This is a genomic window from Limisphaera sp. VF-2, from assembly GCF_049537125.1.
GTDB lineage: Bacteria > Verrucomicrobiota > Verrucomicrobiia > Limisphaerales > Limisphaeraceae > Limisphaera.
The window spans coordinates 1614391-1845076 of the sequence record NZ_JBMVQY010000001.1 but is presented as its reverse complement, the minus strand read 5'-3'; the positions used below and the strand labels follow the sequence as shown (position 1 = coordinate 1845076).

The window sequence follows — 230686 nt, the reverse complement described above, 5'->3', positions numbered from 1 at the left end:
CGGCCCGGGCACGGCGCCACTCGGCAGCCGTAATGGGACGACCGAGTTCGGGAAAGCGCCGGTGTCCCTCGGGCCCGGTCACCTGCCCGGCCGGGCGGTACTGGTCCATCAGATTGAGGTACGTGTGCGGCGACAATTCCCGGGCCAACCAGGCCGTGACCTCCGCGGTGCCTGCCAGGTTGTGGGGCATCACCAGGTGCCGCACCAACAAGCCGCGGCGGGCCAGGCCATGCTCGTCAAGGATCAGGTCGCCGACCTGGCGATGCATTTCGCGCAGGGCGGCGCGGGCCATCTCCGGGTAATCTTCGGCATGAGCAAGGCGCCGGGCCACGGCCGGCGACCAGAACTTGAAATCGGGCATGTAAATATCCACCACCCCGTCGAGCCAACGCAGGGTTTCCACGGCATCGTACGCGCTGGTGTTGTACACGATGGGCAGTTGCAGACCGGCTTCGGCGGCGAGGGCCAGCGCTTCCAGGAGCTGCGGGACCACGTGAGAAGGCGTCACCCAGTTGATGTTGTGGCAGCCCGCCTTCTGCAGGGCCAGCATGACGTCGGCCAGTTGCTCCGCGGTCATGGGCTGCCCACGGACGGTGTGGCTGATGTCATGGTTTTGGCAGAACACGCAGCGGAGGTTGCATCCGGACAGAAAGATGGTGCCCGAACCACCCCAACCCCGGAGGCAATCTTCCTCTCCGAAGTGAGGGAACGCAGAGGCCACCACGGCGAGCCGGCCAACGCCGCAGACGCCGGTCTTGTTTTCGAGGCGATTCACCCCGCACTGGCGGGGGCAGACCCGACAGGCGGCAAGGGCCTCTCGGGCAAGGGCGGCTCGCTGCCGCAAGGTACCGTCCTGCAGAAGGCCCAGATAGGCGGGCCAGGTCCGCGGCGGGGCAGGCGGCGCGGCCGAGGCGTCGTGGTTTGCGCGCTGATGCGAATCCGCGCTCGGGCGCCCCGGCAGCGGAGAGTCCGCCTCCCTGCACACGGTCACGGCACCGGCGGCGGGGCCGGACGGGTGGAGTTCTCGTTCCGGGCTTCGGGCATCCATAGGGCCACGTCAATATACTGGCCGCCGCGCGTTTGGCGGCAATGGACGGCCAACACATTGCGTCCGGTTCGGAGGGCGCTGAGGGCCTCCGGCCGAATGGGGAGAGGAACGTAATCGACGGTGTAGCCCGAGGTTTGCGCAGCCAGCACGCCGTTGAGCCAGATCTCGGCGTCCTCGTCGTGGTGAAGCAGCAATTGCAGCCGGCTGAAATCCATCGCTGGCAATTCAAACGTTCGCCGCAACCAGATCCGGTCCGTTTTCCAAACGGTTTGGACGATGGCTCCCGGAGTGCCGTGGGTGCCGAAACCGGCCTCGCCCTCGGCCCAGTCGGCGTCGTCGTAGTCGGGCTGGGTCCAGTCGCCGGAGGGCGGTTGGAGGCGGTAGCGCCAAAGGACGGGCTGGACGAACGCAGGCGGAGAGAAGAACTGCCCGGGCCAGGGGGTTTGGGGATCGGTGTTGGCGAGGCGGAGCCAGTCGGGATCCAGTTTGCTGACGGCACGGTCGTAGGTGAGCAGGCCGTTGCATTCCGTTTCCACATCGGTGGTCTGGGTATAGACGGCAGCGCTGAGTCCGGTGACGCGGTGGAGGTGCCAGACCTGTTGCAAGAGCCGTCGATATCGTTGAGCCAGGGCGTCGGCGTCGGGCAACATCACATAGCCCCAGAACTGGGTGGACCAGGTATGGCCCGGAATGCCAAGCCCCAGTCCGCCGAATTCTCCCAGCACGGACGCACGGTTGGGCTCCGGCGGAGGCGAGACCGGGCTGGGGTAACTGTGGACGTCCACGACGTCGCCCACGTGGCGGTCGGTCCAGCCGCTGGCGTTGCAAACCAATCGGTCGGGGTCAAGTTCCTTGATCCAGGCGGTGAGTCGTTCGGTGTCGTACTGGCCCCATCCCTCGTTGAAGAGGACCCACAGAATGATGGACGGATGATTGCGGCGCGCCTCGATGAGTCGTTGCAACTCCACTTCGAACTGCAGTCGCATTTCGGGCGTGTGATTCTCACCGCTGGGCATGTCCTGCCAAACCAACAGTCCCAGCCGATCGCACCAATAATACCACCGCTCCGGTTCCACCTTGACGTGTTTGCGAGCCAGATTGAATCCGGCCCGTTTGAGGAATTCCAGATCGTGGCGCAGCGCCTCGTCGCTGGGCGGCGTGTAAATGCCGTCCGGCCAGTATCCCTGATCCAGTGTGCCCAGTTGGAACAGGATCCGACCGTTGAGGGCGATGCGGGCGCGTCCGTCTTCCCCGGTGCGCAGGGTCACCGTGCGGAGGCCGAAATAGCTCTGGACGCGGTCCACCACCGCGGTGCCCCGCCGCAGCGTCACGCGCAGGTCGTAGAGAAACGGGTCCTCGGGTGACCAGTGCCGGGGCGAGGGAATGCGCATCCAGAGTTCCTCCGCCACCGGGCCCGTCACGCGAGCCACTTCCTGACCCTCGGCCAGCGCCACTGTTTCCACCAACAGCTCGTCGCGCCACACGGAGGGTTCGATCCGCACGCGCAGTCCGTTCAATTCCGGCCGCACCACCAGCCGGTTGATGCATGGATCCGGCACGGGTTCGAGCCAGACCGTCTGCCAGATGCCGGAAGCGGGCGTGTAAAAGATCCCCTCGTTTTTGTGGGCCTGTTTGCCCCGGGGCTGGCCACCCTCGGTGGGATCGGTGACGGCGACCAGAAGCTCCTGCTCCCCCTCGGAGCGGAGTGCGCCGGTGATGTCGAAGCTGAACGGATCGTAGCCCCCGCGGTGTTCCCCCACGAAGCGGCCATTGACCCAAACCTGGCAGGCCCAATCCACCGCTCCGAAGTGCAACCGCACCCGGCGCCCGGACCACGCAGCCGGCACTGCGAAGGTGCGCCGGTACCAGAGCCGCTCGTCCGGACGCAGCCTTCGGCCCACCCCACTCAGAGCGGACTCGATCGGGAACGGGACCAGGATCCGACCTTCCCAGGCCGAGGGCGCCTGAGTGCGGACCATCGGGGTTACGGTGAACTCCCACAGGCCGTTCAGGTTCAGCCAGTCGGTCCGGACCAGTTGCGGGCGGGGGTATTCGGGCCAGACCTTGTCCGGCCGCACCGTGGCGGCCCAGCGGGTCATCAATGTTCCCGGCACGGGTCGCCAATCCTGTGCCGGAGCAGGGGCCAGCGAGGTGGCCCCACACAAACCCAGACCGAGCCAGGGCCCGAGGCGGCGGACCCACGACACCTTTCGAATCGACGGGCCCGCGGACGCCGCAGAGGCCCGGGCGGCTCGACGTGCCCGATCCGCCCGGATCTCAGCCGCGGAGGAATTTGGCCACCGCCTCGGTACGGGAACGGACGTGGAGTTTCTCATAGATCCGTCGGATGTAGTTGCGAACGGTGTGGATGCTCACGCCGAGTTTGTCGGCGATTTCCTTGTAGGCGCGGCCCTCGGCCAGGCCCTCCAGCACTTCGCGTTCCCGGGGCGAAAGCTCCGCGGCCGGGTCGGGGCGGGGCGGCGGGTGTTGGAAGGAGGTGACGATTTTGCGGGCGATGGGGGCGGACATGGGGGAGCCCCCGGCGTGCACTTCGCGGATGGCATCCAACAACCGCGGCGGCGCCAGTCGTTTCAACAGGTAGCCCGTGGCCCCCGCGGCCAGCGCTCGAAAAATCCGTTCCGTATCCTCGAACACCGTCAACATCACGATCTGCGTTTCCGGCAACTGCGGCTTCAGCCGTTGCACGCATTCGATCCCGTCCATGGCACCGAGGTTGATGTCCATCAACACCACGTCGGGCCGATCCTGCGGCAACCACCGCAGCGCCTCTTCCGCGCTGGCGCACGCGCGCACGCAGCGGAACCCCGGCGCGTGGTCCACATAGGCGGCGATCTGTTCGCGCAGCTCGGCTTCGTCGTCCACAATGGCCACTCGAATCGGTTCGGTTCGACCCTTCATGCCTTCTCCTTCGGCAACGGAAAGCAAAACTCCACAACCGTGCCCTGTCCCGGGTGACTCCGTACGCGACAGGTGCCGCCAATTTCGGCCAGTCGCTGGTGCATGTTCGCCAGGCCATCCTGGCCGGGTCCCACAGGGCGCCGTTCATCGAAGCCCTGCCCGTCGTCCTGGATGCGGATCGAAAAAAGCCCGTCGCGCGCCTGCATTTCCACCAGCACCCTTCGGGCCCCGGCATGTTTGAGGACGTTGTGCAGCGCCTCCTCACAAGCCAGGAAAACCTGATGCCGCACCTCCGCGGTCAGGGGAACGGCCGGCACCTGTCGGGGCAGGCGCAGCTGGCACTCCGTCTGGGTGCCCTGGAAGTATTCCGCCGCATACTGGGCCAGGTACGAAATCAGGTGCTCCAAGCTGTCGTTGCTGGGATTGACCGCCCACACGATTTCATCGAGGGTCTGGAGCATCGCGCGGGCGGTGCTGGCGATGGCTTCCAGTTTCTGCGCCGCGCCGTGCCGGCCATCCATCTCCAGAAGCGCGCGCTCGCTGAGAAAAGAAATGCGCGTCAGTTTCGAGCCCAGTTCATCGTGCATGTTGCGCGCGATGCGCATCCGCTCCCGGTACATCGCCTCTTGCTGGGCCAGGTGCTCCAGTTGCCGACGCAACCGTTGATGGGACACCCAACGGACCACGCCGGCCACGATCCCGGCCAGCATCACGGCCCACAAGGTGATTCCCCAGGCGCTGCGCCAGAAGGGCGTCGGCACCACCAGCGCCAGTTCGGTCAAGGGGCTCTCCCAACTGCCGTCGGCACTGAAGGCCTTGACTTGGAAGCGATAAAAGCCCCCGGGCAACCGACCATAACGCGCACGCCGATCGGGTCCACTGTCCACCCAGTCCGGATCGAAATTCTCCAGCCGATGCCGAAACCGAACCCGATCGCCTTCTGCAGGCACGGGCGCTGTGAACTGGATCTCCAGGGAGGCCAGACCGGCCCCCAGCCGCACCGGCTCGGCGGCGGCGCCGCGCTGACCGCCCCGCCCCATCTTCGATCCGGGCAGCGGATGTCCGTTGACCAACAATGACTCGATCCAAACCGGCGGGGCAGGTGGGGCCTCGCCGCTGGCGTCCCCGCGCACACTCACCAGGCCAGATTCCGTGGCGAACCACAAACGGCCATCGCCGGTTCGAGCGACCCGGGGCCAGCCCCAGCGCAGCGGAGTTTCCGCACTCCCCGAACCGGCATACCAGAGCCGCGGGCGCACCGGCTCACCTCCCTTCAGGAGTTGACGCACCCGCGCCGCCGGCCAGTTCCACACGGCCGTGCCCGATGTCCACCATACCGCCCCCCGGTCATCCGTCGTCAGCCCGCGTACAGGTGCCGCGCCGGCCTCCTCCCATCGCCACACCCACCACCGGGCGCCGACGCCACAGGCCAAACCGCGGTCCCCGCCCACCCACAACCGACCCTGAGCATCGGGATGCAGTGCGCGCACGGCTCCCACCGAGCGCAGTTCTGCAGAACCGACCTCGCGCCAGCGGTCCGAGTCGCGTTTCCACACCCGGCCCTGGGCCGTGCCGGCCCACACCACATTCGAGGTGGCGACCAGCACGGTCACCGTTTCCCCCGCCAGCGCCTCCCACTCCCCGACATCCGCAGTTTGCCCCGGTCGCCACCGCTGCAGTCCTCCCGACCGCGGCGCCACCCACAGCCAACCTTCCCCATCCACCGCCAGCGCACCCACGTCCTCCGTCCGCAACCCCTCCGCGCTGCCGTGGCGCACGGCCCGGTTCCCCCGCACTTCGTACAAGCCGGCTCCCGCCGTGGCCACCCAGAGCCGATCCGCACCGTCGAAAGCCAGTGCACTGATGACACCTTTGACGCTGGCCCGCCACGCGCCGCCCGGCGCCTGAAACAGATCGCCGCTGCGCACCCACAACCCCTGCCCTTCCACCCCCACCCACAACCGTCCCGCAGGATCCGTGGCCACAAGGGTCGCAGGGCCCGGCGGCAGACCCGCCTCCACGCCTTGCAACGAGGCCTGCGTCGGCCGCAAACAAACCAGCCCGCTGTTGCCCGTGCCCAACCAGAGGTTCCCCGCCTGATCCTCGCACAACGCACGCACGTCGTTGGGAAGGCTGCCGGAGCGGAGCGTCAGCGGCAAAAAGCGCTCCCCGGAAAAATAGAACAGGCCCTGACCGCTGGTCCCGATCCACAGCCGACCGTCCCGGCCCTCCCACAACGTCCAAATCCGCACGGCGGCCACATCCCCGCTGCGGAAATAATTCACCCGCTTTCCCTCGGTGAGATTGACGAGGTACGTGTCCCCGAAGGCCCACAGATTCCCCCGCCGGTCCTCGTAAACGCCGAGGAATTCCGGACTGCGTCCCACACTTTCCGCCTCGAACCGAAAGGGCTGAATCTGACCTTCACTCCACCGACAGATGCCCCCGGCGGTGGTGATCCACAACTCGCCGTTCCGAGCGGCGGAGACCTGAATGATGGTTTCGTGCGGCAGGCCGTCGGACCGCGTGAACCATCGGCTCCGCCCCTCTCGCCACTGCACCAGGCCCGCGCTGGTGCCCACCCATAACGTTCCGTCCGGAGCCGCCGTCACCGTGTGGATCGTCACGCCGGGACCATCCGGCGGCAGGGACACCCGGCGCCACTGCTGCGCTTCCTGGCACCACAACCCTTCGCCCTGCGTGCCCACCCAAAGCCGCCCCAGCCCATCTTCGCACAACACCGTGACCGGCACCGCACGCGGCGCGGAACCCTCTGCGCCCGCAAGGTCCACCGGCACAAAACGCACTCCATCGAACCGAACCAGGCCCTTGGGAGTGCCCACCCACAAGTAGCCGTCGCGCGTCTGGAGCACCGCAGTCACCGTGCGATCGGGCAGGCCATCTTCGGGCCGCCAGGTCCGCACGGTCATCTCCACCGGACCCCGCGGCACCTCCGCACGCAAGGGCACGGTCAGCCCCGTCATCAGGATCAGCCCCGCCCCGGCCATGCCCAGCCACGGCTTCATATCGCTACTCGGTCGGTCTCCGTGCTCGGGGCGTTCTGCCCCTGGCACGCCCTGTCCAGCCTAAGATCGTGGGCGGGACGTCGGCAACTCCACACACACGCCGGTGCGGTCGGACCCGGTCGGCACGGGATGGAACCTGCAAATCCCGGCCGAATTTGACATCATTCCCGCCCTCCCCTATTGGTTCATGCATTGACCGGAAGCCAATTCATCGCTGCATGAATCATTCAACGCGCGTTTACAACAGCATCTTCGAACTGCTGCCGGACGTGGACAACCCCACGCCCTTGGTCCGCATCAACCGACTCAATCCGTCGCCGCAGTTCGAGCTGTTCGCCAAGCTGGAGTGGTACAACCCGTTTGGCTCGGTCAAGGATCGCGCCGCTTGGGCCATGCTGCGCGATCTGGAGGCCCGCGGCGAAGTGAATGCCCAGCGCGGCATCGTGGAACCGACCAGCGGCAACACCGGGTTGAGCCTGGCCGCGATGGCAGGGGCGCGAGGATACCGCATGCGCGCGGTGGTCCCCAATCGGGTCCCCATGGAGAAGAAGCTCCTGCTGAAAATCGTCGGGGCCGAGCTGGACGTGGTCAGCGACGAACTCTGTCCGGCCCCGGGCCTCGGCGACGGCTCGATCAACCTGGCCAAGACTCATGCCCGGGCCCAGTCGGATCGCTACGCCATGCCGAACCAATACGAAAACCCCGCCAATGTCGAAGCCCACTTCCGGACCACCGGACCGGAGATCTGGCGCCAAACCGAGGGACGGATCACGCATCTGTTCGTCTCGCTGGGCACCTGCGGCACCGTCACCGGCACCGGCCGGTTCCTCCGCAGCCAGAACCCCCGCATCCGCATCATCGCCGTCCAACCCAGCCCCGGCCATGACGTGCCCGGACTCCGCAACGTGGAACAACTGGCCGTTTCGAAACTGTTCGATCCCACGTTGATCGACGAAATCTTGGAAATCGAGTACGAGCTGGCCTACACACGCGCCCTGGAGCTCTGCCGCCAAGAGGGACTGTTGGCCGGCCCGAGTTCCGGGCTGATCCTCGAAGGTGCACGGCGCATCATCGAACGCGAACCCGTGGGGCTGGGGGTCATGATCTTTCCCGACAACGTCTTCAAGTACACCACCAACCTGCGCAAACACGTGCGGGAACTGCAGGAGGGGTTGGAGCCTCCGCAGTCGCCCGCCTGAACCCCATGACAGAAACCCCACAACCCCTGCAACCAAGCCTATGAGCTCAACCAGCAACTACGCACACCCCGAAGTCCTGGTCAGCACCGATTGGGTCAAGGAACACCTCGGCCAGCCCAACATCAAAATCGTCGAGGTGGACGTGGATACCCAGGCCTACGACGCCGGCCACATCCCCGGCGCGATCGGGTTCAACTGGCAAACTCAGCTCCAGGATCCCGTTCGGCGCGACATCATCAGCGCCGAGGCCTTCGAACGTCTCATGAGCCAGTCCGGCATCCGCAACGAGGACACCGTGATCCTCTACGGCGACCACAACAACTGGTTCGCCGCCTACGGCTTTTGGCTCTTCAAAATCTACGGCCACGAAGACGTCCGACTCATGAACGGCGGCCGCGTCAAGTGGCTCAACGAACCCGACAAGCCCCTGACGACCGAGAAACCCAACATTACGCCCACCCAGTACAAGGTCCGATCCGTTCACACCGAACTGCGCGCCCTGCTCCCGCAGGTCTTCGAAGCTTCCCAAACCGGCAAGTACAACCTTGTGGACGTGCGCAGTCCGGACGAATTCACCGGAAAGGTCATCGCCCCGCCCGGCATGACCGAAACAGCTCAGCGCGGCGGCCACATTCCGGGGGCCAAGAACATCCCCTGGAGTCAGGCCGTCAACCCCGACGGGACCTTCAAATCCGTCGAAGAACTGCGTGCACTGTACCTGGAGCAAAAAGGCGTGGACCCCAACAAGCCCACCATCGCGTATTGCCGCATCGGCGAGCGTTCCAGCCACACCTGGTTCGTGTTGAAATACCTGCTCGGTCTCAACAACGTCCGCAACTACGACGGCAGCTGGACCGAGTACGGGAACTTGGTCGGGGCCCCGATCGAGAAGCCCTAACCTCTCGGCACTGCCGCCGGCACGGCCGCACGGGTGGAGACCCACGGGGAGGCCCTTCGCGCCAGCAAGCCCCCTGACAAAGCACAAAAAGGGGGCTGCTGCGCTCCGTCCCCGGCGCTCGCGCGAGGGCCAAGCCCGGAGCGGCCACCTCCGGCGAGGTTCCGAGTTCGCCCGCAGCCCGGCATGCGGCCCGGCCCCCTTTCGCATCCCCGCCGGCAGCCAGCGGCCATGTCCGGTTCACAAGCCGCCTTCGGAACGGGCCGGTCGACCCTTCCCAGCAGAAGCGCCGAGCCCGGCGGCCTTGGCTCACAACAAATCCCCAGGACCAAACACCCCTGGCGTGTCCAGGGCCGGATTCCTTTGCGTCCTGCGGGGCTTCGCTCGGCTGCCAAGCCCGGCCTCGGAAAAAGGTCGTGGACCGGGCCTTGGAAGGCCTTCGCCAAGGGTTGGGTCCGACGTTGTCCGGAAGGGCTCCGGTTGCCCCTCGACCCCCACAACCCCGGCCGAGCCGCGCGAGCTGCTCTGCCGCCAGAACCCAACCGCCCCTTTCCGGCCCTGACGACCGCCAAGGGCGTACTTGATGCACCAACCGATCCTCGGGCAGATTGCCCCTCGCGATGGCACGACAATCCCGTCAGGCGGATGCAAGCCGCATCAAGTCGATTTTGACCGCACTGCAGCGCACCTATCCCCGGGCGCACTGCGAACTGCGCTATTCCAACCCTCTCGAGCTCCTCATCGCCACCATCCTGTCGGCCCAGTGTACCGACGCCCGGGTCAACGAAGTGACGCGCACGCTCTTTCAACGCTATCGCACCGCCGCCGATTACGCAGAGGCTCCGCTGTCCGAACTGGAAGAAGCCATTCGACCCACCGGCTTTTACCGCAACAAGGCTCGGAACATTCAGGCCTGCTGCCGCGCGCTGGTCGAAAAACACGGCGGCCAGGTCCCGCGCACCATGGAAGAATTGACCGCCTTGGACGGCGTGGGACGCAAGACCGCCAATGTCGTGCTGGGCAACGCCTTCGGAATCAACGAGGGCATCGTCGTCGATACCCACGTCCGCCGCGTCGCCCAACGGCTCGGGCTCACTCGGCAAACCAACCCCGACAAGATCGAGCAGGAGCTGATGCAACAGGTCCCCCGCGATTTATGGACGCAGTTCAGTCACTGGCTGATCTGGCACGGCCGACGCCGCTGCTACGCGCGCAAGCCGGACTGTCCCCACTGCGAACTGCGACAATGGTGCCCTTCGGCGGGCAAGGTCTGACCTTGTCGATTCTGCCCCAGGTCGACTTCATGCAGCCTTTCCACGGATGACTCCTTCCGAATCCCAACCTCGCCCTGCGCTCCCGGGTGTCTCTCAGGAGCCCCGGGGCGCCCGGGATCCAGGGCCGGAGCCGTTCGAGATTTGGAATGTCTGGGAATCCGGCGCGGGGAACGCCGCTGCGAACATGGCCTGGGACGAAGCGTTGCTGCTCCACGCGGGGGAAACGAGCCGTCCCGTCCTGCGCTTCTACGGCTGGACGGAGCCGGCCGCCTCTTTCGGCTATTTTCAACGATTCGCCGACGTGGCCCGGCAGACCCCCTTGCGACCGATCGTGCGCCGACCCACCGGCGGCGGGTTGGTCCCGCACGACGCCGATTGGACCTACGCGGTGGTCCTTCCGGCCGGGCACCCGTGGTATGCCCTCCGTGCCGAGGCGAGCTATTTGCGATTGCACCGGTGGCTCCAGGCAGCCTTCGCCCGCCTGGGCATCGAGACCCGACTGGCCGCTGAACCGCGGCAGGTCCAGCCCGGCTGCTGCTTCGAAGGATACGAACGCAACGATCTGCTCTGGCAGGGACGCAAACTGGCCGGTGCGGCCCAGCGCCGCACCCGCGCCGGCCTGCTCATCCAGGGCTCCGTGCAGCCTCCCCCCGCATTCGGCATCACGCGCACGCAATGGCATCAAGCGATGCTCGAAGCCGCGCGCGAAGTCTGGTCGGTCAAATGGGAATCCTGGACCCCGCCCCTTTCGATGGAAGGCACCATGCGAAGCCTGCTGGAGACAAAGTATGGTCGGCCCGAGTATCATCAGCGCCGGTGAACCAACGCGCTCCGGCAGCACGGCTGGACCGTGTGACGATTCGATTGTCGGCCCCGGGGCCGCGCTCCTTGCGAGACCGCTGTGACGGTTTTGGAGGCCATTCAAAAAAGCACGGAGTTCCTCAGCCGGAAAGGCGTCGACTCACCCCGGCTGCAGGCGGAGCTGTTGCTGGCCCATGTGCTCCAACGGCCGCGATTGCAACTGTACCTGGAATTTGAACGCCCCCTGAGCCCGGCCGAGGTCGATGCCCTGCGCGAGTTGGTTCGTCGCCGCGGACAACGGGAACCGTTGCAGTACATCCTGGGGCGCGCAGCCTTTTGCGGCCGGGAGCTGGAAGTGAATCGTCATGTGCTCATCCCGCGCCCCGAGACCGAACAGTTGGCCGAGCGGGGTTGGACCTGGTTGCGCCAGCGGCCGGCTCCGCGCCGCGTGCTGGATGTCGGCACGGGCAGCGGTTGCTTGGCCATCGCGCTGGTGGAGCACTGTCCGGACACCCGGTGCGTGGCCGTGGATGCCTCACCGGAAGCACTGGCGGTGGCGCGCAGGAACGTGGCTGCCGCGGGGCTCTCGGACCGCATCGAACTGGTGCAGAGCCACGGGCTGTCCGCCGTGCCTGCCGAGCCGCGGTTCGATTTGGTCATCAGCAATCCGCCCTACATTCCCACCGGTGCGCTGACGACCTTGCAACCCGAGGTCCGCGACTACGAGCCCCGTCTGGCCCTCGACGGGGGCCCGGACGGCCTGGAGGCGTTTCGCTGGCTGGCCAGCGAAGCGCGTTCCCGAATCCTGCCGGACGGCCTGCTCCTGGTGGAATGCGGGGATGGACAAGCCGAAGCGGTGTCGGCATTGTTCCAAGAGTACGGCTGGAAGGTCACGGGCAAGCATTCGGATTACGCGGGAAAACCTCGATTCGTGGAGGCCCGGCCCGGACCCCCGGGTTGAATGCCGCGGTCGAGGTTCCCTAGACACAAGACGCGGTCATGGACAGTTTGCTGATCAAAGGTGGTGTCCCGTTGCACGGCGAGGTCACCATCAGCGGATCGAAAAACGCCACGCTGCCCATCATGGCCGCGGCGTTGTTGACGTCCGAACCGTGCATCATTCGACGCGTCCCGCAACTGACCGATGTGCGCTTCATGGCGCAGATTCTCACCTGGTTGGGGGCCAAGGTGACATTCCAGGGCGACGAGCTGCGCATCGAAGCCCGCAAAATCAAGGGCATCGGGGACTACGATCTGGTGCGCAAAATGCGCGGTTCCATCTGCATCATGGGCCCACTGCTGGCCCGGTTGAAAAGTGCCACGGTCTCCCTGCCGGGTGGGTGCGTCATCGGAGCGCGGCCCATTAATTTGCACCTGAAGGGATTCGAGGCCCTGGGCGCCAAAATCCAGATCTCCGGTGGCTATGTGCATGCCCGCGCCCGCAAGCTGGTGGGCACGGAGATTTTTCTCGGCGGTCGGGCGGGTTCGACCGTCTTGGGCACGGCCAACGTGATGATGGCGGCCACGCTGGCCGAGGGCATCACCGTCATCCAAAGTGCGGCGTGCGAGCCCGAAATTGTCGATTTGGCCAACTTCCTGAATGCCATGGGGGCCCGCATCACGGGCGCCGGCAGCCCCACCATCACCATCCAGGGAGTCAAAGAGCTGCACGGCGCCGAGCACGAGGTCATTCCCGACCGCATCGAGACGGCCACCTATGCCATCGCCGCCGCGGCCACCAACGGCGAGATCACCATCCACGGCTCCAACCCGGGCCATCTGACCGCGGTGCTGGACAAACTCCAGGAAGCCGGCGTGAAGATCGAACGGCGGGGACCCGATCTGATCGTCCGCCGCGGCGGTCGGCTCAAACCGGTGGATGTCACCACGCTGCCCTATGCGGGCTTTCCCACCGACGCGCAGGCCCAAATGATGGCCCTGCTCACCCTGGCCCCGGGGATCAGCATCATCACCGAGCGCATCTTCGAATCGCGTTTCATGCACGTCAGTGAGCTGGCCCGACTCGGAGCGGACATCGAGCTGGAAGGTCCCAGCGCCATCGTCAAGGGAGGCCGACCCCTCAGCGGTGCCCCCGTCATGGCCAGCGACCTCCGTGCCTCCGCGGCCCTGGTCATCGCCGGGCTGGCCGCCAAAGGGACCACGCGCGTGTTGCGTGTGTACCACATCGACCGCGGCTACGAGAACATCGACGGCAAACTGCGCGCCCTGGGGGCGCGCATCGAACGCGTGCCGGAGTCATGAATCGGCTCTGGGGCATCCTTCTCATGATAGGGCTCGTCTGGGTCGGGTATCGATTGACAGTGGTTTGGGAGGAACGCCAACAGCGGCGGGCCGCCACGGCCGCCAAGCCCGCACACGTGGATCCGCGCTCCCTCAGCGGCCTGCCGCCGCAGTGGGAGGACTCCCTGGCCGCCGCCCAAAAAGCCGGCATCAACAGCTTCCGACAATGGCTGGACATCTACGGCCCGTATGTTCAGGACCCCCGCAAGGCCTGGATTGAATTGGACTACTGCGTCCTGGTGGCGCGGTCCGATCCCAAAGAGGCCCGGCGCGTGTTCGAACGGGTGCGCCAGCGGGTGGGAACCAACTCACCGGTCTACCCTTACCTGAAAGCCCTGGAGCCCACCTACGGCCAGTAACGGCCGCCTTCCTCCCGAAGCGCCGTCCCACGGCATCCCACCTTCCTGCACCGGGGCTGCAAATCCCACGGGCAAACTGCGACTGGCACAATTGCAAACACCGGCCCATTTGATTCCGCGAGACTCACTGCTCGGAAGCTGCCCGCCGAGTCCATGCGCGATCCCGTCCGCATACTCGGCCGAGGGCGGTCCAACCGTCTCCCCACGGCACATCGTGGAAGACCTCCCCAGGGGCCCCAATCTCAGAGCCGGTTCCACGCGGGCCGCCGCCGGGCAACTCTCTCGGGCGTCCATGCTGGTTTGCTCCGGGTGAAACCTGCCCGCGTGTCCCCGGACGGCCGGCAGGCCAGGCGCAAGGTTTACGCGGGGGCAGCTCCGCGATACACTACAGAGGCGCAGTTCAACGGACTGCCCCCATAGCTCAAATGGATAGAGCAGCGGTTTCCTAAACCGCGGATCCCTGTTCGATTCAGGGTGGGGGTACCAGATTTCGCCGACCCCGGGTTGCTCGCGCTTTGAAGGGACGAAAGAGACCCGTAGCCCGGCGCACTTCGAACGAGGGCCCCGCTATTCCTCCGGCAGGGGCCGGCCCTTGGTCTCCGGCGCCCAGATGAGCGCCACCATCCCGATCAAATAGACGGAGCACATGATAACCGCGGCCATCCGGAAGGGTTCGGCCACCGCCTGTTGGCTGAGCAGCACGCTCAATTGGCCCAACAACATCGGCGCCGGCGCGGCCAAATACCGCACCGTGTTGTAACAAAAGCCCACGCCCGTGCCCCGCAGACGCGTGGGAAAGATCTCCGGGAAATAAATCGAATAACCGGCAAACACCGCCAGTTGGGCAAACCCCATCATGGGCAGCATCCAGTACGCGTCCGTGGCCGTGCGCAGGTTCAAAAACACGTAGGCCGTGGTGACCAGACAGAGCAGAAATGCGAGCAAGAACGCCAGACGCCGGCTCAACCAGGCCGCCACCACGGTGAAGGCCGTCATCCCCACAAAGGCCCCCAGATCCTGGAAGAACGTGCCCCAGCCCCGCACGGTGTCCACCGCATGCTGCGGCGCCCCCTTCAGGGCCGTGGAGATCAGCTCCGGCGAGAAAAAACCAATCCCCCACAAACCCACCATGCCGGAGACCCCCAACAACAGCCCGATGATCGCATGTCGTCGCCACCGCGGATGTCCGAACAGGTCCTTGAGCGATCCGACCTGCCGCTGGGCCTGGCCGCTGCGGGCCAGTTCCTTGGCGCGTTTCCAGGCTTCCGGTTCGCGGAGCACAAGGAGGATCGGCGCGGCCAGAAGCGAAGGCAGAATCCCCACGAAAAAGAGGATGCGCCATCCGCTCCAGTTCCCCCAGAAGTTCTCGGCTCCCGGTTGAATCCAAAGACTGATGAGCGACCCCATCATGTTGCCCACCGCCGAAAGGGCCTGCAACGCACCCAGAGCCACCGCACGGACCCGGCCCGGCACGCTTTCCGCCACCAGCGTGGTGGCTGCACCGAACATGCCTCCCACGCCCAGGCCCACCAAAAAGCGGTAGATCGTAAAGTCCACCCAGCTCTGCGCCAGCCCACACAGCCCCGTGAACCCCGAGTAGACCAGCAGGGTGGTGACCATGGTTTTGACGCGACCCCACTTGTCGCTGAGCATGCCGAAAAAGATGCCGCCCGTGGCCCAGCCCAGAATCATCGAAGTGGTGGCGTAACCGATGTATTGTTTGATGACTTCGGACGCGGTTTCCGGTCCCAGCAACTCCCGCAGAGCCGATTCCCGGGCCAGCACAAACAGGCGCTGATCCATGCAATCGAACAACCAGCCTGCCGAGGCGATGATGACCACCAGCCAGTGGTAAAGAGTGATCCGCTCTTGCTGGGAGGAAGACGCCGTTTGGGCAAGCTGGCTCGCGCCTTGCATGGCGCGCATCGTCGGCAACGATCCCGGCGAATGTCAAGCAAGAGCGGCCCGTTCGAGCATTCAGTGCCCCCTTGCCGGCGCATGCGGGAAGCACCGGTTCGCGCCGCAGACATCAGCCCTGCGACGGGTTCGCTGGGCTCGTCTCCCCACGCGCACTCCGGTCCCCGGGGACTGGCGCCGAAACGAACCGGGCCGGGCCGACTGCGAGAGGAGGCCGGAACACTGAAACTGCGTGAGGACCGGTGGCTCGGCAGAGGGGCTGCTGGGTGTGCAAGAACAACACGCTGCCCGCCCGGCCGACGAATCGGGCGCAGCAGGCAGGGCTTGGGCGCGGATCCGCCCGGACCCTTGGCCCTGAACCATCCCAAACGTACGTGGACCGTGGAATTGCCGAAAACCGGATGCGGAATTGCGGCATCAGATCGCCCGGCGGGCAGTGCTGACGGCCCAGACTACCCGTCCGACCAAGGTCAGATCGGCTTCCCTTCGCGCCCTGCGAGAGCACCCGCATGCGATCTTGAAGGGTTCTTTCCGTGGCGGGCAGGGCCGGGCGTTCTGGCATTGCGACGAGAGCCTTCCGAACCCCCGCCGAGATGCCGTCGGAGGATCAAAGTAACTGCAGGAGCAACCCTTGGAGGATCAAGGTGCCCAGGATCAGGAACCACGAGAAAGCCGAGGCGACCCACAACCGCCGGGGTTGGACGGGGGAAAGCGCAAACCGGAACCGTATGCCTCCGACCGCGAGCACATCGCCGTTGCGCAGCCGCACCTCGGAGGCGGGCTGGTCGTTGACGAGGAGGCCCGCCCGGCCGACCGCGGTCACACAAATTCCATGGGCGCGGTCCCAGTGAAACCGCAGGTGTTCATCCCACACGCCCGGGGCGTCCACTTGGATGTCACAAGCGGGGCTTCGCCCCAACGTGGCCGGCAAGCGCCGGATCCGGAGGTGCCGGCCCGCGACCGGACCGACCAGTCCCTGCAGCTCGACCATTACCAGAATCGACGCGGCACGTGGATTCGATCGCCCGGCATCACCTTGGGATCCAGCTCGGGACGCTCGATGGCCTTGCGGCAGTCCACCACCACTGTCGACCCGTCCGCGCGCACCAACAGGACGCGCGTCTTGCGCGCAAAGTCAGTGAAATCGCCGGCTGACTGGATCGCCTGCGTGACGGTGAGTTCCCCCAGCCAGGGAAACCGGCCGGGGCTCCGCACCTCCCCGCCCACGTAATAAAACCGCTCCAGCGATTTCACGGTGGCGGTGAGGCGCGTGTAGTAGCGCGAATAGCGCTCCTGAATCTCCTTCTGCAACTCCCCGGCGGTTTTGCCCGCGGCCAGCACCGAGCCAATCATCGGCAACGTGATCGTGCCGTCTTCTTTGATTCGCTCCTCATGAGGCGGAGGTGGCGGTTCCACCCCGGAGAATGTGACGGTCACGGTGTCCCCCACCCGGAACCGCTCCACGGCCGCGGCGGGAGAGGAACCGCTGGTTCCATTGGTGGGGCCGGTGGAGAGGGGCCCCGTCCAAGTCGGGGAATCAGGGAACGCGGCCGTCTCCGGGCCGGCCGTGCCGCAACCGACCAGTGAAAGAACCAAACCCAAGCCGCATGCCAATGCGGTCCATCTTCCCAAACGCGTGTGTGCGCTGTTCATGCCTGAAGAAGATCAGGTGCCGCTCGGCGGCGCCGGTCAGTATTTGGACTTGATCTCCACGCGGGCCGTGTCCGCCGAGGCCGTCTTGCCGGCCTTCTCCTTGTCCTTGTCGGAGCCGATCTTTTCCGAATCCTCGCTGCGATAGTAGTAATCGTGGTAGTACCCGCTGTAGTAGTAGTAGCTCTCGTCCTGCGAAAGGTTGATGTTGTTGAGAACGATGCCAATGAGGTTGCCCCCCACCTTCTCAATCAGCTGCTTGGCCCGAATGTTCATGGGCTGCGGATAACGCCGATACTGGATGACATGCAGCGTCAGGTCCACTTCGCTGGCCAGGATGGACGCGTCGCTCACCCCCATGATGGGCGGGGAATCAAAGAAGACGAAGTCGTAGCGCTGTTTCAGCTCGTTGATGAGATCGCGCATGGCCGCGGAGCTCAAGATCCCGAGCGAGCTGCTGGGCAGTTTGCCGCTGGGCATGAAGTCGAGGGTCGGCAACTGCGTGGTCTGAATGACCTCTTCCAGTTTGTTCTGGCGCAGGAGGTAATTGGTCAGGCCGATGGCATTGCTGACCTTCAGGCGCTTGTGAATGGCGGGCCGACGCAGGTCGGAGTCCACGATCAGCACACGCTGGTTGCTCTGGGCAAACACGGTGGCCAGGTTCAGCACGGTCGTGGTCTTGCCCTCGCCGGCGCCGGCACTGACCACCACCAGAGTGTTCAGCCGCTCATCCTTGCGCGAGAACAACAGATTCGTGCGCAACACCCGGTAGGCCTCCGCGTGGGGACTTTCGGCCCCCTCTTCCAGCAGGAGCCCGACATTCTGCGGGATCACGCCCAGCACCGGTGCACCCAGGGCGCGCTCCACGTCGTCGATGGTCTTCACACTGGTGTCCAAATACTCGATGAAGAAGGCCAGGCCCACGCCCACCACCAGGCCGATGATCACGCCGAGCATGATGTTGAGTGTTTTGTTGGGCTGGACGGGCCGCAGGCCGGGTTCGGCCCGTTCGACGATCGTGACCATGGCGGTCTTGGGCAGGTCCACATCGATTTTTTCCGCCTTCAGCTTGTTCTCCAGAAGCCGCTGGAATGCGATGAGGTTTTCCAGTTCGCGCTTTTTCTCGAAGTAGGGGCGGCTTTTCTCGACCTTCTCGATGTCCTTGCGCCGGGCGTCCTCGAACTCGGCGACGATGGAATCGAGCCGCTCTTTCAGGGACGCCACGCGCACCTCGAGGCCCCGAATCAGGCCGTCGACCCGGTTGTTGATCTTCCGCTTGAGATCTTCGATCTGGCGTTTGACGGTCACGACCGTGGGATGTTCGTCCGCATAATCGCGCCGCAATTGGATGAGGGTCTGCTCCGCCAGGTTGAGACTTTGGGCCAACTCCGTCAGTTGCGGATCGTCCCGCATGGCCGCGGAAAGCACCTGGGGCAGTTCCTCGCGGGGCACCGACTTCAGCTGCTCCAGCAGTTTCGCCTCCGCCTCGTACTGGGACTTGGCTTCGATGCGGAGGGCCTCCAGCCGGCGCACCGTCTCGGCCTCCAGCAGCAGGCTGGGGCCCGTGCCCGCCGCATCCACGTCCGAAATCTCCAGTTCCCGCCGCAGGCGATCGAGTTCCTTCTGCGTTTCGTCGATTCGTCTCTGATGTTCTTCCAGCCGCTCGACCAACACGGCGATGCCGCCCATGCTGAGCTGTTTTCGCTGCTCGATCCGGTGTTGCTGATAGCTGAGGGCAATGGCGTTGGCGATGTCCGCGGCCTCCTGAGCGTCCTCGCTGACGACGCGGATTTCGATGATGCTGGTATTGCGCCGGGGCCGCAGATCCATGCGACTACGCAGGAGCATGAGGGCTTCCTGCATCTTGAGGGGCTCGCCCCCGGCATATTTGGCCCCCCATTTGACCATGAGGTTCAGGTCATGAATGACGTTGGTAAGAATCAGTTCGGAATTGATGACTTCGAACTCTGTCTCGATGAAGTACGGGTCGTACCCCGGCGAGTAAAGGGGATCGGTAAGCCCTCGAATATCGGTGATGTCGCGTTCGACCTTGATCCGCGCGGTGCTGGCATACCGCTGCGGCAACATGTAGGTGACCAGCGTGGCGGTCAGCACCACAAGGAAAAAGACCGCCAAGATCACCGTCTTGCGGATTCGGATGATCCGCCAGTAGTCGAGGAAGTGCAGCTTGGTCTCGGGAGGAGGAGTGGCAACTTTCGTGGCGTCCATACAAAAAAGCAGGGGGCTAGCGTGCGCTTCGACCCAGCCCCCTGCAACTCACACTCGGTTCAGTAGGTGGCAGTGACTCCGATGTACACCCGGTTGCGGTCATAGGACCGACCCGGAATGTCCGAGTTCAGCCGGTCGAAATTGTAGCCGGCTTCGCAGGAGAGGAAACGGCTGATCTGATAGGTCAGGTTGATGCCTGCCGAGAAGAATTGATCGCTCTGGTCCCCGTAGAGGCCGCCGTCGAACGTGGAATCCTGGTAGCGAATGTTCCCGATGGCGACCAGTTTCGGAGTGAGCTGATGGCTGATCAGTCCATACACCGTGCTGCTCTCCTGGGAGCCGGTAATGCGGCCGCCGAAGGGAGCAACCACGTCGGTGGGGTAGAAGGAGTGAACAAAACCGATTTGGACGTTGCCGCCCCGGGCGTACCCGTAGCTGGCGCTGACATCCACGTACGGGATCCAGCTGTCCTGGTTGACCCGATCGTTATCGTAATCAATGTGGGTGGCACCCATCTTCAGCGAGGCGCTGGCATTCCGCAGGAATGCGTGATTTACGCCCGCGTAGATGTAGTGCGAAATATTGTCGCGATCCTCGGAGTATACCGGGCCCGTTTGGAGGATGGGGTTCAACCAGGCAATCTGTTGGTCCCCCAGGTAATGCGTGATCCCCAGGTTGTAACCGATGAGGGCCGTGGTCTCGGGCAGCGCCTGCCAACGCAGGTTGGCCACGATGAGGTGTTCATCCCGATCCAACAGGCCGGACAGGCTGGCCCGCTGGAATACTCCGCCCACCGTGGTCACACGGTCGTGATCATAATCCCAGTAAACGTTGTTGTAACCGAGCTGCAACCCGAGCTGCCGGGTCAATTGCGCGTTGGCGAGGAACCGCGCACGGTTGCGAAGATTGTCCCCCTCGGTCCGATAGGGCACCCCGTTGTCCAACAATTCCGGCTCCTGGGCCACAACGAACGAGTTGTCCAGGTCAATGCTGTAGCGCTCGGTAAAGGCGTGATTGAAGCGCAGGTCCACTTGATGACTGTGATCCCAGGCATCGCTGCTGCGATCCTCGAAGTACTTGCCGGAGTACAGGTACCGAAGTCCGAGGTACGTTTGTTCCAAAGGCAGGTTGAACTGAACCGACGGGCTGATGTTGAACCCGAAGCTGTCCCGCTCGTTCTGGTTGCTGTAACCGTAGGCGTAGTTGTCGTCGTAAAAACCACGCAACGTCGCCGAGACGCTCCACGTCTTGGTTGCGTCCACCCCCGCGAGCCCCGGAGAGTACGCGGATGCACCGGAAATCCCCACCGCTACCAAGCCCACAGATGCGACGATTCTTTTCATAGGCACTGCTCTCTGGTTGTTGGATGCACGCCCCGGCGTCACGTTGCCACGGCACCGAAGCCGCCTCACTGTGTACTGTCTCCTGCTGGGTCTGTCAACAAATCCGCCTCACTTTTAACGGGTTCGGTGGACCCGCGCAAGGGGAAAAGTGGCCCCCGACAAAAAACGCAGCCCCGGGCCGTGGGACCCCCGAGGGAAGGGCCGCAACGCTGCCAGGCCAACACCTCTGGTCCGAGGCTTGGCCCCGGGTTTACCCATGTCGCAATCGCGCAGCACTCCGAGCGGAAAAGCCGCGGGTCCCGACCATTCTGCAGCCGCCACGACGGCAAAAGATGCAAATGCCGGGTACGCGTGCCCGCCTCCCCAATTCTACACCTTCGGTCTTTCGGTTGTTCTCCGCCCGCAAAACCGAACAAAGACCGACGGCCGGCCGGGCGCAAAACGTGGCGCTACCATGCGCCCTCGCCCGATCGCAACGCCCAAGCGGAGTGCCGATAGCCGTGAAGGTGACGCAGTCGGCTTCCAGCGCAACCGGGTCGCGGTTCCCGCGTTCGAGCCAGAAGGTCGATCCCCTGCGCAGCCGGCCCTGCGCCGAACATCCCGCCCCTCTTTTTCCAGGCAGTGGATCGTGCTCTCCATGGGAACGCATTGGGCCGTCCCGGACCTCCGTGAGCTCGTGAGAGTTGTTTCGCTCTCATGGCGGTGGAAAGCCCGCAACGCGAGGCCCGGTTCCGATCCTCGTCAAGCCAGCGAGCGCTTCGGCACCTCGCGGTCCGAGTGTGCGCAGGCCACCGAAGAACCTTGCCGGGCCGCAGGTTCGTCCATGCAGCGGCGGGGCGTCGAGCGGGCTGTGCAGCGGGACACTGGCTTGCGCTTCCACTTGGGGCCCAAACTGCAAAAACCGGTCCTCCCTGTGGTCCGGAACCCGGCAGACCGTGAACCCAAGGTCTGACTCGCGCAGGGCCGGTCCTCCCGAGGCGGGCCATTCAATGCCACGAGCTCAACGCGCCGGTATGGTGATTCGCTGGCCGACTCGCATGCGACGGGGCTCCAACCCCGGATTGGCTTCGAGCAACGCCTGGAGGCTGACGCCGTAACGGCGGGCGATGCCGGTGGGGGTCTCGCCCGGCTGTACCACGTGGACGCGCGAACTGGAGAAGGCGGTACTGCCCGGAGCGGGCGTGGCTTCGGATGCGGTCGGACCCGGGCGAACCTGCGTTTCCGGTGCAATCGCTACAGCCCGAGGAGCACCTGGCAGAGGGCCGACGGAATCCGCGCGCGGGGCCTCCGCGCGCGGGGCCTGGGCAGCCGCGACCGCGTTGGACAGGGCTCGCGTCAGGTCCGAGGCATAGGCCTGCCACCGGCTCAGTTCAGTTTTGAGCCGCCGGTTTTCCTCGGCCAGCTGCTCGAATTCTCGCTGCAGTCCCGGCGTGATCGGCAGCGGGAGGACCGCGCGCGCCAGCTCCTGTTTACAGGCCAGGATCCGCTGCCGGACGATGTCGGCATTCTCGGCCCTGGGGCGGAGCTGCAAGTACCGTTCGTAATGGTAAATGGCCGCGGCCGGGTCGGGCACTTTGACATCGTAAAGCCAGCCAAGCTCGAAATGGGCCGAGGCCGAACGCGGGTTAACCTCCAGCGCCCGTTGAAAGGCCTCCACGGCGCCCGCGTAATCCATGCTGTTGACGCGGGCCTTGCCCGCCCGGTAATGGGGCTCTTTTTGCTCCTCCAGCAGCCCGGGCGATCCCGGCGTGCAACCGGTCGCCATCAGCCAGAGGCCCGCCATCAGCAGCGTCAGCCATGCCTTGAAGCCGCACTCCATTCGATCGGAAACTAACGACCGCCTGCCGGAGGCGCAACGCCCGCGTGGTTAGGTGCCGGGTGCAGTCTCTTGGAGGAATCCTCCGCCCCCCACCGGGAACTGCGGCGATTGCGAACCTGAGCTGACGGAAACGAGTGGAGGAAACCACCGCCAGGCCTGGCGGCGGTGGCCCTCGGCCCAGGGGCGTTGCCGTCTCTTTCAAGCATCCTGCACCCTGCGGGGCACAGCAGGGCAGACGGTTTGCTTCGAGGTGTGGAGAAAACCGGGCCGTTCTCCAGGGATCGTCCAAACAGAAGCGCTTTGGCCAATCGGAAGGCCCGGGGTTGAATTGGGCCTCGACCCGTGGAGGAGGCACAGGCGCACCCACGAGGTGCCGCGTTGCGACCCGTGGCGCCCGACAAGCAGGTGGGTCAGGGCAGCCAAATCCGATGCGGGCGAAAGAGGGCTCGCGCTGCTGACCCGATGACCAATCCTGGCCATTGACGCGTGGTAAAGGGTCGGAAAACTTTTGCCTGTGCTTGAAACAGCTCTCAACAGGGGGTGGAAGCCAGGTTTGCTCCCCGGCTACGAATCGGGGCTGTTTTCTCGGGCACGAATGTTTCCCGTCTTCCTGTTGGCCCTGTTCATCTGCGGATTCGAGGAGCCGGCGCACGCCCAGAGGCAAATGGAATCGCTGGGCCGTGGCCTGGTGGCACTGCGAAGAAGCTCCACCGAGGTTTACGTCTCCTGGCGGCACTTGGGCAACGACCCGCAAGATCTGGCTTTCAACTTGTACCGCGTCACCGGCACCACGACCAATCGTCTCAATGCCGCGCCGCTCGCCCAGACCACCGATTACGTGGATCGCCCGCCGGGATTCGCCCTGGCCCATACCTACTTTGTTCGCACCGTGCGGGGCGGGGTGGAAGTGGATGATGTCTGGGCGCATCCGCAGGGGCGCTCGGCATTCACCGTGCCGCCGAACGCGCCGGTGCCCACGGACGCTCAGGGACGCGTGGCGCCGTACCTGAGCATCCCGCTGCAGGTGCCGCCGGGTGGGACCACGCCCGACGGGGTGAGTTACACGTACTCCCCGAACGACGTGAGCCCGGGAGACCTGACAGGCGACGGTGAATACGAACTGGTGGTGAAGTGGGACCCGTCCAACAGCAAGGACAACTCGCAATCGGGCTACACCGGCAACGTGTATTTGGACGCCTACCGTCTGGACGGAACGCTGCTGTGGCGCATCGACCTGGGGCGGAACATCCGGGCGGGGGCGCATTACACGCAATTCATGGTTTACGACCTGGACGGCGACGGCCGGGCCGAAGTGGCGTGCAAAACGGCACCGGGCACGCGGGACGGTCAGGGCAACTGGGTGTTGATGCCCGGAGACAATCCCAACGCCGATTATCGAAACAGTTCCGGCTACATTCTGAGCGGGCCGGAGTATTTGACCATTTTTGACGGGCGAACCGGGGCGGCCCTGTGGACCACCAACTATCTGCCCCCGCGCGGCTCGGTCAGTTCCTGGGGCGACAGTTACGGCAACCGTGTCGACCGGTTTCTGGCGTGCGTGGCGTATCTGGACGGGGTGCGTCCCAGCCTGGTCATGTGCCGCGGCTACTACACCCGCACGGTGCTGGTGGCCTGGGACTGGCGGAACGGCCGGCTGACGCATCGCTGGACCTTCGACAGCAATGCCAGCGGCTGGAGCGCGTACGCCGGCCAGGGGAATCACAATTTGTCGGTGGCCGACGTGGACGGGGACGGGCGCGACGAGATCGTGTATGGAGCCTGTGTGATCGATGACAACGGCCGCGGCCTTTACTCCACCCGGTGGGGCCATGGCGATGCGATGCACGTTTCCGACATGGACCCCGATCGGCCCGGCTTGGAAGTCTGGCAGGTTCACGAAAGCCCCTCCGCCGTGGGCGGCGGCTCCTTTCGAGACGCCGGAACCGGAGAGTTGATCTGGGGCCTGGAAAGCACGGGCGACACGGGGCGGGGCCTGGCCGCACCCATCGACGGACGTTACCCCGGCTACCAGTTTTGGTCGTCGGTCTCGCCCGGCGTACTCAACCGTTCCGGCCAGCCGATTTCCTCGAGTCGGCCTTCCATCAATTTTGCCGTCTGGTGGGACGCGGATGTGTTGCGCGAGCTGCACGACAGCGCCGGCAGCGGCGGTCGGGATGCCAAATTGGACAAGTGGACGGGCAATGGCGTGCAGCGCCTCCTGAGCTTCTACACGGTCGACGGAGGGGCGTACAACATCAACGGCACCAAGGCCAATCCCTGCCTCAGCGGGGACATCCTCGGGGACTGGCGCGAGGAGATCCTTCTGCGCAGTGCCGACAACTCGCGACTGATGTTGTTCGTCCCGGTCAGCCCCGCCACCAATCGGTTCCGCACGTTTCTGCACGACCCCACGTATCGGCTGGCACTGGCCTGGCAAAACGTGGCCTATAATCAGCCGCCACATCCCGGTTTCTACGTGGGGCCCGGCATGGACGAACCGCCGGTCCTTCCCGTGTCCGATGCAACCGTGGCCTGGATCGGTGGCGGGGACAATCGCTGGGACGCCACAGCGGCGCGCTGGGTGGTCCACAACCTCTGGACCCAAACCGTGGTCACCAACTTTCAAAACGGCCAGTCCGTGCTTTTCGATCAGCGGGGCGCCGGCGCATCCCGGGTTACCCTGTCCGGGGTATGGCAACCTGTCCAGGTGACCGTTCATGCCCCCACCGATTACGAGTTGGCGGGCGGCGGGTTGGCGGGTTCGATGTCCCTGACCAAGGCCGGGACGGGCACGCTCACGTTGGCCAACACGAACGCATTCACCGGTCCCACGGAGGTGGCCGAGGGCGGGCTGGTGGTCAACGGGGCCCTGGTGGCCAGCCCGGTGCGGGTCCGGCCCGGGGTGTGGTTGAACAGCCGCCTGGCGGGGGCGGGGGTCCTGGGCGCAGGTGCCGTGCTGGGACGCAACTGCATTCTCGATCCGGGGCCGTCCCGCGGCGCGGCCGGAGTCCTGACCATTTCGAATCACCTGGTCCTGCAGAATGCGCGGCTGTGGTTCGATCTGTCCTCGGACCCGTCCGGAACCCTCAGCCCCGGGGATCGCGTGCGAGTGTTCGGTTCGCTCACTCTTGCCGGAACCAATCGCATCGAGCTGAACCTCCTGGCCGGGCAACTGGCTCCGGGGGTTTACCCGCTGTTGGAGTACACCGGTCCGATCACCGGGGGCCTGCCGCAATTGGAGCTGGTTCAACCGCCGGTGCCGGGTCTGGTGCTCACACAGGGGGCCGGTTTCATCGGGCTGTGGATGCCCCACCCGCTTCCGCCGGGAGGCCGCCTTCTGGTCTGGAGGGGTTCCGGGTCGCAGTGGGACCTGGGGCTGACGCCGAACTGGTTGGACGCCGGACAGCCGACCGGCTTCCGCAACGGCGATCAGGTGCGGTTTGACGACACGGGCGCGGCAGCCGCCCAGGTTGTGTTGACGGGGACGCTGGAACCGGCGCAGGTGGTCGTGGACGCCGCGACGGATTACGCGTTCACAGGGCCCGGGAGGCTTGCAGGCGCGACCCGCCTGGTCAAAGCCGGAGCCGGCACCTTGACCCTGGCCACGACCAACACCTTCCGTGGCGGCGTTGTTTTGAGCAACGGAGTCCTGGCGCTCTCCGGACCGGAGCCGGGGGGTCTGACCGCCAACGAGTTCGCGCCGGGAACCGGCCCGATCCTGTTCCACGGCGGCACGCTCCAACTGTACGGTTACGGTCTCCGCGACAATACCAGTACCTACGGACGATTGACCAACCAGTTGGTGGTGCCGCCCGGACAGCGCGGGATCGTTCGCGCCGGACCGCGTCAGACGCTGGCCAGCCCCGTGACCGGCAGCGGCACACTGGAGCTCCACGTCGATTATGTTCGGGGCGAGGTCACCGGCGACTGGACAACCTTTTCCGGTCGACTGCTGGTCCGGGCCTCCACCGGCACACCGGCCTCCTCGACCTACGACGATTTCCGGGTGGGCACCGCGGCCGGTTTCCCACGGGCCCGGGTTCATCTGGGCACCGGTGTGGCCATGTACAGTCGCGCGCCCGCCAACAGCGTGATCCCCATCGGCGAACTCGCCGCCGAGGAAGGGGCCCTGATGCTGGCCGGCGGCGGATCCGGTTTGGGCGCGCAAAACGCGGTGACCTGGCAGGTCGGCGGCCTCGACACCTCTGCAACGAACGCCGCCCTCCTCAGTGGCGCCATCGCACTTGTCAAAGAGGGCACCGGCACATGGGCGTTGAGCGGTTCCAACAGCTACACGGGCTCGACCTTCGTGCGGCGCGGGACCCTGGTCGTGTCCGGTGACCAACGGGCCGCCACGGGCATGGTGCAGGTGCTGCCCGGAGCTGTCCTGGCGGGCACGGGAGTGATCGGTGGCGTGACCACGGTGGAAGGATCCCTGCGTCCAGGTGGTCCGGAGCCGGGTACACTCACCTTCGCGCGCGACCTGGTGCTGACGTCGGGGGCAGAGACTTCGATGAAGCTCGCCGGGGCCCCGCCCTTGCACGACCGCCTGGTCGTGGAAGGCACCTGTCGGTTGGGAGGCCGGCTCCGCGTCGTGGCCCTGAGCCCCGATCCCTTCCAGGCCGGACAGCGGTTCCGCCTCATTCAGGCCGCAACCTTGTGGGGCAGCTTCGCCGAATACGAGCTTCCCGAAATCGAGCCGGGCCTGAGATGGCGCACCGACCGGCTCGGCGTGGATGGAACCCTCTGGGTGGTGCGGACCGACCCGCCCCGGCTCAGGCATGTGGCACGGGCAGGGGAGCAGCTCGTGCTTCGCGCAGACCAGGGCACACCGGGCTGGCCGGTGCGGCTCCTGCGCAGCGCGGACCTGACACGACCCCTGCCAGAATGGGAGGTCGTGGCGGAAGCGGCGTTCGACGAGTCGGGCGCCATCGAGATGGCAGTCCCCGTTGACGGTGTCCAACCGGCCGCATTCTTCTGCCTCCAGGTGCCGTGAACGAAAACTGCCAGGTCGGGGAACGGGCGACCCGCCCGCCGGTGCAGGGCCACCGGACGACCGCTGCAAACGCCGTGGCGGCGTGTGCAGTCGGCGTCGGGATTTGCACTGGCCTTCGGTCCCCGTGCGCGAGCAAGCTGTCGAGGGGCGCGCCGGAGAAGATCGGGCACGCCCACCGAGGCCAACCACCATGAAGAACCTCGCTCCAGTCTGGAATCGGATCCCCGGCCTCCTCGTGGGGGCACACCTCCTGGCCGCGGCCATCGAAAACGGTGCGCACGCATCCGAGGGAACGCCCCCGTTCTGGGCCCACGCACAGCGCCCGCCCATGGGCTGGAACAGCTGGGATTGCTTCGGCACCACCGTGACCGAGGCCCAGACGCGTGCGCAGGCGGACGTCATGGCCGCCCTGTTGCGCCCCCATGGCTGGGAATACATCGTCGTGGACATCCAATGGTACGAGCCGCAGGCACGGGGCTACGGTTACCGCGAAGGCGCCGAACTCACCATGGATGAATGGGGCCGGCTCTGGCCCGCGACCAATCGGTTTCCCTCCTCCGCCCACGGAGCCGGTTTCAAGCCCCTGGCCGACTACATTCACCACAAGGGCCTCAAGTTTGGTGTCCACCTCATGCGCGGCATCCCGCGTCAGGCAGTGCATCGAAACACCCCTGTCAAGGGTACATCGTACCGCGCCCGCGACATCGCCAACACCAACAGCGTGTGCCCGTGGAACCCGGACATGTACGGCGTGCAAGCCACCCATCCCGGCGCACAGGCCTGGTACGATTCCGTGTTCGAGCTGCTGGCCGCGTGGGGCGTGGATTATGTCAAGGTGGACGACATCAGCCGGCCCTATCACGATCACGAAGGCGAAATTGAATTGATTCGCCGGGCCATCGATCGCTGTGGTCGGCCCATGGTCCTGAGTCTGTCGCCGGGCGAAACCCCGCTGAGCGCCGGCGACCACGTCGTCCGCCATGCCAACCTTTGGCGAATCAGCGATGATTTCTGGGACAACTGGCCGGCCCTGTGGGAGCAGTTCGAGCGTTTGCATCAGTGGACTCCCTTTCGCGGGCCGGGGCACTGGCCGGATGCGGACATGCTCCCGCTGGGGGTTTTGGAGTTTGGCCGGCGCACCACCCGGTTCACCCGGGACGAACAGGTCACGTTGATGACGCTCTGGTGCATGGCCCGTTCGCCCCTCATGTTCGGGGGTGATCTCACCCGGTTGGATGCCTGGACGCTTTCGTTGCTGACCAATCGCGAGGTGTTGGCGGTCCATCAAAGCAGTCGCGGCAACCGGCAATGGTTTCGGCAGGAACATCGCATTGCATGGATCGCGGAAGACCCGGCCACGGGAGACCGGTTCCTGGCCCTGTTCCATGCCCCGCCGCCAGCGTCCCTGGATCCCGACCGCGCCGTCTGGCAAAGCCCCTTGGTGAACGGCCAAACGCCGGGGCAGGGCGTGGAAGTGGATGTGGCGCTCCACGGGGCACGAGAATTGTTCCTGGTGGTCACCGATGGCGGCGATGACAATTTCGGCGACCACGCCAACTGGGTCGAGCCGCGCCTTGTGATGGAGGGGGGTGAACTGGCCCTGGTCGATTTGCGGTGGCGCTCGGCACAGACCGGCTGGGGCCAGATCGGCATCGGCCGCGACGCCGGGGGCGGCCCCATGCGGGTGGCGGGCCGCGTCATCACCAACGGCATCGGCACGCACGCATTCTCGGTGCTGGCCTATGACCTGCCGACCGGCGTCCGCCGCTTCCGCGCCTTTGCCGCGCTGGACGACGAGGCAGTGCGCCTGCCGCGCGGGGCCACCGTCCGATTCCTGCTCTTCACCAACGATCCTCTCCCCACCTCGCCGCCCTGCACGGTCTCCGTGGACCTCACAGAACTGGGCTTTTCCGGGCCGGTGCGCGTGCGGGATTTGTGGGCCCAACAGGACCTGGGCCGGTTCGAAGGTCGCTTCGGCGTGGAACTGCGACCGCACGCGGCGGGTTTGTACCGGTTGACGCCGGTGCGTCGTGCGTCCTCCACAGGTCAGCCCGGCGCCACCCGCTTGTGGCGATCTGCGGCGCCGGGCTCGGCTCCCCGCTCCCTGCCCCCGTCCATGATCGGGGAAAAGCTCGACCGCGGCCTGATCGCCTTTCTCCAGACCAACGGGCAGACATTTGTGAGCTGGCGGCTCCTGCTCCGGGACCCGCCCGCCGTGCGTTTCTGGGTGGATCGCAGCCCGGACGGCCAAACGAACTGGCAGCCGTGCACACCCGAGCCGCTGGCCGACCGCTGCAACTTTGTGGATCCGCACAGCGCTGGCCGGCGGTGGTTTTATCGCGTGCGCGCGCTGGGGCCGAACGGGCGCGTCGAAACCTCGGCGCCGGTCCGGGCCGAACCGGTCGAGGGCCCCACCGCCTTCCGCCGCATCCGTCTCCAGGGCAACTACCGATTCGACAAGGTCGGCCTCGGGGATTTGGACGGTGACGCAGCCCTCGACTTCGTGATCAAACAACCCCACCAGGTCAGCGACCCCGGGGTGTGGCGGCCCAGCGAGGACACCTTCAAGCTCGAAGCCTATCGCAGTGACGGCACGTTCCTGTGGCGACGCGATCTCGGCTGGAACATCGAGCAGGGCGTCTGGTGGTCGCCCCTGCTGGTCTACGACCTGGACGGGGACGGGTGCGCCGAGGTCGCGGTCAAAACGGCTCCCACGGACGTGGATTATCGCGACGCGACCGGCCGGGTCACGCGCGGCCCCGAATGGTGCTCCATTCTCGACGGCCGCACCGGGCGGGAGCTGGCCCGGGTGGACTGGCCCGAACGCGGCAATGTGGCGGACTGGGGGGATCCCAACAACAACCGTGCCTCGCGCCACCTCATGGGCGTGGCCTACCTGGACGGGCGCCGGCCCGCCCTGCTGCTCCTTCGCGGCACCTACACCAAGATGGTGGTCCACGCGTATCATTTCCAGGAAGGCCGACTGGTGCCCGTCTGGCAGTGGTGTGGCGATGACGAACGACCCCCTGTCCGCGGCCAGGGCATGCACGGGGTGCATACCGTGGACCTGGACGGCGACGGCCGCGATGAAATTGTGCTCGGCGCGGCCGTGCTGCGTCCCGGCGGCCGCCTCTTCTGGAACCTGGGCATGGGCCACCCGGACGCGGTGTACGTGTCCGATGTGTTGCCCCATCGGCACGGTTTGGAAATCATGTACGGCTTCGAAACCCGCCAGCCGCGTCACGGAATCTGTCTGGTCGAGGCCCGCACCGGCCGCCTGATCTGGGGTTGCGATCATCCCACCGATCATGTCCACAGTCAGGGGATGTTCGGCGATTTTGATCCGGACCATCCCGGGCCGGAGTTCTATGCCGGGGAAAAATTCAAGCCGGACCGCTGGGTTTACGGTGCCCGGGACGGCCGGCTGTTGTCGCAGGAAGACCTGGGCAGTTTGTCGCCCTGCGCCCTTTGGTGGGCCGACGGCTGGATCCGCTGGGTTGCGGTGCGCGGGCGGATCGGTCCGTACCGCGGTCCCGGCATGGACGTTTATGAAGGCCGGGTCGTTGCCGTGGGGGATGTTTTGGGCGACTGGCGCGAAGAACTCATTACGTGCGTGCCGGGCGAGCTGCGCATTTACACCACCACGCGGCCCTCGGGCAGCCGGCGGTTGTGCTGGCTCCATGATCGCGCCTACCGCACGGGCCTGGCCCATGCCGCAATGGGTTACCTCTTTCCGCCCCAGCCAACCGGTTCGCTGATCCTCACGGTGCCCTGAGCCGTGCGGTGGTTTCTTCAGCCGCGAGGCTTTTCATTGCGGGCAAACCACGATCGCAGCAACTGCTGACGCTCCGTGGGACTCGCCGCCGGACGTGTGTCCCGCCGGTCCTCGCCGTGTTCCACGCTCCAGCCATGCCATTCGCGGAACGCGTGATAACTCCAGTCCCAGCCCCACGCCTCGAAGATGTCGATCAGGTCGCGGAGATAACGGGCAGCGCTCCCGTCCGGGGCCCAGCGAATGGCGCTGAATTCGCCCACGTAGATGTGCATTCCGTAACGAAGCTGGAACGCACGCACGGGTTCCAGCACCGCCTCGAGTCGACGCTTGTCCCAAAACTCGCCGCGGATCGGCCCGGGATACCGGAGCGGCTCCCCCGAATCGTAAACGCCCTGATGCGTAAAGGCATGAGGCTCGTACATGTGCACGCTGTACACCACGTTCGAGACCGCCAGCGGCACAAAATCCACAAACCCCGCTGGTCCGCCCCAGCCGGCCGGTTCCACAATCAGCGTTCGCGTGGGATCGACGCCCCGGATTGCCCGCGCCACCCGCTCCGCCAGCGCCGGCCAGTCGTCGCAACCCTCCTCCACGAAATTCTCCACCGGCTCATTGACCAGGTCGTAGCCCCAGAGGATCCGATGACCGCGGAACCGTCGCGCGATGCGTTCCCACACCTCGACAAGTTTGGCCTGCGCCCGCGGATTCGTGAACAACTCGTCGTTGGCGGCCACGTAACCGCCCGCGATGGCACGCCCGCCGGGCGGCGAATGCAGATCCACCACCACATACAATCCATACCGCTCACACCAGGGCAGCGCCGCCTCGAGCTTCTGCAGTTCCCCCTCCAGCCAGGCATCGTAGGTGTCCAGCGAAGGCCGTTCCCCGGGTGCCGCCTGCCGGACCAACTGCCACCGCACCAGATTCGCATTCCATTCCCGGCCCAACACTCGGAGCCCTTCCGGATCGATGTGCGGACTCACCATGGCACCGCGCAGACGCGGCAACGGATGTCCCTTGTACGGTTCCGACGGCCTCGAAGCCGGCGCGGGCCGGGGTGGGGCGGCAATGGTCAGGCGCACGTCATCGAACCATACTTGCCCGGCCACTTCTTCCAACCCGAGCACCAGCCGCACCGCGGTCGCATCCGACGGAATTCGCGCCGTGAAGGCCACCCGCTGCCAGTCGAAACTGCCGGACTCGATTTCCGCCTGCGGCCACAACCGGCGCTGGGGAGTTTCCACCGCCAACATGAACTTGATGCCATTCCAGGGTCGGGGCTTGGGTGTGATCCCCTCCGCTCGGACCCGGGCCGTGCCACGGATCAGGCAGCCGCGCGCCGACTCCACCGGCAGGCTCCGCCGCACCACCGTCGAACCGCCCGCCGCGCCGGCTGCGCGTTGCAATGTCAGCGCCCGACCTCCCTGGTAACCGGGTCCCCAAGCCAGGGGTCCCTCCCAGCCCGCGGCAGGTTCGGCCTCCTCGAAACCCGTCTCGTACCACGCCGCAGAAGCGGGCGCCGCGGCCAGGCGCACTTCGCTTCCGCCACAAACGAGAAGCACGAGCACCTGGCAAAGTCCGGAGACGGCCCGGTACCGGGCGCCGTCAGGGGTCGAAATGAATCGGGCTGGCCGGCGGAACGCTTTCATTTCCTCGATTTCACGTTGGTTCGTCATGGGGGCAATCGTCGCCCCGGGCGGTGCGGCAGCAAAACCGACTCCCTTCTAACGCAACGCCCGCCGTGGGCAATGCGATTCTGCCGGCGCGCCCCTCGAATGGAGATCGGAACGCCCGGCACGGTCCGAGCGAATGCGGTTGCCCCTCGCGTGTTTCGAGTCCAAAGTTAAGCGGTTGCGGGCGGGTGACGATGCATTGCAAATCTTACAAGCGATTGGCCATGACCGGGGGCTGCGCCAAAAGCAGGCCCGCGCCTTCGGGGCCCTGGCCAACGGGCTTGGCCCGAGAGGATCAGACGGAAACCGATGCGGCGAGGGCGCGGCGTGCCCCGGCGAGGGCACGGTTCTCAGGCACCTCGTCCGCCTCCATGGCAGTGCGGCGCCTGCCCCCGACTCGTTGGCGAGCGCGTTTCACACCGGCCCATCGATCCCTGTGGCCCCGACGCCTCCACGGGGACGGACCCTGGATCTCGGTGCGATGTCTCTCGAAGAACTCAGACGCACGGTCATCGTAAGCACCCTGCGAACCACCCGGCTGTTCGGAGGGCTGCCCTCCGAGGACCTGTCGGAAGTGGCCGCGATCACCACGGTCAAACCCCTGGCCAAGGGTGAGTATTTGTTCCGCCAGGGACAGCCCGCCCGCGGGTTTTACATCGTCCAGAAAGGGGCGGTGAGCGTGCATCGCGTGACCCCCACGGGCAAAGAACAGGTAATCTGCGTTTTTCGCGCCGGCGAAAGTTTCGCCGAGGCCGCCCTGGTTTCGCCGGGAGGCTATCCGGCCGATGCTCGCGCGGTCGAAGCCTCCCAGGTCCTGCTGGTGGAAAAGGAGGGATTCCTGGCACTGTTGCGGCGACATCCCGAGCTGGGCCTGCGCATGCTGGCCTCCATGAGCCTGCATTTGCGCACCCTGGTGGGGCAATTGGAGGATCTGGCACTCAAGGACGTCGAGACCCGGCTTGCCAACTGGCTGTTGAAACGCTGCCCGGCCGCCTCCGATCAACCGGTGACCATCCAGTTGGATGTCACCAAGCGGGTGTTGGCGTCGGAGCTCGGCACCGTGAGCGAAACCCTCTCCCGCACCTTTGCCCGGTTCCGGCGGGACCGACTCGCCCTCGTGAAGGGGCGGACCATCACCATCCCCAACCCGGCGCGGCTGCGCCAACTGCTCCTGCAACGACTGGGCGAACCTGCCCCCGCCGGAGATTTGGAAACGGAGCCGCGCGGCCGGCGCATGCACGCAGTGGCCCTCGATACCCCCTGTGCGCAGCCCTGACGGCTAGACGACCGCGGGCCACCAGCGTCGCAGCCGCAGCGCGTTGCCGATCACCAGGAAATCCGACAGCCCCATCGCCAGCGCGCACAGAACCGGGCTCAAAAACCCCAGCGCCGCCAGCGGCACACCCAGCGCGTTGTAAAAAAACGCCCAGAACAGGTTCTGATGAATCGTCCGTAAACTCGCCCGGGCCAGAGCGAGTGCCTCCGGCACCGCCCGCAAATCCGCCCGAAGCAACACCAGGTCCGCGGCCTCGCGGGCCACATCCGTGGCACGGGCCACGGCAATCCCCAGGTCGGCTTGCTCCAGGGCCGGCGCGTCGTTGATCCCATCCCCCACGAAGGCCACCCGTTCCCCTTGCGCCTGCAGCCGCTGGATCTCCCGTGCCTTGGCCTCGGGCCGAACCTCGGCCAGCACTTGCGTCGCGTCCAGGCCCAGATCCCGGGCCAGCACCTGCGCCACCGCTGCGCTGTCCCCGGTCACCATCCCGACGCGCAGCCCCATTCGATGCAATGCCCGGACGACTTCAACCGCGCCGGGCTTCACCGCGTCCCGAACCGCGAACAGAGCCACCAGGCGGTCGTTCCGGGCAAAACCCAGCACCGTGGCCGCCTGCTCCTGCCACTGGCGAACCAACTCGGCTCCGGCATCGACGGCCACACCCTCCTCTGCCAACCACCGCAACGCACCCAGGCGCAACTCGACCGGATCGCCTTCCGGTCCTGCGCCCGCCGGGGCCAGCCGCGCCCTTACACCCGCACCGCGCACTTCGCGCCATTGTTGCAGACCGGGCGCCCCGGCCTCTGCACCCTCGCGGCGGAGTCTCTCTCGACTGTACGCGGCCACCGCCCGGCTCATCGGATGAGCCGAGGGTTCCGCCAACGCAAGCACCAAGGGCCACAGCCCGGGCTCGACCTCTGCCAGCACTTCCGCCGCGACCACTTCCGGCCGGCCCTGCGTCAGCGTGCCCGTCTTGTCGAACAAAACGGTAGTCAATCGCCCCGCCTTCTCCAGCGCCACACCGTCCCGGATCAAAATGCCGCGGCGCGCAGCCACGTTGGCCGCGGCCATGATGGCCGCCGGCGTCGCCAGTCCCATCGCGCACGGGCAGGCCACGATCAAAACCGCCGCCGCAATTACGAAAGCCGCTGCAGCCCCCTCCGGAGGCGCCGCCGGCCACAACCAGGGCGCCAGGGCGTCGTGGACCCGGCGCGCCGACTCCGGCCAGACTCCCCACCACAGCCCTGCCGCCGCCGCCAGAGCGATGACCGCCGGCACGAACACCGCGCTCACCCGATCACCGAGTCGCTGAATCTCGGCCCGACTCTGCTGCGCCCGTTGCACGGCGCCAATGATGTGTGCCAGCACCGTGGCCGCGCCCGTGGCCGTCACCCGCATCACCAGCCGCCCGTTCAACACGGTCGTGCCCGCGAACAAGCGCGCCCCGGGCCCTTTCTCCACAGGTACGGACTCGCCCGTCAGCATCGATTCGTCCACGGCCGATTCCCCCTCCAGCACCTCACCGTCCACCGGCACACGATCGCCCGGTCCCACCATTACCCGGTCTCCCACGCGCAGGGCGCTGACCGGAACCACCTCCTCGGCTTTTGCAGGACCCCCTGTCACGCCGGGCCCGGCGCCGCTGAGGCGCCGCGCCCGGGGCGGCCGCAGATCCATCAACGCCCGGAGCGCATCCGAGGCCCGGGCGGTCATGCGAGCTTCCAACCAATGACCGAGACTGATCAGGGTGATGATCGCCGCGGCTTCCATGAAATACACGTGATGGCCGCGGCCCGTTGCCAACACCCACGCGCTGTACAGGTATGCGGTCGACGAGCCCAGCGCCACCAGCGTGTCCATGTTGGCCCCGCCGACGCGCAACTGTTGCCAGGCCCCCCGATAAAAGGGCGCCCCGCAAAAGACCTGGACCACGCTGGCCAGACCGAACCCCATCCAGTGAAACCACCGCTGCATGCCCCACCCGAACACCCACTCGCCCAGCATCAGCGGGACCGTGCCAGCGATGCCCACCCACAGATTCCACTGCCACCGGCGTACCCGTTGACCGACCCCTTCCAACACTTCTTCACTCAGGGGCTCGGCCCGATACCCTGCGCGTCGCAATGACTCCACCAACACGCCGGGCTGGGGCGATGCGCCGGACCGCCACCGCACCGTGGCGCGTCCGTTGCCCAGCTCCACGAGCACCTGATCCACCGCCGGGACCGCCTGCAGCGCCTCGGTCACTTTGCGCACACACCCCTGACAGTTCATGCCCTGCACCGCCAGCACGGTCACGGCCGCCTCCGGGCTCTCCGGGTTCGCCTCAGTGAGATGCTCGCTCGCCGTCGAATCCATACGCCTTCAGTCTAGCACTCTGGGGAAAAAGTGCCAGTTTTTTAGGCGGCCGGCGCGGGAACGCGGCGGGCGATATGCGGGGGGTTGGCTTCCGCCGACTCCCGTCGGCGGCTACAGGGAAACTGGTAGCCGCCGCCGTCAGGCGGCGGACCAGGAGACCTGAAGACAGCCCGCTGCCTGGCCGGCTGTCGAACAAAGCCCGGTTTCGAAGGAGTGAGCGTCGGTTTTCGGGGAAAACCCGCGTGTTTTTTCCAAGCATAATGACATGTCGAACAGCCTCGCACGATGGCAACCTCCGCGGCCACGGATCGGTCCGCGAATTGACCCGCCAACCTCCATCGCAGCTTTCCTGAGATCCGCCGACTCCCGTCGGCAGCTACGTCGTCGGCACCCCATAAGGCCCGAGTCCCGTGAACCCCGGGATTTCGACCCAACGTCGTGTCCACGAGATGGACGAGCGTCGGCTTTGCGGCGAAATCCGTCGGCCCCGTGTCTTCGAGGAGAGACTCCGTCGAAAGCGAATCTCGAAGGAGTGCGGGGCCAGCGGGAAAAATAAAATTTGGTGCCCGCGACAGGATTTGAACCTGTACGGTGTTACCCACTAGAACCTGAATCTAGCGCGTCTGCCAATTCCGCCACGCGGGCACTCCGAATGGCACGGCAATATATACCTCACTCCACGTCATGTGGCAAGAGGGGGGCTGAACCGGCAACCTTTGGCTGGCTCGAGTGACTCGCACCCCTGGACACACGCCGCCCAACACCCGGGGAGTTTCAATCCCCCTGCGGGCCTTGCCAGCCATCACCGGCCGGGGCATTGCCTTCCGGGGCCGTCCCCGTGTAGCTTCAAGCCTGTTTATGACGAAACCGACAGCCGGGGACGTGGGCGGCCCGGAGACGCCGCCGAGTGATTTCATCCGCGACATCGTCCGCCAGCATCTCGCGGAGGGACGGTACGAGCGGATTCACACCCGCTTTCCGCCCGAGCCGAACGGTTACCTCCACATCGGCCACGCCAAAAGCATCTGCCTCAACTTCGGCATCGCCCGCGAGTTCGGTGGCATCTGCAACCTCCGGATGGACGATACCAACCCCACCAAGGAGGACATCGAATACGTCGAGGCCATCTGCGAGGACGTGCGCTGGTTGATCGCCGGTTGGGCTGACCACTGTCTCGGCCTCAAACCCCGGGGCCGAAAACCGGACACCGTGAGTCGCAACGGTGCCACGGATTATTATCTGCCCGCGGTTGTGGGACCCGCCACCTCCGATGCGTTGGAACCCTTCTTCGCCTCCGACTACTTCGAGCAGCTCTACGAATTTGCGCTGCAGCTCATCCGCAAGGGCAAAGCCTACGTTTGTGACCTGTCGCCCGAGGAGACCGACCGTTACCGGGGCGCCCCCGACCGGCCCGGTCGCGAAAGCCCCTGGCGCAACCGCAGCATCGAGGAAAACCTCGACCTCTTCCAACGCATGCGCGCCGGCGAATTCCCGGACGGTGCCCGCACCCTCCGCGCCAAGATCGACATGGCCTCGCCCAACGTCTGGCTGCGGGATCCGGTCCTGTACCGCATCCGCCATGCCGAACACCACCACACCGGTCGCGCCTGGTGCATCTACCCGACCTACGACTTCGCCCACTGTCTCAGCGATTACATCGAAGGCATCACCCACAGCATCTGCACCCTCGAGTTCGAGGTGCACCGCCCCCTGTACGACTGGATCCTCGAAAACCTCGACCTGCCGCGGCCGCTGCCCCGACAATACGAGTTTGCCCGTCTGAACCTCTCCTACACCGTCATGAGCAAGCGCAAGCTGCTGCAGTTGGTGCGCGAGGGAGCCGTCCGCGGCTGGGACGACCCCCGGCTGCCCACCCTGCGCGGCCTGCGCCGGCGCGGCGTCACACCCGAAGCCATCCGCAACTTCGCCTACCGCATCGGGATCACCAAGTACGATGGCTTGACGGAAATGGCCGTCCTGGAGCATGCGATCCGCGAGGACCTGAACCGGCGTGCGCTGCGACGCCTCGCCGTGCTCCGGCCCCTGCGTCTCATCATCACCAACTACCCCGAAGAGCGGGTCGAGGAGGTCGAGGCCGTCAACAACCCCGAAGATCCCTCCGCCGGGACCCGCCGTGTGCCGTTCAGTCGCGAGTGTTACATCGAACAGGAGGATTTCCTGGAAAACCCGCCCCCGCAGTTCTTCCGGCTCCGGCCGGGCGGTGAGGTCCGGCTGAAATACGCGTACATCATCCGGTGCGACGAGGTGATCAAGGATGCCTCCGGCCGGCCCGTGGAGCTGCGGTGCACGGCCGATCTGGAAAGCAAGGCCGGCGGGCGCAACGCCCAGCGCAAGGTCAAAAGCGCCATCCACTGGGTCAGCGCCCGTCACGCGGTGCCGGCCGAATGCCGGTTGTACGACCGACTCTTCACGGTGCCGGAGCCGGATCTGCTGCCCGACTGGCGTTCCGCCCTGAACCCGAACTCGCTCGAGGTGGTCACCGCCTGGTGCGAACCGGCGCTGGCCGCGGCCCGGCCCGAAGAACGGTATCAGTTCGAGCGCCTCGGCTACTTCGCACTCGACCCGGACAGTGCGCCCGGCCGGCTCGTCTTCAACCGCACCATCTCCCTCAAAGACGCCTGGGCCAGGGAGCGCCAAAAAGCCGGCCTCTAACGCCCCTCCGCCCCTTCCCGGGGCCGAATCCCAAAGCGCGCCAGCTCCAGCTCCACCCGTTCCAACGGCAACCCGACCACGTTGGTGAAGGAGCCGCTGATCTCTTCCACGATCCATTCCCCGTGATCCTGAACGGCATAGGCCCCCGCCTTGTCCAGGGGGTCGATGGCCCTCAAGTAACGCGTGATCTGGGCTTCCGTCAGCGCACGAAACCGCACCTCCGTGCGCACCGCGAACAACGCCTCCCGATGTGTCCGCAGATGCAGCACACTCACTCCCGTCACCACCTGATGCGTGCGCCCCGACAACGCCCGCAACATCCGGCGCGCATCCTCCCACGTGGCGGGCTTGGCCAGAATCTGCCGTTCCAAAAACACCAACGTGTCCGCCGCCAGCACCACCCCATCCGGATGCTGCTTGGCCACCGCCCGCGCCTTCCGGTGAGCGTTCAACTGACACAACTCCACCGGCGACAACTGATCCCACTCGAGTTCCGGCACCCGCGGCGGGATCACCTCGAATTCAAACCCCGCCTGGCGCAGCAACTCGGCCCGCCGCGGAGATGCCGAGGCCAGAATCAGCAGCGAAACAGGTTCGGTCTCCATGTCTGCCTCTGCCCTTCTGTTCGTTCGCCGCCCGCCCTATTCCACGAGATCGCTCCGGTGATTCACCCGGCTCTGGAGTTGATGCAGGATCGGTTGGGCCCGGGCCAGCGCGGTCTGGCCCGTTTGACCGCGAAACGACTCCAGACTGATCCGCACGACCGCGATGGGGTCGCCATTGCGATCCCGTAGCGGTGCGACCACCGTGGCGACCTCTTTGCCCGGCACGTAATACGGGCGGCCCTCCGACAACACCCGTTCCTCCGTGGGCCCGCCCGGCTGGCCCACGGCCCCCCGGTCCCGCGCCGCCACCAGTTCCAGCCGTGCAGATTCCCCCCGCGGCACGTACACCCGCAGATCGCGGACCCGCGGATACCGCTGCAGCAGCTCCTCCACCAGCTTTTGCGCCGGCGGCTCCAGCGGCGTGTACACCACGCGGGCCTCGGCGAAGTAGCTCACCGCATCGGACTTGGTCCAAAACCCCAGACGGCCGCGAGTGAACGAGGTGTCGGTCAGGGGCGGGATCAGTTCCCGACCGTTGAGGCGGCAGACAATCTGGTGGCCCCGGCATTCCACGCCCAGCTCGTGCCAGACGCCCGCCGGCACCTCCACTTGGGGCCCGATGGGCTGGCTCCGCAGCCCGTCGACGACCTTGTAAAACCGGAAGGTGTTGCCCAGGCCACTGGCACGGACCACGTAGAAGTTCCGCTCGTCCTGCCACCGAAACACCAACCCGGCCATCTGCTCGCGCCGGCCGCGCACCAGTTTGAAGCGCGTGGTGAACACGAAATCGCCGAACACCACCGGCTCGTACACCAGCATCGGAAAACGCTCGTCCGTATCGTCCTCGGACAGCTGCGCCAGCACCGGCCGCCGACTCACCACCGGGGCCTTGTCCGACAAGGGCGGCAGTTGGGAAGGGACTTCGTCCCAGACAATCTGCCAATTCCCGGGTGCACCCTGACCCGCCAGGACACTGCGAAATCCCTCGGGCGTCCGGCCGACCCAACCGGGGCCGAAGTCAAAGGCCAGTTCCGCCCCCGCAGCCTGCCAGGCCAACCAGCATCCAACCACCAGACATCCCAGCCGTTGCATCCGTGGCCAAGGTGGCAGAAGCCGCCCGTCCTCACAAGAAAGCGGTTCCGGCATGTTCCCTGCACCGCTTTTTCCCCCCGCGGCGAGTGGAAGCCCGCGCGCCCACCGTGTGCGGGCCACACCCCGGCTGCGGGGGCAATCCTCGGCGCCACACTCAAGGCGATGCCCCTCCGGTGGGCCAGGGACTTTCGAACCGATATCGTCCGCCCCCCACTTCGAACCGTGCCCGATTCCCCACCACCGGCAGGCTGCGCACCCCAGGCGCGCGGGTCGCCGGTTGCCCGGATTCCGCGACCGTTTCCGCAGAGCTCGCCGGCACCCACACCTCCGCCACAGTGTTGGGCGGAACCTCCACCTGCAACCGGAACCGGTTCTGCCGGCGTTCCCATTGCACCCGCACCGGACCCCGGATCGAAGCATGCTCCGCCCGCGCCCACGTGAGACCGCCCACCAGTTGCGGGGCCACAATCCAGCGCGCACCGCCGGGCACCTCCGGATCGGCCCGAATGCCCGCCACATGCTCCATGAACCACTGTTGGATGTGCCCCAGCATGCAATGATTCATCGAAGCGCCCGTTTCGGCGTCCCACGCCTCCGGCAGCGTCGTCCAACCGTTCTGCACGATGAAGCCGTAGCTGCCGCGATTCGTCCGCACCGTCATGGCATGGATGACCTCGTGCCTCCCAAACCGGGCCAACGCCTCGAGCAGATACGGGTGCCCGACATCCCCGGCCGTCTGCTGGTAACCGCGCTGACGAATGTCCGCCAACAGTCGCTCCAATACGGCCGCTTCGCAACCCTCCGGTACCAATCCCAACACCAGTGCCATGGCATGCGCACACTGGGGACTGCCCAGGTGCCGGTATTCCGACCGGCCATCGAACCATTCGCGGTTGAACGCTGCGCGGATGCGTTCGGCCAGGGCGGCATACCGCTCCCGGTCCCCGGCCCGGCCCAATACTCCGGCAGCGTCGGCCACCACGCGGGCGCACCGGTAGAACGTCGCCATGGCCGTGAGCTCCGGCGGTGTGAACTGCGACGGTCCGCGGGTTTCCTCGCCGTAATCGTACCAGTCGCCCAGGCCGGCCCGCGGCACCAGGTTCGTGGAGGTCTGTTCCATGAAATCCACGAACCGCCGCATGGTCTCGAACTGCTCCGCCAAGATGGAGCGATCGTCATACCACCGGTACAACAACCACGGCACCAACACGGCCGCCGCTCCCCACTCCGGCGTGTAATCAAAGGCCCCACCGAAGCGCGGATACCAGGGGGCCACCGTGGGCACCGAACCGTCCGGCTGCTGCGCATCCGCGCAATCGCGGGCAATCTTGCGATAAAAGGACGCCACGTCGTAGCGACCGGCGATGGCCGGACCCATGAGATAGGGCACTTCCAACCAGCCGAGCTTTTCGCGATGCGGGCAGTCGGTCAACACGTGCGACAGATTGGCCTGCACGGCCCGTTCGATGATGCGATCGATCGCGTTCCACAGGGGTTCGGAACACTCGAACCGGCCCACACGCCGCGCGTCGTTGCGCACGTGCACCGATACGAGTTCCTCGACCACGGGCAGTCCCCGAGGGTTGGGGTGCCCCCGCGGCACCGCGCCGATGACCTCCAGGTATTGAAACCCCGAGTAACTGAACCGTGGCTGCCAGGTCTCCACCCAGTCCCCGCGCAGCGTGTACTGCCAGTAGTTGGGACGGCCCACCCCGGCCGGGTTCACTCGACCCCGCCCGTCGTTGCGTCGCGGCGACATGCCGTGGCGCTGCTCTGCCGGGGTCAGCCGCACCAGCTGCCCCGCAGCCCCTCGAATGCGCAGCCGCGGCACAGCCGAGGCGTTTTGCCCGAAATCATACACGAACACCCCCGGCTCCGGCTCGTCGATGCGCACCGGCCGAAACACTTCCTGCTCCTTCAACGGGGGCGCGAAGGCCGCGCGCAGGCGGCCACCCGGCCCGTTCGTCGGCAGCGCCGGACTCCAGCCCCGGTCGTCGAACCCGGCACGCGTCCAGCCCGCCGGCTCCAGCCGCGCATCGTGATCTTCGCCCCCCAGAATGGTGCAGTGGGTGATCGGGCCCGGCGCCGTGCGCCAGCGGGGATCGGACACCACAACCTCCTCCCTCCCGTCCCGGTACCACACGTGCAACTGCAACCCCAGCCGCAACGGCTCGCGCCGGTGCACCCCGTGCACGCGGCGGTCCGCCGCGGTGTTGAAGAATCCCTTCCCCAACATCACGCCCAACGCGTGCCGGCCCGGCCGCAGCCGGTCCGTGACGTCGTGCGTTACGTAATGCACCGTCTTCGCGTAGTCCGTCCAGGGAGGATCCAGGAAGTGATCGCCCACCTTGCGGCCGTCCAGGTACACCTCGTGATGGCCCAGGCCGCACACATGCAACAGCGCCCGTCGCACCGGTTGGCTCACCACGAACTCGCGCCGGAACAGAGGCATGGGCTCCTGTCCGATCAGATGCCGGCCCCACGGATCGATTCCCAACGGGCCCAGCTCCCGCGCCGGCACCCAGTGCGCATCGGAAAATCCGGGATCGTTCCAGCCGGCCGGAGTTTCGCGAGCGCATCGCCACGAGCTGTTCACGGGCACAAACCACGTCGTCCCGCGATCCAGCACGATGGTCAGCCGACCGATCCAACCCGCCGGGCCGCCGTGGTTCTCCACCGCCACGGCCAGCGTGTTGGTCCCCGGACGCAACCGGTCCGCCAGATCGACGAAATGCACCGTGTCGGCCCCGCGAATCCGCCCGGCGAGTTTGCCGTTGGCATAGACGGCGGCCTGATCATCCGCCGCCAACAGAAATGCTGCCTGCACCACCACCGCATCCTCCGGCAGGATGAACACCTTGCGGAACGCCACCGTGCCGGCGGGTTCTTCGCCTCCCGGAGTGCCCTCCGGATGCCAAATCCAGACGCAACCTTCCAGGGGGGCCGGACCGGCCGGCCGGGCCGTGATCCATTGCGCCTTCCAATCCTCCGGCCGCAACAGGCCCATGATCCACCGGGCCGGCCGACTCCAGCCGGAAACGCGATCGTTCTCGTCCCACACGCGGACCCGCCAGTAACACTCCGCGTGGGTAACCAACGGCCGGCCCTGGTAGGCAATCTGGTTCTGCGCGCTCGAAACAACCTTGCCGGAGTCCCACCAATCGGCCTCCCCCCTGCGCAAGCGGGCCGGCGAAGAGGCCACTTGAATTTGGTAGGCGGTCTGACGCGCCCCGCGTCGGGACGCGACCAACTCCCAGCTCAAGCGCGGCGCCGGCGCGTCCACCGCCAGGGGATCCACCTGATCTTCACAACGCAACCGGGTCGGTTCCAGCGCGACCGCCTTCGGCGCCGATAATCCCCCGCCGAACGCGAGTGCGAGCAGGCCAACAACAAGCCACCCCCTCCGATTCGGAATCGCGCGGCTGTGCATGTGCGACAGTCTACGTTCACTGTAGATTCCCGTCCAGTCGGCCCGCGGGCAGGCTTGCGGGCAACCTTGCACGGCTCCAAACGAATGCGCCTGCGCGAGCTCGACCGCGTACGCCTCTCGGCCGTCGAGAACGGCAGACCCGAGGGATCGAAGCAGATCCCGGCCGCCCGGCCACGGCGTTCTCGATCGACCGCCCGGCTGACGGAACGGCGCGCAGGCCCCCGCGGCCCACCCGCCGAGAGCGCCGAGTTGCCAGGGTGGGGCTCGAGCGTCGCCAGTGACACCGCTGGCACAGCCGAGACTTGTTCCGCTTCCAGCGGTGCCGCCAAGCTGGATTCGTTGAGAACGGATACGGTCATTCGCGGAGCCCGCTACGGCGTTGCCCTGCTGGCCGGGCTGGCTCGGGCCCTGGCCGTCCCCACCGTTTCCTGGGCAGGCCTGGCCTGGGTGGCGCCGGCGCTCCTGGTCGCAGCCGGGCACGGAGCCGCACCCGGCCAACGTTGGCGGCTGGGCTATGTCGCCGGCCTGGTCCAGTATTTGGTGTCGTTGCACTGGCTGTTGGAGATCCCGGTGCGTGGTTATCCCGTGCTCGGCTGGCTGGCGCTGAGTGCCTACCTGGCACTCTATCCGGCGGCGTGGCTCTGGTGGGTCGGCGGCTTCGCGAGTGAACCGGGCCCGTGGACCTCGCGGACCCTGCGCGCGCTCACGGCCGCGGCGGCCTGGGTGACCCTCGAGATGGTGCAAGCGCGGCTGCTGGGAGGTTTCCCTTGGAACCTCTTGGGCGCCTCTCAACACGCGATGATCCCGCTCATCCAACTGGCTGCGCTCACCGGTGTGTACGGGCTGTCCTTTCTGATCGTGTGGGTTTCGCTGGGGTTGTACCACGCAACGCGCGCCATTTGGACGGAGCCGACTCGCCGGCACGCATGGTTGCCGGAGCTGGCGTTGCCCGGACTGGCGCTGGCCCTGGTCTTCGCCTGGGGTTGGCTCCGGGTCCGCCATTACGCGGAGGATCCTCATCCACTGCGCGTCACCGTGGTCCAACCCAGCATCCCCCAAACGCTGATCTGGGATCCGGGCGAAAACAGCAACCGATTCGCCGGGCTGCTGCAGCTTACTGCAGAGGCCCTGCGCGAACCCGCCGACCTGCTCCTGTGGCCGGAAGCGGCCATTCCCATGCCCATCCGGTATGACCGGGCCACCTACGAGGCCGTCACCGAGCTGGCCCGCAACCACCGCCTCTGGATGATCGTGGGCAGCGACGATGCCGAACCGGTCCGGGACGATCCGACCGGCCGGGCGACCGACTACTTCAATGCCACGTTCCTCGTCAGCCCCGAAGGCAACCTGCGGGCCACGTACCGCAAAATGCGGCTCGTCATGTTCGGGGAATTCATTCCCTTGTCGCGCTGGCTGCCGTTCCTGCGTTGGTTCACCCCGATTACCGGCCAGTACACGCCCGGACGCGACCCGGTGGTATTCGAGCTCGAACAGAGTGTTTCTGGCCCCGCCCGCTTCGCAGCTCAACCGGGCGCCAACCTGCGCACCGCCACGCTGATCTGCTTCGAAGATGTTTTTCCGCATTTGACACGACGGTTTGCCCGTCAGGGTCTGGACTTCCTGGTGAACCTGACCAACGACGGCTGGTTCGGCCAAAGCGCAGCCCAATGGCAACACGCGGCCAATGCTGTCTTTCGCGCCGTCGAAACCGGCCGGCCCTTGATTCGCTGTACGAACAACGGGGTGAGCTGTTGGATCGACCCCTTGGGCCGTGTGCGCGCCGTGCTCCGGGACCGTAGCGGCAGCGTCCATGGGGCCGGCTGGGCGCAATGGTTGGTGTTCCTGCCCGATCCGGCCGCGCGCCAGACGCCCACGTTTTACACACGGTACGGGGACGTCTGGGGCTGGCTGTGCGCGGCTTGGACGGTGGCGGCGGTCGGAGTGTCCATGATTGGCACACGGAGAGCCGGGCCGCAGAACCGGCGCTCGCCCAGGCTGCCCGCCTCCGCAACCGCGTGAAGGGTCGGACCGAAATCGGGCCTGCCCCGCCGCGACAAGGGACCGCGACGCGGGCGCAAGACAACAGCGCCAGCGAACTTCGGGGTCCCTCCGATGGGCGACGCTGCCGGCCAGAACCCGATGCTGTCGCGGCCTCCTTCGGCGGCGATTGCGGGAACTGGGGAACGTCCGCGGCACACGACGCGCGCCGCCGCGCGTGGTGTCAGGGCTGGCGCGGCCGGGCTCCGGATCGCCGGGTCAGCCCGCCGGAGGTGCGCGTCGCAGCACTGACTCCACCATGCGTTTTTCCTCGGGAAGCATCGGATGGTCGGCCGCCCGCGTGGCGTAGGCGCGCGCCTCTTCCCAGCGCCCCTGCGCAGCCAGCATCGTGGCCATGTACACCGCCACCTCCGGCCGTTGCCGCACCGATTCCGGCAGGCTTTCCAGCAACTCCAGCGCCCGCTTCGTATCGCCCTGTTGATGCAGCGAAAAGGCGTAGGTGGACACAAAGACAGGGTTGTTCGTATCGGCCAGATACACCTCGCGGGCCAGGCGGCGGGCGCGGTCCAGATCGCGTCCCAGCAGCAGGCCCAGGGCCGCCACGTTGTTCTTGATCTCCGGTACGTTCGGCTTCGCTTCCAACATGGCGGCGTACACCTGGTAGAGCCCGGCAGTGTCACCGGCGGCGTACCGGTTTTGCACCAACGACTGCCAGGCCCATTCGTGCCAGGGCGCCCGTTTCACCAGGACCCACAACACCTCGTCGGCCTCGGATTTCCAGCCCCACGTGGTGAGCACCTGGGCCACCGCCGCCAGGGACTCGCCGCGTCCGCCCGGCGCATTGAGCACCCTGCGCCAGTAGGCTTCCGCCAGGTCGCGCCGGCCGCGCTCCCGCGCCGCGCGCGTGAGCAGCGCCAGACGCATGGCATCCTGTTCCTCCCAATGCTGGGGCGCCAGCCAGGCTTCCAGGCCCGACCAGTCCTGGAGAGCCACCAGGACATCGGCCACAGCCAGGGTCACCGGGGGGTTCGTGCGCAACGCCAGGGGCAGAGTCTCCAACCAATCCCGCGCCTCCTGCGCCCGCTGGCGGTCGGTCAGCCAACTGGCCAACTGGGTGACGCGCGCTGCATTGGTGCCGGCCTCTTGCTGCAACTGCCGCAGCCAGGCATTCGTCTCCGGTCGCCCGGCCGCCACCAGGACCGTCAGGTGCTGCACCTTGTCGCCAAAGCCGGCACCCGGCAGTTGCAAAAGTCGTGCGGAAAACCGCTCGGCCGCGAGGGGATCGCCCTGCGTCAGGCTGACCGTGACGAGGGACCGCAGGGCCAGCAGGGCCAGATGCGGGTCTTCTGGGGAGTCGGCCAGTTCCAACAATTCCTGACGCGCGCGTTCGGCCACCGCCGAGTTCGTGCTCTGCACCTGAAGTGTGGCCAAATTGAGTCGGTGCAGCCGATTGGTCGGTTCCAGGGCGACCGCCTGCGTGAGATGCGCCACGGCGGCGTCGATGCGCCGTGTTTGCAGGGCCAGTTGCGAGGCCAGCACGTGGAAGCGCGCCAGGTTCGTCTCGCCGAGCCGGACCATCTCTTCCAGCGTTTGCGTGGCGATGGGGTAGGGGGGATTCTCCAGCAGCAGGGCGGCGCTGACCAAACGCAACCGATGCTCCGCCGTGGGTTCCAGTTCCACCACCCGCCGCCACCAGCCCAGCGCCAGGGGCGAGCGCAGTTCCGTCAGCAACGCGGCCAGTCGGCGCGCCGTCTCCGCGTTACGGGGGTTGGCCGCCAGGGCCTGACGCAGACTCAGCATCCCGTTGCGCAGGTCGCCCCCCTCGAGGTAGCGATCCGCCAGCTGCAGATACCGTCGCTCCTTGTACTGGCGATAGGCGGGGCGGCCCCACCAAACGCCGGCGCCGATCAACGCCAGCCCCACCGCCACCGCGCCCAGCCAGAGCCACAAGCGCCGTCGCGATTCGTCCATGGGTTCCACGTCCTCGCTCACAGTCCTTTCAAATTGTCAAAGGGGAGCCCGGAGTTGCACGCGGAAATCTCCAACCCCCCACCGGACGGTTCCCGATCCGGGCCGCAGCAACCGCGACGCCGCCCGTCCCCGGCGCCGGGCTCGGGACCCTTCCCGTCACGCGCTCGACCGGTCCCCCGCAGGTGCGGGCCCTCTCCCTGCTCTGGTCAGAGCCGCCAGACGTTCCTCCAACGAGGGATGCGACTCGTGCACCCAACGGTACCACGGGTGCGACGGCAGATTCATCAGGTTTTCCCGATGCAACCGTTCCAGCGCGCGGCACAAGGGTTCCGCCGTCCCCAACACCCGGGCCGCGAATGCATCGGCCGCAAATTCCCACCTTCGCGAGCAGGCATGGATCAAGGGCGCCAGCCACGCGCTCACCGGGCCGGCCCACAAGCCCAGCCCCACCAACAGGATCGCCGGTTCCGGCCCGGGAAACCCGAACGCCCGAAACAGGGACGGCACCTGCGCCGCGTACGCCGCCACGGCAAACGCGGCGAGCAAGCCCAGCGCGCTGCCGACCATCATCTTTTGCCAGTGCCGCAGTCGGTCGTGCCCCATCTCATGGGCCACCACCGCCTCCAGTTCCTCGGAGGCCAACTGGGCCAGCAACGTGTCGTAGAGAATCACCCGACGAAATCGGCCCCAGCCGGTAAAGAACGCGTTGGAGTGTCGCGTCCGCCGACTTCCATCCATCACCTGGATGTCCGCAAGTCGAAACCCGATGCGCCGGGCCAATGTCAAAAGCCGCTCGCGCAACGGGCCTTCCGGCAACGGGCTGAACCGATGAAACCAGGGCAGGATGATCACCGGCGCCAGCCAGGAGACCGCCCATTGCACAGCCACGACAAACGCCCAACCCCACATCCACCAACCCGCAGGGTCCCATCGCATCAGGCCCAACAAACCCACCAACACGGGCAGGCCCAGTACCGTGCCCAACAGCAACCCCTTCGCACGGTCCGCCCACCACGTCCGGGGGCGGGTCGTGTTGAAACCGAAGCGCTCTTCCAGATGAAACCGCTCGTACCACCGCAGGGGCCAGCTCGCCACGGACGCGCCGGTGAACACGGCCCAGACAAAACCCGCGTCGGCCCACACGCCGGTCCCGACCACCTGCTGCCACGCTTCCCACCCCCGCGCCAGCCACCCCGTCAACCACAACCCGGCCAGCAGCGCGGTCTCCCACAACAATTCGATTTCCCGAAACCGACTGCGCGCTTCGGCATAAGCCAGCGCCCGCGCCCGGCCGGATCCCTCGGAGCCTCCGGCCTCGGCGCAGCCCGCGACCTGCCGCAAATGCCGCCGATTGAGCGCCTCCAGCGCCCACTCTGCGCCCAAGCGCCCCGCCAGCACCGCCCCGGCCACCCACACCCACAGGTTCGTGCTCTCCATGCCCACAGATCTTCCGCGCCGGGGCGGGCCTCCGGCCAACCGGCTCCGGCTCCTGCCGCGGCCCCGGCGGCGGACTCAAAACTCGAAGCGCACCTCGGAGAGACGATCGGCCAGCTCCTGCATGATTTCCACCTCCGCCTCCGGCGTGGGCGCCTGAAACGTCACACTGAACCGCAGGTACGGGCCGGCGTCGTCCCACGGCACCGTCGAGATGAGCTTGTCCATGATGAGCCATTGCGCGGCCTCCTCCGCGTTGGCAAAGCGAATGTGCTTGGCCGAGCGCGTGATGGCCGCGCGCGGGGCCGGCACGTACAGGAAAAACGAGCCGGCCGGCTTGCGCGCATCGAACCCGGCCTCCCGCAGCACGCGCACGAGCAGATCCATGCGGCGCGAATACTTGGCCGCGATCCGCTCCGTCAGTTCCGGGTGATCGAAGCAGTACGCGGCGGCATGTTGGATGGCCAGAAACTGGCCCGAGTCCGTGTTGTCCTTCACGTCTCCGTAGGCGCGCACCAGCAGTTCGTTGCCGGCGACGAAACCGCACCGCCACCCGGTCATGTTGAACGCCTTGCTCACCGAGTGCAGTTCCACGCCGACTTCCTTGGCCCCCGGGGTCGCCAGGAAACTGAGCGGGCGGCCCTCGTACACCAGCGCCGCGTAGGCCGCATCGGAAATCACGACCAGTCGGTGCCGCAGGGCAAACTCCACCACGTGTGCGTAGAACTCCGGCGTGGCGCTGGCCCCGGTCGGGTTGTTCGGATAGTTCAGCACCAGAACCTTGGCCCGGGCCAGGATCTCCGGCGGCACCGAGTCCAGGTCGGGCAAAAACCCGTTCTCCGGCCGCAACAGCAGGTTGTACACCTCGCCGCCGTAGTAGCGCGCGTGCGTCCCGAAGACCGGATAGCCCGGCGCCGTCATCAGCACCACGTCGCCGGGGTCGATCAGCGCCGCCGGAAGAATCGACAAGGCCGCTTTGCTGCCGATGGAGTGAATCACCTCCTTTTGCGGATCGATGCCCGGCACCCCGAAAACCCGCTCCAGGTACCGCGCCGCCGCCTCTTTCAACACGTCATCGCCGTTGTCGGCGTACCCGCGGTTCTCCGGCTTGGCGGCCTCCTCACACAACTTGGCCACCACCTCGGGAAAGGCCATCTCGTCCGGCTCGCCCACGCCCAGGTCGATGAGCCGTCGGCCCGGCTGGGCGGCCATCGCCGCCCGTTTGGCCCGCTTGATCCGTTCGAATTTGTAAATGGCGGTGGACTGGCCGTAGTTCCGACCGCCAATCCGTTGCGCAAAGCGTTCCTGAATGAATGAAGCTGCCATAGGTTCGTTTCCCGGCCCCGCGCTCCCGGAGCCGAAAAACCGGCGCACACTAGCCAAAGCGGTCCCGAACGGCAAGAGTCTGACCCGCTGCTGCACGGCGGCGCGTGCGTCCGGTCCTTCTCCATACCTCGGGCGTGTCCGGCTTGACAAACCGCGGGGCGAGGCGCAGTTAAGAGGTATAATGAACTCCATTCCAGCTTCTTCTCGTCCCCGCGTGGGACTGTCTTGCACACCCCTGCCCTGCCGTGCTCGACCGGGATCGGGCCCTGCTTGTTGCTCCTGGTTGTTCCACCTCGTCTGGCTTGCGGTCGCAGCCGCGCATGCGGACGAACCGTTGCGATTGGTTCCCGGCGGCGTCCTCGGCGGACAGTTCCGGGTGCACGTCACCGGCCAGGGAGCACGGGTGGTGGTTGAAGTCTCAACCAATCTGACCGACTGGTCCGCCGTGCTGACGAACGAACTGGTCGAAGGCGCCACCGCCTTCTCCGATCCGGCAGTCATTCAGGGCGGGCAGCGGTTCTATCGGGGACGCATGGTGTTGCTGCACGAAATCACCCCCTCCGAAGTCACCATGTTCGCAGGCGACAGCATCCTGTTCCGGGTCAACGAGGCATCGCGCGGGACCGCCTGGATCTTCAAGGTGAATGGGGTCACGAACGGCAACGCGGCCCTCGGCACTTTGGAACCCCATCCGGCGGATCCCGCCACGGCGGCCTATCGGGCCCCGTCCGGCATCAGCCGCCCGGTCCATTTCCGCGTGTGCGCGGAAGACCCGAGCGATCCGGCCCGGACCTTCTGCGGCACGGTCACGGTTTATCCGCTGCCGGCCACCCTGGTCGTAACGCCCGCGGCCGTGACCTTGCGCCTGGGCGGCACTCAGCAGTTTGCGGTCGGAGCTCAAGTCGAAGGCGCCGGTTTTGTGCCTTGGAACCAGGGCGTTTGGAAGATCAACGGCCACGTGGGCGCCGACCCGAGCCTGCAGCTTGGGATGATCGATCTGGACGGTCGGTTCACGGCCCCCCCGAAAATGCCACCGAATCTGCCCCGGACGATCGAGGTGGGCTTCTCGCCCACGCTCGAGGGCCCGGTCTTGGCGGCCGCCTCTGTCACGCTGGCCGAGCTCCGGGTCTCGCCACCCCACTTGGTGTCGCTTCAAGCAGGACCCGTCGGGACCGTGACGGCCGAATTGCGGTTGTCCGACAACACCACCTCGATCCTCGGGCCGGGGCAGGTCGCCTTCCAAAGCAGCTTCGACGCGGCCGCGACCGTGGACGGCTCCGGCAACATCACCGTCGGGGACGCCATGGGAGTGGCGTCCATCTCCGCCACCCACCTGGCCACGGGGGCCACGGACAGCATGCTGGTCGAATCGCGTCCCGACGTGCATCTGAGGCTGTTGAGCGTGCGGCAACGGAGTCCCCACGTCATTAACGTCAACCCCACCGCCAGCGGGGTGGTGTTCCAGGCGCCCGACACGCCGATTCATGAAATCGAAGTGACCCAGCCGGGGGTCCTGTTGAACCTGGCGCCGGACATCTTCTTCTTTCGCGGCGCAACCAACTTCAACACCAGCTCGTTTGCCGGCGCGGGCCATCGTGCCGTCTCGTTCCTCGGAGACGGCAACCTCGTACGGGATTTCGAGCTGGACGGCCGGGTGGTCCACACCGCGGGCCTGGTGGCACGCGTCGAGCGCCATACGGGCTTCGTCGAGTTTGGGGACACGCCCGGCGCCGGGGTGGTGACGATGATCTACGATGACGGCGTGGTCACCCGCACCACCACCACAACCCTGCGGTACACCCGGTTGAATCTCGCAGCCGAGTTGCGCGGAGCGGTCACGGGCCAGACCAACGAGGCGTTTCTGAGCGAGTGGCTGGCGCTCCGGATCCGGGTGACCAATCCGCGGACCCAAAACAGCCGTTTCATGGGCGATACGATCCTGCGGGTGCGCCAGCAGGGCGAACCGTTCCTGGTCGCACACATCCCGGAAACTGTCGGCTTCATTCGGTTGCCCGCGCCGAAGCACTTCGTGGAGACCACGGAATACGTGCATCTCCTGCCCAGCGGACCGAGTGACCGCAACCCGGGTCAGTTCTCGCCGGGACTCGGCGAAGTTCAGCTCTGGGTCATGGCCCGGCGCACCGGGGAACACCGGTTCGTGGTGGACATGCCCTCGGATCCCGGGGTCCCCCCGGTGGAACTGGCGATTCACCTGAAACCGCCGCCGCTGGACATCCGGCCGGCCGCCGGACTGAGCGCCGGATCCGCAATCGTCCAAAACAGTTATTTCGACCTGCAACTGCCGGCCGGGCCGCCTTCTTTCCTGTCCACCCCGATGCATCCGGAGGTCACGTTCGGCGCCGGCTCGTACCACGAGCGAGAAACGCTGGCCTGGTTCGTCAAGCGTCCCAATGGGCAGACCAACGTCCTGATCGCCGAGGTCTGGAACGGCCAGCTCGGTTCGTTTCCCACCACGCTGCGCGAGACCGGCCCCCACGAGATTTGGCTCGGTTATCGCAACCACCCCGGCATGCGCACGGCGGGCGTGGCGGTGAACGTCGTGGCCCCGGCAGCCGGTCAGTTTGACGAACTGCCGCCGCTGGCACGAAAGGAAGTGATGGACGACGGGATCCTCGTGCCGCCCTCGCAGCAATATGCCGGCGTGCAATTCGAGTCCCCGGTGGTGGGTGGGTTTACCGACGGGGTCCCCCTGACCGTGGTGGCCCGGCTGTATGCGGCCGACGGCGTGGCCAAGCGGTTGGGCAAGCGGATCGTCCGCCGCTTCCGCCGCTCGAATCAGCCGGACCAAGCATCGTTTACCACCAACTACGTCCTGGGCGGAGCCTTCGTGGCCAGCAGCGCGGGCAGCCGGTTTTTCCGCCTGGATCAGTCGGCCGCGATCGGGGGTCTGTTTCCCGCGGATCCGGACGGCTTTGTCCATTTCAACCTCACAGTGCCACCAGATCGCGACCCCACCCAGATCCGACGCCCCGTGCGCCTGACGCTCCGACCCGGGTTCGTCAGTGTGGATCCTGCGCAGCTCCCCCAGGCTCCCGAGGGGCTGCCGACGGAGTTCCTCGATTACCTGGATGGCGTGCTGGTCGCCGCCACCCGCGTCCCGTTGGGCGTGGCAGAATATGTCAATCCGGCGGACACCGCCTATCTGTTCCAAACGTTGGCCTTTCCCGGCCGCGGCGTCAGCGCCCTGCCCTCAGCCATCCCGGTCGCCTCACGCCGCGTGCGTGACGCCGTCACCGCAGGCAGGCTCCCGCCCGGATCCGACCGGGCCACGTTCGCGCTGCACGGGCCGGCAGAATTCGCCGCCGCTCTGGCGGGAGCCGAACCGCACGTGGCCGTGCTGGTGTTCGACTCCACGTGGGCTACCTACGAGCCCGACCCCGGGATCCGGGTCATCAGCCAACGCACCGAAGGCGCCCGGTTGATCGTGGAGGTAAGTACGGACCTCGACTACTACGAGGCCGATGAATCCGGCGCACGCTATGGAAACCGCACGGTTCGCCTGGCATTCCCCGACGGCTCCGTGTGGGTGAGCGAAATCCTGCTCTTCGGCGGCCGGATTGAACTGCACCCATCCATGTCAGACCGCAACATCCCCCTCAACGCAGCCTACGGCTATTGGGAAATCGGCCCGAACGGCCGGCCGATCCCCTTCCGCGAGGAAGAGGGCTCGGTACTCTTCGAGCTCCAGGGCCGCCCGGTCTTCCGGGGCATCCTCCGAACGGTGGAGCTCCACTTGCTTCCCTCCCTCCATGCCACCTGGGACGCGAACCGAAATGGAGAGGAAGACCCGGGCGAGGACCTTGACGGGGACGGCTTCCTGACCGAGCAGGACATCGCGCTGCCGGTGAGCTTTCGCTCAGCAAGACCGGAAAACCCGCTGGTCGGTTTCCGCCGCGAGGTCGATCCCCGGACCGGCGCGTTCCGCGTCCGGCAACTGGTCCGCGAAATCGCTCCGTCCTTTGGAGGACAATTTCGTGTCTTCGGCGACCCGACCGATCACCGGCGGCTCGACCCGGAAACCCGCCGACTCAGCGAGAAGTTCGATCCGGATCTGATCCCGGATTTCGTAAGCCCTGTCGCAGACGCAGAAGGTCTTCTGGCCCGACACGGCGGGAACCTTCTCGATGTCCGTTTCTTTTCCGTGTACAACTTCATGACCGAGATGCGCGAGGATCTGGCGGACCCGGGCTTCGCCCTGGACCGGCTGGTGCTGGCGCCCAACCCGCGCGACGCCACCTACGGAGCCTACCGCAGTGTGGATGATTCTCTGATCTTCGGCTCTCCGGCTGCCGAAACCCGGGCTTCCCGCACCCTGGCTGCGTTCGTGGATCACGACGCCACGCCCTTTGATTTCCATCCGGACGAGCCGGTTCTCTACGGTTTCTTCCCCTTTCAGTTCTACGGCGGCGTGCTCGACCAGGCCTGGCAGCGCCGGGTGATCAACGTCCGCAGCAGCGGCCTGCCGGGGGCCGTGCCCATGTTCACCGACGACCGTTTTCGACCCTACAGCTCGCGCTACGTCGGTCCCACCCCCACCGGAGCCCAGCGGGTCACCTTTGGCGTGGATCTGGACGGCGTGTTGTATGATCCGACTTCGATCAACTTCCCCAAGCCCCGCTTTCACGACTTTTTCGGCGACCGGAAGCCGGTCGCAGAATTCCTCGCCTCCCAGCGCGTGGATGCGGATCCCAACAGCGCCGAGCTGCTCGGACTTCCCGTGGTCGCGGCCGCGTTGGGAGACCTCACCCTCACAGACGCGAATCTTCTTCGCCGCATTGGCGGCACCTCGGGCGGGTTTGCGGATCGGACCCGCCATGCCCCCGGGCGGCTGGGGGCCGAGGCCAAGACCCCGGGCGCGGACCTCCCCGGACTTCATGCGGGATTCCTCACCTTCGGCCGCCCCGACCAATTGATCGACCCCCGGAATTCGCTCCTCGAGGACGACATCCGCGACGTGCTCATCAAGCGCGATGACACCGGCCGGTTGATCCGCGAAGACCGCTTCCTGGGTACCCCGGCACCACGTTTCGTGCACGGCTTCGCCAACAACGAGGACCGCAAGCGTTCCATCCGCACGGCCGTGCAGGCTCGCCTGCACTTCGCCGTCCTCACCGATCCACCGAACGTCACCCCCGAGGACCCCGCCACCTGGAAGCTCCGGCCCAACATCCTCGTCCGGGAACAACTGGCGGCGGACAACCGCCCGGACCTCGTCGTGACCAGCCAGAGCGAAGGCCACGAACCGATCCTCAAATTGGTGGCCGACACGGCGGTGGATTTCGTAGTGGACATGACGGCCGGAGCCGTGCTCGCGACAGTGACCGGCGGCGGTTTCGAGGGTTTTTTCCTGGGTGCCTGTGAACATCCCGAGCTCGGACGGCAGGCCCTCGGCGCGATCCGCAATCTGGTTTTCGGAATTGTGGATGCAGAGTTCATGGAGCCGTATTTCGAAAAGAGCAACCGGGATGCCATCCATTTCATTCACCGGAATTTCACCTCCCTCACGGTCACCAACCTGCCCATTCCCGGCGTCAATTGGGGCGCGTCCACCCGTTTGCTCGGGGACCCGCTGCTTTACCCGAACATCTTACGCGTACTGACCAACGCCCCTGATAATCCGTCCACCAACGGAGTCGGGATCATCAGCCGGGCTCTGCTTCACATTTCCTCGCACCTACGTATCCCGGATTTCCTGAACCGTCCCACCTCCTTCTGCGATCTGCTGAATCATCCGCTCGAAAAGCTGAAGGACGAGATCAAAGCGACCTTTTCGGCGGAGACGTTCGGAGGTCTGGGCAGCGCCGAAGCCGTGGGCGTGAAGATCTTGTCCATCGCCATTCCCCTGGAGGCACAGCTCAGCCCGGGGGTGTTCAGTCAGACCTACTCCATCATCCGCAAGATCGATGTGCAACCCAGGGAACCCACGGAGGTCACGCTGGAATCGCTGCCTTGGCAACGTGTCTTTGCCACCTACCCGTACGCCGATGTCGTGCCGGACGAAACGTTTCTGCGCACCCTGTTGGGCCGGCGATTCGACCCGGATCCGGCCGTGGCCGCAGCGGCCACCGAGATCTGGCGCGCGGTCCAGCGCAAGTCCGTGCGCCGCTCGGTCGAGAACATCCGATACCAGAGTTACAAACTGCGCGCCTGGCAGATGCCCGGGATCAGCGCCACCCTCGCACCGTTCCAAAACACCGGCACCGGCCGGCGCGTGGGAGATTTCGTCCTGATCCCCAACCAGACGATCCTTCCCGTAACGGTCGCCGCCGGTGCCATGGTCTCCCGCGCCAACGAAAATGCCACCGCACGCGCCCTGGTCACCACGCCCGGCTACGAGGTGATCCTCCGCCAGGGCACCCTGATGAAGCCCCTCAACAACCCATGACCCTTCGGCACGGCCACGGCAATGCGTTGGTCCTTCAAGCCCCCCCGCGACACGCGGCGTTTTCGAAAAACCCCGTGTACGCATCGCCCCGGCCGGGCTGAGCCCGCGCCGTTCCCGGAGGCGGAAGCAGCGCGGCCTTGCCGGAAGCGGAGCCAGAGCCCATGTTGAGCACGAACAAAACAACGCAACGAATCCTGGAGCAGTCACCATGGGCGACACAGTCATTCCCGAGGCGGTCCGCAAGGAGTTGAACCGACAATTCAATCATGAGTTGATGGCGGCGCATCACTACGAGGCCATGGCCTGGTGGTGCGCCCACCAAACCCTGCCGGGGTTTGCCCGTTTCTTCCGCAAACAAGCCACCGAGGAGCGCGAACACGCGGCGCGCATCGGGCGGCACCTGATCGATCGCGGGATCTGCCCCGCAGTCGAAGCCATCCCTGCGCCCCGCTGTGACTTCGCCTCGTTGCTGGAGGTGGCCCGCCACGCCCGGACCATGGAGCAAAACAACAGTCGCGGCATCCACGCCGCCTACGAAGCGGCGGTGACGGCGAAGGATTATCCGGCGCAGGTGATGTTGCACTGGTTCATCCACGAACAGGTGGAAGAGGAAGCCTGGACCGCGGAGATGGTGGCCCGGGTGGAAGCGGCCACTTGTGCCGGCGCGTTGCTCGATTTGGACCGGCACATCGAGCGGCTGTTGGAGGCCAAAGAAACCGGCGGAAGTTGATGGCCGGGGTGCCCCACCGAGGCGCACGTGCGTCGGGCCTGAATCACCGGTGCACCCCCGGCAGAGCCGGCCCGCGCCTCCATCCGAGTCCCCGTCTCAGAGTTGTGGCGAGAACCATTGCCCAAGCCCCGACCAGCAGGCCTCCTCGGGAAAGCCCGCTCAACCCGGCCCGGGTGAAGGGCAACCGGCTTCCTGGGGTGCAGCCGTGGAGGGCTCGCTGGGAAACCGGGCATCGAGAAACCGGCGCAGTTCCGCAGCCAGCCGCGGGCCGAAGCCGGGCACCTGCGCGATCTCCTCGGCCGTGGCCCGGCGAAGTCGTTGGACGGATCCGAAATGTTTGAGCAGGGCTGCCTTGCGCACCTCTCCGATCCCGGGAAACTCGTCCAACACGCTTTCGGAGATTTTCCGGAGCCGCAACTGGGCGTTGTAGGCGTTGGCGACGCGGTGGGACTCGTCGCGGATGCGCTGCAGCAGCTTCAGCGCGGGGTGGTCTAGGTCGAGGCGCAAGGGTTCCGACTGCCCGGGCCGATAAATCTCTTCGAACTCCTTGGCCAGGCCGATGATGGGGATGTGGCCGAGGCCGAGTTGATCCAGTTCCGCCTTGGCTGCGTTGAGCTGGCCCTTCCCGCCATCGATGAGGATCAAGTCGGGCAGACCGGCCGGCGCCGGGCGTCGCGCAGGGCGACCTTCGCGCACCGCCTGTTCGGTCTCCCGGACCAACTGCTGCAACTCGGCCGGCACGGGTTCGACCCCCTCGTGGCGCTCGGCCCGGGGATCCACGGTTCCTTCCCGCGCAGCGGCCTCAGCGGAAGGGGCCTCGACGGTCGTTGCGCCGGCCTCGGGCTGCAGCTCGCGCAGGAGGCGTCGATAGCGCCGCCGCACCGCCTCGGCCATGCAGGCAAAGTCGTCCTGGCCTTCGACCGTCTTGATTTGCAGGCGGCGATAGTGGGCGCGGTCGGGGCGTCCGTTCCGGAAGCGGACGACACTGGCGACCTTGAGGGAGCTGCTGATGTTGGAGATGTCGAAGCCGTCGATGCGTTCCGGGGGCGCCGGCAGTCCGAGCACTTCGGCCAGCGCGGCCAGGTCGCGTTCCGGCTGGATGGCTACAGGCAGGGTGTAGGGGAGGCGCTCGAAGCGCTCTTGTTTGCGGGTGGTCTCGCGCAGGGCAAAAAGCAGGTCGCGCAGCCGGGCGGCGCGTTCGTATTCCTGGCGCGCCGCCGCCTCGCGCATGGCGGCTTCCAGTTGGGCCTCTGTATCGCGGCACTGGCCCTCGAGGAATTCACAGGCTGCCAAAACCTGCTGCAGATACTGCTCGCGCGTAACGTTGCCAATGCAGGGGGCCGTGCAATGCTTGAGATGAGCGTAAAGGCAGTGACGGTAATCGGCCTCGGTGGGAGTGAGGGCCCGGCAACCGCGCAAATGAAACTGCCGGCGGGCCAAATCCATGACACGACGGAGGGCCGAGGAACTGGGGAACGGACCAAAATAACGCGAGCCGTCCTCGTTGCGAATCCGAGTGAAGGTGAACCGCGGAATCGGATCGTTCAGGTTCACCTTCACCATCAGAAACCGCTTGTCGTCACGGAAGCTGACGTTGTACCGGGGGCGGAATTCTTTGATCAGTTTGCCCTCCAGCAGCAGGGCCTCGGCCTCGCTGCGGACCACATGGACATCGAAGTCATGGATGCTGTCGACCAGGGCACTGAACTTGGGATCCCACGCCATCTGGCGCGAGGGATGAAAGTACTGGCTGATCCGTTTGCGCAGGTCGCGGGCCTTCCCCACGTAAATCACCGTGCCCAGTCGGTCTTTCATCAAATAGATCCCCGGCCGGTGCGGCACCGACCGGAGTTTCTCGCGCAAATGTTCAGGAACCGGCATGGTGAAGCTCAACGACAGTCGCGACGAGGGTGGGCGCCCGCTCGCGTTCGGGCCGTTCGAACGCCACCGCCCGGGCCGGCCGCCCCTCCATGGCCGGGTTCACATTCGGCCTCCGAATCCACCGCAGTGACATGACCCGCGCTTCGAAAACGTATGGGGCGTCCCGGGCCCCGTCCCGCTCGATCCCCTCGATCGCCCTGCATTCTAGCACCAGGCGGCTCTCCCCGGCAAATCCACGCCGGCTGCGCGGGGCCGGCCCCGGCGCTCTTGGACGCGAGGTGGCTGCCCGCGCCGCCTGGGGGCTGACCCTGCGGCGACGGACGACATTTGTTGCCGCGGCGAAGATTGCGCCGGCCCACCGGGGGCCGATCGTGGTAGGTTGCCTCCCGTGAGACGGATTCAGAAAGCCTGCCTGCAGCGCTTCGAGCAGTTGGCGCAGCGCTTCGGCGCCCGACGCCCCGAACAAGCCGTGGCGCTGTGGATGCAAAAAGCGCGGGAAATCAGCGAGAACCACGGCGTGCCGTTGGCAGAGGCACTGGTCTGGGTCGATGCCCGGCTGCAGGGCAAGTGGCGGCGATTCCGGTGGCGCCGGCAGGGGCGGCCGCCCTCGGCAGCGTCGGGCCGCGCATTGTTCTGCGATGCCGGTCTGGGTGGACTGGCACGCTGGCTGTGGGCCGCAGGGCAACCGGCGGTTTGGTGCCGGGATGCCGACGACAGCCAGTTGGTGCGGCGTGCACTGCAGGCAGGGGCGGTGCTGCTGACCACGGACAGCCTGTTGCTCGAGCGGCGCGTGGTTCGGTCCGGGCGACTGCCCACGGTATGGGTACCTCCCACCTTGCGCGTCACGGAACAACTGGCCCTGGTGTTCGATCAGCTTGGGTTGCAGCTACTGCCTCCCCGTTGCATGCGCTGCGGCGGACGATTGTGCCCGGTGGAAAAAGCCGCCGTGGCGGATCGCATCCCACCCCGCACCGCCCGGTGGCTGGAAGAGTTTTTCCTCTGTCAGAGCTGCGGAGGGCTGTTCTGGAAGGGCACGCACTGGCAACGCATCCTGAGTCGGCTTCGCGCCCTGGGGTTGCCGGGAGCCCCCGGATGAAAGTCGCAGAAGTGGCTAGGAACCACCCTGCGTCCTGCTTGTTCAGGTGTCTCTGTCCGCGGCAGGTGCTACCGGCCGGGGAAAACACCCCGTGAGAGTCGCCACCGGCGACACCGCTCGCCTCTCATTGGGCCGCCTTGGCCGGGTCAGCCTCCTTCGCGGACAATCCGCCCCGCGCGATTCCACGGGATCATCCGAGGATTCCTCCTGCCCGAGGCGAGCCGATGCGCCCAAGTTCGCCGAATTGGAAACCGGTGGGGTCATCGGCGTCCGGCTCCCCGGCGGCGCGTTGGATCTCCGACAGCCGGTTGGAAAAGTCATCGGGCGAACATAAAACCCGCGGGTGTCCTCGAAAGATCGAAGGGCGCTCGTGCAAACCACCGCTGGTGCGAGAGCCTGCTGCCAAGATGGCCGAACCGGCGAACCCCGGTTTCACACCCGCGCCCGGGAGACCGGAGGCGCAACCAACACCCACAGGCCCACCCGACGGAGGCGCGTCCGTGTGAGCGGCTGCGGAAACCGCCTGCGGCCAGATCGCTTGCCCCGAGGCGCCGGCAGGTCCTCACAAAGCTTCCCGAGCCCGGGGCCTAAAACGTATACCGCATCGTGACGCCCAGTCGGTTTCGATTGAATTCGCGGCCCTCGGCGTAGGGTGCCAGACGCGTGGATACCCGGTTCACCGCCGTGTCGTGCGTGTAACTACACTCCAGCTCCAGGTGGGAATTCACCCGGTAGGAAGCCGTCAACCCTGGCGTGTAAATCCAGTCCTCGCGCTGGACCGGCGCCTGCCAATCGCCGATGTACAAGGTGAGCCCCGCAGTCAGGGAGAAGCCAGCCGTCCACTGATGCCGCCAACTGAACTCGTACCGAATGTCCTCATACACGCTATGGCTGGTGAAGGCGGGCTGCTCGAACCGCGTGGCCCGGAAAACGAGGGTGTCCCTGCGCGTGGGCAGAACCGTGACCGTTGCGTCCATCCAGTAAAGAATCTCGCTTTGATGGAAGGCCGGCGGGGTTTGGTCCCAATCGCGCACGTCCGGCCCCGCCAGTACGGCCAGTTTGAGCCAGGAAACCGGCGATCCCTCGAGGCCCACAAGGAATCGGTGATAATCGTTGGCGTAGGGACTCGGCGCGCCGCGGAGTCGGCCCTGGTGTTGGTGACCGTGGCGATACCCCAGGATGCCGTGCAGGTGCGCCCCGATGGGGATGCCCAGGTCCAGGCCGCCCCAGGCGTCCCAACGGTCGATGTAGTTCTCGTACAGATAACGGTTCGGTTCGGGGTTGGGCAGTTGTTCCGTGCGGAAATCGTGGATGTAAACGCCGGCCACGGGTCGAACGAACCCGCGCGACAACGAGAGGGTGGCCTGCCACTGGCTGCGGTACAGCACGGCGTCCCGGCGGTCCCGCAGAGGAATCCCCCCAATGGCACGGCAATCGCCGGGCCGAAGAGTCACCGGCCCCCAGTGGCTGCCGTCGACCCCCATCCACTGATGGCGCCACTCCCATTTGGCTCCCTCCCAGACACCCGAAAGGTTCAAGCTGGCCCGATGAGCCACAAAGTCCTCCGAAGAGGCCCGATGGAACCAAGTGAACTCGGGCGCGTAGGAAGCCGCCAGATTCAGCCCCGGACCGGGCCGCCATTGGAGGGTGAGACCCGGCGTGACCGCTGTCACCCACGATTCCCGTTTGGGAAGGCTGACGGTGGGTCCGGGAGGGCCGGTCATTCCCGGAGCCGGCCTTGTGTCCAGAATGAACACGTTGTCATCGTACAGTTCCTGCACCGCCAGGCTGGCGTTCAGGGTGAGATTGGAATGCACCAGCCAGGTCGCCTCGACGTGCGTCAGTGTCATCACGAGCACTGCCAGGCCGGACGCGAAAAAGCGCCCCCGACTTGCCACCGGGAGCCCTTCGCCTCTCTGGCCGGGCACCGGGAGGTCACCCTTCCAAAATTCCGTGATGCGTCTCATGTCTTCATCCTCGGCGCGCGACGACGTTGGTCACGTCGGGGAAACCACTCAGGAACCCGCCCGGCTGGAGGGCAGCCGCCAGGTGAGGGCCGCTCCCAACAGCAGGAGAAGGCCGGCGGTGACAAACGAGGAGGTGTAACTGCCACCACTTTGCGCGGTGAGCGTCTGCTGCAGCCGGGGCAACAACAGGCCGCCCACGCCCCACGCGGTGAACAACAATCCGTAGTTCATCCCGAAATGTTTCAGGCCCCACAGGTCCTTGGTGAAGGAAGGGAAAAGGGCGAGGTTGGCTCCGTAGTTGGCCCCGATGAGGGCGGCCAGCAGAACCACCAGCAGTCCGGGCACCCCCGGTGAACCGGTAATCGGGATGGCGGTGAACATCAGTAACGCTTGCAGCCCCAGGACCAGGAGCAGGGTTTGCTTCCGTCCCAGCCGGTCGGACAGTGCCCCTGCCAGGATCCGGCCTCCGGCGTTGCCGATGGCCAGCACCGCCACCGCGAGGAACGCCCAGTCGCCCATGCTCTTCCGGGCCATGCCGCTGACGCTCCCGATCACCATGAGCCCCGCACCGGCACCGATGCAGTAAATGATCCACAGCCACCAGAAGCGGCCTTGTCGCAGCATTTCCCGCGGCGGCGTACCCTGCTGCGCAGCGGCGGTGGGGTTGGGAGCGGCACCTGCAGTCGGTGCGACAGCCGCCGGCGGGTTCTTCAGAAGCTGCGCCAATCCACAGACCATCACCACGAATCCCAGGCCCAGAATGAGCATGGATTGCTGCAGGCCGAACCTTCCCAACAGATACTGGGACAACGGCGCCAAATACACCGGGGCGAGACCGAATCCGGACACCACCAAACCCGCGACCAGACCGGTGCGTTGGGGCGGGAACCATTTCAGCGCCGGCGGTGTGGCCGAGGCATACCCGAATCCGATCCCCGCTCCCACCAGAAGACCAAACCCCAGCAGCCAGAGCGGATAACTCTGCGTGGTGGAGATCAACACCATTCCCGCCCCCACCAATAAGCCACCCAGCGTGGCCGTGACGCGAGGGCCCCACCGGTCCTGGCATCGACCCGCCAGGATCATGGTGAAGGCAAAGACCAAACAGCAGAGGGCATAGGGATCGTTGAGTTGTTCCCCCTTCCAACCGAACTGCTGTTCGATCGCGCCCTTGAACAGGCTCCAGGTGTAGAGGACCCCCAATGCCAGGTTGATGCCCGTGCCGGCGAAGGTGACAACCCAGCCGCGCAGAGACGAGGCCGCAGTGGGTTCACTGGAAGCATTCATGGCTCGTGCAGGGAAGAACCACCGACTCCCGCGCCGGGGCGGCCGTGACGCACCGCGGGACACCGTTTGGAGGCCGGCGTGACAAGCAGCGTGCCGTTCCGGCCCGCGGAAACAATGCGTCGGAATGCACGCCTGATCATCAGAGCACCGCATATCGGCATCGCACCGAACAAGCACACCTTTTCTTGGCAAAGATCCACCCTGCCTTGCCGCCCGCGGACATGAGCCCCGCCCTGGGGCAGGTTTCACCGGTTGCGTTCGACCCGACAGGGTGGATCCCGGCGGCCGAGGTTCGCCGCGAAAAGGGCGGGGATCGGTCGGAAATCGAGGCCGGGGACGCAACCGGAGCACGACACCGCGAGCCGGGCAACGAACCGCTGTTTATGCCAAACCGACTTTTCTCGTGGTCGGTCCGGAACCGATGCGCAACGAGTTGTAAATCTCGACCGGCTCTTTCGCCCCGCGCAGGGAGGTGAACCCCGTTGCTCCCGAAGACGGCCCGCGCGTTTTTCCCGGCCAGGGGGTTGTCCTTGAGGCGTCGGGCTCCTTTCCCCGCCGCGCGGGAAAGCCCGAGTCACCGGCAGCAGGACCACCACGGCACGCACCGGATGCACCACCCCAGAGGTTCAAGAAGCCGGAACGCCCATCAAAAAAAGCCCGGCCGCAGAGGCGACCGGGCTCGCTGCAAGGACGAAGTCGCAGGGGCCGAAGCTTCAGAGTCGGCCCTTGACCAGGATCTCCACCACGGATGGATCGGCCAGGGTGGTGGTGTCCCCGATCTGGTCGGGTTGGCCCTCGGCGATCTTGCGCAGGATGCGACGCATGATCTTGCCCGAGCGGGTCTTGGGCAGGGCCGGGGCGAACTGGAGCTTGTCCGGCGTGGCGATGGGCCCGATTTCCTTGCGCACATGCGCAATGAGTTCCTTGCGCAACTCCTCGGAGGGCTCCACGCCGTCCTTGAGGGTCACGAACGCGTACAGGGCCTGCCCCTTGATTTCATGCGGCATGGGCGCCACGGCGGCCTCGGCGACCTTGGGATGGCTGACCAGGGCGCTCTCCACCTCCGCGGTGCCGATGCGGTGACCGGACACATTGACCACGTCGTCGATGCGCCCCAGGAGCCAGTAGTCGCCGTCTTCGTCCACGCGCGCGCCATCCCCGGTGAAGTAAATGTCCGGGTACATGGTGAAGTACGTATCGATGAAGCGATCGTGGTCGCCCCAGGTGGTCCGCATCATGCCCGGCCAGGGCTTCTTGATGCAAAGTTTGCCGCCCTCGTTCGGGGCGCATTCGGTCCCGTCGTCGCGCAGGACCACCGGTTCAACCCCGAAGAAGGGGCGGCCGGCGCTGCCCGGCTTGAGGGTGTGCGCCCCGGGAAGCGGCGTGATCAGATGGCCCCCGGTTTCGGTCTGCCACCATGTATCCACAATGGGACAGCGGCCCTTGCCGATGACCCGGTGATACCAGATCCACGCCTCCGGGTTGATGGGCTCGCCCACCGAGCCGAGGACCTTCAGCGAGCTCAGGTCGTACTTGTTGGGCCATTCCTCGCCCAACCGGATGAGGGAACGGATGGCCGTGGGCGCCGTGTAAAACTGGGTCACGCGGAACTTCTCCACGATCTGCCAGAACCGGCCGGGATCCGGATAGGTCGGCACCCCTTCGAACATGAGGCTGGTGAACCCGTTGCAGAGCGGGCCGTACACAATGTAACTGTGGCCGGTCACCCAGCCGATGTCGGCCGTGCACCAGAAGCGATCGTCCTCCTTGATGTCGAAGACGTACTTGGTGGTCAGGGCCACGTGCAGGAGGTATCCGGCGGTGGAATGCACCACCCCTTTGGGTTTGCCGGTGGAGCCCGAGGTGTAGAGCATGAACAGAAAGTCCTCGGCGTTCATCGGCTCGGGCTCGCACCGCGGCACCGCCTTGGCCATGAGCTCGTGCCACCAGAGGTCGCGTCCCTCCACCCACGGGATGGAAGCGCCGGTGCGTCGCACGACGATGACTTTCTCGATGCTCGGGCAGTTGCGACAGGCCTCGTCGGCAATGGTCTTTAAGGGGATCTGTTTGCCGCCGCGCAGGCCCTGGTCGGCGGTGATGAGGATCTTGCAGGTGGAATCATTGATCCGGCCGGCGAGGGCCTCGGCACTGAACCCGCCAAAGACGACCGAGTGGATGGCGCCGATGCGGGCGCACGCGAGCATGGCAATCGGCAGCTCGGGAATCATCGGCAGGTAGATGCTCACGCGATCGCCTTTGCGCACGCCGAGGCTCTTGAGGACATTGGCAAAGCGGCAAACCTCTTCCAGCAATTCCAGGTAGGTCAACTTCCGAACGTCCGATTCCGGCTCGCCCTGCCAGATGAGCGCCACTTTGTTGGCGCGTCCGTTGCGGACGTGCCGGTCCAGGCAGTTGACCGACACGTTCAGCACGCCGTCCTCGAACCAGGTGTGATGGATCCTGCGTTCCCGGGTGTTCCAAACGTATTTGCGGGCCACCGTGGGCTTCTTGTACCACTCGAGCATTTCACATTGCTCGAGCCAGAAGGCATCCGGTTCACGAATGGAGCGTTCGTACATCTGCCGGTATTGCTCGGCGTTGATGTACGCCTGCTGGACGAACTCCGGGGGCGGTGGGAACGTGCGATGTTCTTGTAACAGGGAGACGGTCGAGGTGGTAGTGCTCGCGTTGCTCATAAGTCGCGTTTAGCTTTTCGCTTCCTGTGCAAAAGATCAAAGCACGCAGGGGAGGGCCTGTCAACCCGCTTCGCCCCACGGGCCGTTTGTCCGGTCGCACGGGCGGCTCGGCTCCCGCATGCGCCGCCCTGCGCGTGGCCGGTTCCGGGGATCCGCGCAACGAGGAGCCGGCGCCTTTCGCGCGCCGCGGCTACCGTGCACTCCGGGCCTGCAGCAGGGGATGAATGCGCCGCAGGGTCTCCAGAGTGCGCGCCAGTTCCGGCTCCACGCGGTTGCGAAGCTCGTCCGGCACGGGACGTTCGGGATCGCGCCAGCCGCCGACCCAGTCGAGGGTGCTCATCATCGCACCACCGAGGCCGAAGGCCCAGGCGTCGTCTCCCTCCTCGCCGGCCAGCGTTCGCCAGGCCAGCGCCCAACCGCGCACCGTGGGTTCGAACTGGTAGCCGCCCCCTCCGCACACCAGGAGGGGCAGCCCTGTTTGTCGGAGGTGCCGCGCGATTTCCAGCACGACGTTGTTGGTCATCTGAAGGTGGGTGAGCGGGTCGCCGGCGAGAATGTCCATGCCCAGTTCGACGACCAGAACCTCCGGTCGAAAGGCTTCGAGCAAAGACGGAACGATGGTCTGGTAGGCTTTGAGGAAAGCGGCATCGTAGGTGCCGGCGGGCAGGGGGACGTTGACGTTGTAGCCGAAACCGGGGCCCTCTCCGAGCTCCTGCTCGAATCCGGTCCCGGGGTAAAGGGTGCTTCCGGACTCGTGCAGCGAGACGGTCAGCACGTCGCTGCGCTGGTAGAAGATGGCCTGCACGCCGTCCCCGTGATGGGCATCGAGGTCCAGGGCCATGACCCGTCGGCCCGCGGCGGCCAGGAAATCGCAGGCGAGGGCGACGTCATTGAGGTAACAGAAACCGCCGGCGTGTTCCGGGTGGGCGTGATGGAACCCGCCGTGGAGGTTGAAGGCGATGTGGGCCCGACCTTGCAAAATGATTTCGGCAGCCGTCAGGCCGGCCCCGCAGGCCCAGCACGCGTAATCCCAGAGGTCGCGGAAGACGGGGGTATCGGGCCCACCGAGGCCGGCGTGAAGCCCCTCGGCGGTCAGCTCGCCGCGGGCGGCGCGCTGGAGAAGATCAAGGTACCGCGGCGTGTGGATGCGTTCGAGTTGCGCGCGGGAGGCGGGCTGGGGACGGACCTCGCACAGGTGAGGGGCGCCCAGCAGACCGGCGTTGAGCAACTGCCGACGGGTGGCGGAAGCGCGCTGGGTTTTGAAGGGACAGTCCGGCGGATAGCTGAGCGCCTCGGTTTCCGGCGCGTACACCAGGGCCAGGATGCGATCGCTCATGCTCGAGGCGGGCCGCCTTCAGCCGGCCCGCAGGGCGAAGTTCCCCGGTTCAGGTGAACTCCAGCTCATAGTGGTACACATTGCCCACCAGGCGGCTGCTGACCTTGCACTCGGCCTTGTTGAACACGGCCTGCATGGCCTTGTTCTCCACCAGGACCTCGGCGGTGAAGCCGCTGATGCCGTTGCGGCGCGCAATCCGCATGAGGTGTTTGAGCAGAAAGGTGCCGATGCCCCGGCGTTGCCAGGCGTCGTGAACGGTGAAGGCCACCTCCGCACGGTTGGTCCTGGGGTTGAGGTAGTAACTGCCGATGGCGATGATCTGTTCGCCCGCCGGATCCGGCAGCACGCCCACGATGCAGACGTCGTTGCGATGATCGATGTAGACGAAGTCCTCGATCTGCCGGCGGGGAATGACGCCGTCTTTGACCGCCTGCATGAAGCGGAAATAGATGGATTGCTGGGAGAGGCTGTAGAAATGCTCCCGCATGCGGGGCACGTCGGTGGGGTGGATGGGCCGGAAATTGATCAGCGTGCCGTCGTTGAGCAGGAAGGTGGTGCGCAGTTCCTTGGGGCCGACGATGATCTTGCCCTCCTTGTCCGCCATTTCCGCGGAGAGATACTTGGCTTCGATGGCCTCCCGCAGGAGCTGGGCACGGAACTTGGGGTGGGCGATGCTGATGAGAGCCAGGGCCCGCTCGGAAACGCTTTTCCCGTGGAGATAGGCCACGCCGTATTCGGTGACGACGTAGTTGACCCCCGCGCGGGTGGTGACGACGCCGGCACCGGGACTGAGCCGGGTGACGATACGGGAGACGGTCCCGTTTTGCGCGGTGGACGGGAGCGCGATGATGGCCTTGCCGCCCGGCGCCTTGGCGGCACCCCGGTTGAAGTCCACCTGGCCCCCCACGCCGCTGAAGAACTTGGATCCCAGGGAATCGGCGCAAACCTGACCGGTAAGATCCACCTCCAGCGCGACGTTCACGGCCACCATTTTGTGCTGCTGACTGATGATGTGCGGGTCGTTGACGTACTCGGTCGGCTGAAAGGAGAAGACGGGGTTCCGATCGATGTAATCGTAGAGCCTGCGGGTGCCGAGGCAGAAGCTGGTGACGATCTTGCCGCGGTCGAGGGTTTTGCGTTTGCCCGTGATCACGCCCGCCTCGATGAGGGGGATGATGTCGTCGGTGATCATCTCGGTGTGGATCCCGAGGTCCCGCTTGTCGGTGAGGAACCCGAGGAGGGCGTGCGGGATGCGGCCGATGCCGAGTTCGAGCGTGGAGCCGTCGTCGATGAGCGCGGCAATGTACTCGGCGATCTGGCGGGTGACGTCGGTGACCTCGGCGGGCGGCACTTCCAGCAGCGGATCTTCGCAGGGAACGAGGATGTCCAGTTTCAGAATGTCGATGAGCGAGTCGCCGTGCGTCCAGGGCATGTTGGGATTCACCTGGGCGATGACCAGGGAGGCGTTTTCGGCGGCGCTTTTGACGATGTCCACCGAGATTCCCAGGCTGCACATGCCGTTTTCGTCGGGCGGACTCACCTGGATAAGGGCGACGTCCAGGGGAAGCTGACCGGAGTGGAAAAGTCGCGGGATGTCGGACAGGTGGATCGGGGTGTAGTCGCCGAGTCCCTCCTGAATGATGTTGCGGACGTTTTCCGCGATGAAAAAGGAGTTGACGCGGAAGTACTGGGTCAGCTCGCGGTGCGCATACGGGGCCTCGCCGAACGTAAGCAGGTGGACGATCTCCGTGTCGGGCAGTTCCTGCGCTCGCCGGGTGAGGGCCCGAACCAGGGCCAAGGGCTCGGCGCAGCCGGTGCCCACGAAGACGCGTTGACCGGGCCGGACGCGGCGCACGGCCTCTTCGGCCGTCTGGATTTGAGCGGCGTACTTCTGTTTCCAGTTCGGATCGAATTTAATGGGCGACTTGCTCATGGGCGGAAGCATCGAGACCGGTCAGGGTCATGCGGGCGTCGGCCACGTACGGGCGCATGCCGACCGGGCCGACCACAAAGGGATTGATGTCGAGTTCCTGGATTTGGGGATAGTCGGTGGCCAGCTGGCTGATGCGTTGCAGGGCGCTGGCGATGGCCTCCAGATCCACGGGCTCCTGGCCCCGCGCCCCCTCCAACAGCGCGTACGAGCGGGTGCTCTTGAGCATTTGCATGGCCTCGTCCTGGGTGATGGGCGCCAGGTAAAAGGTCACGTCCTTCATCACTTCCACAAAAATGCCACCCAGGCCGAACATCAACAGGGGACCGAAATTCGGGTCGCGGGTCATCCCGAGAATCACCTCCCGGCCCCGGGGTCCCATCTTTTCGACGTATGCGCCCCGCACCCGGGCCCGGGGGGCCCGCCTCTGGATGCGCACCATCATCAGGTCAAAGGCATCCCGGACCTGTTCGGCCGTGGCCAGGTTGATGCGGACCCCGCCAAAGTCGGATTTGTGAATGATGTCCGGAGAGGAAATCTTGAGCACGACCGGGTATCCGATGCGTTCCGCCACTTCGACGGCCTCATCGGCCGTGCGCGCCAGTTGGCCCGGCAACACGTTGAAGTCGTAGGCACGCAGGATCTCTTTGGCTTCGACCTCGCCCACCTGACGGGTGCCGCTGCGGACGTGCCACTGCAGGACGCGGTTGACGCGGCGGCGATTGACGGCGATGCGGGCGACCACCCGGGGCGGCCGGTTGCGCCAGGCGGAATAATCGCACATGGCCTTCAGAGCGGCCACGGCCCGTTCCGGGGAGGGGTAATTGGGGATGCCGGCGCCCACGAGCAACTCCTGGGCCGCCGCCACCTCGCGCCCGCCCATGAAGGCCGCCAGCACGGGTTTGACCCCGCGGTGGGCTTCAATGATCCGACGGGCCAATTCCGTGGGCCGGGTCATGTTCTGCGGCGTGACCAGCACGATGATGGCGTCCACGGTTTCATCCTCCTGCACCAGTTCGAAGGCCGCCATGTACCGGTCGGGGTCGGCATCCCCGATGACGTCCACGGGGTTGCCGACCGAGGCCGCCGCGGGCAGAGCCTGGCGCAGGCGCTGCCGAATGGGTTCGGAGGGCGCCACCATGCGCAAGCCCCGCAGCTCGGCCGCATCCGCGGCCATGATGCCGGGTCCGCCCGCATTGGTGATGACGACCACACGGTTCCCGCGCGGCAGCGGTTGAAAGGCGAAGGCGCGGGCGTAGTCGAAAAGCTCCTCGAAATGCTCGGCGCGGATGACTCCGGCCCGTTTGAACGCGGCCCCGTAGGCCATGTCCGCGCCCGCCAGGCTGCCCGTGTGCGAGGAAGCGGCTTTCGCGCCGGCCTGGGTGATGCCCACCTTCAACACGATGACGGGTTTCACGGACGCGGCCGCCTCCGCCACCTGCAGGAATTTGTTGCCGTCGGTGATGTTCTCGAGATAGCTGACAATGACACGGGTTTCCCGGTCTTCGGTGAGGGCTTCGAGAAAATCGGCTTCGTTCAGGTCGGCCTTGTTGCCAATGCTGAGGACCTTGCTGAGGCCCACCCGTTCCTTGACGGCCCAGTCCAGAATGGCCACGCAGAGAGCGCCCGACTGGGAGATCACCGAGATGGGGCCGGGCGGGGGCAGGGCAGCGGCAAAGGTGGCGTTCATCCGGTGATGAAGGTTCATGACCCCCAGACAGTTGGGGCCCATGAGCCGGACGCCCGCCGCCGCACAACGCTCCACCAGCTCCCGTTCCAGCGCCGCGCCCTCCGGGCCGACCTCCTTGAAACCCGCAGTGATGACCACCACGGCCCTGGCACCGGCCCGAATGGCGCTCTCCAAAGCCTCCCGGACCGCAGGGGGAGGTACGACGATCACGGCCATGTCCACGGGCTTGCCGTAGGCGTCCAGGCTGGGATAGCAGGGCAGGCCGAGCACTTCACTGGCTTGCGGGTTGACGGGGACAATGGTGCCCTGAAAGCCGCTGGCCAGCAGGTTGGCCACCACCGCGTGGCCCACCTTGCCGGGGCTGCGCGAGGCGCCAATCACGGCCACCGTGTTCGGAGAAAGCAACGATTCCAACATAGCAATGTGTTCTCAGCCGTCGCGGTTCCCGGCCGCAACGGTCCTGTCGATCCGGGCGGCGCCGGCGCGGTTGGAGCCGACCGGCCGCGCTCCCAAGATGCACCACCCCATGGTGGCGGCTTGGCCCGACTTGTCAAAAGATCACCGTTTTTTGTGGCCGACCCGCCAAATCCGAACCATTGAAGCAGCTCTGCCACCTCCCCGGAGGCAACGGCCGGACCCGCAGCAGATCTCGAGCGGCGTTCAGCCCTGCTTGCCCAGGAGCTGCGCCCGGTACTGGGTCGGGGACTGGCCGAGAATCTTTTTGAACACGCGGTTGAAATGCGTCAGCGACTGGAACCCCACCTCGAAGGCAATTTCACTGACGCGCAGGTTCGGGTTGAGCAACAGGTTCTTGGCTCTCTCGATGCGCACCCGCGACAGGTAATCCGTGAAATTAATGCCGGTGGCCTTTTTGAACATCTTGCAGAAGTAGAACGTGCTGGTGTTGACCGCCTTGGCCACGCGGCCGAGCGACAAATCCTCGGCCATGTGTTCCAAAATGTATTCCTTGGCCCGGGTGATCACCGGCGGTTCGGCGTTCTTCTGCTGGAGCAGCACCTGGTTGCTGATCATCGCCAGATGCTGCGCAAAGATGGTCAGAAGTTTGACCACCGACTCATGCTGTCGCGGCGAAACCACCCGCGTTTTGAAGAAGGCCTCTTCGAGCCGACGCCGGTCGTACTCCAGACCCCACTGCTCCAGCGTCTCGCACACTTTGGCAAACTGGCTGCGCGTGGGTCGTTTCCGGAAGACCTGCCCGGTCTGGAGAAACCCGACCACCTGGTTGCCGAGCCGGATGGGCACGGCCGTGTCACTCATGCCGGCAAAACACGTGATCGTGCGGGCGCCCTCCACGGCCATGGCCACCAGCCGCTCCTGCACCTGCAGGCAGGCGGCACAGGACCGGCTTTTTTCCGACATCAAACTGCAGAACGGGCTTTCGTTGCGTTTGCCGTGGTGGGTCAGACGCCAGCTTTCCACCGGACGCAACGAGACCACCAGACCCGTGGCCTCGGAAAAGGCCCGCTCGTACTCCTGGTAAATCTCCGAGCGCAACAGCGCCTCGATGAGGCTCCGGCTTTCCGCCGGGTTCATCAGGGTGACCTTCTCGGTGGCGACCTCTCGCCCCGAGGGCTGAGCCGGAGAGTTTTTCTCCACGGGCGATTTGCCGGCACCGCCGGACCGGGCGGCGGCAGGGGTGGCTTGCTCAGGCGAGGACTGAGCAGCGGTTGTTTGCATGGCACCAATTTAGGCCAAACGCCCCTGCGCCACAACTGCCAATCATGTGGCCTGGTCGAACATGGCCCGCCCGATGCCAAAGCAGTCGCGACCCGCCCGCCCATCCACGGCCGGATCGGCCCAACGGCTTCGAGCTCCGACTCACGGACTCCGGTCCGGCTGACCACCGAAGCATACCATGGCCGGATGCCCTTGGAACCCTCAAGGGGATGAATGGCCGGCCCGACGGTCGGGACGCCGCAGCGGAACCGGACCGGGACCCTCGCCACCAAGATCCACGGAATCCGCAACCGTGGGACGGATTCCGATCGGAATGCTGACCCGGGCGGGCCAGGACGAACGTCTCCGGGTTCTGTTGCCCCTGCGGCATTTCGTTCGTACCTCCTGCGCAGGCCCCGGTGTCCCTTTGCCGCACCAGATCGAGCCCCCGGGAAACCCGGAGCCCCTTCGCGCAGCCCGGGTACACTCCGGGAATCGCCCCAAGGCGGATCTCGGAATACGCGGGACCGGCTGGTTCAACGCCGCTGCAACCGAGCAGGGTGTTTTGCCCGGAGCCCGCCCGTTCCCTGGGCAGCATTTCGCCCGGCGCGGTTTGATGGTTGTCGCGGGTGGCACCTCTCCTTATGTTGAGCGCCTGAGCTATGAAGGATTTTTTTGCAACGGTGGAGGCCCGGCAATCGGTCCGGGCCTATCAGCCGCGGCCTCTGGCGCCCGAGCAACTGGAGAAGATCCTGCAAGCGGCCCAGCGGGCGCCGTCCGCCGGAAATCTTCAGGCCTATGAGATCGTGGTGGTGAAAGATCCGCCGACGATACGTGCGCTGGCCGCCCTGTGCTACAACCAGATGTTCATTGCCCAGGCGCCGGTGGTGCTGGTGTTCTGTGCCGATCCGGCCCGCTCGGCGGCGAAATACGGGGCCAAGGGTGAAACGCTGTACAGCATTCAGGACGCCACGATCGCCGCGGCGTATGCGGAGCTGGCCGTGGCGGCGCTGGGATTGGCCACCTGCTGGGTCGGTGCCTTCGACGAGGCGGAGCTGGCGCGTCGCCTGAAGTTGCGCCCCGGGCTCCGGCCGGTGGCGCTCTTCCCGATTGGCTGGCCGGCCGAACAACCGGCGCGGACCCCGCGGCGGCCCCGGGCCGAGGTGGTGCACGAGTTCGAGCCTTGAAGCCCGTTGAAATCCCGATCTGTCCGCGAGAACCTCGCCCTCACACCACAACCGCAAGGCGACCCTCTCCCTGCAGAGGCATTCTCCCCGTCGCTGGTGCAACAACGACCGCTTCCGGCCCGGTCACCCGCCATGGCGGCCCACAGGGACTCTGATCAGGCGAGGAGACCTCCGGCTCGAGCCGGGCCGCGAACAAGTTGCGACGGGTCGGCGCGTACGGTCCGGATGAACTGTTCGCCCAGGGCGGTCATCCGGGCGCAGGAGGCCGTCGGCAGAGCAGGTGTTTCCATCGCGGCCGCACGCCCTGACGTGGAGACCGAGCCGAAAAGCCTCACGCCCCTCGGCAGAAAACCGGTCCTCGAACGGCTCACAGGCCTTCGAGGAGCCTCTTCCAGCGCGCCCACGCAGCCTCTCGAGCGCGGCGATTCTCCGGAGAGGCATCCGGTGCCTCGCCGGCGCGCATGAACCCGTGCCCGGCGCCCTCGTAGATCACCGGCTCGAACCGCTTGCCCAACCGATTCATGGCATTGGAAGTGGCTCCAAGGGTGGCATTGACGCGTGCATCGTTGCCCGCGTAGAAGCCGTAGACGGGCGCCTGGATGCGCGCCAGGTCCTCCTCGCGATCCGGGCCGGCGCCGTAGAACACGAAGTAAGCGCGAGGTTCCTGCGCCAGCGTGGCCAGTCGAAAAGCCTGGCTCCCGCCCCAACAAAAGCCGGCCACGGCCACCCGGCCGTTGCAGGCAGGCAGTCGGGACACGTATCGGATCACCGCGCGAAGGTCGGCCACGATCTGGTCCTGCGGCAGTCCCGCGATCGCCTTGCGCACGGCCTCGGGCGATCCAAGCTCGGAGGTGCCTCCGCCGCCCGGAGCGGCTCCCGACAACAGATCGGGCGCGGTCGCCACGTACCCCGCCTCGGCCAGTTGATCGGTCACGCTGCGAATCCAGTCGCTCAATCCAAAAATCTCGTGAATCACCACCACCGCCGGCACGGGCTGCGGCCGCTCGGGATGGGCCACGTAGCATTGAAGTTCCCGGTTGTCGTACCGCACCCGGACCCACTCCAGGTGTCGGGGAGACCGGTCCAGGCGGGCCCGGGCCCAGTCTTGAGAACAAGCAGGCCGGGCGATACCCAGCAGGCCAATCAGGAGCAGTGAACTGCAGGCGGTCGTTTTCATGATCGGATCACGGTTCCGAAACGTTTCTGGCACCATCCGCCCGAGCCGTTCTTGCCCAGGGCGGATCTGCCGGCTGTTTCGTCGGCGCAAAGTTAGCCCAAACCGGGGCTGATGCATGTCCGTGGCGGGGAAAACCCCCGGCGTGTTTCCCAAAACCGGGAAGAGACACCAGAGCAGATTCTCACTTCGCGCAAAGTGACCGACTTCTCGCAAGTCCCTCGGCAAGCGGTCAGGGCAAGGGTCCTGAGACACTGCCGCAGTGTTGTCCACACCTCGGATTCGCTGTCCCTTTTACGGCTTGCCGGGGACAACCCCCGGCCTCAGGGAACGCTGGCAATTCCCCGACACGCCGGTGCCGGCGCCACAGGCCGTGCCGTACCAAGACCGAGGCAGGCGCCATGGCGCGGCCCGTTCTGGTGCCCGGTGGCCAAACGGCCGCTCCCGAAAGACCGACAAGCCACGCGGGCGTGTCCCTCAACCGGCCGGTCAGTCGAGAGGTGGACCAACGGACAAAAAGGCTCGGCTCCCCTGAACAGCGCCGGGCCCTGCGGAACCGGGACGCAAATTGGAGGGAAAAATGCGCAATCTGGTGTCGCGCCCCGTGCCTGGCACAGGCAGAATCCTGTTCCGTCGGGCCAAGGCGCAGTTCTCCAAAACTGCGCCGGCGCAACGGAACCAAGGCCAGAGCCAAACCCGGGATGCCAACCCAGCAATCCAGAGTTATGAAATGGCTGCACAAAATCCGGCGGCTGAACCGTGGAAGGAAGGCCGTGGCGGTTTGCCAGCGGCACACAAAGCTCGCGGCACCGTGGGATGCTCAACCGACGCCTGCCCGGGCTCGTCGGGGCGGTCGAGCGCTGGAGCATCCGGGCAGGGCAGGGCAGGGGGCTGTTCATCGGACGCAGGGGCGACGCCGCGGATCGGCTGTCCACCGGGGCCGGATTTCGTTCCTGCTGACGGTTTGCGTTTGTGTTGCGGGTTGCGCCACAGCACGTGCCGCGGAGTGGTTCCCGGCGCCCGCACAGTCGGTCCCGTGGGAGGCCCGGCCCTTTGCGCCGTCGCAAGTGCGACTTTTGCCCGGGCCGTTTCGAACGGCGCAGGAAATGGACGCACGATGGCTGTTGCGGTTGGAGCCGGATCGCTTGCTGGCGCCATACCGCACCGAGGCGGGTTTGCAGCCCAAAGCGCCACGGTACGAAGGTTGGGAGTCCATGAGCATCTCCGGGCACAGCCTTGGGCATTACCTGTCTGCCTGCGCCCGACTGTACCAGGCCCTGGGCGATCCCCAATTCCGGCGTCGGGTGGAGTACATCGTGGAGGAACTGGCCGTTTGTCAGGAGGCGCGCGGCGACGGGTTCGTGGGCGGGATGCCCGAGAGCCGGCGCGTTTTCGCGGAGATTGCCCGGGGCGAAATCCGGTCCGGCGGCTTCGATCTGAACGGCTCCTGGGTGCCGTGGTACAACCTGCACAAATTGTTCGCCGGGTTGCTGGACGCGCATGCCTACTGCACCAACGCGCGCGCCCTGGAAATCGCGGCGCGCCTGGGAGATTGGGTCCACAACGTCACCCGGAATCTCACCGAGGACCAGTGGCAACGGATGCTCGCATGCGAATACGGCGGAATGAACGAGGTGTTGGCCGAGTTGGCGGCCCGGACCGGTCGCCCGGTCTATCTGGACCTGGCCCGCAAATTCTACGACCGCGCCGTGCTGGATCCGCTGGCCGAGGGTCGTGACGAGCTTCGGGGCAAACACGCCAACACGCAGATCCCCAAAACCATCGGTGCCGCCCGGATCTTCGAATTGACGGCGGAGCCGCGGTATGCCGCCATCGCCAGCAACTTCTTTCACATCGTGTTGCGCAGCCACACCTATGCCACGGGGGGCAACAGCGAGGGCGAACACTTCGGACCGCCCGGTCGGCTCAGCAACCGGCTCGGCGCCAACACCACCGAGACCTGCAACACCTACAACATGCTCAAACTCGCACGGGCCCTGTACCGGTGGCGGCCGGATGCCGCCCTCGGCGACTACTACGAACGGGCCCTTTGGAATCACATCCTGGCCTCCCAACACCCGGAAACCGGGCAGGTTCTGTACTTTCTGCCCCTGCGGCCGGGCGGCCAGAAAAGCTTCATGGATGACCACGCCTTCACCTGCTGCAGTGGCACGGGCATGGAAAACCATGCCCGCTACAACGAGAACATCTTTTTCCACGGCGATCAGACGCTGTGGGTGGACCAGTTCCTCGCGGCCGAATTGCATTGGCCCGAGCATGGACTCCGGTTGCGCCAGCACACTCGATTCCCCGAGGAACCGGTCGTGCGCCTCCACTTCCGGCTGGAACGACCGGTGCGGCTGAGCCTGCGGGTGCGCCACCCGTTCTGGGCCACCAACGGCTTTGACGTCCTGTTGAACGGTCAGCGCCTCAACGTCGTCAGTCGGCCCGGTTCGTATGCGGTCATCGAGCGGGAATGGCATCCGGACGACGTCGTGCAGGTCGAGATGCCCTTTGCCCTCCGCACGGAACCGATGCCCGACAACGACCGGCGCGTGGCCATCTTCTACGGGCCGATCCTGCTGGCCGGCGAAGTGGGACCGCCGCGTTCCCAGGATCTGGTCCCCGTGCTGATCCCGGAGAACCGACCCGTGCGCGACTGGCTGCAGCCTCTCTGGGGCCGTCCGCTGGAGTTTCGCACCGCGGGCGTGGGTCGGCCACGGGACGTCGTGCTGCGCCCCTTGTACGCCACCTACGACTGTCGCCACACCGTCTACTGGGATCTCTACACCGAGGCCGAGTGGGAAAAGCGCCGGGCCGCCTACGAGGCCGAACAGGCGCGACTGCGCGAACTGGAAGCGCGAACCGTGGACCGGTTCGACATCGGCGAAATGCAGCCCGAACGGGATCACAACCTGCGCGGAGAAAAGACGGCACCGGGCGAATTCAACGGCCGAAAATTCCGGCATGCCTGGGACGGTGGCTGGTTCGCCTTCGAGGTGGCCGTGCCCCCGGATGCGCCGGCCGATCTCGTCATCACCTACTGGGGCAGTGAAACGGGCAATCGCACCTTTGACGTGATCGTGGAAGGCGAAACGATCGCCACCACCCGGCTCCATCAAGACCGGCCCGACGAGTTCTGGGACAAGGTCTATCCGCTGCCGGAACGGCTCACCCGCGGCAAGGAACGCGTCACCGTTCGTTTCCAGGCGCATCCCGGCAACTACGCCGGGGGTGTCTTCGGCGTGCGAGTCGTGCGCCGACCATAACCGCGCCGCGGGTTGTCCCGGGTTGCGAGGTTTCGTCTGCGGAGCGCCCGCAGACATGGTGCGGGGCGCCGCCCGGGGCGCCCCCGACGGCGTTTCCCGAGGAATGGACCGCGACGCCCGATCGCCACAACCGCTGCCTCAATGGGCCTGCAGCAGCTCCAACATCGCGCGGTCCAGCTGATGGCCCCGAAAGGATTCGTAGGCAACATCCTTGCGGCCGCTGTCCAGGACCCCAAACGAGCCGCGGAAATTCCACAGCGCCCAGCCCCAGCCCGCCTCCTGCCACAGCTCCAGACAATCCCGCATCCAGGCCAGCACCACCTTGTGCGGGGTGTGCTGGAATGCGCCCCACTCGCCGACATGCACCCCCACGCCCTGTTGTTGCAGCCGGCGCCACGGCTCGATGCGCTCCCGGCGCAGGGTTTCCTTGTCCACCACCTGGTCGCCGCGGCGCAAGGGCCACGTGGGTTCGGGCCAGCGATCGGAGCCCCGAATCCAACCGGCCCGGTAATGACTGATCTCCATGGGTTGGTAACCCCGGGTGCTTTGGGCAATGCCCAGGTCGGCCAGGCTCGGGACGGGATCGAGCCCCCACCGGAGTCCGTCGGCGATGATCAGGCGGTCCGGATCCTCGCTGCGGATCGCCTGCACCAAGTGCCGGACGACGCGCGCGTAGGTCGCCTCCGGAATGTCGGGCGGCTCGTTCAACAAATCGAAACTCAGGTGGCGGTTGGAGATGCCCTTGTAGCGGCGGGCAAAATGCGCCCAGTGAAACGCACAAGCCTCCAGGGCCCGTGGATCGGACCACAGATCCATCGGCTCCTTGGGCGGGTTGACGCAGTAACCCGGCGCCCGATGCAGATTGAGATTGACATGAATCCCGTAGCGCCGTCCCCAAGCCACGGCCTGGTCCACGTGCGTCAACGGCTCCTCCTGCAACCGGGTGGGTTCCTCCGCCGTGGCCCAGCAGCGGTAGGACATCGGCAGGCGCACGAAATTGAAGCCCAGCTCGGCGATCCACTCAAAATCCGATTCGCGGAACGGCGGGTTTCCCTCCGGACGCGCCGTGAACTTCTCCAACAAATTGAATCCGCGCCAGCGCGGCAGCCGCTTCGGACTGGGGTCGGGAAGCTCGGGGCGGGGGGCAGCCGTGGCGGCCCGGCCTTTCCATGCCGACACCGCCAGGGCGGCGCCACTGAGTCGAAGGAACTGGCGACGTGTCATGCGACCTGCGGGATGTGAGGGATGAGGATCCTGGTTGGGAAAAGGAACACTAGCGACCCGTCAACTGACGCACCATGGCCACCAGTTGCGCAGTTTGAAACGGCTTGGCCAGAAATGCGTCCGGCTTCACCGGGGAGTGCGCGTACACCTGTTCGTTCACCGTGCCGCTGGCCAGGATGATTTTCAGATCGGGCGCCACCACGCGGCATTGTTCGATGAACTCCATGCCATTCATCGTGTGCATGGCGTAGTCCGTGATCACCAGCGACACCCGGGCCGGGTCCGCCTTGACCGCCTCCAGCGCCCGTACCGGGTCGTCGAACGTCTCCACTTGAAATCCATGGGGCGACAAGACCATGGCGATCAGTTCCAGGATCATCACCTCGTCGTCCACCGCGAAGACGACGGGCCGGCCCGGCGGGACACTCGGATGGCTGCTGGTGGCTGGTGCGGTCATGCGTGACGATCGCCACGCCCAGTTAAAGGGCGGGCCCCCGGGACAGGCAAGAACGAACTGGACTGCATCCCTGCCCGCCCATGATACACGAAACCGGTCCCGGCCCGTCGCCGACCGGCAAAAGCCATCCCTCCGGAGCCCAGGCACAAAGCCACTGGCCACCGCGACCCGGCCCGCTCGCAGCGGAACGACCGCGCCCTTGGAACGCCATTTTGCGCAGGGTCTCGGTCCCGGAGCCGTCCGCCCGGTCCCCGCACCCGAACCCCCTACCAGCCCCGTCCTCCGAAGGGCATGCCACGTCCGGGCGGACTCGCGCGAACCGAAAAAGCTTGGCCCTCGGGTCCGTCCGACGGATTCGCGCGCCCTGCCGGGAGGAAGCTCCGGGGGCGGGTCGGGCCTTTGGGCTTTCGTCGTTGCCCGGCCCGGCACAGACTCGGCGCATGTCGCAGATCATCGCCATCGTCGGGCGACCCAACGTGGGCAAATCCGCCTTGTTCAATCGCCTGGCCGGTCGTCGCATCGCCATCGTGCACGATCAACCCGGGGTAACCCGGGATCGGGTCACCGCCGAGGTCGAATGGCGCGGCCGCCCGTTCACGCTGGTCGACACCGGCGGGATCGGACTGCGCCCCGGCGAAAAGGCACCGGACATCCTCACGGAGGCCACGCGCCAACAGGTGGAACTGGCGGTGGCCTCGGCGGCCGTGATCTTTTTCGTCGTGGATGTTCGGGAGGGACTGGTCCCCTTGGACGAAGAAGTGGCCGAGTGGCTCCGCGCCAGCGGCAAACCCGTCCTGGTCGTGGCCAACAAGGCCGACACCCCGGAATGGGACAGTCAGATCGTCGAGTTCGCCGAGCTCGGCTTTGAACGCATCTTTCCCGTGTCCGCCGAGCATGGTCGGGGGTTGGAACCGCTCATGCGCACTGCGCTGGCCCTCCTGCCCGGGCCCGCGCCGGTCGAATCTCCCGAGGAAACCTCAACCCCTCAGCCCCTCAAACTGGCCGTCGTCGGTCGCCCCAACGTCGGCAAATCTTCCCTGATCAATGCGCTCATCGGTTCGGCCCGCGTCATCGTCAGCCCCATCCCCGGCACCACCCGGGATGCCGTGGATGTGCCCTTCGAGATCGAAGTCGAAGGTCGCAAGGAATCGTACATCCTCATCGACACCGCCGGCCTGCGGAAACACCGGCGCCGCGCCGACGCCATCGAGTTCTTCAGCATCACCCGCGCCGAGGCCTCCATTCGCCGCGCCGATCTGGTCCTCTTTGTCCTGGACGCCGAGGCCGGAATCGTCGAGCAGGACAAAAAAATCGGCGGGCTGATCGTGGAAGCGGGCAAACCGTGTGTGTTGCTGGTCAACAAGTGGGACCTGTTCCACGAAACCGTGCAAAAGGAGTGGGCCAAACGCCAGGCCGGCGGCCCACGGGGCAAACGGGAGGAACGCCCCCCCGATCCCTTGCAACTCTTCGGCAGCTGGGTACGCGAGAAACTGTTCTTCCTCGACTACGCCCCCGTCCTCTTCACTTCGGCCGTGACCGGATTCCAACTCGACCGCGTGTTGGAAGCCGTCCGGTACGTCGCCGCCCAAATGCGCCAAACCGTGCCCACCGCCCTCTTGAACCGCACCCTCCATGAGGCGGTCGAGCGTCGGCAGCCCGTCAGCAAACAGGGACACCGGCTCAAGTTCTTTTACGCCACGCAAATCAGCCACACCCCGCCCACCTTCCTCATGTTCGTCAACCGCGACGAAGGCTTCTCCGAGCCCTACAAAAAGTACCTGGTGGGCGAACTGCGCAAGGCCTTTGGCTTCGAAGGCTGTCCCATTGTGCTCGTGCCCCGACCGCGCCCCCAAACCATCCCGCCCATCCGAAGCGACAAATCCGACCGCCGCGCGCGCGCCGAATCCGGTCGCCGCAAGAAGCCCGAGCCCTGACCCGGACGCGCAGCTCCCGCAGCGCGGGCACCGCGCCGCCCCGGCCGACCTCGCATCACTCCCGCACCGACTCCGCCGGCGCCGCCCCATCCGCCGTCCGCTCCGCCGGGGCGGTTCGCACAAGCCGAATCTGCCGGGACAAACCCACGGCCACCCCCGCCAGAATCACCACACTGCCCCACAGATGTCCCCAGTGTGGACGCTCGCCCAGCGCCACGGCGGCAATCCCCACCCCCAGCACCGGCTGCAAAAACACCGTCAGCACCGCCACATTCACTTCGGACTCCCGGATCACCGCAAACCACGCCACGTACCCGATCACCGTGCAGATCACCGACAGATATGCCAGCAGCCACCATCCCGGGGCCGGCAGGCTCGCCGCCGCACGCCACGCCGCCGGGCCGTCCAGGACCAGATTCGCCAGGCTCCCCGCCCCCAACGCCACGACCACGAGCTTGGCCAGGCCCACACGCCCCAACAACGGCTTGCCCATCACCGAATAGGCCGCCTCGCACACGAACGAGGAGAGGAACAACACATTCGCCGCCAGCCCCGGGAGGCGAAAGTCCGGACGCCACACCTCGGCCATCACCACCACCCCGAGCATGCCCAGCGCAAAGCCCAGCCAGCGCCGCGGTCCGATGTGTTCCCGCAGAAACACCGCCGCGGCAATCGAAGTGACCAACGGCTCCAACGCCATCAACACGGATGCATCCGTGGCCCGGCCCATCTGCACCCCGGCCACCTGCAGTCGCGGCGCCGCACAGAACACAATCACGCCCATCACCGCGGCCCTGACCAGATCCCGACCTCGCGGCGCCGTGCCCCCCAACCACGGCCATGCCACGGCCAGAAGCAACGCGGCCAAACTGTACCTCAGCGTGGCCAAACCCCCGGCGTCAAGATGCGGCGCCAACGCCTTGAAGGCAGAGTAGGTCCCCGCCCAAAAGGCGTTCATCACGATGAGGACAACCAGGTGCGCCGGACGCATGGCCGTGGCCGCTCAGCAAAGCCATCCGTCAGATGGGATGCAAGCCTTTCCCCGGCTGGTTTCCATCCCCTGCGAGCCACCCCGCACCCTGAGTCATGCAATCGGACACCGGCGAGCTGGGTGCCTCGAAACCATGACGCCAGCTGCCTTTCACGCGGAAGCTTGCCGGCAACACGAGCAACCATGCCTGCCGTAACGCGGGTGTTGAAGGTCCTTCCCCATCAACCCGCGCGAATGGCATCTCTACCTCCTCCTCGGCGCCCCATCGGCAGTTCAAAGCTGCGCAAAAGCAACGTCCTTCGCGCTCGGACAACAGCCATCAGCGCACCGCACCTCGCGACCGGTTGCCGCCCGGGTTCGCCCGGCCGATCAACGCCATCCGGCCATGAGAACTGTTTGCGCACGCCCACGTCCGAGCTCGCTTGTGCCCTCGCAATCGGCGACACCATGACCCGTCAGTGCACGGAGCATATCTCTTGGACACGCCGGCGAGGCTGATGGACATTCCCGTCACCGACCCCGCCGGCCCGCCGGCCCATTCCCCCCCGCTAGAACCCTCATACGTCACACCCCGGCATCCCTCCCGCGCCCATTGCCAGGGCGAAAGATTCGGACGGCAGGAGCTGTCTGCCGCTTCCACTCAAAACTCCAGGGTCACGAGCGGCCAAAAGCAAACCGGCCGTTGCTGCCGCAGTGGCCTTCACCTCTCATCTCCCGGAGACACGGCAGTTCCAAACATCCCGCAACCCACCGGGGCTCTTGACCACGAAATGTTGGACAAAGCACCGCTCTCCGTCCATGTCGCTGGGCCGGAGCCCGGGCAAACCGGGTGCCCACCACCACGTTGCTCGGAGCTCCGCGTTGACCCGGAGATGAACGACCCTGAGGGGCTCGCGGGAACGCAACACCCGGTCTCCCAGGGGACGCGCCGCCGGATCGCACATTCGGAGAACGGGACGTCCGACAACTCGGACCCGCTTGCGCGCTGTCCTGCCCGGAAGCCCCCCAATCCCACCGGCCCCGAAAAGAGTTGGGTGAGATCCACCGGCCCACCGCAGCTCTCGAGAACTGCTCACTACGAAAGCCGGGCCGCGGACGTTCTGCGAAAGTGCCTCTTGACGTTTCCTCCCCTGCGCAAGTCGTTCGCAAAACGCGACTTTTGCAACCCCCCGGTGCCGGTGAAAATCTCCGACGTTGATCAGTTGACACACGGGGCACATGCCTCTATAAGTGACCGTGCTCTTTGAGTGCATCACACAACGAACCGTTGTGTGAGTGCGCCGTGAGTAAGTGCCCCGTTTCCGCAACGGGGAGAATAGGGAAGCAGGTGAAAGCCCTGCGCGGTTGCGCCGCTGTAACGGGCGACGAAACGCCAAAAGGACCACTGTTCCAAAAGGAATGGGAAGGTCGGCGGAGTAGGATGACCCCGGAGCCAGAAGACCTGCTTACTCACGCTCATCAGGCCGACTGCCGGGTGGCAGCCCGGCCAAACAATCGCGCATAACGATTGGATGAGGGAATGACGAGCTTGTTCTTCCCGCAGGCCCGTTTTCCCCTGACCAACCCGGTCCGTCCCGGGATGGCCGAGGGTCCCTCTCCTATGCTCCCTGCGAGCAATCCGGGAGGAACATCATCCCATGACGAATCACGCAAACGCCTCGAGTCCGGTCGCTTCCGTAAATGCCGCGGCCTGCCTTCCTGACAACCCGGCCTGTCCAACAACGCAACAGGACGAGTCGGTGCCCATGGGTCCTGCCATCAGGACTCCGGCTGCGAAACCCTGTACGCACGAGGAGACCTCCCACGCGGTCGGCCGTCTCTCGCCTTGCGCCTGTCAAACGAGTCAGGACACCCGGGTCCGCAGCCTCCCCGTCGCCACCGCCTCCGCAGGTTCCGGCAACGGCGGCACTACCCACAACGCCCCGGTCGGACAGTCCCACTCTCCAAGAGCAGCGCGCCTCCAGGATGTCCTCGCTCGGGCCTGTGAAGCTCTCGGACTGACTTCCTGGATTCCCGCCCTCGTCGAAGAAACCCTTCGCCAGCTCCCCGAGGATGCAACACACGAGGAAGAGCAAAAGGCAATGCTTTTGGCGGCTCGCAGCCTTGTCGAGCAGGAGCCCGATCTGAGTTACGTAGCGGCACGCCTGCTCCTCGAGCGAATCTATCATGCCGCCCTGGGTGCACCTCCCCCGCATCAAAGCTGGGAAGATTGGCAACGTAACCGGTTTCCCGACTATGTGGTCCGCGGCGTCCAGGCCGGACTCCTGTCTCCCCAAATGCTCGGCTTCGACCTCCCTCGACTGGCAGCCGGGCTGCAACCCGCCCGCGACCGGCTATTTCTCTATCCCGGCCTTCAGCTCCTGTACGACCGCTACCTTCTGCGCGACCGGGACATACTCCTCGAGACGCCGCAATTCCTCTGGATGAGAGTCGCGATGGGTCTGGCCCTGGGCGAGGGCCCCTCCAAAGACCAGCGCGCCCTGGAATTCTACGACGTGCTGTCGACCTTCCGATATGTCTGCAGCACTCCCACCCTCTTCAACGCCGGCACGAACCATCCCCAGCTCAGCTCGTGCTATCTCAGCACCGTCCGAGATGACCTGGACCATATCTTCAAGGTCATTGCCGACAATGCCAAACTTTCCAAGTGGGCCGGCGGTCTGGGCAATGACTGGACCCCGGTGCGCGCCACCGGCGCCCTCATTCACGGCACCGGAGGGCGCAGCCAGGGAGTTATCCCCTTCCTGAAAATCGTCAACGACGTTGCCGTTGCCGTCAACCAGGGAGGCAAACGCAAGGGCGCCGTCTGCGTCTATCTGGAACTCTGGCATCTCGACATCGAGGAGTTTCTCGAACTGCGCAAAAATACAGGGGACGAGCGGCGGCGCACTCATGACATGAACACGGCCGTTTGGGTGCCGGATCTTTTCATGAAGCGGGTGCTCCAGGGGGGACCCTGGACCCTGTTCAACCCCGCTGAGGTTCCGGATTTACATGACCTCTACGGCCGCGCGTTTGAGGAGCGTTACGAACACTATGAGCGCGAGGCAAGAGCCGGCCGCCTCAGCCTCTGGAAGCAAGTGGATGCCACCTCCTTGTGGCGGAAAATGCTCACCATGTTGTTCGAGACCGGGCATCCCTGGATCACGTTCAAGGATCCCTCCAACGTGCGCAATCCACAAAGCCATGTGGGAGTGATTCATGGATCCAATCTTTGCACGGAGATCCTGCTGAACACCTCCCCCGAGGAGACCGCGGTCTGCAACCTGGGCTCGATCAACCTGGCCGCCCACCTCGTCCCCGGCGGCATAGACCGCCAGCAGCTCGCACAAACGATCCGTACCGCCATGCGGATGCTGGATAATGTCATTGACCTTAACTTTTACCCGATTCCCGAGGCTCAACGGGCCAACCTGCGCCATCGCCCCGTCGGCCTCGGCCTCATGGGCTTTCAGGACGCCCTTTATCATCTCCGCATCCCCTACGCGAGTCCTGAGGCGGTGGAATTTTCTGACCGGATCATGGAGTGGATCGCCTACCACGCCCTCTGGGCCTCCACGGAGCTGGCGGAAGAGCGGGGCGCCTACCCCTCCTTCCGCGGGTCCAAGTGGGATCAGGGTTATCTACCCGTCGATACCCTCGCCCACTTGGAACAACAACGCGGCGGATGGCTCGAGGTCGATCGCAGCACGACCCTCGACTGGCAGCCCCTCCGTGAACGCATCCGCCGCTTCGGATTGCGCAATTCCAACACCATGGCCATCGCACCCACCGCCACCATCGCCACCCCGGTGGGGGTGTCGCCTTCGATCGAGCCCACATACAAAAACCTCTATGTCCGTGCCAACCTGAGCGGCGATTTCCTGACATGGAACCGCGCCCTGGTGCGCGACCTGAAATCCCTCGGCCTTTGGGACGCGGAGATGATCGAGGACCTTAAGTATCACGACGGTTCCGTCCAGTCGCTCCCCAGGGTTCCCCGCGAGCTCAAGGAACTCTACCGCACCGCCTTCGAGATCGAGCCCGCCTGGCTCATCGAGTGTGCCAGCCGCAGACAAAAGTGGATCGACATGGGCCAGTCCCTGAACCTTTACCTGGCGCAGCCCGACGGGGCGCTCCTGAGCCACATGTATCTCCTGGCCTGGCGCAAGGGCCTGAAAACCACTTATTATCTCCACACCCGGGCCGCCACCCGGGTCGAGCCCGCAACCGTCGACATCAATCGCCGCGGGCTTCAGCCCCGTTGGATGAAGCACCGCTCTCCCAGCGCCGAAATCGTCGTCCAACGCGACCCCGCAACCGCCTGCTCCCTGCGGCCCGGCGATTCGGTGGACGCCCCCGAATGCGAGGCCTGCCAATAATCCCCCACGCGCACAGCCCTTCCGGGCCGCCGTGGCATTCTCGCATACCGTACTGCACATGAACACGTCTCGACTTGCCGTTCACAACCTCGGTTTCCCGCGCATCGGACCTCGCCGGGAACTAAAACACGCCCTCGAAAGTTTCTGGGCCGGTCGCAGTTCCGCCGAAGAACTGCTCGAAACAGCGCGCGTGCTTCGCGCCGAGGTCTGGCACGCACAACATCGCGCCGGCGTCGATTGGATTCCGTCGGGCGATTTCTCCCTCTACGATCACGTGCTGGACACCGTGGTGTTGCTGGGCTGCATCCCGCCACGCTTCGGCCAAATCGACGGTGAGCCTCCCCTGTCCACGTACTTCGCCCTGGCCCGCGGGCTGCCGGGTATCCCTCCGCTCGAACTCACCAAGTGGTTCGACACCAACTATCATCACCTGGTCCCCGAGGTCCGCGAGGGCCAACGCTTCCGCCTGGGCTCGGAAAAGCCTTTTCGGGAGTTCTCCGAGGCCACAGCCCTCGGCCTTCGCTCCCTGCCGGTTCTGCTGGGCCCCGTCACCTTCCTGGCGCTGGCCCGCGCCGAGACGCCGCGCATGGACAAACTCAAGCTCCTGCCGGCCCTCCTGCCGGTGTACGCAGAAATCCTGGACCGGCTGGCCAGCCTGGGAGCGACCTGGGTGCAACTGGACGAGCCCATTCTGTCCACCCCCCTAACCCCGGAGTGGCAACGGGCCCTCATCTGGGCGTATGAGCGCCTCCGGCTCTGGTCCAAATCCCCTCGCATCCTTGTCGCCACGTATTTCGGCGGCCTCGACGACAACCGGACCACCGCGCTGGAGTTGGCCGTGGACGGGCTGCACCTGGACCTGGTGCGTGCGCCGCACGACCTGGCTGCCCTGCTGCCGGTCCTTCCCCGCCATTGGGTCCTTTCGCTCGGCGTGATTGACGGACGCAACCCTTGGCGCTGCCGCCTCGACCGGGCCTGGGCCCTGGTCCGACGCGCCGTCAACGCGCTCGGCCCCTCACAGGTCTGGATTGCCCCGTCCTGCTCCCTGCTGCATGTGCCTCTTTCGGCACGCCTCGAGACACGTCTAAGCCCATGGCTGCGTGCCGAGCTGGCCTTCGCCCTCGAAAAACTCGAGGAGTTGAACCTGCTGGCCACCGCGGCTCTGCAAACCTCTCCTCCCGCCCCCCCAGACACAGGCGGCCCGGGTCCCTCCTCTCCCAACCCGAGGGAAATCCCCGAGGTCCGAAAACGCGTGGCCGCAGCCACCCAGCAAGAACCTCGTCGCTCCGCACCCGCCCACATCCGGCGCCAGCTCCACCAGCGGCGCCTCGCGTTACCTCCCCTGCCCACCACCACCATCGGATCCTTCCCACAGGATGCCGAGCTGCGGCGCATGCGGGCGCAGTGGAAACAGGGACGACTCGGCCCGGAGCAGTATCAACAATTCCTGCAACAACGCATCACCGCGTGCATCCGGATCCAGGAGGCCGCCGGCCTCGACGTGCTCGTCCACGGCGAGTTCGAGCGGAACGACATGGTCGAATACTTTGCCGAGCACCTGGCGGGTTTTGCGATCACTGATCACGGCTGGGTGCAGAGCTACGGCTCGCGCTGTGTAAAGCCTCCTCTCCTCTTTGGGGATGTTTACCGCCCGGCCCCCATCACTGTCCCCTGGTGGCAGCACGCCCAGGCCGCCACCCAACGACCGGTCAAGGCCATCCTCACCGGCCCGATCACCCTGCTGCAGTGGAGCTTTGTCCGCGAAGACCTGCCCCGGGACCAAGTGGCCTACCAACTCGCTCTGGCCATCCGGGAGGAGATCCGGGATCTGGAAGCCTCCGGCTGCTCCATCATCCAGGTCGACGAACCGGCCCTCCGCGAGGGCCTTCCCCTGTCCGCCCCGGACCAGGCCCTCTACCTCGAGTGGGCCCCTCGTGCCTTCCAGCTGGCCATCTGCCAGGCAAAGGATGAAACCCAGATCCACAGCCACATGTGCTACTGCGATTTCCGGGCCATCGAACCCGCTCTGCGTGCCATGGAGATCGACGTTCTTTCTCTGGAAGCCGCGCGGTCCCGCATGGAAATCCTCGACGTATGCCCCTCCTGGGCGCAGTACTTCGCCCTGGGCCCCGGAGTGTGGGACGTGCATTCCCCCCACACCCCCACCGTGGCCGAACTCACCGAGCGGATCCAACTGGCCCTCACACGAATTCCCCCGGAAAGACTCTGGATCAATCCCGACTGTGGTCTCAAAACCCGAAGCGCACAGGAAGTCGAAGCGGGCCTCAAAAACCTGGTAGAAGCCGCACAACGCGTCCGTCTGGCTCTTTCCCAAACCTGAACCTTCCACGGACACAATTCAGCAACCAACCATGAGCTGCTGCAACGTCACCACCGAACGACCCAAACCGTGGGATCTCTCACGCTTCATCAACCCGGAGCACAAACGACTGGTCAATTGCAAAACCGTCGATGTCAACCAGCTGGTCCCCATCAAATACCACTGGGCCTGGGAACACTACCTGAACGGATGCGCCAACCACTGGATGCCCACCGAGATCCCGATGCAGCGGGACATCGAACTGTGGAAATCCGACCAGTTAACCCCCGACGAGCGCAGGGTCATCTTGCGAAACCTCGGATTCTTCAGCACCGCGGAAAGTCTCGTCGGCAACAACATCGTCCTGGCCATCTATCGTTACATCACCAACCCGGAGGCTCGCCAGTACCTGCTGCGTCAGGCGTTCGAAGAGGCCATCCACACCCATGCCTTCCACTACATCTGCGAGTCCCTCGGCCTCGACGCCCGGGAGGTGTTCAACATGTATCACGAAATCAACAGCATCCATGACAAGGACCTCTTCGAAATGCGCCTCACCGAGGACATCTTGCAACCCGACTTTACCACCGAGACCACCGAGGGCCTGCAACGATTCGTGAAAAACCTCGTCGGCTTCTATGTCATCATGGAGGGCCTGTTCTTCTACAGCGGCTTCGCCATGATCCTCAACTTTCACCGCCAGGGACGAATGACCGGGATCGGCGAACAATTCCAGTACATCCTGCGCGACGAAACCATCCACCTCAACTTCGGCATCGATTTGATCAACGGTATCCGCATGGAAAATCCGGAAATCTGGACACCGACCTTCCGGCAGGAGTTACAATCCCTCATCGAACAGGCCGTCGAGCTCGAGGTCCTCTACGCACGCGATTGCCTGCCGCGGGGCATTCTGGGCCTCAAGGCAGAGATGTTTCGCGAATATGTGCAGTACATCGCCGACCGCCGCCTGGAGCGCATCGGGCTCACCGCCCGCTACCACTCCAAAAACCCCTTCCCATGGATGAGCGAGGCCATCGACGTCGGCAAACAAAAGAACTTCTTCGAAACCCGCGTCACCGAGTATCAGGCCGGAGGTTCCCTGCGCTGGTAGGTGTAAACCCGCGCCCTCCCGACCCAACGCCTCGGGATCGGCCGGCCCCCGCCACCGCAGTATCCCCGCAAATTGCCCAGTGCCCTCGCCAGGGCCCGGGCAACAGGACCGGGGAAAGCCGGTACGAACACGCCGTAATGGAGTTCAACCCGTTCTCCCCCGGGGCTGCCGCTCCTTGACTCCACCAAGATTCAGCCCCTGCGACCCCCGCGTCCTCCCAGCCTCCACACCGCACTCACCGCCGGCCCAGGCCCCAAATCAACCAGCAGGCCAGGGCCACCAGCAGGATCACCCACCAGAAATACCGCAACTCCCGCGCCGCCATTTCCATCACTCCCAGGGCGCGCGGAAACAAAACCAGCAGGACGCCTGCCACACCCGCCAAAAGCAAAATCCGCAGGATGGCTCGTTGGGGACCGGTCATGGTGATTCCGCAGATTGCGAAGCGTCCCCCAGCGGCAGCAGCAGCCCCGCACCGCTGGTCCCCGGGTCGGCCGGAACCACCAACGGGGCCCGGCCGTTCCATTTTTCCACCAGTTGCAACCGCAGAAAGGCCGGATTCAACCGCAGCGCTTCCCCCCGGATCCGGATCGCGCGGGCCTCACCCTCGGCGCGGATCACCGCGGTTTGCGCCTCGATCTCGGTCTGCATCTGCACGAACCGCGCCCGGGCCGCCTCCTGCTCGGCCACCATTTTGGCCTCGATCGCCCGCTCCAGCTCCTCCGACAGATCGATGTTCCGGATGACCAGGTCGTGGACTTCCAGCAGCGCGCCGATCTTCTCCCGCGCGTTGGCCAGGGCCTGCTGCTTGACCCGGTCCCGACCTTTCACAATCTGCTCGGCCGTCAGCAGGGCGGTCACCTCCTTCACGGCCTCCTGGACACGCGGCGCGATCAAACTGTCGAAGGGATCGCCCGCATACTGCCGGTAAATCTGCACCACGGAACTCTCCGGCACCCGGTACAGAACGCGCAGGTCCAGGGTGATCTGCTGCAGGTCCGAGGAGAAACAATCCGCGCGCAGCGGCGCGGTCCGTTGCCGGACGCTGACGGGAACGATCCGCGTCACCAGGGGCAGTTTGAAACCGAACCCCTCGGGCAAAAACTGGTCGGAGGCCCGGCCCAGGGTGACCTTCACCCCGCGGTGCCCGGGCGGAATGACGTAACTGCTGGCGCCGGCCAGCAGCACCAGCACGAAGATCCCCGCCGCCACGGCCAGCAGCCGCGGCAGCAGCGCCGGGATCACCACCTCAACGGGTCGATCGTGGGGATAATACGGGTTTCGCGGGCGCATGGTTGGTGGCTGGAATGGATCGCAACAACTCCGACAGTGACATCAGGACCGGGCCCCCGCCGACGACCAACGGCGGCATCCCGTCCCAACGGTCCACAATCTGCAGTTCCACGTAGGCCGGATTCTCCTTCAGGGCCTCGCCGCGGATGCGAATCGATTCGGCCTCGCCCCGCGCCTTGATCACGGCCGTGTCGGCTTCGATCTGGGCCCGTTGCTGCACAAACTTCGCCTTCGCCGCCTCCTGTTCCTGAATCATCTTCTGTTCGATGGCCCGCTCCAGCTCGGGCGTGAGCTTGATGTCCTCGATGACCAGGTCCTCCAGCACGACCAGTTCGCCCACCTTGCGCCGCGCCAGTTCTAGCGTGCGGACCTTGATTTCCTCGCGGTTTTTCACGATCTGCTCGGCCGTCTCCAGTGCCACCACCTCCTTCAGTGCCTCATGGACCCGCGGCGCCACCAGTTGGGCGAACGGCTCCCCCTCATAGTCGCGAAACAACCGAACCACGGCCGATTCGGGGATGCGAAACAACACCCGCAACGCCACCACGATTTGCTGCAGGTCGGAGGAATAACACTCGGCCGTCTCCCGGGCGGTCTGTTGCCGGATCGAGACCGGGTGGATCTCGGTGATCAGGGGCATCTTGAAGCCAAAGCCCTCGGCCTTGAACTGCTCGGACACGCGTCCCAACGTCACCTCCACCCCGCGATAGCCGGGTTGCACGACGTAGGTGCCGTTGGCGGCCATCAGCACAATCACGAACACCAGCAATGCGATGCCCAGCCACCGTGCCAACGTTTGAGGTTGCATGGTCATCCTCCGAAACCGAAACCCACCGTAAAGCGAATCGCCGCCCACGCAAGGAAAACCGGTCCGCCCGGGCCGGCGGGCCCAGATCCCCGCCCAATCTCCGGGCTTTCTTTTCCTGAAACAGCCCAGGACCCGAAGTGGCCCGTTCGCCACATCCGGTCCCCGCTCACACGCCTTGCCACCCCCGTGCCTGCAGCCTTCGGGTCCAGCCGCCACCGAAAGTTGCTGCCCGATTCTCATCCCGCGGCTCGAAACCTTCGCGTTGCCCTCTGGGGGGCGGAGCGAAAACGCGCTCGAGTGCCCACGGCCACATCCACGCGCCGTTCCAACTGAGGGACGCAGCCAGGGTCGCCTGTGCCAGCGCCCAGAGGCTCGACCCAAAGCCAACCCCAAGAGACGTCGTGGCCCTGTGGACACGCAGACAAAGCCCAGGGATCTCATTTGTGTGCCCCAGCGATGCTGACGGCGAGGAGGTGCCCGGCGGGGGACGGCGTGGGCCCAAACTCCAAGAAGCCGTACTTGAGGGAAATCCACAAATCGAGCTGGCAGACCCCACCTGAACCAGCTTCACGGGTCCACCGGATTCATGCGAGAAACAGTCCCCGTTTTCGTCCCGCTACGGCCCCGTGACCGGGCCCCGGGTTCCGGACGGAGCGCTGCCTGTTCGTTCCCTTGGCCACTCGCAAGGCGGCGCGGACCGCACAACCTGTCCTTCCCGAGCATGCGGGGCGGATTGGAGATGCCGAGCGATTGGGGCATGGGAGCGCGACGTTACTTTGGCGTTTTCCTGGCTGTCGGGCCGGGTGGGGAAGGCCGGTGTCCCGGGCGCCTGAGTCGCGCGGGATTGCGACGTTGCACAGCCATGGCAGGTTCCCCCATCAGGGCCCTGCGCCTCCGCGATGGACGGCAACGAATGCGAACGAACCCCACGCTTCGTACGGTGCATTGACGCGTGAACCAGGGGGCGCCTAGAGTTCCACGGAGCGCCGCAAAGCATCCAGAAATCGGCTGTGGAACATCCCAACCGGCCCATTCGAGTCAAGTTTCTGTCCAAGGCGTGTCGGGAACGGAATCTCGACGCGTGGCTCGGGCGATTTCCCGGGGGCGTGCCACGGTGGGGACGCTGCGAGTTCCTGTTCGATCCGGCGGCGCGGGAATACGACTGGCTGGTGGTCTACGACGATCTGCCCTCGGATCCGGGCCGGGATTGGGAGCCCCTGGCCTGCCCGCCGGACCACACCCTCTTGATCACCGCCGAGCCGAGCAGCGTCAAGGTGTACGGTTCGCGTTACACGCGACAGTTCGGCTGGGTCCTGACCAGCCAGGAACCCTGGGCGCTGCGCCATCCACGGGCCATCCGGTGCCAGCCCGGTTTGGTCTGGTACTACGGCGCCACGGGCCACGGCGACGCCGTCATCAGCCCGCGCGGTCGCTATGATGCCATCGTCCAAAACGTCCCCCTCCAAAAAACGCGGGTCCTCTCCGCGGTTCTATCCTCCAAGAGCATGCGGCATACGCTGCACCACCAGCGCGTCCGTTTCGTGACCCGATTGCAGGCCGTCCTGCCCGAGCTGGATGTGTACGGTCACGGCTGGAACTATGTGCCCGACAAGGCCGACGCGTTGGATCCCTACCGCTTCCATCTCGCGATCGAGAACCATGTGGCGCCCCATCATTGGACCGAGAAACTCGCCGATGCATTCCTGGGCGCATGCGTCCCCTTCTATCACGGATGCCCCAATTACGCAGACTATTTCCCCGAGGAAAGCGTCATTCCCATCGACATTTTTGATTTCGATCGCTCGCTGGAGATCATCCGGCGCGCCATCCGCGACCGGGAGGACGAGAAACGGCGCCCGGCCGTTTTGGAGAGCCGCCGACGGTACCTGGAGCGCTACTGGCTGTTTGCCCAGGTCGCAAGGCTCATCGAGGAACGGCACCCCGTCGTCTCCGGAGCCGCAACCGCCGGGGCACGCATTGCCAGCCGGTACCGCGTGCGCTCTGAGTGCTGGTGGGGCGCGGTGGAGGAGTTGACGGAAAAATGCGCCGTGCGCGTCCGCTGTTTGCTGAACCGGCGACACCAGCGCATGCTGGCGTCTCCATGACCCGCGGAGCGGTGCCCTTTCGGGCCGGTCTTCCACCGGCACATCCAAAGGCACGACCCCCCACCTCCGGAGGCTCCACCGTGGAGAGCGACTCCAAGGCATGCTCCCTAGGAGGCGGGACAAACGTGTGGACCTGAGTCGGGTGCCTCTCGCCACGTCTGCACCAGAAGAGCCCAAACTTCGTCGACCTCGAGGTCTCGGAGCCGGGGGCGTTGCAGCCACGCAACGCTCGGCCCGTTGGGCCGGACCACGAAGGGATCGGAAGCCGCACTGTACAGCACCACGGTTGGGGCGCCCACCGCGGCCATGAGATGGACCGGCCCGGTGTCGTTCCCCACCACCGCCAGGGCCCGACGCGCCAGAGCGGCAAGCTGACCAAAATTGGTGCGGTCCGCCAGGTTCAGGACGTGCGGAGCCAGGGCCATGAGCTCTGCCAGGGTGGCCTGGTCCGACCGCGTGCCCACGGCCACGCATGCCACGCCGTCCGCCTGGAGGCGGTTGGCCAGGGCGGCGAAGGAGGAGGCCGGCCAACGTTTCTCGGGCCGATGTGCCGAACATCCCGGAACCAGGATGACGTAGCGTTGCGGAAGCGAGAACGCCGAGAGGTCGCCGTCCAACCAGGACAAATCGGCCGGGCCGGCCCTGGGAACGCCGGCCGCTTCGAGTTGCCGGAGCAATCGTTCATACGCGGGCAGGCGCTGGCCCCGAAAATCCGGGCGCGGATGGGAACAGCCTCGAACGGGCCCGGACCATTCGGGCTTTCTGCGCCCCAACAGGTGGAAATAGAGTGCGGTTCGGTCGTTACCCTGCAGATCGTAAACGCGCGTGAAGCCGGCGTTGCGCAAGGTGCTGCCCCACCTCAGCCACTGAAGCACCCGGCACCAGGAGAGCCGAGGCTCGGCCCAGACTTCGTCGAACCACGGCATGGTCTTCGCCCATGTTGCATACGCCGGGCGGGTCAACAGGACGATTCGATCCCTGCGATGATGGGTCCGGATCGCATGAAATGCGTCGAAGGCCAGGACAATGTCCCCGAAGGCTCCGAGTTTGATGACCAGGATGTTCTGATTCACTGGGGAATCCCACGGGCCAAATGACGGGCGCGCACGGTTTCCAGTGCGGCGGACAGCTGCGGCGCGGTCGCCTCCAGGGTATAGCATTGCTCGACCTTCCTGCGTGCGGCTGCCGCCAAACTGGAGCGGAAACAGCCCTCGAGGAGGAGTCGCTCCAGGGCCTGCCCCATGGCCTGCCAATCCCCGCGAGGAACCACCAGACCGGTTCGTTCGTGCTCGACGATTTGGCGGGGGCCTTCGGAGTCGGTGACGACCACTGCCACTTCGTGGGCCATGGCCTCCAACAAGACACGCGAAAAGGCCTCGGTCCAGGAGGGCACACAAGCCAGCGTGGCACGCCTCCAAAAGGCCGTCCGGTCCGTGATCCAGCCGGGCAGTTCCACCTGCTCTTGCAATTGCAGGGTGTTCAACAATTGCAACAGCCGGGGCCGTTCCGGGCCGTCGCCGGCCAGTACGCCGCGGAAGAGGTGACCCCGGGCCTTCAACCAGGCGAGCGCGCGCAGGAAAAGATCGAAGCCCTTGATAGACACCCATCGGCCCATGGCGACAATGACCGGTGGGGCGGTCGGACCCGTTCGTCGCGCAGCGGGCAGTTCCGGCAACATGCTGGGAATGTGGAAGACTCGCGCGGCTTCCACGCCCGCGCGGATCAGCGCGTCGCGCTGATCGGGCAGGATGGCAATGAACCCGTCACAACCGAGGATCCGGCGGAAGCGGTAGTTCGGAAGGCGCGCCACGACGGGCCACCGACCGCGGGCGGCGCGCAAGACGAGCCGACCGGCTCGATTCCCATGGCATACCACCACATCCGGCCGGGCCTGGCGCAGCCGGCGGCGAACCTGCCAGACCGTCCAGGGATCCCAGTGGGACCAGATGCGGGTGGCGAGGACCGGGACACCCAGCGCTTCCACGTCGGGTCGTACTGCGGCCCGCCCGTCCAGCAAGGAGACCACCTCGTGACCTCCGGCCCGCAAGGCGAGGTGATAGACCACGAAGCTCTCCTCCAGCCCGCCCCGCCCACGGCCGAGCATGACGTTCGCCACGCGCATGATTTGCCCTGCAGAATAACCGCGGGGTCCCGGACGACGCAATGGGAGCCCGGCGCGCGGCCCGGCGCCACACCCGGCCGCCCGTGGCAACGAAACGCGGGCCCACTCCGCAAACAACCAGGACGGTTCCCAAAGCTCCCTGGCCCCCCGGCCCGCCCACAGCGTTCTCCCCAGGGACGTGCGCGGGATTTCGCGACCGCAACCGACGAGTCTTTGGCAAAGCGCGGACCGGACGGAAAGGCGGGCCACCCCGTACAGTTCTGGTCCGGGCCCCGAGTTCGAACTCTCCGCTCCCGTTTGTGGGCGGCGCTCGGAGAGTTCGGACCCGCTTGGACAGAAGACTTCGCTCGCCATGCGTGGTGTCCTCCGCGCTTCGCAACGTCGGGATTGCCCCAATCGGAACGCGTAGAAGCGACCAGACCGGTTTTGACAACGCGGGCCGGGTTCCGCAGGTTGAGCCCGATGGAACGGTCACCGGTTTCCTCGCATCTGCGGGAGCAGGCCCGGATTCTGAAGGCACTCGCGCATCCGGGGCGGCTGCGGATTTTACAGGAACTGGCCGAGGGCGAGCGATGTGTGTGCGATCTGGCGGCGCTGCTGGGAGTACGGGTGCCGACGGCCTCGCGTCATCTGGCCCTGTTGCGGGAGGCCGGCATCGTGGAGGACGAAAAGCGCGGGGCTCAGGTTTTCTACCGACTTCGCACGCCGTGCGTCCTGAACTTTTTTGAGTGCGTGGCGGCAGTGCAGGAAAGCCGGGAGGAAACGAGACGCCGCGCCCGAAAGCGGAACCGCAATTCAGGCTCGGTCCGGGGACGGGCGTGACTGCCGCAATGGGCGGGGGACATGGACCCGCGCGGCCGGCGCGTTGAGCCGGAGCGAGCAGGCCCGGGTTCTGCCGGGGATGGGCGAAACCGCCACCGAGCACGCTCTCCGTCCCACGGCGCGAGGCAGTCCGGTCGTTATGGCTGCAGAACCGCGCTCGCCGACCACACTGCGAGGGAGGCCGGAGCCCCAACCCCATTTCGAATCCCCGTTGGCCCGCACAAAGAGTGAACGCGCCGCAAATCCTCCGTCGTTCCCTCCGGCGGTTCCCCTGGATCGGCGCTCGATCGCGGGCCGGAGCACGCTCGGGGTGGCGGGGCCGCTTTTCCGCTTCTGGGGCGAGCACAGGGTGGGGCAAATTACCGGTCCGCGGCGGCAGGTGCGGTTTGGAGCAAAGGTTGCCGCCAGCGCGGCATCGGCTGTTGCGCCCGGGCCCTTCGCATCCGGTGGGGAGGGGCCGGCCCGGATTCAGGTGCCCGTGGCGGACCGGAACTTGAGTGCGGCCTCGATGCGGGAGCGCACGTGCAGCTTGTGATAGACATGCCGCAGGTGCCAGCGCACGGTGCCGTCTGTGAGCCCGAGTCGTTGTGCGATTTCCTTGTTGGAATGACCGGCGGCCAGCAGTTCGAGGATCTCTCGTTCTCGCGGCGACAATTCTTCGACCTGGGCGGCCGCGGTCACCGGTTCCCGGAAGGAAGCGATGACCTTGCGGGCGATCTCGCGGGACATGGGGGCTCCGCCCTGACGGACCTCGTGGATGGCCGCTCGCAGTTCCTCGGGCGTGCAACGTTTCAGCAGGTACCCGCACGCCCCGGCGCGCAGGGCTTTGAAAATCCGGTCGGTGTCCTCGTACACGGTGACCATGATGATTTGCAGGTCGGGCAGAAGCTGTTTGAGCTGCGCGGTGCACTCGATGCCGGATTGGTTGGGGAGCTGAATGTCCATGAGGACAATATCGGGTCGGTGCCTGGGAATGGTACGGAGGGCCTCCTCGGCGGTGGCACAGGCACAAACGACGCGGCATTCGGGATCCGCTTCCACGAACTCCGCCAGACTTTCCCGGATGATCCGATTGTCTTCGACGATGGCGACCGTGGTCATGAGGAGGCCAAACGCGGCAACCAGAAGCGCAGGGTGGTCCCCTGTCCCGGGGCGGTTTCGATTTGAAATCGGCCACCCAGTTTCTCGCAGCGAGCGCGCAAGTTCTCCAGGCCATCCATGCCGGGTTCGGCGGAGGCCGCGGGCAAACCGCGCCCGTTGTCCTGCACGGTCAGGCACAGATGGTCGGGCCCGGCGTCGAGTCGAAAGCGCACCTCGGTGGCACCCGCGTGACGGACCACATTGGTGAGCGCTTCCTTGAACGCCAGGAAGAGGTGATGTCGCCGAGGGGAATCGACCGGCAGATCGGCCGGCGCTTGCGTTTCCTCCAGGCGCCAGGCGATGCCCGCGGCCCCCAGAAATCTTTCCGCGTGGAGGCAGAGGTAGCTAATCAACGAGCCCAGGGTATCGTGCCGCGGGTTCATGGCCCAGACGATCTCGTCGAGGGCAGTGACCATCTGGCGGGCAGTGGCTGCGGCCTGCTCCAGGTACTCGTTGCGCCGTTCGGGGCGGGTTTGGGGAGCGCGGGCGCGGTCCAGCAACATGGCAATCTCGGTCAGATCCGATCCCAACTCGTCATGGAGATCGCGGGCCACGCGTGCCCGTTCCTGCTCCAGAGCCTGCTGCTGCTCCAGCCGCTGTCGGGCGCGGATCTCTCGTTCCAGAGCCGCGCCCCGACGTTCCACCTGGCGGTGCAACTGGGTGATCCAAAGGGTGGCCAGGAACAACACCCCGGCCAACGCTCCCATCAGTCCCAAGAGGCGTTCCAGCGTCCAAAAGGGCGGGCGCGCCAGGATCAGGAATTGGTCGGCCGGGCCGACCAACACCTGGAATGAGCCGGCCTCGAGGGCGCTGGCCGGTCGAACCGGATGGACCGCACAAACGCCGGTGACGCGAACGCGGCTGCCCAGGGCCGGCTCCGGGGGCGGATCCGGCCGGTCCCAACGAATCGCCAGCAATCGCAGGCCGCGTTGCAGTTCAAAGACCCGGCCGTCTTCGGCGCGTCGCCGCTCCACCAACACGCCTTCCGCTTGCACGCGCCGAGCATCGAGTTGGGCGGGGTTCCACTCCTGTTCGGGCAACGGCCACGGTTCCGGGAGCGGGGCGCGCTGCCCCGTCGAACGGACGCGGGCTTCGCGCAACACGGGAGAGCTTCGCACCGACAAATCAGGGAATCCCACGACTTCCAGCCAGTCGCCCGGTTCCAACCCCGGCGTGTCCGTTTTCAACCAGGCGCGGAAGCCCGCGCCGTTTTCCGAGAGAAACAGTTCCCGGCCGCTGCGGTGTAACAACTGGCCGCTCACACGGACGCGCTGGAAAAGTCCGGCGGCTGGATCGAACAAGCGGAGGGCCGCTGCGGTTTTCAGCGGCCGGTCGAACCAATCCCGGGGTGGCGGCTGTTCCACGTGAACTTCCGCGCCATACAGCCGAATCGATCCGGCCCGCACCTGGTGGGTTTGATAATCCCAGGTGGCGAAAAGGCAGCCCCGGATCCGGACCAGCGCATCTTCGAACTGCCGGAATTGTTCGGGCAGCAGCCCGGGTACCCGCAGTTCGACATCCAACAACCCTTCGCGCAATAACAACGAGACCCGGTTGGAGTGCACGGCGGTGACCACCCCCTCCAGCTCGATCCACTGCGCGTCCAGACTGCCGTTGAGCAACTGTTCCCACGCCGGGCGCACCGGCTCGGGCCAGCGGCCCAGGCCTCTTATTTCCAGACGCCTGGCCTGCACCATTGGGGCAAACAAGCCCGGATCGGTAATCCCTTCCACCCGCACCCACTCCCCGGCTCGGGGCAATCCCGCCCCTTGCCCCGATTCATCGACGACATACAGGCCCCGGGTCGCATCATGGACAACGACGGCCTGGTGTTCCGGAAGCACACAGGTCACGGTGCCTTCCATCTGCACCGGGTACTGCCGCTGGGCCGCCTGCCGACTCAGTCCATGCACGGCGGCCGCCGTTCTCAACACGGGCAAACCGCCGGGGCCGGTTTCGGCCCCCTGCTCATGTGTCTGCCCTGCTGGTTCCAGATGCTCCAGCCCCGGCACCAGCCATCGACCCGCGGCGGCCACTCCATCTGCTCCCACCACCGGCAGACACACTCCGCACAACCGTGCCCGTCGTCCCATCCAATCCTCGGCCCGCGTGGTCCCTCGCGGTGTCACCGTGGCCTGCATTCGGCTCCCGCCGCCGGAAACCTCCAGGTTCAGCCGCTCATCATCGGTGGCAGCCCAGGTTACGATGCCCTCCGTGCAGGCCCACACGGCTTGCGCCGCCGCCCACGGTTGTCCCGGCAAGAGGTGCACAGGCCGGGGCAGGTCCTGCCAACCCAGAAGCTCCACCGCCAGGGTGGGGTTTCCCACAAACAGGCGACTCCCGTCGTCGGACCCCACAGTGAAGGTCCACAAGCCCGATCGCGGCACGTGGAGGAAACCGTGGAACACCAGAGCCACCCGCTCGGTGCGAGGCGCCCGGCGCACATCCCACACGTCGCAGGTTCCCTCTTGCAGCAGCCTGGCCCGTGACCAATCCGGCAGGCTTTCCCCCTCCGCCTCGAAAGCCTGGAAGCTCAGACCCGGCTCCCAAACCTCGTTCTTGTCCGGACCCTTGAGACGAAACAAAGCTTCGGGCGGGACGGCCGCCGGGGCCTGATTTGGACCGCACCACTCGACCTCCAGGCGCGCCTCGTCCCTCGCGTTGAACCACTCCAGTCGCACCGGATGTCGCCCTGCCTCCAGGTACACCGCGCCTGATTTGGTCTTGAAGGCATGGACCCCGTCGTTGTCCACCACGGGGCCCACGGGGCCAAGGCGAACCCAATCCCCGCGTTGCTGCGCCAGGACTCGTCCGCGAATGCGCACCACTCGACCCGGCGCGGGCGCGGCCCCCTCCCAATTCAACTCCAGAAGGCCAATCTGCCCCTCTTGGGCCAACACCAGCCGTGACTCCGCCCGGCCGGCCCAGAGCACCACCCCGGTGAGGTCCAGAGCCACCACCCGACCCGGGTTGGCCGCGCGAAGCAAGGCGTCCAGCTGGTGGATCTGCGCAGGGTTGTCCGGGGCCGCGGCGCCCGCCACGCCGGTCCACCCGATCGCACTCCAGCAGATCCATCGGGACAGCCACAGTGGCCATTGCTTCCCCATTGGATGCGGCTCAGGCTATCCCCCGCCCGTGGTCCGAGCAATGGGTTTCCCGACAAGCCCCGCGGATGGCAATCCCGGATGCGGGGGCTGACGACAAAGGGCCGGGCAAGGCCCGGTTCAGGCATCCCTTCCCCTCGGGCGGCCCCTGCAGAGCGTTTCCGCCCTGTGTGCAAATCCCTTCTCCGGCACGGCCTCGAAATCCGCGCCCGAGAGGAGGAGGCACTCAGCCCCGGCGCCTGCGGAACGTCTGCATCGTGGCGGACAAGGAACGGCGCTCGTGACGTCCTCTGGTCTTTCCCAGGCGAGGGCCCTTCAAGATTCGCCGCCCTTCAAGGCCCTGCCGAGATTGCCTCAGTACGCCAGGGCCCGCGCCGCCTGTTCGGCCCACCCCAGCGCCCGCGCAGGGAACAAGCCCAGGTACAGCATCCCCACAACACACACCGCGGCCGCAAAGCGCAGAATCTGCGGCAACTCCACCGGCGCTGCGTTCTCCGCGGGGCGATCCCACCAGAGCACCCGCACCACTCGCAGATAGTAATAGAGGGAAATCACCACCCCAACCACGGCCACTGCGGCCAACCCCCAGTACGCCGGTTGTTGTGCGGCCTGCTCCACGACCGATCGAATCAGCAGGAACTTCCCGAAGAAGCCGGCCAGTGGAGGAATCCCCGCCAACGAAACCATCGCCAGCGTCAAGGTCGCCGCCAGGAAGGGCGCCCGCTCATGTAACCCTGCCAGGCCGGAAACATCCTCCGCGGCCAGGTGCCGCAGCACCAGCGTCACCACCAGGAACGCGGCCAACACCGTCAACGCGTAAGCCAGCAGGTAAAACAGCACCGCCGATTGTCCGGACCGGCTCAACGCGGCCACCCCCAGCAGCAAATAACCCGCGTGTGCGATGCTCGAATATCCCAGCAGGCGTTTCAGATTCCGCTGGGGCAGGGCGCACAGGTTCCCATAAAGGATGGTGGCTCCCGCCACGACCATGGCCAGGGTCGCGCCGCGCTCGGTTACCTCCGGAACCGCCGTGAAGAGGAACCGCAGCAACAACACCACCCCCGCCGCTTTCGATCCGGCCGCCAACAGAGCCGCGGTCGGGGTGGGCGCCCCTTCATATACGTCCGGGGCCCACACCTGGAACGGCACGGCCGCCAGTTTGAATCCGAGCCCCGCCAGGATCAGGACCACGCCCGCTACGAACAACGGATGTTCCGCGTACCCATCGGAGACCATCGCCAGTTCGGCGAAATGCATGCGGCCGGTCGTCCCCCAGACGAGTGCGATCCCCAGGACCATGAAAGCCGAGGCCAGCGCCCCCAGGATCAGATACTTCACGCCCGCTTCCACGGAGACCCGCCGGGTCCGCTGATACGCCGTCAGCACGTAGAACGTCACGGTCATCAGCTCCATGGCCACAAACAGAAGCACCAGATCCTGGGCGGAGGCCGCCAGCATCATGCCGCTCAACGCAAACAACACCAGCGAGTAGTACTCCGTCACTCCCCCGCGGAAGCGATCCGCAAACTCCACGGCCATCAACAACACCACCACCCCGGTCAGCAGAAACAACCGCTTGAAGAACAGGGACAGAGCATCCTGGACAAACCGCCCGCCGAAGGCCGTGCCGGTCTCCGCCAGCCCGAACGCCCCGGTGCAACTCAGGACCAGCAGCAACCCCAACCCCGCGGCCGCAGCCAGACCCAACGGCCGCCGATACCCGGCCGGCAGCCACAGGTCCGCCAACAACAACAACACACCCAGCATGACGACCGCGATCTCCAGGGTTAACAGCCCGACATTCATGTGCGACGCTCCCAAAACTCCGCCCAGCCTTGCAAAAGCCCTCTGACAGGTCAATGACCCGGCCGGTCGGTGCCGGTCCCGGGGGCCGTGGGCATGGTGCACGCGTTCCGGCCCGGCCCCGGCAACGGCTCAACGCACCAGTTCAAACGCGTAGCCCTTCAGATACTCGGTCTCCGGAATCATCGGGATCACGGGATGGTCCGGCCCCTGACTGAAGGTGGCAATCCGACGCAGGATTTTGCGGGTGTCATAGGCGGCGGCCAGGATCACATCGAGGAACGTCCGCGCATCCACATGATGCGAACAACAAAACGTCGCCAGCACCCCGCCCGGGCGCAACAGCTTCAGGGCCCGCACGTGAATCTCCTTGTAACCCCGCAACGCATCCGGCACCGACGCGCGCGTCCGCGTGAAGGACGGCGGGTCCAGGATGATGAGATCGAACTGCGGCACGGGTTTCTCATGGGGCCGGGCCTGGGTGCGCGCCTTGAGCCAGTCGAACACGTTGACGGCCTCGCCGGTGCAGCGGTCTTGCAGCCCGTTCAAGGCGGCGTTGCGCAGGGCCGCCTGCACGGCCGCCTCGCTCTGATCCAGCAGGTGCACATGGGCAGCCCCCGCCCGGGCCGCATGAAGCCCAAACCCGCCCAGAAAACAGAACGCATCCAACACCCGCGCCCCGCGGGCCCACCGGGCCACCTCGAGATAATTCAGCTGCTGGTCGAGATACAGCCCGGTCTTGTGCCCCGTCCACAAATCCACCTCGAACGTCAGCCCGTTGATCCTCACCGGGTGGGCGGGAGGGCGGCCAGCCGTGGCCGTGGGGGAAGGGGTTCCTTCGTCGGCCGCGGGTCCCGTCGCTGACGGTGCGGGCCATTCCCCCGCCAGGACGCCCTCCACAACCGGCAACCCCTCGAATTTCCGGGCCGCTGCGTCGCTCCGTTCCAGGATCGCCCGCGGCGCCAGGACCCGTTGCAGCGCCTCGACGATTTGCGCCTTGCGCTGCTCCATCCCCAGCGAGGAGATCTGCAACACCAGCACCTCCTCGTACTTGTCCACGATCAGCCCGCTCAGGAAGTCCCCCTCGGCATGCACAACACGAAACGAACTGGCCTGGGGCATGTGCCGGCGGCGCACCTCCAACGCGGCCCGAATGCGGCTCTCAAAAAAAGCCGTGTCGACCGTCACGCGTTCCGGCGACAACAACCGCACCCGAATCTTGGAGCGCGAATGGTAGAACCCCACCCCGAGGAATCGGCGCCGATGATCCTTCACCTGAACCAGCGCCCCGTCCGGCACCTCCGCCGTCACCCGCAGCACCGAGTTCTCGTACAACCAGGGATGCCCGGCCACCAAGCGATCCGCTTCCCCCGGCTTCACATAAACCGTTGGTAATGTCGTCATTCTGGCCCTCTCCTTCCGCTTGTAAACAGCTCCGGCTGACCCCTCGTGCCGCGGCCCGGGGCCATGCCTCCACGCCGCCGGGATCGCCGGAGCGACCAACCTACGCGCAGCAGACCCGGGTTGCAACCGCCAGAGTTGGCCGAACCGGCAAAGCCTGGCTGCGCCGTGCCCGCGGTTGTGGAGATCTGAACCATCATCTCCGGCCAAGGGAAGCCATCCCGGCCCCGGGGCCACGGTCACCGCCGACCAGGCTGTCGGAAACAATCCGACAGACATTTGCGCAGGATGGTTCGAGCGGCCCCAACGGCACTGCGTATAGACAGCCGGCACCCGGCCCGAATTCCCCGCCGTGCTGAACTTCATGCGATGGTGCCGGCCGATCATGGCCCAGCGGGCCATTTTATCAATGCCGCAGGCACGTGGCAGACAACTCGCACGCGGGTTTTCCACTGAGCACCGTCGGCGGCTCCAGATTGGGGGACAGTAGCCGCCTCGAGGCAGCGGACCCGGAATCCAAATCCAACTCCTCGCTCCGGAGGATGGCCATTTCGGCCACCCGGCCGGCCAAGGTTCGATCCCCGACTTTCGGAGGAGACTTTGTTGCGACCGGCCGGCTTCCCCCGGCGGCTGCCTTGCTTGAGTTCTTCCTCTCGGGCGCGCTTGGGACCCGTGGGATTGGCGACCGGACCGGCCGCCGATGCAGCCTTTGTCCCTCGTTCCTTTCTGGTGATCCATGGGCGCCGTGGGCTCCCTGCGCCGCAGCCTCCTCCTCTCTGGGGCTTTGTTCTAAACGCTTGATGGGCTGTCCTCCGCTTGCTCCGCCCGGGTTGGCCATGACCGCGGCCGGAGGGCGCGTGAACCAGCCGATGCGGCGGGACAAGTGCCCGGTCGCCGACCTCCAAGGGTTCGAAACCCTCGTCGATCTGCGGCGCCGCCCGCGTCCACAGGCTGAGCCGGGTGCCACCTGCCGGGATGCAAGCGAGCCTCGCAGACCCCGTGGTTCCGGTCGCGCGATCCGGAAAGGACTCCTCGGCGGGCGTGCCGGCTTGGGAAGGTTCCCTTGAGGGCAGTCCGAGGGGCTGCTAGGTTGGGGCGATGGCAGCGACGATGGCACCGCCGGCAACCCGGGAAACCACAGCGCCTACCGTGGCGAGATCGGCCGAGGCGCAGCGGGAGGTCTTGACGCGCGAGATCCTGGATCTGAAGCGCCGGCTCAATGCGGTCATCCTGGCCCACAACTACCAGGTGCCGGAGATCCAGGATCTGGCCGACTTTGTGGGGGATTCCCTCGGACTGTCGCAACAGGCGGCGCGGACCCGGGCGGACGTGATCGTGTTCTGCGGGGTGCACTTCATGGCCGAGACGGCCAAGATTCTGAACCCCGAGAAGCTGGTGGTGTTGCCGGACAAGGAGGCAGGCTGCTCGCTGGAGGAAAGTTGCCCGGCAGAGGCCCTGGCCGCGCTGCAACGGACGAACCCCAACTTTTACACCATCGCTTACATCAACTGCAGTGCGGCCGTGAAGGCGCTGAGCGACGTGATTTGCACCAGCGGCAATGCGGAGAAAATCGTCCGCGCGGCGCCGGCGGACCGGGACCTGTTGTTCGTACCCGACGAGAACCTGGGCCAGTGGGTCATGGAACAGACAGGGCGTCCGATGACGCTGTGGCGCGGGCATTGTTATGCGCACGTGGAATTCCGGCGGGACAGCCTGTTGCGCCTGAAGGCCCAACATCCGCAGGCGCGAGTGGTTGTGCACCCGGAGTCGTTGCGGGAAGTGCGCGAGCTGGCCGACGTCATCTGCTCCACCGAGAAGATGATTCAATGGTGCAAGGCCAGTCCGGATCGGGAGTTCATCATCGTGACCGAGTCCGGCATTTTGCACCGCCTGCGCAAGGAATGCCCGGACAAGACGTTTTACTGTGCGCCGACGTACGATGTGGGGCGCATGCCGACGGACGCCTGCCGCTGCAGCGAGTGCAAATACATGAAACTCAACACACTGGAGAAGCTGCGCGATTGCATGCGGCGACTGGAACCGCGGATCGAGTTGCCGCGCGACGTGCTGGAGCGGGCGCGGCGGCCCATCGAACGCATGCTGGAGATCTCGGCCCGGCCTTGAACCGCGTGGTTCCCGGGCCGGGGTCACAGGGCTCCTCGGAGGACGCGATGGCGGGGAAGCTCCCGGAGACCGGAAGGGTCGAGGGTGTCCGAATCATGAGTGCTGGCCGGGTGGACCGATTGGAGTGGGAACGCCGGCTGTGGGCGCGGGGGATCCGGTGCGTCGCCGGAATGGACGAGGCGGGGCGGGGTCCTCTGGCGGGCCCGGTGGTGGCGGCTGCGGTGATCCTCCCGATCCGCTGGCGAGAAACGGGGGAGGTGGACCCGGAGTTTGCGGGCCTGAACGACTCGAAACAACTGAGCCCCGCGACCCGCGAAACGCTTTACGATCGCCTGGTGAATCATCCGGAGGTCCGGTTTGCCCTCGGCTGGGCAGATCCGGAGGAAATCGACCGACTGAACATTCTGCGGGCGACGCACCGGGCGATGCAGCGGGCCCTGGCCGGGCTGCAACCGGTGCCGGAGCACGTGCTGGTGGACGGACGACCGGTGCCGGGCTTGCCCGTGCCCCACAGCGCCCTGGTGCGGGGCGACGCGCGCAGTTACTCCATCGCCGCGGCCAGTGTGCTCGCCAAGGTGACGCGGGACAGGTTCATGGTGGAGCTGGACCGCCAATACCCGGGCTACGGATTTGCGGAGCACAAGGGCTATCCGACCCCCCGACACCTGGAGGCGTTGGCACGACTGGGGCCCTGTCCGGCTCATCGGCGGAGTTTCACGCCGGTGCGCACGCGGCAGATGGTATGGCATTTCTGACGGCGGTACGACGTTGGTGGGAGGGCTGGTTCGGCTCCCGGGTCCGGCGGTTCCGGACGCCACCCGAGCACCTGCGGCGGGGCGCCCTGGGCGAGCAAGCGGCCCGGCGCTATTTGGAACGGGCCGGGCTCACCTTCCTGGTGGCAAACTATCGAACCCCGCGAGGGGAACTGGACCTGGTGTTTCGCGACGGGGACTGTCTGGTGTTCGTGGAAGTGAAGACGCGCTCCTCGGAGGATTGGACCCGGCCGGCGGCGGCGGTCGATGCGGAGAAGCGGCGCAGGCTCACCCGAGCAGCGCTCTGGTATTTGCGGCGGATCGGCCACCCGCCCGTCAGGGTTCGCTTCGACATCGTGGAGGTGCTGCTGAAGGAGGGGGTCGTGCAAGAGGTGCGGCATTTGCCCAACAGCTTCGGATTGTCGGGCCCCTGGCGATACGGCTGAGAAGGGGGCGCGAAAACGGCCCGGAAGCGCCCGGGTTCGAAACGTCCGGGCCGGCGCCCCGAAGGGAACGCGCTTGCGCCGCGCACTTCGGGGAAAAGGGCTGGGCTGTTTTTATCACTTTCGCTTGCGCTTTTCCAGAAAAGGCCGATGGTTGGTTAACGCAGCCAGAGGCGAGTGGCCCGCCTTTTCGGCGGCGAAGACCAAACCAGCAGGCGGCGTATGAAACCGGATCCCACACGCGAGCACCCCGCGGAGACGTGGCTGGTAACCGTTCTGTACGATGCACCCGAGGCACGCCAATGCGCGGCCCGGGCTTGTGACGGCCTGGTGCGCCGGTTTTGGTCGCAGATCGAATTCGACCTGACGTGGTGGACCCTGGAGGAGCTGGAAGGGCCGGAAGCCGCAGAAGCCGGACGCCGGTTGCAGAAGACGGACATCGTGGTGGTGGCCCTGGCGGAGCCGCGGCAACTGCGTGCCGGTGTGCTGTCCCGCTTGGAACATTGGTTGCAGCAGCGGGAAGGTCGGGAGGGGGCATTGATCGCCCTGTGCGCCGGGCGAGAGGAGCCACTGCACCGCGTGGAGCCAACGTTGAATGCCATGCTGCATCAGTTGGCACGGCGCACCGGGCTGGACTACTTGAACCAGGCACCGGAATGTCTGCCGGGGCGGTTGCCGGATTCCATCGAGGGTTACACCCGACGCGCGGAGGAGAATACGGACGTGATGCGCAAGATCCTCAGCACGTCGACCACGCCTCCATGGCCGTACTGAGCGCTCTTGAAAATCGGAAGCGCAGAAAGGGAGGGGCCCTTCGGGCCCGGCCACCCGCGAAGGTGGCTGCCCCTCCTGAAGCCAGGCCGGCCCAACCAGCGTACCGGCGATCGACAGGACTCCGGAAGTTTTCCATCCATCGCGGAGCCGGCCCCCGGGGAGAAGATGGGGCGTGACCGGCACTCACCGTCGCAAGCCCCAGCTTGTAAAAGAACCCTCGAAGTGCGTTCTTTTTAACCCTCGGCGAGGTTCTTCGGCGGCCGACCATCAGCAAGGGCGCAGGGGAAATTTACGGCTCGGGCCGACGCCGAAGCGTTGCCCAAGGTCGCTTCAGGAGTTCCCAACCGATGAGCCATCCCTGCGCTCGGCAAAAGGTTGGAAAAGGCAGGCAGCCCCGAACACGCTCGGAGGGGACGGCTTTGGAGCGGCCCGGCTGTCGGGATGACCTTATCCGCCACCGGTGGGGCGGCGTTGGATCGGCATCCCGGGCAAAAGCAAGAGCGACTCCGGTCGATTGACGGGCCCGGAGGGTTTGGAAGAGTTCCGCGTGCGCCCGGGATCGGGAGGCCCGGCGGCAAGCAGGTGTGAAGGCCCGGGAGAGCAAGCCGGACAAACCGACCTGTTCAATGCGCCGGAGGCGCGCGGGCTTGGTCATCATAATTCAGTTGCAAGGGGCCCGCCCTTCCACCACACAATCCGGACAAGTATGCGAACCATGAACCTACGGATTGCCGTTTTCACCGCCGGTCTGGTGCTGGCCGCCGGTTGGGTCGCGGCTCAGGAGACCACCGGTTTCAAGGACGAAAAGGAAAAGATCAGCTACGCCCTGGGCATGAGCCTGGGCAGCAACTGGAAGCGCAATGCCCTGGAGCCGGATCAAGTGTCGCTGGAGGTGGTCATGCAGGGGCTGCGCGACAGTTTGACGGGTGCCCAGACGCGCATGACCGAGGAGGAGATGCGGACCACGCTGCGGGAGTTCAGCAAGTTCATGCAGGCCAAGATGCAGCAAAAGCAGCGGGAGGAGGCGGAGAAGAATCGCAAAGCCGGCGCAGCGTTCCTGGAAGAAAACAAGAAAAAGCCCGGGGTGGTCACGTTGCCCAGCGGCTTGCAGTACCGCGTCATCCAGGAGGGCTCTGGCGACAGTCCCAAAGCCACCGACACGGTCGCCGTGCACTATCGGGGCCGCTTGATCGACGGGACGGAGTTCGACAGCAGTTACAGCCGGGGACAGCCTGCCACGTTCAATGTCAGCGGCGTGATCAAGGGCTGGACCGAGGCGCTGCAGTTGATGAAGCCGGGGGCCAAGTGGGAACTGTTCATTCCGGCCGACCTGGCGTACGGCGACGTGGGGCGGCCGAACATTCCTCCGGGTTCGACGCTGATTTTTGAAGTGGAGCTGATCTCCGTGACAACGCCCGCGCCCGCGAGCACGCCGACCGCGCCGGTGACCAGTGACATCATCAAGGTGCCGTCGGCCGAGGAACTGGCGCGCGGCGCCAAGATCGAGGTCATCAAGGCCGAAGACCTGAAGCGTTTGGAGGAGGAACAGCGCAAAGCCGCCGCCAAGGCTCAGACCAACCAGTAACACCACCGGCTGCGCCTCGTTGAAGACCCGGATGGCCCCGAAGCAGGGCCCCCTTGACCGGGGAAAGTTCGGAGGAGTTTTCCACACGCGGGGTGGCGAGGCTTTCGGTTAACCGGGCCCGGCGCGCGATCTCGTGCGCCGGCTGCCGACGGCATGCCCAGGCCTTGCAGCATCCCCGCGGCAGCCGCTGTTCGGCGCTCCGTGCGGTTCGGTCCCGAAAACCCGGACAGCCGTCGGGTAACGAGGGAGCTTCTCCCGGCTCAAGGCGGGCGGGGAAGGCAATTCCCGGGGTGTGGGCCCGGGGGCACAGCCCTGATGAATCCGCCCGGGAGCGGAGGTTGGGTGCGGGATGCGACGCCGGTGAAACGGGGACGGGGCCGCGGACGCCAAGTGAAAGCAGAAACCCGGCGGGGGCGGGGGGCGAAAGGTCTTCAGAACCCGCAACGCTGGACAGGGGAATCGGGGTTGGGAAAGATTGGGTCACCGTGAAACAATCGTTGGTCACGCTGGATCTGGAGGGTGTGCTGACGCCGGAAATCTGGATTGCCGTGGCGGAGCGGACCGGCATTCCGGAGTTGCGGCGCACCACACGGGACGAGCCCGATTATGACAAGCTGATGCGGGGCCGGCTGGCGTTGCTGAACCAGCACGGTTTGAAGCTCTCCGACATCCAGCGGGTCATCGGCACGCTGGCTCCGCTGCCCGGCGCCCGGGAATTCCTGGATGAACTGCGCTCGTTTGTGCAGGTGATCATCCTGTCCGATACCTTCGAGCAGTTTGCCACGCCGCTGCTACGGCAATTGGGCTGGCCGACGTTGTTGTGTCACCGGCTGGTGGTCGAGGAGGACCGCATCGTGGACTATCAGCTGCGCATCCCGGAGCAGAAACAGCGGGCCGTGGCCGCGTTCAAACTTCTCAATTACCATGTGATCGCGGCCGGCGATTCTTTCAACGATACGGCGATGCTGACGGAGGCCCATGTGGGGTTTCTGTTTCGCGCGCCGGAGAATGTGCGCCGACAGTTTCCCCAGTTCCCCGCTGTGGAAACGTACGAGGAGTTGCTGGCCCGGATTCGAGCGGCGATGACCTGACCGGGGGCGCGCCGTGCGGGCTCCGGGCCGCCGGGCTGCATCGGAGCGGGCGGGGCTTGAAGCCCTACGCTCGATCCAGAACCCGACGCAGGGCGCGGATGAACTCCGGGTCCGTGCCGCAACAGCCTCCCAGGAAATCGGCTCCGGCGGCGCGCAACGCCGGCGCATGGGCCGCAAACGACTCGGGGGTCGTGGTGTACCGGGGGCGGCCGTCCATGAGCTGGGGAAGGCCGGCGTTGGGTTTGATCCAGAGCGGCAGGGAGGATGCGGCCCGGAGCCGTCGGCAGATCGGCAGGAAACCTTCGATGCCCTGCCCACAATTGGCACCGAGCACGTCCGCTCCCGCCGCCTCCAAGGTGCGCGCCACAAGTTCCGGCGGATCACCCATCAGCGTCCGATCCCGCTCCCGGCCCGAGTCGAAGACCATGCAGACGACCACCGGCAATCCGGTGGCTTTGGCGGCGGCCAGCGCCAGTTGGGCTTCCTGCAGATCGCTCATGGTCTCGATGACCAGGGCGTCGGCGCCGGCCTCCGCCAGGGCGGTGGCTTGTTCCTCGAACGCGGCACGCACGTCTTCGGCGGTCACTTCTCCGGCCATCAGCAGTTTGCCGGTGGGACCGATCGAGGCGAACACCGCCGCGCGGCTGCCTGCCGCTTCCCGACTCAACTCGACTCCCCGTCGATTCAAGAGCCCGACCTCCTCGGCCAGGCCGGCGTCGGCCAGTCGAATTCGGTTGGCTCCGAAGGTGTTGGTCAAAATGATCTCGCTGCCGGCTTCAACATACGCTCGAGCCGCGGCACGGACCTGGTCGGGGTGCGTCAGGTTCCAGGATTCGGGGGGCTGGCCGGGAGGCAACCCGCGTTTTTGGAGTTCCGTCCCCCAGGCCCCGTCGGTGAGCACGGGCGCGTGTTGCAGCAGGGCGGCAAGTGCCGGGTGAACGCCCATGGAGCAGGAGCTCAGGCGGCCAGGACGCGCCGCGCTTCTGCCACGGCGCCGACCGCATTGTCGCTGTAGCCATCCGCGCCGATTTCACTGGCAAAGCGCGGAGTCACCGGCGCGCCGCCGACGAGCACTTTCACCGCGGGCCGGAGGCCGGAAGCCTGGAGAAGTTCGATGGTGGTGCGCATGGCGGGCATCGTGGTGGTGAGGAGCGCGGACATGGCCACGATTTTGGCGCCCTTTTCGCGGGCGGTTTCCACGAAGCGTTCGGGCGGGACGTTGACGCCGAGGTCGATGACCTCGAATCCGTTGCCTTCGAGCATGGCGCCGACGAGGTTTTTCCCGATGTCATGGAGGTCGCCCCGCACTGTGCCCAGCACCACGCGTGCCACCGGGGGGACACCGCTGGCGGCCAACAACGGGCGCACCAGGCTCAGCGCGGCTTTCATGGCCCGGGCGGCAATGAGCAATTCGGGCACAAAAAACTCATTGCATTCGAAGCGCCGGCCGGTCTCCGCCATGGCGGGGATCATGTACTGATTGACCAAGGTCAACGGATCCACGCCCGCGGCCAGGGCCTGTTCGGTGAGGGTGCGTGCGGTGTCAGCATCCCCGTTGAGGATGGCGTCCCGGAGTCGGTCGAGGCTTTCCATAGATCACACTCCGTTTTGCAGGCACGCTGAGGGATGACGTGCCGCAGGGTCAAGTCTGTTCCGACGGTTGCGGCGGATCAGACCCGGCGCGGGCTCTGGCCCGGAAGGTGGACAATTGCGTCGGGGCAGCTTGCCCGTGCCTGTGGGCGGAACCAAATGTCGTTTACCCAGCCCACCCGAAGGCAGCCCTGGAAGGCGGGTTCGGAGCCGGTCGCTGGGTGCGACCCCTTCGGCGCCGGTTTGGTCCGAACCCGCCCGGACAAATCGAGCCCCCCGGTCTGCCGGGGCATTCGCCGGGGTTCTCTCGGGCCGGCCGAAGCCGTAGGAGAGGCCTGATCAGGCTGGCCCTGGCTCCCGACCGATTTCGTCCTGCATCAGCGGGGATTGCCCTCTTTTTGACATGGCCGCCGGACCGGCCTATGGGTGAGGCAGGTGTGAACGAGGCACTGTTTCCATCGGGTCCGTGGACCGGTTTCTACAATTACCGGCCCGGTGACCGGCACCGGATGGACCTGGAACTCACCTTCCGAGAGGGCCGGATGGAAGGGGTCGGGGTGGACGATATCGGTCGCTTTGTCGTACGGGGCCGCTACGACGCCGAGAGCCTGGAGTGTTGGTGGACGAAGACATACATCGGCGGCCACGACGTCTTCTATCGCGGGTTCCGCGAGGGACGGGGCATTTGGGGGACGTGGGAGATCCCGCCCTTCAATCACGGCGGGTTCCACATCTGGCCGTGCACCGAAGGGGACGCACTGGAGGCACAGGAAGCGCAAGAGGCATCCGTGCCCGATGCCCTTCGGGCCGTCCGGGACAGGGTCGCACCGGAGGGCCGTGGCGCACGGTTGAGCGAGGGAGGCTGGACAGGGCGTTTCAACCCATGAGCCGGGCCAGGGAGTTCCACCACAAATCATGCAGCTCGGCCACGGGCCAGCGCCAGGCGCTGGCTCCCGCGCGCAGGACCAGCTCCGATCCTCCGACCCGTCCCAGGCGTGTGACGGGCACGCCCAGCAGCCGGGCGCGCTCGGTGATCTTGGCTTCCTCCAGCGGCGCGCAGGTGACCACGACGCGGGACTGCGTTTCCCCGAACAGCAGCGCATCCAGGCGCGGTCGAACTTGCGAGGCGTTCGACTCGAGCAGCGGAGTCAGATCCACGTCCGCTCCGATCAACCGCGGGGTGTGCCGGGCAATCTGCTGGCTGATGCAGCTTTCGGCCAGGCACACGGCCAACCCGCCTTCGCTGCAGTCGTGGGCACTCTTGATGCCCCCGGCCCGGATCAGACCCACCAGCGCGCTGTGAAGAGTGGAGGCCGTCGAGAGACAACACCGCGGCGGCCGACCGGTTTTTCGACCCAGGGCGATTTGCATCCAGGCGCTGCCGCCCATCCCTTGCAGCGGATCTTCCAGATCCACCGGTTGACCCAGCAGCAGGATGACATCGCCCTCGTCCTTGAACCACTGGGTGGTGATGTGAGCGGCCTCCTCGATGAGCCCCACCATCACCACGGTCGGCGTGGGATCGATCGGGCCACGCGGGCTTTGGTTGTACAGCGAGCAGTTGCCGCCGGTTACGGGTACTTGCAGGGCGCGACACGCCTCGGCCATGCCGCGCACGCTCTCGCTCAGTTGCCAGAACAAATCCGGATGGAGCGGGTTCCCGAAGTTGAGATTGTCCGTGACGCCGATGGGCACGGCGCCGCTGCAGGCCAGGTTGCGGGCGGCTTCCACCACGACCGCTTTCCCCCCTTCGTAAGGGTCCAGCAGGACGTAGGCGGCGTTGCCGTCCGCGGAAACGGCCAGGTATTTCTCGGGCACGGGGCGTTCCGGCACATGGGCCGGCGCCGGCGGCAGACAGTCCGGCTTGATCCGCAACACGGCCGCGTCGCTCCCCGGACAAACGACGGTGTTGTTGCGTACCATGTGGTCGTACTGGCGGTAGACCCAGTTCTTGGAGGCGATGGAGGGCCAGGCCAGCAGCTTGCGCAACGCGGCGGATACATCGTCGGGCTGCGGGAGTTGTTCGAGCCGGAAGGCGTGGGCCTCGGCCAGCCAGGCGGGAGGGCGGCCCTGCCGGTGGTATACCGGCGACTCGTTGGCGATCTTGGCGGCCGGGATGTCGGCCACCACACGTCCCTGATGTTTGACCACCATCCGGCCCGTGTCGGTCACGACCCCGATCTCCGCCCAGGGTAGCTCCCATTTCTCGAAAATCCGGCGGACTTCTTCCTCGCGTCCCTTGTGAACGATGACCAGCATGCGTTCCTGGGACTCGCTGAGCATGATTTCGTAGCTCGACAGGTTCGGAACGCGTTGGGGCACTTTGTCCAGATCGATCTCGATGCCGGTGCCGGCACGGGCGGCGGTTTCACAAGTCGAACAGGTCAGCCCCGCGGCGCCCATGTCCTGGATGCCCGCCACGGCGCCCGTGGCCAGCAATTCGAGGCAGGCTTCGCAGACCAGCTTTTCCATGAAGGGATCGCCCACCTGCACCGCGCCCCGCTGCAGTTCGGCAGATTCCTCCGTCAAGTCCTGGGAGGCAAAAGCGGCGCCGGCCAGGCCGTCCCGGCCGGTCGGTGGACCCACGTAAAACACCGGATTCCCGATTCCCTGCGCCCGCGCCCGGGCGATCTGCTCATGCCGAAGCACGCCAAGGCAGAAAACATTGACCAGCGGATTGCCCTCGTAGGAACGGTCGAAGTACACCTCCCCCGCCAGGGTGGGAATGCCGAAGCAGTTGCCGTAGTGGGCGATGCCCGAGACCACCCCGGCAAAAAGCCGGCGATTGTTCGCAGCCGCCGCGTCCCTAGCCGCCTCTTCCGTCAACGGGCCGAACCGCAACGAGTTCACCGCGCAAATCGGCCGCGCGCCCATGGTGAAAATGTCCCGAATGATGCCACCCACACCAGTGGCGGCACCCTGAAACGGCTCCACCGCGCTGGGATGGTTGTGCGACTCCACCTTGAACGCCACCGCCAGGCCGTCCCCGATGTCCACGATGCCGGCGTTCTCCTCGCCAGCGCCCACCAGCACCCGCGGCGACCGGGTGGGGAACAGCTTCAGCAGCGGCCGGGTGTTCTTGTAGCTGCAATGCTCGCTCCACATCACGGAGAAAATGCCCAACTCCGTGTACGTGGGCGGCCGGCCCAGGATCTGCAGGATCTGGGCGTACTCCTCCGGCGTTAAATTGTGTTGCGCCACCAATTCGGGCGTAATCTCGGGTTCATTCATGACGACCAACTCCGTCTGCCCAAAACGGACCCCCACAATGCGGCCTGGGCCCCTCGGAAACAAGCCCGGGTTGACTCGTCACAGGACCGGCTCCAGCCCTCGTTCATGGCTCCGGATCCCCCGCGGCGCCGCCGGCCGCCAGCGCAAGGGAATATGGATGCCCCGCTCACCCACAAATCCGGGACGCACGCACAACAGCGGCAGCCAATCACGGGGCATGCGTGAAGCCCCGGGGAACGCTGTTCTCGCGCCCTTCCGGGCTCGAAGCCCGGCCCCAACCGCGGCCCTCGCGAAGCAGTTGCCGGCCATCGAATGCGTCCGCCAAAACCGGTCCGGGCAACCGCAAGCCTGCCCGGCGGCGGAGTGGGCCGCAGCGTTTCCGTGGGGGCAAAGGAATCAGAGGGGCCCAATCCCCGCTGGCTGGATCTGCGACTCTGCGACACTGAAGCCGCCGCGGGACACGAGAGGCTCGTGCTTGGCCGGCACAGTTGCCCTGCCAGCAGCACTCCTTGAAGCGCGCGAGCCGGGGTGAAGGAAGGCGTTGCGCGAGGCGGCCGCAAGTGGGCAGCCTTTCACCACACGGAGCCACAGGAAGATGAACACGCTGATCGTGGGTTGCGGGTACCTGGGAACGGCGCTGGGAGAAGAGCTCGCGCGCCGGGGACACACCGTGTGGGGCATGCGCCGGTCGGCGGATGGGGACGCCGTCCTGACCGGGGCCGGGATCCGGCCTGTGCATGCCGATGTCACCCGGCCGGGTTGGTCGGGCGTTTTGCCGGAGCCGGTGCATTGGGTGGTGTACTGTGCGGCGCCGGCCAGCGGGGATCCTGCCGGCTATGCAGCCGTGTACGGCGCCGGTGTCCGCCGGGTCGTAGAGGAATTGCTCGGCCATCCGGTGCGGAGGGCCGTGTACACCAGCAGCACCGGGGTCTATGCCGAAGCCCGGGGCGGCTGGGTCACCGAAGAGAGTGCGACCGCAGCGTTCGAGGAGAAAGGTCAATGGTTGCTGGCGGCGGAGCGGACCTGGCTGGAAGCGGCACAGAGCGCGGCCTGGCGACCGGTAGTGCTGCGCGTTTCCGGCATGTACGGCGCGGGGCGGGGCTATTACATACGGCGGTTTTTCGAGGGACCGGGTCTCGGCCCGGAGGAGGCAGATCGCTGGATCAATCAGGTGCACCGCGACGACGTGGTGACAGCCGTGATCTGCGCGTTGGAACATGCGGAACCCGGAGCGGTGTACAACGTCACGGACGACGAACCGGTTCAGCTGGGCCGCCTGTTTGCATGGTTGGAGGAGCGGACCGGACGCCCCGCACCCGCCGGGGGCGCGCCGGGAGAGGTGCGGCGACGTCCGGGCAGCGGGAACAAGCGAGTGAGCAATGCCCGAATCAAGACAGAACTGGGCTGGCGGCCGCGATATCCGACGTTTCGAGAAGGATATGAGGCCGAGTTGATCCGGCTAAAGCGGACGAGGCCAGTCCCGAGCGATGAGCACACGTGAGCCGGGTGCGGCCTCCTGCCCCGCCCGCGAGCGATCTGGACGGCCCGCCCGCACCCTTATTCCACCGTGACGCTCTTGGCGAGGTTGCGGGGCTTGTCCACGTCGCAGCCGCGCAGGAGGGCCACGTGATAGGCAAAAAGCTGGAGGGGGATCACGGTCAGCAGGGGCTGCAGACAGTCCAGCGTGGGCGGCACGTAGATGACGTCGTCGGCCTTCTGGCGGATCTGGCGGTCTCCGGCGGTGGCGACGGCGAGAATCGGCCCGTTGCGGGCTTTGATTTCTTCGAGGTTGCTGAGATTTTTCTCGTAGAGCGCGTCCCGCGGGATGACGAAGACGCTGGGAAACTCGGGAGAGATCAGCGCGATGGGCCCGTGTTTCATTTCTGCCGAGGGATAACCCTCGGCGTGGATGTAGGAGAGTTCCTTGAGTTTGAGGGCTCCTTCGAGCGCCACCGGGTAGTTGAACTGGCGGCCCATGTACAGGAAATCGGTGAATCGATAATACTTTTTGGCCAGCCGAATGATGCCGGGCTCGGCCTGGAGGATCCTCTGAACCTTGGCAGGGATGGTTTGGAGGGCGCGCACAAGGCGGCGGCCCTCGGCCAGGGAAAGTCGGCCACGCTGCCGTCCCAGGCTCAGGGCCAGGAGGGTCAGCTGCAGCAGCTGCATGGTGAAGGCCTTGGTGGAGGCGACGCCGATTTCGGGCCCGGCCCGCATGTAGAGGACCCAGTCGGATTCCCGGGCGAGGGTGGAGCCGACCACGTTGACGAGGGCGAGCGTGCGGACCCCCTGTTGTCGGGCCAGGCGCGTGGCGGCCAGGGTATCGGCGGTTTCTCCGGACTGGGAGATGGCGATGACGAGCGAATCAGGTTCGAAGGGCCGGTTGCGATACCGCATTTCGCTGGCGCATTCCACCTCGGTGGGGATGCCGGCGAGGTTCTCGAGCAGGTACTCTCCGGCGAGGGCGGCGTGCCAACTGGTGCCGCACGCGACCAGCACGATGCGGCGGAGGCGGGCCAGTTCGTCCAGGTGGGGTGTGAGGCTCTCGAGTTCCGCGGTGCCCTCGCGCGGGCGCAGCGCCCGCTGGAGTTCGTCGGCGAGGCGGCCGGGCTGCTCATGAATCTCCTTGAGCATGTAGTGCGGGAACCGGCCCAGTTCGGCCTCCTCGGCTGACCATTGAACCGTTTCCACGGGGCGCTCGACCGGTTGGGTACCGGCCCAGAGTTGGTAACGGTCAGCAAATAGCAGGACGATGTCCCCGTCGTGGAGGTAGATGACCTGCCGGGTGTGGGGGAGAATGGGGGAGACATCGCTGGCGAGGAAGTTTTCGCCCCGGCCCAGGCCCAGCACCAGCGGCGAGCCCCGCCGGGCACCCACAAGGCAGTGGTCCAGGTCGGCGTGCAGGACGGCGATGGCGTAGGTGCCCTCGGCCCGGGCGGTTGCCAGTTGCACGGCCGTGACCAGTTGCTCGGGCCCGGGCCGCTGGCCGCGAGGGACGAGCCGGTCGAGCTCCTGGCCAATGAGGTGCGCCAGCACCTCGGTGTCGGTTTGGGACTGAAAATGATGGCCCGCCTCCACCAGCCGGCGACGCAGGTCGGCGTAGTTTTCGATGATCCCGTTGTGCACGATCACCAAGCGACCGGACTGGTCGAGGTGCGGGTGAGCATTGGCATCGCTGGGGAGGCCGTGCGTGGCCCAGCGGGTGTGACTGATCCCGAGCTGCCCGTGCAGCGGTTGCGCGCGGACCGCGGCGATCAACGCGTCCACACGGCCCACGCACTTGCGCAGCTGGAGGCCGGATCCGTCCAGGGTACAAATGCCCGCGGAATCGTAGCCGCGGTACTCCAGACGCTTGAGCCCATCCAAAAGAATCGGGGCGGCATCGCGCCGTCCCACGTAACCCACGATCCCACACATAACGTTTGCTGGCTGTCTCTTCGCTGTGTCCGTCCCGAGCCGCCGATGCTGATGCCTTCAACGGACCGAGTGGGACGAGGCCTGTTGCCTCGTCCGCTGCGCCCGGTCCTTGAGAATCCAATCGGCCGCGGCCGCCAGATCTTGAACGACTGCCAGACTGCCCCGGGGTGGGCTTGGCAGCGCGCGAGCCGTTTCCATGCCATAGCCGGTCAGCACCAGAATAGAAGCCCGGACCCCGGCGTTCCAGCCGCATTCAAGATCGGCCAGTTTGTCGCCGATCATGTAGCTCTGGCCCAGGTCGATCTGGTACTGCTGGCTGGCCAGCAGTAGGAAGTGGGGAGACGGTTTGCGGCCGGGGCTGGGTTGGTCCGGCGCCTCCGGGGCGATGTAAATGTCGGAAAAACGTACGTCGTAGGGGGCAAGCAATCGCGTCAGGTGCTCATGGACCCGGGCCACGTCGTGCAGCGTGAAGTAACCGCGGCCGACGCCGGACTGATTGGTGACCAGGAAGAGCAGAAACCCGGCCTGTCGCAGCCGTTGCAAGGCCGTCGCCGCCCCCGGCAACAGCCGAACCTCTTCCGGCCTGTGGAGATAGTGCCGCTCTTCGATCAAGGTTCCGTCGCGGTCCAGAAACACAGCAGGGTGCGCTGGCATCAAAGCCAGTGTCCGGAGAGCGGGGCGCAGGCGCCAACTTTTTCTGAAGCTGCCCAGGGCAGCGGCCTGAGCGGCCGCCGCGGGGCACGGCCCATGCGCCACCCCGACGCCGTTGGAGCCGAGGCCAGCCGGCGGGCGTGTTCCTTTCCCGAGGACGCAGCCGACCGGTGGTTTCAAGCAGGTCCCCGCAAGATCCCGCGGCCGGCGCGGGGTTGGATGCGGGCTCGACTGGCGCGCCGGGTGCGATAGAGTGAGGGCCATCCGACCTCCTTGAGCTCGGCGCGAACGCACCGGGCAGGGAAGGGGAGCAGGGCAACCGATATGTGCAGGAGACTCAAACCCATGGCGTGGGCCACGTTGCTGGCAGCAGCGGGTTGGACAGGATGCAGCTCGCCGGATCCGGTGGCCGGAGGTCGTCCTGCAGCGGCCGCGCCGGCCGTGGACGTGACCCGCACCGCAGCCGCGGTGGAGGCACCGGTGCCGCCCGCGGCCCGAAGTGTCTCGGACATTCTGACCCGGGCAGCCGCGCAACCGGCAGCGCAATGGCCGGGGGAGGGCTGGCGCGCCCTGTTCGACGGCCGTTCCCTCGAGGGGTGGTTGGAGATTCCCTACGCGGGCCGCGGCGAACTGGAGTTGCGAAACGGACTGCTGGTGATGGGCATGGGCAGCCCCTTCACCGGCATTCGATACACGAATGCATTCCCGAAAATGAACTACGAGATCGCCGTGGAGGCCATGCGCGTCACGGGATCCGATTTCTTCTGCGGATTGACCGTGCCGGTGGGCGATTCGCACTGCAGTTTGATCGTAGGCGGTTGGGGCGGCGGGCTGGTGGGGATTTCCAGTTTGGACGGCTACGACGCCTCGGAAAACGAGACGACGAAGTTCATGGGCTTCGAGAAGGGACGATGGTACCGCATCCGTATGCGCGTGACGGAGGAACGGTTGGAGGCGTGGATTGACGAGGAGCAGGTGGTCAACGTGGACACGCGCGGTCGGCGGATCTCGGTGCGCCCGGGCGACATCGAGGAGTGCATCCCGCTCGGCATCGCCTGCTGGCAGACCATGGCTGCCATCCGGGAGGTGCGTTGGCGGCCCGTGACGGGCCCGGCCAGCCCGTTGAAAGGCGGACGATGAGAGCGCGGGAGGGAGGGCCCGAGGCATGAGTGTGGTGTTTGGACTCACGGCGCTGCTGACGCTGGCCAGTGCGCTTGCCGCGGTGATGTTGCGGAATTTGATTCACGCGGCCCTGGCGCTTGCGGTGACGTTTGCAGGAGTGGCAGCGGTCTATCTGCAGTTGGGCGCAGAGTTTCTGGGGTTTGCGCAGGTCCTCATTTACATCGGGGCGGTGGCGATCCTGATCGTCTTTGCGGTGCTGCTGACGCGGGGGGGCGAAGTGCCGGTCGGCGGAGTGCATGCGAGCCGGTGGTGGGTCGGGGCGCTGGTCGCGCTGGCGGTTTTGGCGACGGTGGGATGGGCCACATCCTCGATGGCGCTCCCGCGGGAGTTGCAAACCACGCCCCCGACGCTGGCCGTGGGCCGGTTGGGAGAGGCTTTGATGGGCCGCTGGGTGGTGGCGCTTCAGGTGCTGGGCGTCCTGCTGACCGCCGCATTGATCGGGGCCGTTTTATTGGCGTGGCGGGGGGGAGCCGGCGACGGGCCGAAGACAGGATCGGAGGCGCACTCATGACTCCGCTGACGGGCTATTTGCTCCTGAGCACCGGCCTGTTCGCCATCGGGTTGGCCGGGGTGCTGACGCGCCGGAACGCGATTGCCGTGCTGATCGGGGTGGAGTTGATGTTGAATGCGGCAAATCTGAATTTTGTGGCGTTCTGGCGGTACGGGGCCGCGGGAGACTTTCTGACGGGGCCGACGTTTGTGTTGTTCGCGATTGCAGTGGCGGCTGCGGAGGCGGCGGTCGGGTTGGCCCTGGTCATTGCCGTGTACCGGCACTATCGGACGGCGAACGTGGACGAAGTGGACCGACTGAAAGGCTGAGGGCGGAGGCATGGAAGGGTGGGTGGAGTGGTTGTGGTTGATTCCGGCGCTGCCGCTGGGCGCGGCGGCGGTCAGTGCCCTGTTGCCGCGGGTGTGTCGGCGCACGGCGGCCGGCCTGGCCATTGCCAGTCTCGCCGTGGCCCTCGGGCTGTCGGTGGGGGCGTTCGTGGAGACGCTGGCCTGGGAACCGGGCGCCCGGCAGGTCTGCAACGTCCGCTGGCTGGAGTTCGCCGCCGGTGAGGCCGGCGTGTTGTGGCTGGGCTGGGTGCTGGATCCTTTGTCGGCCGCAATGCTCGTCATGGTCTCGGGGGTGGGTCTGCTGATCTTCGTGTACAGCCTGGGGTACATGGCGCACGACGAGAATTTTACGCGATTCTTCTGTTTCTTGTCGCTGTTTGCGGCCGCGATGCTCGGGTTGGTCATGGCCAACAGTCTGGTGGGACTGTTCATTTGCTGGGAACTGGTGGGGCTTACGTCGTACTTGCTGATCGGGTTTTGGTATCGCAAGCCGGCGGCCGCGGCGGCGGCGAAGAAGGCATTTATCACGACCCGCGTGGGGGACATGGCGTTTCTGCTGGGGCTGGTGTGGTGGTTCGGCAGTACGGGAACGCAGCTGTTCTTTGACGGGGGCCGCGGATGTCTGGAGGCGACCGCATTGCAGCAGGTGACGAGGGAAACCGCGCTGTGGGGCCTGACGGCCAACACTGCGATCGGGTTGCTGCTGTTTGCGGGCGCGGTGGGGAAATCCGGGCAACTGCCGCTGCACGTGTGGCTACCGGATGCCATGGAAGGGCCCACCCCTGTGAGCGCCCTGATTCACGCGGCCACCATGGTCGCGGCCGGCGTGTTTCTGATGGCCCGCGTGTACCCGTTGTGGGGGGAACCGGCGGGCGAGGGGATTTCTGCGGTGGCGCACGTGGTCGCCTGGGTGGGTGCCCTGACGGCCGTGTTTGCCGCCGCAGTGGCGGTGGCGCAGGACGACATCAAACGCATTCTGGCCTACTCGACGATCTCGCAACTGGGGTACATGATGCTGGGTCTGGCCACGGGTGGAGTTGCGGTGGGAATGTTCCATCTGCTGACCCACGCCTGCTTCAAGGCGTTGTTGTTTCTGGGAGCAGGCTCCGTGATCCACGGATGCGCGGAGGAACAAAACATCTGGCGGATGGGCGGGCTGGGCCGACGAATGCCGTTGACCTTTGTGACCTACGCGGTCGGCATGCTGGCGTTGGCCGGGTTCCCATTGGTGTTTTCGGGGTTCTGGAGCAAGGAGGAGATTCTGCACGCGGCCCACGGATGGCGCGGGTCGGAAGGACCGTTCTGGTTGGCGCTGACCGGCGTCTGCCTGACCGCGTTCTACATGACCCGTCAGGTCGTGCTGGTGTTTGCGGGCGAGCGCTTCCGTGGAAGTGGCCGGGAGGCCGAGGGTTCGGCTGAACCCCACGAAAGTCCACCCATCCTGACGGCCCCGCTGCTGGCCCTGGCGGCCCTGTCGGTGGGTGCCGGGTTTGTCGGAACGCCCGCCTGGCCATGGCTTCAAGGTTATTTGGAAGGTCGGGCGGTGGCCGTGGACTGGGGACGGTTGTTTTCGGGTGAATTCTGGGGGCTGGCGGCGGTTTCCGGGGCGCTGGTGATGTTGGGCATGGGACTGGGCGGTTGGCTGTACGGCCGGCGCCAGGTGCGGGAGGCGTTGCGGGATCCGTTGGAACGGCTGCCGGCGGCGGTCTGGCCGGCCCTGCGCAACAAGCTCTGGGTGGACGAACTTTACGAGCGCACCGTGGTGGCCGGGCTGGCTCGCGTGTCGAACTGGTGCGATCGGATGGACCGGTGGGTTTGGGGCGGGATCGTGCAGGCGGTGGCCCTGATGACCGCTGCGGTGGCCCTGCTGGGTCGGCGCACGGACGAGGTCGTGGTGAACGGCGCGTTCGATCAGGTTTGCGAGGGATTGCGCCGGCAGGGGAGGGGTTTGTCGGCGTGGCAGAATGGTCGGGTCCACCGCTACCTGGGGACGCTGGCAGGGGCGTTTGTCGTGCTGGTGTGGTGGCTGGTGTGGGGAGGAGGCAGCCGATGAGGCCGTTTCCCTGGTTGACGGTGTTGACGCTGATTCCGCTGTGCGCCGGGTTGGGCGTGATGCGGTGGGGAGTCGCGCGTGCGCGGCTGGCGCGCTGCGTCGCGATCGGTGCATGGGCGATGACACTCGTCCTTGTGCTGGGGTTGGGCGCGGCGGTGGATCTGCAGTCCGGGGCGTTACAGGCGGTGGAGCGGTACCCGTGGGTCCCGGCCCTCGGCATCGAGTATTACGTGGGCGTGGACGGATTGAGCTGGGTGATGTTGCTGCTGACCGTGCTGGTAACGGGCATGGCACTGGTGGCCATGGAGGGGATCCGCGAGCGGCCGCATTTGTTTTACGGGCTGGTGCTGTGTCTGATGGCCGGTTTGTTTGGGACGTTCACCGCGCTGAACTTCGTCCACTGGTTCTTGTTCTGGGAGTTGAGTTTGATTCCTGCGTTCTTTCTGGTGCGCCTCTGGGGAGGACCGCAGCGGCAGTGGGCCGCGCTGCAATTCTTTCTGTTCACGCTGGCGGGCAGCGTGGCGATGTTGCTCGGGTTCTTGGCGCTCTTTCTGGCCAGCGGCCAGATGAACTTTCCCGAACTGTCCCAGTGGGCACGCGAGGGACGGTTGTGGTCGGCCCTCGAAGAACGCTGGGGCGGTGGAAACGCAACGGGCGGTGTGTGGGCGACTCTCGTGTTTTTGGGCGTGTTGGCCGGGCTGGCGGTGAAAGTCCCGATGATGCCCTTGCATACCTGGCTGCCGCAGACCTATGCGGAGGCGGTGCCACCGGTGAGCATGCTGCTCACGGGGGTGATGTCCAAGATGGGCGTGTACGGCCTGGTTCGCGTGTTGTTGCCCGTGTTCGGGGAACCGATGCGGGCGGCGGGACCCTGGCTGCTGGGGCTGGCGGTGTGGACGGTGGTGGTCTCGGCATGCGCGGCGCTGGTGCAAAGAGACCTGAAGCGGATGCTGGCATATTCCTCGGTCAATCATCTGGGGTATTGCCTGTTGGGGGTGTTCGCGGTGGCGGCAGCGGGAGAAACAACCGGCTCGGAGGTCCATCGGGCGGCCGCGCTCAATGGTGTGGTGTTGCAAATGTTCAACCACGGACTCACCGCAGCCACCTTGTTTTGGTGTGTGGGTCTGCTGGAGGCGCGGAGCGGGGGACGCCGCGGTATCGAGGATTTTGGAGGATTGCGCGCTGCCGCCCCGGTGTTTTGCGGGCTGATGGGGATCGCGGTGTTTGCGTCGCTGGGATTGCCGGGCCTGAACGGTTTTGTGGGGGAGTTTCTGATCTTCCGGGGTGTCTTTCCGCTGGTGCCCTGGGCGGCGGTCCTGGCAGTGCCGGGGCTTCTGGTCACGGCGGTGTTCCTGCTTACGATGATGCAGCGGGTCTTTCACGGGCCTCTACGGCCGGAATGGTCGGGGTGGCCCGATCTGAGCTGGCGAGAGCGGGTCGGTTTGGGCGTGCCCGTGGCGCTGATGTTTGTGCTGGGGGTGTGGCCGCAGGCGTTGCTCCAGTGGATCAATCCGTTCGTGGTGCGGCTGCTGGAGGGCCTGCGGTTTTGAGGAAGACCCGGGTCTGGGACCGGGGACGGAGAACGGGAGCGCAGCTCCCTCCGGAGCAGATTCACGGCAACGGCTCGCCGCGAGCGGCCAGCAGGAGCCGGTACCAGTCGTCCCGTGAAAGTTCGATCTCGGTGGCACGCACCGCTTCGCGAATGCGCTCGGGCCGCGTGGATCCGACGATGGGCACAATGCCGCTGGGGTGTTTGAGGAGCCAGGCAAGGGCGATGACGCTGCGAGTGGTCTGGTATTGCCGGGCCAGTGCATCCAGCTCCTGCAACACGCCCGCGGTGGAGTAACGTTCCTGCCAGCGGAGCAGCCGCGAGGCCCCATCGGCCAACAATCCCCCGGCCAGGGGACTCCAGGCCTGCGGAGTGATGTGTTCGATGAGGCACTGGTCCAGGGTGCCATCGGTGAAGGCCTCGCGCTGGAGCAGGCTGATTTCGACCTGGTGAACGATCAACGGCATGGGGCAGGCGCACTGCAGGGCCGTGAGCAGCGTGGGGCGACAATTACTGACGCCGAAGAAGCGCACTTTGCCGGCGGCCTGGAGGCGCGCAAACGCATCGGCGACCTCCTCGGGGTTGGCCAGGAAGTCCGGCCGGTGCAGAAGGAGGAGATCAAGGGTGTCAATCCCCAGCCGCCGCAAGGATTCCTCGCAAGAGCGGAGGATGTGTTCGGCGGAGAAGTCGTAGCGTTGGGGCGCGCCGGGGTAGGGGGTATTGGGCGGGCGAATCCCGCATTTGGTGGCGATGAGCACGCGCTCGCGCATGCCGGGGATCTCGCGCAACACTTCGCCCAGCAGCCGCTCGGCCTCCCCGCCACAATAAATGTCCGCGTTGTCGAAGAGGGTGTACCCGGCCTCGTAGGCGGTGCGGATGGCCAATTTCCCCGCAGCCCAGCTTTCCGGTGTGATTTCCCTGGGATCCCAGGAGCCGGCGACGCGCCAGCAGCCATAGGCCAGGCGACTACTGCGAAGGGGACTGACCCCGAGAGTGATCGTTTGCATGGTTCGCGCTCGAGTTGGCGGGCTCAACCTGCCGCGGCCGCGTCAGCCGGGCAAGCCAGGAGTGGGGAGACGCCCAGCGGGACGAAACCCGTCTTCAGAAAAACAAACGCCCGGGCCAGGGCGGCCCGGGCTGGGAATATCGACTTCGCGTGGCCGGGGAACTCAAGAGAGTTCCGACCAACCGTACGTGGGGATCGGCACGGGCCGACCGTCGCCAGTGGTGACTTTGCGCGTCTGCGGATCGAACAGGCACATGACGTTGAGCCGTTCGGAGATCTCCGCCAGCGAGACGATGGTCTGAACGCGAATGGCCAGTTCGATGCCGCAATTGGGCTCCTTGTTGGCGCGGATGCAGTCGAACCAGTTCTTTTCGTGGGCTTCGACGCTTTCCACGGGAAAAGCCTCGCTGGTCTCGGGGTCGATTTCCTCCGCGAAGGGCCGTTCGGGCCGCAATTCGACGCGGTTGCCCGCCATGGTGAGCGTGGCCATGTGGCCCCGGATCATTTCCTGGGTGCCCTGCTCGTTGACGGAACTGCTGGTGATGTGCATCACCATCCCGCTGGGGAATTCGGCGATGATTTGCACGATCTCCGGCACGTCGCGCTCGGGGGTGCCCTGCGTGTTCTTGTCAGTGCCCACCTTTTTGCTGCCGACGCAGGCGACGCGCAGGGGGAACTCGGGGTTGCCGGTGGCCAGCATGTAGGGATGGGCCTTGTGGGGCACCAGATCGCTGAGCAGGCCGCCGCAATACGGATAGTACTTCCGCCAACGGAAGTAGTCGTCGGCGCTGAAGGGCTTCTTGCGGTGAACCGGTCCGAGCCAGAACTGCCAGTCAATATCCTCCGGCGTGGCCCAGGGTTCGATGGTGTAGTTCCATTCGCCCTTGGGATTGTTGCGCATGTAACTGCCCTGCGCCATGACCACGGGCCCGATTTTCCCCTGCCGGATCCACTCGGCCGCCTTGTGCCACTTCAGGTCGGAGCAGCCCTGCGACCCGACCTGGAGGATCTTGCCGGTTTTCTTGACGGTGTCGTACACCTCGAACGCCTCGCCGAGGTAACGGGTCATGGGTTTCTCGACGTACACGTGCTTGCCGGCGTTGAGGGCGTCGATCGTGCAACGGGCGTGCCAGTGGTCCACGGTGGCGATCGTGACCGCGTCAATGTCCTTGCGTTCAAGGAGCTTGCGGTAGTCGTAGTACACGTCGACGTTGTCGCCGATCAGGGCCTTGGCCTGAGCGGCGCGGTGCTTGGAGACGTCGCAGACAGCGGCTTGAACGATATTGTTCTCGTTGGCCCGGGATTTCTGGGTGCGAATATGCGTCTGACCCATGTTGCCCGTGCCAATGTACCCCACAACGATGCGGTTGTTGGCGCCCAGAACGTTGACGGAAGGGGCTTGATTCTGGCCGTATACCGGGGTCCGCAGCAACGGTGCGGCGGCCGCCACGGTGGCGGCCACGGCGGTTTTCTTGAGGAATTCCCGCCGGCTGGCGGGGGCGTTCCCGAGGCTGGTCGTTGGTTTTTGCATATCGGTGCGTATCCTGTTGAGCGTTCGATTAGACTCAAACTAATGCAAAGACATTCATCGTCAATGCTCCGGTTTTGGAACTCCGGATACCCCCGGGGAACCCCGGGAATCGGCAGCCCCGCCTTCGCAGCGGCCTGGTCCGGAGAAGCGACCTCCGCCCCCGGGGCACGCAGAGGCCGGTCGGCAACGCCGCACCGGGGATTCGTTCCAGCCTGACAAAGCCCCAAGTCCCCCAAGTCAGACCGGGAACGGTTTGCGCTTCACTTTTCCTGGCGCAAACTCATGCTAACATGAGACTGGTTCATGCACGAGGTTGGATTGATGGCGGAAGCCGTGCGGTTGGCCGTGGAGGAGGCCCGAGCCCGAGGGGCACAGCGGGTGGCGGCGCTGCGACTGCGCGTGGGGGCATTGAGCGGAGTGGTGCCGGAAGCGCTCGAGTTTGCGTTCGATTTGGTGACGGCCGGGACCCCGGCAGCGGGCGCGCGCCTGGAGGTGGAACGGGTTGCGGCACGGTGGCGTTGCCCCCGGTGCCGGGCGGAGTACGAGAGCATGGACGTGTGGTCCGCCTGTCCGCGGTGTGAAACCGCACCGGGCGAGCTCCTGCAGGGGCGGGAACTGGAACTGGTGAGCATCGAGCTGGATTAGGGTTTTATGTGCAGGGAATGTGGCTGTGGTTTGGGCGGTGAGCCGCGGATCCTGTCGGCACGCGATGCGGAAACGGGCGGCTCTGGATCCATGCAGGCCCGGCCCGGTCCTTCGACCGGTCCCGTGGCCGGCGAGGTTCACTCTCCGCACGGGCATGAGCACCCGGACATCCACAGAGCACCACTGCATGCGCACCCAGAGGAAGCCACCGGTCAAACCGTGGTGCTTCATCGCTCCCTGCTCGAAAAGAACCAGCGGCTGGCCGAGCAAAATCGGGGGTTCTTTCGAGCCAAGGGCTTGCTGGTCTTGAACGTGGTGTCAGCCCCCGGTTCCGGGAAGACGACGTTGATCGAACGCACCGTGTCGGGCCTGCGGGGGCGCCTGAAATGCGGGGTCATCGTGGGAGATCTGGCGACCGACCGTGACGCCCAGCGGCTGCGGGGGGCGGGAATCCCGGTGGTGCAGGTGGCCACCGGCACGGTTTGCCATTTGGATGCCGAGATGGTGCGGCGGGCCTTGCGGGACCTGCCGTTGGACGGCTTGGAACTGCTGATCCTGGAGAATGTCGGGAACCTGGTCTGCCCGGCGGATTTCGATCTGGGAGAGGATCTGCGGGTGGTTCTGATGTCGGTGACCGAAGGGGAGGACAAGCCGCTCAAGTATCCACCGTTGTTCCATTCGGCACACGTGGCGTTGATCACCAAGGTGGATCTGGCGGAAGTGGTGGGCTTTGATCGAGCCGCCGCGTTGGACCACCTGCACCGGGTCAGCCATCACGCCCGGATTTTCGAGCTGTCCGCCAAGACCGGCGCAGGGATGGATGAGTGGCTGAGTTTTTTGGTGGCGGAGCATGAGCGGGTGAAATCCCAACCCTGGTAGAGGGGGCTATGGCGCCGGGCCCTCGGCCGGGCCCGGCAGAGTTTCGCGCACTTCGGACGCAGCTTCGAGAAACCGCATCACGCTGTCGCCGTGCTGCAAGACCTTGATCTCGCGCCAGGGAGGCGGCAGCTCGAGTCGATCGCGTCGGGCATGTCCCAGGATGAAACGTCCCCCGGGCCGCAGCAACCGGGGCAGCCACGGGTCGTCGAGCAACTGCTGGGCACACGAACGAGAGCGTTCCTGCAGATTCTTGGGGCCGTACGGCGGGTCGGCCAAAATGAGATCGAACACGCGTCCGGCCATGACCAACGGCGGGAGAGCGGCAAAGACGTCCTGGAGGCGCAGCTCCAACGATTCCGGCGGGAATCCGGCCCGACGCCAGTTCTCGCGCAGAACCGCCGCGTGTCGGCCGGATTTTTCCACGCAGACCGCGAGGCGCGCGCCGCGGCTGATGCATTCCAAGCTCAACGCCCCGGTGCCGGCGAACAACTCCAGCACCTCGGCGTCCACCACCCGCGCGCCCAGGCTGTTGAACACCGCCTGCTTGACCAGGTCCGGCGTCGGCCGGATGGCCAGTCCCTTGGGCACTTTGAGGATCAACCCGCCTGCGCGACCGCCTGTGATCCGCATGGCCCCAGCTTAGATCAAACGGGTGCGAACAGCACCTCCGGAAGCAGCGGGCCCCGCCGGACGGAGCCGCAGCATAATTCCCACGGTTGGCGACCACCTGCAACTGCCGCGTTGGGTCGAAAGCGTCCGCGGCAGCACGATCATCCGTGGACGCGCAAGACACTTCGCACGTCTGGTGGAAGACACGGCTGCACCGACTCCGGTGAGGAAGGGCATCGCGAGACCGGCCCGGGGAGCAGAGTTCGCGGTGTCAGCCGCAGGAAGCCGGCTGGCGGCGACAGGCCGCAGGAGGGTGGCAGCCTCCACGGGCAAAGGCGCCGCGCGGCACCCTGTGCAATGGCAAAACACCACCCCACCAGAAGCAGGTGGGCCGTGTCGACCGTAGTCAGGCCGGTCGCGGATGAGACACAGGCCACGCGCCCGGCGCAAGGAACCCGTCCAGCAGCCGCAGGCGCGTGGGATGGCGCATCTTGCGCAGGGCCTTGGCTTCAATTTGACGGATGCGTTCGCGGGTGACGTTGAATTGTTTGCCGACCTCTTCGAGGGTCCGGGCGTAGCCGTCGAGCAGACCGAAACGCAGCTCCAGCACTTTGCGTTCGCGATCGGCCAGGCTGGCCAACACCTTGTGGAGGCGTTCGCGCAGCAGGCTGAAGCTGGTCTGATCGGCAGGATCGTCGGCATTCCGGTCCACGATGAAATCGCCGAACGTGGCGTCTTCGCCTTCGCCCACCGAGGCCTGGAGGGACAAGGGTTGCTGCGCCATGCGCAGGAGATTCTGCACGCGATGCAGCGGCATTTGCAGTTGGTCGGCCAGCTCTTCCGGCGAAGGTTCGCGGCCCAGGACCTGAAAGAGCTCCTTTTGGGCGCGGAGGACCCGGTTGATCACGTCCACCATGTGGACGGGGATGCGGATGGTGCGCGCCTGGTCCGCAATGCTGCGGGTGATGGCCTGCCGAATCCACCAGGTGGCGTAGGTGGAAAACTTGTAGCCGCGCCGGTATTCGAATTTTTCCACCGCGCGCATGAGGCCCATGTTGCCCTCCTGAATCAGGTCGAGGAAGGAGAGGCCGCGGTTGGTGTAACGTTTGGCAATCGAGATGACGAGGCGGAGATTCGCCTCGACCATTTCCGTTTTGGCCTGCACCGCGCGGTCGGCGGCCTGTTGGAGTCGGTCGTGGGCGGCGAGGAACTCGGCGGCCGGGGCCCGCGCGAGATCCTCCAGGGCGGTCAACTGCTCCTGCTCGGTGCGGAGGGCCTGCGCCTGCTCGGGCGAGGACGGTTGCTGCTGGAGTTGCTGCAGCCGCGCCTGGCACTGGCGGAACCGCTCGGCCACATTCCGCGCCACCAGCAGCATTTCCTCGAGGATTTTGGGTTTGAGGGCGAACTGCGGGAACAGGGCTTCGAGTTGTTTTTGCGCGCGTTGGCAGAGCCGCAGGGCGCGGGCGCGAGCGGTCGGGCTCGAGGCCTGGCGGGCGGCCCGCCAGTGACGGTCGGCGGCCGTATCCAGGGCGCGCACCTTCTGCAGCAGTCGGCGCAGAAGGCGCAGATGCTGCGGTCGACGCTCCAGTTTTTGGTCGGAAATCACCCGGTCGAACCGTTCCTTGGGCGGCACGCTGAGCAGTTTCTCGGCCAGGGCGATGTGTTCTTTGGCGGTGAATCCGAAACGATAAAGGATCTGGCGCAGTTCGGCCTCGGCGGCCTCGATGCGTTTGCAGATCTCGATTTCCTGCTCGCGGGTCAGGAGCGGCACCGCGCCCATCTGCCGCAAATAAATGCGGACCGGATCGTCCAGGCTTTCAAGCCGGCCCGCCTCCGCCAAATCATCCTCCGAGGCATCCTCCCCCACGCCGTCCGCTTCGGAGTCTTGAATGCGCACCTCGAAGGCCTGAAGTTCCTGCCAGAGTCGGTCGGCGTCTTCGGGACTCAAACCAGCCTGGCCGATCACCTCTTGCACCTCGGCCTCGGTGACGGCGCCCTGTTCGTGGGCCATCTGCAAAAGGCGACGCAACGGACCCGTCCATGCCGGGGCGTTCGACTCTGCCCCCGGACTCGAAGGTGGAGACGATTCCGCGGGAGAAGATCGAGGCGGACGCGCGGGCGAGGACCGGGAGCGGACCGAACCGTTGCGACCGCGGCGGGGTTTCGCGCTGGCGACCGACGTTCTGAGCTTCGTCCTGGCCATAGGATGGGGCGCGACTCAGTCCGCTGAGCGGCGATGCGGCGGAATATGCGACGACGCCGCGATCCCGTCAAGGTCCGGTACGAGAATTTTTTCTCAGGAAAACGCAGCTCTCCGCGCTTGCCATCACCACCGCCGTTCAGCGTCGCACCGGATGAGATCCCCACTGCGAGGGACAAACTGTCGCATCGAGGCCCGGTCGAACGCCGCAAGCGGACGAGAGCACGAGGGCGTGTTCCCTGCCCTTCCTTTCTTTGCGGTTTACAAGGGGCTCGGATCGGCGCAGATTCGCGCTCAAATCGGACATGGACCGGAGAGACCCATCGCCGAAGGGACTGCCCGGGACCCGCGGTGTAGCGCGCGGTCGAACCGATGCCACGGTGCCGGGCTCGCCAGACTCCGGCTGTGCCATCGAACCGAACGATCGTTCCCTTCCCTCATGCCCATGAAAGTCGCGTACTCTCGACGTTCCTTTTTGAAGCGGGCCGTGCTGGCCGCCGGCGCGTTGAGCGCGCCCCGCTGGATGCCCGGCCCCAATCTGCTCCTCGCCCAGGACGCGGGACGCAAACTCAATTGCGCCGTCATCGGTTGCGGCGGCCGCGGGATGAGTCATCTGAACGCGATTGCGAAGGAAAACATCGTCGCGGTGGTGGACCCGGACGAGAAACGTCACGAAGCCGTGGCTGATTGGTTGAAGCGCCGGGGAATGGATCCGGCCAGGGTGCGGTTTTTCACCGATTATCGGCGGCTGTTCGACGAGGTGGGGCGCAGTCTGGATGCGGTTTTCGTGGCCACCCCCAACCATCAACATGCGTTGCCGGCAATGCTCGCCATGCAGCTGGGCAAGGCCGTGTTCGTGGAAAAGCCGGTGTGTCACAACATCGGCGAGGCACGCGCACTGCGCGAGATGGCCCGCCGCAGCAAGGTGGCCACCCAGATGGGCAACCAGGGCCACAACGAGGAGGGCTACCGGCGCCTGTGCGAATACATCTGGGCCGGCGTCATCGGGCCCGTCCGGGAAACGCACAGTTGGACCAATCGTTGCAACGGCGGCGAAGGCCCGCGTCCGCCGGCCAAGCCGGTGCCACCGGGGTTGCATTGGGACGAATGGATCGGCCCCGCGCCGTACCGGGATTTTCATGACGATTTGCATCCGCATTCCTGGCACGGATGGTACGATTTTGGCAACGGCTCCATCGGCAACATGGGCTGCCACGTGTTGGACGGCGTTTTCTGGGCCCTGAAGATCGAGCATCCCACCAGTGTGGAAGTGGAGTATCTGCGCGGCGGCAGCGACGAACGCTATCCGATCGGCTCTCGCATCCGTTGGGACGTGCCCGCCCGCGGGGACCTTCCCCCGCTGAAGGTGTATTGGTACGAGGGACTCAATCCCACGACCCAGGACCGTCCCCAGGGGGCCCTGCGCGCTGCCGTGGGCGAGGCGCGGAATCTGCCGCCCCTCCTGCTCGAGTTGCGGCGTCAATACCCGGAGGAGGAGCTGGACCGCGGCGACAGCGGCACACTCTACGTGGGCGAGAAAGGGATTATTTTCACCGGTACCTACGGCGAGCGCATGCACGTGGTGCCCTGGGCCAAAATGCGGGAGATTCCCGAACCCCCGAAAACTCTGCCGCGGCCCAGGGACATTTTCACCGATTTCCTGGAGGCGGTGCGCGAGGGTCGCACCGACACCGCCTCGAGCTTCGAGTACGGCACGCGGCTCACGGAGTTTTGTGCGCTCGGCAACCTGGCCCAGAAGGCCGGCGTGGGCAACAAGGTCGAGTGGGACGGCCCCAACATGCGGGTGACTAATCTGCCCGAGCTCAATGCCTGGGTAAAACGCGAGAACCGGCCCGGTTGGCGGATCTGACGCGCGCAGGCAGGGTTGCCTGCCCCGCGGCGTTGCAGGTTCTCAGAAGGTTTCGGCGGCCGGGGGAGGTCACTGGACCAGTTCCCGCGCGCGGGCCAGAGCAGCATCCAGCCGGGTCGCATCCCGACCGCCCCCGCGCGCATGGTCGGGACGGCCCCCGCCCTTTCCACCCACCAGCGGCGCAATCTGCTGGATCAACTGGCCCGCGTGCACGCGAGCGGCGTGAGGTCCGGAGACCGCCGCCACCAACGACACGACGCCATCGGCCACCCCGCCCAGCAGCACCAGCCCCGGCACGCGCGCCTTGAGCGCGTTGACCATGGTTTGCAGGGTCTCGGCATCGGCGTCATGGCGCGCGATCAACACCGGCAGATCCCCACGGTACTCCACGCGGGCCAGGAGCGCCTCGGCCGCGGCGGCAGCCTGTTTTTGTTGCAGCGCCCTGAGTTGTTTCTCCAGGGCCTTCTGCTGTTCGAGCAACGCCTCCAGTTTGCGGTCCAGTTCCGCCACCGGGGCGTTGACACGGGCTGCCGCGGCTCGCAACAGAGCCTGCTCGGCATTGACATGTTCCCATGCCGCCAGCCCGGCCACGGCCTCGACCCGACGAATGCCGGCCGCCACCGCACCCTCGCCCAGGATCCGGAACAGGCCGATCTCGCCGGTGGCCGCCGTGTGCGTGCCGCCGCACAACTCCATGGAGTAACCATCCAGGCCGCCCGGCGTGCCACCGATTTGAACCACCCGGACCCATTGCCCGTACTTCTCGCCGAAAAACTGCAGGATGTCGGGTCGGTGGCGGATGTGATCGTATTTCACCTCGATCCACGTCACCGGGGCGTTTTCGAGGATGCGCTCATTGACCAGGCGCTCGATCTGCTGGAGCTGGTCCGGGCGCAGGGGCGCACTGTTGAAGTCAAAGGTCAATTTGTCGGGCCCCACATAGGAACCCTTCTGGGCCGTTTCCCGCCCCACCACCTCGCGCAGGGCCCAGTGAAAGAGGTGGGTCGCGGTGTGATGGCGCTGAATGGCCAGACGCCGATCCCGGTCGACGCGCAACCGGGCGGGCTGACCCGGCTCGGGCCACTCTTCTGTGTCCGCTGCCTCCGGGGGCGCCAGAAAATGCAGCCAGGTTTCGCCCGCCTTTCGCGTGTCCACGATGCGCCAGCGGCGTTCCCCCTGGATCAGTTCTCCCGTGTCGCCCACCTGGCCGCCCATCTCGGCGTAAAACGGGCTGGCCTCCAGGACCACGGCGGGGCGATCCTGCACGCGGACCACGCGGAGCACGCGGGCCTCGGCCTCCAACTGTTGATAGCCCAGGAACTGCGTGGGCGTCTCGGTCTCCAACTGCGTGACCTCGATCACGGTCTTTTTCTGAGCGGCCCGGGCGCGTGCACGCTGCTCCTCCATGAGCGCCTCGAAACGGGCCGTATCCACCGTCAAGCCGCGTTCCCGCGCCATGAGCTGGGTCAGGTCCAGCGGAAAGCCGTACGTGTCGTACAACTTGAAGGCAAACTCGCCCGGGATGCAGGAAGCCGCCGGCCCGGTCCCCGCCTGCTGGAGACGCTCCACTTCCTCCTCGAACAGTTGCAGCCCGCGATCCAGCGTGCGGTTGAACGCTTCTTCTTCCTGGCGAATCACTTCTTCCACCTGGGCCTGGCGTGCCCGGATTTCCGGGAACACGTCGCCCATGGTTTGGGCCAGCACCGGGACCAGCCGGTGGAAGAACGGCTGGCGAAAGCCGAGGTTGCGACCGTACCGGACGGCCCGACGCAGAATCCGTCGCAACACATAGCCCCGCCCTTCGTTGGAGGGCAGAATCCCGTCGGCGATGGCAAAACCGAGCGTGCGAATGTGGTCCGCAATCACGCGGAACGCCACATCCACCCGTTCCTGCTCCGTCGCCCCCGTGGTGCCCGGTCGGGGCAAAGTGGAGCCGTAGCGACGACCGCTCAACCGCTCCAAAGCATCGAACAACGGCCGGAACACGTCCGTCTCGTAATTCGAAATCCGTGCCTGTGCAAAGTCCTGCAGGCCGCGGGTCCCCTGAATGATGGCCGTGACCCGTTCGAATCCCATGCCGGTGTCCACATGGCGCGCGGGCAGCGGCGTGAAGGTGCCGTCGGGATTTGCGTTGAACTGGATGAACACCAGGTTCCAGATTTCGATGCACTGCGGATGCCCCTGATTCACCAGCGCGCCGCGGGTGTCGCCTTCCGGCGTCAGGTCCACGTGAATCTCCGAGCAGGGGCCGCACGGGCCGGTGTCTCCCATCATCCAGAAGTTGTCCTTGCGTCCCCCGGTGCGGATGTGGACCTGCGGATCGAGCCCCGCAGCCCGGAACAACCGCGCCCAGTGTTCCCAGGCTTCCTCATCGAATTCCGCCGGATCTCCCGGACCCGGTCGGTACACCGTGGCATAGATCCGCTCCTTGGGAAACCGCCACACCTCGGTCACCAGCTCCCACGCCCACTCGATGGCCTCCCGCTTGAAGTAATCGCCAAACGACCAGTTCCCCAGCATCTCGAAGAACGTGTGGTGATACGTGTCCAATCCCACGTCCTCCAGATCGTTGTGCTTGCCGCCGGCCCGAATGCACTTCTGGGTGTCCGCCGCCCGCGGGGGATCGTAGGGACACGGCTGCAGGCCCAGGAAAATGGGCACAAACTGGTTCATGCCCGCGTTCGTGAACAACAAATTGGGCGAATCGGGCAGCAGACTCGAAGACGGTACGATCGTGTGTCCCTTCGACCGGAAAAAGTCGAGGAACGACTGCCGGATCTCAGCCGAGGTCATCACGCGCATGCTCTCAAAACACCTGATCGGGCATCGTCCCGCGCCGAAAGGGCGAAACGGGCCATGCCCCCGCCGGACGGTTTCCCTGACCGACAGGCAGGCCAGATTAGGCCGCCGGGCCGCGCGAGGCGAGCGCAACTTTGGCCGGCGCGCCACGGGCGGCGGCCGAAAGACCCCGGGGCACCCCGCGGGCCGGCCGAAAGAGCCCGGGGAGACCGCACGACATGAATGATCGGAAAGCCGGCAGGCCTGGCGCAGCAATGGGACCGTCGCAGCGACTGACCCGGGGGTTGCCCGCGAGCACCCCGGGGCCTAAGGTTTTCGGGAGGTAAAACAGCCTGATCCGGCCGCAACCCCGGCCGAGACAAGCACGGCATGGAGCAACGATGAAAACGGCATACGAACTGGCGATGGAACGGCTCAATCGGGCGGCCCCGTTGACGCCCCTGACCGAGGAACAAAAGCGGGAGATTGCCGAACTGGAGTCGCGCTACAAAGCGCGCATTGCCGAGCGGGAAATCACGCTTCAGCAACAAATCGCCACCGCTCGAGCCGCCGGGGACTGGGCGAAAGCCGCCGAGCTCGAACAGCAACTGGTCCAGGAACGTCGCAAGCTGCAGGAAGAGCTGGAGGCCAAAAAAGAAAGGATTCGCCAGGGCAAAGCCTGAACACCTCCAACGCCTCCCCGGAGGCAACGGGATGCCCGGGACAGCGGCGCCGTCCACCGGCCTCGCGATGCGCGGCTGACCCGGCGGCTGAACGGCAGCCAGGAACGCCGGCGGTGTGGAACCTCGAAGAAGGCGGGTTTGCACAGCGCGGGCCGGCCGCAGGGACAAAAGCCGGCGGAGATCCACAAAGGTCCGATACAGACCGAAGGTCCCCGGATGCCCGGGACGCAAGCCTGCACTACCGGCCAGGGCTTCGGCAACGCCGCGGGGCTGCCAGCCGAGAGCGTTTTTCCTGCTTGTGCACCATGCAAGCGTCCGCATGCTTGCGCCGCGCTTCGTTTTTCTTTTCCGGAGGCGTTCGAGCAACTTCGGGCCGCGCCGGACGGCGCGCCGGCCGTTTGACAACCAGGTGCTGATGCATCCAACTTCCGGCCACTTATGTGGACCTTAAAACCGGAGGGTGCTTGGAGGGCGGCGTGTCGGCGATTCGCAGGCCTGGCGATCAGTGCTTGCGCATTGGGACTCCTGGCATCGCCCACCAGCGTGGGGCAGCCGCAACGCCGCGAGGTCAGCCGGTTGTACGAACAACTTTGCGCCAACTGTCACGGCATCGATCTGCGCGGTGGCCAGGCCCGAAGCCTGCTGGACGAGGAGTGGGTGCACGGCTCCGGAGATGACGCCACACTGTTCCAGGTGATCCGCGAGGGCGACGAGCTCAACGGCATGCCGCCCTGGAAAAACCTACTGAGCGACGAGGAGATTCGCGCCCTAGTGATCTACATCCGCGAGAAAGCCACGGAGGCTCGCCACGCCGCCACACGCTACCCGCAGCCGCGGCCCGACCAAACCGCCGAAACCCGCCTGCACCGGTTCCGGCTGCGCACCGTGGTCGAGGGACTGGCCACGCCCTGGTCGGTGGACTGGTTGCCGGACGGCCGAATGTTGGTGACGGAATTGCCAGGGCGACTGCGCGTGGTCCAGGACGGCAAGCTGCTACCGGCCGCCGTGGCCGGCACCCCCACCGTGCGATACCGCGGGCAGGGCGGGTTGATGGAGGTTCTGGTGCATCCCGGGTACGCGACCAACGGCTGGATCTACCTGGCCTACAGCGAACCCGCCAGCAGCGCCCAAAGCCGGGACGTGAGCATGACCACTCTGGTGCGCGGCCGACTCCGCGCCCTGCAGTGGACGGAGGAAGAGGTGATCTGGCGGGCGCCCCTCTGGAGCTTTCGCCCGGGCAACATCCATTTCGGTTGCCGCATGGTCTTTGGGCCGGATGGCTGCCTGTACTTTTCCCACGGCGAACGGGGCCACGCCCAGGACGCACAGGACCTGACCCGGCCCAACGGAAAGATTCACCGGATCCTGGAAGATGGCCGCGTGCCGCCGGACAATCCGTATGCGGGCCGTTCGGATGCGGTGGCCACCATCTGGAGTCATGGCCATCGCAACCCCCAGGGATTGGCCTTCCATCCGGAGACCGGCGAGCTGTGGGAGACCGAACACGGTCCGCGTGGCGGCGACGAACTCAACGTGATCATCAAAGGCCGGAATTACGGCTGGCCGGTGATCACCTACGGGATGAATTACGACGGGACGCCCATCACCGCCTGGACCGCCCGCGAGGGCATGGAACAGCCCGTGGTGCATTGGACCCCGTCCATCGCAGTCTGCGGCATGGACTTTTATCGGGGGAACCGATTTCCGCGCTGGCGCCACCACTTGTTCGTCACGGGGCTCGCCTCCCAGGAGCTGCGCCGGCTCCAATTGAACGGGCATCGAGTGATCGAAGAGGAGATCGTCTTCAAGGGAATTGGCCGCGTTCGGGACGTGGCCTCGGGGCCGGATGGCTTTCTTTATGTGGTGCTGAACGGACCCGACCGCGTGGTGCGACTGGAGCCGGTCGAGAGCTGACGCCCGGACTCTGTCTGGAGATCCGAGCCGGGCCCGTGAGAGCCACGCACATGGAGCGCGGCGAGATCCGGGTCAATCCGAGCTCGACAATGGCCGGAGGCGGGTCAGAGCACCCGGCGGCACGCTTCGCCAGGCGCAAATCTCCAAGCGCGTGATTCGGAAAGCGTTGCCCGTTGCCCGGCCACGTGGGACCGCCGAATCCTTGAGCAAGGCACCGTGCCGGGACGTTTTTCCACTCGACTTCCCGCCGCTCCAAACGAAATTGGCGCTGCCATGCAGGAAACCGTGTTGACGCTGGGGCATTCGCCCGATCCCGATGACGCGTTCATGTTCTACGGGCTGGCCCGGGGATTCATCCCCACGCCGGGACTGCAGTTCCAACATGTGCTCCAGGACATCCAGACGTTGAACGAGCGGGCACTGCGGGGAGAACTGGACATTTCGGCCATCAGCTTCGCCGCTTACCCGGCCGTTTGTTACCACTACGCGCTGTTGCCCAGCGGGGCCAGCATGGGCGACGGGTACGGTCCGCTGGTGGTGGCCCGACGCCCCTACGGCCGATCCGACCTGCTCCGGCTCCGACTGGCCGTGCCGGGAACACTGACGTCGGCCTTTCTGGCGTTGCAACTGTGGTTGGATCGGCCGGCAGCCGAGCTCGATTATGTCGTGGTGCCCTTCGATCGGATCTTCGAAGCACTGGCCGACGGGCAGGCCGACGCAGGGTTGCTGATTCACGAGGGTCAATTGACGTACGGGCAGGGGGGCTGGCAGGTGTGTGTGGATCTGGGTCGTTGGTGGAGCGAAACCCAGGAAGGCCTTCCGCTGCCCTTGGGAGGGAACGTCATTCACAAGCGACATCCGGAACCGTTGCGCCGTCGAGTGGCACGGGTTTTGACGGAGTCCATCCAATACAGCCTGGCGCATCGGCCGGAGGCCCTGGAGTATGCGCTGGCGTTCGGGCGCGGTCTGGATCGAGAGCTCGCCGACCGTTTCGTGGGCATGTACGTGAACCACTGGACGCTGGACTATGGCGAGCGGGGCCGGGAAGCCATTCGCCGCTTTCTGCAGCTGGGACACCAGCGAGGATTCCTCCCCCAGGCCCCGGATCTGGAGTTTGTGACGAGTGCCTGACCCTCCGGAGCAGCCGAAACCCCGGGCTTCTGGTTTTCAGAAAAAGGCCGAATCCCGGGCACAAACCCGCCGGAACTCCAAAAGCGAGGACACGCCCCGGACCGCAAAGCCGGCAGCCCGGCTTCGGTTTGCATCTCCCCAAAGCACGCACGCCGGCCCGGGGTTGACAGGTGCCAGGGAGGGCGCGAAGGGCAGGTCGGGTCAGCGATCACCGGCATGATGTTCTTCGTACCAGCCATATCGGCCCCGATACCAGTCGCAAATGCCCTGCCAGATGCCCCGCGCATTCCCCCAGCGGCCCAGCAAAAGGAACAGCAACATCTTCGCCGGGCAGATCAGTGCCAGATAAGCCCAGAGGGTCAGGGGATGGATGCCAATCCGATGCCGTTGCAGCACGTACAGATTGTTCCGAGTGCTATAGTACAACTGGACCGGCCGGTTTTTTGCCAGGGTCGTCGACGTCTTGTGCCACATGCGGGCCAGGGGAAAATAAACCACCCGGTACCCGGCCTCGCGGATGCGAAGACAGAGATCGGCGTCCTCGGAATAAAACACCAGGCTTTCCTCGAAAAAGCCGACCTTTTGGAGGGCTTCGCTCCGCAAGAGGAACCCGCATCCTGTGACAAAGGCACAGTCGCGCACACGGTTGTAACGCGGAGCGTCTTTGCGCATCCAGCCGTGGTGCCAGGGATGACCGAGAAAGAAGAACCCGCCGGCACTCCAAAGGCGGTCCCGGGGCGAGTGAAAGAAAATCTTGGCGCCTGCAACGCCGACCTCTGGATGGGCCTCTGCGAACTCGACCAGCACGCGAATCAAGTCGGGCGCTACAAGAACGTCATTGGTGGTGCTGAAGATGTATTTCACCTCGGGCAACAGCGCAGCCATGCCGAGGCTGGCCGCCCGGGCGTAGCCAAGACCGCGGTCGTGGGCCAGGAGCCTCACTTCGGGGAATTCCTGCCGCACCATTTCCTGCGAGCCATCGGTCGAGGCATTGTCCGAGACCACGATGCGCAGGTCGGGATAATCCACCTGTCGGAAAGATTGCAGGGTCTCCCGCAACGAGTCCCGCAGGTTCCAGTTCACAATGACCACCCCAACCGGGGGCCAGGAGACGGTGGAAACAGGCAGGGAGGACATGGAAGGCAAGTGGTTCAGCACAGGTACCCGATGCGTCGGGTGCGGGGCGCAGGGGAGGCAGCGAGACGGTCGGGGATTCCGCCACGCCCCGCCCGGTCGGAGCTCAGGGGACGAGTGCGCCTTCGACGCCCGGCCACAACAACGGTCATTGCAGGTTCATGGAGCATCGGATCGGGCCACGAGCACGGTTTCTTCGCCCGCCAGGGGGTGACGTCGCAGCTGGACATGTTCGTAATACCGTTCGAGCGCGGCGCGCAACGCGCGCAGCGGCCGAACCTTTTGCGGAAGCGGGCCGATGCGGTGGTGTCGACGAGCTTCCCGGATGGACCGACTGGCGCCCCAAAAGATGTCGGCGTGCACGGCCGTGGTTTCCAGGGCCACGACTCGAAAGCCTGCTTGCTCGACCAGGGCCCGCAATGTGGCGGGAGGAAAAAGGTGCAGGTGCCGCGGCGGATCGAGTCCAAACCAGTGGGCGCCATGGCGCTGATGGCCCATACTGTCCGGGTTGGGTGTTACGAGGACCAAAAGCCCCGCAGGCCTAAGAATTCGACGGACCTCCTGCAGCGTTTCCCGAGGGTCGAACAGGTGCTCGATCACGTGGTTCATGGTGACGGCGTCGAACGAGCCGGATGCAAAGCGGGCGCTCTGCAGGTCACCCACGACGAGCTCCAACCCATACCGCTGGCGGGCCGCCGCGATCGCTTGCGGGTCGAGGTCGATCCCGGTGACCTGCCAACCTTGTTGCTGCATGCGGTAAAGAAACGAGCCGTCGCCACATCCCACATCCAGGAGCCGACCGCGCGAGCGTGGATCCAGGTGCCGCCTCTCGAGGGCGTCACGGGCCGAACCCAGGCCGAAAAGTGAATCCAGGCCGCGCAGGAGGCACTGGTAACCGGCGTAAAGCCGGCTGCGAAGACGCGCGGAGAGACCCGGAGACTCGAACGACTCCGGATGCGTGAAATAACAACGATAAGCGAGACCGATGTCCTGACGAACCGGAGTCGGATGCAGCCAGATCAGACGGCATCGGGGATTCTCACACCGCAGGAAACCCCAGCAACCCGGCGCCCCATACAGGACATCCCGGAGATTGCCATGGAGCTCGACCCCGCGGCCTTCACAGAGGGGACAAGTTGACCGCGGAATCGTGCGGATTTGCGGCGGCTCTTCCATGGACACATAGCTAAAGGCCGCCGTTTCGGGAAGCAAGCCGTCGAAAAAAGGGCTTGGCACCGCCGTGTTCGAGGATTCGGGGCTCGACGGCACCCGAGCGGCAACCATGGCCCAGGGAGAATCGCAGGCCACGGCCATTCACGAAGCAGGCACCGCCGCCTCTCCCCACGCCAGATCCGCCAGCCAATGCCGTGTGGCAGGATCGGCCTCCTCGTACGCGCGCGTCTGGCGGTCCGCAACCAGAAGGTTTTCCTGCCGGCCTGAGCGGTAGGTGCGGCTGCCGGGCCACTCTTGAGGCAGGTAGGCCCGACCGTCGCGGCCGACCACGACCACGCGCAGACCCCGCGCCAGGATGCGTCGAGTCAGGCTCCAGCGCCCGTTTTCGAACAGATAGGCATGGCGCTTGCAGAAAATCCACCGGGGCCAGCATTCCAGAGCCAGTGAGCGTCGCACGACGAACGCGTTGGTCCGGACATGCCAGTTCGGAAAGGGGGGAAACATCACGCGGCAGAGGATCCGCCGCGCAAATCGCCACCGGAGGACCGGAGGCGCCCCCGTCAGGCCCGGGGGAGAAGGGAGGAAGCAGTTGCGATACATGCTCTCCCACGACCCGGTGGCACCGGCAAGGCCAACGTCGGGCTGCTGGGCGTGTCGGAACAGCAGCGCCAGCCAGTCGGCGACCAGAGGCTCGCTGAAAGAGTTCAAGAAACAGAAATACTCATGAGACAGGCGGCGCAAGGCCACTCCGTAGGCCCGGATGTCGTAGCCCCAATCCCTCACCGAGAACGCCTGAAACACCAGATCGGCCGCCCTTCGCCGGTAGGAGTCCAACACCGCCAGGTCACGAAATCCTTTCCAGACGAAAATCAGGTCGTGCTCCACACCGGCGGGGTGGCGACGATAAGCGCGCAGGAAGGCCTCAAAAGGGGCCGGCCCATGAGCTTCTCGCACCAGGTGGACCACTGCAATACGCGCCACAGCCGCATGCCAATAACGCATGAACGAGGTCTTGTCCAACCTGTGTTCAGTCCACCGGGCAACAGCGGCTGAAATGAAACGCAACCGGGCAGCGCGCTGCAGCAATCCGCGGCGCAGCCGGTCCGCAGGATGCGGTTCTCCTCTTTTTCATGGCCCCTTCGGGATGCGCCCGGTATGGTGCTCGACCGATGATGAACCCGGGCACAGGTAACTCGCCCGCCTGGATCCGCCGCTCGGGGTGCGTGGTGCTCCTGGGCTTGGTGCTGGGCGGGCTGTTTTGGAAGGGATTCCTTCCCGGGCGGGTCGTATTCTCCAACGACGGCCCCCTCGGAGGCATGGTCGCCGCTCAGAATCAGGCCGCCACCACCGTGACGGGGCTGTGGCAGGATCTGAACTGGTTCGGCGGCCCGGCCCCTGCTCCGGCCCCGAGTGTCTCCCTGCTGGTGCGGTTGCTCACCGACCCGGTGGTCTTCTCCAAGCTTTACGCACCGTTTTCATTGCTGTTTGTGGGTTGGGCGGCCTGGGTGTGGGCGCGGCAGATGCGATGGTCGCCCTGGGTGGCGATCCTGCTGGCACTGGCCACCGGCCTGAACGGCGACTTTTTTGCCACGGCATGTTGGGGCGTTTGCGCCCAACCCATCGCCTTCGGCTGCAATTTCCTTGCCCTGGCGGCCCTGGCCGATCCGCGAGCCCCCCGTCCGTGGGTGCGGACGGCCCTGGCCGGGTTCGCCGTGGGAATGGGGGTGGTGGAGGCCTACGACATCGGGGCCCTGTTCAGCCTGGTGATCGCGGCGTTCGTCCTCTTCCAGGCCTGGACCGGCGAGGGCCCTGCCGCCGTCCGCCTGGGCCGCGGAGTGGCGCGGCTGGGCCTGGTGGCCGGTTGTGCCGCGTTTCTGGCCGCATCGACTTTGAGCACGCTGGTGGCCACCCAGGTGCGTGGCGTGGCTCAGCTGGAACAGGAGGGTTGGTCGCGGGAGGCGCGTTGGGCCTGGGCCACACAGTGGAGCCTGCCGAAGGTGGAGATCATGAGCGTGGTGGTGCCGGGATTGTTCGGGTACCGCATGGACACCCCGGGCGGAGGCGACTACTGGGGCAGAGGCGGAAGTGATCCGGCCTGGGATGCCTATCTGGCCGGAGACCGACAGGGCCCGCCGCCCATGGGCTTTTTCCGATACGGGATGGGCAGTGGCTACGCCGGCCAGTTGGTGCTCGTGTTGGTGGGCTGGACGCTGGTGCAGGTCTTCCGGGGGCAACGCTCGGGGTTCCGCCCCGACGAACGCCGCGCGATCGGGTTTTGGATGGCCGTGGCGGTCGTGGCCACGCTCCTGATGTTCGGACGCTTCGCGCCGTTTTATCAGTTCTTTTTCGCCCTCCCGTACGCCTCGGCGATTCGGAATCCGGCGAAGTTCATGCACATCCTGGAATGGGCTCTGCTGATTCTGTGCGGCTACGGGCTGCAGGGGCTGTGGCGCGCTTACTTGGCCGGCGACCAAACGTCCGCAGGACGGGAACGGTCGGGGGCGGTGAAGGGCGCAGAACGGGGCACGTTTGAGCGGGGCTGGCTCGCCGGGAGTGTGTGCGTCTTGGGATTGGCGGTGATCGCCTGGTTGCTCTATGCGGGGGCGCGACCCCGATTGGAGCGGTACCTGACCGAAATGCACCTGTTGGAGGCCCGGGCGCAGGGCGCGGGCGAGGACGTGGCAGCTGCGGCGGCGCGTGCGGAGGCGCAAGCGGCGTTCAGTGTGGGGCAGGTGGGACGGACAGTGTTGTTTCTGGGGCTGGCATTGGGTTGGACGGCGCTGGCGGTGAGCGGACGATGGCCCCGGCCCGGGTGGCGCTGGGCGGGTTGGGCCGGGTGCGGTCTGCTGGTTCTGGACCTGGGGCTGGCCAACCGCCCCTGGGTGGTGACCTACAACTGGCGAGAGAGGTACGTGGAGGCGAGCGACAATCCGGTGATCGCGTTCCTGCGGGAGCGGCCGTGGGAACACCGGGTGGCACTGGCGGAGCCGTTCTTGCCGCCGCGGTACGCATTGCTGGCGCAACTGTATCGCGTGGAGTGGATGCAACATCTCTTCCCGTTCAACAACATCCAGTCACCGGACATCGTGCAGATGCCCCGCGTGCCTGTGGAGATGGAGGCATTCGAGGGGGCGCTCGCCCGACGCCCCAAGGGCCCCGAGGACATGACCAACTGGGTCCAGCGGGTTCTCCGCCGATGGGAACTGACCAGCACGCGCTATTTGTTGGGCGCGGCCGGGATGGCCGAGGCGTTGAACAACCAAGTAGACCCTGAGCGGCGCAGATTTCGCGAGCTCATGCGGTTCGAAGTGCGGCCCAAGGGACCGGAAGGGCCGTGGTTGATTCATACGAACGCGGCAGGGCCCTTTGCCCTCATGGAGTTTTTGGGTGCGCTGCCCAAGGCGGGCCTGCACCAGCATTGGCAGGTGGTGACCAACGATTCCGAGGCGCTGGCCCTGTTGCCGGATCCAGGTTTCGATCCGCATCGAACAGTCCTGGTCTCCCAGCCACTGCCCGCCCCGGCTGGAGGGGACGATTCCGCGGGCGGCTCGGCCGGCTCGGTTGAGTTCGCTCATTACGAGCCAAAGCGCGTGGTATTGCGCGCACAAGTGCAGCGATCCTGTGTACTGCGCCTCAACGACAAGTTCGATCCCAACTGGCATGTAAGAGTGGACAGCCGCCCCTCCACCGTGCTGCGATGCAATTATCTGGTGCGCGGGGTCTTCCTTGAGCCGGGCGAGCATGTGGTGGAGTTCTGGTACCAGCCTCCGTTGGGGCCGCTCTATGTGAGTTTGGCCGGGGTGCTGGTGGCCCTCGGGTTGTTGGGTTGGGTGTGGCGTGGACCTGAGGGAAACGCGGCTCCATCGCAGGCCCCTCGTGCGCAGCCCAATCGGTCTCCCGGAGGAGCCGGATAGCCCGCCAAACCGCAAGCGCTCGCCGGAGGTGGCGGCCTTGCCCGCGGCTTTGACCTCAGAAATACATGCGCCGGCGACACCGGGGCCACGGGCTTCAAAGCTGAGAAGCGGCTCTCCAACCCGAAAATGCGGCTCAATCCTCGTTTCAGCCCGACCGTCGCCTCCCGTTTGCCATGCCAGGGAGGCGAATCCAAAAGTTTCTCCAATCAGCCTCCCACGGAAGGAGCGCCAAAACCAACTCAGAGCCCTGCCGCAGCTTGGGCTACCGCGCGGAACTTTTGCCCGGGTCACGCAGCTCCGCCGCGGCGGACTCGAAAGGCGGATTCAAGCTCACCACGCCCCGGATTGAGCCGGCGATGCTGCACGGAGCCGCTTGGGTTGTGGCGATAAAACCGGTCAGGGTGTCCCCGCTCATGGAAGTCCGGCGCTCCCCGGCGAGTCATGCGTGGGCTCCGCACTGCAACAGGGTCAGGCAGGGCTCTTACGAAGCAACCGCAGTCTCAAGCGGACCCGGGGCTTCCGCCAAAAAGGACTGGAAATGTCCCTTGCCCGAGTGTATAAAGGCCGCTGTCTTGACAAAACAGCGTGGTTTTTGACGGTTGAGGGCACAATTGTTCAGATCGGTTCCTCTCCTCAACAGCTTGTGCTCCGACAACAACCGAACCCCAGCCTGTTGTAGATTTGCGCTTTACGGGCGGGGTGGGGTCTGGTTCGCTGAAGCGGCGCATGTACCTGAAGAATCTGACGTTGTTGGGGTTCAAGTCGTTCCCCGACAAAACCACGTTGAGCTTTCAGCCGGGCGTGACCGCCATCGTGGGACCCAACGGCTGCGGCAAATCGAACGTGGCCGACGCGATTCGCTGGGTCCTTGGCGAACAGTCCGCGCGGGCCTTGCGCGGCAGCGAGATGGCCGATGTCATTTTCAACGGCACCGACACGCGCAAGCCGCTCGGCATGGCGGAGGTCTCCCTGACCTTGGGCGGCGTGGACGCCTCGCAACTTCGGGCCGCCGGCCTGGAGGTGGATTACCATGAGCTGACGGTGACCCGGCGGGTGTACCGCGACGGGGGCAGCGAATACTTTCTGAACCGCGTTCCGTGCCGGCTGCGGGACATCCAGCAACTGTTCGCGGGCACCGGCATGGGGCGGGTCAGCTACAGCATCATGGCCCAGGGCAACATCACCCAGGTGCTCTCCAGCCGGCCGGAGGATCGTCGGATGGTATTCGAAGAGGCTGCGGGCATCACCCGGTTCAAGGCCCAGAAAAAGGAGGCGCTGCGCAAACTCGAAGCCACGGAGCAGAATCTTCTTCGCGTCTCGGACCTGATTCGCGAGGTCAAGCGTCAAATCGGGTCGCTGCAACGGCAGGCCGGCAAGGCCCGCAGGTACAAGGCCCTGCAGGCCGAACTGCAGCATCTGGAAACGCAGTTGGCGCGGCATCACTACGACGTGTTGCAGAGCGAACTGAGGGAGCGGGAAGCGGCCCTGGCGACGGTCACGGAGGCCATCGCCGCAGCGGAAACCGCCGTGTCCGCGGCGGAAGCCGAGGTGGCCCGGCGCCGGGAAGAATTGACCGCGCTGGTCCACGAGTTGGGGCGCCTGCAACAGCTGGCCACGGAGCTGAAGGCCGAGGTGGAACGCCAGGAAAGCCAGATCGCGTTCAACCAGGAGCGCATTCGGGAACTGACGCGTCGGGACGAACAAGCGTTCACCGAAATCGCGCAAATCGAAGAGCGGCGCCGCGTGGCCGAGGAGGAACTGCTGGCGGTCCGGCAACGCCTGGCAGAGGCCGAAGCGGCGGTGCAACAGCACCAGCAAACCCATCAGGCCCGCGTGGAAGCCCTCCGACAGTTGGAGTCGGCGTTACGTCAGGGGCAGGAAGAACTCCGACAGGCCCAATCGGCCGCGCTGGCCCAGGCCCAGGAACTGGCCCGGGTGCGGAACGCCCTCAATCAACTGGAACTCCAGCAGCAGGGGTATGCGGCCCGTCTCGAAAAACTGGCGGCCGAAAAGGTCCAGTTGGAAGCCGAACGCGAACGCCTGCTGGCCCGTCTGCAGGAGTTCGAAAGCCGGGTGGCCTCTGACAAGCAGGACGCCGAGACGCGCCGCCGCCTGGTGGCCGAACGGCAACAGCGGCTGCGCGAATTGCAACAGGAAGTCGCGCAGGCCACCAGCGCGCTCGATCAGCTTTTGCAGTCCCAGGCGGCCACTCGTTCCCGCCTGCGGGTCCTGGAACAACTGGAGGAAAGCCGTGAAGGGTACGATCCCGGCGCGCTGGCCGCGTTGCGCCAGTCCGAGGCCGTGTTGGGATCGTTGGCGGATCGGATTCGCGTGCCCGCGCCGTACGTGGTGGCGATCGAACAGGCGTTGGGCCATCACTTGCAGCTGGTGCTGACCGAGCAGCCGGAAGCGGCCCAGGCCATTCTGGAACAATTGGCGCAAACCCGGGCCGGGCGCGCCAGCGTGGCGGCCCTGGCCATCCAACCGGCCGAGGATCGGCAGCTCACCTTTCCGGGCGACCTGGCCCCCGGAGATGCCGATTCCGGTTCATCCGGGAATCCCGCCGCCAGCGCGCCGCCGGCCGGCATGATCCGGGCCCTGGATGTGGTCGAGGCCGATCCCGAGGTTCAGCGGCTGGTGCGGGCGTTGCTGGGGCGGACGTTCATCGTGCCCGACCTGGCCACGGCCACCGCGCAGTTGTGCAACGGCCATGGCGGCTGCGATTTCGTCACCCTGCGGGGCGAACTGCTCAGTCGACACGGCATCTACACGGGGGGCTACCTCAACGGCCAGGGAAACGGACAGGGCCCCGCCTCCATTCTGGGCCGGAAAAACCAAATCGCCGAACTGCGCGCCGAACTGGGACGCCTGGAGGAGGCCGTGGCAGAGGCCGGCCGGCGTCGCGGCGCCCTGCTCAGTGAACAGACCGCCCTGCAGGCGGGCCTGCAACAGGTCCAGAGCGAGCTGCGGCAGCAGGAAGTGGCCATTGCCAGCCGGGAAGGCGAACTGCGCGCGCTGCAACAGGCGCGCCAGACCCTGCTGCAAAAGCTCGAGACCGTCGCCTACGAAATCGAGTCGTTCGAGCGCCAGATCGAGGAGGCCAAACAGCGACGGACGGAACTGGCCGCAACCCTGACCGCGTTGGAACAGCGCGACCAGGAACTTCAGCAACAGGTCCGGACCCTCCAGGCGAATTTGGAAGACCTCCGGCATCAACGGGACCAGGCCCAAGCGGCCCTGAGCGACGCCCGCGTGGCGTTGGCGTCCGAGGAGCAACGGGCGGCGGCCGCCCGACAGCAACTGACCGCATTGCAGCAGCGTTTGCGCGAGCTGGACCAACAAGCCGCGCGTTGCCGCCAGGAGATTGCCGACAGCGTGGCCCGCAAGACACAGGCCGAACAGGAAATCGAAACCGCCCACGCCGCGCTGGGACGCCTGCGCACCGACCGCGACCGACTCAACGAACAACTGGCCGCGCGACACCAGCAGCGGGCCGAACAGGAAGCGGCCATTCAACAGGCCGAAGAGGCGTTGCGCCAACAACGCCATCGACTGACCGAGCTTCAGGAACAACGAAACCGCCTGGAACTCGAGCGCGCCCAACGGCAGCTCCAAATCGAAAACCTCTGCCAACGCATCCAGGAAAAGTATCAAATCCGTCTGCAGGACGTTCGCAGCGAATGCATCACCATCACCTACGCCGACGAGGGACCGGCCCGCGTCCAGGTGTTGACCCCGGAAGAAATGGCCCGGGCCGGCCTGGCGACCGACTGGGATGCAGTCGCTCGACAGGTGGAAGCGCTCCAAAAGCGCCTGGACGAAATGGGCGTGGTCAATCTGGTGGCCATCGAAGAGTACGAGGAGGCCGAGCAACGCCACCAGTTTCTCAGTCAGCAGTATGAGGACCTGGTGCGTGCCAAGGCCCAGCTGCTGGAGGTCATTCAGCGGATCAACACCGAAACCCGGCAGATGTTCCTGGAAACCTTCGAGCAGATTCGCCGCAACTTCGCCGAGTTGTTTGTAGAGGTCTTCGGAGGCGGCAGCGCGGATCTCCGCCTCGTGGACGAGAACGACGTTCTGGAAAGCGGCATCGAGATTCTGGCGCGGCCGCCGGGCAAAAAACTGCAAACCATCAGCCTGCTCTCCGGCGGCGAACAAACGATGACCGCGGTGGCGCTGCTCTTCGCCATCTACCAGGTCAAACCCAGTCCGTTCTGTGTCCTGGACGAATTGGATGCCCCGCTGGACGAGGCCAACATCGGCCGCTTCCTCCGCATTCTTCAGCGGTTTTTGGGGCACTCCCAGTTCATCATCATCACCCACAACAAACGCACCATCAGCATGGCCGACGTGCTGTACGGCGTGACGATGGAGGAGCGCGGGGTGAGCAAGATCGTCAGCGTACGGTTCCGGCGGGATGAGGGCACGCACACGGCCACGCAGTCCCCGGAGGCCCAGACCGGACCCGAGCCCGCCAACGCGGCCGCTCCGAATGATCCGGCCCTTGCCTCCACCGAGCCACCTGCGGGATAAGCCTCTGTTTCTGCGGTGGCGGGGGCCCTCACGGACGACCGGCCCGGGTCCCATCCGCCGCTTCCCGATTCTCCCCCGGCCGGGGGCTGAGGCTCCGCCGCGGTTTGACTTCTCGGCCCGTCCGGTGTAACGAACCTACCAAGTGGCAAAGGGCGTAAGCGGGGAGAAACCCCGCTGCGCCCGGTGGCCCCGGAGCATTTCCCAATCCGCTCGGAACGCCGATGAACTGGGTCGCCTGGGTGTTCTTGTGCGCCGTGTTGGTGGCGGCGGTCCTGTGGCCCCGAATCGGGGCATGGGCGCGCTGGCGCAGGGCCCGGTCCCTGGCCGCGCGGGCGCGCCGGGAAGACGCCTTGAAACATCTCTTGAAGACCGAGGCCAACGGCCGGGAGGCCACCCTGGAAAGTGTGAGCGGGGCGCTCCAACTGTCCCCCCGGAAGACCGCAGGGTTGTTGGCCGAGCTGGAGTCCGGGGGCCTGATCTCCTTCGAAGGAGGCCGCATGCAACTGAGCCCGGAAGGCCGCGAACTGGCCACGCACGTGGTGCGCGCCCACCGGCTGTGGGAAAGTTATCTGGCCGACCAGACCGGCCTGACCGAAGAACAATGGCATCAACAGGCCGAGCGCCAGGAGCACCTGCTTTCCCGACAACAAACCGAGGCCCTGGCCGCCCGGCTGGGCCATCCGCGCACCGATCCCCACGGCGATGCCATCCCCGAACCCGGCGGGCAACTTCCTGCGGAACGCGGGGCTTCCCTCAACAGCCTGCCCGTCGCTGCCCCGGCCGTGATCACCCACGTCGAAGACGAACCGCAAACCCTGTACGCGCAGTTGGCCCGCGAGGGGTTGCGGCCCGGGGTCAAGGTCTGCGTGTTGCAGCGCACCCCCCAGGAGGTCCGTCTGTGGGGCCACGGCCGGGAGCATTCGCTGTCACCGTTGCAGGCCCAAAGCATCACGGTCGAACCCTTGAGCGGTCAAACGCTGCAAGATCTGCAGCGCGAAGCATTTCTGCATCAACTGGCGCCGGGGCAGACCGCTCGCGTCCTCGAGCTTTCTCCCGCCTGCCGCGGGATGGAGCGACGACGACTTTTGGACCTCGGCTTTGTCCCCGGCACCGTGGTGTCCGTGGAAATGACCAGTCCGTTGGGGGATCCTCGGGCCTACCGGGTGCGCGGCACCGTGGTGGCGCTGCGGCAGGATCAGGCCCGCTGGATCCGGGTCGAGCCGTTGGAGGCGGCGGCCGCATGAACTCCACGCCGCAATCGCCTTCGGCCGCCGCCCTGCCCGCCAGCGAGGCATGCGCCAGCTGTGCCGTCTTCCGGGCAGCCCGACTTCGCAAACTGGGCGTCCGCATCGGCCACGCCGATTTTGTCGTCGCCCTGGCCGGCAATCCCAACACCGGCAAGAGCACCGTCTTCAACGCCCTGACCGGTCTGCGCCAGCACACCGGCAACTGGCCCGGCAAAACCGTCACCCGTGCCGAGGGCGCCTTCGAATACAACGGCCACCGGTACAAACTCGTGGACCTGCCGGGCACGTACTCGTTGCTGTCCACCAGCCCGGATGAACAGGTCGCACGCGATTTCCTGTTGTTCGCACAGCCGGACGTGACGGTCATCGTGGCCGACGCCACCCGGCTCGAACGCAACCTGAACCTGGTCCTGCAGGTGTTGGAGATTACCGACCGCGCCGTCCTTTGCGTGAACCTCATGGACGAAGCGGAACGACACGGGTTGCAGGTCGATACCCGCCAACTGGCCCGGGACCTGGGCGTGCCCGTGGTGGGCACGGCAGCCCGACGCGGCCAGGGCCTGGCCGAGCTGCTGCAGGCCATCGAAGACGTGGCCACCGGACGCGTCCGGTGTCGCCCGCATCGCCTGCCCGAGCCCCCGCCCGCGCTGCGCGAGGCCATCCGGGTGCTGGTGGAAAAGCTCGAACGCGCCTATCCCGGCCTGCCCAACGCCCGCTGGGTGGCCATGCGGCTCCTGGCGGGGGACGAAAGCATCCTCAACGCCATCCGCACCGGGGAACTGGCCGAGCTGGTCCGGTCCCGCACCGTTCGGGAGACAGCCGCCCAACCCGCCACCCCCTGACCCCGCCGCGGGAACCCATGAACGAGACCTCTGCCCCAACCCTTGCCCCCGAAGTGGCGGACCTGCTGCGGACCGCCCAGCAGTACCGACAACGATTGCAAGGTGACCTCCACGAACAGGTGGTGGAGGCCATCTACACCGAAGCCGAACGGATCGTGAGCCGCGCCGTCTCCTCGCCCGCGGCCCCGGCCCGCCCCACCTTCGACCGTACCCTCGACCGCATCGTCACCAGTCGGCTTTGGGGTTTCCCCATCATGTTCGCCCTGTTCGCGGTGATGTTCTGGATCACCATCAGCGGCGCCAACGTGCCTTCGGGGCTTCTGGCAGAGTTGCTGGTCGAGCGCGGACACCCGTGGCTGCGCGAGCTGACCCTGGCCTGGGGCTGGCCGGACTGGCTCCGGGGTCTGACCATCGACGGCGTGTACCTGGCCACCGCGTGGGTGGTGAGCGTGATGCTGCCGCCCATGGCCATTTTCTTCCCCATGTTCACCCTGCTGGAAGATTTCGGTTACCTCCCGCGCGTGGCCTTCAACCTGGACGCGCTGTTCCGCAAGGCTGGCGCGCACGGCAAGCAGGCCATGAGCCTGATGATGGGGTTTGGCTGCAACGCCGCCGGGGTGGTTTCCACGCGCATCATTGACAGCCCCCGGGAACGGCTCCTGGCCATTCTCACCAACAACTTTTCCCTGTGCAACGGCCGGTGGCCGACCCAGTTCTTGATGGCCACGCTGTTCGTGGGCGCCCTGGTGCCCGCTCCCTGGTCCAGCCTGGCCGCCGCAGCCGCCGTCACCGGCGTGGCCGCCCTCGGCGTTGCTCTCACGTTTCTCGTCTCTTGGGCACTCACCCGGACCGTGCTCAAAGGCCAGCCCTCCGCCTTTAGCCTGGAACTTCCGCCCTACCGACCTCCCCGACTCTGGCAAACGCTCTACACGTCGCTGCTGGATCGGACGCTGTTCGTGCTCTGGCGGGCCGTGGTTTTTGCGGTTCCGGCCGGCGCCCTGATCTGGTTGAGTGCCAACGTACATGTGGGCGGAGACAGCATCGCCGCCCACCTCGTGCGCACCCTGGATCCCGTGGCCCTGTGGCTGGGGTTGAACGGGGTGATCCTTCTCGCCTATGTGCTGGCCATTCCCGCCAATGAGATCGTCATTCCCACCGTCCTCATGCTGACGGTCCTGGTCACGGGCACCCCCGAGGCCGGGGCCGGAGCCGGCGTCATGTTTGAAATCGAGGACGACAATGTTCTCAAACAATTGTTGCTCCAGGGCGGCTGGACCGCGTTGACCGGGATCAACCTCATGCTGTTCAGCCTGCTCCACAATCCCTGCAGCACCACGCTGTACACGATCTACAAGGAAACCGGCAGCCTCCGCTGGACGATGTGGGCGGCTCTGTTGCCCCTCGGGCTCGGGATCGTGGTGTGCTTCTTTGTCGCCCGGCTGTGGCAGTTATTCGTCTAGCCGACGGCTGAGAACGTGGGGGCCGAACCCACCCCTCGATGTGCCGAGCGGACCCGCATGTGTTTTGTCGGCAGAACGGCTTTTTCCCCAACTCGCTGGCAGACTTTGCAGCGGCCATTCCACCGACGAGCCACAGGCGAGGTCCCGCAAAACCCGAAGGCCTTTTTTTCGGAGAACCCTTCTGGCTCCACCGCCCGCTTGCGGGTCGCCAGATGGCCGGTGAAACCGCAAGCGCCGCCGCGCTGCGTCCTCGCTGCTGAAACGCAGCGGAGATGCGGGGTAGCCGTGACCGGGGAACCATCACCCGGGATGGGTCCTGCCGGCAGGGTCAGGAGACGGCAGAGTGGGCATCGATCGCCAGCGCCCGCGGGTCTTGGAGTACACCTCCCCAAGGGACTTCCAAAAAGGTGGCGAGAGATCCATGCAGAGGAAGGTCAGCCTTGTGCGGGGCCGGCGAGGCCTTGTGCACGCTGCGTAACGGCCGTGTTACCGCCCGTTCCGGGCCTTAGGAACGCTGCCCCCCGCCGGCTTTTGGGCTTCAGGCAAGGGGTGGGAAAGCCGATGAGGAGATCTCCGCAGGGCGAAAAAACGGCCTTTTTCCGATTGCCAGACGGGCAGGGCGCGTTAGTTTGGAGATGCGGCGATGCAGATCGAAGCGGGTCAAACCGTCCTGTTGACGGGTGCTTCAGGCGGACTGGGCAGTGTGATGGCGCGGGCGCTGGCCCAACGCGGCGTGCGACTGGCCCTGGTGGCCCATCCCGGTGCACAGCTCGAACCCCTGGCCGCCGAACTGCGCCAGCAAGGGGCACAGCAACGACACTCCCTTCGTCTCGCGACGGAGATCCTGGAACGTCGCCATAAAGTTAAAAACACGAGCCGCTTCTTAGCAGACATTGGACCGTACGCAGATGCCGGCTGCGCGGACCAGAATCCCAACCACCTGCATGTCTTCGAGACAAACCGTATCAAGCCCGGTTTCATCCAGTTAAGCGCGTTAGCTGCGCTACAAGGCCATCAGTCGGGGGCGCCTTCTCCCTTCCCGGGGTATAAAAACGCGGTTAGCACCCTCGCTGACATCGGGTTTTCTCGTCCTACTTTCGCTGCCGCCCACGCAAGGGGGAACATTGCCCGCACCGGCTCAATCGCCCGGAAAGACCGTAGAGCGGTCATTCTCCAAAGGATACGCATGAATCCAACGATAATCATTCCGCGGAGTGTCGCGAAGCGCTTTGTGCGCTCCGCGTGTCTGATCACGGTCGGCGTTCTTGCTGGTCTAGATTCGACAAGCAACACACACGCGGGTGGCTTCCGAATAGCGACTCACGACGGATTCGCGTCGGCCCGCGGCGAGGCCTTTGCGGCCACGGCCAACAATCCCGCCGCCATCTACTACAACCCGGCCGGCATCACGCAACTCCCCGGTCACCAGGTCCGCGCCGGCGTTTATGCCCTCAACCTCCAAACCACCTACCGTGCGCCGGGCAGTGGCGGTGAATTCGACAACGAGAAAGACCTCCACGCCGTGCCGCATTTCTTCTACACCTACGGACCGGAGGCTTCTGCCCTGAGTTTCGGCCTGGGTCTGTACGCGCCTTTCGGGCTCAGTTCCGAGTGGTCCGACCTGACCGGATTCCGCACCGTGGCCACCCGCGGCCAGGTGAAATACTTCACCATCAATCCCGTAGCGGCCTGGTGCGTCACGCCCCGGCTTTCGCTGGCCGCCGGGGTCACCTTCAATTACGCGGAACTGGACCTGCGACAGGGCCTCGTCTGGCCGGCCCAGCCGTTGGACCAGTTCCGTTTCAAAGGGGACGGCTGGGACGTCGGCTACAACCTGGGCCTGCTGTGGCAGGTCCACGACAAAGTGACGATCGGGATCAGTTTCCGCAGTCCCACCACGGTGGAACTGGACGGGCACACGGCCGCGTACAATCGGGAGCCCTTCCCGCCGGGGGGGCCTGTCGTGCCGGCCTTCCCCGAGCAGCGCTGGGCCGCGGAGGCCGACTGGCCGTTTCCCTTGAACGCGGTCTTTGGGATTTCCTGGCGTCCGACGCCCGACTGGAATCTCGAGTTCAACGCTGATTTCACGGGCTGGAACCGGTTGCGGACGGTCACCCTTCGCCAGGCCGGCGGCCTTCCCGGCTTGTTGCCCCCCGCGATTCCACTGACGCTCAACTGGGAGGGAAGTTGGTATTATGAATGGGGCGTGACGCGTTACGTTGGGGAACGCTGGCACATCAGCGCCGGTTACATCTTCAACGAGGGGTCGGTCCCGGATGCCACCTATTCTCCCCTGGTGGCCGATCTGGACCGCCATTTCTTCAGTGTGGGAACCGGGTATCGCGGTCCGCGGTGGAACTGGGATGTGGCATACCAGTTTGGCTACGGCCCCGAGCACACGGTGCGCGGCAGCCGGCCCTCGGCCACGGGCCAGTCCGCCGACGGCCGCTACAAGTACCTCAGCCATGCGGTGATTGTGTCGGCAGGATGGGCGTTTTGACATAGGCTGCTCTGTATGACCGACCGGCGTTGGTGGGAGCGTTGAGAGATCAGTTACCATGCCGACTCCGACCCTAACCCAAGAAGGCGTCTGGTTTCGGACTGCCAGCGGAGGGTGTTTCTGGGGAGCCCTCCGTCGTCTCGGGCGCTTCAGTGTGGTGTTTGACGTTTTCTCGGAGTCCTGCGAGGTGCGGATCTCCGAGATGCTGCAAAACGTAACGATCACCATCCGAGGGAGGGAAGTGTACAAGGGGCGAGCCGTGGTGCGTGCGCTGCTCCAAGGCGGACCCACTTGGACCTGCGAAGCCGAGCTCAGCGAGTCTGAATGGCAAGATCATGTTTATGAGAGCCCTGCCATCCTGAATGGAGCTCTGGAAGAGGCATTCAGCGAGTTCATGGAACACTGGGCGGAGGCGTACCAAATCGTCCCCGCCTACAAATCTGTGATCGCGGACATGCATACCTTCTTCTCTGGTCTCCGCATTTGGTTGGATCAGGTCGAGCTTGTGCAGAAGATGTACGCCGATCATTCGCCTCACGGACATGTCGCCCCGGTTGCGCGTGCAGTCGCCGGCCGCGTCATCCCGTGCATCAATGAGCTCTTTGCGCGATTTGAAAAGTGCTGCGCGGAAATCCCGGAAGAACTTCTGCCTGCGCACCGGAGTTACATGCGCCGGCAGCTCCACCCTTTGACACTGTGCGCACCCTTTGCTCATCGAACGTTTCACAAGCCCCTGGGGTATGCCGGCGACTACGAGATGGTAAACATGATCATCCGGAACGGATGGGAAGGGCCTTCCCTGTACGCCCAAGTCGTCAACAAGTGGTTTCTCGAGCAACCACCAGCCGAGGCTCATCGGAACCGAATTGCCTACCTGACCGAGTGTCTCATCCAGGAAGCCGTGCGTGTCGTCAACCGCCGGCGGCGGCTGCGGGTTCTGAACCTCGCCTGCGGTCCGGCGCACGAGATTCAGCGCTTCCTGGTTTCGAGTCCCCTCAGTAATGAGGCCGAAATCACTCTCCTCGACTTCGATCGCGAGACCATTGAACACGCGGCGCACGCATTGCAAGGGTTGGCCCAGCGATACCATCGTGCCACTGAGTTCAGGTTCCTCCAAGAGTCCGTGTTCCAACTGCTGAAGGAACGGGAGGAGGCCCGCAGGGGCCAGGCCGTAGAGACCTACGATGTGGTGTACTGTGCCGGCCTCTTCGATTACTTGACGGATGCGGTTTGCCGGAGATTGCTGGCGTATATGCTCCGCCATTTGGAGCCCGGCGGACTGCTGATCGCCACCAATGTGCATCCTTCCAACCCCCTGCGCAACGGGATGGAACATCTGCTCGACTGGCATCTGGTCCACCGCAGTGCCGGGGACATGGAGAGCCTCGCTGCGGAGCTGCGAGAGTACGCCGACATCCGCGTGTTGGCGGACCCCACGGGAGTCAACGTTTTCCTCCAAGCGCGCAAACCCGAGGAATGAAGAACACGCCTCCCCTTCAGCGTGATCCGGCATTTCGTGCGGCCTTTCAAGCCCACGAACTCGAGAACCGGGTGAGCACGGGCAAGGTAGCCGCACTGTTGGTGGCGGTCCTCATGCCTTTCGGAGCCACGCTGGACTGGGCAGTCTATCCGGAGCGGTTGGCCTTCTTCGGTTGGATACGGTTGGGAAGCTCGGTCCTCGCCTGCGGGATTTGGTACTTGTTAACCCGGCCCTGGGGGATCAGGCACCACAGAGGCCTGGGGTTCGCCACCGCATGGTTACCGGCGATCTGCATCTGCTGGATGATTTACGACCGGGAGGGGCCGGCCTCCCCCTATTACGCCGGGTTGAACCTTATCCTGCTGGCCATAAGCCTCGTGGTGCGTTGGAACGCGGTCGAATCCGCCATCGCAGTTGGTGGTGTGATTCTCTTCTACCTGGCAACTTGCATGCTTCATGGGCCATGGGACAGGCTCGACGGCCGTTTTGCTGCGAACTGTATTTTCATGGTGGAGACGGGAATCATCGTGGTAGTGGGAAACCACTTTTTTAACCGGCTCCGCCAGAGAGACTTTGCGACCCGATACGAACTGGCGCAACGGAAGCAGGAGCTCGAAGCTGCGCTCACCAGGCTGCGCGAGGCGGAAGCACAGCTGGTGCAGCAGGAAAAGATGGCATCGCTGGGCGTCTTGAGTGCCGGGATCATCCATGAGATCAACAATCCCCTGAACTTTGCCACCACCAACCTGTTTGCGCTGCGCAAGAAGGTCGCCGCCCTGCCGGCTGCCGAACAAGCCGAAATCGACGAAATCCTCGACGACATCGAAGACGGTCTGGTCCGCGTGAAAAACATCGTTTCCGACCTGCGCCTGTTCACCCATCCGGACAGCGGCGATCTGGAGTCGGTGGATCTGGGAGAAGCCGTCCAGGCCGCACTCCGCTACCTGAGCGGAGAGACGCCGGATTCCGTCCAACTGGAAGTGCGGGTGCCACCGGGCCTGGCGGTACGCGCCAACCGCAACAAACTGGTGCATGTGTTGATCAACCTGGTGGAGAATTCGCTGGACGCACTGCGCCGGAAGTCGTTTCAAGGCGAAACCCCGCGGATTCGCATCACCGCCGGAACGGAGAAGGATCGCGTCCGGTTGGAGGTTTGGGACAACGGACCGGGCATTGCCCCGGAGCATCAGGCCCGGGTGTTCGACCCGTTCTTTACCACCAAGGACGTGGGCGAGGGCATGGGGTTGGGACTGAGCATCTGTTATCGACTGATGCAGGAGTGCCAGGGCAGCATTCGCGTGCAGAGCGAACCCGGCCGGTACTGCCAGTTCACCCTTGAATTCCCGACCCCCTCCTCCCAGCCTGACCTGCAGCCAGGCACACACGCATGACGCCGACGTACGACTACCGCCGCTTCGCCATCCTCTACGTGGACGACGAGGAGAAGTCCCTGAAGAGCTTTGCACGTGCCTTCTCCGACACGTTTCGCATCCTGACGGCTTCCAGTGCAACGGAGGGGCACCGGCTGCTCCTGGCCCACCGGGAGGAGATCGGGCTGCTCATGACCGATCAGCGGATGCCGGGCGAGAAGGGGGTGTGGCTGCTGGAACAGGCGCGGCAGATTGACCCGCGGATCATCCGGGTGCTGGTGACCGCCTACAGCGACTACAAGGAGGCCATCGAGGCCATCAACGCCGGAGCCATTTACAAATACATCAGCAAACCGTGGGATCTGCAGAAGCTGGAGCAGACGCTGAAACATGCGCTGGAGCTGTTCATGATCCAGCGCGAACGCGACGAGTTGCTGCGGCAGAAGATGGCCACGCTGCGGCAGATGCTGATGGCCGATCGCATTCTGAGTCTGGGTCTGCTGGCCGCCGGTCTGAGCCATCACATCCGCAACGCCCTGGTGGCCGTCAAAACCTTTCTGGACCTGGCCCCCGTCAAGCTGGCCGAAGAGGTCAATCTCCAGGCGTTGCGCGACCCCGAGTTCTGGCAGGTGTACCATCGCAAGGTGCAGGAGCAGATCGAACGGATCAACAACCTGCTGTTGGAGCTCTGGAAGGCCTCGGAACAACCGGCCGCACCCTTCACGGATCGGGTGCGTCTGCACGAGGTGATCCAGGAGGCCTGCCTGCGCATGCAGACGGAAGTGACGGCCCGGGGAATCCGCGTGGAACAGGACGTTCCGGCGAATCTACCCGAGCTCCAGGTGGACGCGCCGCGGTTCCGGAGGTTGTTCGAGCTCCTGTTGAAGGACGAACTGGTGACGCTCCCGCCCGGGTCCTGCGTGCGATTCAAAGCGCGGCCCGTGGAACCCTCTGACCCGGCACGGCCGGAAGTGGAGATTCAGGTCACCGACACGGGCCCGGGTCTCCCGGAGGAATGGCTCCGGCTGGTGTTCGACCCGTTTGTGTCGCGGACAGACAGCCCGGCGGAATTCGGGATCAATCTGATGGCCTGTTACTTCATCGTGCACCATCACGGGGGCACCATCCATGCCAGCAGTCAACCCGGGCAGGGGACCACGTTCGTCATCCGGTTGCCGGTGCAACCCGCCGCCCCGGCGCAAGCGCTCTCGGATACCGACTTTTTGCGGAAAGCGGTATTGAACGATGAACTGTGGCACCGGCTGGCAGGCGGCCTCCTGCCCCCGGAAACCGGGGCCCGACCGCCCGCTTGAACCCCTCGACCGGCGGGCCCGTCGAGCGGCTCGCCACCATCGACCAAGGGGTCGGGACTCCGCCGGCCGACCCCTTCAGAGTGCGGGCGCGCGCCTACAAATCCGGGTCGAGGTGAGCCACCCGGGCCCCTTGCCATGCACCACGCACCCGCAGTAGGCTAACGGCCGACTGCCCGGCTGGACATGTCCATCCACCACAGGGCCATGAGCTTCACCTCGCACTACTTGGAATCGGCGCGGGACGGGATTGAGATCAGCGTCCTGGTCAATTGCCTGTTACAAGATGCCATCCGACTGGGGGCCAGCGATCTGCACATCGAGCCGTGGGAGGAATCCCTGGCCGTGCGAGCCCGCGTGAACGGAGTGCTTACCGAATTGGTGCATCTGCCGCTCAACCTGTTGGAGAAGATCTCCGCCCGATTCAAAGTCATGGCCAACCTGGTAACCTACCAGGCGGGTCTGCCGCAGGATGGCAAGATCGTCTGCGGACCCGAGCTGGATCATGTGCAGCTGCGGGTCTCCATCTTCCCCACCACGCGCGGCGAGAAAATCGTGTTGCGGATCTTCGACCCCCACGACCGGCGCTTCGACCTGGACGATCTGGGGTTCGACCCCGACACCTTGCAGGGCCTCAAACGGTTGCTGCGCCGGACCAGCGGACTGCTTTTGTTTACGGGCCCGACCGGTTCGGGCAAGACCACCGCCATGTACTCGGCCCTCTGCCACATCGTGCAGCGGGACGGCAGCGCCGTGAGCATCAGTACCGTGGAAGATCCGGTGGAGTTCAATCTGCCGCGCGTCAGTCAAACCCAAATCAATCCGGCGCAGGATTTCACCTACGCCGTGGCGCTGCGCAGTATTTTGCGTCAGGACCCCCAGGTGATCATGGTGGGGGAAATCCGCGATGCCGAGACCGCTGCCATCGCGGTGCAAGCGGGGCTGACCGGCCACCTGGTCATCAGCACCATCCACGCCGGAGTTTCCGCCGGCGCGTTCACGCGCCTCATCAACATGGAGATCGAGCCGTTCCTGCTGGCCTCGAGTGTGCTGGGGGTGATGGGGCTGCGGCTGGTCCGCCGCGTCTGTCCCCAGTGCGCGCACCCGTACGAACCGGAGCCCAGCTTGTTGAAGGTGGTGCCGGAGGACTGGATCCCGCGCGCCCGGTTTCGACGCGGCGTCGGCTGCGAGCATTGCGCGCACACCGGCTACGCAGGTCGGATGCCCGTTTGTGAGCTGCTGGTGGTCAACGAGCCCTTTCGGGAGGCGGTCCTGAAACGCATGCCCACGAGTGCCCTGGAGGAGATCGCCATTCAGAACGGCATGCGTACCCTGTGGCAAAACGCGCTGCACGCAGCCTTGCGCGGCGAAACCACGCTGGAAGAAATCATTCGGATTCTGGCCGCTTCGATGCTCTGAGAGCCTCCGGGTGGGGCCGGGCCGTCTGCGCCGACGCGAAAGCTCGCCACCGCCAATAGCCCGCCAACAGGCTGCCGATCACCGAGTGCATGGTGGCCGACAGTGCGCACGGCAGGGCCGCGGCAGGAAGGGTTGCGAAATGTTCGCGGGCCAGCGCAGCGCCGAGGCCCGAGTTCTGCATGCCCACTTCGATCGACACGGTGCGGGCATCGCGCACGCCCAGCCGCCAGAGTCGGGCAAACCCGTAGCCCAGTGCAAAACCTCCCGCATGCAGCAGCGCCACGGCTGCCAGCAGTCGGAGCCCCGAACCCAGCAGCACCTCGGCGCTGCCGCCGATGATGCTGGCGCAGATCAACGTGATGACCGCCACGGAGACCAACGGCGCCGCCGGCAACACCGCCTGCACCAGTCGGGGTGCCCCATGATGCAGCGCAAGCCCGGCAAGCAAGGGCATCAGGACAATGACCAATGTGCTGCGAAACAGCCCCCAGGCATCCACCGGGACGTAATGGCCCGCCAGCCAGGCGGTCAGGACCGGGGTCATGCCCACCGCGGCAAACGTCGAGCACATGGTCATGACCACGGACAAGGGCACATTGGCGCCCGCCAGGAACGTTACCACGTTGGAAGCCGTGCCGCCCGGACAGCAACTCACCAGGATCAGTCCGACCGCCAGGGGGGTCTCCAACTGCAGGGCTCGCGCCAGTGTCCAGCCCAACAGGGGCATGATCAGGTACTGGCCCGCAAATCCCACCGCCACCGCCCAGGGCATGCGCAGAACTCCGCGAAAATCCTCCACCCGCAGCGTCAGGCCCATGCCCAGCATGATGATGCCCAGTCCCCACGGGATCCATGGACCGCTGAACCATGTGAACCACGCAGGTCGCACGAGGGCAACAGCCCCTGCGAGCAGGACCCAGACAGGGAAAAGATTCGTCAGGAGCGAAACCCAGCGCCGCATTGAAATCGTGGCCAGAGGACTACACGGCGCCGGGCCGGGATCCGGCAAGCCCTCCGCCGTCCGCCGCGACGCCGGTCGGCGCAGGCGCATTCATTGACTCCGACCGGTCACCGACTCCAGCGCATCGAACAACGCCTGCATCGTGAAGGGCTTGAACAAGACGCGACACGGCACTCGCTTGAGGAATTCTTGGATCTTCGGATCGTGCTGGTGTCCGGTCATGAAGATGAACCGCTCGCACAATTTCGGTTTGGCACGCTGAACGGCCAGGTAAAACATGTCCCCCGGGAAATTCGGCATCATGATGTCGCAGAGAATGGCATCGAAATCCCTCACCAGGATCTGCTGGATGCCTTGCGCGCCGTTGGAGACCACCGTGACCCGGTAATCCTGCTGTTCCAGCGTCACTCGCAGCATGGAACAGAACTCCGGATCATCTTCCAGCACCAGCACGGCCTGCGCGCGGGCCTGGGTCGGATCCTCCGGGATTTCGTACACGCGGGGGGCAAGAGGCTCTGGCTCCGGACCGGGCAGACCACCGGGGCCGACGGGTTCGGTCGGGGCACTCATAGCTTCACCGCCTCCAAAGTAGGCGAACTGCCGGCAAGGGCAAGCGAGGATTCGAAGTACGGGACCCGAGCGCTTCTCCGTTTTTGAGCATCCCATCGGGGAGGTCCAAGGAAATGCCGTTTTCCGCGGGCTATCCCGGGCCGCCGAGATCCGAATTCCGACGACCTCGCGGGGGTGTCGAAAACGCAAGATGCAGCCAGGGCCCACGATTCACCTCGAACACAGCCCGAGCAGGCCGGGGTGGGCAGAGGCACACACCCGGACGAGGGCTCCGGTGCCCGGTTCCTCGCCTTGGGCCATTGGCATCGGGAGTTGTCCGGAGCTGGTGGGAAATCACGTTGAAGGAGCTCACACCCGGGCGGAGTGGGGCACCGCGTCCACGCCTGCCCACGTCACCCGGGTTAGAGGCGTGCACTTGCCCCACCTGTCGGCTCGGAGCCATGCCAGCGTGCCCCGCGCGCGGTGGCTTTACAGGTCCGGGCCGGGCGACCTAGATTGAGAACCGAAGCGGCCCCGGGTTTGCGGCGCATGAACCGCACGTCATCCAAAGCCATTCGCGTGCTGATCGTGGACGATCATCCGGTCGTCCGACGCGGGCTCCAATCCTGTCTGGGCGAGCGCCCCGAGTTCAAGGTGGTGGGAGAGGCCGCCGATGGCGAGGAAGCCCTCCGGCTGGCCCAGGCGCTGCACCCGGATGTGATGTTAGTGGACATCAACATGCCGCGGATGGACGGGTTGCAGTTGTGCGAAGCACTCCAAACCACGGCACCAGAGGTTCGCGTGGTCATCCTCTCCATTCACAACAGGCCGGAATATATCCAGCGGGCCATCCGCGCGGGCGCCAAGGGTTATTTGCTCAAAGACACGCCCCCGGAGCAGTTGGTCGATGCCGTGCAAAAAATTTATCAGGGCCAGCCCGTGTTCAGTCCCCAGGTCACTCAGGTCGCCTTGAACCAGTGGGTGAGCCGCCGCAAACGCCCGACCGCCACCACGGCTCTGAGTCAACGGGAACGACAGGTTTTGGCACTCATTGCCCGGGGGCTCGGCAACCGCGAGATCGCCCAGCGCCTGGGCGTCAGCCCGCGCACCATCGAGACCCATCGCGAGCGGATCATGAAGAAGCTCGACCTGCACACCGTGGCTGCATTGACCCGCTACGCGATTGCCCAAGGAATCGTGCCCTTGGACGAAGAAGGGCAGGCTTGAAAAGCTGCCAGGCTCTTGGGCTTCGCGTCCTCCGTCGCACCGCAGGAAAAAGGTCACCATCTGTTCCAGGCGTCTCGAAGCGTCGTCCCGAGAGCGGTCCGACGCGTGAAATGGCCGGCACGCCCCAGCTTGGGATGTCCGTGTCCCGAGGCGGCCCCTCCCCGCGATCCAGCAGGTTCGGCCAGCCGGAGGTCACAACTCGGGCAACCCGGGCGAGGGACCATCGGGATTTGGCGAGGTGTGAGGTTTCCCTGGCAGGAACGGTTTGCGGCGCCCGCCCGGCTCTTTGATCCCGGCTCTGTTCATGGTTTGCGCCTCATCGGCAGGTTCGAACGCAGGAGAGACGCGCCCGGGGCATACGGTCTTTCAAGGAGGAAAGCTCCAAGAGTGCGGTGAGGACAGTCGCATTCCTGAAAAGCCCAAGAGGGACTCGTGGATTGGAACGAGCCGTTTCGGGAAGGAAAACGCACTTCGGCGCTCAGCCACTCGCGGTTGTTTCGACTCCCTGATCGGGCCGCGTCGCTCTTTGAACCGTTGTCGTGCGAATCGATTGGTGCTCTGAGCACGGAAGTTGCCGAGCCGGGCAGACTCGCCCTTCCCAGCCGACTTCGTGCATCGTTCTCCACGCTCACAGCTTGTGGGCGGGAAAAGCCTGTTTGGTGCTTCCTGCCGCTCTTACATGAACGAGGTGCGGGATCCGACCCTCGCTGGCGATGGGCCTTCAGTGAAGGGTAGACCGCCAGGATACCACACGGGCCGCCGGGGGATCGGGCCATCGCCAGTTTTTCCGACACCATGCCCCCCGATTCAAGCTTAAGGCATTCCAAACAACAGGTCGCCGTAGGTGCCCGACGTGACGGATTTTCTTACATTTTCGCGATTCGCTCGCAATCCATTGCGCACCAATGAGATACCGTTATTCATGGCTCCCAGCGGCAGTCCAAGCGCCCAGAATGTGTCGGATAGTTGAACACTTTTGCGCCATGGGTCCGTGCATGAGCTCCATAACAGTGCTCGCAACTCAGAGTTAAATTGACCGCAACATGTTTGCCTGCAATATGTTGCCGAGGTCGTGGCGCGCGGCCATGCAATACTATGGCACGAGTAATGCTACAAATTCATTGCACGGCGGTCGAAGTCGTGTGTAGCAAACGGAAAAACCTCGGCATGCTCCGGCTTCACCGGAAATGCCAGTTGAGAAAGGCGATGAATGAAGAAGACACTGATGCTCGGTGCGGTAGTTGCGGCGGCGAGCCTGAGCGGCTCTGCCGCGGTGATTGACTTCGAGGCAGATGCTCCCGGACTCAAGCCCAATGGATGGTCTCCCGTGGGGCATCCCACCGTTCAGTTCAGCGACACTGCCGGGACGGATCTCCTCGTGGGTAACTTCGGTGGTCAGGGCATCGGCCAGTCCTTGGTCGTGTTTGACGACACCGATGGTAGCAAGCTCCAGATCGACTTCACGGTACCCGTTGACTCTCTGAGTCTGTGGTTCGGGAATGACGACCCCGGTTGGGCCGGCCCCACCGACCTAGCGTGGTTGGAGATTTGGAATGGCGCAGTCCTGCTGGCCACGGTGAACAGCCCACTGAACCTGGACGACATCATGAACCAGAACATCGGATGGGCGGGCCAATGCTTTGATCGAGCGTACTTCTGGTACGGTGATGCTCAAGGCAATCCGTTCACGACCGGCCCAAGCGGTGCTATCGGCTTGATCGAAATCGTAGACCGGATCGAGTACGTGCATTGCCAGCGCGTCCCCGAAGGCGGCAGCAGCCTGATGTTGTTGGGGATCGCTGGCCTCGGCATGGTCGGGCTCGGTCGGCGTTGGATTGTCCGCTCGTAGTCGAAAAGACTCTCCTCCGCAAGCCCTGTTTCCACGGCGTTGGAGTCAAGCCCCGGTCTGGCAGTGAACAGGCCGGGGCTCTCTTTCTTGCCCAAAGTCAGGCCCAACGAACCACGCTCCAGAGGTCAGAACACAGAGCGGAACTGAATCCATCTGACTGCTTCACAGGATGTTGTAAGCGTAGAAACCGCCCGCTTGCCCTCACCCCACTTGGGAAGGCGGTTCTTGTCGAATTCACCGTGGTCACCCTCTTGGCCACCTGACGTGATTGGAGCTGCAAACAGGCGCATCCCGTTTCGCCTTGTGCCTCTGCAACGGGATGTGGATCAGGATCCTCTGAGTAATCTGTGGTTTTTGGAGCGCCCGTTGGGTGCGCCGGAAAGGCTGTGGACGAAACCATTGCGCCGATAAGGTACCCTTGCCGCAAGCAAGAATCGCTGTTTGAAAAGCCCACTTCTTCCGGAGTCCACCAAGCCGTTGCCTTTCGGCTTTTCGGATCAAGAATCACCTTTTGGGCTCCACTGAGGAATTGCGCAGACCATGGACTCACTTTCTAGGAGGATGGGCATTGAAAACCCCCTTGGTCGTGCTTCGCCCTGAGGGTGGCGGCGGGCGGGCACGATTGGGGTGCCGAAAAAGCTAACCGCGAGCCGGCGACCCCGAACGGAGTTGGCCCGCGCCGTAACGCTTCAACCAGACGGCGAGGATCGCAATGTCCGCAGGAGAAACCCCCGAGATCCTGGCCGCTTGGCCCAACGTTCTGGGCCGGATCTTCGAAAGTTTTTGTCGGGCCTCCAACCGCAAGCTGGGCACGGTGGCGTAGTCGAAATCATCCGGTATCATCTTGTCTTCCAATGACTTGAACCTCAGTACCTCGGCCTTCTGCCGCTCGATGTAACCGGCGTACTTTACCTCCACCTCGACTTGGTGGACCACATCAGGGTCCAAGTCCGGTCGAGCCCCGGGCAAATCTCGGTACCGGACCTCTGGGCGGGCCAAGATTTGGGCGAGGGTTTGGGCGCCGTGCCTCGTGGCTTGAAGTCGGCGAAGTTCTTCGACAATGGCTGCCTGCTTGGCCCGGACCTTGGCGTAGCGCCGCTCCGGAAGGAGTCCGACTGAGTAGCCGATGCCCGAGAGGCGGAGGTCGGCATTGTCTTGGCGCAGCAAGAGCCTGTATTCGGCACGTGAGGTGAACATCCGATAAGGTTCGGTGGTTCCCTTGGTGACCAGGTCATCGATGAGCACCCCGATGTAGGCCTGGTCCCGTCCGAGAGTGATCATCGGTTTCCCTTGGGCTCGCAGGGCTGCATTGATGCCGGCGATGATACCCTGGGCGGCGGCTTCTTCATAGCCGGAGGTGCCGTTGATTTGACCGGCGAGGAAAAGTCCCTTGCAGGCCTTGGTCTCAAGGTAGGGCGTCAACTGCGTAGGCGGGGCGTAATCGTATTCAACCGCGTACGCCGGCCGCAGCATCACCGCGTTTTCACAGCCGATGACGGTTTTTACCAGCTGCAGTTGGACATCAAAAGGCAGCGAAGTGGACAGGCCATTGACGTAGATCTCGTCGGTGCTGATTCCTTCGGGCTCCAAAAAGATTTGGTGCCGTTCTTTATCGGCGAATTTGACGATCTTGTCCTCAATGGAAGGGCAATAACGGGGGCCAACCCCTTTGATGGCGCCGCTGTAGAGTGGGGATCGGTGGAGATTGGCGCGAATGATCTCGGCGGTAGCCGCGGTGGTGTACGTGATGTGACATTGCATCTGGCCGCCGAGCTGGGCGAGGATCGACCCGGGTGGGTAGGGTCCGGAGCAGGAGTATGAAGCAGGGAATCGCACGATGGAATGTTCCACGTGGAACAATTCGTCCTTCCAGTGCGAGAAGTAAGGCACCGGCTCGTCCCCCGGCTGTGGTTCGGTCTTGGAAAAGTCAATGGAGCTTCGCAGTAAACGCGGAGGCGTGCCGGTCTTCATCCGGCCCAGCTCCAGTCCTAGGCGGCGCAGCGATTCACTGATCCCGAAAGCGGCCTTGTCCCCGGCACGGCCCCCCGGAAGCTGTGTGGACCCGATGTGCATCAGACCTTTGAGGAACGTCCCCGTCGTTACCACCACGGATTTGGCACGGTACTCCACGCCCAGGGAGGTCCGCACTCCCACGATCTCCCCGCTATCTGTCACCAATTCCGTGGCTTCGGCCTGCATGATGTCCAAGTTCTCCTGCCGCTCACACACCCATTTCATCCGCATCTGATAGGCCTTTTTGTCGCATTGAGCCCGTGGCGCCCAGACCGCAGGACCCTTGGTGGTGTTCAGCATACGGAACTGGAGTCCGGTCATGTCGGTGTTGATTCCCATCTCCCCGCCCAATGCGTCCACCTCCCGCGCCAGATTTCCCTTGGCCAAGCCACCAATGGCCGGGTTACAGGACATTTGGCCTATCGAGTCGGGATTCAAGGTGAGCAACAGGGTCTGGCATCCCATGCGCGCCGCGGCCAGGGCCGCCTCGATCCCGGCATGGCCCCCGCCCACCACAATGACGTCGTATGGCTTGGGGAATGGAAAATATTCAGAATGCACGGAAGAATATAACTTCGCGCGATGGGATCGCTTGGATTCCACTTGCCGGATTGTGGGCCAGCATCAGACAAAGGTCGTGGATTTCCTCGCGATCCGACCCGGCTTCCAAGGATTGAGCGATTTCATCACTGGTCATCGGCTTGCCGCGATTGGCGCGGAAGTGGCCTATCACACGTTTCTGGAGGGCGATGACCCTTTCCGACGCCTTCTTCCCAGCTTCCACGCCCGGCTGATGATAGGCATTGATATTGATCAGCGAGGCATAAAGTCCAACGGCACGTTCGAACAGAGCGATGAGGCAACCGATCGTGAACGGGCTGAGCACGTCCAGCGTGATGCGGATGACGCCTCTGCCCTTTTCAGCGATGGCTTTGGCGGTGCCGGAGCAGAAGCTGTGAAGGTAATCTCCTGCGGTGACCAGATCGTTCATGAGGACCGGCGGACCGTTTTGGTGTCGGAGCACCTCAATGAATGTGATGAAAAAATTCGGCAAACCGTCTCTAAGTTGCTGGACGTAAGAGTGTTGGTCGGTCGTCCCTTTATTCCCGAAAACAGTTAGCCCTTGGTGAACGACCTGGCCGTTGCGGTCCAGTTCCTTGCCAAGCGACTCCATGACGAGCTGTTGCAGGTACTTGGGGAACAACTCGAGTCGATCCTTGTAGGGCAGGACGACCATGTCTTTTGCTCCTTTACCGTTACCTGCGAAATGCCAAGCCAGAGACAGGAGGGCTGCCGGGTTTAGATTAACGTTACAGACGCGCGTCGCTGCATCGCAGCACTTGGCCCCCAGCAACATCGAATCAATGTCAAACCCCTGTAGCGCTGCAGGAAGCAAACCAACCGCCGAGGTCTCGCTGGTCCGGCCCCCCACCCAGTCCCACATAGGAAAGCGCCCAAGCCAACCCTCCGTGACCGCCTGTTTGTCCAGTTGACTGTTCTCCTGCGTAACAGCCACGGCATGTCGGGCGAAAGGAAGCCCTCTGTGGGCATAAGCAGTCTGCGCGATTTTCAGGCCGTTTGCCGTTTCCTTGGTCCCGCCCGACTTGGAGATAACGATACAGAGGGTCCGACCCAACTCGTTACTCAACTGGCGCACCACACGCTGCATTCCGTCCGGATCGGTATTGTCAAAGAAGTACGGTTTCATCCGGTCCCGGTCCGGATCCCCCAACGCATGCGCCACCATCTGCGGACCCAAAGCCGACCCGCCGATCCCAATCAGCAACAGATTCCGAAAGGATCCATCCCTGCCACAAACCGCGCCCGAATGGACCTGGCGGACGAACGCCTTGATCTGCGCCAGCGTGCGTTGGATCTGGTCCCGAATCTCCACCGTCGGCGCCAAGTCCGGATTGCGGAGCCAGTAGTGACCCACCATCCGACCCTCGTCCGGGTTGGCAATCGCACCGGCCTCCAGTGCCCGCATTTCCTCAAAAGCCCGCTGAAAAGCCGGCTCCATCGCCTGCACGTAGGACACCGGGATCCGCATTTCCCGGACATCCACGCTCAGGCCCAGTGCGGGCAGTCGCAAGAGTCCGCCGTCCCACAGGGGGTGTTGCGTCCGCTCCCAGGTGGGCTGGAGATTCATGGCACTCATATCGGGAAGACACCATTACCACAGCCGCGGCGCCGCCTCAAACCCGGACGTGGCCGTCGGACTCCCGAATCCCCCTTGGCGCTGCCCTTCCGAGAGAGCCCGGGCTCTGGCGCAAGCGGATGCAGCCCGGCATCTACGCTTTGGCCTTGGCGCCCCCTCCTCCCGGCAGCACGAAAGGGCCGGTCGAAAGCGGGTCGCCCCGGGCCCTTTCGGCTTTGGCAACCTGCTGCGGAAACTTTGTGCGCCTCTCGGTGTTGTGCAGAGAGACGGTCATGAACAAGCGCGAGCTGGAAGAGCTGCGAGCAGCGTTGTGGCAACGGCCGCTGCGTCCCGAGGAAGAAGCGCGACTTCAGTCCTGGCTGGCCGGGCATCCGGAGGAACGCGAAGATTGGGACCTGGAGCGGTCTTTGACCCACGCACTGGGCCGGCTGCGCCAAGTTGAAGTGCCTTCGAACCTGGCCGCTCGAGTGTGGTCGGCCATCGAGCGGGAGGAGGCGGCCCCGAAGCGGTGGCGCTGGGCCCACAGATTCTCGTGGGTGCGGGCGGTGTGGATTCGTTGGGCCGTGGCAGGGGCTGCAGCCCTCATCGTCGTGATGGTCTGGTGGCAAGGGTGGCAGGCGCCCAAGGTGCTGGAGCCGGAGGCCGTACAGGTCTGGGCGGAACTACTCTCGCCGGAGCCATTGGCGGAGTTCGACATCGTGGCTCGTCTGCCGGTCGGGCCTGCGCCCGATGTGGAGCTGTTGAGCTTGCTCCAATGAGAACGGTCGGCGTGGTGGGCGACGCTGGGCTGGTCTGCACGGGTGGATGCGCAGGAGAGGCGGGCACCCGTTTTTGGATCCTGTTGCTTTTGGGCACGTGGCTGACCTGCTTGAGCGTGGGGCGGGCGGGAGAGCCCGTGGGGGTCCCATCGACGCCGCCACTGCCTCCTGTGGTCTCGCCGGTGGATGCCTTCCGCGAGCTATTGGCGATGGCGCCGGAGGACCGGGAGCGGGCCCTGAGCAATCGACCGCCCGAGGTTCGTGCGCGTCTGTTGGCCAAGATCCAAGAGTACACAAAACTTTCGGCGGAGGAGCGTGAGCTTCGGCTGCGCGCGACGGAGTTGCGGTGGTATCTGGCACCTCTGATGCGGCAGGCGCCGCAGGAGCGGCCCCCGCTGGAGACGACCGTACCGGCGCATGTGCGTCAGGCGGTGGCAGATCGGCTGGCGCTGTGGGACCGGTTACCGGCTGCGGTCCGGGAGCAATTCCTGCAGAGCGAGCACGCGTTGGACTACTTCAGTCGCATCCCTCGGGGCGCGCTCCCGGCGGGCGGCCGTCCACCGGTGGCTGTCGGGGCAACCGGTGCTCCAGCCGCGAGGGAAAACGAGGCGGTACGCCTGCCGGGAGGCCGTCGGTCTGCAGATTGGCAACCGGCGATGCGGCAGTTGGCGCGCTTTTTCGAGTGGACGCCGGAGGAACGCGAGCGAGCGTTGTCCACGCTGAGCGAGGCGGAGCGCCGGTTGATGGAAGAGAGCTTGCGGCAATTCGAGCGGTTGTCACGGGAGCAACGTCGGGCCGTGATCGCCTCGTTTCGTCGCCTGGCGGCGATGTCGCCAGAAGAGCGACGCGCGTTTCTGCGGAATGCGGAGCGTTGGGCGGCCATGAGTCCCTCGGAGCGGGAAACCTGGCGTCGGCTGGTGCGACAGGTGCCGGAACTGCCGCCGCTGCCCCCGGGTTTCTTCGAGGCGGGGTCAATGCCCCCGCTGCCTCCGGGTGCCCCTGGCGCACGGTCGGCTCAATCGCCTTCCCCGCCCTCTTCTCCATGAAAGGCTGGCCGGATTTGACCACGCCCGCGGCGGCTGAACCCTCCGGAGCAGGAGAAGAGTCCGCCTCGACCGGGTCAATGCCGCGGCCGACGGAGGTGGCTCGCGACCCCGGCCCCACGGATGCCGATCTGGTGCAGGCCGTGCGGTCCGGTAACATGGCGGCCTTCGAAGAACTGATGCGGCGCTACGGCCCGCGGGTGTTTGCCACGGTTCGCCGGTATGCCCGGCGGGACAGCGAGGTGGCGGACCTCGCGCAAGAAATCTGGATCAGGGCATTTCAGAAGCTGTCGAGTTTTCGGGGTGAAGCGCCGTTCGAGCACTGGTTGATGCGGCTCGCGGTGCGCGCCTGTTACGATGCGTTGCGGGCCCATCGGCGCAGCCGGGAAGCGACCTTTACAGATTTGACCGAGGCGGAGCAGGAATGGCTCATGGGTCTGACGCAGACCGCCGACGACTCGGATCGGCATCGCAGCGAGGCGGCCCGCCAGTTGGTGGATCGGCTGCTGGAGCTATTGTCCCCGGCGGACCGGCTGATATTGACCCTGTTGGAGCTGGAAGAGCGGTCGGTCAAGGAAACCGCCGAGCTGACAGGCTGGTCCGTGACCACGGTCAAGGTACGGGCGTTTCGGGCGCGGGCGCGGATGCGGCGCCTTTTGTCGCGGCTGATGAAGGACAAGTTTTTGTAGGCCGGCGCTGCGCTGTGTAACCCGGCCGGCCTCCCGCACGTCTCAAAGAAAGGTCAACCAGCACATGGACCGGCAAGTGGAAGCACTGAGGCAACGATTGATGCGGGCTGCCCGGGCCTGTCCGCCCTCGGCCTCGGTGCCACCGGGCTTCGAAGCCAGGGTGGTAGCGGCCTTGCGGCAGGGGGCACCTTCCGTGGACCCGATCCGCGGATGGATCCAGGGGCTCATGCGGGCCGCCTGGGCGTGTGCCGGCTTGAGCCTGCTGTTGACCTTGTGGCTCTGGATGGTGCCCATGGGCGAGGGCGCCGGAGAAGCAGCGGCGGACCTGGAATCCACCTTGTTGGCCGCGGTAGAGGATTCCGAGTGGACTTGGTGAACCGCGTGTCCGACCAGTGTGCGGCCATGGCTGGCGACCGGATCCAATGGGGTTATGAGTGAACCGATCACGGGGAATGCAACGCGGACCGCCGGGGTCGGCGCAGCTGCGTGGAAGATCGCGCTGGCCACGGCGATCATTTTTGCGGCGGGGGTTTTGACCGGGGGCCTGTTGGTCGGCAAGGCCGTGCGCGAACGGGTCGGCCGTTTTCGTGCCATGGGCCCCGCGGCTGCTCCAGGGCCGACCCACCCCAATGCGGTCGCTCCCGCGCCCCCGGCGGCTCCGATCCTGCCGCCTCTCTCCGAGTTACGGCACCGGGCCGGACCCGAGCTCCAGCGTCGGCTGGAGGAACGGCGCATGGAATTCTTGCTGCGGGCAACCCGCGAACTGAACCTTTCCCCGGAACAGCGCGCGCGCATCGAACAGCACATCCGGGAAAGTCAGGAACGCATCCGGCAGTTGTGGGATTCGATCCAGCCGCAGCTGCGAAGGGAGGTGGCGGAAGCCCGGGAGCGAATCCAACAAGAACTGACCCCAGAGCAGCGGCGTGCCTTTGAACGGTTGCTGCGGCGGGAGCCCGGGCGGAGGGCCGAGGAACCGGGCGCAGCGCCCCCTCCGCGGCCGCCCGGACCTCGCCCGCGGCCCGAGCGTTGATCGCCTGCCCTGTTCAAGGTGCAACTCGGGGCCGGGTTCGTCCCCTGCAACAAGAATCCGCCACGCTTGATGCGGTTCGGGAGCCGCTCCGCCTTTTGGGGGCGAAAAGCCGCCGGCACGACCTCACGCAGGACGGAGCGGTTTGAGTTTTCGCGAGGCGGTTGAAGAGACGGCCACGTCCTGCATGAGAGCCGACGACAGACCGCGGCAGAAACGGAAGCAAGAGGCTCCTCGTTTCCTTGCACGTCGGACGGCGCCTGGAGCGAAGGCACCTTCATGGACCCCCGCAAAACGTGTTACGAACCTGCAGTGACAGCCCAGTCCGCAGGCGGCCGGAGCCCCGAGGCTGGGCTCAGGACACACGTAACCGGCAAGGCACGTCCATCCAAAAAGCTCATCGGCTCGGCCGGCCTGCCAATCGGTGCTGCGCGGCCGGCAGGTCTCCAGGGAAAGGAGTTTGGTCCGCGGCCCGGGCGGCTCGGGTTTGCGAGGCTGCGACGCGTTACATTTTCGGCTGTTCCGCAGGCGCCGTTGGTCTTATGGTGCGGGCTCCCATGAACCAACCGGATCGACTGGAAGAGATTTGGCGGCTGCAGCACGCGTTGAACGAGCGCATCGGGGTGCGGACGGAAGGTCTGAGCGAGGCCGAGCGCATCCACTGGATTCTGAACTACTGCCGCGCCATGTCCCAGGAGATCGCCGAACTGACCGACAGCGTCCCGTGGAAATGGTGGGCCCGGTACCAAAGGTTCGACGAACAGAACGCGCGCGTGGAGGTGGTGGACCTGTTCCATTTCCTGATCAGTCTCGCCCAGGTGCTGGGAATGACCGCCGAGGACCTGTATCAGGCGTATCTCAAGAAAAATGCGGTGAATTTCCAGCGGCAGGAAACGGGCTACACCGCCAAGGACGAGCAGGACAGCCGGCACATCTGATTCACGGGCGAGGACCGGTTCGGATCCCGCGGACCCCAATCAAGGAGGCCAGCGCGGGTGCGCACTCTCTCCCGTGGTGGCATCGTAACAGCCGGGGTTTTGGCCGGCTCGGATCCACGCGGGCAGATGCAAGCCCGTGTGCGCACGCGGCCGGCTGCGTTCTTCCCTCGAGCGGCCATGCCGGGGTCCGGCCCAAGCAACATCGCGAGCCGACGGCCGGGTGAGCGGCACACCGCGCAGCGCGTGTTCTGGCAATCAGGAAGAGGTTGCGCGCACGCCTGTCACCCGGCGGTCGGCGCCTTGGCGACCGTCGATCCACCGGGACGGCTCAGGTCTTGAAATCCCTGACCTGGAAACCCACCGCGCCCAGGATGAAGGCAGTGGCGTTGGCGCCGAGCAGGACCAGTTGCGACTGCAGGATCTCCCACCAGGGAATGGGCGAATCGAACACGCGCAGCCAGCAGCGGAAGTGGTGGGGGAGAAGCCAGACCTCGTAGCGATCGAAGAAGGGAATGGATTCCAGGACCAGATTCACGAACAGGTAGGAGAGCGCCAGGATCGTGGCGGCCGCGGGCTTCATGTTGAAGCAGGAGAACAGGAAGGCCAGGCTCAACATCGTCACCGCGTTCATGCCCAGAAAGACGTGGGCCAGAAGGTAACGTTGGAGCCCAGCTTCGCTGCTCAGCACCGCAAAGGCCTGGCCGGGCGCAAAGACAAACATCCCCTTCCACGGAAACCAGAGCCGCGCGCACAGGACGGCCGTGGCGCCCAGCACCAACACCAGCGACAACGCGAACAAGGCGCCCGCCAGCCATTTGACGGTCAACAGGCGCAGCCGCGAAATCGGTCTGGACAGAATCATGCGCAGTGTTCCGTCTTCGGCCTCTTTGGCCACCAGATCGCCACCTACCAGGGTCGTGTACAGAGGCATTAGAAGCAGGATCTGGGGGATCAGCATGATCACCGCCACGGTCAGGGCCGAGATGAATTCGCGGGCCAGGTAGCCGTTGCCTTCCAGCAAACGTTCCAGGTCCTGCTGCCAACGCGTGAATCGGAACGCCAGCAGCATGGCGTTCTGGGCCAACAGGAACATGCCGAAGCCGATGTAGGTTCGCTTTTTGCCGAACAGTTTCCAGAGTTCGTTCCTGAGATGCAGCCAGAACATCGCGAGCTTTCAGGTTGCGGCCGGACGGCGCGTCACCTCCCGGCTGTCGGACCTGCTGTCCGATTGCGGGTCGGGCCGCATGAGTGACAGATAAAACTGCTCCAGCGTTTGCCGGGGCCGGCGGAGCTCCAACAGATCGAATCCGGCCTCGACGATCCAGCGGGCCAGTTGGTCGGGGGTGATGCCCGGGGCCGGGCGCACCCAACCGCCTTCAGCGTCCCGGCCCGCCTCGAGCACCAGCCCGACGGCCTGCAGGCCCGCCACGGCACGTTCGAAGGGGCGGGCCTCCAATCGGATCGGACCCTCCGCCCATTGGACGCGGTCCCACGGGCCTTCGAAGACCTTGCGGCCCTGGCGCAACACAGCGATGCGGGTGCAGAGCTGTTCCATCTCGCCCAGTTGATGGGAAGAGATCAGCAGGGTCAGACCCAGTTCCCGGTGCAGCCGTTGGAGCATTTGTCGGAGCTCGTGCACGCCCTCGGGGTCGAGGCCCTCGCCGGGCTCATCCAGAATCAAAAGATCCGGGTGCGGCAACAGGGCCTGGGCCAGGGCCAGGCGGGCTCGCATGCCGTGCGAGTAGGTCCGCACCGCCGAATGCTCGCGCCCGGTCAGGCCCACCCAGTCCAACACCTCGGCCAATCGCCGTTGCGACACGGGCGCGGTGTAGCTGGAGAAGATCTCCAGGTTGCGCAATCCGCTCAGGTATTCGTAAAAGGCCGGAGTTTCGAAGATGGCGCCCACCCGGGCCAGCGCCCGGGTCCGCTGCGTGGCGACGTCCCAACCATGGATGCGCACCTGTCCGGCGGTGGGCCAGACCTGTCCCAGCATCATGCCAATGGCGGTGCTTTTGCCGGCGCCATTGTGTCCGAGGAGACCGAAGACTTCTCCGATGGGAACCGTCAACGTGAGGTCCTCCACCGCCGTGCGGCGTCCGAACCGCTTGGTCACGTGATGCAGCTCGATCGCCGCCGTCATCGGGCCCCCTCCAGTACCAACAAATTGCGGATGTGACCGTCGGCGTAGAGATAGTTCACCGCCCGCCGCTCGCCGCGGGCGCGATGGAACCCTTCTTTATCGAACATGAGCGGCATGCGCGAGCTGCCGAAGCGCATGCCGAACACCTGCAGGTCATCGGCGCGCTGGCCATTGAGCAGACTGTTCCACGCATAGCTGGAACCCGTCCGCTCGAACAACTGCGCCGTATCGGAGGGGCATCGAAACACCCGCACATCTCCCACCTCGTCGGCCAGGACCTGGTCCGGACCGGGCAGGACAGGTCCGGGCGGCAGGCTGTTGGTGTCCGGGGGCCGATCCCGCATGACCGGCAGGCGCTGATGGTTTTGATCCACGTACATCTGCAGGGCCAGCCCGATCTGGCGCAGGTGCCCCATGCAAGCGGTGGCGCGGCCGGCTTCGCGCGCGCGGCTCAGACCCGGCAGGAGCAGCCCGGCCAGCAGCGCCAGGATGCCGAGCACGACCAGGAGCTCCAACAGGGTGAAACCGCGAGACCATCCATTGTGGGGCTCTGCCAGGATTCCGTTCATGGGTCGTCTTCACCGGTCGGGTCGCCCCCGGAAGAATCGTCCGCTCTGCATGAGCCGCTGCAGTTCTTCGAGAACGGGCGCCAACTCGGCCTTGGTCTGGGCCGAGCTCTGCGAGTAGAAGGCGCGCAGTCCGTGGAGGGTGACCTGCCGCTGCAGATCCTCGCTCCAACCCGGAGGGGGTTCGGCCGGAGTGACTCGGCCGGACTCGATTGCGGCCTCGCGCACGCGGCGCATGGCTTCGCGCAAGGCCCGCTGCCGACGATCCGCGGGCAGTTCCTCGAAGGCGGCAATCATTTGTTGCAGCCCCTGCGGCAGGGTGGCATCCAGGAACGCCGCGCGTTCGTCCTCCGTCATGACCGCGAACCAGTTGGTCCAGAAGCCGTCCAGCCGTACACGACGTCGCTCTTCGTAAGGCAGCGCGTTGAGTCCCTCGGCCAACTGACGCAACGCGCGCTCCCGCTCCGGACCCCGCAGCCGGGCCAGGTCGGTGCTTTCGACCCACTGCCGCAGCTTGTCTGCGGTCATCTTTTGCGCAGCGGCCCATTGGTAGCCGGTCCAGATCAGGATCCAGACCAGGGCCAGGGCTCCTGTGCCGGCCAACCACCACCGCAATCGGAGCTGCATAGCGCTTTCACGATAGCGTCCCCGGCTCCGGGTTGCCATATCGCAACGCGCGCCACCGGCTCCCAGCACTTGCCCGCCGGGGCCGGGCGCGGGCGTGCCCCGGGCCTTCGCTGCGCAGAACGGGATCCCGATCCCTTCGCAAGTCCGGGTTCGTCGCCATGGATCGGTCCGCCGAAAAACACCTTGTACCGCCCGTGGGGCAGCCCGCCGGGTGTGCCTGGACCAAGGGAACACGCAGCTATCCCCGGCTTTTCACAACCGGGTCGGTTGGGAACACGGTGAGCCGTTCAGGGAAAACGGGTGCGTGGAGGCCGGCCGGTTCGTCGCCACGGGCAACCATCCCAAAACGCGGGCCAACGCGGGTGGAAGAGCGCGGGTGCGGGAACGTCAGCGACCTTTCGATTCAGGTCCCCCGGCCCGCACGGCCCGGCTTGGATGCGCGAGCTCACGGCAGGCGGCTGTTGCGCTTGCCGGTCCTCCGCGGGCTTCCTAAGCTTTCGCGCCATGTATGCAAGGCTGTCTTGCTTGTTGGGCCTGGCGTTGCTTATGACCGGATGCACGGCTGCCTCCAAGAAAAAGGCGTTTCACACGCCAATTCGATCGCTCAAGGAAGCCCAGGCGCGGGCGGCGCACTTCGGCTCGGTGATTGCCGTGCCCGCGTTCGAGACCACGCCCGAGGCCATCCGGCGGTTGGTGGATCGGACCATGGCCACCGGCAACGCCGCGCTGGACGAGATCGCCGGTCTGGACCGCACCCGTCTGACCTTCGAAGACACCGTGCGCGCGCTGGACGATCTCAATCACCTGGTGGGCACGGCGGCCAACCGCCTGGCGTTCATCAAAGAGACCAGCCCGAACCCCGCGCTGCGGCAGGCCGCCACCGAGGCCCTCAAGACCCTGCAGGAATGGGCCGTGGGCATCGAGTATCGAGAGGACGTTTACCAGGTCATCCGCGCCTACGCGGACACCCGCCCGCAGCTCTTCGGCGAGGACGCCAAGTTGTTGGAGGAAACCCTGCGCGACTATCGCCGCGCAGGTCTGGCCCTGCCCAGGGAACAACGCGATCAGGTGGAGCAATGGCGCAAGGAACTGGCCCGGCTTTGCACGGATTTCGACACGCACATCACCCAGGCGACCAAGGCCCTCAAGTTTCGCCGCGCCGACCTGGAGGGCTTACCCGACAGTTTCCTGGATCAGCCCGGCATCAAAACCGGCCCGGACGAATACACGATCCAGGTCAATGTGACCTGGCAGTACCTGATGGTGATGGAAAACGCGCGGCGCGAGGAGGTTCGGCGCCTGGTGGAGACGGAGCGTTACCGCCTGGCCCGGGAAGAAAATGCGGAGCTGCTCGGGCGCATCTTGGCCCTGCGCGATCGCATTGCCAAAGCCCTCGGGTATGCCCACTGGGCGGATTATCAGATCGAAACGAAGATGGCGAAGACCGCGGCGCGCGCGCTGCAGTTCCTGCAGGAAACCTCGGCCGCGCTCCAGCCCAAGTTCGATCAGGAAAAGGCCGAGTTCCAGGCGCTCAAGGCCCGGGACACGGGCGATCCCAACGCCGTGGTCCACATCTGGGACTGGCGCTATTACGCCAACCAGCTCAAGAAGGAACGCTACAACGTGGACGCCGAGCAGTTGCGCGTGTACTTCCCCTACCAACAGGTCCTGGACGGCATGTTCCGGATCTACCAGCGCATCTTCGAGTTGCGCTTCGACCGGATCGACCCGCCATGGCGCTGGGTGGACGACATCCAGCTCTACGCCGTCAGCGACGCCGTCACGGGGGAACCCCTGGGGTTGTTCTACCTCGACATGTTTCCCCGTGAGGGCAAGTTCAATCACTTCGCCCAATTCGGGCTGATCGAGGGCAAGCTGTTGCCCGACGGCCGCTACCAGCGCCCCACCGTGGCCCTGGTCTGCAATTTCCCGCCTCCCCAAAAAGACCGGCCCTCGTTGCTGTCGCATGCCGAGGTGGAAACACTGTTCCACGAGTTCGGCCACGCCATGCATTCCATTCTTACGCGGGCCAAGTACAGCCGGTTCGCCGGCACCAGCGTGCCGCGCGACTTCGTGGAAGCCCCTTCCCAGATGCTCGAGAACTGGGTCTGGGACAAAACCGTCCTCGACAGCTTTGCCGCGGATTATCGCGACCCGTCCCGGAAGATTCCCGAGGAGATCCTGCGGCAACTGAAAGAGGCCAAGCGCTCCAGCATCGCCCACTTCTATCGGCGCCAGTTTTCCTTCGGGATCCTCGACCTCACGTTACATACCCAGATCCACGAAGGAAATGCGTCCGAGACCATCCCGTTGGCCAATCGCATTCTGAGCGAGGTGTTCTATCCCGTGCCCGAGGACACGACCTTCGTCACCTACTTCGGACATCTCACCGGTTATGACGCCGGGTACTACGGCTATGCGTGGGCCGATGTGATCGCGGCGGACATGGCCACGGTGTTCGAACAAGCCCCGGAAGGGTACTTGGACGTGCCCACCGGCCGGCGGCTGCGCCGGGAGATTTACGAGCCCGGCGACTCGCGCGACGTCAACCTCTCGGTGGAAAAGTTCCTGGGCCGGCCCGTCCGCAAGGAGCCGTTCTTGCGCGAATTGGGAATCGTCACCGAGCCGGCTTCCGCCGCGGCTCGCTGAAACGTGCACGTTCGGAGCTGGGTCGGGAGCTCTGGGCAGATTGCCCTCGGGGCCTCCACCGGGCCCGTCCTTGAGGGTCTCCCCAGATCCGGGCCGGCGCGCCATGTTGTCCGTCAGGGATAATGTGCGAGGCATGACCGCCCTGCGGCAGGGCCGCGGAGCCTCCACAGAAAGCACGCCGAAGGAGGAGGTGTGCGAACTTTGAAGCCGTGCGAGGGCGCATGCGCACTCTTGGGTCAGGGCTGTGCTGTGTCCGGCGGCGGTGTGCGTTGCGCCAGCCAGCGTTTCCACAGCTCCAATTCCACGTACAACTCCAAGAACACACGGGGTCTCAGTTCGTACAGCCCGGTCATCACCCATCGTCGCCCCGACCGTTCGTCGAGCTTCACATTCCACTCCGCCGCGGCGACCACCACCGGCGCCCACGGTGCCTCTGGAAACCGATCGTACCAACCCACTCGCTCCAGGCTCCGCCAATACCACGGCAGCGGCCAGTACCCGTGATTCGGCACCGCCACTTGAACGGGCATGCGTGGGCCGTCCGCATGCACCCGCGCCAGATCCAGGACCCGCCGGGCCATGCGCAGGACGTCGGGCACCGTTTGTGCGTACACGTAGGGATTGCGCCAGTCCGAGTGACGCACAAAGTTGGCCTGCCAGCACTGCCAGCCCAGGTGGACGACGCCCGCGGTCAAGAGTCCCGCGTAAAGCGCCCGGGCCGTCAGCGGCATCAACCAACAGGCAAGACGGGCGGCCCCGACGCCGGCAAGGAGCACGAACCCGTGCCAAAAGCCCACCAGGCACCACGGCGTTTTGTAAGGGATCAGGGTGTAAAACACGGTGAGGGTCAGAGTGTAGATCATCACGCCGCGGACCAGGACGCGATTCGTTGGCCCCAGGCCCTGGCCACGCAGCGCCAAGCCCATGGCGACACATGCGAGGACCAGGATCAGCCCCTCGGTCCACAATGGTCCCCGGGGGCGCTGGAACCAGAGCAACCGTTCCAGGTAGAAGTACCAGGGATGAATGTGCGGCGAGTCACCGGCGGCCCGCTGCAGCCAGGGCAGGTAGGAAAGGATCGAGTCCAGGGGACCACGCCAGTGCGTGAAAAAGGAGGTGTAAAACGTCACGGACACCACCAGGGCCGCAAAGGCCGCCCAGAGCACGTGTCGGCCGTTCCATGTCCTCCGCCATTGGGCGAGGAACCCCGGTCCGCCTTCCCATCGGCTCACGACTGCAACCGCGATCGCCAACGCGCCCAGGGGAAGGACGAACGTTTCCTTGGTGGCGTGCATCAGTCCGAGGGCCACACCTGCGAGGACGGCCCACGAGGCGCGGCGCTCGGAAGTGTATCGCCAAACCGCAACGCCCAGCAGCAGGGTAAACAGCCCCAACAACATTTCATGAATGAAGTTGCGGCTGTAGAAGACCAGGGCCGGCGAGAGCGCGGTGAATCCGGCCGCAGCGACGGTCGCACCGGCGCCCAGGGCGTGTCGCAGCGGCCACAGCAGCAGGACCATGGCGACCCCGGCGAGTGCGGGGGTCAACCGCAGGGTGGCCTCGTCCAGCGCGGCAAAGCTGGGCACACCCCGCAGGCGAATGGGAATCAGGGAGAAGTAATAGAGCGTCGGCCCGTGATGTTCGCCCGGGTCGTAACGGTACGGCTCGGAACTCCACGCGGCGGCCTGCCGGATGGCATTGACCGCTTCGTCATTGTGCATGGGCCGGAGATCCAACTGAACACAGCGGATCCCCAGCGCCCCGAGGGCGATCAGGCCAAACGCCCACGCCCAGCCACGGTTCATGAGGCCGGGAGGGCGTAGACCTCCAGCTCCTGCCAGCAGTTCAGCGCGCTCTGGCTGCTGCCGCGCGTGTAGCAGCGAACGTACCGGGCCTTCACGCCCTTGCCGTCCACAATCTTGCCCTCATGGGTCTCGAAGTACTCGCGGTCCGTGCCCACGCCCAGGCCGGAGGAATTGTCCACGTCGTTGTTGAAGAGCGTCACCACCCCTTCCCGGAATTCGGGGTCATTGGACACCTGCACGATCACGTCATGAAAGACCTGGATGTACCGATGATCGTGCCACATGACGATGGCATGGATTTCGTAAGTCGCACCGAGATCCACCTGAATCCACTGCGTGCCGCGGCGAAACTCCACGGCGTCGTAGTCGAACGCCTCTTTCTTGCCGTCGGTGATCTGACTCAGTTCGCCGGTAAACGGGGGCACGCTGGACGTGACCGCCTTGCCCAACGCCACGTTCGTCACGCCTTTGGGCACGTAAAACGGCGGACGAGGCTTGTCCGACAGGGGCTCCACATTCGGTCCACTGGGCAAATCCTCCGGCGTTCCTTTGAGCGTGGGTGCCGGCAGTTTCAACTCCAGGGGCACCTTGTCCTGCGCCACAGCCGCTCCTGAGGCCAGCGCCCAGGCCAGCCCCACCGCGCCCACCAAGCCGATCCACTTCCGGTACGTTTTGCGATCCCTTCTCATGAATCTTTTTCTCCTGCGTCGTCGTTTGGCCCTCCCGGATACCCGATTCCAGAGGCCATGGAAAGCCGAATATGCCCGGCCCGCCACACCATGGGACGAACCGCCGCAGCGACCCATTCAAAAGCTGCGGGGCCGCCGACCCCCGAGGCACTCGGCCCTGTTCCCGACCACAGGCCGCGCGCGGGCAGGCCCCCGGCAGATCTAGACAACCATGGCCCGGGATGAAGACCGACGCAACCCCCGCTCTGCTCCCGGGCCGAGCCGGCAAGAATTCTCGTCGGGCCCGATTTTCGCCGCGGATGCTCCACCCCGGGCACCGTGCCCGCTTGTGCCGCCCCTCGCGGCGGACCGGTGGCATGCCGGATCCGGCCAGATGATCCGGGAGGTGCCGGGGTCGGCGCTGGTTCGAACTCGGGACCACCCGGTCGGGCTTCTTTCAAAGCCCCCGAGAGTCGCGCGGAGGATTGATTCGGCCGGCGTTTTCTTCACGATGGCGCCATGAAACGCTTGGCGACCTCAACCGTTCGTCCGCAGGGCGCCGCTTGGGGAGCGGCCCTCCTCTCGACCTGGCTGGCCACCGCAGGCATTTGCACGGCCACGTTGCAGCCGGTGGGCTTGCAGTGTGAATACCGGGTAAACCCGTTGGGTGTGGACGAGCCCCGGCCGCGCTTGTCCTGGCGGGTGGAATCGTCCGAACGGGGCCAGCGTCAGACCGCCTACCGCATCCTGGTGGCCAGCCAGCCGGCGTTGCTCGAACGCGAGGTGGGAGATCTGTGGGACAGCGGTCGCGTGGAAAGTGGGGAATCGGTGAACATCCCGTACGGCGGCCGGGCGCTGACTTCGCGACAGGAATGTCACTGGCGCGTGTGCGTATGGGACCGGGACGGTCGTCCCCAATGGAGCCAGCCGGCCCGTTGGACCATGGGTTTGTTGAGCCCCGAGGACTGGCAGGCACGGTTCATCAGCTTTCGTGACGCCGCGCCCGTGCATCGCGATCGGGAGCGTCTGTTCCTGCCGCCGGCACGGCAATACCGACGCGAATTCACCCTCACCAAACCGGTGCGCCGGGCCACTCTCTACGCCACGGCCCTGGGGATCTTCAAGCTGTATCTGAACGGCCGCCGGGTGGGCGATGCGTACTTTGCGCCCGGTTGGACGGATTATCGACAGCGCGCGTACTACTGGACCTGGGACGTGACCTCGTGGGTGCGGCGCGGCCGGAACGCCTGGGGCGCCTGGGTGGCCGACGGCTGGTACGCGGGCTATGTCGGGTTCGGATTGCTCGAAGGCATCGGCACCGAGCGCATCGGCCGGTATACCTACGGCAAAACTCCCGCCTGGATGGGACAACTGGAGGTGGAGTACAGGGACGGTTCCCGCGAAATCATCGTCACCGAAGGACGCGACTGGAAAGTCACCGGCGAGGGGCCCATTCGCGAAGCGGATCTCTTGATGGGCGAGCACTACGATGCCCGCCGGGAACAACCCGGCTGGGCCGAGCCCGGATTCGACGACGGCTCGTGGGAACCCGCGATCCCGGCCGAAGAAAACGGCTCGGTCCCCGCCACGTTCTACGAATTCCAGAATCCAGCCGAGCCGGGCCGCGGCCCCGAAATTCAGGGTCGTCCCGTGGACCTCGGCTTCCGTCGGCCGGCACGGTTGGAATCCTTCCCGGGAATGCCCGTGCGTGTGACGCAGGAATTGCAACCCGTGGGCAGGACGCAGCCCAAACCGGGCGTGTGGATCTTCAACCTGGGGCAAAACTTCGCCGGCATTGTCCGACTGAAAGTGCGCGGTCCGGCCGGCACCACCGTCCGTCTGCGGTACGGCGAGTGGTTGCACCCGGACGGCACCCTGATGACGGAGAACCTGCGTCGCGCCCGGGCCACTGACACCTACGTGCTCCGCGGCGATCCGCAGGGGGAAGTCTGGTCCCCGCGGTTCACCTACCACGGCTTTCAATACGTGGAAGTGACCGGCTATCCGGGCGAGCCCGCGCTCGACGCCATTACCGGACTGGTGCTTCACAGCGACACCCCGTTGGCCAGCGGCTTCGAATGTTCCGATCCCGTGGTCAACCGACTGTTCACCAACATCGTTTGGACGCAGCGCGCCAACTTCGTGGACCTGCCCACCGACTGTCCGCAACGAGACGAGCGGCTCGGCTGGACCGGCGACGCGCAGATCTACATCCGCGCCGCCACGTACAACGCCGACACCGCCGCCTTCTACACCAAGTGGCTGCGCGAACTGATGGAAAGTCAGCGCCCCAGCGGCACCTTCCCCGGCTACGCGCCGTTCCCCTTCCAGCACGGCTGGGACTTCGGCACCGCCTGGTGCGACGCGGGGGTGATTTGCCCCTGGACCGTGTGGTGGGTGTACCAGGATCAGCGCATCCTGGAGCGCTGCTGGCCGGCCATGACCCGATTCCTAGAATGGCGCAAGTCCAGCAGCCGCGAGGATCTGGGCGTGGCGCACGGGAACGGCTGGGGCGACTGGCTCAACCAGGACGAGCCCACCCCGTTGGAGTTCATCGACACCGTGTACTACGCCTACAGCACGCGCCTGATGGCAGACATGGCCCGGGCGCTCGGGCGCACCCGCGAAGCCGAAGAGTACCGTGACCTCTTCCGCCGCATCGCGGCGACTTTCGCCCGCAAGTATGTCCAACCCGACGGCACGCTCGCCGTGGACACGCAAACGGCTTATGCGCTGGCGCTGTTCACCGATCTGATCCCCGCCTCCCAACGCGCTGCCGCCGCCCGGCGTTTGGCCGACAAGATTCGCCAGGGCGAGTCCGACACGCGATCCGGCATGCGCACCGGATTCCTCGGCACCCGTCACTTGCTGCCCGTGCTGACCCGCTTCGGCCACCATGACCTGGCGTTGCACCTCTTCCAGAGCCGCAAATTCCCGTCCTGGGGCTACGAGGTCGAGCAGGGCGCCACCACCGTGTGGGAGCGGTGGGACAGTTACACGCACGAGCGCGGGTTCCAAAACGCCGCCATGAATTCCTTCGCCCACTATGCCTTCGGAGCGGTGGCCGAGTGGATGTTCCGCGATCTGGCCGGCATTGATACACGGGCGCCGGGCTTTGCCCATCTGTTGTTGCGACCCGGCCCGCCCGACCCGGGGACCCACGGCACCCCGCCCGGGCTCTCCTGGGTGCGGGCGCACTACGACTCCATCCGCGGGCGGATCACGAGTCATTGGCAGGTCCGGGATGGTTGGTTCGAGTGGGATGTGACCATCCCGGCCAATGTCACTGCCACCGTTTATCTGCCGGTGATGGATCGCGCCTCGCCCAGCGAGAGCGGCCAGCCGTTGCGGGAGGCCCGGGGCGTGAAGCTCATCGGTCTGGATGAGAACCGCGCGGTCCTGGCCGTGGAATCCGGCACGTACCACTTCCGCTGCCGCTGGTCTCGATAGGACAGCGAGCGGCGCGACACCTGTCGTCACGCTCGACGCCCGGTGGCCCGCAGGGGGTAGAGGGAAAGAGTGTTGCGCCCCCGTAGTTCCGAAGGGCGTCTTGTGCTCGCGCGCGGCAGCAGCGAAACACGAACCGCTTTTCAACGCCAGAGGTGGGGCACCCTGTACCCCTCGGTCCCCTCGCCCTCAGGAGGGGCGAAGCTCGCCCCGTTGCGCCAGCCGGCGAGCGAGCCTGCAGCAGGTTGCGCAGAGGCCACGCGCTCCGGCAGTCCGCGCTCGCAAGGCGCGGCAGGTTCGCAACACCAGCGGCCGCAAGGCTCAGCTGGGAGTCGGCGGCTCCGGCGGTTTGGCGCCGGGCGCAACAGCGCCGGGCCCCGGGGCTGCCTGGGGGGGCGGCGTATGAATCACCGGCACCGGATAGCGCAGCTTCATCACGTCGTCCACCAGGACTTCGATGTAGTACACGCCGGCGGTTTTGAATTCGACCTGCCCGAACAGTGTGACGTTGGTGGCATGATGGTTGGGGTCCTGAAGCACGAACCGAACCTCGCCCTTGCGCAGCACAGTGACCTGGTCGGGCGCCACGAGTCGGGTGGACTCGAGGAACTGTCCCACACCGGCGGTCCAGCGGTTGAAGATGCTCAGCTTCAGGGCGATCACGGGAAGCTGGGGGACCCGGATGAAATTGAGGACGCCGACCAGGATGAAGTTGCCGGTCACTTCCTGCCGGACGTCTTCACAGAGCAGCGAGCATTGGAGGTCGGGCAAAATGCGAGTTGGTGTCATGGGAGTTACTCAGGGCCATGCAGGCGGGACGGGGAGTCAGGCGGTGAGTTGTTCCGCGGCCTGGACGGTGTTTTGCATGAGCATGGCAATGGTCATGGGTCCGACGCCCCCGGGGTTCGGCGTGATCCGGCCGGCGATGGGCTGCACGGCGGCAAAGGCCACGTCGCCCACCAGACGGCTGCCGCCCTTGGCGCCGGGGTCGGGCACACGGTTGACGCCCACGTCCACCACCACCGCGCCGGGCCGCACCATGTCCGCGGTCACAAACTCCGGCACGCCCATGGCGGCCACGAGAATGTCGGCGCGCCGGCAGTGCGCGGCCAGGTCCCGCGTTGCCGAGTGACAAAGGGTGACCGTGGCATTGGCGCGGGGGGCTTTTTGACAAAGCAGGGCCGCCAGGGGTTTGCCCACGATGTTTCCCCGGCCCAGGATCACCACGTGCGCGCCTTCCCACGAGATGCCGGCGCGGACCAGCAGCTCCTGGATGCCGGCCGGGGTGCAGGGCCTGAACCCGCCGGGGTCTCCCAACAACAAGCGCCCCATGTTGATGGGATGAAACCCGTCCACATCCTTGTCGGGCCGAATGGCTGCATAGACGCGCTCGGGCCGGATCTGCCGGGGCAGGGGCGCCTGGACCAGGATTCCGTGCCACTGCTCATCGCGGTTCAGGCGGTCCAAGAGCTCCAACAGCTCGGCCTCGGAGGCATTCTCCGGCAGGACGTGCGTTTCGGAGCGGATCCCCAGTTCGGCGGCGGTCTTTTCTTTGCGGCCCACGTACACGCGAGAGGCCGGGTCTTCTCCGACGCGTACGAACACCAGCCCGGGCTGCACGCCGCGGGCGCGCAGGGCCGCCAGCCGGGGACGCAAATCCGCCAGGACCTGCGCGGCAATGGCGCGGCCGTTGATGAGGTTGCCGGGCTCCATTACTCCAACACCTGGATGCGGCGGATGGTGAGGACCGGCGTGGCCTTCCAGCGCGGGTCCAACCCTTCCTCGCCCGTCACGCGAATGGTGAGGCCGATGTACCGGGAGAGGTCCAGGTTGGTGGCCGTGGTGTAGAGATAATTCATGGTGCGGCCGGTCTCGAGGTCCACCAGCGCGTAACGGCTCGGAGCCTGGATGCTGAAGGTGCGTCGGACGCGGCCCTCGCGGGTGACGACGCGCACTTCGGGGAGTTCCCGGGCCGCCGCCGCGGCGCGGGCCGCTTCATCTTGCGCAATGAGCTCGGCCATCTTTTGCCGCATGGCCTCACGAGCCTTCTCCAGAGCTGCCGGGTCCGCGCCCACCCCGGGTGGCGGCGGCTCCGTGAAGGTTGGCGCAGGCTCCGTTTCGGGCTCGGTCGGCGGGCCCGCCAACACCGGAGGTTCCGCAACCGTGACCGGGGTGGTGGTTTCCGGAGTCGGCGGCACATTCGTCGAAGCTGCCGGCGGCGTCGGCGTGGGTGCGGGGGCTTCCCCGGCTTCCTGGCGCAGGAACCGCGAGGCCACGAAGGCGTAGGCGTTGGTGGGCGGCTCGATCTGGATCCAATCCCCCTCCATCACGCCCGTCTCCACGAAGGTTTCGCCGCGTTCCAGCAGGCCAAGGACGCTGAAATTCTCCCCCGGACCGGCCCGCAGATTCAAACGGCTGGCCCTGACTGTCTTGTTTGTGACATCGATGAACAGGCTGTGGATCCAGACCTTGACGCCCTCCGGCAGGGCGATGCGCGCCCACCGGTCGGGTTCGCCCCTGGCCGGCTTGTCGAGAACGATTTCTTCGAAGACCCGGACCTGATCGCCCTTGCGCAGAAGGGCGAGTCGTTCCCCGCGCAAGCCGGGCTGACCGCGCACGATGACCGAGTCCGCCTGCACCACGGCCGGGCCCGGCCGCAAACCACTCGCCGCCGCGGCTGGTGCAGGGTTGGTGTCTGCTTGGGCAAACGCGGTGCCGGCCAGGGCCAAGCCCAGCAGCACCCATGCAATGCTTTTCATACCTGGCCCAGTAGAGTTTTTATCTCGGGAGCTGTCAACGTCCGCCACCGCCCCGGCGGCAGGTCGCCGAGGGGGATCCGGCCAATCCGGACTCGCACCAGTCGTTCCACCTTGAGACCCAGGCGGGCACAGATGCGGCGGACTTCGCGGTTTTTCCCCTCGGCCAGTTCCAGCTCGATGACGCTGCGGCGCTGGCTGGCGCGCAGGAGCCGGACTGCAGTCGCGCGCAGCAGCTGGCCGCGGTCTCGCACCCCGTCCAGAGCCGGCCTGAGCGACGCCGGATTCACGCGTCCGGTCACGGTCACTTCATACGTCTTGCGCACGCCGTAGCGCGGATGGGTCAGGCGCAAAGCGAGCTGGCCGTCGTTGGTCAGAAACAGCAGGCCCTCGCTCTGACGATCCAGCCGTCCCACGGTAAACAAGGAGCGCCACTCCGGCGGCAACAGGTCGTGGACCACGGGGCGTCCCTGCGGATCGCTCCGCGTGCACACGTAGCCCGGAGGCTTGTGCAGGGCCACGTAAAGCTTGCGTCGCGGCCGCACCGTCCAGCCATCCACCGCGACCTGATCCCGGTCGGGATCCACCTGTGTGCCCAGTCGGGTCACGACCTGTCCGTTGACCGAGACGCGACCGGACAGGATCAGCGGTTCGGCGGCACGACGCGATGCCACGCCGGCCTCCGAAAGGTACTTTTGCAAACGAACCTTCATGCACCCGGAAGCGCCAGTGGCCGCGCGCAATGCCCGAAAAGCGCATCCCCCCGGCCCGAATCCCCCGGGCGGTGAAGCCCATCGGTCCCGGCGAGAGAATCGCCGTGGCTCAGATGGCTTCCGGTTTGGTCTTGGGCAGGCCCGTAATGCGGTCGCCCGGCTTCCAAAGACCGCGTTTCTTGAGCAACGCGATCCGTTCAAACCGTTTCAGAACATTGCGCTTGCTGCCAGCGACCGACGCCGCCCGCAAACTTCGATGCTGTGACATAAAAACCCGAGGCCGACTTCGATTGAATGCCGGGCGTGTGCCCTCAGTGTCTCCCCTGCCCCACGCCCACCCGGGCAGGAGGGAGGGGTTACATACCACAGATCCCGGGTTTGCGGCAACGTTGAAAAAGTGCCCGAGAAGCCTCCGGGCGCGGTTCAGATCTCGGACACCTCCGAAGGCTCGGCGCCATTTCGAGTGTTCCCGTCACGGGGAAACAGAGGGAAAAGGCGTTTTTGGGGATCGTTGAACTCGGCACGCAGAAACCGAAATGGGGCGTTTGCTGTCCACGGATCGGACGGGCTCATCCACGCGCCGAACCCGCACCTGATTCCATGGCCCCGGGAAGTCCGTCCCCCGAATTCCATCGTGCCCCCAGTGGGTGCCCCCAATACCCCTCCTTGCGAGGGCCGGGCGGGCCCGCACTGCATTGCGCCCTTCAGCGCGGGACGGATCTGGGTTGACTTCCGTGTCGGGGCTGGCGCGGGCCGAGCCTTCCGGGGCCTCGTTGGGGGAAACGCATAAAGCGCCGGACACCGGGCGCTTTCAATGCGCCGTCCGGTGTGTTTCTCGTTTGAACGCCTTGAAAACTCGGCGAAACTCCGGCCGTCCCCCGCCCGGGAAAACCTGAAGCGAAAACGACATTCCCATGGGATCCTGAATCCGGGGCTCAAACAAGAAACGAACCTGGGGCCCCCTTGTGCCACTTCCCAACCGCGACGCAGAGTGACTCACGGCGAAAGAGCCGCGCTGTCGTCCTTTTCAGCCTCCCCGACCCGGCGCATCCACGCCGTTCGCTACCGGCTGAAACCCGGGCTGAAGAACGAGCCGGTGCGAACCCGGGGCTCCCTCGAGCGATTCTTCACGAATTCTGACCGGGTGTTCAGCAGCCGGTCTGCCTGTCATCCCCGTGGCCGGCTCAAATGCGCGGAATTGCGCTGCCCGCAGGACAGTGAGTCCGCCGTTCCGCCGATGCGAATGCGAAAGACCGGGAGGTTGGCCCTTTAACCGCGGACCCTGCGCCGCAGCCCCCATGCGGCAAGGCCGAAGGCCCCCAGCGCCAGCACCGAAGGCTCGGGCACCAGCTCGTAGCTCAGACCATCGTACCAAGTGCGGTTGTTGGCCCCGATGGTGGACGGGAGATCGTCAATGTACACCGTGATCTGCCCCGAGGGGTCGGCCTGAGTGACGCCCAAATCGCCGGCCAAAAGCAGTCGACTGCCTCCGTCATCGAACTTCGGGGGAGTTACGTAATTGAGGTTGGTGGCCATGATGGCGGGCGTGGCGCCGGCGAGCAAACCCGCGCCCCCATCGACACCGTTGGCAAAAAGCGTGAGATTCCCGGAACTAAACCCGGCACGAATGGGCCAGTTCTCCGTGTTGTTGGACGCAACGTCGTAAAAATTGACCCAGACACGATAGGGCGCCCCGGGACTCAAGCCGCTGAGAATCGTGTAGATTTCGGGACTGTTTTCCGTGCCCGAGGCCACGCCGGAAGACTCGTAGATCGTGTTGCCGGTTCCGAAGGCTCGCAAGCCCCACAGGTTATCTTGCGCGGCCGACCCGGCGAAGGCCGAGGTCGGGAACGTGTTCACTCCGGGGGTAGCGTCCACATAAGTGACCTGCGCCCGGCTCTGACCCAAGCCGGCGGCCAGCAGGCTTGCAAGAGCTGCGCAAAACACCAAGGGGTTCCGCAGGACGAAGGGGTTCATGTCGTTCATGGTCGTACCTATAATGGCTTGGACCAACTCCGGTTAACCGCAACTGTGCCTTCGCACACTGCAGTTCTTCGACTTGTCCAAGACTTTAAGGCCCCTTCTACAGCTTTCGGCGTGGGCCGTCAAGCTCATGGCCGTGGGCAGGCAGGTGGCCCGGCCTCTTTCAGGCGCTCCGGAGCAGGACCTCCTCCCGCGCTTTGCCCCCCGAAGTCGTCGCGCCGGACCGCCGGGAGGGCTCAACCCGCGGCTGAGCTGCGGCTGGCCCCATCCGGTGCATGAGGAGTCGCAGCGCGGCTCCGCGGCACCCGGGGCCCCCGCAGCCCGACGAGAAACGAGCCGCCCATGGCCCGATCGCGCGTTGCACCGCGCCATGAGTTAGAGGGCAACGCTCCGGTGGCCGGACCTGCTCACTGTTCCTGCGGGGCGGGAATGAAGATCTTTTGTCCGACCAGGAGACGGTTGGGATTCAGACCGGGATTGGCTTTGAGCACCTGCGTGACGGTTACGTTGACACCCTGTTCGCGATAGGCTTGCACAATGGCCGACAGGGTATCGCCGGGTTTGACCACGTACTCGTAACCGGTTTCCACGCCGCCGCCGGCCTCGCCCGCGCCCGTGGAGGGTGTGGGGCGACGCCGAGTTTCTCGTTCGGCAGGGGTGGGAGTGGCAGGTCGTGGTGTCGGGGCAGGTGAGGCCAGTACTTTGGCCAGATTCCGGAGTTCCTGATGGATCTTCTCGTAATCCTCTCGCCGCTTGCGGTCCACTTCTTCGAGGGCAGCAGTCAGGCGTCTAACGTCAGATTGCGTGGCCCAGTCCCCATGGTTGCTGCGAATCTGTTCCCGCAACTGGTCCAGTTCCTGCACGAGGGTGGCGATTCGCTTTTGGGTTTCGGCCTGAGCGGCGAGCAGATCGCGAATGTTCCCTTCCATCCGGTTGAGGCGTTCTTCCAGGGCCGGGTCCTGAGCCCACACCGCTGCCGCCCACACCAGGGCTGCGCACCCCAACATCCAAGTCCGCGCCTTCATGACGCGCACGATAGGGCCGGACTGCGGGACCTGCAAGGGACAAAGGGGACCGTCGCCGCGCGAACGAACCGGAGCCGATCGAAGGCGTCCCCGGCCGGTGATCTGCGAAGGGAGGTTTCAGGCCGCGATTCAGCCGCGAGCTCTTGAAACCGGTTCACTCGAAACACGCCTTCTCACTGTCAACGCCTCGCGGAGGTCGTTGGGAAAACGGGGTTTTTGTCGGACCTGGAAACGTCGAGCCGCTCGTTCCGCAAATCCGCAACCGGGTCCCTTGCCGTCAGCGGGACCCGGGCCGCCGGTTGGACCAGCTCGGGCAACCTGCCCGGGAGCATGAAGGTCGTGAGCCGATCCCAACGGCCCGAAGTCGCTCGAGGGGCGAGAGCAGATTCGGTCAGGCAGTCGCTGCGACAGCCAACGGGTCCATGCGTCGTCCCCCGCTTCGGCACGGGCAACCCTCCGGGCCGAGGGTTCATGTGGGTCCCGGGTTCATCGCCTCACGGCGGCTACCCACAACCAGATCCGCAGCCGCCGAAAAAGTCAGCGGATCCATTCCAGCGCGTCCCCGCGGTGGCCACGGTCGTCAGTGGGGAGGCGCACCGGAGGCCGATCAGCTCGACGGCGGGGCATCGCTTCGCGACGCTGCGGGTGGGCAGGACTTCGCATCGAAACGTCGGCGTGCGGCGCTTACGGCCTCGAAGTGTTGGTCGGCCCAGGCCACCAGCCGGGTCACAGGCCCCAGGAGCGAGCGGCCCAACGGGGTGAGGAAGTATTCAACTCGTGGCGGGACAGAGGGGTGAATCTGACGCTCTACGTAACCGTCGCGCTCCAGGTTGCGAAGGGTCTGTGTCAGCACCCGTTGAGAGATGTCGCCGATGCTGCGCTTGAGCTCCATGAAGCGCAGACGCCGGCCCCGGAGTGTGAGCAGCACCAACAGACTCCATTTGTCGCCCACTCGATCGAGCACGTGCCGGACGGGGCACTGGTCGCGACGGACGCGGTTCGGTCCGGTTACTTCGGGCATACTTGGTAACTTCAAAGTGCCGTCTTACGCGCGGGAACAGGTTAACGTAGGCTCCCGGCCATGCAAACGATCCTGGTGACTGGTTCCACGGGGAATCTCGGTCGCGCGGTTGTAGCCGCGCTTGCGACGGGGGGTTTTCAAGTCCGGGCGGCGGCGCGGGATCCCGGCAAATTGGGCTCTCACCCCGGAGTCGAGCCCGTGCGCTTTGTGTATGAGCAACCCGACACGCACGCCCCTGCGCTCTCGGGTGTCGACGGGCTGTTTCTGATCGCGCCGCCCCTGGATCCGGAAGCGGCAGCGAAGCTGAACCCGGTGATCGACCTTGCGCGCCGGTCCGGAGTGCGACGCGTAGTGCTGACCTCCGCGTTGGGAGTCGATGCGGTGGAAGAGGCGCCGCTGCGACGGGTGGAGCGACACCTGATGGCCAGCGGACTGCCCTTCACCATCCTGCGGCCCAACTTTTTCATGGAGAATTTCTCCACCGGATTCCTGGCCCCCATGGTACGGCAGGGAGGCATCTGGTTGGCCGCAGGGGATGGCAAAACGAGTTTCATCTCTGTGGAGGACATTGCGGCCGTGGCCGTGGCGGTGTTCCGCAAGGACTCTCCGCCCCGGGAATGCAATCTCACCGGACCCGAGGCGCTCGATCACGCCGAGGTCGCCGCGATTCTGTCCCGGGTCACCGGTCGGTCCATTACCTATCACGCCCTGACAGAGGAGCAAATGCTGGAGAACTTCCGCAGGGCCGGGCTGCCGGAAGGGGCGGTCCAGTATGCAGCCAACTTGTACCGCGCGGTGCGGGCGGGTCACGCAGCACGGATCACCCCGGACGTGGAACAGGTGAGCGGCCGAAAACCGATGACCTTCCGGGAATTCGCACAACGGAAGGCCGCGGCATGGCGGTGACCTTCCGGTCCAACGGTCTGTCCTGAACGCCCGGGCACGGCCGGTACCTTTGGTCGCCCCAAGGGCCCGCCGTTTCAGCACGCGGGGCCCAAAGTGTCGTCGCTTTCGATCCGAAAGCAGCCCGGGCCCGCGGCGCCCTGCCAACGGACTCTCCCGGCACCCGGACAGGGCCGCGGGCGCAGGGCTACACCGCGCTGTCCGGCGTCGCCGTCGCGCCGGCGCAGAGGCGCGTTTGCCCGACCGTTCGTACTTCCCCGGCAGGTGTCCGCATCGGCGGCACTGCGACGTTCAACTCGCCGCACCGACTCCACGGGAAGTCCGGAGTCGTGCAGCCGGAGTTGAGGTTTGCGGCGGCCGGTTCCCCGGCGCCGGTTGCCGGGCGTCAGATGAACTCGTTGATGATGTTTTCGAGCAGCTCTTGGCGGCCGCTGGTGTTGGGAGCCGCCTCGCCTTTCTTGAGCATGTAGGCCTCGAGTTTCTTGAAGTTCATGCGACCGGCCTCGATTTCGGCACCGATTCCGCTGTCCCAGGACGAGTACCGCTGTTTGACGAACTCGGCGAGACGACCGTCCTTGCGGATCGCCGCGGCGATTTTGAGGCCGCGGGCAAAGGCGTCCATGGCTCCGATGTGGGCGTAGAAGAGATCGATGGGCTCGAAGCTTTCGCGCCGGACCTTGGCATCGAAGTTCACGCCGCCGGTGGTGAACCCGCCGTACTTCAGGATGGTGAGCATGATCTGGGTGGTCAGGTAGATGTTGGTGGGGAACTGGTCGGTGTCCCAGCCGAGGAGTTCATCGCCGGTGTTGGCGTCGATGGACCCGAGGGCACCGGCGGCGCCGGCCACTTCCAGTTCATGCTGCATGGTGTGCCCCGCCAGGGTGGCGTGATTGGTCTCGATGTTGAGCTTGAAGTGCTCCAGCAGGCCGTACTGCCGCAGGAAGTTCAGGCAGGCGGCCGCGTCGGAGTCGTATTGGTGTTTGGTGGGTTCCTTGGGTTTGGGCTCGATGTAGAACTGGCCCTTGAAGCCGAGTTCCTTCTTGAACTCGACCGCCATGTGCAGGAACAGCGCCAGATGGTCCAGCTCCCGTTTCATGTCCGTGTTGAGCAGGGTGCTGTAACCTTCGCGGCCGCCCCAGAAGACATAACCGGCGCCACCGAGTTCGTGCGTGACTTCGATGGCCTTTTTCACCTGGGCAGCGGCGTAGGCGAAAACGTCGGCGTTCGGGCTGGTGGCGGCGCCCATGGCGTAGCGGGGGTGGGTGAAGAGGGAGGCGGTGCCCCAGAGTGGCTTGATGCCGGTGCGTTCCTGTTCCTCCTTCATCACCTTGACGACGGCGTCGAGATTCTTGTTGGTCTCGCGCAGGTTGCGGCCCTCCGGGGCCACGTCCCGGTCGTGGAAGGCGTAAAACGGCACGCCGAGTTTTTCCATGAATTCGAAGGCCACGCGGACCCGGCGCTGGGCGTTGGCGATGGAATTGGTGCCGTCGTCCCAGGGCCGGATGGCCGTTCCCACCCCGAAGGGATCGGCCAAAGGATTGCGGAAGGTGTGCCAGTACACCACCGAGAAGCGGAAATGCTCGCGCATCGGTTTGCCCTCGACGATTTCGTCGGGGTTGTAATGTTTGAAGGCCAGCGGATTGCGGGACTTGGGACCCTCGTATTGGATCTTACCGATTTTGGGGAAGGCAGCTTTCATGGTGACGGTGTCTTGTTCCTCGATTGCTTGCTCGTTGGAAGAGCTTGCTATCGCACTTGGAGGGGCGGTTCAAGCCGAATCGTGCTTCGCCGGACGCAAAAGGCGCACTTCCGTTTCTGAGCTCCGGATTCAACTACTCTCAAGCAACGGTCGTTTACCTTCGAATCTCCGGTGGCGGGGAGGCCCAAAATTCGACCGGGGTTTCACGAGTGTCCAAAAACCAGGAATGCGTCGGACAGCCGATTCGCTGCGCCGACGAGCCTGCCTGCGGCAAGGATCCAGGTGACGATTCTCCAAAACAACCCCAACCAATCGATTCCCACCCAACCCATCAGGGGTCGGTAAGGTTCGCGCCCTCGGCGCCCCGCGAGTTTGTCCGACATTGGCGCGGGGTATGAGCCCGAGGTGGCGCTCGAGCAACCGGACTGCCCAGAAGCTGCGCGAGGGGTTGCGTCTCCACCGCGCCTTATCGTTGGCCCGTCGGGAGGGGAAACTCGCCAGAGCAGGGCCCGCTTGGAACAACGAGATTGCGCCCATCACGGACCAACGGTTGCGCCTTGGGTCGTGGCGCGTCCGCCCCAACGGGGCGAGGATTCATCAGCCCAATGCAATGCCCAGAGCGGGCAGGCAAACCAGAATCACGCCGCCCTGAAGGGGCGGGATTCGTTTTGACAGGCCCGGGCCCTGCGTGGGTGTCAACGCGTTGCGCCCTTTCAGGGCGCGGCGGCTTTTAAGCGGCCCGAGTCCCCGAGGCGTTTGTCCCGGGCTGAGGAAGGGATGGGCCTTCGGCGCGTTGATGGACCCGTGCAATCCACGGACAGCAAAGGGCGGATTTCGGCTTTTGAGCTCCGGATTCACGATCCCGAAAAACGGGTGGTTTCCCTCGGCTTACCCCTGCCGGGCACGCTCGCCATCCCGCCGAGGTTTTAGAAGTGTCCAAGGCTTGAAAGGCGCGGTGGGCCGAAACGCCCTGCGGCCCCTTCCTTGACAGGCCCGGGCGGTTCCCAAAGACTGCGGCCCTATGGCGCAGGCAGCCTCGCAGCAGCTCATGGAAAAACTGGTCGCGCTGTGCAAACGGCGCGGGTTCATCTTTCCGTCGTCGGAAATCTACGGCGGCATCAACGGCTTTTGGGACTATGGTCCGCTGGGGGCCGAGTTGAAGCGCAATCTGAAGGAGCAGTGGTGGCTGTGGATGACGCGGTGGCGGGACGACGTGGTGGGGCTGGATGCGACCATCATCATGCATCCCCGCATCTGGGAGGCCAGCGGGCACGTGGCCACCTTCAGCGATCCCATGGTGGATTGCAAAACCTGCAAGGGCCGGTTCCGGGCCGACCAACTCCACGAGACGCCCTGTCCGCGCAAGCCCAGCAAAATGGTCAGCGAATGCGACGGAGAAAAGACCGAGCCGCGCCCCTTCAACCTGATGTTCAAGACCATCGTGGGCCCGATCGAGTCCGAGGAAAACGTCGCCTATCTGCGTCCGGAAACCGCCCAGGCGATCTTTGCCCAGTTCAAGAATGTACTGGAGACCTCGCGGCAAAAAGTCCCCTTCGGCATTGCCCAGATTGGCAAGGCCTTCCGCAACGAGGTCACCCCGCGCAATTACACCTTCCGGTCGCGCGAATTCGAGCAGATGGAATTGGAGTTTTTCATTCGGCCGGACGAAGCCGTCGAGGCCATTTACGGTGAGGTGGCCCGGCCGACCGGGCCCGGGCATCCGGGCTCTCCGCAGCCCAATTGGGGCTGGCAGATGTGGCACCAGTACTGGGTGGAGGAACGCATCCGCTTTTACGAGAGCATCGGCCTGCCGCGAACCACGCTGGAGGAATACTGGCAAAAGCCGGAGGAGCTGGCGCACTACGCCCGTGCCTGTGTGGACATTCAGTTCAAGTTCCCCTTCGGCACGCAGGAGCTGGAGGGCATTGCGGCGCGCAGCGATTTCGACCTGAGCCAGCATCAGCGTTACTCGGGCAAGCCCATGACGGTATTCGACGAGGAGCTGCGTGCGGCCTGGCCCAAACTGCCGGCCTCGCGCCAACAGGAGCTCCAGGAACGCTACTACCGGCATCGCCTCGGCTATCTGACCCGCATGGGCGAGGCAGCGGACAAGGCCGAGACCCTGGCCCGCCAGGACGCCGAGTTGCTGGCCAAAGGGTATTACATCCCCCATGTGATCGAACCTTCGGCCGGGGTGGATCGGCTGGCGTTGGCGCTGCTCTGTCATGCCTACGACGAAGACCAGGCGCCCAATGAAAAGGGCGAGCTGGAAACGCGGGTGGTGCTCCGACTGCATCCACGCATTGCGCCGGTGAAAGTGGCGGTGTTCCCACTGTTGAAGAACCGACCGGCCCTGGTGGAGAAGGCCCTGCAGATTCGCGACCTGCTCCGCCCCTGGATGAACGTGTTCTACGATGACGCGGGCGCGATTGGGCGGCGGTACCGGCGCCAGGACGAGGCCGGCACACCGTTTTGTGTCACCGTGGATTTCGAAACGCTCGGCGAGAAGGGCCCCGAACTGAAGGACACCGTGACCGTGCGCGATCGGGACACCATGCAGCAGACGCGAGTGGCCATTGCCGATCTGCTGGGCTGGTTGCAGGAACGGCTGCGTTAAACGGCCGGCGACCTGTCTCAGAACCTTTGCGCAGGCGGCCCCCAGCGACTTCGGTTCGCCTCGAACCCATGAGCAGGCGCTCCCGCAATCCCGGCCCCGGACGGACCCGGGCGCCCACGTTGTACGCCATCATCTGGTTCAAGCTGGGCAAGGCCCTGCTGCTCATGCTTCTGGCCCTGGGGGTGTGGCAACTCTCGGATCGGAACCTGCCGGCACTGCTCCGCCAGTTGTTGTTGTTCCTTCATCTGGATCCGGAAAAGCAATTCTTCGTGGACCTCGGCCTGCAGTTGAGTCGGCTGTCGGCCGAGCGCATTCAGTGGGTGGCCGCGGCGACGCTCTTCTACAGCCTCTTTTCGCTGGCCGAAGGCGTGGGGCTCTGGTTGCGCGCCGGGTGGGCCGGGTGGATGGCCATTGGCGAATCGGCCTTCTTCATCCCCATTGAAGTGTACGAACTGCTGCACCGGTTCTCTCCCACGGTGGCCGTCGTGCTGGTCATCAACGTCGGCATCGTTTGGTACCTCCTTGCAAATCGGGAACGCCTCTTCCGGCATCACGGCTGAGGCCCCCTCGGGGGTTGACGAGGCGCCCGTCCGGGTGGAGATTCCGCCCGGGGTGACGCCCATGAAAACGAGCTTGCTCATGGCCTGCTGGGTTTGCTGGATCGGGCTGGCCACTGCGGCGGAACAGGTCGAGCCCGTGAAGTCATCGCCGGTCCCGGCCGCGCAGCCTGCCGTCGCGGCCTCCACCAACCCCGCGCCGGCGATGCCCGAGGGGTTTCATGTGGCCAACGGGTCGCCTCGCTCGGCGCTGACGGAATCGCTGGTCAATCGGTTGGCACGCGAGCTCGGGACCAAGTCGGTGGAGCCGCTCCAACGGCCCAACGAAGTAACCGTGGGTGGGCGACGATACAGCGGCATACTGGTGCAATTGATCCGCAGCCCGCAGCCGCTGCAGTTGCTGAACCCCTGGGCGCCACCCGAGGCCGGTCCCGGCGAGCAGAATCTGGTGCGAGATCCCGTGACCGGCGCGGCTTCCGGACTGAAACTGCTGGCGATCAATTTCTGACCGACCCGGCGGAGCCGCCGGGTGCCGGGCGGGAAGCGATGCCAGTTCAGTGAAGGGCCGCCAGGAAGCAAATGGCCGACAAGCAACCGGGCTTCCCTTCACCGCCCCTGTAAAGCGTGAAGGCGGTGAGCCCGGCGAGGGGGTCGTTTGGGCCTTTGAAACGCGCGGATGTTTCGCAGGACCGGGCTGATCCCGCGAGGTGGTGACGCTTCCTGAACAGGGTCTTCCGACGCGAACTCCGCCGAATGTCACTTCCCCCCGAGACCTACCGCCGAAGCTGCAACCGGTAAAAGGCGGCCGGTCGGTCGGGAGAAACGGGAACGGACCATTGTGCGGCCGGACTGTCGGCCGGCCGGTCCCAGACCGTTTCCCAGTCCTGTAAGTTGGTCGAAACTTGCAAGACGCTGGCCACGGGTAGCTGCGGCAGATCCAGCCGAAAGCCGGGCGGGACAAGCTCCGGGACGACCTCGAGCCGGGGCCGACCCAGCACTTGGAGGCGCGCGGGCGGGCTGGTCACGGCGCCGGCGATGTTGCTGGCCACCAGGGCGTAAAGCCCGCTCTGCGCCGCGGTCAGTTGCGGCAGGAACAGCACTGCGTCCGTGGCCCCGGGCAACGGCGCGCCATTGAACAGCCACTGGTAGCGCAGCGGTGCCGTACCCACCGCGGACAGCTCAAATGCCGCAGACTCACCCTCGAAGCGCAGAAGGCTCTCCGGGCCGGCCAGGAACTGGGGCGGGCTGCCACGCAGCCGGCTGACCCGGAGCTCGAACCAAAGATCCTCCCGCGCACTTTCCAAAAGGTTGGTGACAAACCTTCGGATGCCGAGCTGGTAGATGGCCGTCCGTTCGGCAGCCGACAATGCGCGCGGGAAGAAAAAGAGATCGTCTGCCGCGAACCCACCCGCCCCGGGGTCCAGCCGCAACGCGACGACAGGGTGGACGGTTGGTTCCGGCAAGGATGCGGGCGTGGAGTAAACCGGCCCGTTGTCCATTTGGATGTTGGCGTTGGTTCCGTCGAACCAGGCAATCACCAGCCGCCACTGGCCGGCGCGGGTTCCGGGCGTTTGCTCTTGGACTTCGCTGTCGCCAAGCCGGAAGCGATAGCGATTGATCAAGGGACCCGTGTAGTAGAGTCGATACTCGCCCGCCTTTTCGATCGCTGTACGGGCAGCAGTGTTCACCAAACCGAAGTCCCACGCGAACCATCCGCCCACGGTGAATGGTCCCTGGGCCCGCAACGCCGGTTCGTCCGGCAGTTCCAACCAGCTGTCCGCCGCCGCGGTGTTGGAAACGCAGCCGAGCCAACGGCCGACGCCGCTTACGATGCCGGTTCCCACCGCGGTCCAGCCCAGCCCACCGCCCAGCCGTTCCCAGGGCGACTGCGGCTCGTCAAACGGCCAGACCGCCAACGGGGCCACGGGCAATGCGTAGTCATGGAGCTGCACCGCCAACAGGTTGGTTCCCGGGCGCAGGAGCTGCGGCGCGATGAAGAAATCCGCTTGCAGCGGCGGGCCGTCCACCAAGGTCGAGGGGGAGGTGTCGAATCCCAACGGCCCGGTCGGCAGATTCAGTCGGAACACTTCCTGACCATTCACAAACACTGCGGCGCCGTCATCGCATGCCAAGTGGCCTTCCAGCGGGACGTCAGGATCGTCCACGAGGAGTTCGGTAAAGAAAGCCGCGGTGGCAGGCGCCGTCCCATCCTCGCGCGCCAGGATCGTGGCGGCGTTGGAAGAGCCGTGGCCAAAGGGAGCCGGGCCCGTCCGCCAGCCTAGAAAACGTTCCGGGTCGAGAGGCCAGTCAGGAGCCAGCTCTTCCGTCGTCAGGTGGTAATGCCAGGAGGCGTTGCTCCCCAGGAGGGGTTCCCGCAGCAAATCCCAAACCACGGCCACGCGGACCGGGGCGCTGGTGACCATGCCGAGATCATTGGACACGACCACGTGATAAAGTCCCCGGGCTTCGGGCGGGGTGTTGCTGCGAAGAAAGGTCGGGCCCACGGGGCCGTCGCTCTGTACCAGTTCGCCGTCCTTGAACCAGAAAAACTCCAGAGGCGGCCGGCCCACCGCGACGACCGTCAGTACGGCAGGGTTGCCCAGGCGCACGGTTTGCGGGGCAGGGGGTACGACGATTTCGGGCGCAACGCTCCACGAGCCGCGCACCCTGGCCACGCGGCTGGTCACGGCACCGGCCACATTGCTGGCCACGACCCAATAGTCCCCCGGGGTGTCGATCCCCACCACGGGGACGCGCAGACGACCTTCCGGCGAGGACATCACGAGGGCCCCGTCCTTGTACCAGTGATAGACCGGCGGCGGCCACCCGAGGGCTTCGCAGCGCAGGATCATCGCCTCGCCGGGATCCACCACCTTGGCCACCGGCTCTTCCACCCAAAACGGTTCGGGCCCATGCAGTCTCTCCAGCGTTTCGGCCAGGGCCCGCCGGGCGGCCAAAAGCTGCCGGACGTCGAGCGTGTAATTGGTCAGGGCGCTGGCGACTTGCAGAGCTTCCGCGCGGGTGTTTTCAGCCGCGGCGACCGCCGGATGCACGGGCCCCCAACGCAGTGCCGCTTGACGCCGCAGTTCCCGCAGGAGCCAGAAATACTCCCGATCCTCCAAACCTTCCCGAATCAACTCCCAACGCAGCGAGTCGATGGGACCAGCCACGACCGGCTCCGACGGTGGGGTCTTGACCGGAGGATAGACGAGCACACCGTCGCCGTTGCCCATCGGCTGCCCCAGCTCGTTGAGCACCGTGGTTTGGGTCCACGGATCGATGGGTTGGTACTGGCGGTCGAGATACCAGTTGACGTCCCAGTACAGATCCCCCTGCAATCCATAACGCTCGGCCAACCAAAAGCGAATCCGGTGCGTGATGGCCGGGTGATCAATGAAATAGTTGGGCACGGGCCACTTCGGATAGGTGGCCACATACCACCAAACCTGTTCGCCGGCCTGAATCCGCTCGAACCATCGCTCGGACGTCGTGTTGAAAATACTGATCACGGCCAGGGGGACCCAGGCATTGACCAGACCGTACAGGTCCGGCAAGGGTTCCCGGGTCAGCAGCCGCCGGAGATCCGGCGCGGCATGGAGATGGACGTGCATGCCGGCTCGCACAAAGGGCAGCAGCGAGTCCGCGGGTTCGTCGATCCAGTAACTCAGCGCCCTGTCCATCCAGCCCTTTCGACGCAGGTTCTCGGCGATTCCCGACATCAGCAGAGTAAACAGCGAGTTGTACAGGGGCTCATATCGTGGCTGCTCGAAGATGCTCCACGGTTCGTCCATGAATACAAAGTCGCGAAAGCCGAACTCATCGAGGTAACGGGTCAGGGCCCGGTTGTAATTGGTGAAGTCATACGCAAACTGCCCCGTGCCCCAGCTCCACCGCAAAGGGGCGTAGCGCTGGGGAAACTGGGGCGAAACGCGATGCCTGCGAAAGTTGTCCATGTACAGGTCCCACACCCGGGCCCGTTGGGCATCGTCCAGGGGGCCGTGCCAGACGCCCGGGATGGCCACATCGTACAAAGTGCGCGTGTGAGTGACATCCGACAGCGTGAAGTCGAAGACGCGCAACCGAACGGGCACGCGAACGGGCTCCGACCACCCCTCGGCATCGATGCGGAGATATCCTGCGTAAATCCCGGCCGGCTGGGTTTTGGGCACGTATACCGTGATCCAAAAGGGCTGCTGCTGCCCGGGCGGGAGCGTCAGTGCTGCGGGCATGGGCAACAGCGGGTCCGGGTACCAGCCGGGGACCCCGCCGGCGTCGCTGGCATACTCGACCGGGACGTACTCGACCAAGCGCACCTCCACATTCGTGGCGGCGAACGTGACAGAGGCTTGCGTCGCGTAAGCCCAGTCCTGCTCCACCTGAACGGTCACGTTGGTCAGGCCCTGGTGGGGATAGAGGACCAACTGAAACGGTTCGTATTCGTTGCGGGCCGCCTCGATCCACACTGTCTCCGACGCGGCCCCGGGCAATGCACGATGCCGCCCCACCTTGTAAGGCGCCTCGCACCACCAGAGGCTGCAGTCGGGTGGGCTCGGCAGGCGATAGCCATAGGAGTCGTCATGAATCGGGGGCGTGCCGAGGGCCACCAGCCCCCACAAGCCCAGCCAGCCAAGAATCCACCTCCTGCGCTGCATACGCCGCGCAGCATAGCTCTGCTTGTTCGGCCGAACAAATGCAAAGGCCGGTCGTGGAGTCAACAGCCGGCTACCGCGGTTCGAGAGACTTCGAGGTTCTGAAGGGCAACGCGGTCCTCTGTACGGTTCGCGAACAGTTTCCGGTCTCACCGGAGCCTTTGGGTTGAAGCCGGGGCCGAATTGGCCTGTCCCCCGTCGCTCCGATCAGCCGCACGCGTGCCGCGATCGACCTGACCGGCCCCTGGCGACCCGCGCTTGCCTTCGCAGAGCGAGCGCGTCCTTCGCGCTGCAAGGCCCTCCGGCGTTCCGAGGCGGCAACCGGGGGAGCCCCTTGATCTCCAGCCCGCAGCCCCAAGGCCAAGGGGCGCGTCCCCGGAACCTCCGCGGGAGCTGTGGATGGGTCTCAACTTCACTTCGGCTGGAAATGCTCCCGGCCGGGCTCGAGACCGTTGGACGAAGGAGGGACGTGGATCCCCTGTGTGGCCGGCGAATGCAAGGCACCGGTCGCCAGCCCATCTCAGACAGAACGACCGCCGTTGTTCCGGCCGGAGCGGTTGCGCAGGCCTACGTAGCGGGCGAGCTCGCGGTGGAGCAGGGACACTCGCTCCACCTGGCCCTTCGCGGGAAAGCGCTGGTAGAACCCATCGACACGAAACTCCCGCTTCACCTCCGCCCAGGGCTGCAGCCGTTCCACCCAGCGGGCCAGCCGATCTTCCTCCGGCTGATCCTCCCCGGCAGCCACCAGGTCGGCGCACACGCGCACCATGGCTTTGAGCGTGACCGGCCGTGTGACCATGAACCCGTCGTTCCCCCATGCCTCGCCCCAAACGGCTTGCGCCGCTTTGAAGAAGTCCCGCAACACACGGTAGTAACGATCCGCTTCGGCAGCCGTGGCGTGATCCGAGCGCTGGCGCAGCCAACGATGGACTTCGTTGAACAACTCGGCCTGGAGAATCCACTTGTCCTTGTGGCTGCGCCCGCCCAGACGGTTGATGCGATACCGCAACGGGCTGTCGGACTCTCGATAGAGCCGGTCCACCACCATGGCGGCCAGGCGCCGGTCGGGCGTGGCCCAGGAAACCCGTTCGTACAAGTCCACCAGGTGGCTCTTGTTGATGCGGGTGGGGGTGGAGTTGATGATGACGAACATCTCGGCGGCAAAGTCCTCGCTTTGCCCATCGAATATGACGCAGGGTACGTGGATGGTGCGGGCCTCTTCGGGATGGGCCTGCGCATAGAAATGCAGTGCCGCGAGCCGGTGCTGTCCGTCGATGATGAGATACTTCTCCAGCGGCTGCTGCAGGTCCCCGACATCCGCCAGCTCGCCCAACGGCTGGAACTGAAGCCGCTCCGTGGTGAACAGCAGCACCGTCCCTGGGATGGGCGGTTGGGTCACCGCCGTCTCGTAAAAGTTCTTGATCGCTTTCACCTTGGCCCGGGCCAGCTGCCGCTGGAATGCCCTCTCGCTCCGTTCGATCTGCGCGATGAACTGCGCCACTTCGTCGTGGGCCTCGACGGGCGCCGGCGCAATGGAACCGCCCTCGCCGTAAAACCGCGTGATGAAACGAACCCGCTGCAACAGGTCCTCGGCCGGGAATGCCACGAAGTAGAAGGTGGCGTCCTTCTGACGAATGCGGGTGGCGATCATAGGTCGTTTTCAACTCTCGCGCTTGCACGGCCCGGAGTTGCGAACGGCCGGGCGTTGGGCCCGGGGCCCGTCCCGCTTCCGGCCCCTCCGCTGCGGGCGCGCGATCCGCATGCCACCAGCCTCCGGGCCCGCGTGCCGGCAGGGATCGCGGTCGCCGGCGCCGATCGGATCGCCGCCACCCGTCAACCAGGGGAAGTGCCGCCCGGGCTGCCTTTCGGCGGCCAGCCTAGGCGTACGGGTGGCGTTGTCAATGGGACACAGGCGGCCCGGCCATTTTTCCATTGGCCCGGCCGGTTCTGGCTTTCACACTCTCCGCTCGTGCAGCAGTTGAACATGGAGGAGATCCGCCGCGCCGTTCGGGCCGCCTTGGAGGAAGACGTGGGCCCGGGCGACGTCACCTCGCTGGCAGTGGTCCCTCCCGCGATCCGGGCGCGGGCGGTGGTGCGAGCGCGGGAATCCCTGGTGGTGGCGGGCCTGGCCTTCGCCCGGGAGGCGTTCCGGCAGCAAAGCCGGCTGGTCCGGATCGAATGCCGGGTGCGGGATGGGCAAAAGGTCCCGGCTGGCACGGTGTTGCTGGAGGTGTATGGACCGGCCCGGGCGTTGCTTCGGGCCGAGCGCGTGGCGCTGAATTTTCTCCAGCGCCTGTCGGGCATCGCCACGCTGACCGCGCGGTTTGTCGAGGCGGTGCGTGGCACCGGCGCCCGCATTCTGGACACACGCAAGACCACGCCCGGCTGGCGACGATTCGAAAAATACGCCGTGGTGTGCGGGGGCGGGCACAACCACCGCTTCGGGCTGCACGACATGGTGTTGATCAAGGACAATCATTTGCAAGCCCTGGCCGGGGCTCGCCCCAATCCCATTGCCGTGGCGGTGGCCCGGGCGCGACGGCGCTGGCCGGGCTTGGAGATCGAAGTCGAGGCAGACACCCTGGAACAGGTCGACCAAGCAGTTGCGGCAGGGGCCGACCGGATTCTGTTGGACAACATGTCGTTGACGGAACTGCGGCGGGCGGTCCGGCGCGTGGCCGGACGGGCAAGAACCGAGGCCAGCGGGGGGATTCACCTCGGCAACGTCCGCGCCGTGGCCGAGACCGGAGTGGACGACATTTCCGTGGGCGCGTTGACCCATTCGGCTCCGGCAGTGGACATTGGCCTGGATTTCGTCGGGCGATGACCACGGAAGCGCGGATTCTGGTGGCTTTGCGGGCTGCGGGGCCCGAAGGGGTCTCCGGGGCGGAGCTGGCCGAGCGGCTCGGGATCAGTCGCGCCGCGGTCTGGGCGCATATCGAGGAGCTGCGCAGCCTCGGCTTTGAAATCGAGGCCAGTCCCCACCGCGGCTATCGGCTGCTCCATTCCCCGGACCGGCTGCTGGCGGATGACCTGCTGGCGCGACTGGCCGGTCAGGTGCGCGTGGTGGGTCGGGAGATCCGGGTGTTCGCCCGTACGGCGTCCACCAACGACGTGGTCGAACGGCTGGCCCGCGACGGCGCTGCCGAAGGAGTGGTCGTGTTTGCCGAAGAACAAACCCACGGACGCGGTCGGTTGGGTCGCTCCTGGATTTCCCCGGCGGGCAAAGGATTGTGGTTTTCCGTCCTGCTGCGGCCCCGGTTGCGTCCCGATCAAGCCACGCAAATCACCGTGATGGCGGCCACGGCCTTGTGCCGTGCCTTGCAGGCCGAAACCGGCCTGCCCCTAGCCATCAAATGGCCCAATGACCTGACCTGCCAGGGACGAAAAGTGGCGGGTGTTCTCACAGAGCTCAGTGCGGACCCCGACAGCATTCGCCATGTCGTCGTGGGCATCGGCGTGGACGTGAATCTGGAACGCAAGGATTTTCCGGCCGACCTGCGCCAGCTGGCGACGTCGTTGCGGCTGGAGCTGGGACGGCCCTTGGACCGGCCGCCCCTGGCGGCGGCGGTGCTCCGCGCTCTGGACGACGACTACCGGCGCATTACCGCCGGCCAGTTCCGTGCCGTGGCCGACGAATGGGCCCGACAGTGCACCACGCTGGGGCGTCGCGTCACGATTGTATGGGGTGCCCGGCGTCTCGAAGGATGGGCAGAAGCCCTGGACGACACCGGCGCACTCTTGGTGCGCACCGAACACGGCCACTTGGAACGCGTCCTGGGTGGCGACGTCACCTTGGAACGCTAGACTTTTCTGCCCCCCGCCGCACGCGGGCGGTGCGGATCCCTCACCGCTCACCCGCCCGCAGCAGAGGCGCTCAGCGCACGGCCGGCACCCGCCGCAATGCCTCCGCCACGGTGGCGGCCCCGCTGCGTTCGATGTCGCGACTGTCCAAGATGTGGATCGGGAAGGGAGTGTCGGCCGTTTGTCCCATGCGCTTGACTTCACGCGGGATGTGGGAGCCGGTGATGACCCGCTTGGTTTCTCTGGGACCGGTCACTTTCACCAGCTTGGGCTGACGGACCATCTTGTCCTGCCGGACGGTCTTGTCCTTTGGCTGCTTCGGAGGCTGGGTTGCGTCCGACGCGGAAACCACCGCTCCACCTGCCAGGCCGAGGAGCAGTGCGAGCGCCCACGCCAGCGGGGAGGGCCAACCTCGGATCGGTTTGGTGGTTTTCATGGCCCCAACATAGCATGACTCACCTTCTAATGCACCCGGCTTCTTCCGCCCCGGCGGAGGATCAGCCCCCGCCGTGCATCCTGCCGCGTCGGCGACCCCACCACTCTTCGCCCCATTCCCTTGCTGGCGGGACAGCGCACCTCTTGTAGGACTTTTTCACCGGAGGCGCCAAAAACGCAGATCGCCACAAAAAAGCCGACCCCGCCACGGGACGGGGTCGGCCGTGCTCACCCGAGTCAGGTGCGATCAGAACTTCTTGGAGACCTGGACGTACCAGAACCGGCCGCGGGGATCGTGGATCGAAGTGTCATATCCCGCGACATCGTTGCTCGAGTCGGAGAACGGAGGATCCTCGTCGGAGACGTTCAGCACGCCCACGATCAATCGGACGTTGTTCAGCAGGTCGTACTTCATGTTCTGGAAGGAGTAACCGGCCTGCAGGTCGAACGTCCACAGATCGTCCACGTACTTGTAGCGGATCTGATTGTCCTGGTCGTACTCGCCAATGTAGTTGGCGGTGAAGCTGAAGGTGAAGCCCTTGTAGTCCCAGGAGAGAGTGCCGTAACCACGCCACTCCGGAACGCTATACGACCCTGCATAGTGGATGGTCGGATCTCCCGGTCCCGGAATCTCGTCGAATTTGTAGAGCCAGGAGGCACTGGCATCCAGCGTGAATTCTCCCCAGGACTCGGTCGGATAGACATACCGAATGCCGAAGTCCAAGCCCTCGACCTCGCGTTCGGCGATGTTCTCGTAACCGCTGATGATCTTGACGATCGTGCCCGGGATGCCCTGGGCAATGTCCTGGGCGGTCGGCGGGTTGCGGATCACGCGGCCGGGGAACAGGGCCTCGTTATCCAGGATCCGCTGTGGATCCAGATCCTCGATTTTGCCCGTCTGCTTGATGTTGAACCAGTCCAGCGAGAGGGTCAGGTTCTTGATGGGCTCGACGGCAAAGCCCGCTGTCCAGGACCGGGCCTCCTCGGCATCCAGGTTGGGGTTCCCACCGCGTTCGATCCGGTACTGCAGGTTGTTCTCTCCGCGGGCAGGATCGCTCAAGAAATCGAAGGACGTGGACCTGCCCTGGAAGAGTTCCACCAGCGACGGGGCGCGGAAGCTTTCCGCATACGTGCCGCGAAGCACGACCTGGTCGAGGGGCTTCCAGCGAATCCCCACTTTCGGGTTGGCCGTGTTGCCAAAGTCCGAATACTGCTCAAACCGACCGGCTGCCTGCACCTCGAACTCCTTTACCCCGGGGAAGGTTAGATCCTGGCCCAGCAGCGGAATGCGGGCCTCGATGTAGCCGGCCCAGGCATCGCGGCTGCCGGCACCGGAGGTCCCGCCCGAGCTGACAATGTGACCGCCTTCGGAGAAAGGATCCGACAGGTCCTTGACGTCTTCGCGGCGGTACTCACCGCCCACGGCCAGGCCGACGCGGCCGGCGCCCCAGTCGAGAGGAAGCGTACCGCTGGCTCGAATGTCCGGGCTCCACAGGGTGGAGGTACCGGAGCGGAAGGTTCGGACCTTCAGGCTGTTGATGACTTCCGGCGAGTTGATGCCTTCGCCCGCGCCGAACACGTTGAGTGCGGTGGCCGGATCGGTGGAGCTGAGCGCGTCGCGCAAAGCTTGCGCAGAAATGAAGTTCTTGCCGATTTCCAAGGTGCGGCTCTCGCTCCACAGGAAGGCGGTTTCGGCGGTCCAGTCTCCGCCCAGCTCGATCTTCAAACCGGGCAGTAGGCGAATCGCATCGGTTTCACCTTCGTCGATGCGCGGGCCCGCCTCGGTGATGCGGTACCGGAACGTCACGTCCTGACCGAACGGGTTGTACGGGTTGCCCGCCGCCACCGTGAAACCATCCAGATCGCCGAAGACCGGCGTGGGCGCGGCGCTGACTTCATAATTCACGCGACGCACCGAGGCTTCCAAAAAGGCCTTGACTCTCTCCACCACCTGATAGTCGATCGCCGCAAAGGCGCCGTAACGCGTCGTGTCCGGGAACGCCGAGATCCACGGATTGAAGTCATATCGGTTCAGGCCCGGATTGGCCACGATTTCAAGGGCGGTCGGGCGCCCGGGCACAGCGGGATTGGACGGAACCCGATAGCGGCCGGAGCCATACACCGTTCCGTCGGGAGCGGTCCACGGACTGGTCAGGATGATGGTGCCGGGATTGCCGGAGGAACTGCGCAGATCCACACCGCCCCGCGCGCTCTGGTTGGCAGACCTGGAGAAATCGCGATCCCGGTAGAACAGCGCGTTGCGGCTGAACCAGTCGGCAATCACCAACGCACTGCCCTTTTCGGTAAGCACGCCCCAAGCCGCGCTGTACGACTGCTCCAGCATGTCGTCGCCCCGGGTGACGTTACCGATCCGTGCCGTGACTTCCGTTCCCGTGAACTCCTTCTTCAGAATGATGTTCACCACGCCGGCGATGGCGTCGGAACCATAGAGTGCCGAAGCACCATCCTTGAGGATCTCGATGCGCTCCACGGCCGCCAGCGGGATGCTGTTCAGGTCCACAAACTGATCGGTGATGTTCTGCGCAAACCCATAACTGGCCAACCGGCGACCGTTCAGCAGCACCAGGGTGGCATTGGGGCCCAGGCCGCGCAGCGAAACGGAAGCAGACCCTTTCGAGAACGAATTGCCCCCCAGGAAGCTCTCGTTGAACTGGCCGGCGTTGTTCTGGGGCATGCGCTGGAGCACATCACTGACCGTCGCAACCCCGATCTTCTGAATCTCGGCCGCGGTCAATACCTTCACCGGCGACGGACTTGCATTGACGTCCACGGTGGGGATGTAAGACCCGGTGATGATGACCGGCCTCATGGTTTCGGGTTGTTCCGCTTCTTGCGCGATCGCCGACTGTCCCACGGCCCACAGCACGCCTGCTGCACACAAGACACGCGGAGCCCCCTTGAGCTTCTGCAATGCGTTGTTCGTCATAGGATGGTTGACTGGTTCTGGGTTTTGCAGTCTCAGCTTGAGCGCGTTCATAGCCGGGACGCGACCCTTTGACAAGCTTTTTCTTAGGAAAACCTCAAGAAACCCTTGAATACCCGCACCCAGCCCCTCCCGGATGGGTCATGCAGTTTTGCTTAACCCAAACCTCCCCTCTCTATTCAGGCACTGTTGGGACGAGGGCGGAGGCACCCGGCGAAATCGGGCTCCGACTGCCCTTTCTCCCCACCTCCCGGGGTCCAAAGGGACATGCGACTGCCGAATCACTTGAGCCTCCGCTGTGCCTTCTCCATTCCCCCTTGGCCATGGTTGGGATCGGAGGCACCGGCCCCCAAGCCCTTCCGAAACGGGGACCTTCACGGCCTGACGCCCGACTCGTTGGCCCGGTCCACGACTTTCCCCCGCCGCCAAGACACTGTCGATCGCACGGAGGGGTTGGGTCAGAAGGCACCTCTTCTCCAACTCCAAAGTCTGCACCATGGGCGTCCACCTCCCCATATCCATCCAAGCGCCGCGCTCTGCCGAGCGAGGTCGAAACCGCCATGATCATGGCAACTTCCGGGCCGGGGTCACCCCTTGGTGCATTCCTTCGACCCCTCGGTCCCGTCCGCAGCAAGGCATGCCCATGGACTCTGACCAGCCCTCGAGCTCGGAAACCAAATGCAACCGCGGCTGTTCGCGAGATGGGCCTCTCGAGTTCTTCCCGCTCCGGCATTTAGGTGTGTCCCACGCATCAGCGGGGTCACGCGGCGCCCCCGTTCCCACCGGTTCCGAGCAAGTCGCTTGACGGCAGCGGGTCCGAGGGTCAGTCTCGGGTTCATGAACAAGCCCGGGGCCAGGTTCGGTTGGGTTCTCTTGGTCTGCCAGGTCATCCTCTCCTCGTGGGCCTCGACCTCGGAGCCCCCAGGTTCTCCCGGGTCCGGAACTCCCGCGTGGGTGCCCGAATCCCTCCGCCCTTGGATCCCGTGGGTTCTCCACGGGCTCGAGGCCCAGAATGCTCCGCCGCGCTGGGATGACGCAAACCAGCGACGCACGATCTGGCCCGGCCGATTGCAACTGGAGGTCACCGCCGCGGGAGCGCGGTTCGCCCTCGAAGTGCAGGTGTTTGCGGAATCGTGGGTGCCGCTGCCCGGCGATGAGAGCCTCTGGCCCCAGGAAGTCGTGGCCAACGGAAAACCCCACCCCGTGGTGCTTCGCCAGCAACGGCCGACGGTACGCCTGACGCCCGGACAGTGGCGCTTGGAAGGGTCGTTTCGCTGGCGCCAGATCCCGTTGCGGATGGCCGTCCCGACCGAAATCGGACTGATCGAACTCACGTTGGAAGGGCAGCGGGTATCTCACCCGTCCTGGGACGGCACCGGCTGGCTCTGGTTCCGAGCCCCACCGGCACCGGCGGAACCACAGCAGCAACCGGATTTCCTGGCTGCTGACTGGTTTGGCGTGTTGGAAGATGGTCACCCCCAGTGGCTGCGTGTGGAAGTGCAATTGTCCGTGGCCGGGCGCCCGCGGGAGGAGACGGTGGGAACGGTGTTGCCCGAAGGCTGGCAACTGGCCCAGGTCCGCAGTCCCATCCCGGTGCTGGTGGACGAACAGGGACGGCTTCGGGCGCAAGTGCGGCCCGGTCAATGGCAGGTCCATCTGGATGCGTTTCGGATCGGGCGAAAGGAAGAGCTGCAGTTCGGTTCCGACGCCCGACATCCGGGCGGGGTCGTGCTGATCGGACTACAGGCCAACCCCGCATTCCGGGTGGTCGAACTCGAGGGCGGGGACCAGGTGGATGCCTCCCAAACCCGTTTCCCGGAACGGTGGCGGGGTCTGCCCGTGTACCGATGGGATACCCGACGGGTCCTGCGGATCGTGGAACGCATGCGCGGCCAGGGATCCGGCCCGACCCGTCGGCTGACTCTGCAACGGGAATGGTGGTTGGACGAGGACGGCCGCGCACTGACGTTCCGCGACGTGATTGCGGGCAACGGTCAGACGCTCTGGCGGCTGGATGTGGCCGAGGGGGTCGAGCTGGGTTCGGCCCGGCTGGGCGAAGAGAGGCTGCTTCTGACCCGGAACCCGCTGACGGGCCGGGCCGGGTTCGAACTCCGCGTGCGTGAGTTCGCCGCCGAATGTGTGGGCCGGCAGCCGGTTCGGGGGCCGATGTCGGCCACTGGATGGATGGTGTCGGCAGACGAGCTGAGCGGTGTCCTGCACCTGCCCGTGGGATGGCGTCTGCTCGCGTTGTGGGGGCCGGACCGAGTGCAAGGGGACTGGCTGCGGAAGTGGACGTTGCTGGACCTGTTTGGTGTGCTCATTTTTGTTCTGGCCGTGCGGCAACTCCTGGGGTGGCGAGCAGGGGCGCTGGCGCTGGTGGCTGCGGTGCTTGCTTATCACGAGCCCGGGGCGCCCCGGCTGGTCTGGTGGGTGGTATTGGTCTTGTTGGCCCTGCTGCGTCTGGTGCGCACGGCCCGGGCCGAACTGGCCCTGCGTGCTGCCCAGGCTGTCGCACTGCTGTGGCTAGGGATTGCCCTCGTGCCATTCGTGGGTCGGCAACTCCAACAAGCGCTGTATCCCCAGCTCGAATGGGTCCCCGGTGCGGGTCCGTCTCCCGTGACCACGCTGCCAGCCGCAGCCGCCGTCAAGGAGCCCGAAGCGATCCAGCCCCGCAGGAGGGCCGTCTTGCCATCTGCCTGGCGAAAAGTGGAACTGGGCGCCGCATTTGAGGCGGCCGCTCCCGATCGTGCGGCGGATGCCGGTCTCGCGGCGAATCTGGCACAGGATCTTTCTGCCCGGATTCAAACCGGGCCGGGCGTGCCCGAATGGACGTGGCGCAGGGTGGAGTTCCAATGGAACGGGCCGGTCCAACCGGATCAGACGGTACGCTGGTGGCTGATACCGCGCTGGCTGGAGCGATGCCTGAGCACGCTGCGGGCACTGTTGTTGTTGTGGCTGGCGCTGGTCCTGGTGCGTGCCTCCGGCCGCTCTGCTGCCAGCCGGCCCCTAGGCGCGGTGGCCCCGCCCCAGGCTTCCCGACCCGCCGCAGGTGGTTCGGCCGCCGTGGTGTTCACCACGTTGTTGTTGGTCCTCGGGGGGCCGCGGCCGCTGTCCGCGTCCGAATTTCCGCCGCTCGACCTGCTCAATCAGTTGCGGGAACGTCTCCTGGCCGCTCCCCCGGCCTTTCCGGGCGCAGCCGAGATTCCCTTCGCCACGCTGACGCTGACCAATCGACACCTTGTGTTGGAAAGCCGCATCGAAGCCGCGGCGACGTGTGCGGTGCCGTTACCGGCCCGGTTTGCCCAGTGGTCCCCTCTCCGCGTGACCCTGGACGGGGCGCCGGTGGCGGCTTTGCGGCGTGAAGACAACTCTTTGTGGGTCGTTGTGTCCCCCGGCGTCCATCACGTGCGTCTGGAGGGCTTCCTGGCCGAAGTGGACGAGTGGGTGTGGTCGTTCCTCTTGCGGCCGCGTCGTGTGGCGGTGCAGGCCCCCGGGTGGACCCTCACCGGCATCGACCCGGAAGGTGTCCCGCAATCGCAGGTGTTTTTCCAGCGCGTGGCCGCCGAGCCCGGCGCACGAGCCCGAACCGCCCAATCCACCGCCTACGATCAGCAACCGCTTGTCCCGGCGTTCGAAGTGCTTCGAGAGTTGGAGCTGGGTCTGCGCTGGAAGGTCCGGACGCGGGTGCGTCGGTTGTCCCCGCCGGTGAGGGCGGCGACGGTGGCCGTGCCCATCCTGCCGGGGGAACAGATCCTCACCGGCGGCATCACGCCCAAGGAGGGTCGGGTGGAGGTCAACCTGGGTCCCGGGCAGGCAGAATTCTCCTGGGAAAGCGAACTGGCCCCGGTGGAGGTCCTCGTATTGGAGGCACGCGCTGACGACACGTGGGCGGAGCAGTGGCGGCTGCTGGCGGGTCCGGTGTGGAACGTGGCGTTCGAGGAGCTCGCCCCGGTTTATGAGGAGGGCCGAGACCTAGCCCCGGTTTGGCGGCCGTGGCCCGGAGAGAAAACGCGTCTGCGTGTCTCGCGTCCGGAGCCGATCCCGGGCGCGACCCTGACGGTGCGTTCCGTCGATCACGTGACCGACGTGGGACATCGACTGCGCACAACCCGCCTGCGACTGCGCGTCGTTTCAAGCCTCGGTCAGGACTTCGTTTTGGAACTCCCCCAGGGGGCGGAGATCGAGTCGGTGCAGCGCGACGGGAACAGCCTGCCGCCACAGCGGGTGGGCCATCGGCTTCTGGTCCCGGTGGTGCCGGGCGAGCAGGAAATCATGGTTTCATGGAAAGAGTCCGAACCCTTGCAGTCCCGCATCCGCGCGTCGGCTGTGGGATTGCCGGTGGAGGCCGCCAATGTCCAGCAGGTAGTACGGTTGCCAACGGATCGATGGGTGCTTGGCACGCGGGGACCTGTGCTCGGGCCGGCCGTGCGCTTCTGGGCTGTCCTGGCGTTGGCGGCTGTGATGGCCGTGATCCTGAGCCGGCTCAAGGCCGGCCCGTTGGGTCATTTCGGATGGTTTTTGCTGCTTGTTGGATTGACCCAGGTGCCCGTGTGGGTGGCATGGTTGGTGGTGGTCTGGTTCGCGGGGCTCCAATTGCGGGGCAGCTGGAATCTGGTGGAGCAGCGCTGGTGGCTGGCAGACCTGTTTCAGGTCCTCCTGGTGTTCCTGACGGTGATGGCGTTGGCGGTGCTCTACATGGCGGTCTCTGCTGGTCTCCTGGGTCGGGTGGAGATGTTCATCACGGGAAATGGCTCAACGACCTGGGAGCATCGCTGGTTCAGCCCGCGCACCGGCCCTCATTTACCCCTGCCCGAGGCGTGGGCGGTATCGCTTTGGTGGTACCGGCTGGCCATGTTGGCCTGGGCATTGTGGCTGGCAGTATCGCTGCTGCGTTGGCTGCGATGGGGGTGGATCCAGTTCAGTACCGGGGGCTGCTGGTTGTGGCCGCCGAGGCGGAAGCCGCCGGCAACGCCGCCAAGCTTGGGAGCTTCTCTCGCCAGTCCGACCCCGCCGGCATCGGGCGAGCAGCGTTGATGTTGCACGTCTGCGGTTCCACCCGGCCCGGGCCGCTCCGTTGCGAGGGGACGCCCGCAGGCGAGCCTGCATCATCCGCACTCCGCAGCCGGACCTCGGGCGCCTGACGGCGTCGCGATTCCCAAGCGATGCGATGGTGGTCCCGAGGCTGGAAGAAGCCGGCGTTGCGGTCTGGCCTTGCGCCGGGGTTGTCGGGCGCGAATTGCTGTCCCCCTCCCCTGCCAATGGGAACAGCGGGGCGCCTTCGGGCTCGCGGTTCGTTGGCCGCAGGCTAGATTTGGGAGCATCGATGCACACGATCTACTGCGATTACAACGCCACCACTCCTCTGGACCCGGAGGTGCGGTCGGCGATGTGGCCGTTTTTGACGGAGATCTGGGGCAATCCGTCCAGCCTTCATCAATACGGCCGCCGTGCCCGCGCCGCGCTGGACGAGGCGCGTGAACGGGCAGCTGCCGTCTTGGGTGCCAAGCCGAGCGAGATCATCTTCACCAGCGGGGGGACCGAGAGCGTGAACCTGGCGGTGCTGGGAGCGGCGCGCGCGCTGCGGGACAGGGGGCGGCACCTGATCACTTCGGCCGTCGAACACCATGCCGTGCTGGAGGCGATGGCGCACCTGGAGCGGCACGAGGGGTTTCGCGTGACCAGGTTACCCGTGACCCGCGAGGGTTTCGTGGAGCCGGAGCGCCTCGCCGCGGCGTTCGAACCCGACACGGTCCTGGTGTCCATCATGGCCGCCAACAACGAAATCGGCACGCTCCAACCGGTACCGGCGCTGGCTGCTCTGTGCCGGGAGCGGGGCGTCTGGTTCCACACGGACGCCGTCCAGTTTTTCGGGAAGATGCCCTTCACCTCGGTGAGGGATCTCGGGGCCGACCTGGTGTCCCTTTGCGCCCACAAGTTTCACGGTCCCAAGGGGGCCGGGCTGTTGTATGTGCGCTCGCCATTGCGGGTACAGCCGTTGCTGTTCGGCGGGCCGCACGAGAACGAGAACCGGGCCGGCACCGAGAACCTCCCGGCAATCGCGGGTCTGGTGGCTGCGATGGAACGCTTCCTGCGGCCGCCGGTCTTCGACCCAGCAAGGCTCCAGTCGCTCACCGATTCGCTCGCCGCGGAGCTTTTGTCGATCCCCGGCGTTCATCTGCTGAGCCCGCGGACGGCGCGCCTCCCCAACACGCTGGCAGTGGCCGTCGAGGACCTCGACAGCGTCACATTGGTGGCCGGACTCGACCTGGAGGGTGTCTGCGCCTCGGCAGGATCTGCATGCTCGGCCGGTGCCATGGAGCCCTCGCACGTGGCAATGGCCCTCGGTGTTCCGCCCCAGGTGGCCGCCGGACTGGTCCGCTTCTCCCTCGGTCGCGACAACACTCCGGACGACGTGCCCCGAATTGCCGAGGCCTTCCGGCGGGTGGTCGAACGTGCAAGAACTTGTGGATAACCAGTCCAACGGAGTGCGAACAATGGAGGAACGTCCTGAACAACTTCGCCCGAGAACGCCCGGCACGCACCTTGTCCCCGGGTTATCGACCATGGATCAGGGCCTGATTTCCCCGCCTTTCCTTGACACCTGCGCGCATTCTGCCTTATTCACAACCCCTAAGAATACGGCGGTTTTGAAAGCTCGTTGAACCCTAGTAGCCCAGGCAGCGCATGAACCTGACCATCGCCAAGGAGCACCTCCTGAGCGGACTGCAAGCCGTGCAGAACGTGGCCGGGGGACGCACGACGCTTCCCATCCTGCACAACGTTCTGCTGCGCGCACAACCGGGTCAGCTTGAACTGACCGCCACGGACCTGGACATGACCGTCTCGTGCAGTGTACCGGCCACCGTGGGCAGTCCGGGTGCCACGACGGTCCCCGCAAAGACACTTTTCGGCATCGTCCGCGAGCTCAACGGCCTCGAGATCGAGATGGAGGTGGACGAGAAAAACACCTGCAGTTTGCGGGCTGCGTCGTCCTACTATCGACTGCGGGGCATCAGTGCGGATGAATTTCCTCCGTTGCCTGTGTTTCCCAAGGCGCAACAGGTCGAGCTGCCCCGGGAGCGCCTGGCCGGGATGTTGCGCAAGACCTCGTTTGCCATGTCCACCGACGAGTCCCGGTACGTGCTCAATGGCGTGTTCTTCAGCCTCAAGGAGCACAAGCTCACCTTGGTGGCGACCGACGGTCGTCGCCTGGCGCTGGTGGAGGAGGAGGTGGACCTGCCGGAGCAGGGACAGGGGGAGTTCATTCTGCCGGCGAAGGCCGTGGGCGAGATGGCGCGGCTCCTTCCGGGCCCGGGGAACGTGCTGGTCCGCTTTGCGGAGAACCAGGCGGCTTTCGAGTTCAAGGACGAGAAGGGCGCTCCGGTACTGCTGATCACGAAGCTGGTGGAGGGCCACTATCCCAATTACCGGCAGGTCATCCCGACGGAGGCGCGCGAACGAGTCACGTTGCCCCGCGAGGAATTCTTGCACGCGTTGCGTCGCGCCGAGTTCATGACCAGCGACAAGGCCAACTCGGTGAAACTCACCTTCACGCGCAATAATCTGGCGATCACGGCCAATTCACCCGACGTGGGGGAGGCACGGGAGAGCCTGGCGATCAACTATGCCGGCAACGAACTGGCCATTGCGTTCAACCCGCGCTACCTCATCGAACCGTTGACGGCCCTGACCGAGTACGATGAGGTCTTCCTCGAGCTCACGGACGAGCTGAGCCCGGGCGTCCTCAAGGTCAACGGCCCGTTCCTCTACGTCGTGATGCCCATGCGCCTGACGTAGCGCTGCGGGCTGGTGCACTGCGGCTTCGCCAGATGAACTGCCTGGTCACGGCCGGTCCAACCTGGGAGCCCCTGGACCGCGTGCGCAGGCTCACGAATCTCTCCACGGGCCGATTGGGCATCGAACTCGCCAACGCGCTCGCAGAGGCCGGACACCGGGTGACGTTGCTGCTGGGTGAACTGGCCACGTGCAGCCTCCCCGCCCGCGCCGCGGAGCTGCGCCGATTCACGACCACGGAGAGTCTGGAGCGTTTGTTGCAGGAGTGCAGCGGGACAAGGTTCGGTGCCGTCTTCCATGCCGCCGCGGTTAGCGACTACAAGCCGGGCACCGCGTGGCAAATCGGGCCGTCCGGGCTGCGCCGCCCAATCACGGCTGGAAAGATTCCCACGGAGCTGGGGCCGATTTGGGTGGAGCTGATCCCCACGCCCAAACTCATTGCCTCGCTGCGCCGCTGGTTTCCGACCGCCTGGTTGGTGGGCTGGAAGTACGTCGTGGACGGCAACCCTCAAGAGGCAGTCGCAGAGGCGCGTGCCCAACTGGCGCGGTACCGGACCGACGCCTGTGTGCTCAACGGGCCTGCGTGTGGCGAGGGTTTTGCGATTGTCGAACACGGGGGAGAGCCGCTTTGGCTGGCCGACCGCACCGCGTTGTGTGCCGAGTTGGTGAGGCGGTGTGCTGGAAGAGGCGCAGCCGCTGTTTAGAATGCCGGCCATGGCTGTGCCGATCAGGTTCGAGGGGGGCACGCCCGCGGGCGCGCCGTGGGATTCCAGGGCGGCACGAGTGCGCCCCGATGCCGGGTTTCATTCAGGCTGGTGCCCGGCCCGGAAGTTTGCGCGTGTCTTGGGCTCCTCGTAAACTGCCGCTGGTGCCCGGCAGCCGGTTCGTAAGATCGCGACCCGCCTGCCGGTGGCGGTCCCGGTGTGGGCTTCGGGCTGCCCATGGAGCGCCGCGGCCCAGTTGCCGGCTGTCCAGGGCCATGGCGGCTTGGCGCGGCAGCCTCGTCAACGCCGCAGGCCCGAGGGAAACTTTGCGATATGAAAACCCGGGTGGTCATCGTGGGGGCGGGGGTGATCGGACTTTCCACAGCGTGGTACTGCGTCCGCCGGGGGATGGACGTCTGCGTTTTGGATCGGAACGGACCGGAGCGGGACGGCTGTTCCTTCGGCAACGCCGGGCTCGTCGTGCCGAGCCATTTCATTCCGCTGGCGGCCCCCGGCATGGTGAAACTGGCTCTGAAATGGATGTTCCGCCCCGACTCGCCATTTTACGTGCGGCCGCGGTTGGATCCCGGGCTGTGGGGGTGGGCGTGGCGCTTTTGGCGAGCGGCCACCCGGGCTCACGTCGAGCGAGCGGCCCCCGTGCTGCGGGACCTGCTTCTGGCAGGTCGACAGGCGTTCGAGCAACTGGCCGCGAACGCCGGCCCGGAGCTCGGGCTCGAAAAAAAGGGACTCCTGATGCTTTGTGCCACCGGGCACGGGCTGGAAGAGGAGGCGAAAGCCGCGGCCCAGGCGCGGCAACTGGGAATGCCCGCCGAGGTCTTGGACGCCGAACAGGTGCGGCGCATGAATCCGGGCCTCCAACTGCAGATTGTTGGAGCCGCGTTCTATCCGATGGACTGTCATCTCAAACCGGACCGCTTCATGAGCACGCTCCAGCGCATGAGTGGCGAGGCGGGGGCGAGGTTTCTCTGGCAGGCGGAAGTGCAGGATTGGGTGGTGCAGGCCAACCGCATCCGGGGGGTGCGCCTCCGAGACGGCAGCACCGTCGAGGGGGATGCCTTCGTCTTGTCAGCGGGCGTGTGGTCCGCCGAACTGGCTGCCAAACTCGGGCTCCGACTGCCCTTGCAGGGGGGCAAGGGTTACAGTCTGACCCTTCCCGCGCCGCGCCAGCGGCCCCAGATGGGCTGCCTCTGCACGGAGGCCCGCGTGGCGGTCACCCCGATGAACGGCGCGCTGCGCGTCGGCGGAACCATGGAGCTGGTGGGCACGGATCCGTCCATCAACCCCGTGCGGATCCGCGGCCTCGTCAATTCTTTTTGCCGGTACTTTCCGGATTTCCGTCCGGAGGATTTCGACCGAATTCCGCCCTGGGCCGGCTTGCGGCCCTGCTCGCCGGACGGCCTACCCTACCTCGGGCGCCCGAGTGGCTGGGAGAATCTGTGGATCGCCACCGGGCATGCAATGTTGGGATTGAGTCTGGGGCCCGCCACGGGACAATGGCTGGCGGAGGCGATTGCCGGGCGGCGCTCGGAGAGCGCGCCGCCTTTGCTGGCGCCCGACCGCTACCACTGAGACCGCGCACATCATGAAGGCAAAGCAATCCACCATGCGCTGGGAGGGCGTACTGCCCGCCATCACGACCCCGTTTCGTGCCGATGGGCAGGTGGACCATGAATTCCTGAGGCGCCATGCACGGTGGCTGGTGGACCACGGTTGCACGGGGGTGGTCGCCCTCGGGTCCCTCGGGGAAAGTCCCACCCTGCGTTTTGAGGAAAAGGTGGCCATCTTGCGCACGGTCGTTGATGCCCTCAAAGGCCGTGCCGCCGTGGTGGCCGGTATCGGCACACTGAGCACCGCCGAGGCGGTGGAACTGGCCCGCGAGGCCGAGAGCATCCGTTGCTCCGGGCTCATGATTCTGCCGCCCTACGTGTACGCCGGCGACGCCCGTGAGATGTTGAGCCATGTGGAGAGCGTGCTGCGAAGCAGCGGCCTCTCCGGCATGCTTTACAACAATCCCATCGCCTATCGGACAGATTTTTTGCCCGAGCAGATCGCGCAGTTGGCGGAACGGAACCCCAATCTGCACGCCGTCAAGGAATCCAGTGGCGATGTCCGTCGGATTACCGCGTTGCGGGCCTTGTGCGGGGAGCGACTGGCGCTGCTGGTGGGGGTGGACGACCTCATCGTGGAAGGGGTGCGCGCCGGGGCGGTGGGATGGATCGCCGGGCTGGCCAACGCCCTGCCGCGGGAATCGGTGGCGCTCTTCGAACTGGCCCGTCGCGGTCCGGAATCCCGGCTGGAAACGCTGTACCAGTGGTTTCTTCCCCTGCTCCGCCTCGACACCAGCAACAAATTCGTGCAACTGATCAAACTGGTCCAACAGGAGACGGGTACGGGCAGCGAGCGCGTGCGACCGCCGCGCCTGCCCCTGGCAGGTGCCGAGCGCAAAAGGGCGCTGGAACTCATCCGCCGCTGCCTCGCGCAACGACCCAAAGACGCGACCGCTTGCACGCGTTCTCGACCATGATCCGGGAAGCGATTCGTCCCGCCCGTGGCGCCGGACCTGCGCGGCTGCGAAGAACCGGCACGCGAGGTCGCGGTCGCGTTGGACCGCTTTGCACAGGGTTCGCGCCGGAGAGCCTATGAAACTGGAGGGTCTGTCCTTGATCGGGCATGGTTGCGCAGAGCCGAAAGGTTCGCCCACTCGTGCGGTGAACCCCGCCACCGGGGAGAACCTTGAGCCCGCGTACTACTGGGCCGACGCTGCCGACGTGGATCGTGCAGCGCGCCTAGCCTGGGAGGCCTTTCGACAATTCCGGTTGTGGCCCGCGGCGGAACGCGCCCGGCTGCTGCGGCGCATTGCCGAGCTGATCGAGGCCACAGCACCGGAGATCCAACAGCGCGCCCACCTCGAAACCGCGCTGCCGCCGCCGCGGCTGCGGGCCGAAACCGCCCGCACCTGTCACCAGCTCCGACTGTTTGCAACGCTCATCGAACAGGGCTGGTGTTGGGATGCCCGCATTGACCATGCCGATCCCACCCGACAGCCCCTGCCCAAGCCGGATGTGCGGTCGCACCTCATTCCCCTCGGACCGGTGGCCGTCTTCAGCAGCAGCAACTTCCCCTTGGCGTTCTCGGTGGCCGGAGGGGACACAGCCTCGGCCCTGGCGGCCGGGTGCACCGTTCTGGTGAAGGCCCACCAAAACCACATGGGCACCTCGGAAATCGTGGGACGTCTCATTCAACAGGCTGTGCGGGAATGCAACGCTCCGGAGGGCACCTTCGCCCTGCTGTTTGGCCGGGGCTCGGAAATCGGCCAGGCGCTCGTGCGGCATCCCCTGGTCAAAGCGGTGGGCTTTACCGGATCGCGCCAGGGCGGGCGGGCACTCATGGACGCGGCCGCGGCGCGCCGGGAACCCATCCCGGTCTATGCCGAGATGGGCAGCATCAACCCGGTCTTCCTCCTGCCGGGGGCACTTCGTCAAAATGCGGAAACCATCGCCGCGGGGCTCCATGCCTCGCTGACCCTGGGGGTGGGACAGTTCTGCACCTGTCCGGGACTGGTTCTGGCCCCGACCGGTCCCGACACGGATCGGTTCCTGGCAGCGCTGCAGCAGCGCATGGAAAACACGCCACCGGGAGTCATGCTCACCGCGGAGCTGTGTGCCGCTTTCCATGCCGGGGTGCGAAGGTGCCTGCAAATCCCGGGGGTGCAACGCCTGACGTCGGCGCGGGCCGAGTCCGACCCGGCCGGGACCCGTGCCGCAGCCACCTTGTTGACCACCACCGCCGAGGTTTTCCTTGCTCACGAGAGTCTCATGGAGGAGGTGTTCGGGCCTTCGACCCTGGTGATCCTGTGCAGGGATTTTGCGCAAATGTTGGCAGTGGCAGAGAGCCTCGAGGGCCAGCTCACCGCCACGCTGCACGCCACGCCGGAGGAGTTGATCGAGCACCGCGACCTGGTCCGGGCGCTCGAACTGAAGGTGGGTCGCCTCATCTTCAACGGGTTTCCCACCGGGGTCGAGGTGTGCCACGCCATGGTGCATGGCGGTCCCTACCCGGCCACGTCCGACGGCCGGTCCACTTCGGTCGGTACCCGGGCCATCCTTCGCTTCCTGCGTCCCGTGTGCTACCAAAACTTTCCCGACGCGGCGTTGCCCGAGACGCTGCAGGAGGCCAATCCGCTGGGCCTGTTCCGCATTGTGGACGGCCAACCCACAGGCCCTGCGGATCGCTCCTCTGCCAGCCGGTGAGGGGCTCGCGCCCGCAGCCGCTGTGTTCCCCGGGTGCAGGGCCCGGCGGCATTCCGGGTCGGCGGTTCTTGCGCGGCCCCGCGCGGGCGAGGACAACGTCCCGCAGCCTTGGGCCCAAGGAGCTGCCAGATCGACCCGAGCCCATCGCCCCGGGCCCGGGCCGGCCCCGCAGCCCGTTCCTATGACCGGCGAATTCCCCAGCAGAACGGATCCGCCGGGTCCAGACGCAGACGCCCCTCCGCGTTTACGTGGGCCGACCCGGTGATCACGGGCTCGATCCAGCCGCGTGGGCGATCCAACCACCGGTAATGTCCTGCGAACGTGCTGCCCACGATGCTTTCCTGCACCCACGTTTCGCCCTCGGCCAATCGACCATCTGCGGCCAGGCAGGCCAGTTTCGCACTGGTCCCCGTGCCGCACGGCGACCGATCGTAGGCGCCCCCGGGGCACAGGACGAAATTGCGCGCGTGCGCCCCCGGGCGCGTGGGGGGGCCGTACAGCTCGACGTGGTCCACCTCGGGAAAGCCCTGCGCGTTCACCGCTCGACGCACCCGCCAGGCGAAATCGGTCAGAGTCTCCACGTGCTCCAGCGAGAGCGACAGATGGTGGTGCTCCACCAGGAAAAACCAGTTGCCGCCCCAGGCCACGTCGCCGGTCACCGGACCATGACCCGGCACTTCCACGGTGTAGGCTTTGCGGACGCGGTAACTGGGCACATTCACCACCGAAACCTGTCCGTCCGGGTGGAGCGTGGCCCGGACCACGCCGACCGGTGTTTCAATGCGGTATTCTCCCGGGCCAATGCGCCCCAAATGCGCCAGCGTGGCCACCACGCCGATCGTCCCGTGGCCGCACATGCCGAGGTACCCAACGTTGTTGAAAAAAATGACCCCGGTGATGCACGCCGGATCCTCGGGAGGAACCAGGAGCGCGCCGACCCAGACGTCGGAGCCCCGCGGCTCGTTGACAATGGCGGAGCGGTAGAGATCGAACTCGCTCTCGAACCGGCGACGCCGCTCCGCTAACGGACCGCGGCCCAGATCGGGTCCGCCCTCGATCACCACCCGTGTGGGTTCGCCGCCCGTGTGCGAATCCACCACCACAATCCACTGCACGGCTTGCATGGTATCCTCCGCGCCCAGCCTACGATCCTTTCTTTCGGCCCTGCAAGGCCGGCCGCCCCGGAATCGTTGCCCCGGTTCGGATGCGCCTCCGAATTCCGGGCGGGCGAGGGCAATCGCTTCCACGGCCCCGAAGAGTCAGGAGCACGGGTTTGCTCGCGCATGGCAAAGGGGGCATTTCGCGCTTTGTGGGGCTGCGCGCCCCACCACACAAGCTCGCGGCCTCAGCGGGAACAGGGCTGATCCAGGCCCAACCGATGCGCAGCCAGTTGACCCAGGGCGATGCCCCCGTCGTTGGGGGGCACGCGCTGCGGCCAGTACGGCCGGAACCCCGAGCTGCGCAACTGGCGGACGGACCAGGCCAGGAGCCACTGGTTTTGAAAGCAGCCGCCGCCCAGTAACACCGCTTCGCACGACTCGAGTCGGGCCACGGCCACGATGGCCGCGACCAGGCTCTGGTGGAATCGCGTGGCCACCACGGCCGGGGACACGCCCGTGGCGACCTCCGTGAGGATCGAGCGAATCAGCGGGCCCCAGTCGAGCTCCCGCGGTCCGCCGGGCGCGCGCGGTTCGCGCACGGGCAGCGGGTACGGAGCCCAGGCGGCTTCGGCGTCCACGCAGAACTCCAGGTCCATCGCCGCCTGGGCCTCGAACTGGCTTCGACTGCGCAGACCCACCAGGCAGGCCACGGCATCGAACAACCGTCCGACACTGCTGCACCACGGCGCGTGAATGCCGGCCTCGGCCATGCGCCAGAGCAGCGCGGTTTCCTGGGCTGTGAACCAGCGTCTCCAGCAGTCGCGCGCGCGTGGTTCCAGGGTCGGATCCTCCCGGCACAGCTCGTACAGCAGGCCCAGCGCCGTGCGGCGCGGTTCCCGGACCGCGGCGTCTCCCCCGGGGAGGCGAAATCGGCGGAAGGTTGCCACGCGCGTCGCCTGTCCGCGTGCCACACGAAAG

The 230686-nt window shown here is 65.7% G+C and carries 151 protein-coding genes, 2 tRNA genes, 2 pseudogenes and 1 riboswitch (2 of these 156 running past the window's edge); of the genes and pseudogenes, 77 read left to right on the top strand and 78 right to left on the bottom strand.

Going from position 1 to position 230686, the window contains the following annotated elements:
* From ACPDIT_RS06555 to ACPDIT_RS06540, 4 genes are all read right to left on the bottom strand, one after another.
* A protein-coding gene (locus ACPDIT_RS06555; protein WP_423442374.1) for a radical SAM protein crosses the window boundary here: on the bottom strand, positions 1-1048 show its 5' portion. It extends 44 nt beyond the left edge of the window; only the first 1048 of its 1092 coding nucleotides appear in the window; the start codon lies at positions 1046-1048; its stop codon lies beyond the left edge, outside the window.
* Entirely contained in the window at positions 988-3255 is a 2268-nt protein-coding gene (locus tag ACPDIT_RS06550; RefSeq protein ID WP_423442373.1) for a sugar-binding domain-containing protein, read from the bottom strand. The genes ACPDIT_RS06555 and ACPDIT_RS06550 overlap by 61 nt, the downstream gene beginning before the upstream one ends.
* Before the next feature lie 70 nt (positions 3256-3325).
* Positions 3326-3967 (bottom strand): response regulator, encoded by a 642-nt coding sequence (locus ACPDIT_RS06545; RefSeq protein WP_423442372.1) that lies wholly within the window; start codon positions 3965-3967, stop codon positions 3326-3328.
* Positions 3964-6993, bottom strand: coding sequence for a two-component regulator propeller domain-containing protein (locus tag ACPDIT_RS06540; protein WP_423442371.1), 3030 nt, complete (start codon positions 6991-6993; stop codon positions 3964-3966). The genes ACPDIT_RS06545 and ACPDIT_RS06540 overlap by 4 nt, the downstream gene beginning before the upstream one ends.
* Positions 6994-7211: 218 nt before the next feature.
* Here ACPDIT_RS06540 and ACPDIT_RS06535 point away from each other — a divergent pair, with 218 nt between their 5' ends.
* The 8 genes from ACPDIT_RS06535 to ACPDIT_RS06500 all read left to right on the top strand — a co-directional run bounded on the left by ACPDIT_RS06535 (position 7212) and on the right by ACPDIT_RS06500 (position 14308).
* Entirely contained in the window at positions 7212-8192 is a 981-nt protein-coding gene (locus ACPDIT_RS06535; protein ID WP_423442370.1) for a PLP-dependent cysteine synthase family protein, read from the top strand.
* A gap of 40 nt (positions 8193-8232) precedes the next feature.
* Positions 8233-9090, top strand: coding sequence for a sulfurtransferase (locus tag ACPDIT_RS06530; protein ID WP_423442369.1), 858 nt, complete (start codon positions 8233-8235; stop codon positions 9088-9090).
* A 617-nt stretch (positions 9091-9707) separates the two neighbouring features.
* Positions 9708-10361, top strand: a complete 654-nt coding sequence (gene nth, locus ACPDIT_RS06525; protein WP_423442368.1) for an endonuclease III — start codon at positions 9708-9710, stop codon at positions 10359-10361.
* 184 nt (positions 10362-10545) lie between these two features.
* Positions 10546-11181, top strand: a complete 636-nt coding sequence (locus tag ACPDIT_RS06520) for a lipoate--protein ligase family protein (RefSeq protein WP_423442367.1) — start codon at positions 10546-10548, stop codon at positions 11179-11181.
* An 81-nt stretch (positions 11182-11262) separates the two neighbouring features.
* Positions 11263-12123 carry a peptide chain release factor N(5)-glutamine methyltransferase gene (gene prmC, locus ACPDIT_RS06515; protein WP_423442366.1) on the top strand — a complete coding sequence of 287 codons (861 nt, stop codon included), beginning with the start codon at positions 11263-11265 and terminating at the stop codon, positions 12121-12123.
* A 38-nt stretch (positions 12124-12161) separates the two neighbouring features.
* Positions 12162-13424 (top strand): UDP-N-acetylglucosamine 1-carboxyvinyltransferase, encoded by a 1263-nt coding sequence (gene murA, locus ACPDIT_RS06510; RefSeq protein ID WP_423442365.1) that lies wholly within the window; start codon positions 12162-12164, stop codon positions 13422-13424.
* Positions 13421-13822, top strand: coding sequence for a hypothetical protein (locus tag ACPDIT_RS06505; RefSeq protein ID WP_423442364.1), 402 nt, complete (start codon positions 13421-13423; stop codon positions 13820-13822). The genes murA and ACPDIT_RS06505 overlap by 4 nt, the downstream gene beginning before the upstream one ends.
* Positions 13823-14232: 410 nt before the next feature.
* Positions 14233-14308, top strand: a tRNA-Arg gene (locus ACPDIT_RS06500).
* Between the two features lie 81 nt (positions 14309-14389).
* On the opposite strand, the gene ACPDIT_RS06495 is transcribed toward ACPDIT_RS06500, so the two are convergent.
* From ACPDIT_RS06495 to ACPDIT_RS06470, 6 genes are all read right to left on the bottom strand, one after another.
* The gene (locus ACPDIT_RS06495) at positions 14390-15739 is read right to left on the bottom strand and encodes an MFS transporter (RefSeq protein ID WP_423442363.1); all 1350 of its coding nucleotides are present in this window, start codon (positions 15737-15739) and stop codon (positions 14390-14392) included.
* 607 nt (positions 15740-16346) lie between these two features.
* On the bottom strand, positions 16347-16730 hold the full coding sequence (locus tag ACPDIT_RS06490; protein WP_423442362.1) for an FHA domain-containing protein: 384 nt from the start codon (positions 16728-16730) through the stop codon (positions 16347-16349).
* Positions 16730-17341: a polysaccharide biosynthesis/export family protein gene (locus ACPDIT_RS06485; protein WP_423442361.1), complete on the bottom strand. Its 612-nt coding sequence runs from the start codon at positions 17339-17341 to the stop codon at positions 16730-16732. Before ACPDIT_RS06485 ends, ACPDIT_RS06490 begins: the two co-directional genes overlap by 1 nt.
* 87 nt (positions 17342-17428) lie before the next feature.
* A complete protein-coding gene (locus ACPDIT_RS06480) occupies positions 17429-19618 on the bottom strand; it encodes a GumC family protein (RefSeq protein WP_423442360.1) in 2190 nt (729 codons plus the stop codon).
* Between the two features lie 59 nt (positions 19619-19677).
* The gene (locus tag ACPDIT_RS06475) at positions 19678-20961 is read right to left on the bottom strand and encodes an outer membrane beta-barrel protein (protein WP_423442359.1); all 1284 of its coding nucleotides are present in this window, start codon (positions 20959-20961) and stop codon (positions 19678-19680) included.
* 1000 nt (positions 20962-21961) lie between these two features.
* A complete protein-coding gene (locus ACPDIT_RS06470; RefSeq protein WP_423442358.1) occupies positions 21962-22780 on the bottom strand; it encodes a LysM peptidoglycan-binding domain-containing protein in 819 nt (272 codons plus the stop codon).
* A gap of 595 nt (positions 22781-23375) precedes the next feature.
* Here ACPDIT_RS06470 and ACPDIT_RS06465 point away from each other — a divergent pair.
* The gene (locus ACPDIT_RS06465) at positions 23376-27776 is read left to right on the top strand and encodes an autotransporter-associated beta strand repeat-containing protein (protein ID WP_423442357.1); all 4401 of its coding nucleotides are present in this window, start codon (positions 23376-23378) and stop codon (positions 27774-27776) included.
* 190 nt (positions 27777-27966) lie between these two features.
* Positions 27967-31551 (top strand): NPCBM/NEW2 domain-containing protein, encoded by a 3585-nt coding sequence (locus ACPDIT_RS06460; RefSeq protein WP_423442356.1) that lies wholly within the window; start codon positions 27967-27969, stop codon positions 31549-31551.
* A 17-nt stretch (positions 31552-31568) separates the two neighbouring features.
* Here the strand turns inward: ACPDIT_RS06460 and ACPDIT_RS06455 are convergent, their stop codons facing one another.
* On the bottom strand, positions 31569-33227 hold the full coding sequence (locus tag ACPDIT_RS06455; RefSeq protein WP_423442355.1) for a glycoside hydrolase family 5 protein: 1659 nt from the start codon (positions 33225-33227) through the stop codon (positions 31569-31571).
* A gap of 478 nt (positions 33228-33705) precedes the next feature.
* Here ACPDIT_RS06455 and ACPDIT_RS06450 point away from each other — a divergent pair, with 478 nt between their 5' ends.
* A complete protein-coding gene (locus ACPDIT_RS06450) occupies positions 33706-34500 on the top strand; it encodes a Crp/Fnr family transcriptional regulator (protein WP_423442354.1) in 795 nt (264 codons plus the stop codon).
* Positions 34501-34503: 3 nt separating this feature from the next.
* On the opposite strand, the gene ACPDIT_RS06445 is transcribed toward ACPDIT_RS06450, so the two are convergent.
* Together ACPDIT_RS06445 and ACPDIT_RS06440 are read right to left on the bottom strand one after the other, a co-directional pair.
* Positions 34504-36858, bottom strand: coding sequence for a heavy metal translocating P-type ATPase (locus tag ACPDIT_RS06445; RefSeq protein WP_423442353.1), 2355 nt, complete (start codon positions 36856-36858; stop codon positions 34504-34506).
* Between the two features lie 560 nt (positions 36859-37418).
* Positions 37419-37503: transfer RNA gene (locus ACPDIT_RS06440), tRNA-Leu, on the bottom strand.
* Positions 37504-37716: 213 nt separating this feature from the next.
* On the opposite strand from ACPDIT_RS06440, the gene ACPDIT_RS06435 reads away from it, so the two are divergent.
* Positions 37717-39531, top strand: a complete 1815-nt coding sequence (locus ACPDIT_RS06435) for a glutamine--tRNA ligase/YqeY domain fusion protein (protein WP_423442352.1) — start codon at positions 37717-37719, stop codon at positions 39529-39531.
* Here the strand turns inward: ACPDIT_RS06435 and ACPDIT_RS06430 are convergent.
* From ACPDIT_RS06430 to ACPDIT_RS06420, 3 genes are all read right to left on the bottom strand, one after another.
* Complete coding sequence (locus ACPDIT_RS06430; RefSeq protein WP_423442351.1) at positions 39528-40136, bottom strand: Maf family protein; 609 nt, start codon at positions 40134-40136, stop codon at positions 39528-39530. The genes ACPDIT_RS06435 and ACPDIT_RS06430 overlap by 4 nt on opposite strands.
* Positions 40137-40172: 36 nt before the next feature.
* Positions 40173-41228, bottom strand: coding sequence for a hypothetical protein (locus tag ACPDIT_RS06425; protein WP_423442350.1), 1056 nt, complete (start codon positions 41226-41228; stop codon positions 40173-40175).
* Between the two features lie 154 nt (positions 41229-41382).
* Positions 41383-44544 (bottom strand): family 78 glycoside hydrolase catalytic domain, encoded by a 3162-nt coding sequence (locus ACPDIT_RS06420; RefSeq protein ID WP_423442349.1) that lies wholly within the window; start codon positions 44542-44544, stop codon positions 41383-41385.
* A gap of 453 nt (positions 44545-44997) precedes the next feature.
* On the opposite strand from ACPDIT_RS06420, the gene lnt reads away from it, so the two are divergent.
* Positions 44998-46677, top strand: a complete 1680-nt coding sequence (gene lnt / locus ACPDIT_RS06415; protein WP_423442348.1) for an apolipoprotein N-acyltransferase — start codon at positions 44998-45000, stop codon at positions 46675-46677.
* 237 nt (positions 46678-46914) lie between these two features.
* Here lnt and ACPDIT_RS06410 read toward each other — a convergent pair whose 3' ends face one another.
* From ACPDIT_RS06410 to ACPDIT_RS06400, 3 genes are all read right to left on the bottom strand, one after another.
* Entirely contained in the window at positions 46915-48648 is a 1734-nt protein-coding gene (locus ACPDIT_RS06410) for a tetratricopeptide repeat protein (RefSeq protein ID WP_423442347.1), read from the bottom strand.
* Between the two features lie 135 nt (positions 48649-48783).
* Positions 48784-50064, bottom strand: coding sequence for a M48 family metallopeptidase (locus ACPDIT_RS06405; protein WP_423442346.1), 1281 nt, complete (start codon positions 50062-50064; stop codon positions 48784-48786).
* A 75-nt stretch (positions 50065-50139) separates the two neighbouring features.
* Positions 50140-51387 (bottom strand): LL-diaminopimelate aminotransferase, encoded by a 1248-nt coding sequence (locus ACPDIT_RS06400; RefSeq protein ID WP_423442345.1) that lies wholly within the window; start codon positions 51385-51387, stop codon positions 50140-50142.
* A 334-nt stretch (positions 51388-51721) separates the two neighbouring features.
* Between ACPDIT_RS06400 and ACPDIT_RS06395 the strand changes: the two genes are divergently transcribed.
* Positions 51722-57793 carry a hypothetical protein gene (locus tag ACPDIT_RS06395; RefSeq protein WP_423442344.1) on the top strand — a complete coding sequence of 2024 codons (6072 nt, stop codon included), beginning with the start codon at positions 51722-51724 and terminating at the stop codon, positions 57791-57793.
* A gap of 208 nt (positions 57794-58001) precedes the next feature.
* On the top strand, positions 58002-58523 hold the full coding sequence (locus ACPDIT_RS06390) for a ferritin (RefSeq protein WP_423442343.1): 522 nt from the start codon (positions 58002-58004) through the stop codon (positions 58521-58523).
* A 159-nt stretch (positions 58524-58682) separates the two neighbouring features.
* Here ACPDIT_RS06390 and ACPDIT_RS06385 read toward each other — a convergent pair whose 3' ends face one another.
* Positions 58683-60404: an excinuclease ABC subunit UvrC gene (locus ACPDIT_RS06385; protein ID WP_423442342.1), complete on the bottom strand. Its 1722-nt coding sequence runs from the start codon at positions 60402-60404 to the stop codon at positions 58683-58685.
* A gap of 388 nt (positions 60405-60792) precedes the next feature.
* Between ACPDIT_RS06385 and ACPDIT_RS06380 the strand changes: the two genes are divergently transcribed.
* The gene (locus ACPDIT_RS06380; RefSeq protein ID WP_423442341.1) at positions 60793-61500 is read left to right on the top strand and encodes a Mut7-C RNAse domain-containing protein; all 708 of its coding nucleotides are present in this window, start codon (positions 60793-60795) and stop codon (positions 61498-61500) included.
* A 587-nt stretch (positions 61501-62087) separates the two neighbouring features.
* On the opposite strand, the gene ACPDIT_RS06375 is transcribed toward ACPDIT_RS06380, so the two are convergent.
* The 7 genes from ACPDIT_RS06375 to ACPDIT_RS06345 form a co-directional block, all read right to left on the bottom strand.
* A complete protein-coding gene (locus tag ACPDIT_RS06375; protein ID WP_423442340.1) occupies positions 62088-63467 on the bottom strand; it encodes a hypothetical protein in 1380 nt (459 codons plus the stop codon).
* Between the two features lie 48 nt (positions 63468-63515).
* Positions 63516-64754, bottom strand: a complete 1239-nt coding sequence (locus tag ACPDIT_RS06370; RefSeq protein ID WP_423442339.1) for an L-lactate MFS transporter — start codon at positions 64752-64754, stop codon at positions 63516-63518.
* A gap of 713 nt (positions 64755-65467) precedes the next feature.
* Positions 65468-67450, bottom strand: a complete 1983-nt coding sequence (gene acs, locus ACPDIT_RS06365; protein WP_423442338.1) for an acetate--CoA ligase — start codon at positions 67448-67450, stop codon at positions 65468-65470.
* 190 nt (positions 67451-67640) lie between these two features.
* A complete protein-coding gene (locus ACPDIT_RS06360) occupies positions 67641-68786 on the bottom strand; it encodes an acetoin utilization protein AcuC (RefSeq protein WP_423442337.1) in 1146 nt (381 codons plus the stop codon).
* Between the two features lie 49 nt (positions 68787-68835).
* Positions 68836-70719, bottom strand: coding sequence for a GNAT family N-acetyltransferase (locus ACPDIT_RS06355; protein WP_423442336.1), 1884 nt, complete (start codon positions 70717-70719; stop codon positions 68836-68838).
* Positions 70700-72823, bottom strand: a complete 2124-nt coding sequence (acs, locus tag ACPDIT_RS06350) for an acetate--CoA ligase alpha subunit (protein WP_423442335.1) — start codon at positions 72821-72823, stop codon at positions 70700-70702. Before acs (ACPDIT_RS06350) ends, ACPDIT_RS06355 begins: the two co-directional genes overlap by 20 nt.
* Before the next feature lie 243 nt (positions 72824-73066).
* Positions 73067-74104, bottom strand: coding sequence for a helix-turn-helix domain-containing protein (locus tag ACPDIT_RS06345; protein WP_423442334.1), 1038 nt, complete (start codon positions 74102-74104; stop codon positions 73067-73069).
* 641 nt (positions 74105-74745) lie between these two features.
* On the opposite strand from ACPDIT_RS06345, the gene ACPDIT_RS06340 reads away from it, so the two are divergent.
* The gene (locus ACPDIT_RS06340) at positions 74746-75270 is read left to right on the top strand and encodes a nitroreductase family protein (RefSeq protein WP_423442333.1); all 525 of its coding nucleotides are present in this window, start codon (positions 74746-74748) and stop codon (positions 75268-75270) included.
* A 367-nt stretch (positions 75271-75637) separates the two neighbouring features.
* On the opposite strand, the gene ACPDIT_RS06335 is transcribed toward ACPDIT_RS06340, so the two are convergent.
* A complete protein-coding gene (locus ACPDIT_RS06335) occupies positions 75638-76447 on the bottom strand; it encodes a dienelactone hydrolase family protein (protein ID WP_423442332.1) in 810 nt (269 codons plus the stop codon).
* A gap of 941 nt (positions 76448-77388) precedes the next feature.
* Here ACPDIT_RS06335 and ACPDIT_RS06330 point away from each other — a divergent pair.
* Positions 77389-79713 (top strand): beta-L-arabinofuranosidase domain-containing protein, encoded by a 2325-nt coding sequence (locus ACPDIT_RS06330; protein ID WP_423442573.1) that lies wholly within the window; start codon positions 77389-77391, stop codon positions 79711-79713.
* Between the two features lie 138 nt (positions 79714-79851).
* Here the strand turns inward: ACPDIT_RS06330 and ACPDIT_RS06325 are convergent, their stop codons facing one another.
* Together ACPDIT_RS06325 and ACPDIT_RS06320 are read right to left on the bottom strand one after the other, a co-directional pair.
* Positions 79852-80937 (bottom strand): cellulase family glycosylhydrolase, encoded by a 1086-nt coding sequence (locus ACPDIT_RS06325; protein ID WP_423442331.1) that lies wholly within the window; start codon positions 80935-80937, stop codon positions 79852-79854.
* A gap of 49 nt (positions 80938-80986) precedes the next feature.
* A complete protein-coding gene (locus tag ACPDIT_RS06320; protein WP_423442330.1) occupies positions 80987-81394 on the bottom strand; it encodes a response regulator in 408 nt (135 codons plus the stop codon).
* A gap of 440 nt (positions 81395-81834) precedes the next feature.
* On the opposite strand from ACPDIT_RS06320, the gene der reads away from it, so the two are divergent.
* A complete protein-coding gene (gene der, locus ACPDIT_RS06315) occupies positions 81835-83328 on the top strand; it encodes a ribosome biogenesis GTPase Der (protein WP_423442329.1) in 1494 nt (497 codons plus the stop codon).
* Positions 83329-83383: 55 nt separating this feature from the next.
* Here the strand turns inward: der and ACPDIT_RS06310 are convergent, their stop codons facing one another.
* On the bottom strand, positions 83384-84319 hold the full coding sequence (locus ACPDIT_RS06310) for a DMT family transporter (RefSeq protein WP_423442328.1): 936 nt from the start codon (positions 84317-84319) through the stop codon (positions 83384-83386).
* A 1271-nt stretch (positions 84320-85590) separates the two neighbouring features.
* Positions 85591-85782: riboswitch (cobalamin riboswitch) on the top strand.
* Positions 85783-86256: 474 nt separating this feature from the next.
* On the opposite strand from ACPDIT_RS06310, the pseudogene ACPDIT_RS06305 reads away from it, so the two are divergent.
* From ACPDIT_RS06305 to ACPDIT_RS06295, 3 genes and pseudogenes are all read left to right on the top strand, one after another.
* Positions 86257-88680: pseudogene (locus ACPDIT_RS06305) on the top strand (ribonucleoside-diphosphate reductase subunit alpha); the annotation flags it as partial.
* A 58-nt stretch (positions 88681-88738) separates the two neighbouring features.
* Entirely contained in the window at positions 88739-91021 is a 2283-nt protein-coding gene (metE, locus tag ACPDIT_RS06300) for a 5-methyltetrahydropteroyltriglutamate--homocysteine S-methyltransferase (protein ID WP_423442327.1), read from the top strand.
* A gap of 31 nt (positions 91022-91052) precedes the next feature.
* A complete protein-coding gene (locus ACPDIT_RS06295) occupies positions 91053-92114 on the top strand; it encodes a ribonucleotide-diphosphate reductase subunit beta (RefSeq protein WP_423442326.1) in 1062 nt (353 codons plus the stop codon).
* Positions 92115-92349: 235 nt separating this feature from the next.
* Here ACPDIT_RS06295 and ACPDIT_RS06290 read toward each other — a convergent pair whose 3' ends face one another.
* From ACPDIT_RS06290 to ACPDIT_RS06280, 3 genes are read right to left on the bottom strand one after another with little or no spacing between them, the layout of a single operon-like run.
* On the bottom strand, positions 92350-92538 hold the full coding sequence (locus tag ACPDIT_RS06290) for a hypothetical protein (protein ID WP_423442325.1): 189 nt from the start codon (positions 92536-92538) through the stop codon (positions 92350-92352).
* On the bottom strand, positions 92535-93407 hold the full coding sequence (locus ACPDIT_RS06285; RefSeq protein ID WP_423442324.1) for a prohibitin family protein: 873 nt from the start codon (positions 93405-93407) through the stop codon (positions 92535-92537). Before ACPDIT_RS06285 ends, ACPDIT_RS06290 begins: the two co-directional genes overlap by 4 nt.
* Positions 93364-94215, bottom strand: coding sequence for a prohibitin family protein (locus ACPDIT_RS06280; protein WP_423442323.1), 852 nt, complete (start codon positions 94213-94215; stop codon positions 93364-93366). The genes ACPDIT_RS06285 and ACPDIT_RS06280 overlap by 44 nt, the downstream gene beginning before the upstream one ends.
* 1010 nt (positions 94216-95225) lie before the next feature.
* On the opposite strand from ACPDIT_RS06280, the gene ACPDIT_RS06275 reads away from it, so the two are divergent.
* Positions 95226-96320, top strand: a complete 1095-nt coding sequence (locus ACPDIT_RS06275; protein WP_423442322.1) for a glycosyltransferase family 10 domain-containing protein — start codon at positions 95226-95228, stop codon at positions 96318-96320.
* A gap of 107 nt (positions 96321-96427) precedes the next feature.
* Here ACPDIT_RS06275 and ACPDIT_RS06270 read toward each other — a convergent pair whose 3' ends face one another.
* Positions 96428-97393 carry a glycosyltransferase family 9 protein gene (locus tag ACPDIT_RS06270; RefSeq protein WP_423442321.1) on the bottom strand — a complete coding sequence of 322 codons (966 nt, stop codon included), beginning with the start codon at positions 97391-97393 and terminating at the stop codon, positions 96428-96430.
* The gene (locus tag ACPDIT_RS06265; protein WP_423442320.1) at positions 97390-98442 is read right to left on the bottom strand and encodes a glycosyltransferase; all 1053 of its coding nucleotides are present in this window, start codon (positions 98440-98442) and stop codon (positions 97390-97392) included. Before ACPDIT_RS06265 ends, ACPDIT_RS06270 begins: the two co-directional genes overlap by 4 nt.
* A 462-nt stretch (positions 98443-98904) precedes the next feature.
* Between ACPDIT_RS06265 and ACPDIT_RS06260 the strand changes: the two genes are divergently transcribed.
* A complete protein-coding gene (locus ACPDIT_RS06260) occupies positions 98905-99264 on the top strand; it encodes an ArsR/SmtB family transcription factor (RefSeq protein ID WP_423442319.1) in 360 nt (119 codons plus the stop codon).
* Between the two features lie 468 nt (positions 99265-99732).
* Here the strand turns inward: ACPDIT_RS06260 and ACPDIT_RS06255 are convergent, their stop codons facing one another.
* From ACPDIT_RS06255 to ACPDIT_RS06240, 4 genes are all read right to left on the bottom strand, one after another.
* The gene (locus tag ACPDIT_RS06255) at positions 99733-100365 is read right to left on the bottom strand and encodes a response regulator (protein ID WP_423442318.1); all 633 of its coding nucleotides are present in this window, start codon (positions 100363-100365) and stop codon (positions 99733-99735) included.
* The gene (locus ACPDIT_RS06250; protein ID WP_423442317.1) at positions 100362-103511 is read right to left on the bottom strand and encodes an ATP-binding protein; all 3150 of its coding nucleotides are present in this window, start codon (positions 103509-103511) and stop codon (positions 100362-100364) included. Before ACPDIT_RS06250 ends, ACPDIT_RS06255 begins: the two co-directional genes overlap by 4 nt.
* A gap of 351 nt (positions 103512-103862) precedes the next feature.
* Positions 103863-105314, bottom strand: coding sequence for an NADH-quinone oxidoreductase subunit N (locus tag ACPDIT_RS06245; RefSeq protein WP_423442316.1), 1452 nt, complete (start codon positions 105312-105314; stop codon positions 103863-103865).
* Between the two features lie 129 nt (positions 105315-105443).
* Positions 105444-106715, bottom strand: coding sequence for a class I SAM-dependent rRNA methyltransferase (locus tag ACPDIT_RS06240; RefSeq protein WP_423442315.1), 1272 nt, complete (start codon positions 106713-106715; stop codon positions 105444-105446).
* A 1095-nt stretch (positions 106716-107810) separates the two neighbouring features.
* Between ACPDIT_RS06240 and nadA the strand changes: the two genes are divergently transcribed.
* The 6 genes from nadA (at position 107811) to thrH (ending at position 113481) form a co-directional block, all read left to right on the top strand.
* Complete coding sequence (nadA, locus tag ACPDIT_RS06235; protein WP_423442314.1) at positions 107811-108836, top strand: quinolinate synthase NadA; 1026 nt, start codon at positions 107811-107813, stop codon at positions 108834-108836.
* Positions 108837-108931: 95 nt separating this feature from the next.
* Positions 108932-109591 carry a ribonuclease HII gene (locus ACPDIT_RS06230; protein ID WP_423442313.1) on the top strand — a complete coding sequence of 220 codons (660 nt, stop codon included), beginning with the start codon at positions 108932-108934 and terminating at the stop codon, positions 109589-109591.
* On the top strand, positions 109579-110034 hold the full coding sequence (locus ACPDIT_RS06225; RefSeq protein ID WP_423442312.1) for a YraN family protein: 456 nt from the start codon (positions 109579-109581) through the stop codon (positions 110032-110034). The genes ACPDIT_RS06230 and ACPDIT_RS06225 overlap by 13 nt, the downstream gene beginning before the upstream one ends.
* A gap of 219 nt (positions 110035-110253) precedes the next feature.
* Positions 110254-110805 carry a hypothetical protein gene (locus ACPDIT_RS06220; protein ID WP_423442311.1) on the top strand — a complete coding sequence of 184 codons (552 nt, stop codon included), beginning with the start codon at positions 110254-110256 and terminating at the stop codon, positions 110803-110805.
* 715 nt (positions 110806-111520) lie between these two features.
* Positions 111521-112390 (top strand): FKBP-type peptidyl-prolyl cis-trans isomerase, encoded by an 870-nt coding sequence (locus tag ACPDIT_RS06215; protein WP_423442310.1) that lies wholly within the window; start codon positions 111521-111523, stop codon positions 112388-112390.
* A gap of 485 nt (positions 112391-112875) precedes the next feature.
* Positions 112876-113481, top strand: coding sequence for a bifunctional phosphoserine phosphatase/homoserine phosphotransferase ThrH (gene thrH / locus ACPDIT_RS06210; RefSeq protein WP_423442309.1), 606 nt, complete (start codon positions 112876-112878; stop codon positions 113479-113481).
* Between the two features lie 64 nt (positions 113482-113545).
* Here the strand turns inward: thrH and ACPDIT_RS06205 are convergent, their stop codons facing one another.
* Together ACPDIT_RS06205 and ACPDIT_RS06200 are read right to left on the bottom strand one after the other, a co-directional pair.
* On the bottom strand, positions 113546-114427 hold the full coding sequence (locus tag ACPDIT_RS06205; protein ID WP_423442308.1) for a homocysteine S-methyltransferase family protein: 882 nt from the start codon (positions 114425-114427) through the stop codon (positions 113546-113548).
* Positions 114428-114438: 11 nt separating this feature from the next.
* Positions 114439-115074, bottom strand: coding sequence for a corrinoid protein (locus ACPDIT_RS06200; protein ID WP_423442307.1), 636 nt, complete (start codon positions 115072-115074; stop codon positions 114439-114441).
* 434 nt (positions 115075-115508) lie between these two features.
* Here ACPDIT_RS06200 and ACPDIT_RS06195 point away from each other — a divergent pair, with 434 nt between their 5' ends.
* Positions 115509-115958, top strand: a complete 450-nt coding sequence (locus tag ACPDIT_RS06195; RefSeq protein WP_423442306.1) for a hypothetical protein — start codon at positions 115509-115511, stop codon at positions 115956-115958.
* Here ACPDIT_RS06195 and purL read toward each other — a convergent pair.
* Positions 115948-118302 carry a phosphoribosylformylglycinamidine synthase subunit PurL gene (gene purL / locus ACPDIT_RS06190; RefSeq protein ID WP_423442305.1) on the bottom strand — a complete coding sequence of 785 codons (2355 nt, stop codon included), beginning with the start codon at positions 118300-118302 and terminating at the stop codon, positions 115948-115950. The two genes, ACPDIT_RS06195 and purL, sit on opposite strands and share 11 nt — an antisense overlap.
* Before the next feature lie 595 nt (positions 118303-118897).
* On the opposite strand from purL, the gene ACPDIT_RS06185 reads away from it, so the two are divergent.
* On the top strand, positions 118898-119803 hold the full coding sequence (locus ACPDIT_RS06185) for an SDR family oxidoreductase (protein ID WP_423442304.1): 906 nt from the start codon (positions 118898-118900) through the stop codon (positions 119801-119803).
* Positions 119804-119859: 56 nt separating this feature from the next.
* On the opposite strand, the gene glmS is transcribed toward ACPDIT_RS06185, so the two are convergent.
* Together glmS and ACPDIT_RS06175 are read right to left on the bottom strand one after the other, a co-directional pair.
* The gene (gene glmS / locus ACPDIT_RS06180; RefSeq protein ID WP_423442303.1) at positions 119860-121719 is read right to left on the bottom strand and encodes a glutamine--fructose-6-phosphate transaminase (isomerizing); all 1860 of its coding nucleotides are present in this window, start codon (positions 121717-121719) and stop codon (positions 119860-119862) included.
* Positions 121720-121776: 57 nt separating this feature from the next.
* Entirely contained in the window at positions 121777-122373 is a 597-nt protein-coding gene (locus tag ACPDIT_RS06175; protein WP_423442302.1) for a D-glycero-alpha-D-manno-heptose-1,7-bisphosphate 7-phosphatase, read from the bottom strand.
* A gap of 342 nt (positions 122374-122715) precedes the next feature.
* On the opposite strand from ACPDIT_RS06175, the gene ACPDIT_RS06170 reads away from it, so the two are divergent.
* The 5 genes from ACPDIT_RS06170 to ACPDIT_RS06150 are packed head-to-tail and all read left to right on the top strand — an operon-like array spanning position 122716 to position 127992.
* Positions 122716-123510, top strand: a complete 795-nt coding sequence (locus ACPDIT_RS06170; protein WP_423442301.1) for a 3-keto-disaccharide hydrolase — start codon at positions 122716-122718, stop codon at positions 123508-123510.
* 25 nt (positions 123511-123535) lie between these two features.
* Positions 123536-124063, top strand: coding sequence for an NADH-quinone oxidoreductase subunit J (locus ACPDIT_RS06165; protein WP_423442300.1), 528 nt, complete (start codon positions 123536-123538; stop codon positions 124061-124063).
* Entirely contained in the window at positions 124060-124371 is a 312-nt protein-coding gene (nuoK, locus tag ACPDIT_RS06160) for an NADH-quinone oxidoreductase subunit NuoK (RefSeq protein WP_423442299.1), read from the top strand. The genes ACPDIT_RS06165 and nuoK overlap by 4 nt, the downstream gene beginning before the upstream one ends.
* Positions 124372-124381: 10 nt before the next feature.
* Complete coding sequence (gene nuoL / locus ACPDIT_RS06155) at positions 124382-126442, top strand: NADH-quinone oxidoreductase subunit L (protein WP_423442298.1); 2061 nt, start codon at positions 124382-124384, stop codon at positions 126440-126442.
* Positions 126439-127992: a complex I subunit 4 family protein gene (locus tag ACPDIT_RS06150; protein WP_423442297.1), complete on the top strand. Its 1554-nt coding sequence runs from the start codon at positions 126439-126441 to the stop codon at positions 127990-127992. The genes nuoL and ACPDIT_RS06150 overlap by 4 nt, the downstream gene beginning before the upstream one ends.
* A 61-nt stretch (positions 127993-128053) precedes the next feature.
* Here the strand turns inward: ACPDIT_RS06150 and ACPDIT_RS06145 are convergent, their stop codons facing one another.
* Together ACPDIT_RS06145 and ACPDIT_RS06140 are read right to left on the bottom strand one after the other, a co-directional pair.
* Positions 128054-128998, bottom strand: a complete 945-nt coding sequence (locus ACPDIT_RS06145; protein ID WP_423442296.1) for an aldo/keto reductase — start codon at positions 128996-128998, stop codon at positions 128054-128056.
* A gap of 162 nt (positions 128999-129160) precedes the next feature.
* A complete protein-coding gene (locus ACPDIT_RS06140) occupies positions 129161-130528 on the bottom strand; it encodes a Gfo/Idh/MocA family protein (RefSeq protein ID WP_423442295.1) in 1368 nt (455 codons plus the stop codon).
* 303 nt (positions 130529-130831) lie between these two features.
* Here ACPDIT_RS06140 and hypA point away from each other — a divergent pair, with 303 nt between their 5' ends.
* Positions 130832-131173 carry a hydrogenase maturation nickel metallochaperone HypA gene (gene hypA, locus ACPDIT_RS06135; protein ID WP_423442294.1) on the top strand — a complete coding sequence of 114 codons (342 nt, stop codon included), beginning with the start codon at positions 130832-130834 and terminating at the stop codon, positions 131171-131173.
* 6 nt (positions 131174-131179) lie between these two features.
* Positions 131180-132052: a hydrogenase nickel incorporation protein HypB gene (gene hypB, locus ACPDIT_RS06130; protein WP_423442293.1), complete on the top strand. Its 873-nt coding sequence runs from the start codon at positions 131180-131182 to the stop codon at positions 132050-132052.
* A 6-nt stretch (positions 132053-132058) separates the two neighbouring features.
* Here the strand turns inward: hypB and ACPDIT_RS06125 are convergent, their stop codons facing one another.
* Positions 132059-132682 carry an RsmD family RNA methyltransferase gene (locus tag ACPDIT_RS06125; protein ID WP_423442292.1) on the bottom strand — a complete coding sequence of 208 codons (624 nt, stop codon included), beginning with the start codon at positions 132680-132682 and terminating at the stop codon, positions 132059-132061.
* A gap of 385 nt (positions 132683-133067) precedes the next feature.
* The gene (rpoD, locus tag ACPDIT_RS06120) at positions 133068-134864 is read right to left on the bottom strand and encodes an RNA polymerase sigma factor RpoD (protein WP_423442291.1); all 1797 of its coding nucleotides are present in this window, start codon (positions 134862-134864) and stop codon (positions 133068-133070) included.
* A 442-nt stretch (positions 134865-135306) separates the two neighbouring features.
* Between rpoD and ACPDIT_RS06115 the strand changes: the two genes are divergently transcribed.
* Complete coding sequence (locus ACPDIT_RS06115; RefSeq protein ID WP_423442290.1) at positions 135307-136731, top strand: Gfo/Idh/MocA family oxidoreductase; 1425 nt, start codon at positions 135307-135309, stop codon at positions 136729-136731.
* A 69-nt stretch (positions 136732-136800) separates the two neighbouring features.
* Here ACPDIT_RS06115 and alaS read toward each other — a convergent pair whose 3' ends face one another.
* Positions 136801-139524, bottom strand: a complete 2724-nt coding sequence (gene alaS / locus ACPDIT_RS06110; RefSeq protein WP_423442572.1) for an alanine--tRNA ligase — start codon at positions 139522-139524, stop codon at positions 136801-136803.
* A 386-nt stretch (positions 139525-139910) separates the two neighbouring features.
* On the opposite strand from alaS, the gene ACPDIT_RS06105 reads away from it, so the two are divergent.
* The 3 genes from ACPDIT_RS06105 to ACPDIT_RS06095 all read left to right on the top strand — a co-directional run bounded on the left by ACPDIT_RS06105 (position 139911) and on the right by ACPDIT_RS06095 (position 143237).
* Positions 139911-140192: a hypothetical protein gene (locus ACPDIT_RS06105; protein WP_423442289.1), complete on the top strand. Its 282-nt coding sequence runs from the start codon at positions 139911-139913 to the stop codon at positions 140190-140192.
* 516 nt (positions 140193-140708) lie between these two features.
* On the top strand, positions 140709-142106 hold the full coding sequence (locus ACPDIT_RS06100) for a PQQ-dependent sugar dehydrogenase (protein ID WP_423442288.1): 1398 nt from the start codon (positions 140709-140711) through the stop codon (positions 142104-142106).
* Between the two features lie 273 nt (positions 142107-142379).
* A complete protein-coding gene (locus tag ACPDIT_RS06095) occupies positions 142380-143237 on the top strand; it encodes an MqnA/MqnD/SBP family protein (RefSeq protein WP_423442287.1) in 858 nt (285 codons plus the stop codon).
* 201 nt (positions 143238-143438) lie between these two features.
* Here ACPDIT_RS06095 and ACPDIT_RS06090 read toward each other — a convergent pair whose 3' ends face one another.
* From ACPDIT_RS06090 to ACPDIT_RS06080, 3 genes are all read right to left on the bottom strand, one after another.
* Positions 143439-144374 carry a glycosyltransferase family 2 protein gene (locus ACPDIT_RS06090; protein WP_423442286.1) on the bottom strand — a complete coding sequence of 312 codons (936 nt, stop codon included), beginning with the start codon at positions 144372-144374 and terminating at the stop codon, positions 143439-143441.
* A 156-nt stretch (positions 144375-144530) separates the two neighbouring features.
* On the bottom strand, positions 144531-145547 hold the full coding sequence (locus ACPDIT_RS06085; RefSeq protein ID WP_423442285.1) for a class I SAM-dependent methyltransferase: 1017 nt from the start codon (positions 145545-145547) through the stop codon (positions 144531-144533).
* Between the two features lie 138 nt (positions 145548-145685).
* On the bottom strand, positions 145686-146546 hold the full coding sequence (locus tag ACPDIT_RS06080) for a hypothetical protein (protein WP_423442284.1): 861 nt from the start codon (positions 146544-146546) through the stop codon (positions 145686-145688).
* 167 nt (positions 146547-146713) lie between these two features.
* On the opposite strand from ACPDIT_RS06080, the gene ACPDIT_RS06075 reads away from it, so the two are divergent.
* The 11 genes and pseudogenes from ACPDIT_RS06075 (at position 146714) to ACPDIT_RS06025 (ending at position 165619) form a co-directional block, all read left to right on the top strand.
* Positions 146714-149458, top strand: coding sequence for a hypothetical protein (locus ACPDIT_RS06075; RefSeq protein WP_423442283.1), 2745 nt, complete (start codon positions 146714-146716; stop codon positions 149456-149458).
* 726 nt (positions 149459-150184) lie between these two features.
* Positions 150185-153991, top strand: coding sequence for a chromosome segregation protein SMC (gene smc, locus ACPDIT_RS06070; RefSeq protein WP_423442282.1), 3807 nt, complete (start codon positions 150185-150187; stop codon positions 153989-153991).
* Positions 153992-154212: 221 nt separating this feature from the next.
* Positions 154213-155235, top strand: a complete 1023-nt coding sequence (locus tag ACPDIT_RS06065) for a FeoA domain-containing protein (RefSeq protein ID WP_423442281.1) — start codon at positions 154213-154215, stop codon at positions 155233-155235.
* Positions 155232-156080, top strand: coding sequence for a FeoB small GTPase domain-containing protein (locus tag ACPDIT_RS06060; RefSeq protein ID WP_423442280.1), 849 nt, complete (start codon positions 155232-155234; stop codon positions 156078-156080). Before ACPDIT_RS06065 ends, ACPDIT_RS06060 begins: the two co-directional genes overlap by 4 nt.
* 17 nt (positions 156081-156097) lie before the next feature.
* Positions 156098-157540 (top strand): nucleoside recognition domain-containing protein, encoded by a 1443-nt coding sequence (locus tag ACPDIT_RS06055; RefSeq protein WP_423442279.1) that lies wholly within the window; start codon positions 156098-156100, stop codon positions 157538-157540.
* 643 nt (positions 157541-158183) lie between these two features.
* Positions 158184-158291, top strand: a pseudogene (locus ACPDIT_RS06050) (hypothetical protein); the annotation flags it as partial.
* A gap of 435 nt (positions 158292-158726) precedes the next feature.
* The gene (locus tag ACPDIT_RS06045) at positions 158727-160040 is read left to right on the top strand and encodes an OmpP1/FadL family transporter (protein ID WP_423442571.1); all 1314 of its coding nucleotides are present in this window, start codon (positions 158727-158729) and stop codon (positions 160038-160040) included.
* Between the two features lie 58 nt (positions 160041-160098).
* Positions 160099-161520, top strand: a complete 1422-nt coding sequence (locus tag ACPDIT_RS06040; RefSeq protein WP_423442278.1) for a class I SAM-dependent methyltransferase — start codon at positions 160099-160101, stop codon at positions 161518-161520.
* Positions 161517-162911, top strand: a complete 1395-nt coding sequence (locus ACPDIT_RS06035; RefSeq protein ID WP_423442277.1) for a sensor histidine kinase — start codon at positions 161517-161519, stop codon at positions 162909-162911. Before ACPDIT_RS06040 ends, ACPDIT_RS06035 begins: the two co-directional genes overlap by 4 nt.
* The gene (locus ACPDIT_RS06030; RefSeq protein ID WP_423442276.1) at positions 162908-164203 is read left to right on the top strand and encodes a response regulator; all 1296 of its coding nucleotides are present in this window, start codon (positions 162908-162910) and stop codon (positions 164201-164203) included. Before ACPDIT_RS06035 ends, ACPDIT_RS06030 begins: the two co-directional genes overlap by 4 nt.
* 204 nt (positions 164204-164407) lie before the next feature.
* Positions 164408-165619, top strand: coding sequence for a GspE/PulE family protein (locus tag ACPDIT_RS06025; RefSeq protein WP_423442275.1), 1212 nt, complete (start codon positions 164408-164410; stop codon positions 165617-165619).
* Here ACPDIT_RS06025 and ACPDIT_RS06020 read toward each other — a convergent pair.
* Both ACPDIT_RS06020 and ACPDIT_RS06015 read right to left on the bottom strand, forming a co-directional pair.
* The gene (locus tag ACPDIT_RS06020; protein ID WP_423442274.1) at positions 165588-166580 is read right to left on the bottom strand and encodes a bile acid:sodium symporter family protein; all 993 of its coding nucleotides are present in this window, start codon (positions 166578-166580) and stop codon (positions 165588-165590) included. The genes ACPDIT_RS06025 and ACPDIT_RS06020 overlap by 32 nt on opposite strands.
* A 90-nt stretch (positions 166581-166670) precedes the next feature.
* On the bottom strand, positions 166671-167150 hold the full coding sequence (locus ACPDIT_RS06015; protein ID WP_423442273.1) for a response regulator: 480 nt from the start codon (positions 167148-167150) through the stop codon (positions 166671-166673).
* Between the two features lie 528 nt (positions 167151-167678).
* Here ACPDIT_RS06015 and ACPDIT_RS06010 point away from each other — a divergent pair.
* Both ACPDIT_RS06010 and ACPDIT_RS06005 read left to right on the top strand, forming a co-directional pair.
* Positions 167679-168356, top strand: coding sequence for a response regulator (locus tag ACPDIT_RS06010; protein WP_423442272.1), 678 nt, complete (start codon positions 167679-167681; stop codon positions 168354-168356).
* A 1210-nt stretch (positions 168357-169566) separates the two neighbouring features.
* Complete coding sequence (locus ACPDIT_RS06005) at positions 169567-170205, top strand: hypothetical protein (protein ID WP_423442271.1); 639 nt, start codon at positions 169567-169569, stop codon at positions 170203-170205.
* 639 nt (positions 170206-170844) lie between these two features.
* On the opposite strand, the gene ACPDIT_RS06000 is transcribed toward ACPDIT_RS06005, so the two are convergent.
* The gene (locus ACPDIT_RS06000) at positions 170845-172779 is read right to left on the bottom strand and encodes a tRNA uridine-5-carboxymethylaminomethyl modification enzyme MnmG/GidA (protein WP_423442270.1); all 1935 of its coding nucleotides are present in this window, start codon (positions 172777-172779) and stop codon (positions 170845-170847) included.
* Positions 172769-174367: a glucose-6-phosphate isomerase gene (locus tag ACPDIT_RS05995; RefSeq protein ID WP_423442269.1), complete on the bottom strand. Its 1599-nt coding sequence runs from the start codon at positions 174365-174367 to the stop codon at positions 172769-172771. The genes ACPDIT_RS06000 and ACPDIT_RS05995 overlap by 11 nt, the downstream gene beginning before the upstream one ends.
* Before the next feature lie 281 nt (positions 174368-174648).
* Here ACPDIT_RS05995 and ACPDIT_RS05990 point away from each other — a divergent pair, with 281 nt between their 5' ends.
* From ACPDIT_RS05990 to ACPDIT_RS05965, 6 genes are all read left to right on the top strand, one after another.
* Positions 174649-175134: a hypothetical protein gene (locus ACPDIT_RS05990; RefSeq protein ID WP_423442268.1), complete on the top strand. Its 486-nt coding sequence runs from the start codon at positions 174649-174651 to the stop codon at positions 175132-175134.
* The gene (locus ACPDIT_RS05985) at positions 175131-176180 is read left to right on the top strand and encodes a DUF3106 domain-containing protein (protein WP_423442267.1); all 1050 of its coding nucleotides are present in this window, start codon (positions 175131-175133) and stop codon (positions 176178-176180) included. The genes ACPDIT_RS05990 and ACPDIT_RS05985 overlap by 4 nt, the downstream gene beginning before the upstream one ends.
* The gene (locus ACPDIT_RS05980; protein ID WP_423442266.1) at positions 176177-176866 is read left to right on the top strand and encodes an RNA polymerase sigma factor; all 690 of its coding nucleotides are present in this window, start codon (positions 176177-176179) and stop codon (positions 176864-176866) included. Before ACPDIT_RS05985 ends, ACPDIT_RS05980 begins: the two co-directional genes overlap by 4 nt.
* Before the next feature lie 64 nt (positions 176867-176930).
* On the top strand, positions 176931-177242 hold the full coding sequence (locus tag ACPDIT_RS05975) for a hypothetical protein (protein WP_423442265.1): 312 nt from the start codon (positions 176931-176933) through the stop codon (positions 177240-177242).
* A gap of 54 nt (positions 177243-177296) precedes the next feature.
* Positions 177297-177896 carry a hypothetical protein gene (locus ACPDIT_RS05970; protein ID WP_423442264.1) on the top strand — a complete coding sequence of 200 codons (600 nt, stop codon included), beginning with the start codon at positions 177297-177299 and terminating at the stop codon, positions 177894-177896.
* Positions 177897-178450: 554 nt separating this feature from the next.
* Positions 178451-178831, top strand: a complete 381-nt coding sequence (locus tag ACPDIT_RS05965) for a dUTPase (RefSeq protein WP_423442263.1) — start codon at positions 178451-178453, stop codon at positions 178829-178831.
* 328 nt (positions 178832-179159) lie between these two features.
* On the opposite strand, the gene ACPDIT_RS05960 is transcribed toward ACPDIT_RS05965, so the two are convergent.
* The 4 genes from ACPDIT_RS05960 to ACPDIT_RS05945 are packed head-to-tail and all read right to left on the bottom strand — an operon-like array spanning position 179160 to position 182164.
* Positions 179160-179996, bottom strand: a complete 837-nt coding sequence (locus ACPDIT_RS05960; RefSeq protein ID WP_423442262.1) for an ABC transporter permease — start codon at positions 179994-179996, stop codon at positions 179160-179162.
* A gap of 9 nt (positions 179997-180005) precedes the next feature.
* A complete protein-coding gene (locus ACPDIT_RS05955) occupies positions 180006-180971 on the bottom strand; it encodes an ABC transporter ATP-binding protein (protein WP_423442261.1) in 966 nt (321 codons plus the stop codon).
* Positions 180968-181540, bottom strand: a complete 573-nt coding sequence (locus tag ACPDIT_RS05950; protein ID WP_423442260.1) for a DUF1559 domain-containing protein — start codon at positions 181538-181540, stop codon at positions 180968-180970. Before ACPDIT_RS05950 ends, ACPDIT_RS05955 begins: the two co-directional genes overlap by 4 nt.
* A gap of 9 nt (positions 181541-181549) precedes the next feature.
* Positions 181550-182164, bottom strand: coding sequence for a hypothetical protein (locus ACPDIT_RS05945; protein WP_423442259.1), 615 nt, complete (start codon positions 182162-182164; stop codon positions 181550-181552).
* A 504-nt stretch (positions 182165-182668) separates the two neighbouring features.
* Here ACPDIT_RS05945 and ACPDIT_RS05940 point away from each other — a divergent pair.
* Positions 182669-184813 (top strand): M3 family metallopeptidase, encoded by a 2145-nt coding sequence (locus ACPDIT_RS05940; RefSeq protein ID WP_423442258.1) that lies wholly within the window; start codon positions 182669-182671, stop codon positions 184811-184813.
* 236 nt (positions 184814-185049) lie between these two features.
* Here the strand turns inward: ACPDIT_RS05940 and ACPDIT_RS05935 are convergent, their stop codons facing one another.
* Positions 185050-186618, bottom strand: a complete 1569-nt coding sequence (locus ACPDIT_RS05935; protein ID WP_423442257.1) for a flippase activity-associated protein Agl23 — start codon at positions 186616-186618, stop codon at positions 185050-185052.
* A complete protein-coding gene (locus tag ACPDIT_RS05930; protein WP_423442256.1) occupies positions 186615-187307 on the bottom strand; it encodes a discoidin domain-containing protein in 693 nt (230 codons plus the stop codon). The genes ACPDIT_RS05935 and ACPDIT_RS05930 overlap by 4 nt, the downstream gene beginning before the upstream one ends.
* Positions 187308-187805: 498 nt before the next feature.
* Between ACPDIT_RS05930 and ACPDIT_RS05925 the strand changes: the two genes are divergently transcribed.
* On the top strand, positions 187806-190736 hold the full coding sequence (locus tag ACPDIT_RS05925; RefSeq protein ID WP_423442255.1) for a family 78 glycoside hydrolase catalytic domain: 2931 nt from the start codon (positions 187806-187808) through the stop codon (positions 190734-190736).
* A 318-nt stretch (positions 190737-191054) separates the two neighbouring features.
* Here ACPDIT_RS05925 and ACPDIT_RS05920 read toward each other — a convergent pair whose 3' ends face one another.
* The 8 genes from ACPDIT_RS05920 to ACPDIT_RS05885 form a co-directional block, all read right to left on the bottom strand.
* The gene (locus tag ACPDIT_RS05920; RefSeq protein ID WP_423442254.1) at positions 191055-191522 is read right to left on the bottom strand and encodes a DUF6941 family protein; all 468 of its coding nucleotides are present in this window, start codon (positions 191520-191522) and stop codon (positions 191055-191057) included.
* A gap of 36 nt (positions 191523-191558) precedes the next feature.
* The gene (locus ACPDIT_RS05915; RefSeq protein ID WP_423442253.1) at positions 191559-192446 is read right to left on the bottom strand and encodes a bifunctional 5,10-methylenetetrahydrofolate dehydrogenase/5,10-methenyltetrahydrofolate cyclohydrolase; all 888 of its coding nucleotides are present in this window, start codon (positions 192444-192446) and stop codon (positions 191559-191561) included.
* Positions 192446-193492 carry an SH3 domain-containing protein gene (locus ACPDIT_RS05910; RefSeq protein ID WP_423442252.1) on the bottom strand — a complete coding sequence of 349 codons (1047 nt, stop codon included), beginning with the start codon at positions 193490-193492 and terminating at the stop codon, positions 192446-192448. The genes ACPDIT_RS05915 and ACPDIT_RS05910 overlap by 1 nt, the downstream gene beginning before the upstream one ends.
* Positions 193489-194202 carry a pseudouridine synthase gene (locus tag ACPDIT_RS05905; RefSeq protein WP_423442251.1) on the bottom strand — a complete coding sequence of 238 codons (714 nt, stop codon included), beginning with the start codon at positions 194200-194202 and terminating at the stop codon, positions 193489-193491. Before ACPDIT_RS05905 ends, ACPDIT_RS05910 begins: the two co-directional genes overlap by 4 nt.
* A 109-nt stretch (positions 194203-194311) precedes the next feature.
* Positions 194312-194470: a small basic protein gene (locus ACPDIT_RS05900; RefSeq protein WP_423442250.1), complete on the bottom strand. Its 159-nt coding sequence runs from the start codon at positions 194468-194470 to the stop codon at positions 194312-194314.
* Positions 194471-195471: 1001 nt separating this feature from the next.
* Positions 195472-196188 (bottom strand): PEP-CTERM sorting domain-containing protein, encoded by a 717-nt coding sequence (locus ACPDIT_RS05895; RefSeq protein WP_423442249.1) that lies wholly within the window; start codon positions 196186-196188, stop codon positions 195472-195474.
* A 404-nt stretch (positions 196189-196592) separates the two neighbouring features.
* Entirely contained in the window at positions 196593-197210 is a 618-nt protein-coding gene (locus ACPDIT_RS05890) for a LysM peptidoglycan-binding domain-containing protein (RefSeq protein ID WP_423442248.1), read from the bottom strand.
* Positions 197211-197817: 607 nt separating this feature from the next.
* Positions 197818-198231: a winged helix-turn-helix transcriptional regulator gene (locus ACPDIT_RS05885; RefSeq protein ID WP_423442247.1), complete on the bottom strand. Its 414-nt coding sequence runs from the start codon at positions 198229-198231 to the stop codon at positions 197818-197820.
* A 60-nt stretch (positions 198232-198291) separates the two neighbouring features.
* Here ACPDIT_RS05885 and ACPDIT_RS05880 point away from each other — a divergent pair, with 60 nt between their 5' ends.
* A complete protein-coding gene (locus ACPDIT_RS05880) occupies positions 198292-199137 on the top strand; it encodes an SDR family oxidoreductase (RefSeq protein WP_423442246.1) in 846 nt (281 codons plus the stop codon).
* A 382-nt stretch (positions 199138-199519) separates the two neighbouring features.
* On the opposite strand, the gene xylA is transcribed toward ACPDIT_RS05880, so the two are convergent.
* Positions 199520-200833, bottom strand: coding sequence for a xylose isomerase (xylA, locus tag ACPDIT_RS05875; RefSeq protein WP_423442245.1), 1314 nt, complete (start codon positions 200831-200833; stop codon positions 199520-199522).
* 1021 nt (positions 200834-201854) lie between these two features.
* Between xylA and ACPDIT_RS05870 the strand changes: the two genes are divergently transcribed.
* From ACPDIT_RS05870 to ACPDIT_RS05860, 3 genes are all read left to right on the top strand, one after another.
* Positions 201855-203450: a glycine--tRNA ligase gene (locus ACPDIT_RS05870; RefSeq protein ID WP_423442244.1), complete on the top strand. Its 1596-nt coding sequence runs from the start codon at positions 201855-201857 to the stop codon at positions 203448-203450.
* A 68-nt stretch (positions 203451-203518) separates the two neighbouring features.
* The gene (locus tag ACPDIT_RS05865) at positions 203519-204010 is read left to right on the top strand and encodes a DUF2127 domain-containing protein (protein ID WP_423442243.1); all 492 of its coding nucleotides are present in this window, start codon (positions 203519-203521) and stop codon (positions 204008-204010) included.
* A 61-nt stretch (positions 204011-204071) separates the two neighbouring features.
* On the top strand, positions 204072-204515 hold the full coding sequence (locus ACPDIT_RS05860) for a hypothetical protein (protein ID WP_423442242.1): 444 nt from the start codon (positions 204072-204074) through the stop codon (positions 204513-204515).
* Positions 204516-204780: 265 nt separating this feature from the next.
* On the opposite strand, the gene ACPDIT_RS05855 is transcribed toward ACPDIT_RS05860, so the two are convergent.
* Complete coding sequence (locus tag ACPDIT_RS05855; RefSeq protein WP_423442241.1) at positions 204781-208659, bottom strand: immunoglobulin domain-containing protein; 3879 nt, start codon at positions 208657-208659, stop codon at positions 204781-204783.
* A 517-nt stretch (positions 208660-209176) separates the two neighbouring features.
* Positions 209177-210307 (bottom strand): DGQHR domain-containing protein, encoded by a 1131-nt coding sequence (locus tag ACPDIT_RS05850; RefSeq protein ID WP_423442240.1) that lies wholly within the window; start codon positions 210305-210307, stop codon positions 209177-209179.
* A 333-nt stretch (positions 210308-210640) separates the two neighbouring features.
* Here ACPDIT_RS05850 and nadC point away from each other — a divergent pair, with 333 nt between their 5' ends.
* Complete coding sequence (gene nadC, locus ACPDIT_RS05845) at positions 210641-211483, top strand: carboxylating nicotinate-nucleotide diphosphorylase (RefSeq protein WP_423442239.1); 843 nt, start codon at positions 210641-210643, stop codon at positions 211481-211483.
* A complete protein-coding gene (locus tag ACPDIT_RS05840; RefSeq protein WP_423442238.1) occupies positions 211480-212463 on the top strand; it encodes a biotin--[acetyl-CoA-carboxylase] ligase in 984 nt (327 codons plus the stop codon). Before nadC ends, ACPDIT_RS05840 begins: the two co-directional genes overlap by 4 nt.
* A gap of 70 nt (positions 212464-212533) precedes the next feature.
* Here ACPDIT_RS05840 and ACPDIT_RS05835 read toward each other — a convergent pair whose 3' ends face one another.
* The gene (locus tag ACPDIT_RS05835; protein WP_423442237.1) at positions 212534-212896 is read right to left on the bottom strand and encodes a hypothetical protein; all 363 of its coding nucleotides are present in this window, start codon (positions 212894-212896) and stop codon (positions 212534-212536) included.
* 246 nt (positions 212897-213142) lie between these two features.
* Positions 213143-215842: a TonB-dependent receptor gene (locus ACPDIT_RS05830; RefSeq protein ID WP_423442236.1), complete on the bottom strand. Its 2700-nt coding sequence runs from the start codon at positions 215840-215842 to the stop codon at positions 213143-213145.
* 951 nt (positions 215843-216793) lie between these two features.
* Here ACPDIT_RS05830 and ACPDIT_RS05825 point away from each other — a divergent pair.
* The 7 genes from ACPDIT_RS05825 to ACPDIT_RS05795 all read left to right on the top strand — a co-directional run bounded on the left by ACPDIT_RS05825 (position 216794) and on the right by ACPDIT_RS05795 (position 228608).
* Positions 216794-220873, top strand: coding sequence for a hypothetical protein (locus tag ACPDIT_RS05825; protein WP_423442235.1), 4080 nt, complete (start codon positions 216794-216796; stop codon positions 220871-220873).
* 289 nt (positions 220874-221162) lie between these two features.
* Positions 221163-222311: a cysteine desulfurase family protein gene (locus tag ACPDIT_RS05820; protein WP_423442234.1), complete on the top strand. Its 1149-nt coding sequence runs from the start codon at positions 221163-221165 to the stop codon at positions 222309-222311.
* A gap of 212 nt (positions 222312-222523) precedes the next feature.
* Positions 222524-223636, top strand: coding sequence for a DNA polymerase III subunit beta (dnaN, locus tag ACPDIT_RS05815; RefSeq protein WP_423442233.1), 1113 nt, complete (start codon positions 222524-222526; stop codon positions 223634-223636).
* Between the two features lie 32 nt (positions 223637-223668).
* The gene (locus ACPDIT_RS05810; RefSeq protein ID WP_423442232.1) at positions 223669-224337 is read left to right on the top strand and encodes a phosphopantothenoylcysteine decarboxylase; all 669 of its coding nucleotides are present in this window, start codon (positions 223669-223671) and stop codon (positions 224335-224337) included.
* A 333-nt stretch (positions 224338-224670) separates the two neighbouring features.
* Positions 224671-225927 carry an FAD-dependent oxidoreductase gene (locus ACPDIT_RS05805; RefSeq protein WP_423442231.1) on the top strand — a complete coding sequence of 419 codons (1257 nt, stop codon included), beginning with the start codon at positions 224671-224673 and terminating at the stop codon, positions 225925-225927.
* A gap of 13 nt (positions 225928-225940) precedes the next feature.
* Complete coding sequence (locus tag ACPDIT_RS05800) at positions 225941-226882, top strand: dihydrodipicolinate synthase family protein (protein ID WP_423442230.1); 942 nt, start codon at positions 225941-225943, stop codon at positions 226880-226882.
* A gap of 115 nt (positions 226883-226997) precedes the next feature.
* Positions 226998-228608 carry an aldehyde dehydrogenase (NADP(+)) gene (locus ACPDIT_RS05795; RefSeq protein ID WP_423442229.1) on the top strand — a complete coding sequence of 537 codons (1611 nt, stop codon included), beginning with the start codon at positions 226998-227000 and terminating at the stop codon, positions 228606-228608.
* A gap of 179 nt (positions 228609-228787) precedes the next feature.
* Here ACPDIT_RS05795 and ACPDIT_RS05790 read toward each other — a convergent pair whose 3' ends face one another.
* Together ACPDIT_RS05790 and hypF are read right to left on the bottom strand one after the other, a co-directional pair.
* Complete coding sequence (locus ACPDIT_RS05790) at positions 228788-229732, bottom strand: proline racemase family protein (RefSeq protein ID WP_423442228.1); 945 nt, start codon at positions 229730-229732, stop codon at positions 228788-228790.
* A 221-nt stretch (positions 229733-229953) separates the two neighbouring features.
* A protein-coding gene (gene hypF / locus ACPDIT_RS05785) for a carbamoyltransferase HypF (RefSeq protein ID WP_423442227.1) crosses the window boundary here: on the bottom strand, positions 229954-230686 show its 3' portion. The gene runs 1700 nt beyond the window's last position; 733 of the gene's 2433 nt are visible here — the last part of the coding sequence; its start codon lies off the right edge, out of view; the stop codon is at positions 229954-229956.

Coding starts and splice junctions, on each gene's coding strand:
- ACPDIT_RS06245 (WP_423442316.1), bottom strand. CDS start 105,314: ATGAATGTCGGGCTGTTAACCCTGGAGATCGCGGTCGTCATGCTGGGT.
- ACPDIT_RS06290 (WP_423442325.1), bottom strand. CDS start 92,538: ATGACCGGTCCCCAACGAGCCATCCTGCGGATTTTGCTTTTGGCGGGT.
- ACPDIT_RS06185 (WP_423442304.1), top strand. CDS start 118,898: ATGAACACGCTGATCGTGGGTTGCGGGTACCTGGGAACGGCGCTGGGA.
- ACPDIT_RS06545 (WP_423442372.1), bottom strand. CDS start 3,967: ATGAAGGGTCGAACCGAACCGATTCGAGTGGCCATTGTGGACGACGAA.
- ACPDIT_RS05850 (WP_423442240.1), bottom strand. CDS start 210,307: ATGATCGCCACCCGCATTCGTCAGAAGGACGCCACCTTCTACTTCGTG.
- nth (WP_423442368.1), top strand. CDS start 9,708: ATGGCACGACAATCCCGTCAGGCGGATGCAAGCCGCATCAAGTCGATT.
- ACPDIT_RS06480 (WP_423442360.1), bottom strand. CDS start 19,618: ATGGACGCCACGAAAGTTGCCACTCCTCCTCCCGAGACCAAGCTGCAC.
- ACPDIT_RS05940 (WP_423442258.1), top strand. CDS start 182,669: ATGTATGCAAGGCTGTCTTGCTTGTTGGGCCTGGCGTTGCTTATGACC.
- nuoL (WP_423442298.1), top strand. CDS start 124,382: ATGGAAGGGTGGGTGGAGTGGTTGTGGTTGATTCCGGCGCTGCCGCTG.
- ACPDIT_RS06140 (WP_423442295.1), bottom strand. CDS start 130,528: ATGCAAAAACCAACGACCAGCCTCGGGAACGCCCCCGCCAGCCGGCGG.
- alaS (WP_423442572.1), bottom strand. CDS start 139,524: ATGACCTCGGCTGAGATCCGGCAGTCGTTCCTCGACTTTTTCCGGTCG.
- ACPDIT_RS05945 (WP_423442259.1), bottom strand. CDS start 182,164: ATGCAGCTCCGATTGCGGTGGTGGTTGGCCGGCACAGGAGCCCTGGCC.
- ACPDIT_RS06040 (WP_423442278.1), top strand. CDS start 160,099: ATGCCGACTCCGACCCTAACCCAAGAAGGCGTCTGGTTTCGGACTGCC.
- hypA (WP_423442294.1), top strand. CDS start 130,832: ATGCACGAGGTTGGATTGATGGCGGAAGCCGTGCGGTTGGCCGTGGAG.
- ACPDIT_RS06170 (WP_423442301.1), top strand. CDS start 122,716: ATGGCGTGGGCCACGTTGCTGGCAGCAGCGGGTTGGACAGGATGCAGC.
- ACPDIT_RS06025 (WP_423442275.1), top strand. CDS start 164,408: ATGAGCTTCACCTCGCACTACTTGGAATCGGCGCGGGACGGGATTGAG.
- ACPDIT_RS06445 (WP_423442353.1), bottom strand. CDS start 36,858: ATGGATTCGACGGCGAGCGAGCATCTCACTGAGGCGAACCCGGAGAGC.
- ACPDIT_RS06310 (WP_423442328.1), bottom strand. CDS start 84,319: ATGCGTCCGGCGCACCTGGTTGTCCTCATCGTGATGAACGCCTTTTGG.
- ACPDIT_RS06215 (WP_423442310.1), top strand. CDS start 111,521: ATGAACCTACGGATTGCCGTTTTCACCGCCGGTCTGGTGCTGGCCGCC.
- acs (WP_423442335.1), bottom strand. CDS start 72,823: ATGTTGGAATCGTTGCTTTCTCCGAACACGGTGGCCGTGATTGGCGCC.
- ACPDIT_RS06010 (WP_423442272.1), top strand. CDS start 167,679: ATGAACCGCACGTCATCCAAAGCCATTCGCGTGCTGATCGTGGACGAT.
- ACPDIT_RS06265 (WP_423442320.1), bottom strand. CDS start 98,442: ATGCGCGTGGCGAACGTCATGCTCGGCCGTGGGCGGGGCGGGCTGGAG.
- ACPDIT_RS05955 (WP_423442261.1), bottom strand. CDS start 180,971: ATGACGGCGGCGATCGAGCTGCATCACGTGACCAAGCGGTTCGGACGC.
- glmS (WP_423442303.1), bottom strand. CDS start 121,719: ATGTGTGGGATCGTGGGTTACGTGGGACGGCGCGATGCCGCCCCGATT.
- ACPDIT_RS06535 (WP_423442370.1), top strand. CDS start 7,212: ATGAATCATTCAACGCGCGTTTACAACAGCATCTTCGAACTGCTGCCG.
- ACPDIT_RS06370 (WP_423442339.1), bottom strand. CDS start 64,754: ATGAATGCTTCCAGTGAACCCACTGCGGCCTCGTCTCTGCGCGGCTGG.
- ACPDIT_RS06075 (WP_423442283.1), top strand. CDS start 146,714: ATGATGAACCCGGGCACAGGTAACTCGCCCGCCTGGATCCGCCGCTCG.
- nadA (WP_423442314.1), top strand. CDS start 107,811: ATGGCAGCGACGATGGCACCGCCGGCAACCCGGGAAACCACAGCGCCT.
- acs (WP_423442338.1), bottom strand. CDS start 67,450: ATGAGCAACGCGAGCACTACCACCTCGACCGTCTCCCTGTTACAAGAA.
- ACPDIT_RS06055 (WP_423442279.1), top strand. CDS start 156,098: ATGAACGAGACCTCTGCCCCAACCCTTGCCCCCGAAGTGGCGGACCTG.
- ACPDIT_RS06035 (WP_423442277.1), top strand. CDS start 161,517: ATGAAGAACACGCCTCCCCTTCAGCGTGATCCGGCATTTCGTGCGGCC.
- ACPDIT_RS05795 (WP_423442229.1), top strand. CDS start 226,998: ATGAAACTGGAGGGTCTGTCCTTGATCGGGCATGGTTGCGCAGAGCCG.
- ACPDIT_RS05810 (WP_423442232.1), top strand. CDS start 223,669: ATGAACTGCCTGGTCACGGCCGGTCCAACCTGGGAGCCCCTGGACCGC.
- ACPDIT_RS06175 (WP_423442302.1), bottom strand. CDS start 122,373: ATGCCAGCGCACCCTGCTGTGTTTCTGGACCGCGACGGAACCTTGATC.
- ACPDIT_RS06430 (WP_423442351.1), bottom strand. CDS start 40,136: ATGGAGACCGAACCTGTTTCGCTGCTGATTCTGGCCTCGGCATCTCCG.
- ACPDIT_RS06240 (WP_423442315.1), bottom strand. CDS start 106,715: ATGACGACATTACCAACGGTTTATGTGAAGCCGGGGGAAGCGGATCGC.
- ACPDIT_RS05965 (WP_423442263.1), top strand. CDS start 178,451: ATGAACCAACCGGATCGACTGGAAGAGATTTGGCGGCTGCAGCACGCG.
- ACPDIT_RS05905 (WP_423442251.1), bottom strand. CDS start 194,202: ATGAAGGTTCGTTTGCAAAAGTACCTTTCGGAGGCCGGCGTGGCATCG.
- ACPDIT_RS06495 (WP_423442363.1), bottom strand. CDS start 15,739: ATGCAAGGCGCGAGCCAGCTTGCCCAAACGGCGTCTTCCTCCCAGCAA.
- nuoK (WP_423442299.1), top strand. CDS start 124,060: ATGACTCCGCTGACGGGCTATTTGCTCCTGAGCACCGGCCTGTTCGCC.
- ACPDIT_RS06095 (WP_423442287.1), top strand. CDS start 142,380: ATGCAGGAAACCGTGTTGACGCTGGGGCATTCGCCCGATCCCGATGAC.
- nadC (WP_423442239.1), top strand. CDS start 210,641: ATGGAGGAGATCCGCCGCGCCGTTCGGGCCGCCTTGGAGGAAGACGTG.
- ACPDIT_RS06325 (WP_423442331.1), bottom strand. CDS start 80,937: ATGACACGTCGCCAGTTCCTTCGACTCAGTGGCGCCGCCCTGGCGGTG.
- ACPDIT_RS06285 (WP_423442324.1), bottom strand. CDS start 93,407: ATGCGCCCGCGAAACCCGTATTATCCCCACGATCGACCCGTTGAGGTG.
- ACPDIT_RS06375 (WP_423442340.1), bottom strand. CDS start 63,467: ATGAGACGCATCACGGAATTTTGGAAGGGTGACCTCCCGGTGCCCGGC.
- ACPDIT_RS05870 (WP_423442244.1), top strand. CDS start 201,855: ATGGCGCAGGCAGCCTCGCAGCAGCTCATGGAAAAACTGGTCGCGCTG.
- ACPDIT_RS05880 (WP_423442246.1), top strand. CDS start 198,292: ATGCAAACGATCCTGGTGACTGGTTCCACGGGGAATCTCGGTCGCGCG.
- ACPDIT_RS05800 (WP_423442230.1), top strand. CDS start 225,941: ATGAAGGCAAAGCAATCCACCATGCGCTGGGAGGGCGTACTGCCCGCC.
- ACPDIT_RS06465 (WP_423442357.1), top strand. CDS start 23,376: ATGTTTCCCGTCTTCCTGTTGGCCCTGTTCATCTGCGGATTCGAGGAG.
- ACPDIT_RS05840 (WP_423442238.1), top strand. CDS start 211,480: ATGACCACGGAAGCGCGGATTCTGGTGGCTTTGCGGGCTGCGGGGCCC.
- ACPDIT_RS05995 (WP_423442269.1), bottom strand. CDS start 174,367: ATGAATCTCCAGCCCACCTGGGAGCGGACGCAACACCCCCTGTGGGAC.
- ACPDIT_RS06460 (WP_423442356.1), top strand. CDS start 27,967: ATGAAGAACCTCGCTCCAGTCTGGAATCGGATCCCCGGCCTCCTCGTG.
- ACPDIT_RS06145 (WP_423442296.1), bottom strand. CDS start 128,998: ATGCAAACGATCACTCTCGGGGTCAGTCCCCTTCGCAGTAGTCGCCTG.
- ACPDIT_RS05925 (WP_423442255.1), top strand. CDS start 187,806: ATGAAACGCTTGGCGACCTCAACCGTTCGTCCGCAGGGCGCCGCTTGG.
- ACPDIT_RS05855 (WP_423442241.1), bottom strand. CDS start 208,659: ATGCAGCGCAGGAGGTGGATTCTTGGCTGGCTGGGCTTGTGGGGGCTG.
- hypB (WP_423442293.1), top strand. CDS start 131,180: ATGTGCAGGGAATGTGGCTGTGGTTTGGGCGGTGAGCCGCGGATCCTG.
- ACPDIT_RS06505 (WP_423442364.1), top strand. CDS start 13,421: ATGAATCGGCTCTGGGGCATCCTTCTCATGATAGGGCTCGTCTGGGTC.
- ACPDIT_RS05990 (WP_423442268.1), top strand. CDS start 174,649: ATGAACAAGCGCGAGCTGGAAGAGCTGCGAGCAGCGTTGTGGCAACGG.
- ACPDIT_RS06405 (WP_423442346.1), bottom strand. CDS start 50,064: ATGGAGAGCACGAACCTGTGGGTGTGGGTGGCCGGGGCGGTGCTGGCG.
- ACPDIT_RS06115 (WP_423442290.1), top strand. CDS start 135,307: ATGAAAGTCGCGTACTCTCGACGTTCCTTTTTGAAGCGGGCCGTGCTG.
- ACPDIT_RS06200 (WP_423442307.1), bottom strand. CDS start 115,074: ATGGAAAGCCTCGACCGACTCCGGGACGCCATCCTCAACGGGGATGCT.
- ACPDIT_RS06030 (WP_423442276.1), top strand. CDS start 162,908: ATGACGCCGACGTACGACTACCGCCGCTTCGCCATCCTCTACGTGGAC.
- ACPDIT_RS05790 (WP_423442228.1), bottom strand. CDS start 229,732: ATGCAAGCCGTGCAGTGGATTGTGGTGGTGGATTCGCACACGGGCGGC.
- dnaN (WP_423442233.1), top strand. CDS start 222,524: ATGAACCTGACCATCGCCAAGGAGCACCTCCTGAGCGGACTGCAAGCC.
- ACPDIT_RS06355 (WP_423442336.1), bottom strand. CDS start 70,719: ATGAGCAAGTCGCCCATTAAATTCGATCCGAACTGGAAACAGAAGTAC.
- ACPDIT_RS06340 (WP_423442333.1), top strand. CDS start 74,746: ATGAAGGATTTTTTTGCAACGGTGGAGGCCCGGCAATCGGTCCGGGCC.
- ACPDIT_RS06530 (WP_423442369.1), top strand. CDS start 8,233: ATGAGCTCAACCAGCAACTACGCACACCCCGAAGTCCTGGTCAGCACC.
- ACPDIT_RS05915 (WP_423442253.1), bottom strand. CDS start 192,446: ATGGAGCCCGGCAACCTCATCAACGGCCGCGCCATTGCCGCGCAGGTC.
- ACPDIT_RS06320 (WP_423442330.1), bottom strand. CDS start 81,394: ATGACCGCACCAGCCACCAGCAGCCATCCGAGTGTCCCGCCGGGCCGG.
- ACPDIT_RS06390 (WP_423442343.1), top strand. CDS start 58,002: ATGGGCGACACAGTCATTCCCGAGGCGGTCCGCAAGGAGTTGAACCGA.
- ACPDIT_RS06230 (WP_423442313.1), top strand. CDS start 108,932: ATGAGTGCTGGCCGGGTGGACCGATTGGAGTGGGAACGCCGGCTGTGG.
- xylA (WP_423442245.1), bottom strand. CDS start 200,833: ATGAAAGCTGCCTTCCCCAAAATCGGTAAGATCCAATACGAGGGTCCC.
- ACPDIT_RS06105 (WP_423442289.1), top strand. CDS start 139,911: ATGAAAACGGCATACGAACTGGCGATGGAACGGCTCAATCGGGCGGCC.
- ACPDIT_RS06125 (WP_423442292.1), bottom strand. CDS start 132,682: ATGCGGATCACAGGCGGTCGCGCAGGCGGGTTGATCCTCAAAGTGCCC.
- ACPDIT_RS05935 (WP_423442257.1), bottom strand. CDS start 186,618: ATGAACCGTGGCTGGGCGTGGGCGTTTGGCCTGATCGCCCTCGGGGCG.
- ACPDIT_RS06425 (WP_423442350.1), bottom strand. CDS start 41,228: ATGCAACGGCTGGGATGTCTGGTGGTTGGATGCTGGTTGGCCTGGCAG.
- ACPDIT_RS05950 (WP_423442260.1), bottom strand. CDS start 181,540: ATGAACGGAATCCTGGCAGAGCCCCACAATGGATGGTCTCGCGGTTTC.
- ACPDIT_RS06455 (WP_423442355.1), bottom strand. CDS start 33,227: ATGACGAACCAACGTGAAATCGAGGAAATGAAAGCGTTCCGCCGGCCA.
- ACPDIT_RS06005 (WP_423442271.1), top strand. CDS start 169,567: ATGAAGAAGACACTGATGCTCGGTGCGGTAGTTGCGGCGGCGAGCCTG.
- ACPDIT_RS06045 (WP_423442571.1), top strand. CDS start 158,727: ATGAATCCAACGATAATCATTCCGCGGAGTGTCGCGAAGCGCTTTGTG.
- ACPDIT_RS05835 (WP_423442237.1), bottom strand. CDS start 212,896: ATGAAAACCACCAAACCGATCCGAGGTTGGCCCTCCCCGCTGGCGTGG.
- ACPDIT_RS06540 (WP_423442371.1), bottom strand. CDS start 6,993: ATGAAGCCGTGGCTGGGCATGGCCGGGGCGGGGCTGATCCTGATGACG.
- ACPDIT_RS06150 (WP_423442297.1), top strand. CDS start 126,439: ATGAGGCCGTTTCCCTGGTTGACGGTGTTGACGCTGATTCCGCTGTGC.
- ACPDIT_RS06400 (WP_423442345.1), bottom strand. CDS start 51,387: ATGGCAGCTTCATTCATTCAGGAACGCTTTGCGCAACGGATTGGCGGT.
- ACPDIT_RS06085 (WP_423442285.1), bottom strand. CDS start 145,547: ATGGAAGAGCCGCCGCAAATCCGCACGATTCCGCGGTCAACTTGTCCC.
- ACPDIT_RS05820 (WP_423442234.1), top strand. CDS start 221,163: ATGCACACGATCTACTGCGATTACAACGCCACCACTCCTCTGGACCCG.
- murA (WP_423442365.1), top strand. CDS start 12,162: ATGGACAGTTTGCTGATCAAAGGTGGTGTCCCGTTGCACGGCGAGGTC.
- purL (WP_423442305.1), bottom strand. CDS start 118,302: ATGAATGAACCCGAGATTACGCCCGAATTGGTGGCGCAACACAATTTA.
- rpoD (WP_423442291.1), bottom strand. CDS start 134,864: ATGGCCAGGACGAAGCTCAGAACGTCGGTCGCCAGCGCGAAACCCCGC.
- ACPDIT_RS05865 (WP_423442243.1), top strand. CDS start 203,519: ATGAGCAGGCGCTCCCGCAATCCCGGCCCCGGACGGACCCGGGCGCCC.
- ACPDIT_RS05895 (WP_423442249.1), bottom strand. CDS start 196,188: ATGAACGACATGAACCCCTTCGTCCTGCGGAACCCCTTGGTGTTTTGC.
- metE (WP_423442327.1), top strand. CDS start 88,739: ATGAACACGTCTCGACTTGCCGTTCACAACCTCGGTTTCCCGCGCATC.
- der (WP_423442329.1), top strand. CDS start 81,835: ATGTCGCAGATCATCGCCATCGTCGGGCGACCCAACGTGGGCAAATCC.
- ACPDIT_RS05920 (WP_423442254.1), bottom strand. CDS start 191,522: ATGACACCAACTCGCATTTTGCCCGACCTCCAATGCTCGCTGCTCTGT.
- ACPDIT_RS06475 (WP_423442359.1), bottom strand. CDS start 20,961: ATGAAAAGAATCGTCGCATCTGTGGGCTTGGTAGCGGTGGGGATTTCC.
- ACPDIT_RS06220 (WP_423442311.1), top strand. CDS start 110,254: ATGAAACCGGATCCCACACGCGAGCACCCCGCGGAGACGTGGCTGGTA.
- ACPDIT_RS05930 (WP_423442256.1), bottom strand. CDS start 187,307: ATGAGAAGGGATCGCAAAACGTACCGGAAGTGGATCGGCTTGGTGGGC.
- ACPDIT_RS06205 (WP_423442308.1), bottom strand. CDS start 114,427: ATGGGCGTTCACCCGGCACTTGCCGCCCTGCTGCAACACGCGCCCGTG.
- ACPDIT_RS05985 (WP_423442267.1), top strand. CDS start 175,131: ATGAGAACGGTCGGCGTGGTGGGCGACGCTGGGCTGGTCTGCACGGGT.
- ACPDIT_RS06015 (WP_423442273.1), bottom strand. CDS start 167,150: ATGAGTGCCCCGACCGAACCCGTCGGCCCCGGTGGTCTGCCCGGTCCG.
- ACPDIT_RS05860 (WP_423442242.1), top strand. CDS start 204,072: ATGAAAACGAGCTTGCTCATGGCCTGCTGGGTTTGCTGGATCGGGCTG.
- ACPDIT_RS06165 (WP_423442300.1), top strand. CDS start 123,536: ATGAGTGTGGTGTTTGGACTCACGGCGCTGCTGACGCTGGCCAGTGCG.
- ACPDIT_RS05885 (WP_423442247.1), bottom strand. CDS start 198,231: ATGCCCGAAGTAACCGGACCGAACCGCGTCCGTCGCGACCAGTGCCCC.
- ACPDIT_RS06450 (WP_423442354.1), top strand. CDS start 33,706: ATGTCTCTCGAAGAACTCAGACGCACGGTCATCGTAAGCACCCTGCGA.
- ACPDIT_RS06280 (WP_423442323.1), bottom strand. CDS start 94,215: ATGCAACCTCAAACGTTGGCACGGTGGCTGGGCATCGCATTGCTGGTG.
- ACPDIT_RS06065 (WP_423442281.1), top strand. CDS start 154,213: ATGAACTGGGTCGCCTGGGTGTTCTTGTGCGCCGTGTTGGTGGCGGCG.
- ACPDIT_RS06060 (WP_423442280.1), top strand. CDS start 155,232: ATGAACTCCACGCCGCAATCGCCTTCGGCCGCCGCCCTGCCCGCCAGC.
- ACPDIT_RS06260 (WP_423442319.1), top strand. CDS start 98,905: ATGGAACGGTCACCGGTTTCCTCGCATCTGCGGGAGCAGGCCCGGATT.
- ACPDIT_RS05960 (WP_423442262.1), bottom strand. CDS start 179,996: ATGTTCTGGCTGCATCTCAGGAACGAACTCTGGAAACTGTTCGGCAAA.
- ACPDIT_RS05900 (WP_423442250.1), bottom strand. CDS start 194,470: ATGTCACAGCATCGAAGTTTGCGGGCGGCGTCGGTCGCTGGCAGCAAG.
- ACPDIT_RS06335 (WP_423442332.1), bottom strand. CDS start 76,447: ATGAAAACGACCGCCTGCAGTTCACTGCTCCTGATTGGCCTGCTGGGT.
- ACPDIT_RS06345 (WP_423442334.1), bottom strand. CDS start 74,104: ATGCAAACAACCGCTGCTCAGTCCTCGCCTGAGCAAGCCACCCCTGCC.
- ACPDIT_RS06020 (WP_423442274.1), bottom strand. CDS start 166,580: ATGCGGCGCTGGGTTTCGCTCCTGACGAATCTTTTCCCTGTCTGGGTC.
- ACPDIT_RS06090 (WP_423442286.1), bottom strand. CDS start 144,374: ATGTCCTCCCTGCCTGTTTCCACCGTCTCCTGGCCCCCGGTTGGGGTG.
- ACPDIT_RS06080 (WP_423442284.1), bottom strand. CDS start 146,546: ATGCGTTATTGGCATGCGGCTGTGGCGCGTATTGCAGTGGTCCACCTG.
- ACPDIT_RS06255 (WP_423442318.1), bottom strand. CDS start 100,365: ATGACCACGGTCGCCATCGTCGAAGACAATCGGATCATCCGGGAAAGT.
- ACPDIT_RS06225 (WP_423442312.1), top strand. CDS start 109,579: ATGGCATTTCTGACGGCGGTACGACGTTGGTGGGAGGGCTGGTTCGGC.
- ACPDIT_RS06360 (WP_423442337.1), bottom strand. CDS start 68,786: ATGAGCGATCGCATCCTGGCCCTGGTGTACGCGCCGGAAACCGAGGCG.
- ACPDIT_RS05805 (WP_423442231.1), top strand. CDS start 224,671: ATGAAAACCCGGGTGGTCATCGTGGGGGCGGGGGTGATCGGACTTTCC.
- ACPDIT_RS06250 (WP_423442317.1), bottom strand. CDS start 103,511: ATGGGGAAGCAATGGCCACTGTGGCTGTCCCGATGGATCTGCTGGAGT.
- smc (WP_423442282.1), top strand. CDS start 150,185: ATGTACCTGAAGAATCTGACGTTGTTGGGGTTCAAGTCGTTCCCCGAC.
- ACPDIT_RS05890 (WP_423442248.1), bottom strand. CDS start 197,210: ATGAAGGCGCGGACTTGGATGTTGGGGTGCGCAGCCCTGGTGTGGGCG.
- ACPDIT_RS05830 (WP_423442236.1), bottom strand. CDS start 215,842: ATGACGAACAACGCATTGCAGAAGCTCAAGGGGGCTCCGCGTGTCTTG.
- ACPDIT_RS05910 (WP_423442252.1), bottom strand. CDS start 193,492: ATGAAAAGCATTGCATGGGTGCTGCTGGGCTTGGCCCTGGCCGGCACC.
- ACPDIT_RS06520 (WP_423442367.1), top strand. CDS start 10,546: ATGGCCTGGGACGAAGCGTTGCTGCTCCACGCGGGGGAAACGAGCCGT.
- ACPDIT_RS05980 (WP_423442266.1), top strand. CDS start 176,177: ATGAAAGGCTGGCCGGATTTGACCACGCCCGCGGCGGCTGAACCCTCC.
- ACPDIT_RS06470 (WP_423442358.1), bottom strand. CDS start 22,780: ATGGAGTGCGGCTTCAAGGCATGGCTGACGCTGCTGATGGCGGGCCTC.
- ACPDIT_RS05970 (WP_423442264.1), top strand. CDS start 177,297: ATGAGTGAACCGATCACGGGGAATGCAACGCGGACCGCCGGGGTCGGC.
- ACPDIT_RS06295 (WP_423442326.1), top strand. CDS start 91,053: ATGAGCTGCTGCAACGTCACCACCGAACGACCCAAACCGTGGGATCTC.
- ACPDIT_RS06490 (WP_423442362.1), bottom strand. CDS start 16,730: ATGGTCGAGCTGCAGGGACTGGTCGGTCCGGTCGCGGGCCGGCACCTC.
- ACPDIT_RS05975 (WP_423442265.1), top strand. CDS start 176,931: ATGGACCGGCAAGTGGAAGCACTGAGGCAACGATTGATGCGGGCTGCC.
- ACPDIT_RS06385 (WP_423442342.1), bottom strand. CDS start 60,404: ATGCCGGTTCCTGAACATTTGCGCGAGAAACTCCGGTCGGTGCCGCAC.
- ACPDIT_RS06435 (WP_423442352.1), top strand. CDS start 37,717: ATGACGAAACCGACAGCCGGGGACGTGGGCGGCCCGGAGACGCCGCCG.